Here is a 169777-nt window from a genome sequence, read left to right as displayed (position 1 = left end):
TCACTGGGGCACTTCGAGTCCTGGTTCTTCCACGACACCGACGACGAACTCGACCGCTGGGCCGACGACCTGGGCCTCCACGAATTCTGGGCGATCCTCCGCAACTTCCATCCCACGGAAATCAGGATCTACCAAGAACAGGTGTGATCAAAGCTGCGAAGCGGCCTGTCCAGTGACGCTCCGCGAACGCTCCGCTGAGTAGGCCCGGAGCGCGGTGCCGGGATTGCTCCCGGTCCGTTTCTCCGGACCTCTCGCCGAACCCGCCGTGCGCCTCTCAACGCAACGGGCTCTCCCCGGTCTCTGCCGTCAGGTGTGGTTGATACCGGCCCAGGGGTTGGGGATCCTCGACGCCCGGTAGCGGTAACGGGTAACCGTCACCGTCTCAAGGTCGAAGAGTTCGATCCCGTCCGCATGTGGGCGACGCCAGCCCCCGTGGGGGTTGGCGAGCCACCGGCGAACGTCCTTCCATCTCCAGCGATGCAGAGCTCTCAGCCACCGGACCACCCGCCACCAGACGAAGTACTCCAGTTTGCTGAAGGTGTGTTTCGCTACTGCGTGCTTGAAGTAGTTGGCCCAGCCGCGCATGATCTGGTTGAGCCGGATCAGCACGTCCCTGGGAGGGTGTTGCGACGTCCTGTGCGTCAGGGCACGGATCTTCGCCTTCAACGACCGGAGGGGCCGGTCGGCGATGAAGGTGTAGACGTACCACTTGTCGCTGGTTCCCTGCTTGCGGCGCCACTGGATGCGGAACCCCAAGAAGTCGAACCCGTCGCTCATGTGCACGATGCGGGTCTTGGCCGGTGACAGCCGAAGACCCAAGGGCTCCAGCACATGAGCGATGTCTTCGCGCAGCGTTTCGACGTCGTCGCGGGTGCCGTGCACGAGGACGACGAAGTCGTCCGCGTAACGAACGACCCGCCACCTGGGCAGGCCCAGGTACCGACGCCGGTCCCGCCGGGAGCCGGTGCTCAGCTCCCCGCCGCTCTTCCACGGCCCGTGCAGGTGCTCATCGAGCGCCGACAGGACGATGTTGAAGATCAGCGGTGAGAGGATCCCGCCTTGCGGGGTGCCGGTGTGGGTGTCCCGATACTGGCCGTCCTCGGTGAGGACACCAGCCTTCAAGAACGCCTTGACCAGCTCCAGTACGCGCTTGTCCTTGACTCTGGCCCGCACCGCGTCCATGACGGAGCGGTGCGAGACGTTGTCGAAGGCCGCCTCGATATCCGCGTCCAGCACCCATCGGTAGCCTCGGGTGCCGAAGTAATGGATCTCGGCGATCGCGTCCTGGGCCCGCCGGGCGGGACGGAACCCGTAGGAGACCGGCTCGAAGTCGGCCTCGAAGATGGGCTCCAGCACCAGTTTCAGTGCCGCCTGGACCAGGCGGTCCTCCACCCGGGGAATCCCGAGCTTGCGGACCTTCCCCGAGCCGCCAGGCTTGGGGATCTTGCGCTCGCGTGCCGGCATCGGGCTCCAGGCCCGTGCCTTGAGACGCTCACGCACCTCGGCCAGGAAGACGGGGACGCCGATCTCGGACTCGATCCAGACGACCGTACGGCCGTCCACGCCGGGAGTCCGCGCTCCCTGATTACCCGCGACCCGGTCCCACGCGATGCGCAGGGTGGCCGGGTCGTGCACGAAGTTGAACAGGTCGTCGAACCTGCGGCCCGGTTCGGCCGCCGCCCAACGGTGAAGCTTGGCCTGCATCTCCGATACCCGCTGACGAGGCCCCAGTTCGGGGTCCGTCGACGGAGCACCGCCGTTCGGCGGCGCGTCTTCCGGCATTGCAGCATCCTTCCCTTCTCGAAACCGCTGCCGCCCTTCCCCATGTGACCGGCTTTCCCGGCCTCGGAGTACTACGGCGGCTCCGCCCCGTCACGGACCGATCAGTCGTCGGTGGACTCAGCCCCATCACCACCACCGGGCGCGGCGTGCGGGGCGAGGACCGGGACGGTTCCCGTGTTCACTGTGGTTCGCTCGATGAAGGAGGAGCCCGACTGTGTCCCTGTGGCATCGCCGCGAGTACGCCGCAGACCTTCCCCACGGCCTCCCGGGCAGCTCTTGAATACCGCCCCAGGAGTTCACCGGATCACCCGAAAGGGCGACCCGGATACGCGCCACACCCGGCCCAGATCCACCAGGTTCGAGCCGGTGTCGCTTTAAGAGACGTAAAAAAAACGCCGGTTCCTCGCGTACTCCTCTCCATCACGCTCGCCGGACCCGCACCATCTGGCAGTACTGGCACGTCCCGGCTTTGTCAGGGCTGCTTCCTGCCCTCCCCGGCACCACCCGGATCAGGCTGCCCTCAGCTTCAACAACCCTGCTGCGACAGGGCGTTGGCGCAGGTTTTCCACCTCCACTCGAACCAACAGCGCCTCACGGCGCAAACAAGATCTGTGCCAGAGCCCATTTTCGGCAGCATGCGACTTCAACGCCACTCCGACGCTCGAAAGGCCCCCTACCCCCTCTGGACAGCGGGGATCCGGCCAGAGTGCCGCGCGCGTACACGCTCTGGCTGCCGACCGTTCCCCCACGAGTTCACCGGGAGAACGGGCGGCGTAGGTCGACGGGGCTGGCTGGCCTCACCGGCGTCGACCTGTAGGAGATCTCGATAGTTGAGACTTAACCCACCCGGCGGGAGTTTGGCAAGCCTTGCCTTATATTCTGTGGATCGAGCCCCCGGTTGTCGCAGTTCGCGTTGCCGGGGGCGTGCTCTGCTCGCCGCACGACAGGACCGACCATGCGCACCATTCCCCGCCGCCTCCTGACGGCTCTCGCCCTCACCCCGTTGCTGGCCGGTTGCTTCGCCGCCGGCGAGGACGGCTCGGGCACCGGCGAGGGGGCGGGAGACTCCGGCCGTCTGCGGGTCGCCCTCGCCGTGCCGCCGGTGCAGGCCCTGTCGCCGTACAGCAACGACGCCACCGTGCTGAGCAAGCTCTCCGTAGCCGAGGGGCTAACCGCCCTGGACAAGGACGGCGCAGCCAAGCCCGCCCTCGCCAAGTCCTGGACCCAGAAGAACGCCACGACCTGGGTGTTCGAGCTGCGCAAGGCCACCTTCCAGGACGGCACCGACGTCACCGCCGCCTCGGTCGTCAACGCGCTCGACCACGCGAACAAGGCCGAGACCAAGCCGCGCGTGCTCAGCGATGTGACGCTCACCGCCAAAGCCGACGACGCGGACACCGTCACCATCACCACCAAGACCGCAGACCCGGTCCTCCCGCTGCGGCTCGCCAGCCCCGCCCTCGGCATCCTCGCCGAGAAGGCGTACGCCGCCGACGGCGCTGTCAGCCCCGTCGGCACCGGCAGCGGCCCCTTCGAGATCACCAAGCTCACCGGCAAGACCAAGGCCACCCTCGACCGCTACGACGGCTACTGGGGCGGCAAGGCCAAGGCGCCCGGCATCGACGTCAGCTGGATCTCCGACGGCACCGCCCGCGCCAACGCCCTGCGCAGCGGCGACGTCGACATCGCCGAGTGGATCCCCACCGCCCAGGCCAAACTCCTCGACGCCGATACCCGCCACGAAGTGCCTTCCGTGCGCACCGACAGCCTGATCCTCAACACCGGCAGCGGCATCTTCACCGATGCCTCGCTGCGCGCCACCGCCCGCGAGGCTGTGGACGGCAGCGTCCTCGTCGACTCCGTCTTCGGCGGCTACGCCGACCCCGCGCAGGGACTGTTCGGACCTGCCGTCTCCTGGGCCGCCGACCAACGCGTCGCGGTGACCGGCCGGGCGAAGGCCGCTAGCGCCGCGCAGGTGAAGTCCGGAACGAAGGGCAAGACCCTGCGCCTGGCCACCTACACCAACCGCTCCGAGCTGCCCGAGGCCGCGACCGTGCTCCAGCAGCAGCTGGAAAAGGCCGGGTTCACCGTGAAGCAGGACGTGCGCGAGTACACGCAGATGGAGGCCGACCTCCTGGCCGGCAAGTACGACGCCCTCATCTTCTCTCGCGTCACCCTCCTCGACACCGGCGACGCGGTCGCCTACCTCGCCAGCGACTTCACGAGCAGCGGCGTCTACAACATCGCCGGCCTGAAGGACACCAAGGTCGATCAGGCCATCAAGGCGGCCGCCGAGGAAGGCGACACGGCCAAGCGACAGCAGAAGATCATGCAGGCCGAGGCGGGGATCCTGCGCACCGACGCCGTCGTACCGCTGGTCCACGAGCAGGCCGTGCAGGGCATCGCCGCCGACGTCGAGGGCGTGCTCCTCGACCCCCGCGAGCGCTCCCTCATCGACATCGACACCCACCTGAAGTGAGCCTCGGTCACAGCCGTGCCGCCGACCGCCCGTTCTCGTGGCGGTCGGCGGCCGGCCGTATCACCGCGGGGGCCGCGCTCCTCACCGCCGTCGCCTTCCTGCCCTGGCTCTCCGGCACCGACCCCGCCCTGACCGTCCTGCGGGCCCGCTCCGCCGACCAGGACCCGACGCCGGCCCAGCTGACCGCCGTACGCGAACAACTGGGGCTGGACGAGGGCCCATTCGCGCATCTCGCGCAATGGCTGGGGGGACTCGTACGCGGGAACGCGGGCGCGTCCTGGGTGTCCGGTGAGCCCGTGCTGCCGCAGGTGACGACCGCCCTCGCGGTCTCCGTGACGCTGATGCTCGGCGCGCTGGCCGTCACGGCCGTCGTTGCCGCGCTGGTGTGTGCGCGCACGCTGTACTTCGGCTCCCGTCGACAGCTCCGGCAAAAGCGGGTGGGCGTCGGGGCGGCCGTGCTGGCGGCGCTGCCCAAGTTCCTCCTCGCCTCGGTGCTCGCGACCGTCTGCGGGGTATGGCTCGGCTGGTACCCGTCGCAGGGCTGGGAGGGGCCGCAATCGATGGTGCTGCCCGCGCTCGCCCTCGGCGTCCCCTCCGGGGCGATGATCGGCGGACTGCTCGACCAGTCGCTGCCCGCCGCGTTCCACGAGCCGTGGGCACGGACCTGGCGTGCCCACGGACTCGCACCCGGCCGCATCGCCCGCACCGCACTGCGCCGCGCCCTGTCCGGAGTGCTCCCACAACTCCTGCCCACCGTCGTCGCGTTGGTCGGCGGCGCGGTCGCGGTGGAGAAGATCTTCAACATCCCGGGTCTGGGCCGTCTCTCGCTCGACGCCGCCATCGCCCAGGACCTGCCACCGCTGCAGACCGCGACGCTGGCCCTGATCCTGCTCGGCGTCGGTGCCGGCCTCCTGATCCAGGCCGCGCGCCGCGCACTGCTCGGCCCGGCCCTGCGGGACGGAGCCCTGCCCGTGCTGCATCCGCCCGCCCTCCCGCGGTCACGGTCGCTGCCCTGGGCCATGGGATTCTGCGCCCTCGCCCTGCTCACCCTGGTCGTGGCCGGCCTCCTCCGAGACCCCCTCCACGTGGACACGGCGGCCCGACTGCTGCCACCCTCCGCCGCGCACCCCCTCGGCACCGACTCCCTCGGCCGCGACCTGCTGGCCCGGCTGGGCCACGGAGCCCTGCGCACGGTCGGCATCGCCCTCGCGGTGACCGCCGTCAGCGCCCTCGTCGGACTCGTCATCGGCGCGGCCACCCAACTGGGCGCGGGCCTCACCGAAGTGGTCTCGACGCTGCCCGCCGTTCTCGCCGGACTGCTCACCACCGCGGTCACCGGACCGTCGGTCCTCGGGGCCGCGTGCGCGGTGTGCCTGGTGGCCTGGACCCCGTACGCCGCCCAGACCGCCGCCCTGCTCGAACAGGAACGGGCCAGCGGCCATATGCTCGCGTCGCTCTCCTTCGGCGCCGGCCCCGCCTACCTTCTGCGCCACCACCTGCTGCCCGCTGTCCTGCCCGCAATGGTACGCAACGCACTGCTCCGACTGCCCACCACGGTCCTCGTACTCGCCTCCCTCGGCTTCCTCGGCCTGGGCGAACAACCGCCCACCCCGGAATGGGGCCGCCTGCTGTCGGAGAATCAGCCGTACGCCGAACTGGCCCCATGGACCGTACTCGGCCCCGCCACGGCACTCGTCCTTCTCTCTGTCCTCGCCATCTCCGGCACGGCGACGGGGCGCGGCCCGCGCCGACGTCGTACTGCCGAAGCCGCACCTGCTTGATGTACAGAGGCCGAACCACGGTCACTTTGGGCCTAGTAGTGCTTCGTTAGGTTCTGGTTCTGTTTCTGCCTGCGGTGAGGGGGCGGCCGCAGGTGGTGCAGGTGCCGTTCCAGCACCGCAGCAGGTCCTGGAGCGTGTCGAGGACTTGGTAGAGGGTCAGGCTTTCGTGCGGGCTTTTGGGGCGTAGCGCCGCAGGGTGAGGAAGGCCTGGGCGGCGGTGACGAGGGTGACGTGGTGGTGCCAGCCGCGCCAGGTGCGGCCTTCGAAGTGGTCCAGGCCCAGGCCGTGTTTGAGCTCGCGGTAGTCGTGCTCGATGCGCCAGCGCATCTTGGCGAAGCGCACCAGATCGGCGATCGGGGTGGTGGCGGGCAGGTTGGTCATCCAGTAGCCGGTGGGTTCAGTCGCCGTGTCCGGTTGTTCGACCAGCAGGGTCCGCAGCGGCAGCACGCCGTTCCATCGGCTGCGTCCGTCGGCGTGTTCCTGCGCCGTGCGGGTGGCTTCCTTGCCCGACGGCCGCACCTCGAGCACCGCAAAGCGTGAGGTCATCGGCCCCTTGCTGCCCTGGCGCCAGGTGACGGTTTCGAAACGGGTGCCTGCATCGATCAGGTGGTGCAGGGGGCGGGCCGGCTCGCGGTAGCGGGGCAGCGTGGGCGGGCCCAGCCCCGAGTAGGGCGGCAGATGCGGCTCGGCAGCGGCGGGCCGGGCAACCTCCTTGGACTCAACAGCCATGACGTAGGACCAGCCGCGTGCCTCCAGGGCCAGGCGGAAGGACACGCTGCGGCCGTAGCCGCAGTCGGCCACGATCACCGGCACCGACGGCAGCCAGGCCGCCAGCTTCTCCAGCAGCCCCAGGGCGAGACGGGGCTTGGTCACATGCCCGACCTCGTCGGGCACGCCCGCGGCCGTGCGTCGCTGGGTGTCGTGGGCCCATTCCTCGGGCAGGAACAGCTCCCATTCCAGCGGGCAGGAAGCACGATCGGTGGCCGCGTGCACGCTGACGGCGACCTGGCAGTTGGCCCGCTTGCCCAACGCCCCGCAGTACTGCCGGGCCACCCCCACCGATGCCCGCCCGCACTTGGGAAACGACACGTCATCGATGACCCACACCTCGGGCTTGACCACCTGGACCAGCCGCTCGGCGATCCGCCGCCGCACCGGCGTCCACGGCCACGGCGACTGGTTGACGAACTGCTGCAGGGCCTGCATATTCCCGTCCGGCAGCCGCTGGGCCATCGGCTGGATCGACTTGCGCCGGCCGTCCAGCATCAGCCCCCGCAGATAGCACTCACCCCTGGCCCGCTGATCCTTGCGCGGCACCGAGGCGAACACATCCTCCACGAACAGCCCCAACGCGGCCCGTAATCGGTTCACTTCATGCGTGTCCACACACCCAACATGCTCTTGATCAGCGCAAACGCCTAGTCGGGCTTGGTCATCTTCACTTGCGCATGCGTGTCTCATGCTGCGTGAGTGTCGTTGGAAATGGTGTGACACCTGAGGAGATGGCCTCGGTCCGGGGACTTGGAGGCGTTCGCGGCGGGGTTGTTCGACGGGTTCTTCCGTGCGGATCAGCGGCGGTGGGGGCAGGCGTATGTGCGCGGGCTGCTGCTGGACGGGCAGCGTAAGTCGGTGGAACCGAATGGCGGCCCGTCTGGGTGAGGACGGCAACCGGCAGGCGCTGGCGCACTTCATCACGTCCAGCCCGTGGGATCCCGCGCACGTGCGGGCCCGGCTGGCCTGGAGGATGCACGAGGCGATCGGTCCCGAGGCGTTGATCGTCGATGACACCGGCTTTTTGAAGGACGGGGATGCTTCGGCGTGTGTGTCGCGGCAGTACACCGGCACCGCGGGCAAGGTCACCAACTGCCAGGTGGGCGTCTCGCTGCACCTGGCCAACGACCGTGCCTCCGCGGCCGTTAACTGGCGGCTGTTCCTGCCCGCATCCTGGGATCCCGACTCGCCGGAGGCCGATGCGGACAAGATCGCCCGCCGCGGCCGGTGCGGGATTCCCGCCCAGGCGGGGCATGTGGAGAAGTGGCAGCTGGCCCTGGACATGATCGACGAGACCCGGTCGTGGGGCATCGACGTCCCCTTGGTCGTCGCGGACGCCGGATACGGCGATGCCGCCGCCTTCCGGCTGGGCCTGGAGGAACGCAAGCTGCCCTATGCGGTGGGGATTTCTTCCCGCCATACCGCCCAGCCCGCCGAACCGGGACGAAGGTTTTCTTCGCCGATCCGCACTCGCCATGGCAACGACCGACGAACGAGAACACGAACGGGCTGCTGCGCCAGTACTTCCCGAAGGGCACCGATCTCTCCCGCTGGTCGTTCACGGACCTCGAAGCCGTCGCCATGGCCATCAACAACCGGCCCCGCAAAGTCCTGGGTTGGCGGACGCCGGCCGAGGTCTTCGAAGAACAGCTACGCTCGCTGCAACAGCCCGGTGTTGCAACGACTGGTTGAACTCGCCCAGTACACCAGCCGGGCCTTCGCCGACGCCTGCTGCCAGGCCGGCGTCCGCCAGTCCATGAGCGCGATCGGCTCCAGCGCGGACAACGCGCTTGCCGAGTCCTTCAACGCGACGCTCAAACGCGAGACGCTTCAGGGCCGCAAGACCTGGACCGGCGAACGCGAGGCTCGCCTCGACGCGTTCCGCTGGCTCAACCGCTACAACACCCGACGCCATCACTCCCGCCTCGGGCAACGCAGCCCGATCGTCTACGAGACAGCACTGGGCGCAACATCAACTACGCTGGCCCAAGCCGCATAGCCCGTGTCCAAGATTCCGGGTGAAGGCCCCTGCGCACCGGTGTCAGCCTTGCTCACCGACCGCCAACACGCCCGACTCACCAGCGTATTCACTGTCGATCAGCACGCCGCGGTCGAGGCGACCTGGGGTGCCTACCAGCGCATCGTGTCCGCTACCGGCAAGACCGAACTCGCCGCCGTCATATAGACGATCAGCCACGGCGTCCCGGCCGGAATGCCCGAACTGAGTCGACTCGGCAGAACACTGAAACAGCGCGCCGCTGACGTGCTGGCCTACTTCGCCCGACCCGGCACGTCCAACGGCCCGACCGAGGCCGTCAACGGCCGACTCGAACACCTGCGCGGCACCGCCCTCGGCTTCCGCAACCTGACCAACTACATCACGCGCAGCCCGCTTGAAACCGGCGGCTTCAGACCCCGACTACACCCTCTACTGCGATGAGCCCCATACGGCCGGCCATCTCCGCGACATCCCCAGGAGTGGCAAAGACGCGGTGCAACGGATCAATCGCGCTCGCCATGCGCTGGTTGGAGCCGCGACTCTGGCAGATCACTCCCCCAAGCCAGGATTCTCTCGCTCCGCATCCAACTCCTCCAGGAATCCGGCAGTGGTCAGGGTGTCGGGATGGTCCTCACCCAGCACCCGCCGCCGCCGAGCAAGAGTCTCCTCACCCAGGGCGCGCGCCTCCTCCAGCCACCCCACATCCGCCAGATCCATCGCCTGGTTGTGTGCGGTGGTCAGGGTGTCGGGATGGTCCTCACCCAGCACCCGCCGCTGCCGGGCCAACGTGTCCTCACCCAGGGCATGCGCCTCCTCCAGCCGCCCCAGCGCAGCCAGCCGGATCGCCAAGTTGGAGGCAGTGAGCAGGGTTTCGGGGTGGTCCTCACCCAGCACCCGCCGCCGCCGGGCCAACGTGTCCTCACCCAGGGCGCGCGCCTCCTCATGCTGCCCCACAGCCACCAAATTGATGGCCAGGTTGTAGGCGGTTGCCAGGGTGTCGGGGTGGTCCTCACCCAGCACCCGCCGCCGCCGGGCCAACGTGTCCTCGCCCAGGGCGCGCGCCTGTTCCGTCTGCCCCGCATCCGCGAGCCAGATGGCCAGGTTGTGGGCGGTTGCCAGGGTGTCGGGGTGGTCGTCGCCCAGGAGGTGGCGGCGGCGGGCCAGAGCGTCCTCCGCCAGGGCCCTCGCCTGCTCCGTCTGCCCCACAGCCGCCAGCCGGATGGCCAGGTTGGAGGCGGTGGTCAGGGTTTCGGGGTGGTCGTCGCCCAGGAGGTGGCGGCGGCGTTGGAGGGTGTCCTCCGCCAGAGCGCGAGCCTCCTCCACCTGCCCCACATCCGCCAGCCGGATGGCCAGGTTGGAGGCAGTGAGCAGGGTTTCGGGGTGGTCCTCGCCCAGGACCCGCCGACGGCGGGCCAGAGTGTCCTCCGCCAGAGCGCGAGCCTCCTCCACCTGCCCCACAGCCGCCAGATCGACGGCCAGGCTGGAAGCGCTGTGCAGGGTGTCGGGGTGGTCCTCGCCCAGGAGGAGACGGCGGCGTTGGAGGGTGTCCTCGTCCAGGGCGCGTGCCCGTTCGTGGTCCTGGGTGTCGTCGTGGGCGCGGGCGAGGTAGTGGGCGGTCCACAGGGTGCCCTCGTGGTCGGGGCCCAATTGCCGCGACCAGGTGTCGAAGAGCTGCTGGAGGCGGTCCCTAGCGGGGTGGGCCTGGGCCCGGTCCATCAGGTACCAGCAGGCGTTACGGACCAGGTTCTGTCCCGCCTGGGAGCTGATGTGGGCCGGGTCCACCGTGAGGAGGTGGGGCAGGAGCACCCGCCAGGCCGGCCACGTCGAGGGATCGCCGACGTCTCCTGGATCAGCCGCGGTCAAAAGGGCTTCGGCATCCCGTCCGGCTTGCTGGTGCTGGTCGGGGGTGAGCTGGTCGGCGAGGACGGTCTGGGTGAGTCGGTGGAGCTGGAGGGTGCCGTCCTGGGCGCGGGCCAGGCTATGCCGGGTGACGGCGTGCAGGGTGGCGCGGGCGGTCATACGGGTGGCCAGGGCATCGGTGAGGAATGTGGGTGCCTGGTCGGGGAGGCGGCCAGCGCAGGCGGTCACGGGGAAGGGCTCGGGAGCCAGCAGGGCCAGAGCGAGCAGCAAGGCGGTGGCGCCTGGGCTGTCGCCTTGCAGGCGGGTGGTGGTGAGGCGGACTTGCGCGGCCAGAGAGACGGGGTAGCCGGGTGGGCAGCCTTCGGCCAGGACCGCGGCCGTGCTCTTGGCCAGCTCGGCGGTCAGGTCGGCGGCGGACAGACCGTCATTGAGGAGAGCAGCGGCCTGGGCGAGGGCCAGAGGCAGGTCGTCGAGAGTGCGGGCGAGGTGGTCGGCGTCGGCCTCCTCCAGGACGGCGCCGTGGGCGTGGAGCAGGCCGCGCGATTCGGCGCGGGTGAAGACATCGACATTCAGCGGGATGGCGTGAGCGCGCCAGTTGGGGTTGCGGGAAGTGATCAGCACATGCCCGCTGCCGCCCGGCAGGTAGGGGGTGAGGGCCGTGGGGTCTTCGATGTTGTCGAAGACCAGCAGCCAGCGCGAGCGAGTGCGCAGCTCCCCCAGCAGTGCGTCGACGGCGTCGGCGGGAGGTGTGCCGGGGGGTACGGCGCCGATGCGGGTGGCGAGCTGGGCAAGCTGGTCGGGGATCAGGGCGGGGTCCTCGGAGGGGATCCACCAGGCGAGTTCGTACTCGCCGGCGAAACGGTGCGCGTACTCGGTAGCGAGCTGGGTCTTGCCCACCCCGCCCCGCCCGTGCAGGGCCTGGACTGCTACGCGGCCACGAGCGGCGAGTGTCTGGCGGAGTTCGACCAGGAGGCTGTCGCGGCCGGTGAACGAGGGGTTGCGGTTGGGCAGGTTCCACACCCGCGGCAGCGACCCAGGCAGACGCGGCCCGCTCCCGCCCAACTGCCGCAGCGCCCCAGCCCCGGGGAAGGCCGGCGGTATGGTGGGGCGGGAAGGGCCGTTGACGGCCTGCAGCAGAACCTGACGGGCGGCGTCCTCGTCCCTGTCGAACAGGTCGCGGGTGATCAGGGGGCGCAGGATCGCCGGGGTGACAGTGTCGGCAACACGGACAGGGGTGATCTTCTCCCGCATCGCCATGACCGCGGTCCACTCCGGGGTGGTGAACCGGTCCGGTTCGAAATAGGCCGGGGAGAACAACGCCAAAAACCGTCCGCGTTCCAGCGATGCGTTCATCTTGACGATGAAGTTGTCGCCCGCGCCCCAGTCCCAGTAATCCAACTCGACCTGGAGGCCGGCGTCGAGGAGCTGCCAGGCCACCCACTCCGCCCACGCCCGATCCGCCCCCGCATGACTGACAAACCACGCACCCTCAGACGCTTCGCCGCCGCCCATGCCGTCCCCCGCAACCAGCCATACACCACCAGCTCACACAGGGTAGAGGTGTACACCCCGGCCGGGTTCCGGTTTGCGCACATGCCTAGTGCCGCATCAGGCATCGTTCGCCCTGTTGTGACGCGCCGTCCGGGTGTCGGTCCGGGCGGCGCGGACACGCCATGCTGTCCTCGTGGCAGAACGAGTACAGGTTCGGGAGATCGATGACGACGAGGGCCGGCGGCTGCTGCGGATCATCCGCAGAGGCACCGGGTCGGTGGTGACCTGGCGGCGGGCCCAGATGATCCTGCTGTCCGCGCAGGGCATGCCCGTGGCGAGGATCGCCGAAGTGTCGTTCACCAGCGACGACCGGGTCCGCGATGTGATCCACAACTTCAACACCGATGGCTTCGACTCCCTCTACCCCAAGTACAAGGGCGGCCGGCCGAAGACCTTCACGCTGCCCGAGCGCCGCGAGATCAAGAAGATCGCCAAGTCCAAGCCCACCGAGCACGACCTGCCGTTTTCCACCTGGAGCCTGACCAAGCTGGCGGACTTCCTGGTCGCCGAGGGGGTGGTCGACGACATCAGCCACGAGGGCCTGCGCATCCTGCTCCGCGAGGAAGGCGTCTCCTTTCAACGCCTGAAGACCTGGAAGACCTCCCGAGACCCGGACTACGCCGCCAAGAAGGCCCGCGTCGAGCACCTCTACGCGATCGCCGACGGCGAGGTGATACCCGAGGACGACGAGCCCGAAGTGGTCTTCTGCATGGACGAGTTCGGTCCGCTCAACCTGATGCCCCACCCCGGCCGGCAGTGGGCCGAGCGCGGCGGCAGGCACAAGGACCCCGACCGCGACCCCCGCCGCAGACGCCGGGCCACCTACAACCGCTACGGCGGAGTACGGCACCTGTTCGCCGCCCTGGACCTGGCCAAAGACAAGCTCTACGGCCACATCAAGCCGATCAAGAGGCGGACGCAGTTCCTGGAGTTCTGCCGCTACCTGCGCACCCTCTACCCGGTCGACGTCCGCATCGCGATCGTCTGTGACAACTTCTCCCCGCACCTGACCACGAAGAAATGCCAGCGGGTCGGCACCTGGGCGGCCGCGAACAACGTCGAAATCGCCTACACCCCGACCAACAGCTCCTGGCTCAACCGCATCGAAGCCCAGTTCACCGCCCTGCGCTACTTCACCCTCGACGGCACCGACCACGCCACCCACAAGGAACAGGGCAGCATGATCCGCCGCTACATCATCTGGCGAAACCACCACGCCGACGACCAGCGCCTACGCGCCGTCGTCGACAGGGCGAACGTTGCCTGACGCGGCACTAGATAGAGTCCGGGGGGCTGTGCCGAACGCAGTCGGCACGCACTACCCGCCCCAACCTGCGACATCAACAGGCCCGGGCAGCTTGGTCTGCCCGGCGTGGCGGGCCAGCGGCCGGTGTTGCCCGGGGGCGGCCGCCCGAAGGTATCCGATCCGACTGTCGTGCGACTGCGGGTCGGTCATGGCCTGACGGTTACGGAGACCGCGCTCGCCTTCCTGGCCCGCGTTCCGTCGGCCTCAAGCTCGATGAGCGCCCGCGGGCGCAGGGACTGGGTTACGTCGACGCGGCTCAAAAAATCTTGGTGGGCGATGTCGAATCCTCCGCTTCCCGTTCGAGCTCCAGTAGGAAGGGCTGGAACGCTGGCCCTCGGGTTCGAAGGGAATAGGGACAATGTCCCTGACGAATACGGCGACAACGGCCGCGAAGGCCGCAACCCGCGTCCGCATCCCGGCCACGCGGACGGAGAAGGGCCTGCTGTCCTGTGGCGTCATCGCCGGGCCGTTCTACGTCGTGATATCGCTGGCCCAGGCGGGGGCCCGGGAGGGCTTCGACCTGACACGACACGCCTGGAGCCTGCTCGCCAACGGCAGCCTGAGCTGGATCCAAATGACCAACCTGATCGCGACCGGCTTGCTGGTCATCGCCGGTGCCGATGGCCTGCGTCGCGTGCTCGCCCAGGGCAGAGGCCGCAGCTGGGCTCACCGGCTGTTGTCGGTCTATGGGTTGAGCATGGTGGGAGCCGGGGTCTTCCGCGCAGATCCGGCGCAGGGCTTTCCCCCGGGTACGCCCGAGGAGGGCACCTCCACCAGTTGGCACAGCATGCTGCATTTCGTGTCGGCAGGCATCGGCTTCATCGGCCTCGTCGCGGCGTGCTTCGTACTGGCACGTCGCTTTGTAGACGCTGACCGGCGGGGATGGGCGATGTCCTCGCGTACCACGGCGGTCGTGTTCCTGGTGGCCCTCCTGGCGCTGGCCGCCAGCGGCGGACGCGTCTGGGCGAACCTGACGTTCACCGCGGCGATCCTGCTGGCCTGGGCGTGGCTGTCGCTGATCTCGATTCACTTCTACGGCGCCGCCACACGCCCATCGGCCGCATAGCTCATAGCTCCCACCCACGAGAGAGGTCCGAACATGCGATACCTGGCGCTGCTCAAGGCAGCCCGACCCACCACCCCGCCCCCGCCCGAGCTGATGGCCGCGATCATGAAGCTCGGCGAGGACGCGACCAACGCCGGCAGCCTGCTCGACACCGCAGGCCTGGCCCCGAGCGCGACAGGCTCCCGCGTCAGCCTGTCGCAAGGGAAGCTGGCCGTGACCGACGGCCCGTTCGCCGAGGCGAAGGAGATCATCAGCTACGCGCTCTACGAGGTACGCACCAAGGAGGAAGTCGTGGAGTGGACGTCGCGGTTCATGCAGCTGCACCGGGACCTGTGGCCGGGCTGGGAAGGAGATGCTGAGATCCTGAAGGTGATGGGACCCGAGGACTTCGCCTCGCCCGCCTAGCGTGGGGATGGTTGGATCGGCGGCATGGCAGCCGCCGGTCCAACCGATCCCGAGGACTCCTTCCGCGCGACCCGTCGGGCCGTGGAAGCGGTCTGGCGCATCGAGTCGGCCCGGCTGATCGCGGGACTCGCCAGGCTCGTACGCGATGTCGGCCTGGCCGAGGAACTGGCTCAGGACGCCCTGGTGGTCGCGCTCGAACAATGGCCGAGAACCGGCATACCCGACGATCCCGGCCCGTGGCTGATGGCGACCGCGAAGCATCGCGCGATCGACCTGCTGCGGCGCCAGGAGCGGTACAGGACCAAGCTCAACCTGCTGGGCCGCGATGCCGAGATCCAGCAGGAATCCGCACAGGCAGACCTGGACGCCGCACTGGATGACCACATCGGCGACGATCTGCTCCGCCTGATGTTCACCGCGGCGCATCCGGTGCTGTCCGCCGAGGCGCAGGCGGCGCTGACCCTCCGACTGCTGGGAGGACTGACCACCGGAGAGATCGCGAGGGCCTTCCTGATCCCGGAGCCCACCGCCGCACAACGCATCGTGCGGGCCAAACGCGCGCTGGCCGACGCCGGCGTCCGGTTCGAGATGCCCACGCCGGATGACATGACCGATCGGCTTTCCTCGGTCCTGGGGGTCATCTACCTGATCTTCAACGAGGGCTATTCCGCGACAGGCGGTGAGAGCTGGACACGCCCCGAGCTGTGCCAGGAGGCGCTACGCCTCGGACGCATCCTCGCGTCCCTGCTCCCGAACGCGGCAGAGGTGCACGGTCTGGTGGCTCTCATGGAGCTGCACGCCTCCCGCCTGTCGGCGCGCACCGACGCCGCCGGACAGCCGGTACTCCTCCGGGACCAGGACCGCCGACGGTGGGACCGGCTCCTCATTCGCCGTGGTCTCGAGGCCCTCGACCGTGCCGAGTCTCTGGGCGGCGGCCCCTGCACGCTGCAGGCCGAGATCGCCGCCTGCCATGCCCGAAGCCCCTCCGCGGAAGAGACCGACTGGCCGCGCATCGCCGCTTTATACGAGGTGCTGGCCTACCTCCAGCCGACTCCCGTGATCCTGCTCAACCGGGCCGTCGCGGTGGGCATGGCGGACGGCCCGGATCGCGGGCTGAGGCTCGTCGACGAGCTGACCGAGGAGCGGGCATTCCGGAACTATCCGCAACTCCCGGCCGTACGCGGAGAGTTGCTGACCCTGATGGGCCGACAGGACGAGGCGCGTACCGAGTTCGCGCGGGCCGCAGAGCTCACACAGAACCAGGCTGAACGAATCCTGTACCTCAAGAGAGCAGCCGCCCCCGGCCGGCAGCCTGAATAGGCAGCAATCGCTTCGCGTCCCGTCGGCGCCTGCTCCCACTCGCCGTGGTACTCGCCGCTGGGTCGGTGTCAGCCGCGGACCATGCAGCCGGCCATCTCCGCGACATCCCCAGGTGTCGGCGTACGGAACTGTTGACGTGGCCTTCGACGATGCCGGAGCTGTAGGACAGGGTGAGGCAGGCGGTGACGGCCTGGAGGCCCTGGCGTATGGAGTCGGCGAAGATGCCGATGGCGTCCGGGCCGCCCAGCTCGGCCTTCTGGATCCAGTCCCGGAGCAGGTGACCGCGGCGATGGCGGAGCATGTCCGTGAAGTCCCGCGCGAGGGCACAGGCCGAAGCGATCTCCGGGCAGGCGTTCCGGACAGTTTCCACCCTTCACCGCCGTCGCCGTGGCGGCGCCGGGCGGGGCCTGTGGACTAGCCGTGCCGACGGACAGAACCTCGCCAATCGGTCGACACCTCACATAACGAGGAGCCCCGACTCTATGGCCCGAACAACCGCAAGAGTCCGATTTGGGCAGTTGAGCTTGGCCAAAATGATGCCGACCGTGCGCTTAACTCCATGTTCAGAGATACTCAGCGATCGAGCGACTTGTCGGTTACTTAGCCCCTCGGCAATCAGGCGCAGCACCTGGTGTTCACGTGCCGTCAGTGAAATCATCGACGCGCGCTTCGAGGTGGTGTCATCACCGTCCTGGTCGGATGCCGTCACGGACCGTCGCGCCAGGATCGCCGACACATGAAATCGTCCGGCCTTCACGTCGACGATCGCTTCGCGCAGGGACTCGGGGCAGAGATCTGCCCAGTCCAGGAAACCGTTTGCATGATCGGCCCAGCATTGCTCAACAACGTCTGCTGAATCCATCAGGATCAGTACATGCGTTTGCTGGATGCGCAGCTTTTCAGCGATCTCGCCAGGTATAGACCCCAACGCATTGCTGTCTGAAATGATCAGCCAGCCGCCGCAGAATATCGAGGGATCTTCGATATCCGTGACGGATTGAACTGTCAACTGGATGTCGAGCGAACGAAGCATTCCCTCGATACTGTATCGACGAATATCGTCTTCGATTATCAGTGCTATCCCAGGCTGTAACAGGGATCGTCCAGCCTGCAGGGAAGCACGTCCGCCAGATATGTCAGGCACCAAGTCATCTATCCGACTGCTATGGTTCTCGTGATTCTTACCGCTCGAAACCGGTTGCCAAGTAAACCTGTTCCTCACGCTATCCATATCAGTAGTCCCCCATTTCCTCACGTTGCAATCCGGAAGGTTCACTCCCTGATAGTTGAGCATGGCACGGAGTGACGGGCAATGTCCACCCCGCACTAGCCACCACGCTCGATCGACAAGGCATCTCTAAAGAAAAATATCAAGTAAAAATTTCGCACAGAACCGCGGAACTGTTTGCCGCGTTCATGAACCCGACCTGTTCGCGTATGCCGGGTTCATCCCGACGATCCGGTTGGCCGAGGGGTGAACCGGGATGGTGGCTGGGGCGGACAGCATCGACGACCTGGACGTGCTGCGCCACGGTGGCCTGTCGTGTCTGTCCGGCGGCATGCGCGCGGGCCGCCGAGCGGATAAACTCCGCCGGTCATCAGCCCGGGTTGCTGTTGGCGCTGAAGTCCGAATCGGCGGACGGGACGGTTTCCGAAGCCGGACGAGTATCCGGAGATGGTGGTCGACTTCGTGCGCCGTACGGTCGAGCTTCCGGAGGGCACACTCCTGTCACACGCGACGGGCCGTACCGCCGATCGGCAGCGTACGGAGGTTCGCCGACGGGTCGGGGACGAAGTACCAGCAGGCCCGGACCCGGCAGGCCACGGAGGCGACGATCCGTAAGGAGGCCGCGGCGAAGACCCGGCCTGCCTGGATCAATATCGCGCTGGAGAAGTTGGTGGCCGCTGGGCTGGAACATGGGCGCTGTCCAGCGGGCGGGGCTGCTGGCCGAACGCGACAGCAACGGCATGGCGCAGTACAACCGGTTGAAGCAGGGCGACGCTTCGGTCCGCCCTCGGGCAACGACCCGAAACTTGACGACCCGTTCGGCCGCTACGTGCTCACCACCTTAGCCAAGTGCACCAGCATGGGCCTGTAGAGGGGCCAAACACATCCCCGGGGTGTCCGGGCGGCGAGTACAGCACGCACGCACTCGGCATCGAACCCGACTTGTACGACCCGAAGCTCAACGTCGACTTCACCCTGCTGCGCGAAGCGGATCTGAACGTCTCGACGCTCGGACCAGACCGCGTGATGCCGGGTGCGCCCGCGGGGACGACGCGGGCGGCCGAGTTGTCAGGCGGGCTGGACGGTGATGGTGCACAGGCGCTTGGTGGCCCGGGTCAGGGCTACGTACAAGTCCCTTTCCCCACCGGGGCGGGCCGTGATGATTTCCTCGGGGTTCATGACGACGACCCCGTCGAATTCCAGGCCGCGTGCTTCGGACGCCGGCACGATGCGTGCGTGGTGAGCGCCGCCCTTGGCCGTCAGCTCACTCACCCTGGTGTCCGCGCAGATCACTCCCACAAGCTCGCCCGGGTGCGCGCTGCTCTGGGCGCGGAGTTCCTGGACGACGGCGGTGACCAATCCGTCGGGAGGTGTGGTCACGGTGCGAGGGCTCTCGCCGCTTCGCAGTGACCGTGTGGGCTTCTGGTCCGGAGCGATCCGCGTGAGCAGGTCCCGGACGCTTTCCAGGATCTCCTGCGTGGTGCGGTAACTGACGGTCAGGTTGTGCAGTTTGAACCGCGGTCCGACGTGAGGGCTCAGTGCTTCCTTCCAGTCGCGTGCTGTCGCGACCGGGCCTGCCTGGGCGAAGTCGCCCACCAGCGTCATCGCCCTTGCCGGGCAGCGGCGGACGATCATCCGCCACTGCATGGCGGTCAGTTCCTGCGCCTCGTCGACGACGACGTGCCCGTACGTCCGCTCAGGGGGGCCGTCGACCAGGTTCGCCGCCTCGTCCAGCAGCGGAACGTCGGCATCGGTCCACGGGTCGTCCGGACCGCGCAGCAGAAGGGACCGCCCCTGCGCGGTCAGGCGGGGCAGGTGCTCGGTGAGAGCGCAGGCGTCCGTCAGGAGCGCCTTGACGAGGTCACTGGGTACCAGCCGCGGCCACAACGCCTCGACCGCTCGGTCGACGTCGGCGTCGTCGAGGAGATCGGCTCGGAGGGCGTCCAGGTCCAGCTCGTGGGCCAGCCCCGGGCCGGCCGCACCCTCGGCACGGCGCTGGGCGACTCCCGTGAACCGGTCGAGGTTCAGGCCCGTCATCGCTTCGGCATCGGCGTCGATCTGCTCCAGAAGGTCGCCCATGTCTCGTTGCATCGTGTCGGTGACGGCGTCGACCATGAGCTCTTTGAACACCTGGCGCGCGGGGTTGTGCCCCGATACGGCTGCCAAGGCGGCATCGCGTGCCGTGGCTACTTCCTCGCTGGAGAGGTGAACCAGTTCCTGTCCGACCCGCACGGTGAAGTCGCCGGCGGGGGCTTGGTGGATGCGCAGCAGTCCGGCCAGGGCGTCGGCGAGGTCGGACCTGCCCTTGAGACGTGCCGTGTCAAACGGGCCTACCGTGTCCGTCGATACTCCGGCCAGTTCCCGGCAGGTGGCCAGGACGACGTCGTTCTCTCCGAGCGAGGGAAGGACCTGGGAGATGTAGTCGAGGAAGCGGGCGTTCGGGCCCACCACCAGGACGCCCTCTTCCGCGGCGCGCGGGAACGCGTACAGGACGTAGGCCGCCCGGTGCAGGGCGACCACCGTCTTGCCGGTGCCGGGCCCGCCCTGCACCACGGTCACCCCGCGGTGGGCGGAGCGGACGATCTCGTCCTGCTCGGCTTGCAGCGTCGCGACGGCCGCGTGCATCCTGCCCGTGCGCCGTGCCGACAGAGCCTCGGTCAGCGGGCCGTCCCCCACGACGTCGTCGTCGGTCGGGGTGGTCCCGTCCAGCAGTTCGTCGCTCACCGAGACGACCGTGCGTTCCTCCAGGCGCAGGTGCCTGCGTCGGCGCAGGCCCATCGGGTGGACCGGTGTCGCCTCGTAGAAGGGTCGCGCCGCGTTTGCGCGCCAGTCCACGAGCAGTGGCAGGTCGTCCTCTTCCGTGTGCAGTCCGATCCGCCCGATGCGCAGGGCCATACCGTCCGTCCAGTCGATGCGCCCGAAGACCAGTCCCTTTTCGGCGCCCTCCATTCGGCCGATTTCCTTGGCCAGACGCTCGGCGGTGTTTTCTCTCTCGTATGCCTCACCGGCGCTGTCCGCCGGAGCCTTCAACACATCCGCTCGATTTGCTCGCGCCTCGGAAAGCCGCTCGGTGAGCAGCTCATACAAGGAGGACACGTAATCCTGCTCAGACTTAATCGCACGCGCAGCGGGATCAGCGGGATCATTTATTCTCGACAACAGGGGGCTTCCTTCGATTCGAGCCGGATTTATGTGGTGAAGTTTTCCGCTGCTGCCGAGCGTTGCCGAGCCAACGGACGGCAGCGTCCCTGGGATGCCGCCTATGTTCTGCCGCGCTCGGGAAAAGGGGGAATTTCCGGCGAGGCGACCGGTGCTTTGTCGAGCTGACTGCCAGAGGGCATCCGGTCGCCTCGTCCGGTGACCCGGCCGAGGAGACGAGCAGAGAATGGGTCAGACCCTCGACCGGTCCACCCGGGGATTGAATTGGGCATCGAATCGGCGAAGTCTCACCCCGTTCGCCGCCGCGAAGTCCGGCGGCACGCGATCGGCAGCGTCTTCACGTCGGCGGCCGTCCGAGTCCCGTCCGGGGACAGTCCCTCACGCGGTGGAGTGAGGCTCGGCGCTGCGGGCCTCTTCGTGGTCCGTCTCCGGTGTCGGATCCTTCTTCTTTCCGGCAGCAGGCAGGGAGACCAGCAGCACGGCGGCTGCGACGAGCGTGATGAGCATGATCCAGAACGCGCCGACGTGCATCGCGTGGATGAACGCGTGATCGGCAGCCTGCGCAAGAGTGGGCTGGTGGATGGTGGCGGCGACGTGACGGGCCTGTTCCGCGGAAACGCGGGCGCTGTCCTGCAACGCCTCCGGGACATCGCCCAGCGAGGGTTCGATCGCACCTCGATACGCGATCGACATGATCGTGCCGCCCACCGCAATCCCGATCACGCTGCCGACCTGCCGCGCCGTGTTGGTGACGGCCGACCCGGCACCGGAGCGTTCCAGCGGCAGGCTGCTGATCAGTGCTCCGGTCACCGGGGCCATCACCATGCCGACGGAAAGGCCCTGCGCCAGCAACAGGATCTCGATCCAGACGAGCGGGGTGTGCAGATCGAGAAAGCCGACCGCTCCCATGGTGAACGCCGCCACAGTGAGCGCCGGCACGGCGACAGGGCGCAGTGACCATCGGCTGACCAGACGTGCGCCCAGGGGCGCGCCGACGACAGCGCCGACCGCGGTCGGAACATTGGCCAGGCCGGCCTTCATCGGCGAGTAGCCCAACGCGCCCTGCATATAGAACGCGTTGTAGAAAGTGATGGCAGCCACGGAGAAGAACAGCAGCGCCATGGACGCGTTGCCACCGCCGAACATCCGCTGCGCTAGCAGCCGTGGATCGAAGCTTGGTTCCTTGGTTTTGAGTTCGACGAGCACGAAAGCGACCAGCAGGAGGAGGCCGACCGCGGTCGGCGCCGCGACGTCCCAACGACTCCAGTCGTCCACCTGGCCCGCGCGAATCAGGCCGTAGGTCAACGCCGCGAGTCCGCTGATCGACAGCAAGATCCCGGCCGGGTCCACCGGTCGCACGGTGGGGCTGCGGAAATTGGGCACCAAGAAGATGATGCCGGCCAATGCCACCACGATGATCGGGACGTTGACGAGAAAGACCGAACCCCACCAGAAATGGCCGAGCAGGAGTCCCGCCAATACCGGACCTGCCGCCATTCCGACACCGGTGGATGTGGAGGAAATGGCGATTGCTGTTGCCCGCCCGGGGCCGGTGAAGGTCCACAACAGGATGGCGAAGTTGGCAGGCATGATCAGTGCGGCGCCGACTCCCATCGCGGCCCGGGCGGCAATCAGCTGCCCCGCATCACCTGCGTACGCCGCCCAGATCGAGGCCCCGGCAAAGATCACCAGGCCGATTGCGAGCACATTCCGGTGGCCGAAGCTGTCGCCCATCGCGCCAGCGGTGAACATCAAGGTCGCGAAGACCAGGGTGTATGCGCCTGTGGCCCATTGCAGCTCGGCCGGGCTGGCACCCAGTCCACGGACCGGGTCGGCAAGGGTCTCCAGGGTGATACTGAGAACGGTGTTGTCCAGCCAAATCAGCAGCGAACACACCATGAGAACGGCAAGAATTAACCGCTGCCTGGATTTCGGCAGCGTCGGAGGCGCGGTCATGACCACCTTCGAATATCGATCGGCGGAAACTTGAACGACGCGACTATAAGAAGGTTCCACAACACTGTCAAGCTCGGAGTTTCTCACCGACACTGTTGCAACAGGGCGAACTATATGCCTCCGGCGGGTTTGCAGACTGAACAATTTTGTGCCTCCGCCGGATTTGCAGACCGAATAGTTTTGTGCCTCTCGCGGATTTCCGAGTCGGAGGATTTCACCTCCGACGGTGGTTGCAATTGAGCGGATGTTCTGCCTTCGATGAGCTGTCGCACCGCGTCCCGCGACCCCGGCTCGGTGCCCAGGCCAGCGGAGGTGATCGCTCGCCGATCGACGCCGGCCACCTGTCCGCCCCGGTCCTCGACGTGTCCGGCACAACAGACGCCGCGGACAGCCGTAGTTGACCGAAACAGCACTCGGAGCCGTCGAGGGACCTCGACGGCTCCGAGAGGCCACGACCCTCAAGCCGGGCACCGGCAGGCCCATGGGGAAGGTGACCGGTTCGCAAGTCGTGACCACAGGCCTGGGGAATGGGCTGACGCCGATCACGCAGATCGTGGGAATTACCCGACCGCCGACACCGGGCCAATGCGCCAAGTAGCGGCGACCGCGTGAACGTCGTCGCATACTCAGTGCAGGTGAACGAGCCCGAGCACGCCGCGCGGGCGGCCGGGCTTGTCCAGAGCTGTCAGGTATCCCCCTTGGTCGAATCTGGCGGTTCGCAGATCAATGGCCGCTGAGTGAACCGAGCCAGCGCCGCAGGTGCGCGGCTGTTGCTGCCGCCTGGTCCTCGATGATCGAGAAGTGATCTGCCTCGATGTGCTCGATCGGTCCGCGGTGTTGCCAGTCGGGGACGGGGTCGACGCCTCCGACGCTGCTCAGCGTCATGGTGGCCCGCAGATTCAGCGTCGGTGCGACGATCGGCTTGGTCTCGCGATCGGGATAGATCCGCACATAGCCACCCATGGCAACCAGGCCGTGGTCGTCGACGGGGGTCAGTGCGTTGTCCCGGGACAGAATCTGCCCCAGCGCGTCGGTGAGCACGTGGCGGTTGAGTTCGAGGTCTTCCGGGGAGTAGGTGTCGATCATCGCGACGCCCGCGAGCTTGCCACCGTCGTCCTCGATCCGCCGAGCGACCGCATGGGCGATCGCACCACCGGCCGAATAGCCGATGAGCGCCACCGGGCCTCGCTCGAGTTCCGATGCGACGGTCGCGGCCAGGCTCTCGATCGCCGCCGTCCACGTCGCCGGCAGGTCGTCGCCCGCGCGCGTGCCGGGCAGCCGCAACGCGCTGACCCGCCGCTCGCCGCCCAGTTCACGGGCAAGGCGAGCGAACTGGTGGGGACCCGATCCCACAAGGAACGAGGGGATGCAGACCAGAGCCGGTGCCGCATCGCCACGCGCCAGGAGCTGCGCAGCCGGACGCTGTGCGGCGGCCTCGTCGGCGGAGTACATGGTCATCAGAGCCGAACTCGCGGTCAGCAGGGGCATCGCCCCTGCCAGTTCACCGCGGCGATGGGCCGCCGAGACCAGGTCGGTGATCGTGCCGCGCACACCGGCCGGTGCCTGCTCGACCACGCCGGTGTCGGAATCCTCGATCTGCGAGCGCACCAGTTTCGCCACATCGGCGGCGGTCGGATGGTCGAAGACCAGCGTCGACGGCAACGTCATCCCGACCAGCTGTACCAGCCGGTTCCGGAATTCGACAGCACCGAGGGAGTCGAAACCGAGCTCGACGAACGGCACGTTCGGGTCGATCGCGTCGCCGGACAGGTGGCCCAGGACCGCCGCGGCGACGTTGCGCACCTCACGCAGGATCACAGCGCCGCGGTCGGCGTCGGGCAGTGCGGCCAGCTGCCGCGCAAGACTGACACCGGCACGCGCGGTGGTCTGGGGAACCCGGATCATGCCGCGCAGCACCGCGGGCAGTGTGCCGCCGCGCGCCAGGTCGGTGAGCGCCGCCGTGTCCAGCAGTGCCGTCGTCGGCGTCGCCCGATCGGTCGCGAGTGCGTTGTCGAACAGCGCCATCCCGGAATCCGGGTCGATCGGAATCAGGCCGAGCCTGGCCCGGATCTGGCGGGCGTACTGCTCGGCACCGTCCCCACTGAGTGCATCTGCCATGCCGACGGTCCACAGTCCCCAGGCCAGTGAGTGCGCGGGCAGGCCCGCGCTGCGCCGCCGGCGGGCCAGCGCGTCCAGCACGCTGTTCGCGGCGGCGTAGTTGCCCTGTCCTTGTCCGCCGAGCAACGGCGCCGCGGACGAGAACAGCACGAACGCCGACAGATCCAGGTCGCGGGTCAGCTCGTGCAGGTGCAGTGCCGCATCGACTTTCGGTGCCAGCACCCGTGTCGTCTGCTCGACGGTCAGGGTGTCGAGCGTGCCGTCGTCCAGGACACCCGCCGCATGGATGACGGCGGTCAGCGGGGCGTCGGCGTCGATATCGGCCAGCAAGGCCTGAACCGCGGTGCGTTCGGTGACGTCGCACCCAACGACCTGGACGTGGGCGCCGTGGTCGGTCAGCTCGGCGGTCAGTTCGGCGGCGCCGTCCGCGGCGGCACCGCGCCGCGATACCAGCAGCAGCCGTCGTGCGCCGTGCGCCGTGACCAGATGCCGAGCGACGATCGCGCCGATGCCGCCGGTGCCGCCGGTGATCAGCACGGTGCCCTGGTCGAACGACAGTGGCGCGCCCGGTTCGCTGGCGGGCAGGGACCGCAGTCGCGGCGCCAGGAGCCGACCGTTGCGAACGGCCAGGTGCGGCTCGTCCAGGGCCACGGCGTCGGCGAGCGACTCGATCGGCAGGGCGTCGCTGTCGTGGTCGATGAGCAGGATCCGGCCCGGGTGCTCGGCCTGTGCGCTGCGCACCAGGCCCGCCACGGCGGCTCCGACCAGATCGGGTTCCTCGCCGGGCAGCCCGGCGGCCGTGCGCGTCACGATCACGAGCCGGCCGCGCTGACCGGCGCCTATCCAGCCCTGCAACAGTGCGAGCGTCGTCAACACGCCGGCGTGGATGTCCGCCGCGCCGGCACCGGTTCCGCGGGGCGCCGGCCAGACCACCGTGTCGGGGACATCCTGCAGCACAGCGAGTTCCGCGAGGTCGGCACAGCTTTTCGGGGGCTCAGGGGCCTCGACGATCGCCGGGTCGCCGAGCACGATGATGCGCCCGGTGTCCGCCTTGGAGGCGGCAGGCACGGCCACCCACTCGAGGTCGAACAGCGGTGCCGCGCCGCGCAGCTGGGCCAGCACCTGAGGCTCGATCGGGCGGGACCGCACCGACTCCATGCTCAGCACGAGGGCACCGGTCGCGTCGACCGCTTCCACGCGCAAGGTGTCCGGTGCGACGCGGGCGATGCGGGCGCGCAGGACACCCACGCCGGACTGCGCCAGCTGGACACCGTCGAAGGCGAAAGGCAGCGGCACCCGGCCGTCGGGCCCGCCCTCGACGAGAGGGCCGACAGCGGCGTGGAACACCGCGTCCAGCAGTGCCGGATGCAGCCCGAAGGCGGTGGCGCGCGCCGCGGTGTCGGTGTCGAGCGCCAGGTCGGCGAAGACTTCCTCCCCACGCGACCAGGCGGCGCGAACACCCTGGAACACCGGGCCGTGCCCGAAGCCGAGGTCGCCGAGCGCGCGGTACATCTGCTGTCCGTCGACCGGATCGCCCGCGACCGGCGGCCACACCTGGGACCAGTCCGGCGCCGCGGTCGGCGCGGCGGGCGTGAGCAGGCCACGGGCATGCAACACCCAGGCGTCGGCGGCGCGGGCGTGGATGGCCACGCTCCGGTGCCCAGCGGCGTCGGGTTCGCCCACGGCGAGCTGGATGTCCGCGGTGCCATCGGCCGGGAGGATCAGCGGCGCCGCGAGCACCAGTTCCGCCAGGCGTGGCACGCCGAGCCGGGCGCCGGCGGCCAGAGCCAGTTCCACGAATCCGGTACCTGGCATCACGACCGTGCCGAGGACAGCGTGGTCGGCGAGCCAGGTGTGCGTGCGCAGTGAGAGCCTGCCGGTGAACAGCCACTCGTCCTTCCCTGCGAGCTGCACCTGGGCGTGCAGCAGCGGATGGCCGGCGGAGTCGGCACCGGCGAGCGGCGCGGCGGCCTCCGCGGGCAGCAGCCAGAATCGTTCGTGCTGGAAGGGATAGGTGGGCAAGGTGATCCGTGCCTGCTGTCGAGCTCCGAAGTAGGCCGCCCACCGCACCGGCCGGCCCGCGCAGTGCGAGGTGGCCAGGGCGGCGACCAACTGCTCGGGTTCGGCGACTGTGCGACGGGAGCCCGCGATTACCGATGCGCGCGCCGCGGGGTCTGTCGCCACAGTGGCTCGGGTCATGGTCGTCAGCACCGCGTCCGGGCCCAGTTCGACGAACAGGCCCACGCCCGAATCGAGCAGTGTCCGCACCGCCGGGGCGAAGCGCACCGCCTCGCGCACCTGCCGTACCCAATACTCGGGCGTTCCCACCGACTCGTCGGCGAATGCGCCGGTGACCGTGGAGCACAAAGGTATGCGTGGCTCGTGATAGGTCAGGCCCGCGGCGATCTGCGCGAACTCGGTCAGCATCGGATCCATCAGGGCGGAGTGGAACGCGTGGCTCACCCGCAACCTGCTGGTCTTGACGCCCTCGGCCACCAAGGTCGATTCGAGCGCCGAGACCGCCTCGGCGGTTCCGGAGAAGACCACCGCGTCGGGAGCGTTCACCGCGGCCAACGAGACGGCTGCGGCCGCCGGGTCGGCGTTGACCGCCGCCAGCAGCTCCACGGCCCGCCCCTCCGGCAACGCGGCGGCCAGCATGCTCCCGCCTGTCGGCAGCGCCCCCATCAACCGGCCCCGGGCCGCAACGAGTGTGCACGCGTCCGACAGCGACCACACACCGGCCACGTACGCCGCGGCGAGCTCGCCGATCGAATGCCCGGCCACCGCATCCGGCGTCACGCCCAACGACTCGACGAGGCGATACATCGCCACCTCGAACGCGAACAACGCGGGCTGGGTGTACTCGGTGCGGTCCAGCAGAGTCTCGTCAGCCGCGCCGAACATCACATCCCGCAGCGAACGCCCCAGGTGTGCGTCGAATTGCGCGCACACCTCGTCGAGCGCGGCCGCGAAAACCGGGAACGCCCGGTACAGCCCAGCGCCCATCCCGATCCGCTGTGCGCCCTGACCGGTGAACAGGAACGCTGTCGTGCCTGTCCGGCCGGCGCCGTCGGCGATGCCCGGTCCCGGCTCGTCGGCTGCCAGGCGCGCCAGGGCCGCCAGGGCCGCCAGCAGCGTCTTTCGGTCCGAGCCCACGACGGCGGCGCGCTGCTCGAGCTGCGCGCGGTGCAGGGCCAGCGTCACCGCGACGTCGGTCAGGTCGAGCTCCGGACGTTCGCTCAGCGTGTCGTACAGACGGCTCGCCTGGGTCCGCAGTGCGGCAGGCGTCCGCGCGGACAGCAGCAGCGGAATGGCCTGCGGGCGCGGTGGGTCGACCGGCCGCGGCAAGACCGCGGGCGCCTCTTCGAGGATCACGTGCGCGTTGGTACCGCTGATCCCGAACGACGACACTCCCGCCCGGCGCGGGCGCTCCCCGGCCGGCCACGGCTCGGCCTCGGTCAGGAGCCGGACCGCGCCCGCCGACCACTCCACGTGCGGCGACGGTGCGTCGACATGCAAGGTGGGCGGCAACGTCTCGTGCCGCAGCGCCTGCACCATCTTGATCACACCGCCGACACCGGCAGCCGCCTGCGCGTGCCCGATGTTCGACTTCAACGACCCGATCCGCAGCGGCTCGGCGCGATCCTGTCCGTAGGCGTTGATGAGCGCTTGTGCCTCGATGGGGTCACCCAGTGTGGTGCCGGTGCCGTGCGCCTCCACCGCGTCCACCTCGGCCGCGGCCACCCCTGCGTTGACCAGTGCCTGCGCGATCACCCGCTCCTGGGACGGACCGTTCGGTGCGGTCAGGCCGTTGCTCGCGCCGTCCTGGTTGACGGCGCTGCCGCGGATCACGGCCAGCACCGGGCGCCCGTTGCGCTGCGCGTCGGACAACCGCTCAAGGGCGAGCACACCGACGCCCTCCGCCCACGAGACACCGTCCGCGGCACTCGAGAACGCCTTGCAGCGCCCATCCGGTGACAGCGCCCGTTGCCGGGAGAACTCCTGGAACAGCATCGGAGTCGACATGACCGTCACCCCGCTGGCCAGGACCAGTGACGTCTCCCCCGCGCGCAGTGCCTGCACCGCCAGATGCAGGGCCACCAGCGACGACGAACATGCCGTGTCCACTGTCACCGCGGGTCCTTCCAGACCGAGGGCGTAGGACACCCGGCCGGAGACGACGCTGCCGCCCGATCCGGTCGCCAGATAGCCGTCCGCGGCACCGTCGGCGGCCTCGCGCGCCGTGTAGCCGTAGTCCTGGTACATGACGCCCGCGTACACCCCGGTGTCGCTGCCCCGCAGTGAGGTCGGATCGATGCCGGCGTCTTCGAGCGCTTCCCAGGACGCCTCGAGCATCAGCCGCTGCTGCGGGTCCATCGCCGCTGCCTCACGGGGTCCGATGCCGAAGAAGGCGGCATCGAAATCACCTGCGGCCTTAAGGAACCCGCCTTCTCGGGTGTAGATCTTGCCGGGTTTGCCGGGGTCGGTGTCGTACAGGTGGTCGACGTCCCAGCCGCGGTCGCCCGGGATCGGGGTGATCGCGTCGACGCGCCCGGCGATCAGGTCCCAGAGCTGGTCGGGATTCTCGACGCCGCCCGGATACCGGCAGCTCATGCCGACGATCGCGATCGGCTCGTCAACCCTGGCCTTGGCCCTGGTCGAGGCGGGGCGTGACCGCGTCGGCGCCGAACCGTCGACCCGGGTACGCAGGAAGCCCGCGACGGCGGCATTGGTCGGATAGTCGAACACCAGCGTGGACGGAAGCTGAACACCGGTGGCGGCGGTCACCTTGTTGCGGAACTCGACTCCGCCGAGCGAGTCGAAGCCCAGCTCCGTGAACGGTGTTTCGGGGTCGATGGCGTCGGCCGACTCGTGGCCGAGTACCGCGGCGGCGATCGCGCGGACCTCGTCGCGGATCAGCGCCTCCCACCGATCGGCGGGTGCGTCGAGCAACCGCTGACGCAACGGGCTGTCGGCGATCTGGCCGCGCGAGGGGACATGGATCAGACCGCGCAGCACCGCGGGCAGCGTGCCGAGCCGGCCCAGCGCGGTGAGGGCGGGTGCATCGAGCAGCGCGGTCATCAGTATCGGTTCGCCGGTGGCCAACGCGTCGTCGAACATCTGCATGCCGGTGTCCGGCTCGATCGGGGACAAGCCAAGACGCGTGCGGATCTGACGCACCAGATGTTCGGCGCCCGGGTCGTTCAACGCCTCGGCCATGCCGCGCTTCCACAGCCCCCAGGCCAGCGAATGCGCGGGCAGACCGGCGCTGCGGCGCGCCTGGGCGAGCGCATCCATCGCCGCGTTCGCGGCCGCGTAGTTGCCCTGGCCCTGCCCGCCGAGCAGCGGCCCGGCGGAGGAGAACAGCACGAACGCCGACAGGTCCATGTCGCGGGTGAGTTCGTGCAGATGCCAGGCGGCATCGACCTTCGGGGCGAGCACCCGATCCACCTGCTCGGCGGTCAGCGTTTCGATGGTGCCGTCGTCGACCACGCCCGCGGTGTGCACGACAGCGGTCACCGGTTCGTGGGCCGGGACGGATTCCAGCAGCGCCGCGACCGCGGCGCGATCGCTGACATCGCATGCGGCGACGCGTATGTCGGCGCCCAGCGCGGTCAGTTCGGTGACCAGATTCTCGACACCCGGCGCGGCGAGGCCGCGGCGCGAGACGAGCAGCAGTCTGCGCACCCCGTGCCGGGTGACCAGGTGGCGTGCGGTGACGGCGCCCAGTCCGCCCGCGCCGCCGGTGATCAGGACCGTGCCCGCACCGAAGGGACCGCCGGTCGGTTCGACGGTGCTGGCACGGATCAGCCGCGGCGCCACCGTGGCGCCGTCGCGGATCGCGAGCTGTGGTTCGTCCGTGGCGACCGCGGCAGCGATCCGCTGGTGCAGGTCCGCGGGGTCGTTGTCGTCGAGGTCGACGTTCACGATGCTCCCGGGATGCTCTGATTGCGCGCTGCGTACCAGACCGCGGACGGCCGCTGCCGCGGGGTCCGGCGTCTCGCCGGGCAGACCTGCTGCGTTGCGGGTCAGCACGATCAGCGTCGAGTCGGCGCAGCCCGGCTCGGTGAGCCAGTCGCGCAGCACCGCGAGGGCGTGGTGCACGGCGGTGCGAATGGTCGCGGGGACGTCGTCACCGTCCGCAGCCGCCGTTTCGGGCGTCCAGACGACAGCCGCGCCTGTGTGGCCCCCGCCTGCCGCGAACGCCGCGACGTCCTCGTACGTCTCGGCGCAGCCCGCGACGGGCCGCCCCAGTGCGACCAGTTGCCGGTCCGACACGGCAGGCGCCGTCACCGGCGTCCAGTCGATCGCGTAGAGCGGGCTGCGGGCACCGGCGAGAGCGCGCGCGTCCGCGGGGCGGGCGAGCACGGCGTCGATCGACAGCACCGCGGCGCCGGTGGCGTCGCAGACGTCGATGCGCACCTTCGCGGCACCCGAACGGATGATGCGGGCGCGGACCGCGGTGGCGCCCTGTTGGAACACACGGACGCCGCCGAAGGAGAACGGAAGCGGCAGCCTGCCGTCGGGAAGGTCCTCGGCGAGCACATCGATGGCGGCGTGGAAGGTCGCGTCCAGCAGCGCCGGATGCACCCCGAAGCCCGCCGCCCGGCCGGCTGTCGCCTCCTCCAGGGTCACCTCGGCGAACACGTCGTCACCACAGGTCCAGGCGGCGCGCACGCCCTGGAAGCTCGGACCGTAGCCGAATCCCAGGTCGGCGAGCCGGTCGTACAGGCGCGTTTGGTCGATCGGCGCGCCGTCAGCCGGCGGCCAGTCGGGATCGGTCCAGGCCGGCGTCATGCCGTCGGCGGGGGCGAGGGTGCCCGTGGCGTGCAGCGTCCAGTCCGGCTCGCCCGTATCGGACCGCGCGGTGCCGGTGACGGTACGCGAGTGGATCGACAGGCCCCGACGGCCGGTGTGGTCGGGCTCGGCCACCGAGACCTGCACGTCCACCGCAGCGTCACCGTCGAACAGCAGCGGCGTCGCCAGGACGAGTTCGTCCACGACGGGCACCTCCAGGCGGCTACCCGCGGCCAACGCGAGATCCACGAACCCGGTGCCGGGCAGCAGCATCGATCCGAAGGCCGTGTGGTCGGCGATCCACGGCTGGTCGGTGGTGGAAAGCCTGCCGCTGAAGAGCCATTCGTCACGACCGGCGAGCGGCGCGGCGACGCGCAGCATCGGATGATCGAGCGCGGAGAGGCCGGCGCGGCCCATGTCACCGAGCGCATCGTCGTCGGGCTGCACCCAGTAACGGCGGTGCTGGAAAGCGTAGACAGGCAGGTCGAGGTGGCTGACCGGCCTGGCCGGTGACAGCGGCGCCCAGTCGACGGCAACGCCCGAGCAATGGGCCGCGGCGAGCACCCGCAGGAACTGGTCGACCTCGTCGACGCCACGCCGTGACGCCGCCGCGACCAGCGAGCGGGACGCCACCTCGTCGGTCAGTGTCTGACGGGTCAGCGCCGCCAGCACCGCGTCCGGACCCACCTCGACGAACCGGCGCGCGCCGGCGTCGACGAGTGACTGCACCGCCGGGGCGAACCGCACGGCCTCGCGCACCTGCCGCACCCAGTACTGCGGCGTCAGCAGTTCGGGACCGGCCGGCGTACCGGACACCGTGGAGCACACACCCATGCGCGGTGCCCGGTACTCCACCGATCCGGCGACCTGTTCGTACTCGGCGAGCATCGGCTCCATCAACGCCGAATGGAAGGCGTGACTGACCGTCAGCCGGGTCGTCTTCACCCCCTCGCCCGCCAGCAGGTCCTGCAGTGCGGCGATCGCCGCCGTCTCGCCCGAGAACACCATCGCCGCAGGCGCATTCACGGCCGCCAACGAGACCGTGCTGGCCGAGAGCAGTTCCAGCGCCCGCTCCTCCGACACCGCGGCGGCGAGCATCGCTCCGTCGGTCGGCAGCGCGCCCATCAGTCGACCACGGGCGGCAACGAGCCGACACGCGTCGGCCAGCGACCACACCTCGGCCACGTAGGCCGCGGCCAGCTCACCGATCGAATGCCCGACCACCACATCCGGGGTCACGCCGAACGACTCCAAGAGGCGATACAGCGCCACCTCGAACGCGAACAGCGCAGGCTGCGTGAACTCCGTCCGGTCGAGCAGGGCCAGGCGTTCGGTGTTGCCGGCGCTGTTCCCGGCACCACCGGTCTCCCCGAACATGACCTCGCGCAGCGACACCCCCAGCAGGGCATCGAATTGTGCGCACACTTCGTCGAGGGCAGCGGCGAACACGGGGAACGCGGCAGCCAGCCCAGCGCCCATACCAAGACGTTGCGCGCCCTGACCGGTGAACAGGAAGGCCGTCTCACCGGTGATGGCGACCCCTGACACCACATGCGGGGATGCCGAACCCGCGGCCAGGGCCGTGAGGCCGGCGAGCAGACCGGCCCGGTCGGCGCCGAGCACCGCGCCGCGCCGACCCAGCTGAGCGCGCGCAGCGGTTAGGACGGCGGCGACATCGGCGTCATCCACGTCGGGGTGGTCGGTGAGCCAGGCCAGCAGGCGGCTCGCCTGTGCCCGTAGCGCGGTGTCCGACTTGGCCGAAAGCAACCACGGTGCCGGCAGCGTCGCCGGGTGCGACTCCGACTGCTGCACAGCGGCATTCGGTCCGGTCACCGGATCGGCAGCACGGTCGCGCGGTGCCTCTTCGAGGATCACGTGAGCGTTGGTGCCACTGATCCCGAAGGACGACACACCCGTCCGACGCGGACGATCAAGCTCCGGCCACTGCTGAGCCTGCGTCAGCAGTCTCACGGTGCCCGCCGACCAGTCGACTTCGGGGGTGGGCTCGTCCACGTGCAAAGTCGAGGGCATGACCCCCTTGCGCATCGCCATGACCATCTTGATCACGCCCGCGGCACCCGCCGCGGCCTGCGTGTGACCGATGTTCGACTTGACCGAGCCCAACCACAACGGGTTGTCGTCGCCACGGGCCTGGCCGTAAGCGGACACCAGCGCCTGCGCCTCGATCGGATCACCCAGCCGCGTACCCGTACCGTGCGCCTCCACGACATCCACCTCGGACGCCGACAGCCGCGCGTCGGCCAACGCGGCCCGAATCACCCGCTCCTGCGCAGGCCCGTTCGGCGCGGTCAGCTGGCTGCTGGCACCGTCCTGGTTCACCGCGGAACCGCGCATCACCGCCAGCACCCGATGCCCGCTGCGCTCCGCGTCCGACAGCCGCTCCAGCACCAGCACGCCCACGCCCTCGGCCCAGCCCGTGCCGTCCGCCGACGACGAGAACGCCTTGCACCGCCCGTCCGGCGACAACCCGCGCTGTCGGGAGAACTCCACGAACGTGCCCGGTGTCGCCATCACCGTCACTCCACCGGCGAGCGCCATCGAGCACTCACCCTGGCGCAGCGACTGAGCGGCGAGATGAAGGGCGACGAGTGAGGACGAACACGCGGTGTCGACCGTCACCGCCGGCCCTTCCAGGCCGAAGGTGTAGGCCAGACGGCCCGAGGCGACGCTGCCCGCGCTTCCGGTCAGCAGGTAGCCCTCGAAGTCCTCGGGCGCACGGGGGATCCGGGAGCCGTAGTCGTCGTACATGACGCCCATGTACACCCCGGTACGGGTGCCCCTCAGCGTGGTCGGGGCGATGCCCGCGTGCTCGAAGGCCTCCCAACCCGTCTCCAGCAGCAACCGCTGCTGGGGGTCCATCGCCGCAGCCTCGCGGGGACTGATGCCGAAGAACTCGGCGTCGAACCGGTCCGCCTCGTACAGGAAGCCGCCTTCGCGGGTGTACGAGGTCCCGAGGTGGTCGGGGTCCGGGTGATACAGGTTCTCCAGGTCCCAGCCGCGGCCGTCCGGGAACGGACCGACCGCGTCACGTTCGGCGCTCAGCAGGTCCCACAGGTCCTCCGGGGAGGCGATACCGCCCGGGAGCCGGCATGCCATGCCCACGATCGCGATCGGCTCGTGGGCGCGCTCCTCCAGGTCCTGCACACGCTGACGGCTCTCCCGCAGGTCGACCGTTGCCCGCTTGAGGTAGTCGCGAAGTTTCTGCTCGTTGTTCATGTCTACCTGCCGAGTTCGTTGTCAAGTGCCGCGAAGAGTTCGTCGTCGGTCGCCAGGTCGAGGTCGGCGCCGTCGGCGCCGCCGTCCACCGTCCGAAGCAGGCCGCGCAGTCGCGCGGCGTACCCTCCTGCCGGTCCGTCGCCGTCCGACGGGCCAGCGGCCGAGAGGGCGGCCTCCAGTGCGTCCAGGGCTGCCTGGACCGGGTCTGCCACTTCGCCGACCAGCACACCCCGCAGGTATTCGGCGACGGCTTGGGCGGTCGGGTGGTCGAAGACGAGCGTGCTGGGCAACGGCACGTCGGTGAGGGTGTTCAGCCTGTTGCGCAGTTCCACCGCGGTGAGGGAGTCGAAGCCCAGATCCAGCAGTCCGCGCTGGACGTCGATCGTCCGCGGGGCCGGGTGCGCCAGGACGATGCCGACCTGATCCCTGACGAGGTCGAGCATTAGCTGATGCTGCGCTTCCGCGTCCAGGCCGGTGAGCCGCTGCGCCAGCGGGATCTCCGCCGGAGCGGAAGCACGCCGGCCGGCTCGGCGCTCGGTGCGCACCAGGCCCCGATACAGCTCGGGCAATGCGTCCCCGAGGCTCCGCAGCACCGCGAGGTCGAGTGCCACCGGTGCGAGCACCGGCCGGGTCCCCGCCTCGCCTGCGGCTTGTGGCGCCTTGGCTCCGGCCAGGGCCGCATCGAGGGCCACGAGGGCCCGGTCGGTCGGCATCGGCAGGATCCCGTTGCGCGCGAGCCTGGCCCGGTCGGCACGGTCGAGGTCGCTCGCCATGCCGTCCTGCCACATACCCCAGGCGAGGGACACGGCGGGCAGGCCCTCGGCACGCCGGTGTTCGGCGAGCGCGTCCAGGAAGGTGTTACCGGCGGCGTAGTTGCCCTGTCCGGCGTTGCCCACCAGGCCGGCGACGGAAGAGAACAGGACGAAGTCCGTCAGCTCCAGTCCAGCGGTCAGCTCGTGCAGGTTCCAGGCGGCTTCCACCTTCGGCCGCAGGACCCGGAAGAGGCTCTGCGGGCTCATGGCCTCCAGCGTGGCGTCCTCGACGACTCCGGCCGCGTGCACGACCGCGGTGAGCGGGTGCTCGTCCGGGATCGAGGCGAGCAGCCCGGCCAGCGCGTCGCGGTCGGCCGCGTCGCATGCCGCGACCCGCACGTCCGCGCCGAGCGCTGTCAGTTCGGCGACCAGGTCCTCCGCCCCGCCTCGCCGGCTGGTGAGCAGCAGGCGACGGGCTCCGCGGCCGGTCACCAGGTGCCGGGCGACCTGGGCTCCCAGTGCGCCCGTGCCACCGGTGATCAGCACCGTACGCTCCGGGTCGAACGCGTCGTCGACGTCCGGGGTCCGGACCGGGGACGGGACCTTGGCGAGCCGGGTCACGTAGGCCTGTCCCTCGGACAGTTCGAGCCGCGGCCGGGGGTCGGCCAGGGCCGCGGCCAGCAGCTCACGGCCGGCCGGCAGGCCGTCCGTGATCACGTGCTGGAAACGTCCCGGGTGTTCCGACTCGGCGGTCCGCATCAGCCCGGAGAGTGCGCTGTGCGCCAGTTCCCCGGTGCTGACCACGGCGAGCCGCGCTCCGGCCGGCGCGTCGGTTGTGAGCCACTGCCGCAGTACCGCGAGCACCTCCTCCGTGACCGGGCCCGTCTCCTGCGGAGTGGCCGGGCGTACCGGAAGGACCACCACGTCGGGTGCGGGCGCGCCGCCCGCCGTCGAGGCGGCCAGGTCGGCGAGGTCCGTGTGGTGCTCGGCGGCGAGTCCAAGGTCGGTCTCGCCGAGGACAACGATGGTCGTGTCGCCACCGGTGGACAGTTCCACGCCGGCCCGTTCCACCGCGTACACGAGCTGGTCGGAGGGGCGGGTCAGCGCGGTCCCGGCCGGCAGGGCCCGCAGGGCGAGCGAGGCGACGGTGGCGACCGGCGCCCCCGTGTCGTCGGCGATGCCGACCGCGACCGTTCCGTCCGGGCCGGCCGACAGCTTGACCCGCAGAGTGCCGGTCCTGGATCCGGTCAGCTGGACGCCGCCGAAGGAGAAGGGCAACCGCAGTCCGGCCGACTCCTCCAGGAGCAGTGCGTGCAACGCGGCGTCGAACAGTGCCGGGTGCAGAGCGAATCCATCAGGGTCGGCGGACAGCCCTACCTCGGCATAGAGGTCCTCGCCCGAACGCCATGCCGCCTGCAGGCCCTGGAAGGCGGGGCCGTAGTCGTAGCCCCGGTCGGCGAGGCGGTCGTACAGGTCCTCGACCGGCAGGCTTTCGGCGCCGGCCGGAGGCCAGGACGCGAGGTCGGGTTCGGGGCTGCCGGGAACGGCGGCCACCACGGTTCCGGTGGCGTGCCGGTTCCAGACGTCGCCTTCCTGTTCGCCGCGCGAGTGGACGGTGACCGGCCTGCGGCCGTCTTGGTCGGGGCCGCCGACGGTGATCTGGAGCTGGAGCGCACCCTCGTCGGGAAGGACCAGAGGTGCCTGGAGGGCGAGTTCCTCCAGGCGCTCGCAGCCGAGCGAGGCGCCCGCGTGGAGGGCGAGCTCCACCAGGGCCGTGCCCGGAACCAGCAGCGTGCCGGCGACCACATGGTCGGCGAACCAGGGGTGGCTGCGGGCCGAGATCCGGCCGGTGAACAGGACACCGTCGGAGTCGGCGAGCACAACCGCCGCCCCGAGCAGCGGGTGCCGTGCGGAATCGAGTCCGGCTGAGCTGACGTCGCCGCCGCCGGGCCCCTCCGTGAGCCAGTAGCGCCGGCGCTGGAACGGGTAGGTCGGCAGGTCCGCGGCCGGTCCGGCGTGCTCGCCGAACAGTGCGCGCCAGTCCACCGGCACGCCCCGTACGTGGGCGTGGGCCAGGGCGGTGACGGCGGTGTGCGGCTCGTGGCGCCCGCCGCGCAGCACCGGGACCAGGAGCGATCCTGCGTCGAGGAAGTCCTGCCCCATCGCGCTGAGCACGCCGTCCGGGCCGAGCTCCAGGAAGGTCCGTACGCCTTCGGCTTCCAGGGCGCGTGCCGCGTCCAGGAAGCGCACGGGCTGACGGACGTGCCGGACCCAGTACTCGGGCGTGGCCAGTTCCTCGGCGGCGACCGGCTGCCCGGTCAGAGTGGAGACGATCGCGATGGTGGGCGCGGCGAACGTGAGCCCCTTCGCGACCGTTTGGAACTCGTCCAGCATCGCGTCCATGTGCGGGGAGTGGAAGGCATGGCTGACGCGCAGTCGCTTCGTCTTGCGTCCCTGGGCCAAGAGTTCGGCTCCGACGGCCTCCACGGCTTCCACGTCGCCCGAGAGCACCACGGAGGTGGGGCCGTTGACGGCGGCGATGCCCAGCAGGTCCTCCCGTCCGGCGAGCAGCGGCAGCACCTCCTGCTCCTCGGCCTGCACGGCGAGCATCGCGCCGCCGCCGGGCAGTGCCTGCATCAGCCGGCCGCGGGCCGCGACGAGTTGCGCCGCGTCCGCCAGCGAGAGGACGCCGGCAACGTGCGCGGCGGCCAGCTCACCGATGGAGTGGCCCGCGAGGAAGTCCGGCCGTACGCCCCAGCCCTCGAGGAGCCGGAAGAGCGCGACCTCGGTCGCGAACAGGGCGGCCTGCGTGAAACCGGTCTGGTCCAGCGGAGCCGGGTCCTCACCGAAGAGGACGTCGAGCAGCGGCGTTTCCAGCCATCGGTCGAGCTCTTCGCATACGGCGTCCAGGGCCGCGGCGTAGGCGGGGTAGGCGGCGTACAGATCCCGGCCCATGCCGAGTCGCTGGCTGCCCTGGCCGGTGAAGAGGAAGGCCGTACGGCCGTCCACGGGTGTGCCCCGCACGGCGAGTGCCGCGCATCCGTCGACCGCTTCGGTGGCGGTGGAGGCCACCACCACGGCGCGGTGCGGCAGTCCGGCCCGTCCGACGGCCAGGGTCCGGCCGGTCGATGCCAGGTTTTGCTGCCCGATGTCGGCGAGGGCCGCGCCCACCTGGTCGGCCTGAGCCAGCAGGACCGCTTCGTTGTGCCCGGACAGCAGCAGCGGCACGACCGGCATCGGCTCGGCCGCCGGTACCGTGCCCTCAGTCGGCGGCTGCTCCACGATGACGTGGGCGTTGGTACCGCTGATGCCGAAGGAGGACACGCCTGCCCGGCGCGGCCGCTCGGACTCGGGCCACGGCACCGCCTGGCTGAGCAGTTCCACCTCGCCGGCGGACCAGTCCACGTGCGGGCTGGGCTCGTCGATGTGGAGGCTCTTGGGGAGCACCCCGTGCTGCATCGCCATGACCATCTTGATGACGCCGGCCACACCGGCGGCGGCCTGGGAGTGTCCGATGTTGGACTTCAGGGAGCCCATCAGGAGGGGCGACAGGCGCTCCTGCCCGTAGGTGGCGAGGACGGCCCGGGCCTCGATCGGGTCGCCCAGCGTGGTGCCGGTGCCGTGGGCCTCCAGCGCGTCGACGTCCGCGGTGGTCAGGCCCGCGTTGGTCAGGGCTTGGCGGATCACCCGCTCCTGGGAGGGGCCGTTGGGGGCGGTGAGGCCGTTGCTCGCACCGTCCTGGTTGACGGCGGTTCCGCGGATCACGCCGAGGATCTTGCGGCCGTTGCGCTGGGCATCGGAGAGCCGTTCCAGCAGGAGGATTCCGGCGCCTTCGGCCCAGGCCGCCCCGTCCGCCTGAGCGGAGAAGGACTTGCACCGGCCGTCCGGTGCCAGGCCGCGTTGCCGGCTGAACTCCACGAACATGGTGGGCGCGGCCAGTACGGTCACCCCACCGGCCAGGGCCAGCCCGCATTCGCCGTTGCGCAGCGCCTGGGCCGCGAGGTGGATGGAGACGAGCGAGGAGGAGCAGGCGGTGTCGACGGTGATCGCCGGCCCCTGCAGGCCGAAGGTGTAAGCGACGCGGCCGGAGGCGACACTGACCGTGCTGCCGACCGACAGGTAGCCCTCCAGGGCCTCGGGGGCGTCCTTCAGACGGGCCGCGTAGTCGTTGGCCATGACACCGGCGAACACACCGGTCTGGCTGCCCTTGAGAGAGGTCGGGTCGATGCCCGCACGCTCGAAGGCCTCCCAGCAGACTTCCAGCAGCAGGCGCTGCTGCGGGTCGATGGCGGTGGCCTCCCGGTCGCTCACCCCGAACAACTCGGGGTCGAACTGCGGAGCCTCGTAGAGGAATCCGCCGTGCCGGGTGTACGAGGTGCCCACGTGGTCGGGGTCCGCGTCGAACAGACCGTCCAGGTCCCAGCCGCGGTCGTCCGGGAAGGGGCCGATGGCGTCCCGCTCGTCGGACAGCAGCGCCCACAGCTCCTCCGGCGAGCTGACCTCGCCCGGGTAGCGGCAGGCCATCGCGACGATCGCGATTGGCTCGTCGGAGGCGCCGACGACCGCTTCGGCCTCGGCGACCGCGGCGGCCGAGCCGAGCAGTTCGTTCCGCAGGAAACCGGCCAGCTCGACCGTGTTCGGGTAATCGAACACCAGCGTGGCGGGCAGCTTCAACCCTGCGGCCGCGTTCAGCCGGTTGCGCAGTTCCACTGCCTTGAGCGAGTCGAAGCCCAACTCGTTGAAGGCCCGGTCGGGCGCGACCTGATCGGCGTCGGTGTGCCCCAGTACGGAGGCCACCACGCCGCGCACCAGTTCCAGCAGCGCGCGCTCCTGGTCCTGGAAGCCCAAAGGTGCCAGGCGTTCCCGTAGGGAATTCCCGCCCGCCTGCTCGCCGACGGCGGCGCGCCGCGCCGGACGCACCAGGCCGTGGAAGAGCGCGGGCAGCGTGCCGTCCGCGCTCTGTGCCCGCAGTCCGGTGTAGTCCAGCAGCGCCGGAACGAGCACCGGCCGACGGGTCGCGAGCGCCGCGTCGAACAACGCCAACCCCTGCTCGCTGCCGATCGGGGCGATGCCGCCCCGGGACATGCGGGCCAGGTCGGCGTCGGTCAGGTGACCGGTCATCCCACTGCCCTCGGCCCACAGACCCCAGGCCAGCGACGTACCGGGCAGGCCCAGGGCCTGGCGGTGATGCGCGAGGGCGTCCAGATAGGTGTTGGCCGCAGCGTAGTTGGCCTGTCCCGCGGTGCCGACCGTACCGGCCAGCGAGGAGAACAGGACGAACGCGTCCAGCTCCAGGTCGGCTGTCAGCTCGTGCAGGTGCCGGGCGGCATCGACCTTGGGACCCAGCACGGTGTCGAGCTGCTCGGCCGTGAGGGCGTGCAGCGTGCCGTCGTCGAGGACGCCGGCGGTGTGCAGGACGGCGGTGAGCGGGTGCTCCGAGGCGATCGCGTCCAGCATCGCGGCGACCGCCGTGCGGTCGGCGGTGTCACAGGCGACCACGGACACGTCGGCTCCGTGAGCCGTGAGTTCGGCCTCCAGCTCCAGCATGCCCGCCGCGTCCCTGCCGCGGCGGCTCGCCAGCAGCAGGTGCCGTACGCCGTGTTCGGCGACGAGGTGGCGGGCGAACAGCCGGCCCAGGGTGCCGGTGGCGCCCGTGATGAGCACGGTGCCCTCGGGGTTCAGGGCGGGCACGGTGCCACCGGCCGTGGGCGACTGGACCAGCCGCGGTACGAGCAGTGCCCCGTCCCGCAGGCTCATCTGCGCGTCCGGTACGGCCAGCGCACGGCCGAGCTCGGCCTCGGAGAGGTCCCAGTCCGTCAGGTCCAGCAGCCCGAACCGGTCGGGGTTCTCGGCCATGGCGGTACGCACCAGCCCCCACACGGGAGCCGAGCTGAGGCCGGCCTCCGTGCGGGCGGTGGTCGCGTCACGGGTCACGAACACCAGGCGCGAGTCGGCGAACCGCTCCTCGGCGAGCCACTCCTGAGCCAGCCGCAGGGCCCGGTGTGCCACGGCGCCGGGGCCGTCCTCACCGGAGAAGGGGACCACGACGAGCGGCGGGGTTGCGACCATGCCGGCGAGGTCCGAGTAGCTGCCCAGAGGGGCGGGCAGACCGTGACTGGACTCGTCGAGGACCGCCCATTCGGCGGCCGGGGCGGCCTGCGGGGCGGCCGTCCACTCCACCTGGAGCAGCGGCTGGCGGGGGGTGCCCGAGCCGGCCAGCTGTGCGGGGTCCATGGCGCGCAGGCTGAGCGTCTGCACCGACGCGATCGGCGCACCGCTCGCGTCGGCGAGGGACAGGGCGGCACCCGAGCCTTCCGGGGTGATCCGTACGCGCAGCACGCTGGCGTTCACCGCGTGCAGCCGAACGCCGGTCCAGGCGAACGGCAGCACCAGGCGGCCGTCCTCCGCGAGCGCCAGCGGGTGCAGGGCGGCGTCGAGGAGGGCCGGGTGGATCCCGAACTCGCCCGGGAGGACGTCCTTCGGGAGCGCGACCTCCGCGAACATCTCCTGGCCGGCGCGCCACAGCGCCCGCAGGCCCTGGAAGGTGGGTCCGTACTGGAAGCCCCGCTCGGCGAGCGTGTCGTACGCCACGGTCAGGTCGACCGGCTCGGCGCCGGCCGGGGGCCAGGCGGTGTCGGCCGGTACGCCCGCGCGTCCTTCCGCGTGACCCAGTACGCCGGTGGCGTGCAGGGTCCACGGGTGGATCGCGGCGTCGTCGGACTCGGGCTCCGGCCGGGAGTGGACCGACAGCGCGCGCCGGCCCTCCTCGTCCGGGGCGTCGACCACGACCTGGAGCTGTACTCCGCCGCGGCCGGCCAGCACCAGCGGTGCCTGGAGGGTCAGCTCGTCGAGCTGGTCCAGGCCCGTGTGGTCACCCGCCCGGACGGCGAGGTCCACGAAGGCAGTGCCTGGGAGCAGCACCGTGCCGGCGACGGCGTGGTCCGCCAGCCAGGGCTGGGTGTTCACGGCGATCCTGCCGCTCAGGACCAGCTTGTCCTCGTCGGCCGTCCAGAGCGCGGCGCCGATGAGCGGGTGCCGCTCGGCGGCCATGCCGAGCCCGCCCGCGTCCCCGACCGGCGCCGGGCCCTCCAGCCAGTGGCGCCGGCGCTGGAAGGGGTAGGTCGGCAGGTCGACGACCGCGCCGGGTCCGCCGACCACGGCAGCCCAGTCGAGCGGGGCGCCCCAGACGTGGGCCTGCGCCGCGGAGGCGAGGAAGTCGTCGAGTCCACCCTCGTCACGGTGGAGCGAGGGCACGGTGACGGCGCTGTCGTACGACGTGTCGTCGATCGTCTCCTGGAGCGCGACGGTCAGCACCGGGTGGGCGCTGGCCTCGATGAAGACGCGGTGGCCCTGGTCGAGCAGGGTGCGGGTGGCCTCCTCCAGCTGGACGGTCTGGCGCAGGTTGCGGAACCAGTACGAGCCGTCGAGCTCCGTGCCGTCCAGCGGCTGCCCGGTGACGGTGGAGTGGAAGGGCACCGTGACGGCGCGCGGGGTGAGCGAGGACAGGGCGTCGAGGAGCTCGTCCCGCAGGCTTTCGACGTGTGCGGAGTGGGAGGCGTAGTCGACCGGGATGCGCTTGGCGCGCATGTTGTTGTCCTTGCAGTGGGCGACCAGCTCCTCAAGAGCCGTCACCTCTCCGGCGACCACCACGGAACGCGGTCCGTTGTGTGCGGCGATGTCGATGGCGCCGTCCCAACGGGTGATGAGTTCGCGGACCTCGTCGGCCGGCAGGGCCACCGACACCATCCCGCCCGTACCCGCCAGCTTCACGATCGCCCGGCTGCGCAACGCCACGACCTTCGCCGCGTCGTCCAGCGACAGCGCCCCGGACACCGCGGCCGCCGCTATCTCACCCTGCGAGTGGCCGATCACCGCATCCGGTTCGATGCCCACCGAACGCCACAACGCGGCCAGGGACACCATCACCGCCCACAGCGCGGGCTGCACCACCTCCACCCGGTCGAAGCCGGGCGCACCCTCCTCACCGCGCAGGACGTCCAGCAGCGACCAGTCCGTGAACGGCGCCAACGCCCGCTCGCACTCTGCCAGCCGGGCGGCGAACACCGGTGAGGAGTCGAAGAGTTCCAGCGCCATGCCCTGCCACTGCGAACCCTGACCCGGGAACACGAACACCGTCTTGCCCGGACCCGTGACCGCGCCCTGCACCAGGTTCGCCGCGGACCCGCCCGAGGCCAGCGCCTCAAGACCCGCCAACAGCTCATCCCGGCCGGCGCCCGAAACCGCCGCCCGGACGGGCAGGTGCGGGACCCGGGTCGCGAGAGCCGAAGCCACCCGCGCCGGGTCGACGGTCTCCGAGGCCAGCACCTCACGCACCTGGCCGGCACGCGCCGCCAGGGCCGCCTCGCTCTTCGCCGAGACCACCAGCGGAAGCCCCGCCACCACCGGCTCGACGGCCACGACCGGCTCCGGGCCCTGCTCCAGGACCACATGGGCGTTCGTGCCACTGATGCCGAACGAGGACACGGCCGCACGACGCGGTCGCGCCACCTCCGGCCATGCCCGACGCTCGGTGACCAGCTCCACCGCACCCGTCGACCAGTCGACGTGCGGTGTCGGCTCGTCCACGTGCAGCGTCGCCGGAAGCTCACCGTTACGCATCGCCATCAGCATCTTGATGATGCCCGCGACACCCGCGGCAGCCTGCGTGTGACCGATGTTCGACTTGATCGATCCCAGACGCAGCGGCTCTGCGCGGTCCTGGCCGTAGGTGGCCAGCAGCGCGTTGGCCTCGATCGGGTCACCGAGCCGGGTACCGGTGCCGTGCGCCTCGACGGCGTCCACCTCGTGCGGAGCCAGACGGGCGTTGGCGAGGGCCTGGCGGATGACGCGTTCCTGCGAGGGCCCGTTGGGGGCGGTGAGGCCGTTGCTCGCACCGTCCTGGTTGACCGCGGAACCACGGATCACGCCAAGGATGTTGTGGCCGAGCCGCTGAGCGTCCGACAGACGCTCCAGCACCAGCATGCCCGCGCCCTCGGCCCAACCCGTACCGTCCGCCGAAGCCGCGAACGACTTGCACGTCCCGTCCGGCGACAGACCACGCTGACGCGAGAACTCGACAAAGGTCGTCGGAGTGGACATCACAGTGACACCGCCGGCCAGTGCCATCGAGCACTCGCCCTGGCGCAGCGCCTGAGCGGCCAGGTGCACCGCCACCAGCGACGAGGAACACGCCGTGTCCAGCGTCACCGCCGGCCCCTCGAAGCCGAACGTGTAGGCCACCCGGCCCGACAGGACGCTCCCGATCGTGCCCGTCAGCAGATGCCCCTCGAAGCCCTCCGGAGCACTCCCCAGCCGCGACCCGTAGTCGTTGTACATCACACCCGCGTAGACACCGGTCGAGGAACCGCGCAGCGAGGCGGGGTCGACTCCCGCGCGCTCCAGCGCCTCCCAGGCGACCTCCAGCAGCACACGCTGCTGCGGGTCGGTCGCGATCGCCTCACGTGGGCTCAGTCCGAAGAACTCGGCATCGAACTCGGCGGCCTCGTAGAGGAATCCGCCCTTGCGCGTGTACGACTTGCCGATTTTCTCGGGGTCCGGGTCGAAGAGGCCTTCGACGTCCCAGCCGCGGTCGGACGGGAACTCGTCGATCGCGTCCCGGCCCTGCGCCACGAGCCGCCACAGGTCCTCCGGCGAGGCGACTCCGCCCGGGTAGCGGCACCCCATGCCGACCACGGCGATCGGCTCGTCCAGTCCCGCAGCGTGGGCGGTCACCGACGACACGACCGCCGTTCCGGTCGCTTCAAGCCGGTCCAGCAGGAAGTCCGCCACCGCCTGGGGCGAGGGGTGGTCGAACACGAGGGTGGTGGGCAGGCGCAGCCCGGTCACCGAGATGAGCCGGTTGCGCAGTTCGACACCCGTGAGGGAGTCGAAGCCGATGTCCATGAAGGCCTTGGCCGGGTCGATGTCGGCGTTGGCCCCGTGCCCGAGAACCAGCCCCACGGTCTCCCGTACGGTCCGCAGGACGGCCTGCGCCCGCTCCTCCGCTGCCAGTGCGATCAGCCGCTGGACCCATGACGAGTCGGCGCCGGCCGCCTGTCGGCGCCGGCCGCGGACCAGGCCGGTGAACAGCTCGGGGAGTGCGTTCTCCGCGGCCCGGGCGCGCAGGGCGGCCAGATCGAGTTCGGCGGGGACCAGCAGCGGCTCCGCCGAGGCGAGCGCCGCGTCGAACAGATCGAGACCCAGTTCCGGCGTCAGCGGGACGATTCCACTCCGCTTCCACCGCGCGACGTCGGCGTCGGCGAGGGTTGCGGCCATGCCGTCGGCGCTGTCCCACAGGCTCCACGCGAGGGAGATGGCAGGCAGGTTCTGGGTGCGGCGGTGCTGGGCGAGGGCGTCGAGGAAGGTGTTGGCCGCCGCGTAGTTGCCCTGGCCGGCGTTGCCCATGAGACCCGCGATGGACGAGAACATGACGAACGAGGCGAGGCCGAGGGACTCGGTGAGGCGGTGGAGGTTCCAGGCCGCGTCCACCTTGGGACGCATCACCCGCTCCAGCTGGCCGGCCGTCAGCGAGGCGACCGTCGTGTCATCCAGGACACCCGCCGTATGCACCACGGCGGTCAGCGGACGCTCGACCGCGACCTCGTCCAGCAGACCCGCCACCGCGTCGAAGTCCGACACGTCACAGGCCGCCACCCGAGCCCGGGCGCCCAACCCCGCCAGCTCCGCCACGAACTCGGCGGCACCCGGGGTCTCGCCACCGCGACGCGACACCAGCAGCAGGTGCCGGGCACCGTGGTGCGTCACCAACCGGCGCGCCACCAGACGGCCCAACGTTCCCAGAGCACCGGTCACCAGGACCGTACCCTCCGGATCCAGGCCCTCCACCGCACCCGCCACGACACCCGCGGCACGCGTCAGACGCGGCACGAACAACTCGCCGCCCCGCACCGCCACCTCAGGCTCACCCGAAGCCAACACGGCAGGCAGCAGCTCCGGACCGTCCTCGTCCACGTGGGCGAGGACCAGGCGGTCGGGCTCCTCGGTCTGCGCAGTACGGATCAGGCCCACGAGCGGGGCCGTGTGCAGCGCGCCGTCCGGCACCACGAGGACGAGGCGGCTCTCCCCGAACTGCGGGGCGGCCAGCCATTCCCGCACCGCCTCCAGCCCGCGCGCCGCCGTGGCGTGGGTCTGGTCGAGTACATCACCGGTGGTACCGGCGGCGAGCTCCTGCCCGCCGATCACCACGAACTCCGGAACGGCGGATCCGGCGTCAACCGCGGCGCCGAGCGCGGCGAGGTCGGCGTAGGGCGCCTCGCCCAGCCGGACCCACCGCTGGTCGGCGACCGGCTCGGCCGCCGGGAGGGCCTCCCAGGCCACCCGGTACAGGGACTCCACGCCCGGGCCGGCAACGGCGAGCTGATCGCGGGCGATCGGCCGCAGGGCGACCGACTCGATCGCCGCCACCGGAGCGCCGGCGCCGTCGGCGAGAGCCAGACGGGCCGTGTCCTGGCCGGTACGGGTCCAGCGCACACGCAGCACCGTGGCACCGACCGCGTGCAGTACGAAGCCCGAGAACGAGAACGGCAGACGGATCATGCTGTCGTCCTGCGCCGAGGCCGCGCCCTCCAGCACGAGTACGAGCGGGTGCAGAACCGCGTCGAGCGCGGCGGGGTGCACGCCGAAGCGCGCGGCGTCGGTGTGGAGCTGGTCGGGCAGGGCGACCTCGGCGAAGAGGTCGTCGCCGGCGCGCCAGGCGGCGCGCAGGCCGTGGAAGGCCGGCCCGTAGCCGTAGCCCAAGTCGTCGAGGCGGTCGTAGACGCCGTCCAGCGCGATGGGGGTGCCATCGGCCGGGGGCCACTGGTCCAGGGAAACGCCCGGCGAGGGGACGGAGGACGTGAGCAGGCCGGCCGCGTGGGCGGTCCACTGCTCTTCGCCGGTCCGCGAGTACACGGTGAACTGACGATCGCCGCGCGCGTCGGCCCGGTCGACGGTCAGCCGCAGCTGAGCGCCCGTCTTCTCCGACAGGATCAGGGGTGTCTGGAGGGTGAGTTCCTCGACGGTGGCGTAACCCAGCTGCTCGGCCGTGGTGCCCGCCAGTTCCAGGAACACCGTCCCCGGAACCAGGACCGTCCCACCGATCGCGTGATCAGCCAGCCATGGATGCGAAGACAACGACACCGAAGCGGAGAATTGCACCGCGTCACCGTCGGGCTCCGTGATCATCGCAGCCAGCAACGGATGATCAACGGCCGTCAGACCCAGGCCCGCCGCATCACCGGAACGCGGCGCGTCCAACCAGAAACGCTCACGCTGGAACGCATACGTCGGCAGCTCCACCACACCGGAACCCGGCAGGAACGTCTCCCAGTCCACGCCCACTCCATGTGCGTGCACAGCGCCCAGGGCGGCGAGGAGGGAAGGCTTCTCGGCACGGTCCTTGCGCAGCACCGGAACCACGACGATGCCCTCGGTGTCGGCCAGGCACTCGCCCGTCAGACCCGCGAGAGTCCCGTCGGGACCCAGCTCCACGAACGCCGTCACACCAAGCCCGGCCAGCGTGGCGATGCCGTCGGCGAAACGGACGGCCGAACGGGCCTGAGCAGCCCAGTACTCGGCAGTGAATTCCTCAACCACGTCACCGGTGACGTTCGAGACGATCGGGATCCGGGGAGCCGCATGGGTCAGACTCCGGGCGACCTCGGTGAGCTCCGCCAGCATTCCGTCCAGGTGCGCGGAGTGGAAAGCATGGCTCACCTTCAGCCGCGTCGCCTTCACACCCTCCCCGCGAGCCAGCTCCAGGACTTCGAGGATTGCCGTCTCGTCACCGGAAATCACGGTGCTGGTGGGGCTGTTGAGCCCGGCCACATCCACACCGGAGCGATCCTCGAGCCACCCGGCGACGCGCGCTTCGCCCGTGTTCAGGGCAACCATCGCCCCACCCTCGGCAACACCGTCCATCAAACGCGCCCGCGCACACACCAGACGCGCCGCGTCCTCAAGCGACAGCACACCCGCCACATGGGCCGCCGCCAGCTCACCCACCGAATGACCCACCAGGTAATCCGGGGTCACCCCGTGATGAGACAGCAGACGGAACAGGGCCACCTCGATTGCGAACAACGCCGGCTGAGTGAAGGCCGTCCGCTGCAGCAGTTCCGGCTCACCCTCGATCACATCGGCGAGCGAACGGTCCAAGTGGACGTCCAACGCCGCGACAACCTCGTCGAACGCGGCCGCGAACACCGGCTCCGCCGCGTACAACTCACGGCCCATGCCCACACGTTGACTACCCTGCCCGGAGAACAGGAACGCCAGCGAACCCGGCGAGACGGCCTCGCCCGGGGTCAGCGCCCGCAGAGCGTCCAGGAGTTCCTCACGGGTCTCCCCCACGACCACCGCACGGTGATCGAAACGAGCTCGCGACACGGCCAGCGAACGGCCCACAGCCACCACGTCCAGCTCCGGCCGCTCCTCCAGGAACGACACCAGCCGATCCGCCTGCTCCGACAGAGCAGCCGCCGACGTTCCCGACACCACCCACGGCACCGGTCCCGGCACCGACGGCTCCTCCACCGGAGCTTCGCTCTCGGTGACCTGTTCGACGATGAGGTGTGCGTTGGTACCGCTGATACCGAAGGACGAGATGCCAGCCCGGCGGGGACGGTCGAGCTCCGGCCACTGCTGGGTCTGCGTCAGCAGCTTGACCGCGCCGGCCGACCAATCGACGTGCGAGGTCGGCTCGTCCACGTGCAGCGTCGCCGGGAGCACCCCGTGACGCGTGGCCATGACCATCTTGATGACGCCCGCGACACCCGCCGCGGCCTGCGTGTGACCGATGTTCGACTTCAGCGAGCCGAGCCGAAGCGGCTCTTCGCGGTCCTGGCCGTAGGTGGCCAGCAGCGCCTGCGCCTCGATCGGGTCGCCGAGCTTGGTGCCCGTGCCGTGCGCTTCCACCGCGTCCACCTCGGACGCCGACAGGCGGGCGTTGGCCAGCGCGGCGCGGATGACCCGCTCCTGCGAAGGCCCGTTCGGGGCCGAAAGACCGTTGCTCGCACCGTCCTGGTTCACGGCGGAACCACGGATCACCGCCAGCACCTGGTGCCCGTTGCGCTCCGCGTCCGACAGCCGCTCCAGCACCAGTAGACCCACGCCCTCGGCCCAGCCCGTACCGTCCGCCGACGAGGAGAACGCCTTGCACCGCCCGTCCGGCGCCAGCCCGCGCTGCCGGGAGAACTCCACGAACATGCCGGGTGTGGCCATGACGGACACACCGCCGGCGATGGCCACCGAGGACTCGCCCTGGCGCAGCGACTGCGCGGCGAGGTGCAGCGCGACGAGCGAGGACGAGCAGGCGGTGTCGACCGTCACCGCCGGCCCTTCCAGCCCGAAGGTGTAGGCCAGCCGGCCCGAGGCCACACTGGCGGTGTTGCCCGTCAGCAGGTAGCCGTCGTATCCGCCGGACGGCTCGTGCAGCCGCGGCCCGTACTCCTGTGCTGTCGCGCCCACGTACACGCCGGTGCGGGTCCCGCGCAGCGCGGCAGGGTCGATGCCCGCCTGCTCGAAGGCCTCCCAGGCCGTCTCCAGCAGCAGCCGCTGCTGGGGCTCCATCGCCGCCGCCTCGCGGGGGCTGATGCCGAAGAACTCGGCATCGAACCGGTCCGCGTCGTGCAGGAAACCGCCTTGGGTGGCGTAGGTCTTGCCGGGGCTGTCCGGATCGGGGGTGAAGAGCGAATCGAGGTCCCAGCCCCGGTTGGTCGGGAATGCGCCGACCGCGTCGACCTCGCTGCAGACCAGACGCCACAGGTCCTCAGGAGAGGCGACCCCGCCCGGCATCCGGCATGCCATGCCCACGATCGCGATCGGCTCGTCAAGGGCTATGGCCTCGTACTCGTCGTCATCCTGGCCCTGGTCCAGTCCGAGGAGCTGACCACTGAGGTGTTCGGCGAGTACGGCCGGGGTCGGGTGGTTGAAGAGGAGGCCGGAGGGCAGCGACAGCCCGGTGGCCTTGCTCAGCGCGTTCCGGAGTTCGACGGAGGAGACGGAGTCGAAGCCCAGGTCCTTGAAGGTCGTGTCGATGTCCACGTCGCGCGCTGATCCGTAACCGAGCACTGCTGCCGCGTGCGCACGCACCAGCTCCAGTTCATCGCCGCGCGGCGCGGACCGCTTCGGACCGCTCCGCTGTGCCGCGATGGTCCGGACCTGGACCGGCCCGGTCGCCGCACCTTCCAGCCAGAAGCGCTCACGCTGGAAGGCGTACGTGGGCAGGTCCACCAGACCCGAACCCGGCAGAAGGCGCTCCCAGTCCACCTCGACACCGCCTGCGTGCGCCTCTGCGACCGAGGTCAGGAAACGATCCTGTCCGCCGTCGTCGCGCCGCAGCGATCCGACGACAACGGTGCCGCCGACGCCGGCCTCCTCGGCCGTGTCGCTGAGGGCCGAGGTGAGCACCGGGTGGGCACTGACCTCGATGAAGACGTGATGCCCGTCGCCGAGCAGCGCACGGGTGGCCTCTTGCAACCGGACGGTCTGGCGGAGGTTGCGGAACCAGTACCCGCCGTCGAGCTCCTCACCGTTCAGCGGCTGCCCGGTGACGGTGGAGAAGAACGTGATGTCACCGGTGTGCGGCGTGACGTCGGCCAACAGCTCCCGCAGCTCGTCCTCGAGCAAGTCGACGTGGGCGGAGTGAGAGGCGTAGTCGACCGCAATGGTGCGGGCACGGTATCCCTTGGCCTCGCTTTGAGCGACGAGGTCGGCCAGGGCCTCCGGGTCGCCGGAGACGACTGTGCTCGCGGGGCCGTTGTGTGCGGCGATGTCGATGGCGCCGTCCCAACGGGTGATGAGTTCGCGGACCTCGTCGGCCGGCAGGGCCACCGACACCATCCCGCCCGTACCCGCCAGCTTCACGATCGCCCGGCTGCGCAACGCCACGACCTTCGCCGCATCCTCCAGCGACAGCGCCCCCGACACCACAGCCGCCGCGATCTCACCCTGCGAGTGACCGACCACCGCATCCGGCTCCACACCCACCGAACGCCACAACGCCGCCAGCGACACCATCACCGCCCACAACGCCGGCTGCACCACATCCACCCGGTCGAACCCGGGCGCACCCTCCACACCCCGCAACACATCCAGCAACGACCACTGCGTGAACGGCTCCAACGCCCGCTCACACTCCACCAACCGCGCGGCGAACACCGGCGAGGAATCGAAGAGTTCCAGCGCCATGCCCTGCCACTGCGAACCCTGACCCGGGAACACGAACACCGTCTTACCCGGACCATTCGGCACCGCACGACCGGTCACCACACCGGCCGCAGGCACACCCGCGGCCAACGCCCGCAGACTCGCCAGCAGCTCCTCGCGCGTCTCCCCCACAACCACCGCACGGTGATCGAAACGAGCACGCGACACGGCCAGCGAGCGCCCCACCGCCGCGGCATCCAGCCCCGGCTGCTCCTCCAGGAACGACACGAGCCGCCCTGCCTGACCGGCCACTGCCTCAGCCGACTTGCCCGACACCACCCACGGCACCGCACCCGAGCCGGACGCGGCGCCAGGCGACTGCTCCGCCGCGGCCGACTCGGTGTTCCAGTCCGACAGCACGACGTGGCAGTTCGTACCGCCCACACCGAACGAGCTGACACCCGCGTAGAGCGGCTCGTCCGGCCGCGGCCATGCCTCGACGCCGCGCTGTACGGCGAGCTTCAACTCGTCGAACGGAATGTCTGGGTTGGGGGTTTCGAAGTTCAGGCTCGGCACGAGCTCGCGGTGACGGATGCAGAGCGCCGCTTTCAGCAGGCCGACAATGCCGGCGGCACCCTCGAGGTGTCCGACGTTGGTCTTCACCGATCCGACCCGCAGCTCGGCTCCGTCCACGCGGCCGTCACCGAGCACCGCGCCCAGAGCCGACGCTTCGATCGGGTCACCCAGTTTGGTACCCGTGCCGTGCAGTTCGACGTACTGCAGCTGCTCTGCGGACACGTTGGCGCGCGTGTACGCCTGCCGCAGGACATCCTGCTGGCCGGCCGGACTCGGGACGGTGAGACCCTCGGTGGTTCCGTCGTTGTTCATCGCGCTGCCGTGCAGCACGCAGTAGACCGGGTCGCCGTCTGCCACGGCAGCGTGCAGCGGTTTGAGCACGACGAACGCGCCGCCCTCACCGCGTACATATCCGTTCGCCCTCGCGTCGAGGGTGAAGCTGAGGCCGTCCGGTGACAGCGCGCCGAACCGCTCGGCGCTGGTGGTGCTGTCCGGCACCAGGTTGAGGTTGACGCCGCCGGCGATGGCCGTGGTGGACTCGCCGCGGCGCAGGCTCTCGGCTGCCAGGTGCACGGCGACCAGGGAGGAGGACTGGCCGGTGTCCACGGCCGCACTCGGTCCGTGCAGACCCAGGGTGTAGGAAATCCGGTTGGCGATGACGCCGCGGTTGAGACCGGTCAGGGTGTGGCGGGTGATGCCTTCGTCCCCGTGCTGACGCGTGAGGGCGGCATAGTCGTCGGCGATGACGCCGACGAAGACACCGGTCCGGCTGTCGGCGAGATCGGACGGGAGGATCCTGGCGTCCTCCAGTGCCTCCCAGGCGAGTTCGAGCATCAGCCGCTGCTGCGGGTCCATCGACGACGCCTCACGCGGACTGACGCCGAAGAAGCCTGCGTCGAAGCCGCTGACGTCCTCGAGATAGCCCCCTGGCCGAGAGGGCAGTTCGGGGCGGCCCGCCGGGGGCGCGCCGATCGCACTGCGGCCGTCGCGCAGCAACCGCCACAGATGCGCGGGGTTCTCCGAGTGCGGCAGTCGGCAGGACATACCGACGATGGCGATCGCCTCGGCCGATACCGACGTGTCAGCTTGGAATTCAACCATGGTCGAGTACGCCCTACCTATTTGTTACGTACGATGCCTGAGCGGGGGCATAGCACCCGCAGCCGCGCCGTGGGTGTTATCCCGATGTGATTCTGCCTTTTGCAGTTACGAGCTGATGGCCGGCTCGTATTTCGAGACGAGCTTCCTTTTGAGGACTTTTCCGCTGGTTCCCAAGGGGAGACCGTCGGTGAACTCGACCCGCCGAGGGTACTTGTATGCGGCGAGCCGCTGTTTGCCCCATTCGATGATCTCGTCATCCGATCCAGCGGTGAGATCCTCCGGCCGGGCCGGAACGACAATCGCCCAGACCTCCTCACCGAGCTCAGGGTGCGGAACACCGATGACCGCCACCTGCGCCACGGCTGGATGCCCGAGAAGGATCTCCTCGATCTCACGCGGATAGACGTTGTAGCCGCCGCGAAGAATCAAGTCCTTCTTACGGCCCACGACCGAAAGGTAGCCGTCATCGTCCAGCCGGCCGAGATCGCCGGTGAGGAACCAGCCGTCGGCCAGAACCTCGGCGGTGATATCCGGGCGGCCGAGATATCCGGCCATGACGGTCGGACCGCTCACCACGATCTCGCCCACCTCACCGACCGGCAGGAGTTCGATCCTGTCGGCATTCGGCCGGGCTATACCGACAGTGATGCCGGTGATCGGAACACCGACCGTTCCGGGTCGAAAAGTCACGCCCGGATAGTGATATGCGACGCTGCAGGAGGTCTCGGTCATCCCGTAGCCCTCGTACACAGGGCATGCGAACGTGCTTCGGACCTCTTCGAGGGTCCTGGCCGGAAGCGCCGATCCCCCGCTGTATACGCGGTCGAGTCGAGGAATTTGCCCTCCCTGACCCACCGCGTCGAGCAGCTTGACGTACATGGTCGGCACTCCCATGAACACCGTGCATCGGTGTTCCGTCATGAGCGCGAGGGCCTCCCGCCCGGAGAACCTCGGCATCATGACGATGGATATACCGGCGCGGAAGCCGGTCAGCATGCCGCAGATCTGACCGAAGCCGTGCGACAGCGGCAGACACCCGAGCAACACGTCGTCACTCCGGAACATGTACGGAGTGGTGACCATCCTCTCGACGTTGTACAGAATGTTCCGGTGGGTGAGCATCACCCCTTTCGGCTCGCCCGTCGTACCGGACGTGTAGAACACGACCGCGACGTCGTCGAGTTCCCGCACCGCGGAATCGTCGATCGGCGCCGCGTCCCGTGCCGCGTTCTCCAGGTCGACAGTGCCCGCAGGGCCCGGGCCGACGGTGAGGAGCACCGTGCCGACCGGCTCCGCCGCCTCTCTCGCCTGGGCGAGCAAGGAGGCGTCGCACACCAGAAAACGGGCATCCGCATCGGTCAGTACGTGATCGATCTCCGATGCGGTCGACATGACATTCAGCGGGACCGCGACGGCGCCGGCCGCCAGCACGCCGAAGTACACGACGGGAAACAGCGGGGTGTCGACCAGGAGCATGGCGACCCGGTCTCCTGGCCGTACCCCGTTGGCTCGCAGCACGGCGGCGTAGCGACGTGCCTGTTCCCACAGCCACCCGTAGGTGAAGTGCTCGGAGTCGTGGATCACGGCCGAGTGGTCGGGGCGCTGCGCTGCCGTGTCGGCGAGCACGCCTGCAACGGACATGCTCATCCGGCGGTGCGGGCGCCGCGACCGCGGAGTTCGGAGGTGGACCAGTCCCGGGCGCTCGCGGTCGGGATGTTCAGGTCCTTCCAGATCCCATGAAGGGCGTCGGCGAAGGTCTCGACATCCTTCTGATCGTGCACGGCAGACGGAGCGATCCGCAGGATCTCCTCGCCCGCGGGCACGCTCGGGGCGTTGATGGACTGGACGTAGATCCCGTGCTGCTCGAACAGCAGCTGGGACGCCCGCTTGCACAGATCGTCATCACCGACGAAGGCCGCAACGATGTGGGAGTCCGTCGAGATGAACGGGATGTCGGCCGCGATCAGGAGGTTGTGCAGAAGCCGCGCGTTCTCCGAGAGAGACTTTCGCTCGACATCGGAGGACCGCAGGTACTGAACCGACGCCAGCGCAGCGGCCGCGACCGCCGGCGGGGGCGAGGTGGTGAAGACGAACGAGCGCGAATAGGTCCGCACCGCGTCCACGAGGGCCGCCGGGCCCGCAATGTAGCCGCCGACCGCCCCGTACCCCTTCGCCAAGGTACCCATCACGACCGTGAACCGGTCGGCGATACCCTCCCGCGCGGCGATGCCGGCGCCCTGCGGGCCGTACATGCCGACCGCGTGGACCTCGTCGATGAAGGTCGTGGCACCGTACTTGTCCGCGATGTCGGCTATCTCGGCGAGCGGCGCAACGTTGCCCGACATGGAATAGACCGATTCCACGACGATGAGCTTCGGACAGTCGGCGGGAGCGGCCGCGATCAGCTCTTCCAGGTGGGCGACGTCGTTGTGCCTGAAGATGTGCTTCTTCGCGCCGCTGTGCCGGAGACCGTCGATGATCGAGGCGTGGTTCTTCGCATCGGAGAATACGACGGTGTCCTTGGGCGTCCCCGCCAGCACGGTGAGGGATCCCTCGTTGGCCGTGTATCCCGATGTGAAGAGGAGAGCGGATTCCTTGCCGTGAAGATCCGCCAGCTCATTTTCGAGAAGGACGTGGTAATGGTTGGTTCCACCGATGTTCCGGGAACCTCCGGAGCCTACGCCATGGATGTCTATCGCGGCTTGCATGGCCGCGATGGCCTGGCGGTTCTGCCCCATTCCGAGATAGTCGTTGCTGCACCAGACGTTTACTTCCGAATCGACCCCGTCGCGCCGGGCGGCGGCCATGGGGTAGTCACCGGAACGACGGCCGATCTCCAGGAACTCACGCCTGCTCCCAGCAAGATCGTCAGCGGTTGTCCCACTCAGGTACGATGCCAGGTGAACGTTCATTCACTCGCCTTCTCGACGTAGCGGTTGGATTGACCTGCGAACCGAAAGGTTCACGCTAGGAATACTGCGACTTCAGGAGCACCTTGTCGGGCTTGCCGTTGCCGTTCATCGGCAGAGCGCTCAGCACGTGTATCTTCTCGGGCACGTGAATCGGAGAAAGCGTCTCAGCAATCCTCGCGCGGATATTGTCCACGTCGACCACCTCAGCCGGATCGCATTCGATTGCGGCGTGGATGTGATCGCTGCCGTCCGCGTCCTGCACGCCGTAGACGGCGGCGTGCCGGACACCCGGGTGGGAGAGGAATTCCGCCTCGAGAACTATGGGATGCACCTTGACGCCGCCGACCTTAATGACGTGGGCCACCCGACCCAAGAGAGTCAGATAGCCTCGCTCATCGAGACGACCGATATCTCCGGTGAAGTACCAGCCGTCGCGGAGAACTTGTGCAGTCAACTCCGGGTTGTCGTTGTAGCCGTCCATCAGCTGCGGCGAGCGGACACGGACCTCGCCGACCTCCCCCGCCGCCAACTGCGCGCCCGATTTGGAGTCGCAGACGACGATCTCCACCTCAGGGAAGGGCCGACCGACGGTGGCCGCGAGTTCTGGGTCGCCGTGCTCCTGGGGCGTCAGGATCGTGATCCGACCGCTCTCACTCGTGGCATATCCCTGCGCCAGAGCAGGGCCGAAGAGCTGAAAAGCCTGTGTAATTCTCGCGGGTGCCGCTGGGCTGCCGCCGTAGACGATCCGCTTCAGCGAAGACAGGCCCGCAGCTTCCACAGCGGCAGGGTCACGGATTCCTCGCTCGGCCAGATGGTCGATGAGTTGGAACACGTGATTCGTCGCCATGAACGTCCACGAGACCTCCTTCTCCGCGGAGACGGTGTCCACGAACTTCTCGACATCGAAGCTCTCGTGGAGGTAGAGCGCTCCGCCCAGGGCGAAGACTGCGTCCACCATTGCGGCAACGCCGTGACTGAGCGGGGTCGACACCAGGATCGACGCGCAGTCGTATTCACGACCGACGCCCATCCATGCAGACACGGTGGCTTCCCACGCGCGGCCCGACAACCGGATGCCCTTGGGCCGGCCCGTGCTGCCACTGGTGAAGCCGATGAAGGCCAGCGCCTCCGGATCCCATGACACGGCGTCCGAGGCATCGACGCCGCCGGCCTGGCCGACCTCACTGCGTTCCCCATCAGGAACTAGCGTTACGGGGACGCCACTTGCATCAGCAAGCTCGGTCGCGCGTTCCGAACTCTCGGCGTCGGCAAAGACGGTCACGGCTTCGGTTTCGCGCAGGATTTGGATCTGGTGATCCAACGGAAGGACCGTCGTCCTGGTACCAGGATTGATGGTTCGCAGATAACACACGGCGCCGCCGAGCAGGTGTGTCGCGTACCGCGCGGTGAGCATCTCAGGGCTGTTGGGTGCGGCAAGAATCGCTACTACATCGCCCTTACCCACTCCGCGGTTGCGCAGCGCAAGGAATGTTTCCGTCACGGACAGAATCAGGTCGCCGCCAGAGAAGGCCTTGCCACGCCAATGAACCACATCTCGATCCGGCGTGGCTGCGAGCAGCGAGAGAACCTCCGAGACATAACTTCGACTTGTGCTCCACCAGTACTCAGGCAGGCTCATGGGACCTTCCTTCAACCTTGCCGACTTTCACGACGTCATCCAATTGAGGGTTCAATCCTCACCATGCAATTGAAGTAAGCGGTAGATCGTTCGACTGGCTACAACGGAGTGTCGGAGGGCACCCCGATCGGGGTAGCCGTTCGGCGCGCGTACCCGACGGCCACCCAGGGCGTCGGCGTTCTCGATGCGGTGACCGTGGCCCGGGAGGGTGTGGAAGAACTCAAGTCCCGGGTGGCTGAGTCGGTTCGCCCAACTCGCATGGACCTCGATCCACCGCGTGACCTCTGATCACGGGTGTTCGGCCGGGTTCGGGTGGTCTTTCGGGTGCGGGCAGCACAGTGTGGGGGGTGGCCGTCCACACGGTGCCGCGCCACTCCCTTCCGCAGGCGTTCACAGCTGATGGTTGCCCGGCACTCGGCACCGGAAGGCCCAGCAGGCGTGTGCAACAGCTATGCGGCCGCTGGGGCGTGGTGCAGTCGATGGGACGGGTCGGGTCGGCCCTGGACAACGCCGCCGCGGAGTCGTTCCACTCGGTCCTGAGGGTCGATTACATCCACCGGCACACCTTCGCTACCCGCACCGAGGCCCGACTGAAGGCCACCACGTGGATCGCGGACTTCTACAACACGAAACGCCACCACAGCGCAGCCGGCTGGAAGCCGCCCGTCGAGTTCGAACGGATCATCCAGGAAGCGCGAGCCCCGGCCGATCAGGAAGGCCGGGCCACCGTTCATCGGCAAGCCGGCCCATCACATCAGCGGCGCACCGCCAAGCTCTTGGCAGTGCGCACAGGCACAGGTGCGGTGGTAGACCGGCTTGCCCATGACGGTGAAACGCATGACGGCGGCCGTGGCAAAGTCCAGATGTGCGGCCAGCCGAGCCCAGGCTGATGGCCACCGGAATTCCAGGTGGATGGCCATCTGACCAGTGGTGTTCCTGATCGCCTCCTTAACTGGAGGAGACCCCTCCGCCCGTTTTCTGATGTTTGCACGCATCAGCTACCGGCCGGAGAGGCTCTGTGACGGGTCGTTCCTGCCCGGGCGGGTGTTCACATCGCCGGCCGACTTCAATATCCAGCTCGCCGACTGGCTGACCAGGGCCAACCGGCGCATCCACCGCACCTTGCAGGCCCGCCCCGCGGACCGGCTGGAAGCCGACGGCTCACGCATGCTCGCCCTGCCGCCGATCGCCCCGTCCGGCTGGTGGAAGGCATCGCTGCGGCTGCCCCGGGACCACTACGTCCGTCTGGACACCTGTGACTACTCGGTGCATCCGCTGGCCGTCGGCCGCCGCGTCGAGGTCGCCGCCGACCTGGACCAGGTCCTGGTGACCTGCGACGGCGTCGAGGCCGCCCGTCATGTCCCTGACCTGGTGAGCCGACTCGTCTACATCTCCGCGTGGTCGTGCGTGCAGCGCGCGAACCCCATCGAGTACATGCAGGATCCCGAGTTCGGCGGTTCGGCGGCTCACCGCGCCGGCATCGGCTTGTCTGGCATGCCTGGATTTGGGCAGCACTTGGCGATCAGGGATCCGACCCCCGGACGAATTCCTGGCGGTGATGATGGCCGACGCACGCGGCCACGCCGGAACCTGGGGCACCACCTCGGCCGGTTTGAGCAGAAACCCGACGTGGCTGGTGGCCAGAGTGTGCACGTCGTACGGGCACCCTGCGCCAGACGAATCAGCGAGCGCACAAGGTTCTCGCACTCACAGGCAGATTCCGCGAGAGGGTTCGGGAACTGGCCCGTGAGTGCGGGAATTCGGAAGGGTGTAGCTCTTCTGCAGGGACGGGCTGATCTGGGAGAACGACCATGGCATGATGCGGCCCATGGCAGGAAGAGACCGCGAGGCCGGGCGTCGCGCCGGCGACGGGCTGATAGTACGCACCGGACGCAAAGATGATCTTCCTGAGCTGGTACGGATCTACAACCACTACGTCACCCACTCGATCATCACTTTCGATACCCAACCGGTCACGGTAGAGAGCCGCTTGCAGTGGTTCGAGAGATTCTCCGAAACGGGTCCGCACCAGCTGTTTGTGGCCACTACCGGTGATCGGGTACTCGGGTGCGCCTCAAGCAGTCCCTACCGGACGCATCCGGCCTTCGATCAAACGGTTGAACTGGGCGTCTACGTGGATCCCGATGCGCGGGCCGCTGGGATTGGTTCGGCGCTGTACCGCACCCTCATCGAAACGCTGCGCTCGCAGCCGGTCCATGTCGCGCTGGCTGGGATCGCACTTCCCAATGATGCTTCGGTGGCTCTGCACCGTAAGTTCGGCTTCACCGACGTGGGCATCTTCAACCAGTACGCCACGAAGAACGGCGGTTACATCAGCTCGGTCTGGATGCAACTGCGCCTGCCCCCTTCGGGCTGACCCTGGAGAGGTACTCCAGATCGTGCGGCGGTGCGGCTTTTGGCCTCAGGGCCGGTCGCACCAGGAGACCGCAGCGATCCGCCAGCCATCCGGGGTGAGTACGAACTGCATCGTCTTCGTCCCGCCGCCCTCGAAGGGCACGCCGTCGAGGATCCCGGATTTCCGGTACTCGCTGAACCGCGATGCGATGGCGCCGACGGTCTCGGTGCGCTCCGCAGTCTCCCACTCGTTGAAGTTCACCAGTCGGCCCTGGGCCAGCAGTTGTTGGCGTGGCTCGATGAATTCCTCCACGGTGTACACCGTGAACTCCGGCCCTGCCTTGATGAGGACGCCCCCAGGCACTATCAGTCGGCGGACCCGATCCACATCTGCGGCCTTGCCGCCCCTGTTGTCGAACGCACTGAAGAACTCGGCGGCGACGCCGTCGATCTTGGCCTTGGACATACTGGGACCGTAGCACCGGCACCGGTTCGCCCTTGCGTGATGTGTGCGGCTTTCCTGAGTGACGGTCGTATTCAGGCGGTCAGGTCGTATTCGGCCTGGTCGAGAGCGGGGTATAGGCGTTCGCGTTCTCTGCGGGTGTGGAAGGTCCAGTACTGCGGGAAGTCACCATTGCTGATGACGGCGCGGAGGGTAAGGACGGCTTCGGCTCCGCAGACGCTCCATCGGCTGCCAGTGATGTCGAGTCGGTCGGCGATCAGATGGCGGGCTGCTCCTTCGACGGTGCCGCTGGCGATCGGCCATCCGGCCTCGAGGGCCTTGTCGTAGTGGAGATAGGCGGCGTTGTTCTCCAGGTAGCGGCAGGCCCTGTCCGCCGCGGCCCGCTGATCTGGGGACAGGCCCGTGCGGTCGGCTTCGGCGTGGATGTCGCCGACGGCTCCGGGGGCGTCACCGGCCAGGATCCGGGCGGCCTTGGCCCCGACCCAGTCTTCGGCTGCGGGATCGGTGGCGGTGTGGAAACACCGCGCAGCCGCCCATAACTTCTCGAGCACATGCACGATGTCGAGGACGATATGGATCTCGACCTTGCGGCGGGCGGCCTCGGCCCGGATCAACTCGAGCTGGTGGGCGGCGCCGTCGACCAGGACCACCCAGGACCTGCGGGGCTGGGGGTCGCGGGCCTCTGCCTGGTCGAAGGCAGCGGCGATGACCTTGTCGGCGTCGTTTCTGACCGAGGCGGTGAGCCATTTCGCCCGGGCTTTGGGGCCCTTGCTGCAGGGTGCGCCGGCCGGTGCGGCCGCCGGGTGGAGCGATGATGTCGTGCGGGCGGCGCGGAGCCGGATCCGCGTCGTGGACGACGGCCAGCGTGGCCATTCGCTTGCGGCAGGTCTTCTCCCCGGCGGACAGTCGGGTGCGGAACGTGCGCGTCGCACGCTCCGCCGCCTTCCGCGTCGCCTCCCGCAGGTGCCCCGGGCGCATCACGATCCCCTTGCCGTCGACGCTGAGCACCAGCAGCGTCGTGCCGGCCGCCGGAGCCGAGGTGCGGGCGGCGTAGAAGGCGGCGATGTCCACCGCGGCCGTCCGCACGAGCTGTTCGGCCTGGCGTTTGCCGACCGCCCGCGTCCCGCAGCGGCGTTCGATCGCCTCCAATGTGCTGTCGTAGGAGCCGCGGGCGGCTTCCAGCACCACCAGCCGGCGCAGCCCCAGGCTGTGTCGCTCGCGTGGCAGTCCCAGCACCTGGTCGGCCGGATAGCAGTTGGGCAGGCCCGGGGCGCGCAGTGCGCACCGGGTGATGGTCACCGGCCCGACCACGGTTGCCAGTTGGCGCCGGTGGCCCTTTCCAGCCGGGTGCGACCCGCGGCGAGCGCGGCCCGGCCGTCCGTGTCCAGGGCCGACAGCTCGGCTTCCTCCTGGCGGGCGCGCAGGTCCAGGTGGCCTTGCAGGAGGAGGCGGGCCAGCTCCCTCGCTGCCTGTTCGGCGTTTTCCTCCACCCGCTCGTGGGACAGGAGCAGTGCTTCGGGACGGGAGAGGGAATCAATGAGCGAAGTGAGGAAAGAAGCGGCTCGGTCAAAGGGGTCAGCCGCCGCGGCGGCCGCATACGCTCCAGGCATCGGGCTCTCGCTTTTCGAGCGTGGAATCGGTTGGCACCTTCGACGCTAGGGACGAGAGCCCGACCCCACACCGGCGCGACCACGCACGGCGGAGGACCCAGCCCGCTCCGGCGCATCCCCGTCCGCTGCCAGGGCCTCGCACGGCGTGAACAGTCCCGGCCCCTCCTCCGCCAGCCAGCCCCGCTCGACCAGCCGCTTCAGCTTCGCCCGAAAACCTTCCACCTTACTTTTGTCCGTCGACAAGCCCAGCGCGGCACACAGGTGGTGCGCCCGCATCGGATGCACCGCGTCCTGGAGAACCTCGACAATGTCCCGGTACGAACCCGGCAGCACCTCCATCCTCAGCCCGGGCATCCACTGCGGCACCAGCCGCACCCCGACCGGCGAGCCCGCCGCGGACCGGTACTCCTCCAGCCCCGCCCCGCCGGCGTCCGCCTCCGCCCCGGCCACCGTGACCGTGTCCTCGCCGGACAGGATCTCGGTCATCGTCTCCCGCGTGATCTCCAGCCGGGACAACACCTCCTCCCGCTCAGCAAGACGCCTGCTCAACTCCTCGATCCTGTCCCGGAGTTCAGCGATCTCCTCCCGCGCGACGGCCTCCCGCCGATCGAGCTCCTCCAGCCACGACACCATCGCCGCCTCCAAGACCGCGTCCTGGTACACGACGATCCGCCGTCCGACCACGAACGGCAACGGCGCACGGCATCACCAGCTCACTGCAAAAGAGCCACACCCATTGACAATTACTCCTCCTCCCCACACCCCCACGGCGGCTCACGCAACGCCAATCATGCGTACAAGGATCCAGGCGCTGAAGGCCGGCAAGTCCCGGGCGCAAGGACTGAGGGAACCGGCTCCCAGGTGATCTGAAACCCGTCAGGTGGTAGTCAGCGGTATGGGCTCCAGCGGCCGAAGCGGGCCAGCGTCTTGCGTGTTTCGGCCTCGTTCATACCCAGGGCGGCAGCGACCTGTTCGACTGTCGCGTCCCGTCGGCCGTTGTGGGCCGCCCAGTACCCGACCTCAACCGCCGTCACCTCCAGCCGACGGGCGGCGCGCAGAGCCGCCAGCGGTGAGGTCCTCTCCAGCTTCTCGAGCTCTGCATGCAACTGTTCCAGCAGGGCACCCACCGTCTCCGGCAGAGGGATCGCGGAACGCTCCACGTCCTCCATGTGTGCGTCCCAATCCAGGGTGCACGTGTCTGCCGTCGCCTGGGCCGCCTCAGCCAGTTGCCCGTCTTCGATCTCATCCCAGTCGAGTTGCTGCTCCGGCCCGGTCCAGCCGCAGGAGCACACCGCGCGCAGTGCGGCCGCGCGCGGCCCGTGTCCCAGGCCAGCGCGGTCGTAGATGCTCCACTGCGACAGCTTGTGCCCGTCGCCTGAGCTCATCATGGGGATGAAGACCTCAGGCGGAACACTGCCGTCGGCCAGGAGCACGCCGACCGAGCCGGTGTGAGATGAGCCGAACTCTTCCGTCGTCCATGTCTCTCGCTCGCTCATGACGCCCCTCCAGCCGTTCGTCCCCTACTTGTACGCCCGGTGCGGGCGTACAAGGATGACGTTGCCGCACCTCAGCCGGGCATGGGACAGATTCGCGCAGAACGGCCTTGCGGTAAGGCCGCCGCCGAAGCCCGGCCGTTGTACCCAGCCACCGACGGCGCCTTGCAGCCGCTCGAGACAGAAGCGGATCGTCAGCCGCTACAACGGCCAGCCTGTGAGCTGGTGGCGGAATCCGTCATTGAGTCGGTCCGTCAGGATGTTTCCGTCAGGGGTCAGGATGTGCGGCTGGGGGGCTCCCATGTCGGCCAGCAGGTCCGATGCGAGAGCACAGGCCACGACAACTGCTTCTCGCTTGTCGGTAACGATGGCGGCGAGATCACCCGTGGCCTGCGCGGGAGCGGTGGGGAACGGTAGGGCCAGGGCACGTTGGAAGGCGCTCTCGGTCACGACCAGGCGCACGAGTTTGTCGCTGCCGTCGTAGCGGTGCAGTTCGGCTGACAGCATCAGGTCGCCGGCCGCTCCGGTTTCTGCCGCCCAGGCCGCGGCTGCTTGAACGAGGGTGACGAGGTCGAGTTCGAATGCGTGCTGGGACATCTGTTGGGGGCCGTCAGCGTCGCGCCGATCGTTGTGGAGGCTGAGGGTCTGTGCGGCGTAGAAGCTGCCGTCTTGATGGAGTTGGCCGGTGGGGAGGCCCTCGAAGCGGACTTGCCGGCGGCCGACCAGGGCGGGGTGCTGGGGCCGCGCGTTGAGCGTCACTCCGTGGCAGGCGAGGTCGTGGAAGCGTTTGAAGGCAGTGTCGCGATCGGCCTGGGTGGTCAACGGATAGGTGCCGCGTACGGCCGGAACTGCGGCAAGGCTGATCCAGGCCGGGTAGTAGGTCACCGGAGGGTTGCTGCCGTCCACGGTTCTGGTCAGATAGTCCTTCAGGTAGCGACGGCCTGCGTCGGCGACTTGTCGCAGGCGGTCGACGTCGTCGGAGGCTGCCTGGAAGCGGTCACGGTAGCGCTGGGCGATCTCGGATTCGGCAAGGGTGCGGGTCGTGGTGCCGTGCCGGACGTGCACGCGGAAGTTGTAGTCGTTGCCTGGAGCCGCGACGGCGTGCGGGGCCTGGGTGCTCGGCGGCACGGTGAGGACCCAGTAGATCTTGCCCTCGTGGAGAGTGGACTTCACCGATCGCACACCCACGTTGGGGACGACAGGCTGGATCCAGTTGGCGAGTACCGAGCGGATCCACTCCTCGCCGTAGCCTGGGACCGGCTCGTAGGGCGCCAGAGCGTGTGCGTGGTCCTTCTTGCCGTCGTCGACGCCGATGACGACCATGCCGCCGGCGGTGTTGGCCATGGCGGACACGTCCTTGGCGAACTCCTTCTTGCCCGCGTCGGTGCCCTTGTAGAAGTCCTTCTTCCAGTCGAGGTCGACGCTCTCGGGTATCTGGCCGTCGACCGCGCGCTGCAGATCGTCCTCGGTGAGGTGATCAGGGTGTCGTCCAAGGGCAGCGGTCAGCCGGGCCGGCAGAGCCATCGGTACTCCAGGGTGTTCGCACATGCTGCTGACGATCGTCAGCTAGATCACGCTAAACGGGGCCGCCGGGCCTTCACCACGCAATTCCGGAATGGGTGGCCCGGGCGTGCTGTGCAGCTCGGTCTTCGCTGCTGCGGGTGAGCGGCATCGTGACGGCTACCGCAGCGGGAGCGGCGCTCCGCGCCTCAGCCAGGTACCTCGCCCATGGTTGCTTGGTTCGCGTCGGTAGGTTTCGCGTCATGGTCTACAAGTTCGGTCCGAATGAGCAGTGTCTCCGCCGTTGCCGAGCGGTCATACCGGTGATTCTGCAAGCTGCGGAGAAGGTGACCGTCCAGGGGGTGCGGGTGCCGTCCGAGCGTCAGACCGTCGTCTACCCCCTCATGGGGTGGTGGCAGTTCACCAACCGGACCGCGCAGGCCCTCGTCTCCCTGTATGACCAGGGCTACACCATCGAGGCGGCGCCCCTGATGCGCAACCTCATGGGACACGCCTACGCGATGAACTGGCTGGCCGACAGCGGAGAGCCGGCCGTTGTCGCGCTCGCGGAGTACTGGCGTCAGCACAAGCGGAAACTCGCAAGGAACGTCAATGAGACCTGGAACTTGCCGGAACCGGTGACCCCGTCGGCCTCCGATCCCCCTGTCTTCGCCAACCACGAAAGCGAGCAGATCCACAAGAAACTCATGGGGGAGATCGAAAAGTTCGACAACATGGTCAAGGCGTACGGCACCGCCGACGTGTACCCGGTCTACCGCCACCAGTCCGCCTACTCACACACCACGGCCGCGACCGCCGACGCATTCCTGATCATGGACGAGGGCAAGCTGAAGTTCACCACAGAGCCCAAGGGCGGCGAGGCCGACATCATCATGGAGCGGCTGTGGGTCCCGGTGGCGCTGCTCCAGGCAGCAGCGGCGATCAGCCCACTGCTCGCGGGTAACCCCATGAAGTCCACCATCGACAAGGCCATGAGGGATCTTGGCCTGCCGCACACCCTCCTGAACCTTCAGCGCTCCCGGCCGTTGTGAGCCCGCGGACTTGAGCACGGGGTACGGACGCTAGGGCGATCGGCCTGTGGGCAGATTCCGCTGAGAACGGGCCTGATCCGGCGCCGCCCTGCCCGCCGTGCCGTGAGGTCTGCCCCTCCCACAGCGCACGCATCATCGCCTCGGCCGGGGCAGTCGATCCTGCCCCCAGCGTGGTGGTGAACTTGGGCGCCGCATCGCGGATCACGCGCAACATGGTGCCGAGCGTCGCCTTGCTGTTGTTCGGCTCCACGACGGCGTGTGCGGCGGACTCGACTGCCTTGATCGCCTCGCTGTACGCCCGTACCGGGTCTGGGTGCAGCCCGTACGCGGCCTGCCAGGAGAGCGACAGGTGCTCAGCAGCGGAACCTGCGTCCGGGGCGGTCGATGCGTCGGCGATCGTCTGGCTCACCGCGTCAGGGACAGTGGGGACGACGCGTTCTTCCAACCCAGTCCCTGCATCATCGACTCGGTAGGCCGATCCCGCAGCGTCCAGAATTCGGGCTAGACGTCCCTCAAAGTCTCCTCCGATTCCGATCCACTCGTCACCCTCGGGCTGCTCCCATCCGAGGATGACGTCCACGATGTCGAGCAGGTCCATGCTGTCTGCATCGACCAGCGCGTCATACGTTGTCGGAGAATCCGATGAGCCGCCGATGACGCCGTCGGCGTGACATCGCGCGGCCCACCGCAACCACACCGGACCGACAACCGCTCTCCCCTTGCACATCGCATCCGCTGCCGGTGAGGAGACCGCCGTGACCATCGAATTGGACCACCGCACGCCCCGAGCCTTCGTCGACCCCTACGCGGCCGATCCGGCCAACGCCGCCTGGCCCGCCCCGGTCACTCCCGGACGAGACGGCGATTACCTTCTGCCCCCGCCCAACCCCACCGAGCGCCTCAGCATCCTCATCGACCCGCGCGACCAGCGCCGTCTGGACCTGCACGCCGCACTGACCGCCGCCGGCATCCCACCGTGGCCCGAGGACCGCGACGCCATCGACCAGCTCAGCGCCCTGCCCGCCAGCATCAACGCCACCCTGCAGCGCTGGCTGCACCACACGACATGAGAAACGAGCGGTGGAAACATGTTGCGCGACGCGCTGGATGAGCATGACGGCGTCACTGTCGTTGATGACGTGCGGGCGTGAAATGACCCCTGCGGCCGCAGGCCACAGGGGTTCTTGGTGTTCACGGTGTCGGCTTCGTGTTCACGGTGTCGTGGAGAGAGCCGGTGTCTTGGCTGGGAGGGGTTGCTGGGAGACTGGCTGCCTGTGACTCACTCTGATCTTGCTCGCCGTATCCATGCTGCTTCCCATCTGTGCACCTCCCCCCGGAGTACGCGCAGCGCCTGTTCGACGCCCGCGACATGGGCGCGAGCGACCAGCAGATGCGTCAGATCATCGCCGAAGGGCTTAAGGACGTCTATTTCCAGGACGGCGGTATCCGCGCCATGGGGCTGTCGGACGTGGCCATCAACGACATTGACTACCTGGATCTCGACTACTGACTCGGAGCCTTTGCGGCGAGCATCCATGCCGCCATCACCGATATCGACCATTTCCACGTCTCGTTAGGAGCACACGAGAATGCCTGAGGGATTAACGGACCGGCAATGGAAAAGGATCCTGCTCCGGAGCCTTTTCCGACAGCAGCTGTGGCTGTACTACCCGGCGGTGCGCGAGGCCGACTACCAGGTCCTGCGCGTGTGCGACCGGACGGGCTGGGACGCGGCCGTGCTGTCCTGGCACATCTGCTCGCCGTGCCGCCGCGGCCACATCGCAAAAATCTCCATCGCGGAGCACTGGCAGCGCCAGGGCCTGGGCCGGCGCCTCGTGCTGCGTGCCATGCGGGGCGCTGAGGACTTCCACTGGACGACGACCGGCCAGTCACCCGACGCCCAGCAGTTCTTCCCGGTCCTCGCCCGTGAGACCGGCGCGGCCTTCACGCAGGGCGAGCCCGTCTGCGCCCACATGAAAGCCACCGACTACGGCCACCCGAAATCCCGGTTCGAGCGCCAGTGAACCCCCAGCGGCCAGGCCCCCTCGGGGCCCGGGCTTTCGTCGAGACGCAGTGCCCAGCCCCGACGGGCGCTACCGTGAATCCCAACAGCGAAGCAGGAGTCGCGCGATGAGTGAGCACACCGAACACGAGCAGGGGCAGCTGGCCCCGGGACGCGAGCCGCTGACACCCGAGGGTGCGCAGGCGCTGCGCGCGTACGCGGCCCGCAAGCGTGAGCAGGCCGACCAGGTCGCCGCCGTCCTGGAGGACCTCGCCGCCAACGGCCTGCCCGCCATCGAGGACTGCGTGCCCTGGGAGGAACTGCGCGAGGCCAAGCTCGCTCAGCTGCACACCCAGCGGGGCCACGTCGCCTGATGGCCAAGCACGCCCGCGGCCGCGCGCGGATCTTCTTCTCCGACGCCGCCGCCAAGCAGATCGAAGCCATCACCCAAGAGGCCGAGATCCACGCCCTGGACCGCGCGCTGACCGCGCTGTCCGTCGCCCCCGACCTCGGCAGCCCGATCCCCCTCTCCGACCCCGAGCTACGCGAGTACACCGACGACATCGACGACGTCCGCGTCATCTACTTCCTGACCGCGCTGCGCACCGTGATCATCGTCGCGTACGTGGAGGCTTGAACACCTGGCGCCTGGGGTGGCATCTACGAGCTCAGGCGCCCGGCTGGGCGCCTGAGCCTCCTACTCACCAGATATCGGACGGGAAGACTGTAGAGTGCCCAACGCTTTCCAAGCTTTCGGCTTCAAAATCTACCGCCATCAAGCCTTCATTTCACCGAAGGTCATTGAATCTGCCGCAGAAATGGTTGCAGGCACGTTAAGCGAGGTTCATCAGCTCACGGGATTCCGTCCCGGCGAGTATGTCATCGAACCAGCCCTGACACAGGCAGCGAGGGACACCCTGGCGGAGGGAGCCTCGCCCCCCTCGCTCGCTACGGTTGAGAAAGTTTCGAAGAGTCTCTGCGTCAAGGGCGCTACAGTAGCGGCCGGGCCAAAAATTCTACAGAGTGGCTCCTCCGTCAAATACTGTGTCACGTTTACGTCGATCAGCTCAGAAGGTGTCCCCTGGACCAGCGCGGTTGATCCGGATGAGCCCATGAGAGCACGCTTTCTCACTCTTACGCTCTCCAGCCTGCAGGGCCACAATGATCCTGCTACCCCGCGGGAGTGGTTGTGGTCTTTCTCGGTTTGGCCGCTTCATGGCCATAGTCCACTCCCGTACGTTGACGAAACAGAGGGAGAACTTGAACCGAGTTTCGTCAACCTCGTAGTGAGTGGAGCCCGTTGGGAGATCATCGAGAGCTGCTCACCTGACGGGATCGAGCGCCTCACCGCACTCCTCGAACTAATTCTCCGAGGTGAACTGACTCTTCCTCCACCCGCGAACGTCGGCTACGGGACCACTACGCCGACTGACTTTGTGAACGCCGTATCGTCCGCGATATCCGCTGTATCGGCAGCGGTAACTACGGCTATGGCGTACAAGGTGATGAGGGATAATTCTCGACAGAGACCATCGCCGCCTCCTGCAGAAGGCCAGACCAACACAGCACCTCAAAGATCATCAAGCCGTGAAGGCGAAGGCCCAGAAAACGCCAGCCCATCACCCACACAGCCAAGCGATGAAGAGCGGCCATAACCGCTTTGGTGTTCTCGTGTGCTCGATCTCCGTCTCGCCCTGCCCCTTGAACTCCCGGGAAGGAACAGTACGAAACCTTGCGGCTACTCCCAAGGCGGGTCTGAGACCTGCATGTTGGTCCTGCCATCTGCCGGATGCGGAGCGCGCAACGGCCGGACTCCTCAACTACGTCGCCGCCACCTGGGACAAGCAGGACCTCCCGCTGCGTCAGCACGCCCAGGCCGTCGCCCGCACCCTGGCCCGGTGGCGCCCGCCCGGTCCCCAGCCATGTGCCGCCTCCCGGCCAGATGGAGCAGGGCACTGACGTCACCTTGGTCGGCGGCACGTTGGCGGAGGTGGTGGGTCCATTTGGAGCCCGATCTCCCGGTATGCCGAACGCCAAGACGACGGCCGTCCTTCTTCGCTGCCGTGGACGGCACTGGCGCCAAGTTTCTGGGCCGACTGCGCGCCAACCGCCGCACCCCGGTCCTGACCTCTCTCCACGACGGCTCCTACCTGTCCGTCATCGGCACCATCCCGGTGCGTGTCGTGGAAGCGCAAATCACCGTGAACTGCGGCGATGACTCGTTCACCGGCTCCTACCGGCTCGTCACGACCCTGACCGACGCACGCCGCTACCCCGCTCCGACGCTCGTCACCCTCTACCACCAAGGATGGGAGCACGAGTCGGCGTACTACGCGCTGCGCCATACGCTCATGGACGGCCGGGTACTGCGCTCAGGCGACCCCACAGGAATCGAGCAGGAGATGTGGTCCCTGCTCGCCGTCTACCAAGCGTTAAGCCTTTGTCCCACAGGACGAGCATGTCGGGGCCCAGATGGTGCAGTAGCTGCCTTGCGTAGGCGGTCTCGCCGTCGCTGGTGGGGCCGAACACGGCGCCGATCAGGGCCCGGGTGCCGGTCTCCACCAGGGTCATCAGCTCCAGCATCGGGTAGCCGCCGCGGCTGCCGGGGCCGAACCACTCGACGTTCCGCTCACTGTCGGGGATCTTGATCGAGCTGCAGCCGTCGAAGGAAACCATCCGGAACGGCCCGAATCGCACTCCGGTAGTCGTCGGCCGGGCGAGCGGGCCGGCCAGGATCCCGAATAAGCGCCGCATGGGTTCGGAGCCGACGCGGCGACGCAGGTCGCGCAGGGCCTTCGCAGTCGGCTCTGCGACCTCGATCCCGCCGCCCGTCTGGGCCGCGGTCAGCTTGCGCCGTGGCCGGCCCCGCTTGCCCCGCACCGGCCCAAGGTGTCGATCAGGGGCAGGAGCTGGGTGACGTCGTTGCGGTGACCGCCGGTCAGAGACACCCGCAGCGGAGTACCGCGGGCATCGGTCAGGACGTGATGCTTCGAGCCCGGCCGTGCGCGGTCAACCGGGCTCGAGCCTACTTTTGGGCTGCTTCGCCCCCGCTTGGCCTGCACGTGTGACGCATCGATCGTGGCGCGGGAGAAGTCGAGGCGGTCCGCCGCCCGCAACCCGTCCAGCAGCACCCGCTGAAGTTCCTCCCACACCCCGGCCTCCTGCCACTCGGCAAGCCGCCGCCAGCACGTGGGACCCGAACCCCAACTCCTGCGGCAGGAACTCCCACTGGACACCGGTGTACAGGACGAACAACACGCCCTGGAGCGTCTTGCGGTCATCGATCCGCTTGCGGCCCGGATACCTGTAACGACGCTCATGCTGCGGCAACAGCGGCTCGATGACCGCCCACAACTCGTCACTGACCTCCCCCGGCTTCCGCCGCGCCATGGTCACACCCCACACAAGACGGGATCACATACATCTCCACCGTACAAAAGGATCATTCTGCAAGGAGCCCTGAGTACGCGACTACGAGCGGCTCGTCCAGCACTCGGAATGCATGATCACGTGGGCGGCGATCACCCTCATGACCCGCCGCCTCACCCGCAAGCCGGCACGGCAGCGGACACCGGCCGCGACGGCGGCCGCCGCCTGACGCCGGAGGCCTTAGACCCGTGTCGGGGCATGTCTGCCCAGGGTCGCGATCGCTCTTGAGGGCTCGTATGCCACCTCAGGCGCGGGGCTGAGCGTCCAGGAATCGGTGGAGGGATGCCGTCATGCTCTCCACGAATGCGTCACGGGTCCGGTCGGAGACCAGGTCCAGGGACAGGTACGGGTTGAGGTCCTCCAGCTCTACGAGGAGCAGCTCGCCTTCCCGGGTGCGGCAGGCGTCCACGCGCTGGATGCCGTGGTCGAGGGTGTTCCAGTCGATGAAGGGCCGGGCGAAGGCCAGGTCGGCGTCGGTGGGCTCGTAGGGCTCAAGGACCCAGCGCCGCTCGGGGTCGGGGGCGTGAAGGGCGTACTGGAAGGTGTCGTCGACGTAGTAGAAGGACACCTCGTAGCGGAAGTCGATGCGCGGCTGGACCAGGATGTCGCCGTAGACGAGGTCGCTCGGCTGCTCTCGGGGTACGAAGGTCAGGCCGATGGAGTCCGCGCCCGCTTTCGGCTTGACCGCGTACTGGCCGGCCTCGGGCAGCAGGTGCAGGTCCTCGGGCCGGTCGATGGTGGGGATGACCGGGTATCCGGCGGCGGTCAGGTCCAGCAGGTACTGCTCGCCGGCCATGTCGCCCCGGCCGGACATCGGGTGTAGACCCGGATGCCACGGACCATGGCCTGCTCCCGGAAGGCGTCGTACTCCTTCTGGTAGTGCAGCACGGGCCCGCTGTTGCAGACCACGACCACGTCGAAGGCGTCCATCAGGGCGGCGGCATCCAGCGGGTGGCACAGGGCGATGTCGAAGCCGTCGCGCAGTCGGGAGGTCAGGAAGATGTCCTCGTCGCAGTAGCGTCGCCCCCGGGCCTGGTAGGCGAGGTCGGTCACGAACAGGACTCTGCGGCGCTCGGGCATCGTGCATCTCCTTAGACGGTGCCCCAAACCTACCCATCCCGCGGAACACGGCCTCGGGCAGCCGCGTAGTCGTGGGCTGTCAGCGCGCTCACCCCCCCTGACGCCCCTCGATGTCGTCTACCGCTCACACTTCGGTGTCACCGACTCGCGCCCGGTCAAGGTTCCCTACGTTGTCCTGTCCCAGAAAACTATGGGCAGGGCGCGCTTCTGACCTGCGGTGCCCACGGTTGAGCGGGACAGGTCGGCGGTCGGTTTCCCGCTCAACCGTCGACAGCCGTGCACGAGTGGCCTACCCACCCCCCACACAGCCCCACTACCAGCGAATCAGTCGGCATTGACCCACCAACAAGGCGAAGGCCGTTGGCCTGGCGCTGGTGGAGCCCGGTGACCCAACGCTCGTTGCGCCACGATCTTGTCGTTGCTACCGTCCAGCCTCTCCAGCCAACCGCCGACCCACTGAAGGTACGGAAAACTCATCCCCGGCGACGAAGTTCCTGTCGCAGGCGCAGACACGTCAGCGGTCGGCGGCGACGCATTGTGGACGCTCAGCGTGTCGGGGCGCGGGCCGCCAGTGCCTCCAGCAGGAGGTCCACCGCCTCCTCGAAGGAACTGTCCGCCATGCCGGGCAACGCGGGGCGGACTGCGGTGAGCGCCGGATACACCACCGGGTCCAGGTCCTGGTAGACGTTCCGCCACGCCCGGTGGTCGGCCTGGCGCTGCTGCAGCGGGAGCGCCTGGAACGCCGCGTCGGTGGCCGCGTGGCTGAGGACGGTGTCGATGAAGGCCAGGTAGAGCCGTGCGGCGGCGGCCGGCTCGAAGCCCGCGGACAGCAGCAGGCCGATCCCCACCGCCTGGATCTCGCTCTTGCGCCCGGTCACCCGGTGCGCCGCCATGGCCGCCGCCCGCGGATGGGCGAGGTACCCGGCGCGGACCCGCAGGGCCATCTCGCGCAACGAGGCCACCCAGTCGGCCCCGGGGACGAACCCCGCCATCGCGTCGCCGATAATCCGATCCGCGATGGCGAGCACCAGGTCGTCGGTGCCGTGGAAATAGCGGTAGAGAGCGCTCGGATCGCAGCCCAGCGCCGCGCCGAGCCGGCGCACACTCAGCGCTTCGGGACCGTGCTCGCCGATCAGCCGCAGGGCGGTCTCCACGATCAGGTCCTCGGACAGCAGGACCCCGGAGCGAGTGGGCCGCCGACGTCGACGCTCCTGCGGGACACGGGTGGACATGACAGGGTTCCTCTCTCCAGGTCGACCAGGCACGCACAGTGAACGACCCACGGCGCCTTACGTCAACAGGGTTGACCCAATGTGGACGTCAGCGGTTCCATCACCTCACCGCGCGGCTCTTCCCCGTCTCCCGTCCCCGAGGAGCCCTCCATGTCGTCCGCACCGCCCCTGTCCTCCGCGCCGGGCTCGGCTCTGCGCCGTTCCCTCGGCGTCGTCGACGGCGTAGCCATCGCCGCGTCCAGCACCGCGGCCACCACCAGCATCGCCATCGGCATGGGCACGATCGCGACCATCGTGGGCCTCCAGGCCCCGGCACTGCTGCTCCTGGCCTTCCTGCCGGTCCTGGGCATCGCCACCGCCTACGCCCGCCTGAACCGCTCGGAACCGAACTGCGGCAACGGCTACGTCTGGGTCGGCAAGGCCCTCGGTCCCTGGCCCGGCTTCCTGACCGGCTGGGTCACCCTGGTCGGGTCGGTCATCTTCTGCGCCTACACCAGCGCGATCATGGGCTCGGTCGTGCTGATCTTCGCCAACAAGGCGGGCCTGCACAGCCTCGCCGGCATCGCCCTCGATCCGACGTCCACCGGTGTCACCACGGCGGTCGGACTGGTGATCCTCCTCGCCCTCACCGCCCTGGCCGTCACCGGGGTGCGGGCCGCCACCCGCTTCCAGTTCGCCCTCCTGATCTTCGAGTACGCCGTGCTGCTGGCCTTCTGCGGCTGGGCCCTGATCACCGGTGACCACGCCATATCCCTGTCCTGGTTCAACCCCTTCGAGATCTCCAGCGGCACCACCTTCGCCCAGGGCATGGTCCTCGCGGTCTTCTTCTTCTGGGGTTGGGACGCGGCCTTCAGCGTCACCGAGGAGACGAAGAGCCCGGGCGACGCGGCCCGCGGAGGCCTCATCGCCCTCTTCGCGATGCTCGGTCTGTTCCTCTTCGCCTCGGTCGCCTTCCAGCGGGAGATGAGCCTGGCCGAACTCGTCAGAAACGGCCCCCAGGCCCTGCCGTACCTCGGCGAGAAACTGGCCGCCGAACCCTGGGCCACCCTCCCCTTGGTCGCGCTGATGTTCTCCGCCGTCGCCTCCGTCCAGGCCACTCTGATCCCCACGGCACGCGGCCTGTTCGCCATGAGCCGCGACCGTACGATGGGACCGGTGTGGACCCGGATCCACCCCCGCTACGGCACCCCCGCCGCCGGCACGGTCGTCGTGATGTCCATCGCCAGCGTGATCGCCCTGCTCGCCGTCGCGCTTCCCAAGTTGAGCGAGATGCTGCTGGCCGCCGTCAACGCCATCGGCCTGATCGTCGCCCTCTATTACGGCCTCACCGCGCTCGCCTGCGCCGTACGCTTCCGCTCCGCACGTCACGAAGGTGCACGGGAGGCGCTGCTCGCCGTCGGCGTGCCCGCCGTGTCCGGCCTGATCATGCTCGGCCTCGGCGGCTACCTCGGATACTCGTACCTGACCATGAGCGACCACTTCGAACTCAGCCCGGACAACGGCTGGTTCATGTTCTCGCTGCCCGCCGCGATCGTGCTCGCCGGCCTGGGCATGGCCGCCGTGGCCAAGTACGTCCGGCACTCGCCGTACTTCACGACGGGGCGCGGCACCGATGCCGAGTCCCTCACTCTTCCGATGGACCGTACGACGGTCTGACCCCCCATGGAGTTCCTTCCCATGTCGCATCCCCAGGTCACGGGGCCGGCCGATCTCGTCCTCACGGGCGGCCCCGTGCACACCGTCGATCCCGCACGCAGCCGCGCCACCGCCGTGGCCGTGCGCGGCGGGCGGATCGCCGCCGTCGGCCACGACGAGGTGCACGAGCTGATCGGCCCGCGCACCGAGGTCGTCGACCTCGCCGGCAAACTGCTGCTGCCCGGCTTCCAGGACGCCCACGTTCACCCGCAGGGCGCGGGCCTCGAACTCGGCCTGTGCCACCTTGCCGACACGGTCGACCCGGCCGAGTACCTGCGCAGGATCAAGGCATACGCCGGCCGGCACCCGGACGTCGAGTGGATCACCGGCGGCGGCTGGTCCCTGGAGGCGTTCCCCGGCGGCGCTCCCACCGCCGCGGCTCTCGACGCGATCGTCCCGGACCGGCCCGTCTTCCTGCCCAACCGCGACCACCACGGCGCCTGGGTCAACACCCGGGCCCTGGAGCGCGCGGGCATCGACGCCCGTACGCCCGACCCCACCGACGGCCGTATCGAGCGCGACGCCGACGGCAACCCGACCGGCATGCTCCAGGAGGGAGCCGTCCACCTCGTGGGAAGGCTCGTTCCGGATCCCACGCCGGAGGAGCAACTCGCCGCACTGCTCCGTGCCCAGGCCGTCCTGCACTCCTATGGCGTCACCGCCTGGCAGGACGCCATCGTCGGCGCGTACGCCAACATGAGCGACCCGGCGCCCGCCTATGTGGCCGCTGTCGACCGGGGTCTGCTCACCGCCCGTGTGGTCGGCGCTCTGTGGTGGGACCGCGAGCGGGGCGCCGAACAGATCCCCGAACTCATCGCCCGCCGCGAGGAGTTGAACCGGGACCGGTTCCGCGCGACCACCGTGAAGGTCATGCAGGACGGCATCGCGGAGAACCACACCGCCGCGATGCTCGACCCCTATCTGACCGGTTGCGGCTGCGCCTCAGGCAACAGCGGCATCAGCTTCGTCGAGCCGGGAGAGCTGAGGAAGTACGTCACCGAGCTGGACGCGTCGGGCTTCCAGGTCCACTTCCACGCGCTCGGCGACCGCGCGGTGCGCGAGGCGCTCGACGCCGTGGAGTCCGCCCGTACGGCCAACGGGTGGCGCGACACACGGCACCATCTGGCGCATCTCCAGGTCGTGCACCCGCACGACATCCCGCGCTTCCGCGCACTCGGCGCGAGCACCAACCTGCAGATGCTGTGGGCCGCCCACGAACCGCAGATGGACGAACTGACCCTGCCCTTCCTCGGTGCGGAACGCGGCGCCCGGCAGTACCCCTTCGGTGATCTGCTGCGCGCCGGCGCGACCCTGGCCGCCGGTAGCGACTGGCCGGTCAGCAGTCCCGACCCGCTCCAGGCCATCCATGTCGCCGTCAACCGGATCGCCCCCGGCGCGCCCGAGGACACCCCGGCCTTCCTCCCGGAGCAGCGCCTCGACCTGGGCGCCGCCATCGCCGCGTACACGGCGGGCAGCGCCTACGTGAACCACCTCGACGACATCACCGGCAGCATCACCGTCGGCAAGTCGGCCGATCTCGTCGTCCTCGACCGTGACCCGTTCGCGGGTCCGCCCGAGGAGATCGCCGCCACCCGCGTCCTTGAGACCTTCGTCGAAGGGCAGCGAGTCCACGCGGCCCAGGACGCCTGAGCCTGCCGGTCGCGGAGATCAGTGCTGCGACCGGCCGATCTCCGCGGCGGCGTCGTCGACGGTTCGGCCGGGGACGGCGGGGCGCCCGCCGTAGGGGCCCTCGTCGCCCCACAGGGTCATCGGAGCGGCCTTGCGGATCGCACACTCAACTCTTCGTCATGCTCAGTGGGGCATCCCGGCCCCGGCCGTTCAGACGGTTGGTACGCGGACGAATCGACCGGTTATATGCAGGTCACCCTCTATACGAGCAGCCGTGTCACGCAGTTCCGGCAGGATGTCCTCGACACATTCCTCAGCCGAGCGGCGGCTGCTGTGCATGTTGACGTTGATCGCCGCGATAACGCTGCCGTCGCGGTCACGTACGGCAACGGCGATCGAGCGCAGGCCTTCTTCCATCTCTTCCTCGACCAGGGCGTACCCCTCCTCGCGCACTCGGTCGAGGATCGCCTTGAGGACGGTGGGCCGGGTGACGGTGCGGGAGGTCAGCGGCGCCATCCGCACCTGGGCCAGCCGTTCGGTACGTCCCTCGGCCGGCAGACCCGCCAGCAGGATCCGGCCCGTGGACGTGGCGTAGGCGGGTACGCGTGCGCCCACGGCGATGTCGACGTCCATGATGCGGCCTGCGGGGACCGAGGCCGCGCACTGGACGTCGTCGCCGGTGAGTACGGACAGGGACGTCGAGTCCCGCACCCGCCGGGTGAGGGCGGCGAGATGGGGGTGCGCGATCCGGGTGAGCGTCGTCTTGGACAGCGGCGGGAAACCGAGCGCGAGAACCCGTGGAGTGAGCCTGAACGACCGGCCGCTGACCGTGACATGGCCGAGGTGCTGGAGGGTGATCAGGGCGCGGCGTGCCGTGGCCCGCGGCAGGCCGGTTCGTTCGGCGACCTGGGAGAGGGTCAGCTCCGCGCGGCCCTCGCCGAACGCTGTGACCACGGTCAGGCCGCGGGCCAGCGAGGTGATGAACTCCCCGCCCAGTTCCTGCTTCGAGGCGCTCGTCCAGGCGGCGAGGCCGGACGGGGCGCTCGGCGCTTCGGGCTGCGGGGCAGCGGCCAACTCCCTTTCCATGGCGGCGACCGCGGTACGGAGTCTGGGCAGAAGGGAGTCACGCAGCGAGTCCGCGCTGCGTCTGCTGGTGTGGCTCACGGCACTCGCCACACAGGCGATCCGACCGTCCGGAGCGCGAACCGGAACGGATGCCGCCACGAGACCCGGCTCGATCAACTGGTCGTCCAGGGCCCAGCCGTGCAGGCGGGCCTGTTCCACTCGCCGTTCGAAGTCCACGGCGTCGGCGCTGCGCGAGCGCGGGGGGATGGCCGGGAAGCCGAGGTCCTCGGGGTCGGCGAGTCGCCGCTCCCGCCACCGCGCCCAGTCCTGCGCGCTCCAGTCGGTTGCCAGCAGCGGGCCGGGGGCGGTGCGTTCGGCGGGCAGCAGGTCGCCGATGCGGAAGCTCAGCGACAGGGCGCGTCGGCGGATGGCCTGGTGGATGAAGCGGATGCCGTCGCCGTCCGCCACCGCGAGGGAAACCGACTCATCGAGTTCGTCGGCGAGGCCGTCGGCGTGATTGCGCAACAGGTCGGGGAGGCGCAGAGCGGCAAGGTACGCGTTGCCCAGCTCCATCAGGCGGGGGGCCAGGACGGCGTTGCTGCCGTCCAGGTGCACGTACCCCATGCGGGCGAGGGTTCCGGCGACCCGGTCGATGGTGGAGCGGGCCAGCCCGGTGGTCCGTCCCAGATCGCTGAGGCCGGCCGCCCCTCCGGCGTCGGTGAGCCCGCGCAGCACGGCGATCCCACGCATGAGGGGGGCAACGGCCTCCTCGGGCGGCGCGGGCACCGCCACGGGGTCGGCGGGCGGCACTGCGTGGGTCGATGTCATGTTCTCTCCGCGGCGGCAGTCTCGTCTCTGTAGTGCATGATGCCTGGCGAGGGCAGCGGACCGGCAGACCGGTGCGGTCGCGACGCCGGGCGGCACGGCACTCATGGGGGACGGACCGGCGCCCTAGGCCCTGTCTGGAATTCGAATCACGAGTGTGGTGCGATGCTGCGGAGCCAGAGCATCGCACCACACAGGTGCAGTCCGGCCTCGTAGCTCTCCGGGGTCTTGTCGTACCGGGTAGCGATACCGCGCCAGTTCCGCAGCCGGTTGATGCACCGTTCCACGGTGTTGCGCTCTTTGTAGAGTGTCGCGTCGTGCGAGACTGGCCGCCCGCCGGCCCTGCCACGCTTCTTGCGGTTCGCAGCCTGGTCGGCCTTCTCCGGGATCACGGCTCGGATCCCGCGTTGTCGCAGGTAGCGGCGGTTGCGTCGGGACGAGTACGCCTTGTCCGCGGCCACTGCATCCGGCCGGGTCCGCGGGCGCCCGACCGGGCCGCGCACTTTCACCCGTTCCAGGACCGGGGCGAACTGCGGACTGTCGCCGGCCTGCCCGGGCGTGAGGACGAACGCAAGCGGGCGACAGCGTCGGTCGGCCGCCACATGGATCTTGCTCGTCAGTCCGCCCCGGGAACGCCCCAGCTCGGCGGCTTTCAAGCGGGCCCGGTGTCGTCGGTGGACCCGTCGCCGCTCGACGCGCGCCTCGTCCTCGGCCTGTCCGTCCTGCGTTCTTTGCTCCTTGTCCTCGCCCCCTTTTCGGCCTCGACGGCCATTTCCAAGGCCGCCAACTGCTCGGGGTCCAGGGCCATCCCGGCGGCGTGGTGGTGGGCCCGGGCGGTCGCAGAGTCCACGCTGACCAGGCCCAGATCAGCCTGGCCGCGGGCAGCGGCCTCGGCGATCACTGTGTGCATCAGGTCCTGGAAGACGCCACGCGTCGCCCAGATCCGGAAGCGGTCGTACGCGCTCTGCCAGGGCCCGAACTCGGTCGGCAGGTCACGCCAGGGGCTACCGGTCCGGAACCGCCACATCACCGCGTTGAAATGTTTCCGCAGGTCGGGGATGGGCCCAACCGCGGCAATCGGGAGATGGGGCTCGATCAGGGCCCACTGCTCATCGGTGAGATCGCCTCGCGCCATGACTGACGGCCTATCAAGACCGAGCCCCCGCGCGCAGGCGATCTACCGAACTCCTGATCCGAGCTCCAGACAGGACCTAGGACTCCGTGTTCTGCACGGCGAGGTCGTGACTGCGGTCGTCCGTCAGCGTGTCGGGGTCATCGTCCTTCGGCGCCTCCGCGTCGCCGTTGTGGTGTTTGGCGCGCTGGATCTGTTCGTACACGTGGGCACGCAGTTCGGCGAAGCGCGTGCTGGAGCGGGTGTGCAACTGGTCGCGTTCGTCGGGGAGATCGATGGTCAGGTCCTCCTGCACCACGGTCGGTGAGGTGGACAGGATGATGGTGCGCTGGCCGAGGTAGACGGCTTCGTCGATGTCGTGGGTGACGAACAGGACGGTGACGCCCAGCTCCCGCCACAGGTGCCGGATGAGGTCCTCCAGTTCGGCACGGGTCTGGGCGTCGACGGCGGCGAAGGGTTCGTCCATGAGCAGCACCTTCGGTTCGAAGGCGACGGCGCGGGCGATGGCGACGCGCTGCTGCATGCCGCCGGAGAGCTGCCATGGGTAGGCCTGGTGGGCGTCGGCGAGGCCGACGACCTCCAGGGCGTGGTCCACCAGCTCCTTCTCGCGGGTCTTGCCGAGCTTCTTGCGGCGCAAGGGCAGGGCGACGTTGTCGCGTACGTTCATCCAGGCGAACAGGGAGCGGCCGTACTCCTGGAAGACCACGGCCATGCCGGGCGGGGGCCCGGTGACCGGGTGGCCGTCCAGGGTTACCTCGCCGCCGGTCGGGGTGAGCAGTCCCGCCATGCATTTCAGCAGTGTGGTCTTGCCGCATCCCGACGGGCCGACCAGGCACACGAGTTCACCGGCACCGATGTGGAAAGTCAGGTTCCGCAGGGCTTCGACGTTGCGGTTGCGGCCGGTGTAGATCTTCTGCAGGTTGCGTACGTCGAGCATCGACGTCTCCTTGTCGGGGGTTGCGCCGGGCGCGGTGTCAGGGGTTGCGCTGCGCGCGGCGCAGGCCGTGGTACCAGGCCAGGACCCGGTTCTCGGCGAAGCGGAAGAGCAGCGACAGGGCGAATCCGAGCAGGCCGAGCAGCAGGACGCCGCTCCACATCTCGGGGATGGCGAAGGAGCGCTGGAACTGCACGATGGTGAAGCCGAGGCCGTTGATGGCGGCGAACATCTCGCTGATGACCATGAGGATGATCGCGATGGACAGGGCCTGGCGCATACCGGTGACGATCTGCGGGCTGGCCGAGCGCAGCACCAGGTGCCGCAGGCGCGCGACGCCGGTGATGCCGTAGGAGCGGCAGGTGTCACTGAGCACCTCGTCGCCGGCGCGGACGCCTTCGACGGTGTTGAGCAGGATCGGCCACATACAGCCGCTGACGATGACGATCACCTTCATGGTGTCGCCGATGCCGGCGAACAGCATGATGACGGGCACGAGCACCGGGGGCGGGATGGCCCGGAAGAGTTCCAGGACGGGCTCCAGGACATCCCGCACGACGCGGCTCATGCCGACCACCAGGCCGAGCCCCACCCCGACGACGACGGCGAGGAGATAGCCGGCGACCAGCCGGATCAGGCTCGGCACCACGTCGGACAGCAGCCGCTCGACCGTCCAGACCTCCCCGAACTTCTGCAGAATGGTGGCGAGCGGCGGGACGTAGAAGTCTGTGCTGTCGGCGGTGGCGAACCACCACACAGCGAACAGAACCGCGGGCATGCCCAGGACCAGCAGGACCCTGCGGGCCGCGGTGAGGACAGTCGTGCGGATCATCCGGCTCACCCTTCCCTGCGTATCGATTGGTGCCAGTGCAGCACCCGCCGCTCAACGGCCCGCGCCACCAGGTTGATCGCGACGCCCAGCAACCCGGTGACCAGGACCAGGGCGTAGACCCGCGGCACGGCGCCGGAGGTCTGCGCCACGGCGACCTGGTTGCCCAGCCCGGGCGCGCCAATGACGAGTTCGGCGGTGATGGTGAGGACGAGTGCCACGGTGGCCGCCAGTCTGAGGCCCGTCATCACATAGGGCAGCGCGGTGGGCCACATGACGTACCGCACCCGGCCCCGGACGCCCAGTTGGTAACTGCGGGCGGTGTCGTCCGCGACCGGGTCGACATCCTGCATGCCGGCCAGCACCTGGACGAGCACCTGCCAGAACGAGGCGTACACCACGAGCAGCAGTTTCGACCTCAGGTCAGTGCCGTAGAGCAGTACCGCCACCGGGATCAGGGCCACGGACGGGATCGGCCGCAGGAACTCGATGGTGGAGGAGGTGACGGCCCGCAGCACGGGCACGGAACCGATCACGATTCCGGCTACCACCCCCGTCACGACGGCGATGGCCAGGCCCAGGCCCCACCCGGTCAGAGTGTCACCCAGCGCGGTCCAGAACGCGGCCTCGGCGAGGAGATGCCACAGGGCCTCGGCCATCTCCGACGCGGGCGGGAGGTAGTCGGCGGACACCAGAGGTGTGTGCGGCAGCACCTCCAGCAGCACCACCAGCCCGGCCAGGCCGGCCAGGCCTCGCAGCGGGGTGACGGCTCCGTCCAGAGAGCGCCGGACCCGGCCGCCCCCCGGCCCGCCGGGACCCGTGTCGGTCCCGGCGCCAGCGAGCGTCTTTGTCAGCACAGAAGTGCTCCCGGACTCGCTCATGAGAACAGTGCGTCCAGGTCCGGCTTCTTGTCGCCGAAGATGCCGTCCTCCTCGCCGAGCGAGGCCAGCTTCTCCAGGGAAGCCATGTCGATCTTTGTGGGCCAGCTCGGCAGCGTGAGCTTCTGCACCACCTGGGCGTCGATCTTGGTGTAGGTGGTGAGGATCTGGCGTGCCTCGTCGGGGTGTTCAGAGGCGTACGTCAGCGACTCGGTCATGGCCTCGGTGAACTTCTTCACCAGGCCGGGGTTCTCCTTGAGCAGCTTGGTGGAGGTGAAGTACGTCGCCACGGTGAGCTTCGGGTCGGTCTCGGCGAACGGAGAGGCCACGACGCGGGCACCCTGGCCCTTGGCGATGGTCAGCGCGGGCTCACCCATCCAGGCGGCGTCCACCTGCCCGCCGTCCAGAGCGGCCGGCATCTGGTCGAAGGGCATCTCCAGGAACTTGACCTTCGTGGGGTCGCCGCCGGCCTTGCGTACCGACTCGCGGACCGTGGTGTCCCCGATGTTCTGCAGGGTGTTGACCGCCACCTTCTTGCCGGCAAGGTCCTTGGCGGACTTGATGGAGCTGTCCTTCTTGACGGCGACGCCGGTGACGTCGGCCCCGACCTTCCCGTTGGTGGCCACCCCGTTGACCACGGACTTGATCGGCACACCCTTGGTCTGGGCGAGCATCAAAGACGTGGTGTTGCTGAACCCGAACTGGAACTGACCGCTCACCACGCCGGGGACGATCGCGGCGCCGCCCTGGGCGAGCTCCATCTTCAGGTCGATTCCACGCTTGCTGAAGAATCCCTGCTTCTGCCCCAGGTACAGCGGGGCCACATCGACGATCGGGATGATCCCGACGGTGACCTGCGTGGTCTTACTCCCGTCCGAGGACGGCGAACCGCCGGTCGAGGACGAAGAGGATCCACATCCGGCCGCAGCCGCGACCGTCACCACAGCTATGGCAAGACCGAGAACGCGCCTTCGCATACGGCCCCTCCTGTCGGGGTTCATGTGCGCTGAGCGCACAATATTTCGTGTGCCGAACACGGCAAGCGGGACATTAGGGCTCTGCTCTCAGTGAGGTCAATAGGTGGCCGCCGCCAGTTTCGGGAGCCGAGACCCGTCCACACCCGCCCGCGATCAGCGACCTTTTCCCCGGGAGTCCCGGCCGCATGACACCGACGGGATCAACTCGGTCCACAGCATTGACAGTGACCCGCCATGCCCCGAGACTCACAGCGCAATCAGTGAATCTCAGTTCACTAGACGAACAAATGAGCAAGGCGCCGTCCCGGGAACCTCCCGTACCTCCAAGGCGAGCAGCATCCCCACCGTTCGAAGAGAAGTGAGAATGCTGCTTCGACGTCCGCACGGCACATCGCTGCGCCCCCGCCGGCCGCACTCATGGCGGTCGGGTGCTCGGCGGGGTGCGCCGGTCTCTGATGTGGCTGAGGGGGTTCGCGACGGCGACCTCGTCGGGGCAGTCCTTGATCGGGCAGCCCAGCAGTAGTGACTCGGGAGAGCGGGCGTCGGAGTGGCAGTCAGTGAGCCCGAACACCCCGTTGAACGGCTTGCAGTCGTTCAGCATGTGGGCGTCCATTTGCAGGAAGTCGGTCGGCGGGTAGAACGGCACGGCCGCCTGGACGGCGCTGGAGGGTCCGCGTACGCCGACATCGCCCTCCAGGTACGGGATGTTCCCGGTGACCGCGGCCATCGCCGTGGTCCAGCCGCCCGAGGAATCACCCATGATCGCGATGCGTTTGGTGCTCGCGCCGAGTGCGCGGAAGCGCGGAACGTCGTGCGGGTGCACGACCTGGAGATGCGCCAGATGGTGCCGTGTGTCGCGCCACCCGTTGGCCGTACGGGCGGCCTCCACGGCGTCGAGCGCCTCGCGCACCGCGCGGTCGCCGAGCGCGTGGAAGTGGACCACGTGCCCAGACCTTCCTGCACTCCTATGGCGTCACCGCCTGGCAGGACGCCATCGTCGGCGCGTACGCCAACATGACCGCGCCGGGCACGGCCCGTTCCTCGACATGCTCAACGACCCGGACACACGCCGGGACGCCTACGAGGAGACCGCACACAACGGCCAGACCACGCCGGCGCGTCCCGCGACCCCGTCGTGGCAGACCGTCGTCTCCTTCCTGAAGCAGCACCTGCGGCCGACACCGAAGTGAGCCGACCGGACACCTGAGCCGTGTTGGCCCGAAGCCGTGGTCCAACCACCCTCGGCCCCTGCCCCCTCAGCGTCCCAGCTCGGGTTTCCCGGCCGTTGCCCCTACGGCGTGGCCGGTCGCAGGCGGGTTTCTCCGGGCGACACGCTACTTCGATCCGGGAGGCGCCAGGAGATCGGAGATGAAGAAGGTCGACGGCGTGGACGTTCAGCGATCTCTTCTCCCGCCGGATACCCGTCCGCCCCACGGAGGGGCCGGTGCCTCGCCGGTGTGACGGCATCGGCCCGGGGGCACAGCCGGAGGCGTGCGTCGTTACCCGCGGAGGCCAGTTTGTCGTAGAGCAGGCGGCTCTGGTGGTATTGAGCTGCGCGGCGACGTCGTCGGCGCCCTGGTGTCCGCTGTCCGCCAGCCAGCCCGAGCCGCTCGAGAAGATCACCAACGGTACTGGCCGCTGTGACCGCGGTACGTAGAGGTCCAGCAGGTAGCCCTGGGTGCCCGGCGGTTCGGCGGGCGCGTAGGCGAGGTCCTTGTTGACGTTCACTTCTTTTACTCCGGGTGAGGTTGCGGGGGCGGTGACCCCGGCCGCCGTGCTGAGGACCAGGACCGCGGCGATCGCCGCCAGCATCGGTGGAATGCGCGCTCTTTCTCGGAGTGACAGGTGACCAGCGTGACGTCGAGGTCCAGGACCAAACCGGGCAGAACGCGTCCCGCGGCCCGGACTGCGGATATGCCCTCGCCATGCTCCGCGGCCTGCAGCCAGGCGACCTCGGGCCTGCGCACGGACGAGCGCAGAGCGGTCAGTGTCCTCTCGTCGGTGTCGGCGAGCAGCCGCCAGACCGTCAGTGTCGAGGCGACGGGGCCGAACAACCCTGCCTCGTCCCGCAGTACGGCCAGATCCGCGATGGCCTCGCCGCCATCGGCGAGCATCACGACCAGGTCGGTGGCAATCCGGCCCGCATCATGCCCGGTCCCGCGGGGCCGAAGCGGCCTCCGATCTGGCCGGCACGGGCTACTTCCTGCGTGCCCAGGCGAACCGCTTCGACCGCACGGCCCTTTGGGGCGTGGGCCTGAGCGCGGCCCTGATGGCCTGGATGCGCCCCACGGACGCGGGCCGCCCACGAACCGCAGATGGACGAACTGACCCTGCCCTTCCTCGGTGCGGAACGCGGCGCCCGGCAGTACCCCTTCGGTGATCTGCTGCGCGCCGGCGCGACCCTGGCCGCCGGTAGCGACTGGCCGGTCAGCAGTCCCGACCCGCTCCAGACCATCCATGTCGCCGTCAACCGGATCGCCCCCGGCGCGCCCGAGGACACCCCGGCCTTCCTCCCGGAGCAGCGCCTCGACCTGGGCGCCGCCATCGCCGCGTACACGGCGGGCAGCGCCTACGTGAACCACCTCGACGACATCACCGGCAGCATCACCGCCGGCAAGTCGGCCGATCTCGTCGTCCTCGACCGTGACCCGTTCGCGGGTCCGCCCGAGGAGATCGCCGCCACCCGCGTCCTTGAGACCTTCGTCGAAGGGCAGCGAGTCCACGCGGCCCAGGACGCCTGAGTTGGCCATTGCTCTGCGCACGAGTGACCAGATGACCTCGACGGGGTTGAGGCCGGGTGCATACGGCGGGAGGCGGATGGTGGTGAGCCACTTGCCGAGTTTCTCCTCGACCACCAGGAACTGGGCATCGGTGACGGTCGGAGAAGTTCGCAGGCCCTGCCGAGCGCAGGGCCTCCACCCCGCCCTCACGCCAGGCCCGCCGCCAGCGTTCTACCGACCGCACACTCACCCGCAGATCCTTACGACCTGGTCCGCGATAGAGGACCGGGGGCAGGACGGGTTTCTGGTGCGAACTGACAGCCTCATGGACGATGCAGTGGACCTCGGCGAGTTCGTTGTGCGCCGCGGGAGTGAGTCAGAGTCGGAAGCGCTGGTTGGGATCGACGCAGTCGCGGTCGAAGGTGACGTCGGGCGACAGGCGAGCATCCGAAAGGGCGCTGTCACGTTGGTTGATCGGGTGGGATGCTGTTCGGGTTGATCATGCTGGGAGGGGTCGTCCGTGGAGAGCACGTCGCCGTCGTACAGGGGGCCCGGTACCCGGTCGAGGTGATCTCCCACTGCGTGTGGCTGTACCACCGATGCCCGCTCAGCTTCCGTGAGGTCGAGGAGCTGATGCTCGAGCGCGGCGTCAGAGCGACGCCACCGACGGCGCGGCGGTGACCGCCTGCCCGGAACCCGCGGCGGCGTGTTCCGCCAGAAGATCACTGATGCCGAACGCGTCCTGGCGACCGTCCTCTACAAACGGGGCCTGTGCACCCGGCAGGTCCTCGCCGACGCATTCGAAGTCAGCGAGAGCACCATCGGCAACTCCCTCAACGACGTCCGGCCCCTCCTGGCCCGAGTCGGATACACCTCAACCACCGCCGCACAACGGTTCACCGACGCACACGCACTGCTCGCCTCCGCCATACCGACCATGCCACGGGACACGACCACTACACCAGGTTGATGTTTTACGGCCTCAGCCCACCAGGAAGCGGGAACGGGCGATGAAGGGCTTCCGCTCCGCGGGCGGGGCCCAGCGGTTTCTGTCCGCGTTCAGCGGCATTCACCCCACTGTCGACCCCACCGCCACCTGCTCACCGCCCCCGACTGTTGAGCGGAAATGGCCATCCGCTTCGCCATCTGGGACCACGTCACCGGAGTCGTCGGCACGGCCGCAACGGCCTGACCCAGGCTGGCACCCGAGCCGACCACGCCCTGGCACACCATCAGGCCCGCGCACACCCAACAACGTGACAACGCCGGCGCCGGTGATGACGACGACCTTGCCTTCAAGGTGGTTCATGGGGATCTCCCAGTGAGAGGGGGCAGCGCGTCGGCCCCTGGTGAGGGCTGGACGGCCAGGTGCGGAGCAGGGCGGGGGTCAGTGCTTGCGGCGCTTGACGACGTAGGCGTACTGGTCCGGCCAGCGCGGCTCGGCGCCCAGGGCGAGGGCGGCGTGCTGCGGCCAGTAGGGGTCGCGCAGCAGTTCACGGCCGAGCAGGACGGCGTCCGCCTGCCCGGAGGTGATGATCTCTTCGGCCTGGTGGGGGTCGGTGATGATGCCTACGGCGGCGGTGGGGATGCCGGCCTGGTTGCGGGCCTGGGCGGCGAACGGCACCTGGTAGTTCGGCCTGGCGACGATCTTCGCGTCGCGGACCATGCCGCCGGTCGAGACGTCGAGCAGGTCGACGCCGTGAGCGGTCAGTTCCTTGGCGAGGCGGACGGTGTCCTCACCGGTCCAGCCCTCGCGGGTGTCCTCGGGGTTCTCGGTCAGCCAGTCGGTCGCCGAGGTGCGGAAGAAAACCGGCAGCTCGGCGGGCCACACGGCGCGCACCGCGTCGACGACCTCCAGGGCGAAGCGGATCCGGTTCTCGAAGCTGCCGCCGTAGGCGTCGGTGCGGTGGTTGGAGACCGGGGAGAGGAAGGAGTTGATGAGGTAGCCGTGGGCGCCGTGCACCTCGGCGACCTGGAAGCCGGCGGCCAGGGCGCGCTTGGCGGAGTCGGCGAAGTCGGCTACCAGCTGCTGGATCTCGGCCACGGTCAGCTCGTGCGGGACGGGCAGGCCGTCGTACGCGACCGCGCTGGGCGCCACCGTCTGCCAGCCGCCCTCGCTCCGGGGCACGTACCGGTCGGACAGCCAGGGCTTGTCGACGGAAGCCTTGCGGCCAGCGTGGGCGAGCTGGATGGCCGGGACGGCGCCGTACGCCTTGATGGCCTGGGTGATCCTGGCAAACGCCTCCTGCTGACGGTCGTTCCACAGGCCAAGGTCCCAGGGGCTGATCCGTCCGTCGGGGCGGACCCCGGTGGCCTCGGCCATGACCAGGCCCGTGCCACCGGCGGCGCGTGAGGCCAGGTGGGTGAGGTGGAAGTCGGTCGGCGCGCCGGTCTCCAGGCCGGTGGGGGCGGCGGAGTACATGCACATCGGCGACATCCACACCCGGTTGGGTATCTGGAGGGAGCGCAGCTTGAGGGGGGTGAACAGAGTGCTCACGGTGTTTCTCTTTCAGGTGGGGCATCGCCGGCCGGGACAACTCCGTCGATGGGGAGACGAGGGGAGAGGCGGAACGGACAGTTCAGTGGGCGGCGTGGGCCGCCACGGCATCCGCGATAGGGGTGGCGCCGCCGATGACCTCGACGGTCCGGCCGGTCAGCCGCGGTTCGTCGAGCAGCGCCAGCAGGACGGCGGCGACATCGGCCCGGGAGATGGGGCCCGGACCGGTCCGCTCGGCGAGCGTGACCCGGCCGGTGCCAGGGGTGTCGTCGAGCAAGCCGGGGCGGACGATCGTCGCCCGGAGCGCGGACCGGGGCCGCATCGCGCTCTCGGCCGCGAGCTTGGCCCGCAGATAGGTACGGAAGACCGGGTCGAGGCTCTCGTCATCGACAACGCGCAGATCGGCGCCCATGGCGGAGAGCAGCAGATAGCGTCCGACACCGGCACTCTCGGCGGCGTCCGCCAGCAGGATCGCCGCGCCGCGGTCCACGCTGTCCTTACGGCCCACCAAACTCCCGGAACCCGCCCCAGCGGCGAAAACCACCACGTCGGCACCCGTCAGATGCCGGGCGACCTCGTCGGCGGTGGCCTTCTCCAGATCCACGAGCCGGGCCTGGGCCCGGCCTCCTCCAACGCCTCGGCCTGGGCCGGGTTGCGGATGAGGCCGGTGACCACATCGCCGCGCCGGGACAGCAGCTGCTCCAGGAGAAGGGCGACCTTGCCGTGCCCTCCGGCGATCACGACCTTCATGATCAGGCCGGCAGACGGGTGTCGAGGACGAAGTTGACCTCGATGAGCTGGCCCGGGAAGAACAGCGAGGCGGCGCCGATGGTGGAGCTGGTGGGGCGGTGGTCACCGAAGTAGGCCAGGTTCGCCGCGGCCATCGCCATGTTGTACTTCGGCAGGTCCACGATGAACTGGGTCTCGGAGACGACCTGGTTGCGGGTGGCGCCGTAGTGGGCGAGCACCTTCTCGAAGTTGGCGTAGGACTGCTTCAGCTGGGCGTCGAAGTCGCCCGGGTAGAGGAAGTTGCCCTGCTCGTCGTGCGAGAGCTGCCCGGAGACGTAGATCGTGTCGCCGACCTTGATGGCCTGGGCGAAACCGAACTCCTCCTCGCCGGAGACGTCGTGGCTGTAGGAATCGATGGCGGTCATGGTGCTTCTCCTTGCTGATGGTGCTGTGGTTGAGGTGCGGGTGTGAGCTCAGGCGGCCGCGAGGCGGGTGACGGCGTCCGCGACGGGGGTGTCACCGGAGGTGAGTTCGACGATCACGCGGCTGAGGGCAGGCGCGTGCAGGGCGGCGTCGAGGAACGCGGCGACGTCGTCGCGGTGCACGTCGCCGTACTCGACGGCGGGACCGGCGGTGACCCGGCCGGTGCCGGGGGTGTCCAGAAGGGTTCCGGGACGGACGATCAGCCAGTCCAGATCGGTGCGCGTCAGATAGACGTCGGCGGTTTTCTTGACCTTGATGTAGTGCTCGAAGCCCTCACTACGTGTCCCGTCGCGCAGCGCCTCGGGGAACACCGAGACGAGGACGAACCGCGCCGCCCCGGCCAGCGCGGCCGCGTCGGCGGCCTTTTGAAGGCCACGGCCGTCGATCAGGGTCGTCTTGTCCTGACCGGTGCCATGTGCGCCGGCCGAGAAGACCACGGCGTCATGGCCGCGCATCTTGCCGGCCAGATCCTCGACCGAGTCGGCGATGAGATCACCGACCACCGGAGTCCCGCCGGCCGCCCGCACCGTCTCACCCTGAGCGGGCTGCCCGCGGTGCATGCCGGTCACAAGGTCACCGCGTGCGGTGAGGAGTGGAGTAAGGCGGCGGCCGACTCCTCCGGCGGCGCCGATCTGGAACACCTTCATGAGCTCGTCCCGTCTTTCGCGTGTGGGGGTGGGTGGTGCCGGCCGCCGGTCAGGCGGCGAACACCTGGGAGTCGTCGGCGAACGCCTTGAACTCCAGCGCGTTGCCGGCCGGGTCGAGGAGGAACATCGTCCACTGCTCGCCCTTCTGGCCCGCGAAACGCACGTACGGCTCGATGACGAACTCGGTGCCCGCCGCACGCAGCCGCTCGGCAAACTCCTGGAAGGCCTCGACCGTCAGAACCAGGCCGAAGTGCGGCACGGGTACGTCGTGGCCGTCGACCGGGTTGTGTATGCGCTGCGCGCGCTCCGGCGCGAGGTGCGTGACGAACTGATGGCCGTGCAGATTCCAGTCCACCCACGTGTCCGCACTGCGGCCCTGCTCCAGGCCCAGGACGTCGCCGTAGAAGCGGCGCGCGGCAGCCAGGTCGTCGACCGGCACGGCCAAATGGAAGCGGGGGATCGGGGAGTCGAGAACGGTCATGGCACTGCCCTTCCTGCCGGGGAGCGGCGCTGCCCGTGGGCCAACCCGCTCAACTTGTCCTAATGTCTACATCACGACAACATTCGAATGTTAACATTAGGGCATCAGTGGAGGAGGTGCAATTCAGGCATGAGTGATCAGGGCAAGGTGGCCCCGGCCCGCCGCCGAGGTCTGGCCGATGAGGTTGCGGACCGTATCCGCGAGGCCATCTTCAACGGGGCCTACGCCCCGGGCGAGCAGCTGCGCGAGGTGGAGCTGTCCGGCGAGATGGACGTCAGCCGCGGCCCGGTGCGCGAGGCGCTGCGGCTGCTGGAGCGCGAGGGCCTGGTGCACTGTGCGTGGCACCGGGGCACGACGGTGACGACGCTGTCCGCCGAGGACGTGGCTGAGCTCGACAGCCTGCGCGGCGCGCTGGAGGACCTCGCCGTACGGCAGGTAATCGCCCACGCCTCGGACGAGGACCTCGCCTCCATCGCGAAGACGGCCGACATGATGGAGCGGGCCGGCGATGCGCACGAGATGGTGCGCCTGGACATCGCCTTCCACGACGCGGTGTTCGCCGCCGCAGGGCACCAGCGCCTCGCCGACGCCTGGGACGGCATACGGTGCCAGGTCCACCTGTTCCTGCTGACCCGGATCAGCCGCAGCACCGTCGGCTACCTCGACTGCATCCCGCGCGAGCACCACGGACTCGTCACCGCACTGCGCGCCCGGGACACCAACACCGCCCTCGACCTCTTCGCAGCACACCGGCGCCACGCCGTCGACGTGGTCGCCGGAACCACTGCCTGAGTGTCGGCAGACGATCGAATGACGACAGGCGGCCCGGGCGTCCAATGAACACAAGTCCGACGGAGCCGGGAGGCAGGCATCCCGCCTTCACGGCCATGATCGAGTGCTTAGCGTTACTGGCTGTTCCGCTGGTCCCCAAGGCTGTCGACCGTCCGATCGAGGCCGCAGCCGCATTCGAGGGCAGCGCAGAGCCTCGGCGCGCCGCCGTCGGCAGGCATCGAGCCACCCGGCGAGCCTGCCGGGTGTCTCCTCGATGCCGGCGGCCCACAGCTTCGGCGCGGCGGGCGTGCTCATGCCGCGGCCTGGACGGTGAAGACGTCGATGGTCTTGATACCGGTGGGCAGGACCGGCTCCTGCTCCGCATAGCCGCGTACCACCACCCGGTCGCCGACCTGGAGCAGGCGCCCGAGGACCTGGTCGGCCGCGGCGCAGCGGTCGTCGCGGATCCGGGCGTGTGCCGCCTGCCCCGCCTCGTCCTGCAGCAGCAGGCGCACGTACCCGTTGGCCTGCCGGTTCGAGGCGATCGACACGGTGGCCTCGACGCGTGCTCCCTCCGGCACCCGCGACAGCGGCTTCCGTGAGACGCCGAGGGAGGCGTGGTGCTCGACGGGCAGGTTCCCGACCATCGGCACCGTACGGACGGGCACGATCTCGCCCGTCTGGTAGGCCTCGGCCAGGTGGTCGAAGTACGACGGCCGGTATCCGTCCGGCAGGTAGATCAGAGCGCAGGCGTGGTCGAGCCGCGCGTACAGGTCGTTGAGCTCACCGTCCGCAGCCCACAGGGAGTGCCACTGCTCGGTGCTGAGCTCGGCGCCCGGGATGTTCCCCAGGAGCTCGCTGGTCTGCTTCACCTCCAGGTAGCGGCGGATCGTCGCCTCCACCTCGGTGCGGGGCAGGTAGCGGGTCGCGTTCTCCCGGGCGTGCTGCTCGTCGTACCACGTGGGCAGGCGGTACGACGCGGGGTCGCTGCTGCCCGCCGGGACGAGGTCGGCCGGTATGCCGGCGTGTGTCAGGACCGAAGAGGTTCGGGTGATCATCAGGGTGCCTCCGCGAAGGGGAAGGAATCGGAGCACTTGCGCGGCAGGGCGGATGACGCCGGATCGCCTCCCGGGGATCCGGCGTCCGCCCACGTCTTGGCTCGAACTTCGGTGATCCGTGCTAGGAGCCGAGAGTGACGTCGTCGACGCCGAACTCTCCGGTGATTCCGGTCTCGCAGAACATAGCGTCGTCATGCCGCACGCCTGTCGGCCAGAGCCCCACGGTGGGGCGCTCATCGATGACGACGCACCCGCCCTCACTGAGGAAGTAGCTGAACCAGGCGAAGGGCCGCTCGCCGCGGTCCATGTCGGGGTCGACCACGCCCGGGACGGCGCTGTAGGGGTAGATGGCCATGGCGCCCGGGACGGTCTGGCCCTCCTGGTCGACGCCCGGGCCGAACGTTCCCATGGACACGTCGATGCGCATGCAGGCGGTGCAGTAGCAGTGCGGACGGACAAGCTGTCCGCGGTGGCCCTGCACCGACCACAGGGGCCAGTGACTGGTCCGGGGCATCCAGCCGAGGCGCTTCTGCTCACGCACCCTCTTGGCGCACGCCTGGCAGTTCTTCGGGATCCGCCCGTGGGCCTCGATCAACCGCTCGTACGCGGCCCGGGTGTCGGGCATCCAGAAGTCAGCGAGGTCGCCCCCGAGCCCGGAGCCCCAGTCGGGCTTGCCCTTGTGTGCGAGGGGCAGCATGGCCGGCGTTTCGGAGGCCTCCAGGGCGAGCGGCAGCAGCGCCGCCGTGTCGGCGTCGGCAGGCCACAGCCCGCCGGGCAGGCTGGCCACGATGCGCGCCGCAGCCGAGGCCGCGTCCGGGCGGGTCAGGTACGGGAAGCGGCTCGCGCGGTGCCCGTCGGGCGTGGAGATGTTCCAGCACTGGACGCTGCTGCCTTCGTAGGCGGGGTGCTGGCTCCGCTCGTTCGGTGCGCCGTCCAGCGGGCGGGACCAGCCGGTGTGCACGACCAGGCCGCCCGGCTGGAGGTAGCCGGTGCCCGTCTCCACCTTCAGGTCGTCCCCCAGAGCCGGGGCGAACTCGATCTCGCGCGCCCCGGCTGCCTGGCCATGTTCCCGGGCCGCTGCTCGGCTGAGCGGTAAGATGCTGGATGAGCCGGCCGCTCGCCGGAGGTGTCGACCGGGAAGCCGCGCACCGCATCGGAGTCACGAGCCGCGAGATTGCGAGGTGGCGATCGTGTCGGAACATGCGCAACCCTTGTTCGGCCGGGAGCCGGACATCGATGACCTCCACGCGTTCGTCGACGAGGCCCTGACCAAGGGTGGTACTTGCGTTCTCCATGGGGATGCCGGTGTCGGGAAGACGCGACTCCTGACGCTGTGCTCGGAGGTCGCGACGGACCGCGGTGCCCGGGTTCTTTCGGCATCTGGCGTCCAGTTCGAGGCGGATCTGAGCTTCGGTGTGCTGCATCAGCTTCTTCGCCCGATCCTCACGGAGGTGGAGGCCCTCGACGCGTCATCCGCGGCCGCGCTCAGGTCCGCGCTCGACCTCGGGGCGGGGGCAGGGACGACGGACCCGGTCGCCGTCTGCACAGCCGCACTCGCCCTCCTCGTACTCGCCGCTCGACAGGGACCCGTGTTACTCGTGGTGGATGACCTCCAATGGCTGGACACGTCCACTGCATCGGTCCTCGCGTTCATCGCCCGCCGGCTCGCGGGGCACCGCATCGGTTTCGTCGGCGCCCTCCGCCTGGGTGAGGCGGCGCGATTCGACAGTCATGGACTGAGGTCACTGAGCGTGCATCCCCTCGTCCGAGAAGATGCACAGCAACTCCTCCTGCGCCAGTTTCCGATGCTTGCTCCGCGCACGCGCCAACGAATCGTGGACCGGGCTGCTGGGTACCCGCTCGCGCTGGTCGAATGGGGAGCGTCGCTGGCTCGTCTTCCCGAGGCCGAGTCCGACGCGGCGGCGGCTGCGCTGTCCCTACCGCGGCGGCTGGAGGAGTCCTTCGCCGCCCGCATCGATGCACTTCCGGCCCAGACTCGTCGCGCGCTGCTGATGTTGGCGCTGGACGGTCGCCGGGACCTGCGGGAGCTGCTTGCTGTCGGTCTCTCGATCGAGGACCTGGCACCGGCGGAGGCGGTGGGGGCGCTGGTGATCGATGATGCGACCGGCATAGTCGACTTCCGGCACCCACTGATGCGTTCGGCTCTCGTGGGATCGTCGACGAGCTTGGAGAGGAGAGCGATTCACCGCGCGCTCGCGGCCGCCCTGGCGGACCGACCGGACCGCCGTGCATGGCATCTCTCCAGCGCCGCAGTGGGCCCCGACGAACATGTGGCACGACTTCTCGAGCAGCTCGCCCAACGGTCGTTCGCCCGCGGAGACGCTGTCGGCGCCAGCACGGCCATAATTCGAGCTGCCTACCTGAGCCCCCGCGATGAAGACAAGTCGCGCAGGCTTGCTGAGGCGGCCTATCTCGGCTCTGATGTCACCGGCGAGTTCTCCCAGGCGTCCCAGCTGCTCGCGGACTCGCACATCGGCCTCGGCGGGGGACCCGGGTCGCTGTATGCGGTGGCCGCTCGCGCACAGATTTCAGTCAACGGAGACGGCGACTACCACACGGCGCTGAAATTCGTTGAGAGTGCCGTCGCCGCTGGTGGCCACGGCTGGAGCGCCGAGAACCATGAACTCATCGACACGTTCCGGAGCTGGCTAATGCTTTGCTCGTACGCCGGCGATGCGGACCTGTGGCGGGGCTACTTCAACTGCCTGCAGCGGTTGACCCCTGAGGTGCCCGCCGCCCTGCGGGCCGAGAGCCAGGCGATCGGTGATCCGGCTCGGACGGGCGCAGCGGCGCGGCCGACGCTGATCTCCTTGGGCGAGCGTCACGATATCCTCGAACCTGCGGTTGTCCTGTCGCTCACCCTCGCAGCCATGTACCTGGATCTGGTCGAGGTGTATAGCACGAGCGCCTGGCGATTCGTGCAGGAGGGGCGCAACGAGGGACCAGCCCGACCGTACGCCCGTTCGCTAGCACACCTCGGCATTGACGAGTTCCTGCACGGCAACTGGCGGGAGGCCCAGACGCTCGCGGACGAGGGGGCCAGCGTCTGCGATGAGTACGACTACATGAACGGCGCCTGGTACTTCGCCTATATCCACGCGCTGCTCGCCGCTGGGCGTGGCAACACGGGCCGTGCCAGGCAGCTCGTCGGCGAGATCGGCAATGCGTGCGCTCCCCGTCGGAGCTGGGGTGCGCAGAGGTTCTCCCACCAGCCACTCACCTTGGCGGCCGTGGCCGACGGCAACTGGGAAGAGGCGTACCAGGTGGCCTGCCAGCTCAGTCCGCCTGGAGAGTTCGCACCCTTCGTTCCTCAGGCCCTCTGGGTCGCCTTCGACGTTGTCGAGGCCGCGCTCAGGACGGGGCGCGACGCTGACGCACGCAGGCACGCGAGCGCGATGACCGCAGCGAATCTTCCACTCATATCGGATCGCCTGGCTCTGCATACGGCAGGAGCGACGGCGATGGTGAATGACGGTGAACACTGGCGAGCTGCCTTCGAGGCTGCGTTGCAGACACCAAACGCTGGAAGCTGGCCGTTCGATCTGGCCCGCATCCAACTGGCTTACGGCGAGCGTCTCCGCCGGGTACTCGATACGACGCGCGCCAAGGAGGTCCTTCACGCGGCGCTCCAGACCTTTGATCGGCTCGGAGCATTGCCCTGGACGGAACGGGTCAGCGAGGAGCTTCGTGCCGCTGGGGACCCACAGTTTCGCCCAACGCGAGCGGTGCCAGCGGCGCTTCTCCTCACGCCTCAAGAGCTGGCCATCGTTGAGATGGCAGCGGCCGGCCTCAGCAACAAGGAGATCGGCAGTCGACTGTTCCTCTCGCCGCGCACGGTCAGTGGACACCTTTACAAAGCCTTTCCCAAGCTCGGCGTCACCAGCCGTGCAGCGTTGCGGGACGCGCTTGCCGAACCAACGGACACGTAAGGCCACCGACCAACAGGACCGCGGCTCGGACTAAGCTTGGTGTTTAACCTCGGCCGTTCACCTGACCCGCTGATCTTGGTTCATTCCCGGGACAGCAGGGCGGCCGTTCTTCACGCTTCGAGGTGTCGAGCAACGTCGCGTGAAGGAACGGCCGCTGGTGAAAAGTCTCGCCGCTGAACAGACCGCTGACGCCGCGTTGGGCGTCCTGTCCCACTTTCGTGTCCAGTTCTACGACTGCCTCTACACCCGGGCGGATGCGCTCTTCGAGCTCACCGACGCGGTGCTGTGCTCGGACGGCCCGGTGACGTCGCTGGTCGAGTTGACGCTCACGGCCGAGCACCGGCGCGGGCACGGGGCGATGTACGACGCGGTCAATCACGGCTGGCTGGAGCCGCGCCGCCTGCGCAGGCTGCTGGCCTCCACGCCACTGCCGCGTGCCGCCGACGGGCGGATCGTGCTCGCGGTGGACGTGAGCAACTGGCTGCGACCCGACGCCCCCACCAGCCCGGAGCTGCTGTTCTGCCACGTCTACGGACGAGGCCGCAGCGCGGATCAGTTCATCCCCGGCTGGCCCTACTCCTTCGTCGCCGCGCTGGAGACGGGACGCACGTCCTGGACGGCCGTGCTGGACGCGATCCGGCTCGGGCCGGCCGACGACGCCACCGCGGTGACCGCCACCCAGCTGCGGGATGTGGTCACCCGGCTGGTGCACGCCGGGCAGTGGCGGCCGGGCGACGCGGACATCCTCGTCGTGATGGACACCGGCTACGACGTCACCCGCCTCGCCTACGTCCTGGCCGACCTGCCCGTAGAGCTGGTCGGCCGGCTCCGCTCGGACCGCGTCATGCTCCGGGACGCCGGCCCACGCCGTTCAACCCCACGTGGCGGACAGCCCCGCAAGCACGGCGGCGTCCTCACCTTCTCCAAGCCGGAGTCCTGGCACACCCCCGACCAGGCCACGACGTGCGACACCACCCGCTACGGCACGGCCGAAGCCTTCGCCTGGGACCGGATGCACCCCCGCTTGCAGGCCCGTGGCCCCTGGCTCGACCACTGCGGTCTCCAAGCCCGGACCCGGACGCCCACCCGGCTCGAAGAACCGCAGGCCAGCCCCACGTCACGAGCCCGGGAAAACCGTGAAACGAATCGAAACCCTCACCGAACACGTCCGCCTGAAACAGCAGCAAGGTTAATGATCAAGCTAAGGGAGCGCCTCCGTCTCCCGCTCCGATACCTGTCGATACTCCTGACCTGCTAAAGGCATAGCGAACGGGTCAGATGACTGATGTCGGCATCGGGTTGAGCGTCGAGACTCGGGATAGACACCGCCGAGCGAGGAGGAACGATGAGTCATCAGATACCCGATGAAGTATGTGGTCATCACAGGGAGCAGCGCCGTGGTCGCGTTGCTGGGTTCGCGATCATCCTGGAGGAACAACGATGAGCAACAGTCAAGAGGCAAGCGATCAGCCGCGCATCGGCCTGATCACCGGAGGCAGCAGGGGTATCGGGAAGGCGACGGCGCTCGACCTGGCCAGGGCCGGTGGAGACGTCATCATTACCTACAGGGACAACCGTGACGAGGCGGAAACGACGGTTAAGGAAGTCGCTGACCTCGGCCGTCGGGCGGTTCCGCTGGCCCTCGAGCTAGGCGACGCCCGGACCTTCGAGGCCTTCGCTGACGCGGTGGCGGCGACTCTGCAGGAGACCTGGGGGCGCGACACCTTCGACTATCTGGTCAACAACGCCGGCAGCCAGCGGGCGGGCTCGCTGACCACAGCGACGGAGGAGGACTTCGACGCGCTCGTCGGCGTGCAGTTCAAGGGTTTGTTCTTCCTGACCCAGAAGGTCGCGCCATTGATCGCCGACAACGGCTCCGTCGTCAACATCTCGAGCGGAATGACCCGCTTCTACGTGCCCGAGCGAGTGCTTTACTCGGCTACCAAGGGAGCGGTCGAGGTCCTCACTCGCTACCTGGCGCAGGAATTGGGCGGGCGCGGGATTCGCGTCAACACGATCGCGCCGGGCGCTACAGCGACGGACTTCAGCGGCGGCCTCCTGCGCGACAACCCGGCGGTCCAGCAGGTGGTCGCGTCGATGACGGCCCTCGGGCGGCATGGCGTGGCCGAGGACATCAGCGGCGCCATCGTCGCGCTGCTGGACGACGCGAACCGCTGGGTGACCGGTCAAAGGATCGAAGTTGCCGGCGGCGTACATCTCTGAGAGAGCGGTTCGTGAGGTGATGTCCGTTTCTGGCTGAGGTTGGGGCAAGGCTGCTGGTGGAGGTTGCGTCGGCTATGGCTTCCTGGCGAAATTGCCGGTGTCGGCCTCGGTGAGGATGCCGAGTTGAAGGTCGCGCTCTTCTGCGGCAGGTCGTGCGGGAGATAGGCCCACTGGCAGCCGGTCCGGCCCTGGTAGAGGATCGCGTTCACGATCTTCCGCATGTCGTAGGCGCCCTGGTGACCGCTGACCGAGCGGTGCCGGTCCTTCCACGCGGTGATCACCGGCTCGATCAACGCCCACTGCTCGTCCGATAAGTCACTCGGGCACGGCTTGCGTTCACTCACCCGGTCACATCACCAGATCAACAAGCGCGGACCGGCAGATTCCGCCCCGTCGCCACAACCATCAGGCGACGGCAGATCAACTCAAAGGCTCACGAACCGCCCACTGAAACCAAGGAGCGTGCTATGACAGACTTGCACAACAAGGTGGCGCTGGTCACCGGGTCCGGTCGGGGTATCGGACGAGCGATCGCGCAGCGCTATGCGCACCTCGGCGCCAGCGTGGTGATCAACTACGCGACCAACCAAGCGGCCGCCGCCGAGACTGCCAAGGCCATCGAGGCGATGGGCGGGCGTGCCCTACCGCTTCGTGCGGACGTATCACGCCTCCGAGAGCAGGAGGAAATGTTCTCGAGGGCGCTCGAGACGTTCGGGCGGCTCGACATCGTCGTGGCAAATGCCGGAGTCGAGGTCGTCGGCCAACCCGTCCTCGACGTCACCGAGGCGGACTTCGACCGCGTCTTCGCCATCAATGCCAAGGGCACCTTCTTCACGCTGCAGCTCGCGGCCAAGCACGTTGCCGACAATGGCCGAATCATCTACGTCGGGACCAGCAACTCCACATTCCCGACACCGGGCCACGGTCTCTACGGAGGAAGCAAGGCTCCGGGCGAGTTCCTGGTCCAGGTCCTTTCGAAGGAAATCGGCAACCGCGGCGTGACCGTCAACACGCTGCTGCCTACGGCGACGGACGGTGCAGGTCTCTACGCCGACTCGGTCAGCGAGGCCATGCAGGAGTTCGTCCGCTCGCAGCGCCCAATCCGGCGAATGGGAACCGTCGATGACGCCGCCGACGTGGCCGAGTTCCTGGCCGGGGAATTGGCCGGCTTCATCAGCGGCCAACGCCTGCTCGTCAGTGGTGGCGCTCCGGCATGAAGCCTCCGGGCAATGAGTGTCGCCGTGTCTGAGAGCTGGCCATACCTTCGGGCGCGTGCGGAGGCCGCGACTCCCGTCACGTTCGTCGAGCTGTTCTTCGACCTGGTCTATGTCTTCGCTATCACCCAGTTCTCCCAGTTGCTGCTCGACGACCTCTCCTGGCACGGCGCGTTCCGGGTTGGCCTGCTACTCGTCGCGATGTGGCAGGCCTGGATGTACGTCACCTGGATGACGAACTGGCTTGATCCGGAGTCAATGCCGGTCCGCGTCGTGCTGCTCGGCACTATGCTGGCTGCGCTCGTCGTCTCAGCGAGCATTCCAGCGGCGTTCGACTCCCGCGGGCTGTGGTTCGCGGGTGGGTACGTCGTCATGCAGGTGGGACGGACAGTCGCGATCCTCTGCCTGGTGCGCCGGCATCCCAGTCTCGGCGTAATCTTTCTCAAAGTCACGATCTGGCTCGCCGCTTCCGGCGTGCTGTGGGTAGCCGGCGGCTTCGCCGAGGGCAGGGACCGTGAGCTGTTCTGGATGGCTGCGGTCACAGTGGACAACCTGGCGCCGATCTCGGGCTTTTGGGTCCCGAGGCTCGGCAAGACGGCCCCCGTCGACCAGGCGATCACCGGCTCGCACATGGCTCAGCGCTGCCATCTCTTCGTGATGATCGCGCTCGGAGAGACGGTCATCGCCATCGGGGTCGCCTTCGCTGGGCGCGAGCCGACTGGTACCGCGCTTGCCGCGCTCGTCCTGGCGTTCCTGGAGTGCGTGGCGCTGTGGTGGATCTACTTCGACCGCGCTGCTCGCTCCGGAGCGCAGGTCATTTCCCGCTCCGACGATCCCGCACGGCTCGGCCGCTCGGCATACAACTTCCTTCACATCCCGATGGTGGCGGGCATCATCGCGGTCGCGGTGGCGGACGACGTCGTGATCGCCCACTCCACCGAGCAGCTGTCGGCGCCGGCCGTCCTCACGATTGTCGTAGGACCGGCGCTCTTCCTCGCCGGCGACCTGTTCTTCAAGCGGGCGCTCTTCGGCAGCGTGTCCCGGCCGCGCGTGGGCGCGCTCGCAGTCCTTGCCCTATTTGCCGCGACGCAGCAGTGGTTCTCGCCTCTGGTCCTCTTCGGGCTTACCACTGCCGTCGTACTCGTCGTCGCGGCGGTCGACACCGTCGAAGGACTGTCGGGTGATGTCGGACTGACGGTTCGTTGACCGCATGGACCTGGTGCATACGTGGGATACGAACCGGTGAATCATGGAGCCTTGATGGCACGGCCTGCGTAGCGTGCCCAAGGTTCAGCTGCCTTGTCTGCGTGGAGGAACGCCACCTGGGTGCTGTAGCCGAGAGCTTGGAAGACGGTTCCGCGATCAACAGCCAGACCTTCCGGCGCCCGGTCCAGGGAGTCCCTCCAAAGGAGCCGCACCCGTTCCCGATGGTGGCCTTCGACGTGCCGAGCGACACCCACTTCGCCGCCCTCAAGGAGCTGTTGGTCCGCGGCCGGGACGACGGCTGGTGGCACTTCGAGGTCGGCAGTGCGACCGACGAGTTCTGGAACGCGTAGGTCGCGCGGAGCGGCGCGTGCGCTCCAGAGTGCTCGTCAGGCGTCGCGTGCCGCGCGTGCCCAGGCGGTGTAGTCGCGGACGACGTGTTCGTTCATCGCTTCCTCGTGTCGGCGGCATCGCCGGCCCCGGCTCCTTCGCGCTCCTGGAGGAGCTCGGTCTCAAGATCGGCGATGCGCTTGTCGAGGAAGCGGTTGTTGTCCCGGGCGGCCTTGAGGCGGTCCTCGAGGGTCTTGTTGTCCTGCCGGACCTTAATCTTGAGGCTGTGGTTCTCGCTGACGATTCGCTGGACGGCGTCGGCCGGCAAACTGCTCTCGAGGTCCCGGATGCGGCCCAGCAGGGTGGCGATCTGGGCCCGCTGCGCGCGGACCTCCAGGTTGGCCGCCTTGATGATCTCCTCGGCGTTGAGGGCCCGCTCGCGCCAGGTCGCTTCGGCGTGGGCGGCCTTCTCCGTCCGGTCCTTGACCGTCTGGCCCGCAGCCGACTCGGCCGCGTCCTCCACGAGCCGTCGCGCTTCGCCGTTGTGGTAGAGGAACGTGCGTGAGACGTCCGCCCGGCGGGCGACCGCGGCGAAGGTCACCCGGGATCGTTCGCGGCGCATCTGCCCGAGGACGTCGCGGATCCGGTCGAGCATGAGGGCGGCGGCTTGCCGGCGGGCCGCGACCGCGGCGGCGGTCCGGGGCTCGGTCTGCGTGGTCACGAGACCTCCCCAAGGTCCAGCGCGTCCAGCTCGGTGTCGTCGGCGTCATTGAGCTTCGCGAGGTCGGAGGCTCGGAAGGCGGTGCTCCAGACGCGCTCGAAGTAGTCCTGGGGCCGTCGCAGGTCCAAGGAGAGCGCTTCTTCGAGCAGGTCCGTGCCGGCCAGCGCCCGCTCCAGGCCGGCGATGGCGCGGGCGGTCGGCTCGAAGACGCGGTGAAGGTAGTCGGCCGTGGCGTCGTCGGGAGCCCGTTCGGCGAGCGAGCTCCACTGCTGCTGCTTGCGCCGCCAGTAGACGAGGTCGGCGCCGGAGAGCACGAACTTGTCGCAGTTCTCGCAGTCCAGGTTCCAGGGGCAAGGCCCCGCCGTCGACGACGGGCTGGAAAGTGCAGAAGCCGCCCTCGGCCGGGGTGCTGCGGCGGCTGAAGTGTCCCCGGCAACGCAGCGAGCACGCCCCAGCCAGCCGCCGCCGGTACCGGTGAGGGGATGGCCAGCCGGGCACGCCGACCGCCACGGTTCATCGGGCGGCACGGAGAACCGGTACGCGGGACGCGATATGAGCGCGCCCGCGCCGCAGCCCCACAAGGCGGCCGCCGTGATGATCAGCACTGTCTCCACCGGACGGAGCTTAGGGTCTCGCCGATGCCGGGCTAGGACGGCACTACCGAGAGATCCACTGTGTCGCTACCAGCCCTGCACCGCGGACGCGGACGCGCCGGGCTGCGGGCCGAACCGGCTGGCGAACTCTTCGCGGACCCCGGGCGCGCTGAGGAAGAGGGCACTGCCTTCGAGGAACCGCGCCTTGTCGAGCTCCTGATCCAGGACGCGTCGGGCGTACACCGTCGGATCCTCATGCCGGTCGCGCGCCGCGCGCACAAGCTGCTCGTACTGTTCCTCATCGAGCTCAACGCGAAGTTCCCTGACCATGTCCTCCACGGTAGCCGGGTAATGTCGCCGGAGTTGAGCTCGGCTGCTTCGGTGTCCTGCGCTGACTGCGCAGCACGGGCCAGGTCCACCGAGCGAGCAACCACCGATTCGCCGTGGAGTACGCAGCGCCGGTCAGGATCAGGCCTGGTGCCAGGAACGCAGCCTCTCGGCGATGCCGTAAGAGTCGAGCCGCAGCCCCCGGATGTCGTAGATCAGTTCCCGCCAGAGCTCAAACTTCGTGTCCACGCGTTCTCCGGAGGCCTCTAGGTAGGCGATGGCGACGCCGTATCCGTACACCTCATTGCGGGCCGGGAGCGGGCGCAGCAGCACGCACTCCTCCAGCATGACCGCAGCCCGCCAGAAGGCGTCGGGATGGTGCTGATCATGCCGGGGCGGGTCGACCCGGTGGCGCTGGGCCATGCCGACGAGCACAGAGAAGTCGTTGACAGTCAGGTCGTCCCGGAGGATCTCTTCCTGGCGTTCGAGGAACCACCGGTAGTCGACGTAGACGACGGGAGGCACAGGTCAGGCCGCCCGCGAGGTGTCGTGCGCGACGGACGGCAGCCCGCCGAACTCGGCATCGAAGGCGTCCATGACGCCGGGCTCGCTGATCGCGCGGCGGAAGGCGGCGGTCGCCGTCTGCAGGGCTCGCTCTTGTTCCTTCTCCCCAGCCACCTTGGCGAGGTAGGCCTTTACAGACAGGCCTTCGGCAGCGGCGAGGCCCTGCAGGGTGTCCCTGGTGCTCGTGTCGACCTTGACAGTGGTTTCAGCCATACCCGTAGTATCCCGCACGGTATACGCGCCGCGCTACCTACCCGCTTGCGAGTGCACGCCGCTTCGCCCGCTCACGGGCGGCGCCGAAAGACTACGTCCGGGGTGCTACGCGTGCTTGCTCACGCTGAGAGGTGCGGGTAGGCACTGACGTCCTCCGCCTCTCTCTGCACGTGGTCCATCTCGTCCTCCATCCAGGCGTCGTCGGCGCCGACGACGGCCAGGTGGTCCCAGGCCCGGGCGCGTCATCCGCTTCGTCGGCGGTGAGACGGGTGCACTGCATCGTCGACTGCCACTTCGGCTCCTCAACAAGGATTCGACGTAGTCGTGCCGGACGCCGGGGGCGATCCTGCGCAGGCGGGTGGTGAGGTAGCGCCTGCGGCCGATGGTGCGGCGCCATCCCTCGGTGACCGTCTTGGCGAGGGTCCAGCTGGCTACGAGCACTCCCGCCAGCGTCCACACGTTGAGGGTGGTGCTGTACCAGGGCTCGGGATCAGGCTTCATCGCTGAAGGATCCCGTACCTCGCCCTCCCGTCCTTCATTAGGCAAGTCGGTTGTCGGGTGAAGGGCTGTCGGGTTTTGCGACGGCGATCTTCAGCCGACTGTTGTCGCAGTCTGTGACTGTCGGATGTTCCGTGCGCCTATACATCCTGGCGATGGCTGCGCACTGAAGTGCCATGGCCAGCGCCATGGCCAGACAGATTCCGGGCAGCCCCGAACCCGACAGGCTGTATGCAAGTGCGAGTTGGAGTGCCACGCCGCACACCGTGATCCGCGCAAGGGCGGCGCTGCCACCGCTGCCCTCGAACACCCCGCCCAGCGCGATGAAGCAAGCGAGAAGCACCAAGTACGGTCCCAGGCAGCGCAGATAGAGCGCCCCCGCCTCGGCCACCTCTCCCTCGCTGCCGAATGCACGCATGATCCACGGCCCGGCTGCGAGCAGTATTAGCAGAGCCGTGAATCCTAGCGATCCGGCGAGGAGCAACACCTGCCGTCCGATGGCCCGTCGCTCGTCGCGTCCGGCACCGAGCAGATGGGCGGTGCGGATGGCGGCAGCCTGGCGTACCGCGTAGAAGGCCATGGTCGCGACGTACATCGCCTTCGTCGCGATCCCGTACGCGGCGACCTCGCTGACGCCGATCCGGGCGACGATGGCGACGAGTGCGAGCGCCCCCGCCATTCGTGCGACGAAGTCGGCCGACATGGGAAGCCCGGTCGCAGCGGTCCTGCGCGCGTCGGCGCTGAGCGAACCGGCGCGGTTCGGGGCCGCCTGGGCTGCCTGCCGCAGTACGCCGTTGCGGTGCAGCGCCGCAAGGCCGCAGATGAGCGCGACTGTCCGGCCCAGCACTGTGGCGATCGCTGCCCCACGCACCCCGAGGTCGAATCCCAGGATGAACAAGGGGTCTAGCCCGAGAATCAGGCCGTTCGCGAGGATCGCCAGCTTCATTGGGGTGCGGGTGTCGCCCGCGCCTTTGAGGATGCCGTCTACGACGTTGGTGGCGAAGAACACCGCGATTCCTGGCAATGCGATCGCGAAATAGCCAGTGGCGAGGGGCAGCGAGTCGCCGCCGCTGCCGCCGAGAACGAGGTGGGCGAGCGGTTCGCGGCACAGGTATCCACCGATGGCGACCAGGGGTGTGACGAGTGCCCACAGGACCCATCCGCCGCGCACGGCGGATCGCATCGCTGCCGAATCCCCCGCTCCTCTGGCTCGTGCGACGAGCACAGTCGTGCCCGAGCCGGCGACGAGGATGACGCCGAGCAGTAGGTTCTCGACATTCGTGGCGATAGCCACCGCGGCAACAGCGCTCCCGCCGAGCCGGGCCACCCAGACCATGTTGATGATCCCGGCCGTGCCCCCCGCGAGTAGCTCGAAGTAGACCGGATACGCGAGCGACACCAGCCTGCGTCGGTGTTCTGCTGACCCCATGACCGCACCCCTCTTTTCGCTGTACCTCGTTTCGAGGTACAGCGAAAAGAGATAGCATGGCAGGACAGGACGGGCAAGCGCGCCGACAGGCACAGGAAGGAGCTCGGGGCATGCTGGAGCTGTCGATTCTGGGTTTCCTCTTCGAGGAGTCTCTGCACGGATACGAGGTGAAAGCCCGCATCCAGGGCCTCAGTGGCCACATCCGCCCAGTAAGTGACGGAGCGCTCTATCCCGCTATCTCCCGGCTCGTGAAAGCGGGTCTGGTCGAGCAGCACACCGAGCCTGGAAGCGGTGCCGCACCCCGCCGGATCCTGTCCCTGACCGAGGCGGGCCGCACCGAACTGCTGGCCCGATTGCGGCACCCCAAGGAGGCCGAAATCACGGATGGGCAGCGCTTCTTCACTCTGCTTGCCTTCCTGCACCATCTCCCGGACCGTGCCGAGCAGGCAGCGGTGCTGCGTCGGCGGCAGACCTTCCTCAACATCCCGGCGAGCTTCTTCTACCGCGATGGCGAGCCCATACGGGCTGAGGATGCGCCGGATCTCTTCCGGCAGGGCATGCTGCGCATCGCTCGCGCCACCGGCGCCGAGGAAAAGAAGTGGCTGGCCGAGGCCATCGGCAGCCTGGAAGGTTGAACACTGGCCGATGGAGGCGCTACCCCACCGACAGTCCGTTGGCACCCCGCGCCACCATGGGATGGGATGTGCCCATCTTCAGCCGGGCATTCGTTCAGTTCCTCTCGGGCCCGGAAGCCGCCTGACCTGCTGAGCCGCCGCGAGTTCCTCGCGGGTCTGCTCCAACTCCAGGGATAGCTCGGTGGCGGCGCGGAGCAGGGCGTGAACCCGTTCCCGCTCCGCTGCGAGTTCCGCTTTGATCTTCGTCAGGGCTTCGCGCAGCACGGTGTTCTCGTCGGCCATGCTCTGGACGACCTGCGGAGTGAAGTTCTGCGCCTTGGCCCGCGCCCGGAACTCGTCCACGAGCTCTTTGTGATCGCCGTAGACAACGTCGCGCCGTAGCCCGCACTCGGCGATCAACTCGGTCCCCGTGAGCTTTCCGACGGGCGAGCGCAAGGGCGTCCCGGCCAGAAGGCGTTCTGCGGCGGCCCGTATTTCCTGACGTTCGGCTTCCCGGTCTCGGTTCTTTCGCGTCATACGACCGGACCGCCTTCCATGTGCGTGGCTTCCGGACGTGACGCCTCGTGTTGCTCGATCACCGCGCAGATCTGCGCCGCCTGTGCGGCAGCTCGGTCCCGGCGCGGACGTGGAGTCATCGGGTCACGGGCTCTGATCTTGCTCGCCGTATCCATGCTGCTTCCCATCTGACCGGGCAATTCACGCTTCGGTCCGGCCGTACTGCCACGGAGTACTTCGACAAGTACCGGTTCGAGGGCGACCCGGTCCTGCTCGACGCGATCGCCCGGGAGATGGTTCCGCTGGTGCCGCCGGGCACCGAAGTCCTGGCCGGCCTGGAGATGGGCGGCATCCCGGTGGTGACCGCACTCGGCCGACACACGGGGCTGCCCTGCGCTTTCGTGCGCAAGCAGGCCAAGCCGTATGGCACCTGCCGTCTCGCCGAGGGCGCCGACGTCGAAGGCCGTCGAGTGCTGGTCGTTGAGGATGTGGTCACCAGTGGTGGACAGATCGTGCTGTCGACCGCGGACCTGCGGGGTCTGGGGGCTCAGGTGCAGGAGGCTCTGTGCGTGATCGACCGTGAGCAAGGGGGTGCCGATGCCCTCGCGGCCGAGGGCATCGGACTGTTGTCGCTGCTGACGGCCGCAGATCTGCGGGCCGCTGCCGTCTGATCGGCCGGGCGCCCTTCAGTCCGTCGTGGAAGTCGACCGGGCCACCATGACCATGGGCCCCGAACGCCCCGCCGCCAAACTCACCGCGTACGAGCGCCTCTACGGCTACGTACCCGGTCCCGGGGCGCCGGCCGACCCTCCAGGAACCGGCGGTTGAGGAGTGGCGGCGGCACTACCCGCTCTTCCCCCGCATCCTGTTCGTCCTGGACGGCACCGGACCCACCGGCATCGAGAACCGGGTCAGGGCCCTGCGCGCGGGGGTTGGGCTGCTGGCGCCGTCGGGCTTCGTGTACGACGTTCCCCGTCCTCACGGCGCCGCTGGCCGACCTGCTCCACCAAGGCCCCTCCACACCCGTATGGCGCCCCGTCCACGACCCTTACCAGCGAGTCCACTGGACTGGGTCCGGGCATCGGCAGATCTGAGGCGCGGCCGCTGCCTGGCGAACACACCGGAGGTGCTGACCAGCCGTGGTCGGGACTGCGTACAGCGCGGCCGTACCCGTGGTCGGGCCGCGGTTGCACCCGACCAGGACGGCGCGATCGTGGCCGTGCCCGTCAACATCCGTCCCCGGCCGGTCACGGGCCGACTGGTTCCTGCCGCAGGAGGTCGGGGCGGGCTTCGGCAAGGTCGAAGGCCCGCTTGAGGCCCTCCAGGAGAGCGGGCTCGATCCGGTAGATGCGTCGGCGGTCGTCGCGCTCCAGCAGGTTGGTCCGGTTATCCGGGCCGATCCTGCGCCGCACAGCGCGGATGCTGGTCAGGGTCCCGCCGATCTTCTTCGGCTCGATCGGCGTCGTGGGATGGCCGGCGAAGTGCTCCTGGACTTCGTCGAACGTTGCGGTGCCGCCCAGCTCGACCAGGCGGCGCAGTACGGCCCGGGCGCCGGGCATCACGGCCGCGACGGTGTCGAACAGCAGCCGGTCCGTCCAGCCCGCCCACAGGTCCTCGCCACTCAGGTCCGCCGGGTCCGGTCGGGGCGTCGGCGCGGCGGCTGCCGGCCAATCGCGCGCCACGGCGGTGGGGTTGAGTCCGTACGCGGCCTGCACGGCCGCGATCGCCTGCTCGTACGTGTCGGTCTGCGTGTCGATGGTCAGCTGCACACCCGCCCCCTCAGCGATCTCCGACACCATCCTGCCGTCGCCCCCAGTCTCCTGTCGCCCGACCGGCGGCAGGCCCAGACGGACACGGCGGAAGTCGCGGGCGGCGGCGCGTACCGCCTGCGCGCCGTCCCACTCGGTGCGGTACTCCACATCGGGCAGCTGCCGGCGCCGCACCAGGTTCTCCGCGACGTCGGCCACCGCCTGGGGCGTCGCGAAGACGGTGCGGAAGGTGGGGAGCACGCTGTAGAAGAGGACATCGGCGGGGCTCAGCCCGAGCAGGGCATACGCCCAGCCGGTGCGCTCCTCCCAGTGCAGCCGGATCCCGCCGCGGCCGCTGGTGCGGCTGGCGTCCCATGTCAGCCGCAGGTACGTGCCCAGTCCCTGCTCGAGGCCGTGGCAGTCGGCCCGCACCGTGCCCGGCGGGACGCTCCGGCCGGCGAGGGCCTCATCGACGGCCTGGACGTAGGGCCAGTGCGGCAGCCCCTGGGGCATTCCTGGCCATCCCGGCGGGTCAAGCAGCACACGCCTCACCTCCACACAGCAGGAACGGCTCGGTCATGAGGCGCGCCGGAAGACGGTGGCCGGGCCGATGATGCCGGGGCCGAACTTGTCCCGGCCGCGGTCGATGGCCGCCTCGGCCACCAGCCGGGCCTCGCGGGCGCCGTCGAGGCTGATCTGCTCTGCGGCCTGGTCGGCATCGACCAGGTCGTCGCCTTTGAGGGCGAGTCCGGTCAGGCGGCCGCGCTGCAGACCGGCAGCATCCATCAACTGGTAGGCCAGGACGCGCAGATCGTCGTCATGCGCGGACGGCTCAGGCAGGCGGCGGGTCTTCTCCCACGATGTGCCGCCGGCGAACTTCAATGTCAGCGTCAGCGCACGGGCCGCCTGGCCGCGCCGGCGCAGCAGGATGCCGAGGCGGACCACGAGGTCGAGCAGGGCGGCGCGGGCGTCGGCGCCGTCCAGGACGTGCCGGTCGAAGGCCCGGCGGACGGTCGCGGCGGCGGGCAGCGTGCCACATGAAAGGCACCCGCCTGCGCCCCGTCGACCGCGACGAAGCCCGCCGCCTGCTCACCGCCGGACTCCGCGCCTGCACCCACTGCCAGCCCGACGTCCAGCTCCACATCCTCGACTTAGCCACCCGGCCGATACGGCGGCGGGTGGCTGGCGCCGGCCGCCCGGGGCGCGTTGATCGAACGTCAGTACCAGCTGGTCGTAAGCTGCAGCCGCAGTGGCCCCCACCGGTCACCCAGAACAGGACCACGCGATGACCACCACCACTCCCGCTCCCCCGGTCGCGGAACCGGACCCCTCCGCCCTGACCTGCCCCGGCGGCCTGGTCGGCCCCTGTTCCGGATGCCAGCGTCCCACCCACGTGTACGGCAGCGGCGGCAGCCCGTTGTGCCAGTGGTGCATGACCCCCGTGATGGAGAAGTGGGGCCCGGGCGTGCGCTTCGTCAGCACGCGCTCCTAGACCAGCTCGCCACGACCATGCCCGTTGCGGACTCGGTCGGGTGAAGCTGCCGGCACCGGAGAACTCCCGGGGGCGCCAGCGCGTAATGCCGTGCATGAGGCCGATCAACGAAGCACATGTGGCAGTACCGGGGCTGGCCGTGGTGGAGGTCGCCGCTGCCGATGACGCATCCGCGTTCGCGGTCCAGGAGCTGCTCGCCGCGCGGTGGGCCATCGCGCCGGCGGACCGCACCACCCGGGAGCCCGGGGAGCCCGGCGTGCGACGTCGCTGCTTCCTGGACCTGCGCCAGGAGCCCGATTCGTAGGATCGGCGAAGCAGCTGCCCAGTGAGCATTGTGCATCGTGATGTTGCTGGTCATGGGTCTGGTGTGCGCGGGGTTCGGGATGCTCATGCTGGTCGTGGGTGGATGACTTCGGTGAAGATCGTCGGTCACCGGGAAACTTCACGGTTGGTGAGGACGAGCAGGGACCTGACCAGGGTGGTCGCCCACGTCGGGTCGGTGCGGACCTTGCCGAGCACGCGCCAGTTCTTGAGGTGGGCGAAGCTGTGCTCCACCGGTGCCCGGACCGCTGCCAGTGCGGTGTTCGACAGCTTCTGGCCGCGGGTCAGGGGCCGGTTCCGGGTGGCCTTGTAGCCGGTGATCACCGCCGGGTCGGCGTCGGGACCGCTGTCGTCGAGCCCGACGAAGCCCAGGTCGGCGATGGCGCCGAGACCGGCCGCCCGCAGCTTGGCGGTGAGCTGGTCGTGTCGGCAGGCGGTGATCTCCGAGGTCCGTCCGGGCCGGGCCGCCGAGACCCAGAGCAGTCGGCCGCGGTCGTCGGTGAGCGCGATGACGAGCAGGCCATGGCATTTGCTCTTGCCGGAGTAGTTCTTCCGGTTCTCGGTTCCGGTGCGCCGCCGGGTGCGGATCAGCGTGCCGTCCAGCAACACCACCCCGCCACCCTTGTGGGCGATCTTTTTGAGGGCGCGGTCCAGGCGCGGGGCGCGGGCAGCCAACAGACCGACGACCTCCCGCACCCACCGGGTCACGGTGGTGCGGTGTATCCCGTTGCCGCCGGCCAGGTCGCCCGGCCGCTGGTCACAGCGCAGTACCGCCAGCACGATGCCCGCGATCTTCCCCGCGGGCAGGGACCGCCACCTGGAGTCAATCTTTTTCAGATGGCCGCGGATCAGGTCAGCGAGCCAATTCAGGGTGGCGCTCGACAGCGGCAGGCGGGCGGTGTAGACAAGGCCGTCAGGGTCCCCGACGGTGCTGTTGGCTTTCTTCACACCAAACTCAACTGCCGCCGGGGGCCCGCCAGTTACGCCCTGCCGCGCGCAATCACAACCGCGCGGTGAATCGCCCGTCGCCCCGTTTGTGCAGCCAGCCTCGGTCGGCGAGCTTGGTCATCTTCGCCCGCAGCGGCTCCAACTTGCCGCGCGCCGAGGTGTCCAGGCTCAGCCGCTCACCGACCGCCCTGACCTGCACCGGGCCGTCTGCGTCCCGCACGATCGCCAGGATCGTGCGGTAGTCGTCGGGCAGCGCGACCTCGTCCTCAGCCTCACTGCGGTGCGGAATCAACAGGACTGCCCGGCCAGCCACCCGGGCGGGAGTTGGGGCGACGGCAGCGGTGTCCTGTTCCGCGGCCCGGTCCTGCTCGGCCAGCCGGTTCAAAACCCGCTCGGCGACGATCAATTCCTCCCGCTCGGCCTGGACCTCCTGCAGCTGCTTGGCCAACTCCTCGGCGAGTGTGTCCAGTTCACCCCGGCGAGCCGTGATCCGCTCCAGCTCCCGCATCCCCACGCCCTCCCACAGTCTCCCGACGTACCGGTCCGGTGACGGATCGTAAAAGCGGCAGCACGGTCACCGCAGCCGAACCCGACAACGCCCCCGGCCGACATGCCAGACGATCTTCACCGTGGACACCGACCGACGATCAGCGCGAGTATCCCGCCCGCACCTCACACCAGTCCCGCGACCTGCGAACTTCACGATGCACGGGTTTCAATCTCCCGCTACTGCGCATCCGTCAGTTCGCGTCGCCGCACCATACGGCCCCCATCCCAGCCCCGACCCTGATCCAACCACCCAGCAAGAGCCATCAGAAACGACCTAACGGGCTGAGTCAGGAGTGCGCTGCGGAGCAGCCAGGACCCAGGCGGCGAAGGCTTCGACGCCGTCCACGACTGCCTCGAAGCGCGGGGAGTGGAACAGGTCGAACGCGTGCTGTCCGCCGGGCAGTTCGGCATAGACCACGGTGCTGTCCGAGACACGGCGCAGCCGGTCGACGAAGTTCCGAGCGCCCTCGACGGTCGCCAGCGCGTCCTTGGTGCCGTGGGCGATGAGGAACGGTGGCGCACCGGGGTTGAGGTACGCATACGGTTGGTTCGGGGACGGCGTTGCGTCGGGCTCCTCGCCGAAGAAGTGGCCGTAGTAGCCATAGAGGCAGATCGCCGCGGTGACCGACGTGTCGGCCGACTCGAATCCGGGCTGGAACACCGGGGCGTTCGGCGTGAGCGCGCACACGGCCGCCAGGTTGGAGCCGGCGGAGCTGCCCGCCACGAACAGCCTCGACGGATCGGCGCCGTACTCGGGCGCATGCTCGCGGACCCAGGCGATGACCTTCTTGGCGTCGATCTGGTGGCCGGGGAAAGTCGTCTGGGGCCGCAGCCGGTAGTTGGCGCTGATGCATACCCACCCCTGACCGGCAAGCCGGTAGAGCAGGGGCCGTGCCTCGCGGTTCTTCGCTCCGCTGGTGTAGCCGCCGCCGTGGAAGTAGACCAGGACCGGCGCGTTCCGCGGTGTGTCGCGGCGGCGGTAGATGTCGAGGAGATTCCGGCGCCCGGCGTCCCCGTAGCGGATGTTGGGGATCCGCTCCACGTCACGCCGCCGCATCAGGCCCGGCAGCAGCAGGATGCGGGCCCAGGGCCGGTGGCGGCGCAGCGGTGCGTGCACACGATCCCGCCAGCCGATCCCGAGGCCCTGCTCAAGAGCCCGCCCGACCACCTGATCCGTCCGCAGGCCCCGCCAGGCGGAGACAGCAAGGCCGACGGTGGCGACGGCGGCCACCGCGGCCGCCACCCTGGCGCCCGCCGAATCCAGATCGCCCTGGGCGGCGGCCAGTGCCGTGGAGGCCACCAGGACATAGATGCCCACGAACGGCACCTCGTTGAGGCCCAGGCCGAACCAGAAACTCAGGGTCCCCAGTGGCCGAGGCCGACGTGGCGCGACAACGGCGAAGAAGGTGCACCAGGTTAAGAGCGCGGTCGTCGCCACATATCCCATCGGCATGTCCATGAACGTAACACTGTCAACTCTGGGAAATCTCCCGGGACTTCCCCGCCCACCTCCGCCGTCGCGGGTCACTCGTTCGTGAAGATCCAACGAACCCGGTTCAACATCAGCGCACACACGCGTTCTCGGCGAGGTCCGCACCGACCCGAAGTGGGCGACTGCTCTGGTGAGGGCCCTGCTGGTCCTGACGAACCGCGAAGTCTCCCGGTGACCGACGATCTTCACCGAAGTCGTCCGCCCACGACCAGCACGAGCACCATGAACCCCGCGCACACCAGACCCATGACCTGCAACTTCACGATGCACACCACTCAGTGGCCGTGGACCAGGTGAGCGTTCCTCGATCCGGGCCACCACACTGCCCGGGGTCAGGCACTGCGCGGTCGGCGTCCCGACGTCTTCTTCGCCGCCGTCTTCTTGGTGGTCTTCTTCGCGGCGGCCTTTTTGGCCGGCTGCTTCTTCGCTGCCGTCTTCTTCGTGGTCTTCTTCGCCGGCAGGTCGTGCACTGCGGCTTCCGCGCCTTCGCCGCGGGAGGCTTTGGCCTGCTGCACGGACTGGGTCAGGGCGGCCATGAGGTCCAACACCTTGCCCGGCTCCCCGGGCTCCGGCGCCTCGGGCAGCTCACGGTCCTCCCGCTTCGCTTCGATGATCTTCGCCATGGCGTCGGTGTATTCGTCCTGGAACTCCGGCCCGTCGAGATCCTCACGGCTCATTGCTCTCCATCAGAGCGAGCGCCCCCTCGATCTCGTCCTCCGTCAGCTCCACGGGCGGCGGCAGCAGCTCAGAAGGCTCACGGATCTCGTCCGGCCAGCGCATCGCGTGCAGCACGATCACGTCCTCGCGCACCCGCAGCAAGCCCAGCCTCTCCCTGCCGGACCAGGCGTACTTCGCGACCGCGACCTTGGACGAGCGTCCGAGGGCCTGGACGAGTACTGGTGATCCTGGTTATCCATAGCTGCGGAATGGGCCGCCGGTCGGGGCCAGGCAGGAGCAGCTATCGGTTGAGGTCACGACGGTCGGCCTTACATAGCGGCGCGGTGCGGGAGTGGATCTTGATCATCCTCTGCACCAAGTCAAGTCGCGCGAACCCTGCAGGCAGGGGCGGAACAGACGAGGGCGCCCGCGCCATTGGGCCGATCGCGAGCAAGTTCCTCGCCCAGGACGACAAGGACGGCGCACTGCCGACCTTGTACACGGCGACACAGGACCTTCCGGGCGCGAGCCACGTCGGCCCCGACGGTCGCGGCGAGCCGAAGGGTGACGCCGGAGGAGATCACATCAGCGCAAGGCCGCTGAGCGTGGGGCTGCGGGCCGCTGCCGCTGCCCGCCTCCACAGCCAACTCGAAAGCGGGACGTTCATCCCGTATAGTTAATCGGGATAGTCATCCCGCTTATGGGTGGCCGTCCATCCCCACAGGAGGTTTACGTCATGAGCAAGGTCTGGTTCATCACCGGTTCGTCGCGCGGCTTCGGCCGCGAGTTCGCCCTCGCCGCCCTGGAGCGCGGCGACAAGGTCGCGGCCACCGCCCGGGACACCAAGGCGGTGGCCGACCTGGTCGAGCGGTTCGGTGACGCCGTGCTGCCGCTGCGTCTGGACGTCACCGACCGTGCGCAGGTGTTCGAGGCCGTCACGGCGGCCAAGGAGCGGTTCGGCCGGCTGGACGTGGTGGTCAACAACGCCGGTTACTCCCTGATCGGCGCCGTGGAGGAACTCGGCGAGCAGGAACTGCGCGACCAGCTGGAGACCAATGTGTTCGGCGTCTTCCACGTCACGCAGGCGGTACTGCCCGTCCTGCGTGCGCAGGGCAGCGGCCACATCGTCCAGATCTCCTCGGCCATGGGGGTGGCCACCTTCGGCGGCGCGGGCGGCTACAGCGCCTCCAAGTGGGCGCTGGAAGGCCTGAGCGAGGCACTCTCCCAGGAAGTCGCGGCCTTCGGCATCAAGGTCACGGTGATCGAACCCGGCGGCTTCGCCACCGACTTCGCGAGCTCGTCGGTCTTCACCGCGCACCGCCAGGACGCCTACGGCCCCCTGCACGCGTCGCTGAACGAGATGGGCGCCTCCACCCAGATGCCCGGCCCCGAGGGTGTTGGCGGTGCGATCCTCCAGCTTGTCGACGCCGAGGAGCCGCCGCTGCGCGTGTTCTTCGGCGAGGAGCCCTCCCAGTGGGTGCCCGCGGTGTACCAGCAGCGCCTGGCCGAGTGGGCCGAGTGGGCGCACGTGTCCAAGGCCGCGGAAGGCAAGTAGAAAACCCCCGGCCCGCGGGCCACGACACGTCGGGCCGATGCGGCCCGCCAGTGACCGTGGAGCTGCGGGCCGCTACCGCCGCCCATACCAACAGGAGGTTTACATCATGAGCAAAGTTTGGTTCATCACCGGCGCGTCGAAAGGCTTTGGCCGCGAGTTCGCCCTCGGCGCCCTCGAGCGTGGCGATAAGGTCGCAGCGACCGCCCGCAACACGGACACTCTGAGTGGCCTGGTCGAGCAGTACGGCGACGCTGTCCTCCCGGTCGAGCTCGACGTCACCAACCGCGACCAGGTGTTCGCTGCGGTGAAGTCCGCGCACGAGACGTTCGGGCGGATCGACGTCGTCATCAACAACGCGGGCTACGGGCTCTTCGGAACGGTCGAGGAGATCACCGAGCAGCAGCTGCGCGACCAGATCGAGACGAACCTGTTCGGTGTTTTCCATGTCACGCAGGCGGTCCTCCCTATCCTCCGCGAGCAGCGCGCGGGCCACATCATCCAGATCTCGACCATGGGCGGCATCGTCGCGTTCCCGACTCTCGGTGCCTACCATGCGTCGAAGTGGGCGCTGGAAGGGATGACGGACGCACTCGCCCAGGAAGTCGCCGGCTTCGGCATCAAGGTCACCCTGGTCGAACCCGGCGGCTTCGCCACCGACTGGTCCGGTGCATCCGCCATCGTCGCCGACGCGCATCCCGCGTACGCGGCTCTGCACGAGAACATGGCCGCGCGGCGGGCGCAGGTCGTCCTCCCGGAGCCGGTCGGCTTCAAGTCCGCGATCCTCACGATCGTCGACGCCGAGGAGCCGCCGCTGCGCGTGTTCTTCGGGGAGGGGCCGACTCTGATGGCACCGCAGGTCTACCAGCAGCGCCTGGAGACCTGGGCCGAGTGGGCGCACGTGTCCAAGGCCGCGGAAGGCAAGTAGAAAACGCCCGGCCCGCGGGCCATGACACGCCCACACCACGGCGTGCACCCGCACCGCCGGCACCTGAGAGAGCCCGGGTGGCACACCCGCCCAGGCTCCCTCACCCCCGCAGGCAGCAGGTCCTTCTCCAGCGAAATTCGACGTCACCCGCTTCCGCAAGCGCCATGCCGCCCCCGTTGCGGATGCCTCTCGGTCGGCAGCCCGGGCAACTCGCCCCGCACAACCAACAGCAGCACAATCAGGAGTGGGCCGGCCGGGCCCACCCCTCCCACGCCATCGAGGCCCACTGAAGGGAGCCCCGTCATGCCCACCACCAAGCGTCGCGCACTGATCATCATCTCGTCCGGCCGCCAGCTGCCGCTGGCCAAGCCGGCCGAGGTCAAGTCGATCTCGACCGGGTTCTTCCTGGTCGAGATGGCTCAGGTGCTCAAGGAGTTCGAGAAGGACTACGAGTTCACCTTCGCCACCCCCGATGGCAACGCCCCGCAACTCGACATCAACGGCATGGCCCTGTCCATGCACTACATCGAGAAGATCGGTGCCAAGACCATCCCCCTGCGCAGGCAGCAGCGCCGCCGCTCGTTCGACGTCAACGGCTTCCGGCAGCGCCACCCCGAGCTGGTCGCCCGCCGCGAGCAGGAAGTGCGGCTGCTGGAGCGGCACATCGGCCGGATCCCGGTCTCCGAGCTACTGCCCAACAGCGAACCGGAGCTCGCCGAGTACCGCCCCGAACTGATCCGCCGCCTCGACAAGCTGCCCGCAGGCACCTTCCACTCGCTGCAGGAACTCGTCCAGCGCCACCGCGACCCGGCCGATGCGTTCACCTTCGCCGACTTCGACTTCATCCACACCCCCGGCGGCCACGCCCCCATGGTCGACTTCCGTGACAACCCGTGGCTCGGCGAAACCCTCCACACAGCCCGGGAGAACGGCGTCACCATCTCGTTGATCTGCCACGCGCCCATCGGGGTGACCTCCACCCGGCAGCGCATCGACGCGCAGGGCGCCGCCTACCCTGTGAAGGACAATCCGTTCCTCGCCGCCCCCATCGCGACCGTCCCCAAGATGGGCGAGCTGTTCGCGCTGAGTTTTCTCTACCCGCACGTCCCCGGCAAGAAGACCCGACTGCCCTACTTCGTCGACGTGGCCATCAAGGAAGCCGGCTTCACCGTCGCGTCCTCCCTCAACATGTCCGCCCCGCAAACGGCCTATGAGCCGGCCGTGCGGCTGCTCACCGGCAACGGCCCACAGGCCATCGACAAGCAGACCGCCGAACTCCGCAGCATCCTCACCCACAGCCCCGCTGCCCGCCGGACCAGCAGCAAGCAGGCGAGCACGTAGCGGCGACCACACGCTGTGCCGTCCAGGCAGCCGACGACACGGTCGAGCAGACGAGACAGGTACGGAGGCGGGCCGATACGGCCCGCCTCCGTACCTGTTCTGGTTCCGCCGACAGATACGCCTTCGACGATCCGGACGTCCTGCGGCACCGTGCGATGCCGGTCTGTAGCTCCGGCAAGGAAGCCACCGTCCCGGACCCGGAAGCACACGACCACTGGCGCGCCCTGCTGGAGGCCCGGCCCGACGACGAGCCACTGTGGACCTCACCGACCGCCGTGCTGGACTACGTCGAGAGTCGGCGCGACACCATGCCGCTGAACCACCGCCTCAAGGCGCAGTCGCCGACTCTCGCGCAGTCCGCCCACTTCTTCAGCGACCACCTGCGCACCGGCCTGCGCACCTGGGTCCTGGGCCGCGTCCCGGACGACGACACACTGATGGCACCCTGCAACTGAAGCAAGCGGGCGCCTCTTCCCCGATCCTCGACGCGGTCGGCAGACGCCGCTACCGCTGGGCGCGCAACCCCGCGCACGCCAGGTCGATCATGCGCTTGCGCGCCTCCGGGTCGGAGCCCTGCTGCTCCCGGGCCAGACAGCCGACCATGAGCGCCTTGACGTCGGCAGGCACGACGTCCGGCCGCACGGCGCCGGCCTTCTGCGCACCGACGAGCAGTTCCTCTTCCACGGCCAGCAGATTGTGCTCGGGGGCCAAGGCCACCGAGTGGACATCGAAGCCTGTCCCGCTCATCGCCTGCGACAGACCGAGATTGACCGCGCTGTGCTCGACCAACAGGGCGAAGAACTCGAAGAACGCTGCGCCCGGATCACGGGTGGCGGCCAGTTGCCGGGCCCGGTCGACGATTTCGGCCACCAGATGCAGCACGATCGCCTCGTACAGCGAGTCCTTTGTCGGGAAATGGCGACTGACCGTCCCTGTGCCCACACCGGCCCGCCGGGCGATCTCCGCCACCGGCACCGAGAGCCCCTCGGCGGCGAACGTCTCCAACGCCACCTCCAGGACACGCTTGCGGTTGCGCTCGGCATCAGCACGCATCAAAGACCCTCAGACTTCCGACCAAGCGGGACAACTGTCCCGATTGTAGTGGACCAGCCTTCCGGGATCACCACAGAAACGGGATTGCAGTCCCGTATAGCGAATCGGGCAGGCATCACGGTCGCGGGAGGCGTGTCATCCGCGCGTTGGGGCACTCCTCGTGCCCGGCCGAGGAGATCATGGAGGCGGCGGGGATGTCGCCGGTGCGAGCAAAGCCGAGAACTGGGGGGATCGCCGAGCGGCGCGGCCACGCCCGCTTCCTGGCCGAGCAGCCGCCGTACTCCATTGTCAGCCGTGCGGTCGAGGTCGCGGCCCCGACCACCGGGCCAAGCTCAGCCCGCCTATGTTCGACACGGCCAACCCAGCATCCAGGTCTATGAGCAGGCTCGCTGCTCGCTGCCTGCATGCCGACAGGGACGCCCCCTATTCACTCACGCCGTGGCCTCCGTTCTTCGAGAGTGTCGCCGCAAGCATCCGATGCTGGTCTCCGCTCTTCGAGCGGCGGCTGAGTTCGGCGGCGTACTGGGCGCTGGGGGCGCCCGCGGCGGCGGCCCAGCCAGTGGCCGCTCCGATGGAGATGCCAAGGACCTCGCTGAGGACGGCGGGGGGCATCTGCGCTGCGAGGTCGATCAGCGCGCTGTTGCGTCCGCGCCGGGAGGGCAGGCCGTAGGACGCGAGGCGCGTGCGCAGTTGGCAGGAGCTGCGGTGGCGGCCCGGGTGGGCGCCGGGCAGGACCCAGGAGTGGTCGGTGCTCCGGCCGAGCGCGAGGGCACCGTCGCGGTCTTCAGCGAGGTGGATCAAGAGCTGGTCCAGCGGTGGGGGGACGGTTATGGGATGGGGCCGAGGGCGAGACGGACGCCTTCGTCGGTGGTGAGGACCTGGCCGGTGGTGAGACTGGCAATCTTGGTGAGGGGCTGGCCGTAGAGGAGGACCAAGAGGCCGGCGACGCGGTCGACATCGGTGATGGAGTCGTCGTGCAGGAAGCGGTGGACCAGGCGCCAGCGGTCGGCGTCGTCGGGCAGCGTCCGGTATGGCCTGCCGCTGGGTATCGGCGGGAAAGTGATCGGGCGCCGAATGTGGTTGTGGCGGGCGGCCCACCGGACGAAGTTGCGGGCCTTGAAACGCATCACGGTGCCCTCTGCGAGCCAGGTGTCGATGTCGTGCTGGCTGCAGGTGGTGAGCGCGGTGCCTTGCTCGCGCAGCCAGTGGAGGAACTGGGCGGACTGGGCGAGGCAGTAGCGGACGTCGGCCGCGGTGTAGGCCGACAGAGGGCGGCCGGGGTGGTGCTTGTGGCGTAGTCGGCGTAGGTAGTGCCAGGTGACGAAGGCGTGCAGGAGCCGGCGCTCGCCAGGATCGGTGGTGTTCTTGAGGAACTGGGAGACCCAGCGTTCCAGCGCGGCGAGTTGCTCGTCGCGTTCGGGCAGCACGTGGGTCGCGACGAGGATCATGCGGAGCTGGCGGGTGCGGTCGGCCGGGGCGAGCTGGTCGAGCATGTCGTGGGTGACCGGCACACCGGCGTCGCGGATCTGATTGGGCAGCGCTGCCCGCCCGGGTCTGTTCAGCCACTCCGGTACCGAGGACGGCTTGCCGCTGGCCAGCGCGCGGAAGACGGGTTCCAGACCGGGGGCCACGATGCCGTGGTCGTCACCGAGGGCTTCACGCAGGCGGTCGGGTGCGGCGCAGGCTTCGCACAGGCCGTTGCGAGCGGGGATCGCGATCGTGCCGCACTCCGGGCACGGCTGCCTGCGGGTGGGGTCGTTGCGGTAGCAGGGCTCGCACACTGGATCGCCGCTGGTTCGACGTGTGCTGACGCGTGTCTCGTGCCCGCACCGGGCGCAGGTCTTGACGATGACGTGGCACGAGCGGCACAAGGGATCGCCCTCGGCGGTCCGGGTGACGACGCGTCGGCGCCGGCCGCAGCCGCTGCACTCCTCAGGCCGGTGGGAACACTCCGGGCACCGGGGCGAGGCGGTGTCCGCGCGGTAGCACGGGGTCATCCGTCGGCAGACGGAGCACAGGGCGACGGGGGCCCGTACGCACGCGAAGCACACGCCCGCATGGTCGCCGGTCTGGCGGACCTCGCCCGCACGACCGCATCGGGCGCACGGTTCGGGGTTGGACCGGTCTCGGCCGTAGCACGACCGGCACAGGCGCTGCCCGTTATGGCTGCGCCCGTATGCGCGGCGTTCCTCGCCGCACGCGGAGCATCGTTCGACGCGCATGCGCTGCGGGCACCAGGAGCAGGAGCGCAGTCCGCCGTGGGTCGTCGTCAGCCGCACCATGCGTCCGCACCAAGGACACGGCGGCACCACGGCGTTGCGGGCCCCGCGCTCGTTGAGGAGTTCGAGGAGAGTGACGAGGTGAGCCGAGCCCTGGGCGCCGCCGCCGGTGAGGAGCGAGGGGATGGCCGCAAGCTCGCAGGCGAGCTTGCGGACGGCGAACGGTTTGGGCGCTGCCTGCCGCAGGATCTCCTTCAGCGTCGCTTCGTCCAGGCCCGTGTCCAGCCGGACCAGGTGAGCGAGGACCGCAGCCGGGTACTGGTCGGGATCATCCCGCCGGGCGCCCTGGGCGCACTGGCTGCGCCCGTGTCGGTCCCGGCGGGCCACCGACCGGACCACCCCGCAGACGCTGCACACCTCCTGGCGCGCGAATCGCCGGTGTCCGCAGGTCCCGCAGATCCGTACCGCCCCTTCAAGGTAGGGCAGCGGCCTCTGCCGGCCACAGCTTCCGCAACCGGCCGGTACCACGCGCGTGGCCCCGGCCCGCCGCAGCGCGGCGATCAGCTCCCCGGCGATGCGCGGGCCCTGCGGTCGGCCAGAAGTCAGCAGGCCGGGGTCCTCCTGCAGGCCGCGGGCAAGACGGCGTCGCCGCGTCCGGTCCGGTGCCACCTGCGCCACCGCCATCGCCACAACATCCGCCCCCAGCTCCGCGCTCAGCACCGCCCGGCGGATCACATCGTCCGGATCGGCGGCATAACCCGGCAACTCCTCGGCCGTGCTCACCCGTCGGAATCCTTCACGATGCGGGCCCGCCGGGGCCTGAACGACCCGACGCCCAATCCACCGCCGTCGCCGGCAGCGCGCCGACGCGTCGGGGAGGCGGCGGCCACAGGCTCGATGAGCTCCTCCATCCGACAGTCGAGAATGTCCATCAGCGCCACCAGCGTCCTCAGGCTGAGCCGCTCCGGCTTCTCGACCACCAGGCGGTAGACCTGGCTCGGCGACAGGCCGATGCCCCGCTCGGCCAACAAGGGCCGCAGGTCAGTGGTGGAGAGCATGCCCCGGCTTGCCATGATCGTGCGCAGGTGCCACTGGTAGTCGAGCTTGCCAGTCATCACATCTCCTGGTCTGCGGCATACGCCCGGTCAAGAGCCTTGCGCATCATCGTGTCCATGAAGTCTCCGCTGACTCCCGTGTAGATGGCCGTGGTTGACGCAAACCGGTGCCCGACCTGCTGCTGCACGAACAGCGGCGTTGTTTCTGCCCCCGGCGCGGGCCTCACCTGCCCAGTACAGAAGCCGCATGCGGTAGAGCCGCTTGTCCAGCAGGCTGCTGATCTCCTCGAAGACCTGGAAGGCCTGGCGGCGCTGTTGCTCGCGCCGCTCCGTGTCGTGCTGGTGTGTCCAGGTGCGGCGCTGGAAAACGTATCCCAGTGCTCCCCCGAGCACGCTAGTTGTGCTGTCTCATGAGGTTGGTGCCACGAAGTCCTCGAATGTGGGCTTGCTGCGGGCGGTCAACGCACCAGGGGGAGGAAGATCGTGTCGACAATCTCCTCGATGACGTGATCGGGTACCGGGGCGAAGGTCGAGAGGATCTCGTGGCGCAGCAGGACGAAGGGGAGGGTCTTGATGCGCTCGGTAAGGAGCTCCGGCTTGATCTCGCCGCGGTCGACGGCGCGGTCGAAGAGGGTGTCGAGCGCTGCTTTGCGGCCCGTCGCGACGGGATCGAACAGGCTGCTGGGGCTCCTTCCGGTTTCCCGGTAGTAGCTGGCCAGGTGCGCGTACATCACGGTGACCAGCTGCACATGAGCGGTGCCGATCTCCCGCATGAGTGTGAGGACGTCCTCCCGCAGACTTCCCTTGTCGGGAACGGCGGGGCGGGACTTTGCCAGGATGTGGACGATGGTTGCCCGGATGAGTTGGTCGCGGTCAGACCAGCGTCGGTAGAGCACCGGAGGGCTGGTGCCCGCGCGCTTGCCGACGGCGTCCATGGTGAATCTGGCGTAGCCGTTGTCAACGAGCTCTTCCCAGGCCGCATCGAGGAGCGCCTTCTCCAGTGCTGCACCGCGGCGGCGCTGAGTCATCACTCACCCCTTCCCTCGTAGATAGATTTGCCTTTCTTAAGATACCGGCTTACCTTGAAGGGAGTAAGAAAGAGTCCTCTATCCTATAAGGCGCTGACCGTGAGCACATCCAACGAGGCCGGGCCCGCCCCCGCCGATACCGGCCGCGTAGACCCCGCCGTGTTGCGCATGGCGATCACTCTCATCGTCGGCGCCCTCGGTGTCGTCTTCGACACCACCATCATCAGCGTCGCCCTGAACAGCCTGGCCAAAGACTTCGACGCCCCGCTGTCAACGATCCAATGGGTCAGTACCGGCTACCTGCTGGCCGTCTTCATAACCATCCCGCTCGCCGGATGGGCCCAGTCACGGATCGGCGGCCGGCGCCTGTGGATCGCCGCTCTGGGCGGGTTCCTGGTCGGCTCGGTCCTGAGCGCCCTGGCCTGGAGCGTTACGAGCCTCATCGTCTTCCGTCTCGTCCAGGGCCTCGCCGGCGGCATCATGATGCCGCTGATGTACACCCTGCTCATGCAGGCCGCCAAGGGCCGCAACATCGGCAAGGTCATGGCCGTCATCACCGTGCCCACGGCGCTCGGCCCGATCCTCGGCCCGGTCCTCGGCGGTCTCATCCTCCACCTGGCCGACTGGCGATGGCTGTTCTTCATCAACATCCCCTTCTGCCTCGTCGGCACGTGGCTCGCCTGGCGCAACCTGCCCGATGACCGGCCCGCAGCCGACAGCCCCGGTGCCCGCCTGGACGTTGTCGGCCTGCTCCTGCTGTGCCCGGGTTCCGCAGCCCTCATCTGCGGCCTCTCCCAGGTCGACGGCAGCACGGACTTCGCCACCGCCAAGGTCCTCATTCCGCTGCTCGCCGGGCTTGCTCTGGTCGGGAGCTTCATCGCCTGGGCGCTCGCCCGTGACACCGGCTCACTGGTCGACGTGCGGATGTTCCGACACCGCTCGGTGGCCTCGTCCTCCACCCTGCTCTTCCTCGGCGGCATCTCCCTGTTCGGTTCGATGATGCTGCTTCCCCTGTACTTCCAGCAGGTCCGCGGCGCAACCCCACTCGGCGCCGGACTGCTGCTCATCCCCCAGGGACTCGGTGCCCTCGTCGCCCGCGGCCTGGCAGGCAAGTACATGGACCGCGTCGGCCCCCGCGCGGTGGCCCTCGTATCCACCGCCTTCGTCGCCGCATCCACCGTGCCGTTCGCCTTCGTCACCGCCGACACCAGCGAAATCCTGCTCATGGCCGCCCTGTTCATCCGGGGCATCGCCCTGGGCGCTGCCATGATCGCGCCCATGGGCGCCGCCTTCGTAGGGCTGGAGCACGAGGAGATCCCTGACGCCAGCATCATCACCCGCGTCGCCCAGCAGATCGGCGGCGCAGTGGGCGTCGCCATCCTCATCGTCGTCCTCCAGCAGAACATCGGCGACGCCCACACGCCCGCCGCCCTGGCCAACGGCTTCGATCACGCGTTCTGGTGGTGCGTGGCCCTGACCGCCGCCGCTGTCCCGCTCTGCCTGCTCCTGCCCAGCCTCCCCCAGTCGACAGCCCCCGCCGACAGCAAAGCAAGGGAGATCGACAAGAGGTCGGATTCGGCGCCGCACCGTACGAGGAGGGAGCAGCCACGATGACCGACGTGGACGTGGGCGGTGGGGACCGGCTGGCGCTGGCAGTGCTGGTGCAGTACCGGATGGCCACCACTGAGCAGATGCACCTGGTGATCGCGCCGGGGGTGCGGATCGAGCAGACCCGGCGACGGCTGGCCAAGCTGCGTACCGAGGGGCTGGTCGACCGGGTCACGCTACCGCGGGCCGGGCGGACCCGGGTGTGATAGCGATTCTTGAAAACGGTTCTGACCGCAGTTCCGTGAATGCCCAGGTCAGGGGCGGCATGCAGGAACGTTCCTCTGCGGGACATCCTGCGCATGGGGGTCGAATCGCTCGCTGATGTTCTGTTCTCCGGTTTCGATGTGCGGTTGACGCACGTCACCGAGGCCGCCGACGGGCTGGTCATCGAGGCGGTCGCGTGCGGGCCGCCACCACGTTGTCCGGGATGCAACTCGCAGGCATCGAGGGTGCATTCGGCGTACGAGCGGGGCCTGGCCGGACTGCCGGTGAACGGCCGGAGCCTGACCGTGCGGTTACGGGTCCGGCGGTTCTTCTGCGACCGCGATCGATGTACGCGGCGGACGTTCGTCGAGCAGGTCGCCCAGCTCAGCGAGCGGTACCGCCGCTCCAGCCTCGGACTGAAGCAGTGGCAGCACGCGGTCGCCGTCGAGCTCGGTGGTCATCCCGGTCAACGGCTGTGCCGACGGCTGCGGCTGAAGTCGGGCCGGACCCGGCTGCTGGGCCTGCCCACGGAGCCGGCCGCCCCAGAACGGGCGCCGCGCGTCCTGGGCGTCGACGACTTCGCGTTCCGGAAGGGGAAGCGGTACGGCACGCTGCTGGTCGACGTCGAATCCGGCCGCGTCGTCGACGTCCTGCCCGACCGCGAGTGCGACACCTTCGCTGCCTGGCTCACTACGCATCCCGGCGCGGAGATCATTTGCAGGGACCGTGCCACTGCTTACAGCAAGGCCATCAAGGAGGCCGCTCCGGGCGCCTTGGAGGTCGCAGATCGCTGGCACCTGCTGCAAAACCTCGGCGCGGCCGTGGAGAAGACCTGCCACCAACACCGCTCCTGCCTGCGGAAACACGCCGAGGAGGAGACCGAGGTGTCGGTGACGGCGACCGTCACGATCACCGAGTTACCGACCGCCGAACTGCCCCGCACCCAGATCATCGAGCGGACCCGGCAGCGTCACGCCGACGTCCACCGACTAGTGAATGCCGGCTGGACCATCAGCGCCATCGCCCGCCGCCTCCACCTGGACCGCAAGACCGTGCGCCGCTTCCGCGACACCAACCTCGACATCCTCCTCGCCTCCGCCCGCGACCGACGCCCCACCGGCGTCCTCGCGCCGTTCAAGGCATACGCCACCGCCCGCTTCACCGACACCGGCGGCAGCATCACCGCACCCCAGGTCCTCACCGAGATCCGAGCCCAGGGCTACCGCGGCAGCGTCCAGGCCATCCGCAAACACTTCGCCGCCCTCCGCGACGGCACCGCCGAACCCGTCCGCGCCGACATCCCCAGCCCCCGGAAGATCACCTCGTGGATCATGTGCCGCCGGGAAGACCTCCGTCCGAAGGACGACGAACGACTCCTCCAAGTCCGGCTCGCCTGCCCGGACATCACCCGCGCCTGCGACCTGCCCCGCACCTTCCACGACCTGGTCACCCACCGCCGCGGGCACCTGCTAATGGACTGGATCCGCCAGGCCGAACAGGACGCTCCCGCACCTGTCCGTGGCTTCGCCGGCTTCCTCCGCCAGGACCTCGCAGCCGTCACCGCCGGCCTCACCCTGGAATGGAGCTCCGGCGTCGTCGAGGGCAACGTGAACAGAGTGAAAACGATCAAGAGGAGCATGTACAACCGGGCATCCTTCCGGCTCCTCCGGATCCGCATCCTCACCCGACCATGCGCTTCACGAAACTACGGCCAGAACCTTGAAAACGGCTCTGTCCGCGGTTCCGTGATTCCGCAGGTCAGGGTCCGGAACGGCGGATCGTTTCGGCAAGGTGTTTCATGCCGTGGCGAGCAAGACGGTCGAGGATGTGCTGTTTCCCGGAATCGGTGTGCGAGTGGAGCGCGTGAGCGACTCCTCCGACACCTTGGTGGTGGAGGCGGTGTCCACCGGTCGGCCGGGCCTGTGCCCGGACTGCCGGAAGCGGGCAAGACGCGTGCACAGCTCGTACCAACGTGCCCTGGACGAGCGTCCGTTGGGCTCCCGACGGGTCGTGGTCCGGCTCCGGGTGCGACGGTACTTCTGCGACCGCAGGAGCTGTTCCCGCAGAACGTTCGTCGAGCAGATCGCCGGTCTGACCGAGCGGCACCGCCGGTCGAGCACCGGGCTGACGGGCTGGCTGCAGTCCATCGCGGTGGAGCTGGGCGGCCGTCCTGCCGCGCGGCTGTGCCGCCGCCTGCGGGTGGCCGCGGGCCGGACCCGACTGCTCAGGCTGCTGACGGCGCCGCCGGTTCAAGACCGTGCCCCACGGGTGCTGGGAGTGGACGAGTTCGCCTTCCGCAAGGGCTGCACCTACGGCACCGTCCTGGTCGACGTCGAAGCCGGCCGGGTCGTGGACGTGCTGCCCGACCGCACCTCGGAGACGTTCGCGGCCTGGCTGACGGAGCATCCCGGAGCGGAGATCATCTGCCGCGACCGGGCCACCGCCTATACGAAGGCGGTCAGAGAGGCGGCCCCCAACGCCCTCGAAGTTGCCGATCGCTGGCATTTGCTTCAGAACGTGTCCGCCGCGGTTGAGAAGACCTGTCATCAGCACCGCGACTGCCTGCGCAAACCCGCCGAGCAGGAGACCGTGCCGCCGGTTCCGGAGCCGGTGCCGATGGAACTGCCGGTGCCGGAACTACCCGGCACCCAGATCATCGAACGGACCCGCCATCGCCATAAGGACGTCCACCGCCTGGTGGAGAAGGGCTGGACCGTCAGTGCCATCGCCCGCCGTCTGAATCTCGACCGCAAGACCGTGCGCCGCTTCCGCGACACCGACCTCGACCAGTTGCTGGCCTCCGCCCGCGACCGCCGCCCGAATGGCGTGCTGGAGCCGTTCAAGGCGTACCTCAACGCCCGCTTCACCGAGACTCAGGGCCAGGTCAGCGGCACCCGCCTGTTCCTGGAGGTCCGCGAACGCGGTTACCGGGGCAGCCGCCAGGTCGTCCGCAAACACCTCGCCGCCCTGCGGGCGGGCACCGCCGAACCGGTCCGGGCCGACATCCCCAGCCCACGCAAGATCACCTCGTGGATCATGCGGCCCCGCGAGACCCTCACCGAAAGCCAGGACAAGCGACTGCTGGAGGTCCGGCTCGCCTGCCCGGACATCACCCGAGCCTGCGACCTCGCCCGCGCGTTCGCCGATCTCGTCCGTCACCGGCGCGGATACCTGCTACTGGAGTGGATCCGCCAAGCCGAGCAGGACGCTCCGAAGCCGATGCGGGGCTTCGCCGGCTCCCTCCGCCAGGACCTCGACGCCGTCACCGCCGGCCTCACCCTCCCCTGGAGTTCCGGAGTCGTCGAAGGCCACGTGAACCGGGTGAAAACACTCAAGCGGGCTATGTACGGACGGGCTTCATTCGAACTCCTCCGGGCCCGGTGTGGACGTTCACGTATTTCCCCGGGGCTGAGTTCACGTAATTCCCCAGCCCCGGGCGCCGATGGCGGCTACTTGACCGACGGCTTGGTGGGCTTGTCGGTGGGGTTCTTGGGGCGCTTGTTCGGGCGGTAGCTGGGGCCGTTCATGATGACCTGGTGGCTGGTGTTGATGAGCCGGTCGAGGAGGGACTCGGCGACGACGGGGTTGGGGAAGAGGGGATACCAGTCGCTGGGCGCCCGGTTGCTCGTGATGATCAGGGACCGCCCCTGCCGCTCGCTGACCAGCTCGTAGAGGTCGTCGGCGTGGGCCACGGAGAGCTGGCGCATGGCGAAGTCGTCGAGGATGAGAACGTCGGGCCGTACCAGTTCGCGGATCCGTTTCTCCCAGGTGCGGTCCGCGTGGCCGCCGGCGAGTTCGGCGAGGATCCGGCTGGTCTTGGCGAAGCGGACGTGGGCGCCCTGCCGGACAGCGAGGTGGCCGAGGGCCTGGGCGATCACCCCGCACGACTTCCGTCGGCTCTTCGCGACCGACATCGTCAACGGCGGACTGCCCATCCACATCGGCGCAGCCTTCCTCGGACACCTGAACCTGCAGACCACTCAGGGTTACGTCGACCCTCGGGAATTGCATCAGATGGGCGAGAATCCGCAGATTGCGAGCTCAGGTCGATGGGCTGGCGAACTCCAAGGCTACTACGAACTAACGGCCTGAGCAGGCATGTTGCCAGACGGATCCCGCCTGATGCATGATCTGCCCTCCAGAAGGGATGGTCTGGAGTGGTGCATCAGCAGAAGGTGGCCCTGGCCGGGGCGGCTCACATGGAGCTCGTCTCCGGCGTGGTCCAACTGCGTCCGGAGGACGCGATGTTCGACGCGATGCTGCGGGGCTGGAGGGCTCAGCAGAAGTCGCGAGGGCTGAAGGACGAGACGATCGAGCCGCGGATGCGGCTGGTCCGCCGGTTCCTTGAGTTCGCGAACGAGTACCCGTGGCAGTGGTCGCCGGCCCACATGGACGAGTGGTCGGCCTCTCTGGCGGGCGAGAAGCATCTGGCGCCGTCGACGATCCGCAGCTACCAGAGCGACGTCCGACTGTTCACCGAGTTCCTCATCGACGCCCGCTACGGGTGGGGAACTGCCTGCGAGGAAGCTTTCGGCACCCACCCGGTGGCGGTCGCCCATGAGTGGAACACCCTCCCTCACCTGCAGGATTACGAGGGGAATCCGGAGGCGAGGCCGTTCACCCGCGAAGAACTGCAGCGCTTCCTCGACTACGCCGACGACCAGGTCGCACGCGCCGTGAAGTCCAAGCGCAAAGGCGCCCTCGCCGCCTACCGCGACGCCACCCTTTTCAAGGTCATCTACGGGTGGGGGCTTCGCCGGACCGAGACGTCCAAGCTGGACGTCGTCGACTTCGGACGCAATCCGAAGGCTCCGCAGTTCGGCCGATACGGCACACTCAACGTCCGTTATGGCAAGGCGAAGAAGGGGCAGCCGCCGCGACGGAGGAACGTGCTCTCAGTGATGGACTGGGCTGTTGAGGCGGTCACCGACTACGTCGAGAACGTCCGTCCGCGCTTCGGATTTCCCGACCACCCGGCCCTATGGATCACCGAACGTGGTGGACGCCTGCAGCCCGGCTCCATCAATGACCGGTTCGAGGCATACCGAGATGCCTTAAAACTCTCAAAAGATCTAGTTCCGCACTCAATCAGGCATTCGTACGTCACGCATCTGACCGAGGACGGGATCGACCGTCGATTTATCCAGCAGCAAGTCGGCCACGACTGTGACAGCTCCACAGCCATCTACACGCACGTCAGCGACGACTTCATGAACACTGCCCTGAGCAAGGCCCTGGCCCCGGCGTTCGCCGGCGTCTGACGAGGAAGGACCCGATGATGGCCGCCAAGCTCGACTACCACTGGCACCTGCGCAAAGTGATGGCGGATCGCGGGATGTTCTCCACCACCGACCTTCTCCCGCCGTTGAAGGAACGTGGCATCACGTTGTCCACGAGCCAGGTCTACCGGCTCGTCGTCGAGCGACCGGAGCGACTCAGCCTGAAGATCCTCATGGCCCTGCTGGACATCCTGGACTGCACCATGGATGACCTCATCGAGCCCGTCACCGGGGCCGGTGCCGCGGCGAAGCCGAAGAAGGCCGCCGCGGGCGGGACCGCGGTCTCCGAGGGGGTCGGTGATCTGCGGCCGCGGCGGGCCCGGATCACTGGGGTCGACCGGTGACCGAACTGGCCGAGGAAGTCCTGACGGACCCGGTCGGCCTGGTGGTACGGCTGGTCAGCAACGTCGAAAAGCACCTGGATACGGCTCGTATCCGCGACATCGTCTGCACACTCGTACGCACACGAGCCGGCCGCCGCAACCTCGCCCAGGCCCTGCACGACAACCCCGCGCTGTTGCGGACTGGCAGGCCACCGGCGCCGTTCCGCGTCGCCAAGCTGCTGATGGCCCTGCGCGAGGCTGGCGCCCAGGACACCGCCCTGCCCCACTGCGGGGAGTGCGGGCGCCCCCGCCCCTACGTCGGCAGCCGCTCGGGCGGCCGATGGGGATGCTCACCTTGCTTTGATAAGTCCGCAGTCTGCGCGGGCTGCCACCAGCAGCGACGAGTCGTCAGCCGGGACCGGCACGGCCAGCCCCGATGCGCGAAGTGCCCCGACACCGACGGCGATCCGCTCAAGGAACTCACCCGACTGATCACCGGCATCGACCCCGCACTCGATGCGGACACGATCCGGACCGCTCTAGAACGATCCACGAAACGGCTGGCCGGGCAGCGTCGACTGGCTTGGGCGGTGATCGCCCGCCCCGAACTGCTGACCAGCGTCGGCCACGAGGCCCCCACTCCGGCGGTGCTGCGATTCATCGGCGAACTCGTCGCCAGCGGCGCCACCACCACCGTGGTCAGGCCAGCCTGCGCGCGCTGTCGCGGGGTGAAGGCGCTGTCGAAGCTTCTGGACGGAAAGCGGGTCTGCCGGGCCTGTTTCGCTCGACACGCGGCCGTCCCCTGCACCCGTTGCGGTGCGGTCCGTGAACCTGCCACCCGGGATGCTGCCGGTCAGCCGCTGTGTCCTACCTGCCTGATCCGCGACCCGGCCAACCTGGAGGTCTGCGTCGGCTGCGGGCGCCGTCAGCCTGTTGCAGTCCGGCTCGACGACGGCGTCCGCTGCCCGAGTTGCGTGCCGAAGGTGGTCAGGGAATGCGGGCTCTGCGGCCGCACCGCCCGTTGCGAGATCTCCCGGGCCACCGGGCAGCCCTGGTGCGAACGCTGCCAGCAGCGCTGGGCGACCTGCTGCAGCTGCGGCACGGTTGCCCAAGTCCGCGGCGGAACCTGGGAGGAACCGTTGTGCGCGAAGTGCACCAACCCCGACCCCGACTTCTGGGGCCGGTGCCCCACCTGCGCGACCACCTGGCAGCTCGGCTCCCACCCCTGCCAGCGATGCGTCCTCGACCAGCAGCTCCGCCGCCTCCTCGGCGCCAGCGCCGAGGAGGCCATCGCCCCCGAGCTCGCGCCGTTCCACGAAGCACTGATGAGCGCCGAGCGGCCGGACACCGCCCTGGCTTGGATTTCCCGATCGCAGGTCCGTGACCTGCTGGAACGCATAGGCCGCGACGAGCGTCCCGTCACCCACGACAGCCTCGACGACCTCCCGTCGGGAAAGGTGCTCGCTCACCTTCGCAGCGTCCTCGCCGCGACAGGCGTCCTACCGCCGCGCGACGAACGACTCGTCGCCCTGGAGAAATGGATCACCACAACCGTCCAGGCTCGCGCAGACCTCGCCGAACGCCGGATCCTGCACGGTTACGCGGTCTGGCACCACCTGCGCCGGCTCCGCCGCCGCCTCGGCGACCAGCACACCAGCCAACTCCAGGACATGAACGTGCGCTGCCACGTCAACGCCGCCGACAACTTCCTCACCTGGCTCGCCGGCGAAGGTCTCACCCTGGGCGTCTGCACACAAGCCGACCTGGAACGCTGGATGACCGATCCCGCCTTCCGCTACCGCGACGAGACCGGCCACTTCGTCCGCTGGTCCGTACAGCATCGCCATGCCCACGGCCTCATCTGCGGCGCCGTCCGCTGGACCGGCCCACAGGGCACCATCGACAGCGAGAAACGCTGGGCGGACGCACGACGCCTCCTCAACGAGGACACACTGCCCACCGCCGACCGAGTCGCTGGGCTGCTGCTGACCCTTTACGCGCAGAAGATCTCCACCATCAGTCAACTCACCGTCGAGGACGTCGACTTCACTGGCGAGACCGTCGCGATCACCTTCGGAGCTTCGCCCGTCATCCTTCCGATGCCGCTTGGTGCCTTGGTCCGCGAGGTCGTCGCGACCCGACGCGGCAAGGCCAAGATCGGCACTCCGGACGATGTCCCTTGGCTCTTCCCCGGCGGACAACCAGGGCGTCCACTCAGTGACAGCCAGGTCAGTCTGCGGCTGCACAAGATCGGCATTCGGCCCCAACAGGACCGCTCAACAGCCCTGTTCACCCTCGCCGCCGAACTGCCCGCCGCCATCCTCGCCCGGATGCTCGGCATCCACATCCAAGTCGCCGTCCAATGGCAGAAGGCATCCGCTGGGGACTGGGCCGCCTACGCCGCCGATGTCAGCAGCCGTGTCCCGGAGAACCAATGAAGCTACCCATCACCATCCACCAAGCACGGCTCGGATCCATGGAGTTCAAGGTCATCCGACCCGCCCGGCCTCTGGTCCACGCAGTGCTCATCGACCACGATCGGCACCTGGACACCTACCTCGATCAGGACGCCGCCCAGCGAATCGGCGGGCTATGGACGCTCGCCGCCTCTTCACCACGCTCACTGGTCCACCTGCCGATGCGTGGGAACCGCGGCCCCTCCCGCGAGCTGCCAGAAGACGGCACGCGACAGCTTGATCTCGTGCTGTTGCACCACTCGCTCCAGTTCGCACCCTCCCGCTGGAAGGAAGTGCGCGGGCGACTCGGCCCAGGGCGTCCGCAGACCGTGACGCTGCCCGGCCCAGGACACACCGACGAAGCCGCGATTGATCACGAGGCACGGCACTACCAGGAGAACCGGGATCTGTTCCATCAGCATCTCCACGCCGAGACCCTGTTCATGACCGGCAGCGCGAAGGTGTTCAGGGACACCGCCCGGCACTTCCTCGACGTCGCCCGAAACGGCCCCGGATACGTCCCCGTCCATCCGAGCTATCCGCACTTTTGCACCGAGCTCCACTCCAACGACGGCATCCTCGGCGACGCGCGCGAGATCCACATCGAGTACTGCGACCAGTGGGACTCATATCCCCGACCGACAGGACCCCGCCGACCATGACATTCAACGATCACCTCCAGCACCTCGTCGAGAAGGCCCTCGCATCCATCTCGGCCACCGATGCCGGCGACATCTACGCTCTCTCCTTCCTCATCGACAACGAGGACGACGACCCTCGTCAGCCGACCCTGACGGTCGGCTACAACACTGAAGCTCAGGCTCAACGCACCATCCAGGACGCCTCTGACCAAGCAGAAGCCCGCTGGAACCACGCCTTCTGGATCCAGAACGAGCTGACTGTGGTCGGCGACCTGACCAGCGACCCCGGCGGCGCCATCGCTCGCCAGGGGTGGATCACCGAACTTGGATTTTGGTACGAGGAGCCGACCGACCTCGCCGACTGGGATTCAGTCATCGGGCCACTCGCCGCGCAGATCGAGTCCCACTTCAACCAGACCTGCTGCCAGCTCGCCCGAACCCTCCATACGACCGGCGTCATCGAGAGATCTGTCGGCCGAACCGTGCCGGTGATCGTCCATGAGCTGGAGTACTACGAGGCGATCGCCCGGCAGACCGAGGCCGCCAACCCGCCCGGCCTCGCCGACGAGTTCACCTCATGGGTCCGCAATGGCTGAGGCATTCGGACAGTTCCAATACCCGACTCCACCATTAGCGGTCTTCGCCGAGGACATCGTCAAGCACTACCAGAAGTTCCTCAACCACCGCCGAGCCCTGCGCCCCGAAGGCGAGTACGTCGATGTCACGCCCGACGAGTGGGCGGAGTTCGAGGAGCACTTCGACAAGCGCAAGGTCGAGCTCGGCAACTGCGCTCGCCCTTATGGATCACCCTGCCAGCATGAACACGCGTGCATCAGATGCCCGATGCTGCAGGTCAACCCGAAGATGCTGCCCCGACTCGCCGAAATCGAGAAGGACTTGATCCTCCGCCGCAAGGGAGCCGAGGAAGAGCAGTGGCTCGGCGAGATCGACGGCATCGACATGACCCTGGCCTTCGTCCGCACCAAACAAGCCGACGCCGCTCGACTCGCACAACGGTCACCCGTCGCCCTCGGCATCCCGACCACCCGTCCCCAGCGCAACTGACCACCACGATCGCCTCTCCGCCTCGGAGGTCCGAACGAACCCTCAGTGGGCCCCAGTGCCTTTCCCCGAAGGTGAGGTCCCGCCATAGCAAGAAGGGGTGGCCACCAATGAGGATGCCCGTCATGACCACTGACCAGAACCTCGTCCCCCTCCGCCCGACGCACTCCACACCCCTCGTCTTCGGCACGGGAGCGGCCATCGGCGTGCTGGGCGGGATAATCGGGCTGGGGCGGCGCAGAGTTGCGCCTGCCACTACTGATCAGCCTCTTCGGGTTCGCGGCACTCTCGGCCGTCATCCTGAACAAAGCGATGAGCCTGGTCGTGGTCCTGGTCGCCCTGCCCGCCCGACTCGCGGCGGTCCCGGCTGCCGAGGTCGCCGCACGCTGGCCAGTCGCGGTCAACCTGCTGGCCGGCAGCCTGCTCGGAGCCTGGGCCGGAGCAAGCTGGGCGGTCCGCATGCGGTCCTCCACCCTCTACAAGGTCCTGGCCGCTCTGATGGTGCTCATGCCGCCGCCCTGGTCGTCACCCACACCACTACCCTGGACACGCTCGCGGTCCCGCGATGGGCCCAGGTCCCATGCGGCGTCGCGGCCGTATTCGGCATCGGGGTGGTCGCCGCGATCATGGGCGTCGTCGGAGGCGAGCTGCTGATCCCGACGATCGTGCTGCTGTTCGGAGAAGACATCAAGACCGCCGGAAGCCTCTCCCTGCTGGTCTCCCTGCCGACGATGCTGGTCGCGTTCGCCCGCTACAGCCGCGACGGCAGCTTCTCCGTCCTCGGCGCCAACATCCGTTTCACCACGATCATGGCCGCAGGCTCCGTCACCGGCGCGGTGCTCGGCGGATTGTCCGCGCCGAGGTGTTCGGCGGGCTTGAACGACGTGTACGAGGCAGCGACGTTGCAAGGGCGAGGGCCCCGAAGGCGAGGACCGCGGCTACCGTCCGGACGGCGTGGGCGATCTGCCAGCGGTCCCGTACGTTGGTCCAGTTGGAGGGCGGGGACTGGGCGTTCCAGTGCAGTTGATCGGAGTTGATGGGCAGGTTGACGGTGAGCGTGAGGCCGAGAACGAGGACCAGGAGGGCGAGTGCGGCCACGGTCGGCCATCGGGTGTTTGTTCGGTAGGTCTGGTAAGCCAGTACCGCTGTGGCGATCAGCGCCGGCAGGAGTGTGGCGACGGCGAGTTTGTCGAGGGAGTCGAGTTCGACCAGCCGGACCTGGGTGTAGACGGTGCTGTCGAAGCCGCGCAGCGAGAGTTCCAGGACGAGGACTGACGTGAGGAATCCGGCGAACAGTCCCGCGCATACGAGGCTGACGAAACGGGCGCACTTCGTCATGATCACGCTCTTTCGTGATGGGTGACCCGGGCGGCGAAGGGGCGGGCGGGACGGCCGAGGCGTCTTCTTGACCTTGTTGGTGGCCGTCGCGGGTCGTCGCTTGTTTCCTCTGTCGCAGCCCGGGTCGTGTGCGTGGCTGGTTATGGGTCAGTTCGCGATTCCTACGACCTGCTCGATGGTGTCCGGCTGGTTCACCATGGCGAGCATGTGGTGGGCGACGTCGGCGCGTGGCACGGAGAACCCGCCCCGGATGTTGCGGTTCCACGCGGTCCGGTACGTGCCGGTCAGGGGCTTGTCGGTGAGTTTGGGCGGGCGCGACACCGTCCATTGCAGTCCGCTGTCGCGCAGGATCTGCTCGGTGACGGCGAGGTCGGCGTAGTGCCGGCCGAACATGGCCCGGGTCAACGGGACTCCCAGGTGGCGCATGAAGAAGCCGTCGCCGGGATCGTGCCTGGGTGGCGTCGGCCGACCCGGCAGCGGCACCGGTCCGACGGGTGCAGCGCTGACGATGATGATCCGCCGGACGTGCTCGGCCTGCATCGCCGCGACGATCGCGCGGGTACCACGGGAGGTGATGCCCGCGTCCGCGCGCGGGTTTCGCGGGCCGAGCGCGGACAGTACGGCGTCGGCGTCGCGTACCGCCGCGGCGAGCGTCCGCATGTCGGGTCGGGTGAGGTCGACGGCGACCGTCCGGACACCGCTCGGCAGCTCACGTGGGCGGCGGGCCACGGCGGTGACGTCATGCCCGCCGGCCACCGCCTGCTCGACCAGGTGCCGTCCGATACCGCCGGTGGCGGCCACGATTGTGAGTTTCATCGGGGTCCTCCTGCGGTGAAGGCGGCACGGTGGTCTTGCGCCCAGGTGGCGTACGTACGTGCCGGGCGGCCCAGCAGCCGCCGCACGGTGTCGGTGGTGGGCCCGGCTTCGCGGGCGTAGTCGGCCAGCGAGCCGAGCAGCCGGTCGGGTATTTCGTCGGGCAGGCCGGCGGCGAGCATGCCGCGGCGGATCTCGTCCGGTGCGGCCTCGACGAACGGCAGTGTCCGGTCGAGCGCCGTGCCGAGCGCCGCGACCTTCTCCAGTTGGCTCAGCGACTGCTCTCCGGTGAGCAGGTACGTCTGACCGCGGTGCTGCGGGTGGGTCAGGGCGAGGGCGGCCACCGCGGCGATGTCACGCTCGTCGACGGTCGAGGTCCTCGCGTGCGGGTATGCCCCCCGCACGGTCCCGGTCGCCCGGATCTGCCCGGCCCAGGCCAGCGTGTTGGCGGCGAAATCGGCGCAGCGCAGGATCGTCCAGTCCAGGCCGCTCCCCCGGGCGATGTCCTCGACCGCGTGGAACTGCTTCCGGAAGCGTGCGTGCCCGGCCGGGTACTGCACGGTCACGGCGGACAGTACGACCACTCTTGCCGCGCCCGTCTCGCGGGCGCGGGCCAACAGGTCGACAGCGGTGGGACCGGCGGCACGCGGGCTGAGCAGGATGGCCTCCACGCCGTCGAGGGTGGGGACCTTCGCGGGGTGGACGAGCTGTGTCCCCGCGGGGAATTCGGCGTGCGGGTCGCGGGTGACAGCGGCGACTTTCGGTCCCCCCTCGACCAGGAGGCGGACGGTTTCCCGGCCGACGACGCCAGTGGCCCCGGTAATCAGGATCATGACTGAACCCCCAGTGGGTGTGTCGATAATCGATCTTGCGCGCTGGATGAGCGCGGTTCATATCGCGGGAAGACGTCACGGACGAGCCGTGCGCCAGGATCATCGGCATGCGGCACTGAAACCTCCGGTCCTGCCCTGTCAGGCTGGTCGGGAGATCACTGGGTTTTACGGGTCTGCTTCACTTCCTGGTCGACGGCCCAGGCGTCAGCGACCGGGCCGAGGTGGCTGAGCTTGTCGGGGTTGATGACCGCGCGGATCGTCTGGATCTGCCCGTCGAGTGTGTCGAGGGCGAGGATGTGGAGGATTTTGCCGTCGCGGTCGCGGAAGAGCGCGCCCGGCTGGCCGTTGACCTCGTGCGGTTCGAACGTGATGTCGATCCGGGCCATGAGCGGGTAGACGGTGGCGAGCAGCCTGGCCACGTTCTCGGCGCCGGTGACGGCCCTGGCCAGCTGCGGTGCCTTGCCACCGCCGTCCCCGATGAGCTGGACGTCGGCGGACAGCAGATTCTGCAGTCCGTCCACGTCTCCCTGCGTCAGTGCCTCGAAGAACCGCCTCGCCAGCTCCTGCCGCTCCTGGCGGTCCGCTTCGAACCGGGGCCGTCCCTCGTGCATGTGGCGGCGTGCCCGTACGAGCAGCTGTCGGCACGCGGCCTCCGAGCGCCCCACCGCGGCGGCGATCTCGGCGAAGCCGAAGGCGAAGACCTCCCGCAGCACGAACACCGACCGCTCCAGCGGACTGAGCCGCTCCAGGAGCAGCAGCGCCGCCATCGACACCGAGTCGGCCAGCTCCGCCGCGCGGGCCGGGTCCTCGTACGGATCGTCCAGCAGCGGCTCGGGCAACCACGGTCCGACGTACTTCTCCCGCCGCACCCGGGCGGAGCGCAGCACGTCGATCGCGATCCGGGTCACCGTGGCTGACAAGAACGCCTTGGCCGACACGGGCCGGGTTCTCGAGGCGTCGTAACGGAGCCAGGTCTCCTGTACCGCGTCCTCCGCCTCGCCCACGCTGCCCAGGATCCGGTACGCGATCGAGAACAGTAGCGGCCGCAGCTCCTCGAACTCCTCGACCTTGCCCACGCCGACTCCCCCCTTTGCGGTCTGTGTGCCCGGCCGGACCCGTGCCGGCGAGGCATCTTTCGAAGATCATCCGATGTGTGAGCGGACCTGACAACGCCCGCGCCCGCGGACGACCTGATGGCCTTGAGCATGGCGTCCCGGTCTCGGCAGGCCTGACCCGGGCCAGGGGTGCGGTGGCGGTTCAGTGGAACTGGCCGACCTGGTAATCGCCGGCCGGCTGCTGGGTGATGATGTTCAGCCGGTTCACCGTGTTCATGAACGAGACCAGCAGCACGAGGGCCATGAGCTGCTCCTCGTCATAGTGCTGGGCGGCACGCGCCCACACCTCGTCGCTGACCCCGGTGGCCGCGTCCGCGACCCGGGTCCCCTGCTCCGCCAATGCGAGTGCGGCGCGTTCAGCCTCGGTGAAGACCGTTGCTTCCCGCCAAGCCGCGATCAAGTTCAGCCGCACCGGGCTCTCGCCGGCCGCGGCGGCTTCCTTGGTGTGCATGTCGATGCAGACCGCGCAGCCGTTGATCTGGCTCACGCGCAGCGCTACCAACTCCTGCGTCGTAGCCGGCAGCGGCGATTCCTTCAGCTCCCGGCCGACCGACAAGAAGTACTTGAGCGCCTTGCCGGCGGTCGGGCTGGCGAAGTAGTTCAATCGCGCGTCCATCGTGTGCTCCTCCACGTTCGTCGATGCCTTCACCTCCGAGACGAGAGGGCCCTCACGCCTGTGACACGACGCGGTGTGACCCACGTCTCTCCGCTGACCGGACTCGGGATGTCACAGGCCGAGTCGCTGCCTCGTCTCGGGTACGGAAGTCCTCGATCAGGGAGTTGATGATGAACGTCGCGCTGTGGATCATCGCTGGGGTGCTCGCCGCTGTCTGCCTGGTGGGCAGCTCCAAGATGTTCGTGCCGCAGGAGAAGCTGGCCGCGATGGGCTCTTCTGCGCAGTGGGTTCTGGAGTTCAGCCCCGGGACTCTCAAGGCCATCGGCTCCGTCGAGCTGCTGGCTGCGGTCGGCCTGATTCTGCCCGCGGTGCTCGACATCGCGCCGGTGCTGGTGCCGCTGGCCGCCACCGGACTCGTTCTGCTGTTCGCCTGCGCGGTCACCATGCGTCTGCGCCGTGGCGAGAAGGCCACGATCGCCGGCGACCTGATCTACCTCGCCCTTGCCGCCTTCATCGCATGGGGCCGTTTCGGCCCCGAGTCCTTCACCGGCTAACCACCGGCGCATATCAGTCGAGCGCCGAAGTGCCGGGTACACTCCAGGTCGTACCGATACACCTACCAGCCAACGGAGTTGGCTACAACATTTCTCTCTTCAGCAATGAACGCCCGCCTACTACAACAGCTTCGTCGCTTTTGAACTTGCGCCGCGCCGCACAAAGAACACAGCCGAGTGCCGGGACCCACGTCGGCTGCCGGAAGCGGGTTCAGGCGGACTGCTCGGCGGTGGCCGCCGTCTCGCGGCGCTGGGCCCGCAGCAGTCGGCGGCCCTGCTCGCCCTTGGCCCAGGTGTGGGAGCCGGGCTTGCGTGCCTCGTTCACCAGCTGCTTGACGGTGAGCTTGCACACGAGTTCCTTCACCTTCGCGCCTGTTCGGCCGCCGAGGTGGAGCCGCTTGGCGGTGTCGTCCTTGTGGGCGAACTGGAACATGCCCGCACGGCGCCCCAGGCTGATGCACTGGCCGGCGAACCCCAGGTCGATCGGTGCGGGCCGCTTGCCCGTGATGCGGCTGAGCACCGTGTCGGCGGCGTGTGCGCCCAGCGGGCCGGCGGCCTGGCAGCTCATCCGGAACGGCATGTCCGACGGTGCCGCCGAGTCACCGGCGGCGACGATCCGCTCGTCGTCGATGCTCGTCAGAGTCTCGTCGGTGAGCAGGCGGCCCAGAGTGTCGGTGCTGAGCCCGCTGCGGGCGGCCAGGTCCGGCACGCCGAACCCGGCGGTCCAGATGGTGACCTCGCTCGACAGCTCACGGCCGTCGCCGAGCCGCACGCTGTCGCCGGTCACCTCCGTGACCTTCGTGCCGGGGCCCTGCGACACCGTCACCCCGAGGCCGGCCAGCCGCTTGGCGAGCGAGCGGCGGCCGTTCGGGTGCAGGTAGGGGCCGAGCAGCCCGCCGCAGACCAGGGTCACGGTGCGGCCCGCCTCCGCCAGTTCGGCGGCGGTCTCGATGCCGGTCGGACCGGCTCCGACCACCGTCACAGGGGCCGTGGCGGGAGCGACGTCGAGGACCGACCGCAGGCGCCGCGCCTCCTCGAACGTGGCGATCGGGTGGACGAACTCGGCGGCTCCGGGTACGCCCGGATCGGCGCTGCCGCTGCCCACCGCGTAGATCAGGTAGTCGTAGCCGGCCGTGTCGCCGCTCGCCAGCTCCACCCGGCGCCTCGTCGCGTCGATCCGGGTCACGGTGTCGACCACCAGTCGGACGCGCTCGCCCAGGACCTTCCGGTAGTCGTTGACGGCCTTGTGCGTTCCGCCCGCCAGCTGGTGCAGTCGGATCCGCTCGACGAAGTCCGGGCGGGCGTTGATCAGCGTCACGGTCACGTCGTCGCGCTGTGTCAGCCGGTTGGCCGCCATGACCCCGGCGTATCCGCCGCCGATCACGACGACTTCGGTGTTCTCAGCCATGGTTTCTTTCCTCCGCTGTATAGGAATTCGCGTTTCAGGAATTCGCGCACGCAAGATGTCGACTTGGCGCGCAAGATGTCGACTTCGCACACCGTGACGGCGTGCGGGACGGATCAGCTGAGTCCGAGGCGCTGCGGCGCCGAGCCGCGGAGCGGGGTGGAGTCCAGGTACCGGACCTCGTAGATGCGTTCGCTGTACTTCCAGCCGTCGACGGTTCGCTCGTAACGGTCTTGGTAAAGGGCGTAGTTCAGGTGCGAGCTGCCGTCGCGCATCCGTCCGAACTCCTGGATGTACGCCCGGCCGGCCGCAGTGTCGCCGTCCAGCCGGATGACGCCCGGGTGGACGTTCTGCACGAAGAACTCCCAGAGCGACTGGCCCCACTCGATCCCCGCGCGGATCTCCTCGCGGCCGACGAACTCCTTGTCGATGTGCGGCCAGCGCATGGCGCCCTCGGGCGTGAACAGCGAGACGGCGCGTTCGAAGTCACGCATCATCACCGCGTCCGTGAGCTCGGCTCGCAGCGCCTCTATCTCGACGCGATCGGCGATGGCCCGCATGTCGCCCATCGGTTTCCCTCCCCATCCATGTGTGCGTCAGGCGGGTGCCGCCTGTCCGGTGGTGATGGATCCAGCATCGGTGCGGGCGAACAGCGGAACAATGTAAGGTTCCTTGGGCTATTCATAATGTGGCGGTTATGCATGGGTGGGGGTTATGCATGGAGCTGCGTGACATCGAGATCTTCCTGACCTTGGCCGAGGAGCTGCACTTCGGACGCACCGCGGAGCGGCTTCATGTGTCCCAGGCCCGCGTCAGTCAGGCCATCGCCAAGCAGGAACGGCGCCTCGGCGTCGTCCTGTTCGACCGCACCAGCCGGCGCGTCGCCCTGACCCCGGTCGGCCGGCGTCTGCGCGAGGACCTCCAGCAAGCCGTCGACCTTCTCCGGGAAGGGCTCGCCCGCGCCGAAGCGGCCGGCTCGGGGACGAGGCAGACTCTGCGCCTGGGTGTGTTCGGCCATGCCGGCCACGAACTGCGCCCCCTCATCGAGGCCTTCCGCTCCCGCCACCCCGGCAGCGATGTCCAGTTCGGCGAGATCAACGGCAGCGACCCGTTCACCGCGCTGCGCACCGGAGAGCACGACGCGCACGTGCTCTGGCTTCCGGTGGCCGAACCGGACCTCACGGTCGGCCCGACCGTGCTGACCGGAGGCCGCGTGCTCGCGGTGGCGGCAGACCATCCGCTGGCCGAGCGCGGCACTGCGTCCCTGGAAGACCTCGGCGACAACCATGTCGTCGACTTCGGCCCCGCCGCCCCCGAGTACTGGATCGCGGCCATGGTCCCCACGCGTACGCCGCTCGGCCGCCGTATCCCGCGCGGGCCCGCCGCGCGTACTTTCCACGAGGTTCTCTCCCTGGTCGCCTCCGGACAGTGCGTCCACCCGCTGGGCGAGATCGCCGCCCGCTACAACAGTCCCCCCGGCATCGTCTTCCTCCCCGTTCACGACGCCCCCACCATCCACTACGCCCTCACGTGGCGATCCACCGACGACAGCCCCACCCTCCACGCACTGGCCCAGACCGCCGCCGACCTCGGCCCCATCTCCATGTGACAGCGGATGACGGGCAGTTGATGGTCGCCGCTGCTGGACGCCAGGCCGGGCCCCGGCGATGGAGTGGCGTCCGCGCAACGTCAGCGCCTACCTGACGGTGTTCACCCGAAGCACCCCCGGACCGCGCAACGGGAGCGTCCGGCTGAGGACGAGGTTGGTGGTGGTGCTCCCGAACTCGGCCAGCTCGTCAACGATCTCCTCCAGGTGGGCCATCGACGTGGCCACCACCTTCATGGCGTAGCAGTCGTCTCCGGTGGTGCGAAGGCACTCCAGGATCTCCGAGCGCTCCTCCAGCAGCCGGCGCAGCGGCTGGTGCCGGGTTCCCGGCCCCGGGTACTTGAGCCGGACCACCGCCATCACCGGGTAACCGGTCCGCTCCGGGTTCACCTCCGCCCGGTACCCAGTGATCACCCCGGCCTCCTCGAGCCGACGCACCCGCTCCTTGGTCGCCGACGCGCTCAGGTTCACCCGCCGCGCCAGCTCGGTGAACGGGATCCGGCCGTCCCGTTGGACTTCTGCCAGGATCGCCCAGTCCGTCACGTCGAGACTCTCGGTCATACGCCCATTCTACCGGCGGATCCACGGCCGAACCGCCTCTGAACAGGCGGGAATCCCTTCTGGCGACCCATACGCCCTGCCTAGGGTTGGGCCCTATGAAGATCGGAGTGAACGTCCCCAATTTCGGCCCGGGCACCGACCCCGGAGTGTTGCGAAGCTGGGCCCAGACCGTGGAGGGCCTGGGCTTCGACCTACTGATGATCTCGGACCACATAGCCATTACGCCGGATGTCGCCGAGCGCTACCCGGCCCCCTTCTACGAGCCCTTCACCACCTTGTCCTGGCTGGCCGGCCTCACCACCCGTATCCAGCTCGGCACGACAGTCCTCATCGCTCCCTACCGGCACCCGCTGCTCACCGCCCGAATGGCGGCCAATCTGAATGAGCTGAGCGGCGGCCGGCTGATCCTCGGCGTGGGAGTGGGCTGGGCGCGGCAGGAGTTCACCGCCCTCGACATCCCGTTCTCACAGCGCGGACAGCTGACCGACAGCCACCTGCGGGACATCCGGGCCGCCTGGAAGGACACCGCCTCATACGGAGACCGCCGGATCCCGGTGTGGGTCGGCGGCAACAGCGACGCGGGGCTGCGCCGGGCCGTACGACTCGGAGACGCATGGCATCCGCTGCACCCCACCATGCCGTGGCTGCGCGAAGCCGCAGGCAGGCTGCAGACGTACGCGGACGAGCAACACTTGCCCGTGCCCGCCCTGGCTCCCCGCATCGCCCTGCGACTCACCAAGGAACCGGTCGACGGAGCGGGACGGCTCGCCGGTGAGGGCACCATCGACCAGATCATGGACGACCTCGACCAACTGCGGCTGCTGGGCGCCAAGCCCGTCGTCCTCGACACCTACCAGGGCGACCCCCACGCGACATGTCACCCGCAGGCGGCCTGGCAAGCCCTCGCCACCGTGGCCGCGCACCTTCTCCCGCCCAACACCCCACCCCGCACCACGAGGGAGCAGTCATGACCACACCCGACGACCACACCCTCCTCCGACAGGCCATCTCCCTCGCGGCCAAGGCACGCACGAGCGGCAACCCGCCCTTTGGATCTCTGTTGGCAGGACCGGACGGGACGATCCTGGCCGAGGAGCACAACACCACCCTCACCGACAACGACGTCACCGCACACCCGGAACTCAAATTGGCGAGGTGGGCCGCAAGAGAACTCGACGCGCAGACGGCGGCAGGCACCACCATGTACACCAGCTGCCAGCCGTGCGGGATGTGCAATGCCGTCATCCAATGGGCAGGACTGCGACGAGTGGTGTTCGCCCTGTCCAACGAACAGCTCCTGGACATCAGGCCGGGCAGCAGCCGACCGCCCGTGCCGCAGGACGGCCCCGCGCTGCTCGACGAGGTACGGGCCGCGGTCGAGCCCTACTACCGCTGACCGCCGGGCCCAGGGCAGAGCGGAACGCACCTGGGTACGCTCGCCCCTCCAAAGGAGCCACACCCATTTGACTTAGTGCAGAGAAGCAGCCTGAGGGCCAAGGGCGACGTCGGAGACCGGTGGATCGTCGCCGTCATGGGCGGGCGGCCCTTCCGCCAGATCATCGGGTTCAACGCCGACGAAGCGGTACGCTGTCTGAAGGACCAGGCCAACTCCAAGCTCGCCGGCCGCACCGGTGAGTTCCCGCTCGTCGACTGGGGCTGGGGCCGTAAGGAGTGCGAGGGCCTGCTGGAGCGCTTCAACGTGCACTGGCCAAAGAGCTACTGCCCGTTCTGCTGCTTCCCGATTTCCATGGGCTCGCTGCCGGCGCACATGGAGCGGATGCGTACCCACCCGGGCATCGCGGGTGAGGTGCTGCGGCTGGAGTACACGGCGATGAGCCTCAACCCCAACGCAAAGCTTTACGGCAAGAAGAGCCTCCTGGAGCTCTTCGACCCCACCCAGGAGCGGGACCAAGCCTGCTTGGAGGCCTTCCAGCGCGAGCTCGACAGCCCCTGGGCGCTCTACCGCGTCCGACGCCTCTTCCTGCTCTCCGCCGACGGCGGCCACCGCCCCGTCATGCGCTCCACCGAACGCATCGACCTCGGCCGCCCCGCGCAACTCGCCCACAAGCTCACCGCCGTGTCGCAGCGATTTGGCATCGACGTCGAACGCGACCACCAGTACGGGCGCGCCCGCGCCTGGCTCCGCCCCCGCCGTCCGGCCAAGCCGATGGCGGAAGAACTCTCCTGCTCCCTGTGCGTCTACGCCTCACGCCGTGACCTGCTGCTGGCCAGCGGGCGGCGGCCGCGGCTCGCGGAGCTGTATGCCGAGGTTGAGCGGGTGCGGGGGACAGTTTCCGAGCCGACTGGCGCATCTCGGATGTCGGCGGCCATGCGGAATTCCCCACGTACGGCCACCCCCACCGTCACTCTCCGTCGATGTCCGGTCCGAGTCGCACGGTGCGAGTCAGGCCACAGGTGGGTCCTGGGCGCGGACGGCATCGCCATCGGTAGTGCTCTTGGGAATACGGATCCGCGCCTGATCTTTGAATGCGGTGGCGACTCTGCTGCGCAATTCCGGGGTCAGGCCGTGAGCCGGTAGGCGAGGTGTTCGAGGCGGCTGCTGCGGGTGTGGTGCTGGTCGTGTCCGGTCCAGTAGGCGTCGAGTCGGATCACGTTGAGCGCGGTTGCGGAGAAGGCGTGCTGGAGGCGGACTTTCGGCAGTCCGCGGTAGCGGGCCCGGCGCATGCCTGTGATGTCCAGGGCCTGGTTGATAGTGCCCTCCACTCCCGCGCGCAGGGCGTACTTGGCCTTCCAGGTCTCGGTCTTCTGCTCGGCGCGGGCCCGGACGAGGGCCTCGTGCGGTTCCCTGGGGCGCAGGGTGAGCATGCGCCGGCCCAGCGCGGAGCTGGTGCACTGTTCCTGGAAGGGGCAGGGGCGGCAGGTGCGGACGCTGAAGGTGATGACGATCGCGTCCGCGCCGTGCTGTTTCACCGGGTTCCAGTGCGCGCTGCTCTTCCCGGCGGGACAGCGGACCTGGCGGGCCTTCCAGTCGATGGCGAAGGTGTTCTTGTCGAAGCCGGCGTGGGCCTTGGCCTGGGTGGAGTGGTCCAGCAGGACGGGGGTGACCATGCGGGTGCCCTGCTTCAGGGCGGCGGTGATGAGATCGGCGGAGGGGTAGCCGGAGTCGAGGTAGTGCTCGCCGGGTTTCACCCCGTGCTCGGCCAGGCGCCGTTGAATAGGTGCGGTCGCCTTCACATCGGGCACGGTGGCGTCGGTGGTGAACACGTCCGTGATCAGGTTCGGTGCCGCCGGGACCCCGGCTTCGGCTTCGGCTTCGGCTTCGGCTTCGGCTTCGGCTTCGGCTTCGGCTTCGGCTTCGGCTTCGGCTTCGGCTTCGGCTTCGGCTTCGGCTTCGGCTTCGGCGGGAGTGTCGCAGGTCTCGGTGAGGTGGACCTTGTAGCCCATCCAGAACAGGTCTTCGCCTTTGGCCGCCCAGCGGGCATCGGGGTCGTAGGGGGAGGCCAGGCGGAGTTGGCCGGGCGGGACACCCTCGTCGTCGGCGTCCCGCTTCTTGACCACCTCCCGTCCCCGGGTGTCGGTGTGCAGGTAGTAGGTCTGCACGAGGATCTGCCGCAGGAGCCGTACGGACTCGATCTCACGGATCCAGCCGGGGGCGTCGGGGGCCCACGCCGCCCGGCACAACGCCAGGGCATCCTGGCCGAAGACCTGCGCGAGCCGGTCGCGTTTCGTCTGCGAGGACGGCATGCGCCAGCCGTCCACCCTCGGCCCGTAACGGTGGGCGAACTCGGCCACATCGACCTGTCCGGCCAGCCAGGCCGGTGCCGCGACCGCGAGGGCCTCCAGAGCTGCCCGCACGCTCTCCCCGGCGAGCTCCAGACGGTTCAAGTCCCGCACCGCGCTGATCACATGGGTGGAATCGGTGCGCTGCTTGCCCCCGGCGGCCACCAGGCCCTCGTCCTTGCAGTGTTCCAGGAGCCGGTCGAAGACCACCCGCTCCATGCCGTGCCCGGCCAGCCGGGTGCGGAACCGGCTCAGCACGCTCGCATCGAAGCCCGTGTCCGTCAGCTCGGCCCCGAGCGCGTACTTCCAGTCGATCGCCCGCACCGCCATCGCCGCGGCCTGCCGGTCGGTCAGATCCTCGGCGAACTGCAACACCGTGACCAGCGACAACACTCCCGGTGACAGTCCCAGGGCACCACGCACCCCGAACGCGTCGGCGAACGGCTCGTCGGCGAAGACCTCCGCGAGCCGATCACGCACCCGCATCGCCAGGCTCCCCCGCGGGAACGCCGCCCGCGCCACCGCCGCAGTCTGCGCCGGAACCTCCGGCAACCCCTTCGACCGCATCGACACCCACACCACCCCCACAGCCGCACGACAGGACAACGGCCGCACGAACGATCATCCCGCGCTCACCATCACCCCGCACGGAATTGCGCAGCAGAGTCGCTGGCACGGTCGGCGTCGGCCCTCTGGCGTGCGGCTGGCCAAGCCTTGTCCGGACGAGAAAGTGCGGTGATCACGCAATGCGGGCGGTGCGGTTTCACGAGTACGGCGGGATCGATGTGCTGCGGGTGGAGGAGGTGGAGCGGCCGGTGCCCGGTCCTGGGCAGGTGCTGGTCGAGGTCCGCGCGGCCGGGATCCAGCCCGGCGAGGCCCACATCCGTACGGGCGCGCTGCACGAACGCTGGCCGGCGGCGTTTCCCTCCGGGCAGGGCAGCGATCTGGCTGGCGTCGTGGTGGAGGCCGGCCCGCATGTCCGGGGCTTCACGGTGGGCGATGAGGTATTGGGCTTCACTCACAGGCGGGCCAGCCATGCGCAGTTCGTCGTGGTCGACGACGTGAATCTGGTCTCCCGTCCGGCGGGGTTGGCCTGGGAGGTGGCCGGGGCGCTGTACGTGGCCGGCACGACCGCCTACGCCACCGTGTTCGCGGTGGACCCCGGCCCGGACGACACGGTCGTCGTCTCCGGTGCGGCGGGCGGAGTCGGGTCGCTCGCCGTGCAGCTCGCGCGGCGGCGCGGCGCCACGGTGATCGGGCTGGCGAGCGAGAAGAACCACGCCTGGTTGAAGGATCGCGGTGTCCTCCCGGTCGAGTACGGGCCAGGTGTGGCCGAGCGGATCCGTCAGGCATCCGGCGGCAGGGTCGACGCGTTCATCGACACCTTCGGCGACGGCTACGTGGCACTGGCAGTGGAGCTGGGCGTGCGGCCCGAGCGAATCAACACGATCCGCGACTGGCAAGCCGCGGCCAAGGTCGGCGCGCGGACCTACGGAGAAGGTGCGGCGGCGTGTGCGGTCGTGCTCGGCGAGCTGGCCCGGCTTGCCGCGCGCGGCCAGTTGGAGGTGCCGATCGCCCGCACCTACCCGCTGGAACAGGTGCGAGACGCCTTCCGCGAGCTGGAACAGCAGCACACCCACGGCAAGATCGTGCTCCGGCCCTAGCCGCGGCTGCCTAAGGCGACCATCCAGCAGGCATCTCCGAACATCAACGCAGCGTGACCGCTGACGGCCAGATGACTCCCCATCAGCTGGCCGCCAGCGGGGAATTGCAAGGTTCTGTCGCGAGTTTGGTGAAAGACCCCGTGTGAATCTTGGTCAGGTGAGGGCGGGGTTGCCGCAGCATTTCTTGTACTTGCGTGTGGAGCCGCACCAGCAGGGGGTGTTGCGGGGTGGAGGCCACGGGGTGGCCTGGCCTCGGGCTGCGAGGTCGGCGGCATAGTGCGCCCGGGTGTCCCCGTCCTGCGGAGGCAGCTTCTCCTGGCGGGTGAAGGATTCGAAGTCGGTGATGGTGCCGTGTGCGATGCCCAGGTGTACTTCGCCTTCGCTGGATAGCCGTTGCAGCATCTGTTCGATGTGGCGGACGTGTTCGTGGTGCTCGGTGCCGTAGTGGTCGGCAAGCTCGGGCCAGGCGTCCAGCAGCTGGGCGAACTCGTCAGGGTTCCAGAAGAGTGCGCAGGTCATGCGGGGCCGGGACAGGGCGGCCCGGCGGGCTTCGACTTCCTGGGAAAGCTTCTCGATCGAGGCGATCAGGGCCTGGGGGTCACTGTCCGCGGCGGCCCGTAGCTCGGGGTTGTGAAGGTCATCCAGGGTGTTGGTCGCGCGGAGCCGGGCCGGGCGGTCGTCGTAGAGGGCGTGGGCGAGTTGGTCGAGGTCGTCGTGCGGCTGGCCGAGGCGACGCCGTACCCGGTGGCGGCCGATGACGAGCATCTCGATGCCGGTGGCGTCCATCGCCTCGCGGACGGCGTCGACGGTGAGGAGAGTGGTGGGGCCGAGGAGATGGGTCACTGCCGCGGTGAACCAGTCCGCTGCGTCGTGGAGTTCGTCCGCGGCCTCGAACATCTCCGCGACGATGTTCCAGGGGCCGGGATCGGCGGGGTGCCGGCGGCGCAGGTCCGTGGCCGCTTCACGGGCCTCGTCAGTGCGTCCGGCATCCCACAGGGTGCTGACGCGGAACGCCTGGACGAGATGGGGTTCTTCGCAGTCGGCGTCCAGGACCTGCTGGTAGAGCGCGAGCGCCTTCTCGTGCTGGCCTGCGCGGCTGTAGAACTCCGCGGCCTCGGTGAGGAGCTCTTCCTGGTCCTCGGGGTACTTGCGGGCCAGGGCTTCCAGTTCTTCGGCCTGCTGGGCGTCGGTCCGCTGGATGGGGTCGGGCTGACGGCGTGCGGGGCGGCGCTTGCGGGACATACGGCCACACTATCGGCGCGGCGGAGCCGGCGTGGTGGGTCGGCCGATGCCTCAGAAGGGGTGGGGATCGCTTCCCTGAGCCGGTGCCGCCGCGGTGACCGCTGCCGGAGTGTCGCGCCGCCCCTGACCTGGTGTACCTGGCCAGCGGCGTTCATGAGGCGAGCAGTACGCGCTTGCGCAACAAGTCGGCCTTCGCCCTCCCGAACATCTGCCGCTTCAGCATCTTGATCCGGTTGACGTGGCCCTCGACCGGGCCGGAGCTCCAGGGCAGTGACAGGCCGGCCAGGACCGCGGTGAAGTCCTTGCGCAGGCCGGTGGCGAAGCCGCGCAGTTCGGGCAGCGGGCTGTCCTCCGCGTCCTGGATCCACTGCTCAAGCCTGCTGACCGGTGGTCCCGAGGCCGGCCGGGCTCTCGTGGAGCACCCCGGCGTGGACAAGGTCTCCTTCACCGGTTCGACCGAGACCGGCAGGGAGATCGTCCGGGCTTCCGCGGGGAATCTCAAGCGTGTCACGCTCGAACTCGGCGGGAAGGCACCGAGCCTCGTCCTGCCCGGCGCCGACCTGGACGCGGCCGTGGCGGGCTGTCTTCAGGGCGCGCTCCTCAACAGCGGCCAGGTGTGCGCCGCCTACACCCGGTTCCTCGTCCACCGCTTCCTCGCCGACGAGTTCGCCGAGCGCTGTGCGAAGGCCGTCAGCGGGATGCGACTCGGCGCGGGCAGCGCGCCCGACACCGAGCTCGGCCCCCTGGTCACCGGCGAACACCGTGACCACGTCCACGCGCTGGTGCGCAGCGGGGTCCAGCAAGGCGCCCAGCTCCTCGCCGGCGGGGCCCCCGTCGACGACCTGCCGGGCCGGCTGTCCGCCGTGTACAGCCTCGCCTCCGCCGTGCTCATCAAGCTCGGCTCCTACGACCGCGCCCGGCTCACCGCGGACCGTGCCCGTACCTGGGCCGAGATCTCCGGCTCCCCGCTCGCAGCTGCGGCCGCGGCACGGGAACTGGCCATCGTGCTGCGCCACCAGGACCAGCACGGCGCCGCTCAGCGCCTGATGTCCTCGGTGACCGACGACCTCGAGACGAGCGGGCTGCGCACCGACGCCATGGCCGCCGCCTACGCACAGATGCTGTGCACCCTGGCCTACACCGCCGCCCGGGCCGGGCAGCGCACCGAGGCCCTGGCGATGGCGGAGGAGGCCCGCCGCGCCGCCCGCCGGCTGCCCCAGGCAGCTCCGCGGTCGGCCTCCAGTGACCTCGGCGGCTGCCCCGCGCTCTCGGGTGGGGCCCCATTCGCCGTTAGAGTCGTGAACGAGAGGTGCCAAGCCACTGGGATTGGCTTGGCACCTCTCGCGATTGTGAGGACCTCAGAGGGCGGTATGTGACGTGATGCCGCGTTTGTTGTCGCTGGATCGTGTGGCACAGGCGTATCGGGACTGATCGGGGAGTGCCGTCGTGCTGGAGTGTTCCTCGTGAGCGACCGCCAGCCCTACAAGAGCGACTCGTCCGACGGCGGTGGGCCCTGATCGAGCCCGTCATCGCCTCCTGGAAGGCTCAGCATCCGTCCGTCAGTGGCCACCAGGGCGCCTACGAGATGCGGGAGATCGTCAACGCCCTGCTCTACCAGTCCCGTACCGGCTGCCAGTGGGACTACCTCCCCCACGACCTGCTGCGCTGGCAGGTCCGCGAGAGCCGGGGGCGCAAGGCCGACCCGAGCCTGGTGGTGCTCGACACCCAGAGCCTGCACGCGGCCGTGGGGGTGCCCGCCGACACCACCGGAAGGGACGCGGCAAAAAAAGTCCCGGGCCGCGAGCGCGGCCTGGCAGTTGATGTTCTCGGTCTGGTGATCGCGGTGGTGGTGCTGGCCGCGTCCGCACACGACAACGCCGCCGGCATCGCCTTGCTGGACAAGGTCGCCGCCGACACCGACACGGTGCAGAAGGCCCTGGTGGACCAGGGGTTCAAGACCACCGTCATCGACCACGGGCAGAAGGTGGGCATCGACGTCGAAGTCGTCGAGCGCAACCCGGCAGCCAGCGGTTTCGTCCCGCAGCCCAAGAGGTGGGTGGTGGAACAGGTGAATGGGATCATGATGCTGCACCGCAGGCTGGTACGGGACTACGAGCACCGGCCCGCTTCCGCCGAGTCGAGGGTGTACTGGGCCATAAGCGACCGGATGGCCCGGATGCTCACCGCGACCTCCACCCCCGCCTGGCGCGGCGCGTGAGCGACAGCGAGCTGACCTTGGGAGCGGTGCTGGCGCGCCTGGAGGAGCAGGAGCGCGAGATCGCCGCGCAGGCCGAGGCCACGCGGGGACGCATCGCGGAACTCACCGCGCAGCTGGAGGAGTTCGACCGGGTCGCCGAGGAGGTCCGCATCACCCGCAAGACCCTGCTGGCGCTGCCTGATCCGTCCCCGCCGGCGCCGCTGGCCACGAAGCTGCCGGACCATCCGGCCTACCGGCAGATCATGGCGGTGTTCGCCGCGGCCGACGCCCCGCTGCGGGCACGGGCGGTCTGCGAGGCGATGGATCTGGAGATCGCGCCCAGCAACGTCAACAACGTCCGGCTGAAGCTGAAGCGGCTGGTCGAACGCGGGATCCTGATTGAGCCCGAGCAGGGGTTGTTCACCCAGCCACGGCCATAGCCACCCGGAGAGGCCACCGCCAGCCCAGCCGCAAGCACGAAACGGACAGCACGTCGGTTCGCCAGGCCGCGCTGTACAGGGCTGAGCAGGCGTCCGGGCTGCCGTCGGTGGCCAGCCGGGTGACCTCCAGAGTCCAGCCGTCGTCCAGGTGCCGGGCCACGGGCCGGCCGACGATCGCCACGCCGACTCGGGTTCCGGTGGCGTCGAGCAGGCCGATGGAGAACTTGTGACCTTACGGGCGGGCGGGCGTGGTGGCGGTGGATCTCGTCCACGAACGCGCACGCCTGCGCGAAAGAGATGGGATCACGGTGGCGAGCATGGCGGCCTTCTCTGGCTCTCGGCTCGTAGGTTGTTCGGCTTCATTGCCGTTCCCGTCAATTCCTGTGGGCTGATTCCGCGTTGGCCTGCCGGATGGCGTCCACGCGACGTGGGCACCATCCGGGGCGCTTGTGGTCAGGACCTTAAGGCGTCCTTGGCCTTGTCGCCGGACTGCTTCAGGTTTCCGGAGATCTGGTCGGTCCTGCCTTGGCGTTGTAGTCGCCTGTTGCGGGTGGTCCGGCCGATGCGTTCTGTGATCCGACCCTTGAATGCCCGGGTCTTGTGCTTGATCGTCTGTCCGACGCTCATGGTTGTCCTCTGCTCGTTCGCTGGATGGGCTCTCGCGCGTGATCGCCGTACAGGCCGCCCGTTCCCGCGGGCGGGAGAGCACCTTGGGAGAGTGGCTGGTGTGGATTACCCGCGGCTGCGGCCGTACCGGCGCCACCGCTACGCCTGCCACCGCCGCGCCCGCGCATGGCGAAGCCGACGATCCAGACGACCAGCAGTACGGCGGCGACCCACCAGAGGGTCTGCATGGTGAAGCCGAACCCGAACACCACCAGGATCAGCAGAAGGAGAAGAATCCACAGAATCATTGCCGGGCCTCCAGATCGCGGGAAGTTCTTGAGTTCCGCGGGGTCCGGGCGAAGCGGAGGAGGTGGAATGCTGCCCCCGAACAATCCGGAGTGGCATAGCCCTACGCCGTGCTGTCAGTCAACGCCCGGCGACTTCCCTTGTCAACGTGGTGTCGACGCGGGGGAGTTCTGGGAGCTGGGCTGGGGCCGCTGGGACAAACGGAGCCTCGGCGGGGGCTTCGACCGGCTCGGCCGGCGGCGCCGGCAGGACGTGGTCTTCCCACCAGGACAGGCCCATCACGGTGGCGAGCAGGACGAAGGGGGCAGAAGCCGGAACGATCAGTACGTACATGCGTACCGCCTGCGGTGGGATGCGTGCGACGCGGCGGGCAGCAGAGGGAGGATGCCCGCATGGGGCGCATCGAGGCGGCGCCAGGATCGCGCAGCGACGGCGAGTGCGGGAGCGGCCCGTAGGTAATCGGGACGGGGTCCGGCACCGATGCGACAGGTACGCCCCCGAAGAAGCGCGAGAGGTGATCGACGCTGCCGGGGGCTCGGGCCGTACCGTGCACGCTAGCCCTCTCCGCACTCCCTGGACAGATGCCAAGTGGCCATCTGCTCCGGGTGGCAGACCGTTACATGGGGCGCTATCCGCAGTCTCTGGGGAGGGCTACGCTGTTCGAACAGGCCCCGGCCCCCGGCAGTGATGCTTTGTTCCGCTCCGGGAGGCCCGCCGTGTTCGTTCTGATCCTGATCGTGGTCTTGTTCGGCCTCGGCTTCCTCAACCCCCTGTGGTGGGTGGCCGCGGCCGTGTTGGTCTTCGGCGCCACCCGGCACGGCCGCGATCGCGGGGGAGGCTGGATCCGTGGTGACGGTTCTGATCTCGGGGAGTACCGGGACTACGAGAACCGCCGGGATCGTCAGGACCGCTGGGACCGTCGCTACAGCCTCCGGCACCGGGCGCGCTGGAGGCGCGAGGACCGGCGGGACCATGAACGGCGAGGGTGACCGGTGAAGTTGCCCGACATCCAGAGGTTCCGGGGCGGCTTCAGCCACACCGGACGCGTGGAAATCGTGGAGAGGTAGATGGCATGCATCGCGCAACCATGCTCCCGGAGAATTGGTGGGATCTGAGGACCGAGGCCGTGGCGGGGAATGCGGCGGGCCAGGATGTCGTGGCGCTGCGCGCCGAGATCGATCAGCTGCGGCGGGCACTGGCCGGCCGCATGGTCATCGATCAGGCGTGCGGCATGGTGATGGTCCTGGCCCCCTGCCGCCGTGGGCCGGCCAGGAACCTGCTGGTGGACATCTCGCGGCAGTGCAACACCAAACTTCCGGAGGTGGCTGCGGCCGTGGTCGCCGCCTGGGAGGGTGAGCCGCTCTCGCGGCTGATGCAGCGGGCGCTGCGGCATGCACTGCGGCGGCTCTACGCGGAAGACCGGGGATGCGACTCCTCACCGGCGGATGAGCCGTCCGGAAGGGAAAGGTCATGATTCACGCAGCCGACGTCCGGGAATGGCGCGACCGCGATGTCGTCGATACCGAGTCGCACAAGATCGGTGTCCTCGAGGCGGTGTATGTGGACACCACCACCGATGAGCCGGCCATGGCCACGGTACGGATCGGACTGCCCACCCGGCACCGGCTGGTCTTCGTCCCCCTGGAGGACGCGATCGTCGGGCCGGGCTATCTCAAGGTCGGCTATGTCAAGACGCTGGTGAAGCAGGCTCCTTCGATCGGCACCGACGACGTGCTGCCCGCCGAGCAGGAGGAAGCGATCTTCAAGCACTACGGACTGGCCTACAAGGCCGGTGCGGCCGGCGAACGGCAACTGGCTCGCCGCTGACCACCTACGGACAGGACGACTGCCCTGTGAGGTACGCACCATGCGCCAACTGACCACGCCCCGCGAAGAACAGCGGCTGTTGACGGCCGTGGCTTCGGCGGAGGAAACGGCTCTACTGGCCGAGATCGTCGAACTACGCGCCAGGAACGAGCAGTTGGGCCGTGCGCTGGCGAGCCGTGCGGTGATCGACCAGGCGCGCGGCATGCTGATGGCCCTGGCGCCCTGTTCCAGCGAGAGGGCCTGGGACCTGCTGGTGGACGTGTCGCAGCACTGCAACATCAAGCTCCGTGACGTGACTGCGGCCCTGGTCGCCACGACGAAGGACGAGGCGCTCCCGGAACCGATACAGCGAGAGCTGCGCCGGGGACTGCGGCGCCTCCATCAGGAGGACCGGCGGTGACGGCATGAATGCCCAGCGGACGGCACCGGGAGCTGTGAGCTCAACTCTCCGGTGCCTTCGTCCAGGACGGCCGTCGGACGCCTCCGTTGTGTAGCCCACCTCGTGGAACTCAAACACCGGCCTGTCCCTTCCCTGACCTCAAAGCCGTTGAGCAGGCAGAACACTCGCAGAGCGCCACCCCCGCCGGCGGCGTCACCGCGGTGGCGGCAGGTAGACGGTGAGCGCATGTGCCGCTTTGTCGAGGTGGAGTGTGCCGGCGGCCGGGCTTACCTCGCCGTCACGGGTGTAGTCCGCTTCCTCGCTCATTCCGTCGATCCGCAGCTGGGTGACCGTGGTGGCCTGGTAGACGCGGGAGCGTGCGAGGGTGCCGGTGAGGAAGGCGGTGACGAGACGGGTGCGGGCGAAGGGGTGGCTGCCGTCGACGGTGCGGATGTCGAGGAGTCCGTCGGTGAGGCTGCGGCGGTAGGAGGGGGCGAAGCCGGGCGGGTCGTAGCGGCTGTTGCCGGCGAAGAGCAGCCACAGCCGTCGGTGCCGCCCGTCGATGGTGACCTGGCTGGGGGTGCCGTCGGCCAGGACGCGGAGCAGGCCGATGCCCAGGGCGGGCCACTTGCCCAGACGCCTCTCGCGGGCCTCCCGGGCCCGGACGAGTTCGGGGTAGACGCCGATACTGAAAGTGTTGAGGAAGTACGTGCCGGCACCGCCCGCGGCGGTGACCCGGCCGAGGTCGACGGCTCCGCCGCAACCCGCCTCCACGGCGTCGGCGGTGGACTTCAGGGTCGCAAGGCCAAGGTCGGCGGCGAAGTGGTTGAGGGTGCCGGCGGGGAACACGGCCAGGGGCAGTCCGCTCTTGGTGGCCCTGGCGGCTGCCGCGTTGACCGTCCCGTCGCCGCCGACGACGCCGAGCGCGCCACCCCGGGCGAGCACGTCCTTGGCGGCCTGGTCGAGCACCAGGTGCAGGTCGACGCCACTTTCACAAAGCCGTATGTCCGCCAGCGGCAGGAGGGTCCGTAGTTCGGCTTCGGCTGGGGTGTCGCCGCCCGCGTCGCTGTTGACGACCGCGATCAGCCCCAGACCCGAGGGAAGCGCGGGGACGGGTTCGTTCGGCCGCGCGGTGTCGGCGGGTGCGTCCACGTGCAGCGGCCACCAACGGCAGGTCGCCGCCGCGACACCGACCCCGAGGACAGTGCCGGCGAGAACATCACGGGGCGAACGCGTGCCGGCGCGGGCGCGAAAGGCAGTGGCTGCCGTGGCAAGGGGGATGAGCGCGGCTCCCAGCCAGGGCGACTCCAACGTGACGGCGGTTGCGAAAGCCGCGACGGCGGCCGCGTGCCCGGACGGCAACGCCCGGGTGGCGGGCCGAGGTGGAAGCCGGTGGCTGGAGGCCGACTTGGCGGCGATGCCGACGGCGGCGGAGGCCAGGGCCAGCGAGCCTGTACCGCGCAGGGCGGCACGGCGTGCGCCACGGTTGCCGGACAGGCCCATGACGGCTGCGCCGGTCAGCCACGGCAGCATGGGGTGGGCAGAGGCGACGCGCGAGAAGAGCCGTGCATCGAGTGCGCGGAGGTGTCTCATGCCGACTGCGTACCCGTAGCGATACCGACCACACGGCCGCCTGCCCGCACGAATCGGTCAAGGACGCCTGCCGTGTTGCCAGTTGACCATCCGGTTCCGGACGGGACCGCCCAGGGTCGGCTCCACGTTCGCACCCGCGCGTCCCGTGGGCAGCCGTAGTTGCGTGGCGCAGAGCTTGTTTGAACCCGGGCTGCCCGGGAACCCGTTCGAGGTGCTTCAGACCGGAGGCACGCCCGTGGGAGCAGCTGTCGCTGCTCCCCTGTGTGCTGCGGTCTGCCGGCTCCCACGGTGAGTGACGCCACCGATGAGGGAGACACGTGCCCATGCCGTACGCACGCACGCAGAACCGACGAAGCGCACGCCGCTACGACGACGCGCCGGACACCGACGCCGCGTTCCGCCGTATCGCCGCGCTGCCGCACGGCCCGGAGAGGTCCGCGCTGCGGCAGGAGGTGGTGTGCGCCTGGATGCCGATGGCCGAACGGCTGGCTCGGCGCTTTCGCCATCGCGGTGAGAGCTTCGAGGACCTCAAGCAGGTCGCCCAACTGGGCCTGGTCAAGGCGGTGTCCCGCTTCGACGCCAGTCGCGGCACCGCCTTTCCGAGCTTTGCCATACCGACGATCCTCGGCGAGGTGAAGCGGCACTTCCGCGACGAACTCTGGATCGTGCATGTGCCACGGCGCATACAGGAACTGCGCGGCCGGGTCCGCTCCGCCGGCCATGAGTGCTCGTCGCGGGGCAGCCACGAACCCTCCGTCCCCGAGATCGCCGCGCACACCGGCCTGTCCGAGGCGGAGGTACGACTGGGCCAAGGGGCGCTGGAGAGCTTCGCCGCCCGGTCGTTGGACGCCGTGCCCGGCCACTCCGCGGACAGCCATCCACTGACCGACACCCTCGGTGGCCTGGAGCCCGGCTTCGACCGGATCGTCAACCGCGAGGCGCTCCGTCCGCTGCTGCGAGCACTGCCCGAACGCGAACGCCAGATCCTCTACATGAGGTTCTTCTGCGAGATGACGCAGAGCCGCATCGCCCTGCAACTCGGTCTCTCACAGATGCACGTCTCCCGTCTGATCACCCAGACCTGTGCACGCCTGCGCGACCAGGTGATGACCGACCCCCACGCCCTGAGGAGGGCAGCGTGACGACATCCCGGGTGCACGGGCGGCGCCGGGCCGCCAGGCCCAGCGCCCGTCGCTCCGCTGAGAGGCAGACACTGACTGCCGCCGGACGGGCGGGCTTCGCCGCACGAGGCGTGGTGTACGTCCTCATCGGTGTACTGGCCGTCCGGATCGCCCTCGGCAGCGGCGGCGAGTCGGCGGACCGGCAGGGTGCGCTGGCCCAGATCGCGGCGCAGCCCTTCGGGAAGGCGATGCTGTGGGCGCTGGTCGTCGGCTTCGGCTGCATGGCGTTGTGGCGGGGCGCCCGCGCGGTCCTTGCCAGAGGGCCTCGGCGCAACGCGGCCTCGCGAGTGCTTGACGGCGCACGGGCGCTCTTCTACGCCGCCATCTGCTGGGCCACCGCCGTGTTCGCAGTCGGGGGCGGCCAGGGTTCCAGTGGCAATGCGCAGTCGCGGGACTGGACGGCATCGGCGCTCAAACTGTCCTACGGCCGGGTGCTGGTGGGTGCCGGGGGCTGCCTCCTGATCGGCATCGGTGCGGTACTCGCCGTCCGGGCGGCCATGCGGAGCTTCCTCAAGCAGTTGGATACCGGCAGCATGAGCCACCGTACCAAGCAGGTCGTCACCGCTCTGGGCGCGGGCGGAGGCGTGGCACGTGGTGTGGTGTTCGCGGCGGCCGGGGTCTTCATCCTGGTGGCAGCCGTCCGCTTCGACCCGCACGAGGCCAAGGGCGTGGACGCGACGCTCCGCAGCTTCACACAGACACCGGTGGGGCCATGGCTCCTGGTCGCCGTCGCGATCGGGCTGGTTCTCTTCGGCGTCTTCTCGTTCGCCTCGGCTCGCTGGCGCCGCCTGTGAAACAGTGGCCCAAGCCGGATCGGAAACCGTCCCGCCCCCGTCACCGACCGCAGGTGGGCATGCGGAGCGGCGGTCCACCGTCCACCACCAGGCGTCAGTGGGCCGGGCGCCGGCGCGAGCGCGATACCGAGCGCACGAGCAGGTACAGCACGGCGGCGATGAGGAGCAGCATGCCGTCGACGACAGCGCCGATGACGACCAGCGCGATGGCGCCGATGAGCAGAACCAGGAAGAAGGCCATGGCGCTGCGCCTCCTGGGGTCGTGGCGATGGGCGGACCAGAGGGTCGACCACCAGTAGTGCCAGCGTCCTCCACGCCTCGCGCATACCTCAATGTCAGGGTAAACGCAACCCATGGCGGTGGCGTGCCGGGCAGAACGGTTCTACCGTGAGGACAGGAAGCAGATCCCAGGAGCACGTCATGATCATCCTCGGACTCCTCATTCTCGTCGCCGCGGTAGTCATCGGCGTCGTCGGCGTTCTTTCCAACAGTGGCAGCGCCCACGAGTTCACCGGCGGATTCTCCGTCTTCGGAGTCGACGTCACCGGCTCCACCGGCACCCTCTTCCTCTATGGCATCGTCGTCGGGGCGGCGGCTCTGCTCGGGCTGAGCCTGCTCCTGACCGGTACACGCCGCACCGCTCGTCGCAGCCGCACCGCACGGCGCGGGCTCAAGCAGTCTCGGCGCGAGAGCGCCGCAGCCGAACAGGAACGCGGCGTCCTGATCAACGAACGCGACACCGCACGTACGCAGACGGCGCAGGCAGAGCGAGATGACGAAGACCCCGCCGGACCGGTCGAACGCCCCCGCCACAAGCAGCACTGGTTCCACCACCGGGCCGCTCCCCGCTGACGATCCCGCAGACGACCTTGCCCGCACCGGACGCCCAGACGCCGCTGCGGTCATGATCGGTCGGCTCCGACACAGACCTCGGTTGACCTGCCGGGCGCGGTGATGGTGGGACGCGGAGAGCGGGTGTTTTCCATGGACTGGCTGAGAAGGCTGCCGGTGATCGGAAAGCTGATGCGGACGCACGCTTGGCGGGCGTTCGAGCGGCTGGATGCCGTCCACTGGGCCCGGCTCGCCGCGGCCATCACCTTCACCAGTTTCGTCGCGCTCTTTCCGCTGATCACCGTGGGCGCGGCGATCGCTGCCAAGCTGCTGAGCGCGGACCAGCTGGGGAAACTCCAGGACAAGATCGCCGACCAGGCGCCGGGCCTCTCCGACCTGCTGGACCTGGACAGTCTCGTCGCGCATGCCGGATCCGTCGGGCTGATCGCGGGCGCGCTGCTGCTCGTGATCGGCATCAACTGGGTCGGCGCCCTGCGCGGGTGCCTGCGCGCGGTGTGGGAGAAGGATCAGGACCCGGGCAATCCGTTCCTGCTCAAGCTCAAGGACGCCGTGGTGCTGGTCGGCCTCGGCGCGGTCGGGCTGGTCGCGATCGGCAGTTCGGTCTTCGCGAACATTGCCGTCGGCTGGGCCGCCGACAAGGCCGGTATCGAGGGCGGGGCGGGACGGGCCCTGCTGTTCTTCGCTGGCCTGGCCATCGCCCTGGTTGTCGACTTCCTGCTGCTGGTCTACCTGCTCACCCGGCTGCCGCGGGTGCATCCCGGCCGGCGCGCGGTCGTGGTCGCCGGGCTGATCGGTGCGGTGGGCTTCGAACTGCTCAAGTGGTTGCTGACCGGCTATCTGCAGGGCGTTGCGGGGAAGAGCATGTACGGCGCCTTCGCCGTGCCGGTCGCCGTCGTGCTGTGGATCAATCTCATGGCCAGGCTGCTGCTGTACTGCGCCGCGTGGACGGCGACAGCAGCGGGGACGGCGGTGCGGTCCGGCGAGACAGCCGAGGGCGAGGGCCCGGAGCCCGGGATCAGTCCCGCAGATGACGCTGCACCACGGAGGGCGTCAGCCGGCAGCGGCGCACCAGCAGCACCGCACCTCCAGAAGTACGACCCGTGATCCGAGCGTGGTTCTTCGTGCTGGGGCAGCTGCGTGCGGTCACCGCCTCGGCGGCGGTGTCAGGCCACCAGGCCGGGGAGGGGTTCGGAGTTGTCGATGAAGGCGCGGGCCAGATCGGACAGGCGCCGGTTGTGCGCACGGGCGTAGCCGCGCAGGGTGGTGAAAGCCTGCTCCATGTCGATGTTCTGGCGTTCGGCGAGTTTGCCCTTGGCCTGTTCGATCAGTACGCGGCTGTTGAGCGCGGTCTGCAGCTGTTCGTTGAGGACGGTGCTGCGGTGGGTGGTGCGTTGTTGCAGGAGGCTGATGGTGGCGACGTCGGCCAGGGCCTGGGCGATGAGTGTGCCGACCGGGTCGAAGGGGCCGGGGGTGGCGTGGAAGAGGTTCAGGGCGCCGACGACCTCGTCCCGCAGACGCATGGGCAGGGCATGGACGGCCCCGAAGCCGCTGCGGTGGGCCGCCGTGACGAAGTGCGGCCAGCGGTCGACCTCCCGGGTCAGGTCGGGGACTGCCACCTGTGTGCCGGTGCGGAAGCATTCGAGGCAGGGGCCCTCGTCGTTCTGGAGCTGGAAGAGCTCAAGGAGGCGTACCCGTTCGTCGGAGGCGGCCATGACGCGGAGTTTGCCGTCCCGGTCGGCGAGCAGCACCCCGGCCGCGCTCGCATCGAGCATGCCGACGCAGCGGTCGGTGAGCAGGCGCAGGAAGTCGATCAGGTCGAAGTCGGCGACCAGGTTGTCCGCCAGCTCGACGAAGGTCTTGGCAAGGAGCTGCTGATTCATCGTGGGCGCCCTCTTTTGAGTTGAGACTATTCCCGCCGGAACGGGGCGGGAAGCACAGCACGTTCGTCGGATGGCACCAGTGCGTCAGGTTTCCTCGTCGGTCCGTCTCGGTTCCGTGTCCGGGGAGAAGCGGAGCCGGTGGGCCACGACGTCGGCGGCCACGTCGGCGAGCCGGTGTCCCTGCATGTAGGCATAGGCGCGGAGCCGGACGAAGGCTTCGTCGATGCCGACGCCGAGTTGGACGGTGAGGATGCCGGTGGCCTGGTCGATCTCCGCCCGGTATCCGCCCAGGTCCTCGAAGCCGCGATCTGCCAGTGCTCGGTCGACCGGTCCGCCCGTCTCGTCGATCCGCGCATCGAGCAGGAGCAGCGTCGCGAGATCGGCGAACGCCAGCGCATCGGCCAACTGCTCCGTGTCCAGCACGGTGGGGATGTCGGCGTACAGGTCGAGGACTCCCGGGCTGATCGCCCCCATCTGTAGGGGGAATGCGAAGACGGCGCGTGCTCCGGCTTCCAGTGCCGCGTCGGCGAACACGGGCCAGCGGTCCTGCAGTGCGCCGGTCAGCAGATCGGGCGTCAGGACGGCCGAGCCGTGCGTGAAGGCGTCCACACAGGGCCCTTCACCCAGGGTGAGCTGGAGCTCCTCCAGTTGTTCGCTGATGTCGTCGGTGCTGCACAACGGGTGGCTCGCGGCGGTCCGGGACATCGCTGATACTCCGGCTCCGCCGACCGGCAGTGCGACCACCGCCGCCGTGCACACATCGACCACGCCGACCCGGGCACCACGGAGGGCCGCCTGTTCGGCGACCAGCACCTGGATGCGGTCCGAGCGGCTGTCGGACCTCATCCGGGCCACCGGGTCCAGGCATCGTGGGCCAGGCCCTCCCGCCGCGCCGTGGTTCGTTCTCCGAGGGGGAATACCAGCGCACGGAACATGGTCGGGCCCGCCGGCCGCCACATTTCTCCGACGTCCAGCCATCCCCAGGAGCGGAGCGACGCGAGGGTCGGGTGGTCGTCCTGATCCACCAAGGTGGCGCCGAGGGATGCCTGGTGGTCGCTCAGCAGCCGCTCCTGCAACCGGCGGGCCACGTCCTGGTCCTGTGGGTGCGGGCGGACCAGGATGCTGGTGATCGCGAAGACGCCGCCGGACGCGGTGAGCTGTTCCATGCTCTGCGGCAGTGCTCCGTCGAAGCCGAGCCACCAGAAGCTGTCACTGCCCACCGGGAATCCGAAGGCGCATCCCATCAGGTGGTCCGTCTCCGCGATCACCATGGCGAACCCCGGCCGCCGGATGTCGCCGGTGAGACGGTTCAGGAAGTCCTGGCGGCTGCGGCTGCGGTATGCCTCAGGGGCGGACGTCTCGCGGGAGTCGACGTACAGATCCCCCAGCTCCCCGCCCAGGCCCTGCGCCAGCCAGCGGTTCACGCGGCGCAACCGGACCGCGTCCATGGTGGACGGCTCGTCTGCATGGGGCTTGTGCGGCTGCCCCTGCCTGGGCTGGGCCGTCACCGCGCATCGCCCGAGAGGACAGCCACCAGCGGAACACTCCGCTGCGGCAGGGCATGGGCTGTCGGGGCCGGGACGTCCCCGAGAGACGGTGGCAGATGCCCGAGCGGTAGGCCGAGAAGCAGGAACCCGCAGCCGGTGAGGTCGAGGATCCGCCCCATTGCCGGTGGCGGATTGTGCAGTCGCAGGATTCCGCCGGCCTCCGTGGTCCGCTGCGAGGCGTAGAGGAAGGTATTGAGGCCGCTGCAGTCGCAGAAGGTCACGGGAGTGAGGTCGACATCGACGATGCGGATGCCGTCGCTCAAGCACCGCGCCAGTGCCGCGCGCACCAGTGGTGCCGATTCCAAGTCGATCTCACCGGACAGGGTGATCAGCGTCCGGTTCCGGCGGTCATGACGGTAGATGGTGAGCTGTGGGAGGGGCATGACGCCTCGGTTCAAAAGACCATCCGGCAGGGAGATGGGGACGCCGGCTTTCCCGGCCCCCCTTGGCGCGCTGCCGACAGGGGCGTACGTTCGGCGGAGGTGGAACGACGGCCGGTCCGAGGGCCTGTGCAACAGGACAGGGGACCCACCCGGTTCCCTCCAGGGATGCGCCGGGTGACGGACGAGAAGTCCGCTCCCCGCAGCCATCTGCGTCGCGAAACGACAAGCCGCCGGGGTCTGGGACGCCTGTTGGGCAGCGTAGTCCTCGCACGGTGCGACAGGTGGTCCGAAGCCGCTCAGTCTCAGAATGTGGACGGTGTTGAAGCGCGGTGGCGCGCGCATGTCCGGTGCCCTGCACGGTACTTGGACAGGCAGCGCGAAAGCGGCGGCGAACGGCCGCTCAGGCATGGCAGTCCGTCGACTGCCCGAGGAGGTGGCTTCGCATGACGGAGTCGAACGGTTCAACCCTGCAGAACCCCGATCCCGATGAGCCGAGCATCGGCGTGGGCACGATGCTTCAGACCGCACGGCCCGGGCCTCAGGAACCGCCGGGGACCCGCGGCCGGACGGCCATCGCGGACGGGGTGGTGGAGAAGATCGCAGGGATCGCCGCACGGGAGGTCCCCGGAATCGACGCACTGGGCGGCGGATTCACTCGCAGCATGGGCGCCGTGCGCGATCGGGTCCCGGGCGGCCACGCGAGCGCGGGACGCGGCGTCAAGGTCGAGGTAGGTGAGAAACAGACCGCCATCGACCTCCAGGTCGTCGTCGAATACGGGGTGAGCATCACCGTCGTCGCCGCAGAGGTCCGCGAGAACGTGATCGCCGCGGTGGAACGGATGACGGGCCTGGAAGTCGTCGAGGTGAACATCGCCGTCAACGACGTGCGCTTGCCGGACGAGGACACGCCGCAGCCCAGCGAGGACCGCGTGCTCTAGTCGCGAGGCGACCAGGGACAAGGACTCCGCCCCATCGCTCCTCCGCGGCACAGGGACAGGCACCGACTGCAGGCGGTGATCACCTGATCCGGGCGCGACTCGGCCCGGCTGGTGGGTAATTCGCGGCGGCTCCCCGTTCGGATTCGTCGGCGAGAGGATGGAACACGTCGCTTTGCTCAGCGTCGACTTCCGCTTCTCCGGGTGGACCAGCCTGACCCCACGCCGGCCGAGTGCACAGCGAGGAAAGCAAGCCCGGCAAGCATGAGACTCGTCGGACTGAAGATCACCTCGGTCGACGTCTCGGTGACACGGATGATGAAGGCGATGACGAAGAGTGCGGCGACCACGAATGCAAGCATCTGTCTCCCCCTACCGGTGGACGACGAACCACACGTGATCCCGGTGGCTGCGTCGCGGCCTGCCGGGTGCCCCGGACAGCGCAGGTCAGTCGCGTAAATCCCGCGCCGGAGCCGGCGCCGACGCCCCGTCGCCGACCTGCGGACGCTGCGAACGAGGCAACCGGGACTGCTGCTACCGCGAACCCCCTCGGCCGCCCAGCCCACAGATCGACCGAACCGACATGTCGAGCTCAACAACAGATCTGGTGAGCCCGTTCCACGGACACGATCCGTACAAGCATGGGAAGCGGACAGGCCGCCACCGAGCACCCGGATCCTGATCGGATGCCGCAGTCGGCCATCTGCGACAGTGAGGAGCGCCCCATGGGCGCGAACACGGCCGAAGCTGCGGTACCTGACACTATTCAGGAACTGACGGACCGGCTGACGACCTCCTACGCCAACCTGTTGACGGCTGCAATCGTGCGGGATGTGGTGCAGGACTGCTACCAGCCGCTCAGCAACGCTCGTATCCCCAACTACGTGCCGATCCTCGTCGAGCACAGCAGTCGCACCAAGCTACGACAACTCACCCGGCGCTCCGATCCCACGGTTCTCCTTCGCGAGCACTCCGACGGGACACGAGGCCACTCCATCACGAGGGCCTGCCGAAGGGTCCGAGTCGCCCTGACCCGCTCGACATAGGCACGGCGCCCATGGAAGGCACACGGGCCCGCTCGACCATCGGCCTTCCAACGCGCAGAGGCTCCGCCCGATACTCCGCGCTCCTGGAGCTGCCCGATCCGGCACCGCCCGCACCGCCGGCCCCCAAGCTGCCGGACCATCCGGCCTACCAGCAGATCATGGCCATGTTCGCCGCGGCCGACGCCCCGCTACGGGCACGGCAGCCTGCGTTCCACAGTTGAGCGGGGTTCTCGGGTGTGCGGCAGGGCATCGATGCAGGTCAGGCGGTTGAGCCTGGTGCGAAAACCTGAAATCGCCTAGTGGCACGACCTTCATACCCCAGTACTGATGACCTGGAATGATGCCCGTATCGTCTAGCGGCATGTATGTGACCTGAAACTCAAGCGGCTGACCGCGCGCGGCATCCTGGTCGAGACCGAGCAGTGATTGTTCACCCAGCCGCGGCCGTAGCCGCCCGGCGGCCGCCCGACCAGCCCGCCTACCCCAGCCGACAGGGCAATACAGACATCAACTCTCGTACCGCCCTCTGAGTTCGTAGTTGTGCTGGTCGTGGTGGGGATGGAGGCGTTCGCGTTCCCGCTGGGTGTGGAAGGTCCAATATTGCGGGAAGTCGCCGTTGCTGATGAGGGCACGGAGGGTGAGTACGGCTTCGGCGCCGGGAACGCTCCATCTGCTGCCGGTGATGTCGAGGCGGTCGGCCACCAGATGGCGTGCGGCTCCTTCGACGATGCCGCTGGCGATGGGCCAGCCGGCTTCGAGGGCCTGGTCGTAGTGCACGAAGGCGGCGTTGTTCTCCAGGTAGCGGCAGGTCTTGTCGATCGTGATGCGTTGTTCGTGGGTGAGGTGGCCGCGTGCGGCTTCGCCGCGCAGGTCGCGGACGGCGCCCGATGCGTCGCCGGCCAGGATCCGGGCGGCTTTGAAGCCGACCCAGGTCTCGGCGGCGGGATCGGCGGCGGTGTGGAAACACCGTGCGCTCGCCCACAGCTTCTCGATGACGTGCACGATGTCGAGGACGATATGGATCGTGACCGCCCGGCGGTCGGCCTCCTTCTGGATCAACTCCAGTTGGTGGGCGGCGCCGTCGACCAGCACCACCCAGCATCGCTGGTGCTGCGGGTCACGGGCTTCTGCCTCGTCGAACGCGGTGGCAATCACCTGGTCCGCGTCGTGTTCGACGGAAGCGGTGAGCCACTTCGCGCGGGCTTTGGGCCCCTTTCTCGGGATGCGGCCCGTGGCGCGGCCGCCGGGCGGGGCGATGATGTCATGCGGCCTGCGCGGTGCCGGGTCCGCGTCATGCACCACCGCCAGGGTCGCCATCCGCTTGCGACCCGTCTTCTCCCCGGCGGACAGACGGGTGCGGAAGGTGCGGGTCGCCCGTTCGGCGGCCTTGCGCGTCGCCTCCCGCAGATGGCCGGGGAGCACTGGCCGGCAACGACGGGCTCCTCACCGGCATCGTCAGCCGCAGCGACCTGCTCGACGCCTTCATCCGCTCCGACGTCGAGATCCGCGGCGAGGTCGAGCAGGACGTCCTGGGGCGCATCCTCGGCCTGAACGAGGGCACTGTCGCGGTCGAGGTCCGGGACGGGGACGTCACCTTGCGGGGTCACGTCCCGGAACCGCGTCTCGTCCCGGTGGTCGTGGGCCTCTGCCAGGGCGTCGACGGTGTCGTCGCCGTGGACGCCCACCTCACCGCCGAGGGCTAGGTGTTCTGCCCCGGGAGTCCGGCCGCAGCAGGGCCGCCACCAAGTGCAGCCGTGCAGATCCCGTGCCGGCCCCCAGGGCTTCGGTTGGCGCCTGACCCCGATGGCGGTGTTCCCCGCGCGTCGTTGGCTGGTCTCCGTGAGGCTGAGATGTGCAGGTCGGCGTTGCTGCGCCGCCGTTAACCAAACGTGGACGACACGGGGCCCGTCGTCGGGTCGTTTTCGATGGAGGAGGTAGGTCCGTGACTGGCAGTGATGGCGACGGTGATGGCCGGGTGGCGCATGATCCGGCGGTCCTGGAGACGATCGAGGCGGTGCGAGCCGGCGGAACGCTGGGCCGTGCTCAGCGGCGGATGGCGAGTGAGTCGGGCGGGCCGCGCGCTGGGGCGGCGGAGCTGCAGAAGATCACCGAGCTGCATGTCTGCATGGGTTTGAACGCCTGCAAGGGGCATGACCGGGACGGCGCAGCACCGATGGCGGGCATGGGCCGGTGTGCGACGGTGCTGCATGTGTGCCACGGTGCGAACGAGTGCCGGGGGCAGGGCGGGTGCGGCTACACCGGGCCGGACGCGGAGCTGGCCAGGCCGGGTACGCAGGCTTGTCGCGAGAACGGAAGTTGCGCGAGCCCGATCAACGTCAGCCGGGTGTTCGCCGGAGGCCCGCTGAAGGGCAAGAGCGTGTGGAAGCTGGCCCGGCAGCTGTTCGAAGCCAGGATGTACGAGGCCGGGATCCCGTTCGGTCCCGCTCCGGGCGAGGGCTACCCG

General features: G+C 69.0%; 134 protein-coding genes and 25 pseudogenes (1 of these 159 cut by a window edge). 80 read left to right on the top strand and 79 right to left on the bottom strand.

Annotated elements, in window-relative coordinates:
* Nucleotides 1-306: 306 nt before the first annotated feature.
* A complete protein-coding gene (gene ltrA / locus QFZ76_RS50015; RefSeq protein ID WP_307671949.1) occupies nucleotides 307-1782 on the bottom strand; it encodes a group II intron reverse transcriptase/maturase in 1476 nt (491 codons plus the stop codon).
* A 955-nt stretch (nucleotides 1783-2737) separates the two neighbouring features.
* Between ltrA and QFZ76_RS50010 the strand changes: the two genes are divergently transcribed.
* Together QFZ76_RS50010 and QFZ76_RS50005 are read left to right on the top strand one after the other, a co-directional pair.
* Nucleotides 2738-4261 carry an ABC transporter substrate-binding protein gene (locus QFZ76_RS50010; RefSeq protein ID WP_307679884.1) on the top strand — a complete coding sequence of 508 codons (1524 nt, stop codon included), beginning with the start codon at nucleotides 2738-2740 and terminating at the stop codon, nucleotides 4259-4261.
* Nucleotides 4258-6042 (top strand): ABC transporter permease subunit, encoded by a 1785-nt coding sequence (locus tag QFZ76_RS50005; protein ID WP_307679883.1) that lies wholly within the window; start codon nucleotides 4258-4260, stop codon nucleotides 6040-6042. The genes QFZ76_RS50010 and QFZ76_RS50005 overlap by 4 nt, the downstream gene beginning before the upstream one ends.
* 156 nt (nucleotides 6043-6198) lie before the next feature.
* On the opposite strand, the gene QFZ76_RS50000 is transcribed toward QFZ76_RS50005, so the two are convergent.
* The gene (locus QFZ76_RS50000) at nucleotides 6199-7428 is read right to left on the bottom strand and encodes an IS701 family transposase (protein WP_307679882.1); all 1230 of its coding nucleotides are present in this window, start codon (nucleotides 7426-7428) and stop codon (nucleotides 6199-6201) included.
* 135 nt (nucleotides 7429-7563) lie between these two features.
* Between QFZ76_RS50000 and QFZ76_RS49995 the strand changes: the two genes are divergently transcribed.
* The 5 genes and pseudogenes from QFZ76_RS49995 to QFZ76_RS49975 form a co-directional block, all read left to right on the top strand.
* A complete protein-coding gene (locus tag QFZ76_RS49995) occupies nucleotides 7564-7701 on the top strand; it encodes a transposase (RefSeq protein ID WP_307679881.1) in 138 nt (45 codons plus the stop codon).
* A pseudogene (locus tag QFZ76_RS49990) lies at nucleotides 7682-8245 on the top strand (transposase); the annotation flags it as partial. The gene QFZ76_RS49995 and the pseudogene QFZ76_RS49990, both read left to right, overlap by 20 nt.
* A 5-nt stretch (nucleotides 8246-8250) precedes the next feature.
* Nucleotides 8251-8505 (top strand): annotated as a pseudogene (locus QFZ76_RS49985) (IS30 family transposase); the annotation flags it as partial.
* 4 nt (nucleotides 8506-8509) lie between these two features.
* A pseudogene (locus tag QFZ76_RS49980) lies at nucleotides 8510-8812 on the top strand (integrase core domain-containing protein); the annotation flags it as partial.
* Between the two features lie 48 nt (nucleotides 8813-8860).
* Nucleotides 8861-9253, top strand: a pseudogene (locus QFZ76_RS49975) (transposase); the annotation flags it as partial.
* Nucleotides 9254-9361: 108 nt separating this feature from the next.
* On the opposite strand, the gene fxsT reads toward QFZ76_RS49975, so the two are convergent.
* Nucleotides 9362-12184 (bottom strand): FxSxx-COOH system tetratricopeptide repeat protein, encoded by a 2823-nt coding sequence (gene fxsT / locus QFZ76_RS49970; RefSeq protein WP_307679880.1) that lies wholly within the window; start codon nucleotides 12182-12184, stop codon nucleotides 9362-9364.
* A gap of 172 nt (nucleotides 12185-12356) precedes the next feature.
* On the opposite strand from fxsT, the gene QFZ76_RS49965 reads away from it, so the two are divergent.
* From QFZ76_RS49965 to QFZ76_RS49950, 4 genes are all read left to right on the top strand, one after another.
* A complete protein-coding gene (locus QFZ76_RS49965) occupies nucleotides 12357-13490 on the top strand; it encodes an IS630 family transposase (protein ID WP_307672181.1) in 1134 nt (377 codons plus the stop codon).
* A gap of 397 nt (nucleotides 13491-13887) precedes the next feature.
* Nucleotides 13888-14595: a DUF998 domain-containing protein gene (locus QFZ76_RS49960; RefSeq protein ID WP_307679879.1), complete on the top strand. Its 708-nt coding sequence runs from the start codon at nucleotides 13888-13890 to the stop codon at nucleotides 14593-14595.
* Nucleotides 14596-14628: 33 nt separating this feature from the next.
* Nucleotides 14629-15000 (top strand): YciI family protein, encoded by a 372-nt coding sequence (locus QFZ76_RS49955; protein WP_307679878.1) that lies wholly within the window; start codon nucleotides 14629-14631, stop codon nucleotides 14998-15000.
* 24 nt (nucleotides 15001-15024) lie between these two features.
* Nucleotides 15025-16320, top strand: a complete 1296-nt coding sequence (locus QFZ76_RS49950) for an RNA polymerase sigma factor (protein WP_307679877.1) — start codon at nucleotides 15025-15027, stop codon at nucleotides 16318-16320.
* Here QFZ76_RS49950 and QFZ76_RS49945 read toward each other — a convergent pair.
* The 10 genes and pseudogenes from QFZ76_RS49945 to QFZ76_RS49900 form a co-directional block, all read right to left on the bottom strand.
* Complete coding sequence (locus tag QFZ76_RS49945) at nucleotides 16283-16690, bottom strand: hypothetical protein (protein ID WP_307679876.1); 408 nt, start codon at nucleotides 16688-16690, stop codon at nucleotides 16283-16285. The two genes, QFZ76_RS49950 and QFZ76_RS49945, sit on opposite strands and share 38 nt — an antisense overlap.
* A gap of 87 nt (nucleotides 16691-16777) precedes the next feature.
* Complete coding sequence (locus QFZ76_RS49940; RefSeq protein WP_307679875.1) at nucleotides 16778-17353, bottom strand: LuxR C-terminal-related transcriptional regulator; 576 nt, start codon at nucleotides 17351-17353, stop codon at nucleotides 16778-16780.
* A gap of 696 nt (nucleotides 17354-18049) precedes the next feature.
* Complete coding sequence (locus QFZ76_RS49935) at nucleotides 18050-18199, bottom strand: hypothetical protein (protein WP_307679874.1); 150 nt, start codon at nucleotides 18197-18199, stop codon at nucleotides 18050-18052.
* A gap of 417 nt (nucleotides 18200-18616) precedes the next feature.
* Nucleotides 18617-20644: an AAA family ATPase gene (locus tag QFZ76_RS49930; RefSeq protein WP_307679873.1), complete on the bottom strand. Its 2028-nt coding sequence runs from the start codon at nucleotides 20642-20644 to the stop codon at nucleotides 18617-18619.
* A 441-nt stretch (nucleotides 20645-21085) separates the two neighbouring features.
* A complete protein-coding gene (locus QFZ76_RS49925) occupies nucleotides 21086-22663 on the bottom strand; it encodes an MFS transporter (RefSeq protein WP_307679872.1) in 1578 nt (525 codons plus the stop codon).
* A gap of 723 nt (nucleotides 22664-23386) precedes the next feature.
* Nucleotides 23387-34780: pseudogene (locus tag QFZ76_RS49920) on the bottom strand (SDR family NAD(P)-dependent oxidoreductase); the annotation flags it as partial.
* A gap of 38 nt (nucleotides 34781-34818) precedes the next feature.
* The gene (locus QFZ76_RS49915; RefSeq protein WP_307679869.1) at nucleotides 34819-53391 is read right to left on the bottom strand and encodes a type I polyketide synthase; all 18573 of its coding nucleotides are present in this window, start codon (nucleotides 53389-53391) and stop codon (nucleotides 34819-34821) included.
* Between the two features lie 105 nt (nucleotides 53392-53496).
* Entirely contained in the window at nucleotides 53497-55017 is a 1521-nt protein-coding gene (locus QFZ76_RS49910) for a long-chain fatty acid--CoA ligase (protein WP_307679868.1), read from the bottom strand.
* Nucleotides 55018-55034: 17 nt separating this feature from the next.
* Nucleotides 55035-56303 (bottom strand): 5-aminolevulinate synthase, encoded by a 1269-nt coding sequence (gene hemA, locus QFZ76_RS49905; protein WP_307679867.1) that lies wholly within the window; start codon nucleotides 56301-56303, stop codon nucleotides 55035-55037.
* Nucleotides 56304-56358: 55 nt separating this feature from the next.
* Entirely contained in the window at nucleotides 56359-57942 is a 1584-nt protein-coding gene (locus QFZ76_RS49900) for a class I adenylate-forming enzyme family protein (RefSeq protein WP_307679866.1), read from the bottom strand.
* A 347-nt stretch (nucleotides 57943-58289) separates the two neighbouring features.
* On the opposite strand from QFZ76_RS49900, the gene QFZ76_RS49895 reads away from it, so the two are divergent.
* The 3 genes and pseudogenes from QFZ76_RS49895 to QFZ76_RS49885 all read left to right on the top strand — a co-directional run bounded on the left by QFZ76_RS49895 (nucleotide 58290) and on the right by QFZ76_RS49885 (nucleotide 60319).
* Nucleotides 58290-58832: an integrase core domain-containing protein gene (locus QFZ76_RS49895; protein WP_307679865.1), complete on the top strand. Its 543-nt coding sequence runs from the start codon at nucleotides 58290-58292 to the stop codon at nucleotides 58830-58832.
* A 136-nt stretch (nucleotides 58833-58968) separates the two neighbouring features.
* Nucleotides 58969-59301, top strand: a pseudogene (locus tag QFZ76_RS49890) (IS21 family transposase); the annotation flags it as partial.
* Between the two features lie 469 nt (nucleotides 59302-59770).
* Nucleotides 59771-60319 carry a GNAT family N-acetyltransferase gene (locus QFZ76_RS49885; RefSeq protein ID WP_307679864.1) on the top strand — a complete coding sequence of 183 codons (549 nt, stop codon included), beginning with the start codon at nucleotides 59771-59773 and terminating at the stop codon, nucleotides 60317-60319.
* Between the two features lie 45 nt (nucleotides 60320-60364).
* Here QFZ76_RS49885 and QFZ76_RS49880 read toward each other — a convergent pair whose 3' ends face one another.
* The 5 genes and pseudogenes from QFZ76_RS49880 to QFZ76_RS49850 form a co-directional block, all read right to left on the bottom strand.
* On the bottom strand, nucleotides 60365-60763 hold the full coding sequence (locus QFZ76_RS49880; RefSeq protein ID WP_307679863.1) for a DUF4440 domain-containing protein: 399 nt from the start codon (nucleotides 60761-60763) through the stop codon (nucleotides 60365-60367).
* A 71-nt stretch (nucleotides 60764-60834) separates the two neighbouring features.
* Nucleotides 60835-62370 (bottom strand): annotated as a pseudogene (locus QFZ76_RS52140) (ISKra4 family transposase).
* Between the two features lie 45 nt (nucleotides 62371-62415).
* Nucleotides 62416-63063 carry a hypothetical protein gene (locus QFZ76_RS49860; protein WP_373464486.1) on the bottom strand — a complete coding sequence of 216 codons (648 nt, stop codon included), beginning with the start codon at nucleotides 63061-63063 and terminating at the stop codon, nucleotides 62416-62418.
* A 194-nt stretch (nucleotides 63064-63257) separates the two neighbouring features.
* Nucleotides 63258-63866 (bottom strand): hypothetical protein, encoded by a 609-nt coding sequence (locus tag QFZ76_RS49855; RefSeq protein ID WP_307679859.1) that lies wholly within the window; start codon nucleotides 63864-63866, stop codon nucleotides 63258-63260.
* A 198-nt stretch (nucleotides 63867-64064) separates the two neighbouring features.
* Nucleotides 64065-65387, bottom strand: coding sequence for a helix-turn-helix domain-containing protein (locus QFZ76_RS49850; RefSeq protein ID WP_307679858.1), 1323 nt, complete (start codon nucleotides 65385-65387; stop codon nucleotides 64065-64067).
* Nucleotides 65388-65686: 299 nt separating this feature from the next.
* Here QFZ76_RS49850 and QFZ76_RS49845 point away from each other — a divergent pair, with 299 nt between their 5' ends.
* From QFZ76_RS49845 to QFZ76_RS49820, 6 genes and pseudogenes are all read left to right on the top strand, one after another.
* Nucleotides 65687-66415 carry a DUF5677 domain-containing protein gene (locus QFZ76_RS49845; RefSeq protein ID WP_307679857.1) on the top strand — a complete coding sequence of 243 codons (729 nt, stop codon included), beginning with the start codon at nucleotides 65687-65689 and terminating at the stop codon, nucleotides 66413-66415.
* 755 nt (nucleotides 66416-67170) lie between these two features.
* Nucleotides 67171-67485, top strand: coding sequence for a hypothetical protein (locus QFZ76_RS49840; protein WP_307679856.1), 315 nt, complete (start codon nucleotides 67171-67173; stop codon nucleotides 67483-67485).
* 248 nt (nucleotides 67486-67733) lie between these two features.
* Nucleotides 67734-67925 (top strand): annotated as a pseudogene (locus tag QFZ76_RS49835) (XRE family transcriptional regulator); the annotation flags it as partial.
* Nucleotides 67926-68004: 79 nt separating this feature from the next.
* Nucleotides 68005-68439, top strand: coding sequence for a GNAT family N-acetyltransferase (locus tag QFZ76_RS49830; RefSeq protein ID WP_307679855.1), 435 nt, complete (start codon nucleotides 68005-68007; stop codon nucleotides 68437-68439).
* A gap of 106 nt (nucleotides 68440-68545) precedes the next feature.
* A complete protein-coding gene (locus tag QFZ76_RS49825) occupies nucleotides 68546-68791 on the top strand; it encodes a hypothetical protein (RefSeq protein WP_307679854.1) in 246 nt (81 codons plus the stop codon).
* Entirely contained in the window at nucleotides 68791-69054 is a 264-nt protein-coding gene (locus QFZ76_RS49820; protein ID WP_307679853.1) for a hypothetical protein, read from the top strand. Before QFZ76_RS49825 ends, QFZ76_RS49820 begins: the two co-directional genes overlap by 1 nt.
* A gap of 2210 nt (nucleotides 69055-71264) precedes the next feature.
* Here QFZ76_RS49820 and QFZ76_RS49815 read toward each other — a convergent pair.
* Nucleotides 71265-71807 (bottom strand): annotated as a pseudogene (locus QFZ76_RS49815) (IS5 family transposase); the annotation flags it as partial.
* A 76-nt stretch (nucleotides 71808-71883) separates the two neighbouring features.
* Here QFZ76_RS49815 and QFZ76_RS52135 point away from each other — a divergent pair.
* A pseudogene (locus tag QFZ76_RS52135) lies at nucleotides 71884-72003 on the top strand (IS5/IS1182 family transposase); the annotation flags it as partial.
* A gap of 87 nt (nucleotides 72004-72090) precedes the next feature.
* Here QFZ76_RS52135 and QFZ76_RS49810 read toward each other — a convergent pair.
* Together QFZ76_RS49810 and QFZ76_RS49805 are read right to left on the bottom strand one after the other, a co-directional pair.
* A pseudogene (locus tag QFZ76_RS49810) lies at nucleotides 72091-72926 on the bottom strand (hypothetical protein).
* 545 nt (nucleotides 72927-73471) lie between these two features.
* Nucleotides 73472-74158, bottom strand: coding sequence for a TetR/AcrR family transcriptional regulator (locus QFZ76_RS49805; RefSeq protein WP_307679852.1), 687 nt, complete (start codon nucleotides 74156-74158; stop codon nucleotides 73472-73474).
* Between the two features lie 150 nt (nucleotides 74159-74308).
* Between QFZ76_RS49805 and QFZ76_RS49800 the strand changes: the two genes are divergently transcribed.
* Both QFZ76_RS49800 and QFZ76_RS49795 read left to right on the top strand, forming a co-directional pair.
* Nucleotides 74309-75814: an APC family permease gene (locus QFZ76_RS49800; protein WP_307679850.1), complete on the top strand. Its 1506-nt coding sequence runs from the start codon at nucleotides 74309-74311 to the stop codon at nucleotides 75812-75814.
* 21 nt (nucleotides 75815-75835) lie between these two features.
* The gene (locus QFZ76_RS49795) at nucleotides 75836-77503 is read left to right on the top strand and encodes an amidohydrolase (RefSeq protein ID WP_307679849.1); all 1668 of its coding nucleotides are present in this window, start codon (nucleotides 75836-75838) and stop codon (nucleotides 77501-77503) included.
* Between the two features lie 189 nt (nucleotides 77504-77692).
* Here the strand turns inward: QFZ76_RS49795 and QFZ76_RS49790 are convergent, their stop codons facing one another.
* The 8 genes and pseudogenes from QFZ76_RS49790 to QFZ76_RS49755 all read right to left on the bottom strand — a co-directional run.
* Nucleotides 77693-79375 (bottom strand): IclR family transcriptional regulator C-terminal domain-containing protein, encoded by a 1683-nt coding sequence (locus QFZ76_RS49790; RefSeq protein WP_307679848.1) that lies wholly within the window; start codon nucleotides 79373-79375, stop codon nucleotides 77693-77695.
* A gap of 146 nt (nucleotides 79376-79521) precedes the next feature.
* Nucleotides 79522-80507 (bottom strand): IS5 family transposase gene (locus tag QFZ76_RS49785; RefSeq protein WP_373464362.1). Its coding sequence is split into 2 segments (ribosomal slippage): nucleotides 79522-80097 and nucleotides 80100-80507, totalling 984 coding nucleotides; the frame shifts between segments, so codons are not numbered across the junction.
* 76 nt (nucleotides 80508-80583) lie between these two features.
* A complete protein-coding gene (locus tag QFZ76_RS49780) occupies nucleotides 80584-81441 on the bottom strand; it encodes an ABC transporter ATP-binding protein (RefSeq protein ID WP_307679847.1) in 858 nt (285 codons plus the stop codon).
* A 37-nt stretch (nucleotides 81442-81478) separates the two neighbouring features.
* Entirely contained in the window at nucleotides 81479-82270 is a 792-nt protein-coding gene (locus QFZ76_RS49775; RefSeq protein WP_307679846.1) for an ABC transporter permease, read from the bottom strand.
* A gap of 5 nt (nucleotides 82271-82275) precedes the next feature.
* A complete protein-coding gene (locus QFZ76_RS49770) occupies nucleotides 82276-83046 on the bottom strand; it encodes an ABC transporter permease (protein WP_307680375.1) in 771 nt (256 codons plus the stop codon).
* A 98-nt stretch (nucleotides 83047-83144) separates the two neighbouring features.
* Complete coding sequence (locus QFZ76_RS49765) at nucleotides 83145-84122, bottom strand: ABC transporter substrate-binding protein (RefSeq protein WP_307679845.1); 978 nt, start codon at nucleotides 84120-84122, stop codon at nucleotides 83145-83147.
* A 415-nt stretch (nucleotides 84123-84537) separates the two neighbouring features.
* A pseudogene (locus QFZ76_RS49760) lies at nucleotides 84538-84900 on the bottom strand (alpha/beta hydrolase); the annotation flags it as partial.
* Nucleotides 84901-85071: pseudogene (locus tag QFZ76_RS49755) on the bottom strand (amidohydrolase family protein); the annotation flags it as partial.
* A gap of 97 nt (nucleotides 85072-85168) precedes the next feature.
* Here QFZ76_RS49755 and QFZ76_RS49750 point away from each other — a divergent pair.
* Nucleotides 85169-85312, top strand: coding sequence for a hypothetical protein (locus QFZ76_RS49750; protein ID WP_307679844.1), 144 nt, complete (start codon nucleotides 85169-85171; stop codon nucleotides 85310-85312).
* A 606-nt stretch (nucleotides 85313-85918) separates the two neighbouring features.
* Here QFZ76_RS49750 and QFZ76_RS49745 read toward each other — a convergent pair.
* A pseudogene (locus QFZ76_RS49745) lies at nucleotides 85919-86293 on the bottom strand (IS1380 family transposase); the annotation flags it as partial.
* A gap of 126 nt (nucleotides 86294-86419) precedes the next feature.
* On the opposite strand from QFZ76_RS49745, the pseudogene QFZ76_RS49740 reads away from it, so the two are divergent.
* The 4 genes and pseudogenes from QFZ76_RS49740 to QFZ76_RS52130 all read left to right on the top strand — a co-directional run.
* Nucleotides 86420-86863 (top strand): annotated as a pseudogene (locus QFZ76_RS49740) (amidohydrolase family protein); the annotation flags it as partial.
* A gap of 474 nt (nucleotides 86864-87337) precedes the next feature.
* Entirely contained in the window at nucleotides 87338-87523 is a 186-nt protein-coding gene (locus QFZ76_RS49735) for a hypothetical protein (RefSeq protein ID WP_307680401.1), read from the top strand.
* Between the two features lie 25 nt (nucleotides 87524-87548).
* Nucleotides 87549-87812, top strand: a complete 264-nt coding sequence (locus tag QFZ76_RS49730; RefSeq protein ID WP_373464587.1) for a hypothetical protein — start codon at nucleotides 87549-87551, stop codon at nucleotides 87810-87812.
* Between the two features lie 10 nt (nucleotides 87813-87822).
* Nucleotides 87823-88034, top strand: a pseudogene (locus QFZ76_RS52130) (IS6 family transposase); the annotation flags it as partial.
* Between the two features lie 195 nt (nucleotides 88035-88229).
* On the opposite strand, the gene QFZ76_RS49720 reads toward QFZ76_RS52130, so the two are convergent.
* The 5 genes and pseudogenes from QFZ76_RS49720 to QFZ76_RS49700 form a co-directional block, all read right to left on the bottom strand.
* Nucleotides 88230-89339: an NADH:flavin oxidoreductase/NADH oxidase gene (locus QFZ76_RS49720; RefSeq protein ID WP_307679843.1), complete on the bottom strand. Its 1110-nt coding sequence runs from the start codon at nucleotides 89337-89339 to the stop codon at nucleotides 88230-88232.
* Nucleotides 89340-89421: 82 nt separating this feature from the next.
* Nucleotides 89422-90089 (bottom strand): annotated as a pseudogene (locus QFZ76_RS49715) (SDR family oxidoreductase).
* A gap of 2 nt (nucleotides 90090-90091) precedes the next feature.
* Nucleotides 90092-90493, bottom strand: a complete 402-nt coding sequence (locus QFZ76_RS49710) for a RidA family protein (RefSeq protein ID WP_307679842.1) — start codon at nucleotides 90491-90493, stop codon at nucleotides 90092-90094.
* Between the two features lie 48 nt (nucleotides 90494-90541).
* Nucleotides 90542-91198: an NAD(P)H-binding protein gene (locus QFZ76_RS49705; RefSeq protein ID WP_307679841.1), complete on the bottom strand. Its 657-nt coding sequence runs from the start codon at nucleotides 91196-91198 to the stop codon at nucleotides 90542-90544.
* 49 nt (nucleotides 91199-91247) lie between these two features.
* Complete coding sequence (locus QFZ76_RS49700; protein WP_059211329.1) at nucleotides 91248-91679, bottom strand: VOC family protein; 432 nt, start codon at nucleotides 91677-91679, stop codon at nucleotides 91248-91250.
* 129 nt (nucleotides 91680-91808) lie between these two features.
* Between QFZ76_RS49700 and QFZ76_RS49695 the strand changes: the two genes are divergently transcribed.
* Complete coding sequence (locus QFZ76_RS49695) at nucleotides 91809-92471, top strand: GntR family transcriptional regulator (protein WP_307679840.1); 663 nt, start codon at nucleotides 91809-91811, stop codon at nucleotides 92469-92471.
* A gap of 290 nt (nucleotides 92472-92761) precedes the next feature.
* Here the strand turns inward: QFZ76_RS49695 and QFZ76_RS49690 are convergent, their stop codons facing one another.
* Complete coding sequence (locus tag QFZ76_RS49690; RefSeq protein ID WP_307679839.1) at nucleotides 92762-93508, bottom strand: hypothetical protein; 747 nt, start codon at nucleotides 93506-93508, stop codon at nucleotides 92762-92764.
* A gap of 121 nt (nucleotides 93509-93629) precedes the next feature.
* Entirely contained in the window at nucleotides 93630-94511 is an 882-nt protein-coding gene (locus tag QFZ76_RS49685) for a hypothetical protein (protein ID WP_307679838.1), read from the bottom strand.
* A 187-nt stretch (nucleotides 94512-94698) separates the two neighbouring features.
* On the opposite strand from QFZ76_RS49685, the gene QFZ76_RS49680 reads away from it, so the two are divergent.
* The 3 genes and pseudogenes from QFZ76_RS49680 to QFZ76_RS49670 all read left to right on the top strand — a co-directional run bounded on the left by QFZ76_RS49680 (nucleotide 94699) and on the right by QFZ76_RS49670 (nucleotide 99681).
* Entirely contained in the window at nucleotides 94699-97458 is a 2760-nt protein-coding gene (locus QFZ76_RS49680; RefSeq protein WP_307679837.1) for a LuxR family transcriptional regulator, read from the top strand.
* A gap of 196 nt (nucleotides 97459-97654) precedes the next feature.
* Nucleotides 97655-98518, top strand: a pseudogene (locus QFZ76_RS49675) (transposase); the annotation flags it as partial.
* 380 nt (nucleotides 98519-98898) lie between these two features.
* Nucleotides 98899-99681, top strand: a complete 783-nt coding sequence (locus tag QFZ76_RS49670; protein ID WP_307679836.1) for an SDR family NAD(P)-dependent oxidoreductase — start codon at nucleotides 98899-98901, stop codon at nucleotides 99679-99681.
* 125 nt (nucleotides 99682-99806) lie between these two features.
* Here QFZ76_RS49670 and QFZ76_RS49665 read toward each other — a convergent pair.
* A pseudogene (locus tag QFZ76_RS49665) lies at nucleotides 99807-100025 on the bottom strand (transposase); the annotation flags it as partial.
* A 123-nt stretch (nucleotides 100026-100148) separates the two neighbouring features.
* Here QFZ76_RS49665 and QFZ76_RS49660 point away from each other — a divergent pair.
* From QFZ76_RS49660 to QFZ76_RS49650, 3 genes are all read left to right on the top strand, one after another.
* A complete protein-coding gene (locus tag QFZ76_RS49660) occupies nucleotides 100149-100898 on the top strand; it encodes an SDR family oxidoreductase (protein WP_307679835.1) in 750 nt (249 codons plus the stop codon).
* 12 nt (nucleotides 100899-100910) lie between these two features.
* Nucleotides 100911-102101 (top strand): low temperature requirement protein A, encoded by a 1191-nt coding sequence (locus tag QFZ76_RS49655; RefSeq protein ID WP_307679834.1) that lies wholly within the window; start codon nucleotides 100911-100913, stop codon nucleotides 102099-102101.
* A 101-nt stretch (nucleotides 102102-102202) separates the two neighbouring features.
* Nucleotides 102203-102451: a DUF4265 domain-containing protein gene (locus QFZ76_RS49650; protein ID WP_307679833.1), complete on the top strand. Its 249-nt coding sequence runs from the start codon at nucleotides 102203-102205 to the stop codon at nucleotides 102449-102451.
* 92 nt (nucleotides 102452-102543) lie between these two features.
* Here the strand turns inward: QFZ76_RS49650 and QFZ76_RS49645 are convergent, their stop codons facing one another.
* The 6 genes from QFZ76_RS49645 to QFZ76_RS49620 form a co-directional block, all read right to left on the bottom strand.
* Nucleotides 102544-103149 carry a DUF6262 family protein gene (locus tag QFZ76_RS49645; protein ID WP_307679832.1) on the bottom strand — a complete coding sequence of 202 codons (606 nt, stop codon included), beginning with the start codon at nucleotides 103147-103149 and terminating at the stop codon, nucleotides 102544-102546.
* Nucleotides 103146-103763: a hypothetical protein gene (locus QFZ76_RS49640; RefSeq protein WP_307679831.1), complete on the bottom strand. Its 618-nt coding sequence runs from the start codon at nucleotides 103761-103763 to the stop codon at nucleotides 103146-103148. The genes QFZ76_RS49645 and QFZ76_RS49640 overlap by 4 nt, the downstream gene beginning before the upstream one ends.
* A gap of 66 nt (nucleotides 103764-103829) precedes the next feature.
* Entirely contained in the window at nucleotides 103830-104081 is a 252-nt protein-coding gene (locus QFZ76_RS49635; protein WP_307679830.1) for a hypothetical protein, read from the bottom strand.
* A gap of 129 nt (nucleotides 104082-104210) precedes the next feature.
* A complete protein-coding gene (locus QFZ76_RS49630) occupies nucleotides 104211-104594 on the bottom strand; it encodes a toxin Doc (RefSeq protein ID WP_307679829.1) in 384 nt (127 codons plus the stop codon).
* Between the two features lie 3 nt (nucleotides 104595-104597).
* Nucleotides 104598-104846, bottom strand: coding sequence for an antitoxin MazE7 (locus QFZ76_RS49625; protein WP_307679828.1), 249 nt, complete (start codon nucleotides 104844-104846; stop codon nucleotides 104598-104600).
* Nucleotides 104847-105384: 538 nt separating this feature from the next.
* Nucleotides 105385-106773, bottom strand: coding sequence for an MATE family efflux transporter (locus QFZ76_RS49620; RefSeq protein WP_307679827.1), 1389 nt, complete (start codon nucleotides 106771-106773; stop codon nucleotides 105385-105387).
* A gap of 110 nt (nucleotides 106774-106883) precedes the next feature.
* Between QFZ76_RS49620 and QFZ76_RS49615 the strand changes: the two genes are divergently transcribed.
* Nucleotides 106884-107408 (top strand): PadR family transcriptional regulator, encoded by a 525-nt coding sequence (locus tag QFZ76_RS49615; protein WP_307679826.1) that lies wholly within the window; start codon nucleotides 106884-106886, stop codon nucleotides 107406-107408.
* 78 nt (nucleotides 107409-107486) lie between these two features.
* Here the strand turns inward: QFZ76_RS49615 and QFZ76_RS49610 are convergent, their stop codons facing one another.
* The gene (locus QFZ76_RS49610; RefSeq protein ID WP_307679825.1) at nucleotides 107487-107924 is read right to left on the bottom strand and encodes a hypothetical protein; all 438 of its coding nucleotides are present in this window, start codon (nucleotides 107922-107924) and stop codon (nucleotides 107487-107489) included.
* Between the two features lie 47 nt (nucleotides 107925-107971).
* Between QFZ76_RS49610 and pyrE the strand changes: the two genes are divergently transcribed.
* Nucleotides 107972-108574, top strand: a complete 603-nt coding sequence (pyrE, locus tag QFZ76_RS49605; protein ID WP_307679824.1) for an orotate phosphoribosyltransferase — start codon at nucleotides 107972-107974, stop codon at nucleotides 108572-108574.
* A gap of 25 nt (nucleotides 108575-108599) precedes the next feature.
* Nucleotides 108600-108731, top strand: a complete 132-nt coding sequence (locus tag QFZ76_RS49600; protein WP_307679823.1) for a hypothetical protein — start codon at nucleotides 108600-108602, stop codon at nucleotides 108729-108731.
* 419 nt (nucleotides 108732-109150) lie between these two features.
* Here the strand turns inward: QFZ76_RS49600 and QFZ76_RS49595 are convergent, their stop codons facing one another.
* Nucleotides 109151-110164 carry a DUF6292 family protein gene (locus QFZ76_RS49595; protein ID WP_307679822.1) on the bottom strand — a complete coding sequence of 338 codons (1014 nt, stop codon included), beginning with the start codon at nucleotides 110162-110164 and terminating at the stop codon, nucleotides 109151-109153.
* A gap of 63 nt (nucleotides 110165-110227) precedes the next feature.
* Nucleotides 110228-110680: pseudogene (locus tag QFZ76_RS49590) on the bottom strand (hypothetical protein); the annotation flags it as partial.
* An 8-nt stretch (nucleotides 110681-110688) separates the two neighbouring features.
* On the opposite strand from QFZ76_RS49590, the gene QFZ76_RS52125 reads away from it, so the two are divergent.
* The 3 genes from QFZ76_RS52125 (at nucleotide 110689) to QFZ76_RS49575 (ending at nucleotide 111447) form a co-directional block, all read left to right on the top strand.
* Nucleotides 110689-110940 (top strand): DUF6233 domain-containing protein, encoded by a 252-nt coding sequence (locus QFZ76_RS52125; protein WP_373464485.1) that lies wholly within the window; start codon nucleotides 110689-110691, stop codon nucleotides 110938-110940.
* Nucleotides 110937-111143, top strand: a complete 207-nt coding sequence (locus QFZ76_RS49580) for a hypothetical protein (protein ID WP_307679819.1) — start codon at nucleotides 110937-110939, stop codon at nucleotides 111141-111143. Before QFZ76_RS52125 ends, QFZ76_RS49580 begins: the two co-directional genes overlap by 4 nt.
* 94 nt (nucleotides 111144-111237) lie before the next feature.
* Nucleotides 111238-111447 (top strand): DUF6207 family protein, encoded by a 210-nt coding sequence (locus QFZ76_RS49575; protein WP_307679818.1) that lies wholly within the window; start codon nucleotides 111238-111240, stop codon nucleotides 111445-111447.
* A gap of 125 nt (nucleotides 111448-111572) precedes the next feature.
* Here QFZ76_RS49575 and QFZ76_RS49570 read toward each other — a convergent pair whose 3' ends face one another.
* The 5 genes and pseudogenes from QFZ76_RS49570 to QFZ76_RS49550 form a co-directional block, all read right to left on the bottom strand.
* On the bottom strand, nucleotides 111573-112412 hold the full coding sequence (locus tag QFZ76_RS49570) for a transposase family protein (protein ID WP_307679737.1): 840 nt from the start codon (nucleotides 112410-112412) through the stop codon (nucleotides 111573-111575).
* 52 nt (nucleotides 112413-112464) lie between these two features.
* A complete protein-coding gene (locus QFZ76_RS49565) occupies nucleotides 112465-112920 on the bottom strand; it encodes a hypothetical protein (protein ID WP_307679738.1) in 456 nt (151 codons plus the stop codon).
* Between the two features lie 315 nt (nucleotides 112921-113235).
* Entirely contained in the window at nucleotides 113236-114414 is a 1179-nt protein-coding gene (locus QFZ76_RS49560) for an alpha/beta hydrolase (protein ID WP_307679739.1), read from the bottom strand.
* Nucleotides 114415-114785: 371 nt separating this feature from the next.
* Entirely contained in the window at nucleotides 114786-115130 is a 345-nt protein-coding gene (locus QFZ76_RS49555; RefSeq protein WP_307679817.1) for a hypothetical protein, read from the bottom strand.
* A pseudogene (locus tag QFZ76_RS49550) lies at nucleotides 115120-115290 on the bottom strand (Ku protein); the annotation flags it as partial. The pseudogene QFZ76_RS49550 and the gene QFZ76_RS49555, both read right to left, overlap by 11 nt.
* 556 nt (nucleotides 115291-115846) lie before the next feature.
* On the opposite strand from QFZ76_RS49550, the gene QFZ76_RS49540 reads away from it, so the two are divergent.
* The 4 genes from QFZ76_RS49540 (at nucleotide 115847) to QFZ76_RS49525 (ending at nucleotide 119386) form a co-directional block, all read left to right on the top strand.
* Complete coding sequence (locus tag QFZ76_RS49540; protein ID WP_307679816.1) at nucleotides 115847-116665, top strand: SDR family NAD(P)-dependent oxidoreductase; 819 nt, start codon at nucleotides 115847-115849, stop codon at nucleotides 116663-116665.
* A 106-nt stretch (nucleotides 116666-116771) separates the two neighbouring features.
* Nucleotides 116772-117590 (top strand): SDR family oxidoreductase, encoded by an 819-nt coding sequence (locus QFZ76_RS49535; protein WP_307679815.1) that lies wholly within the window; start codon nucleotides 116772-116774, stop codon nucleotides 117588-117590.
* Nucleotides 117591-117893: 303 nt separating this feature from the next.
* On the top strand, nucleotides 117894-118931 hold the full coding sequence (locus tag QFZ76_RS49530; RefSeq protein ID WP_307679814.1) for a hypothetical protein: 1038 nt from the start codon (nucleotides 117894-117896) through the stop codon (nucleotides 118929-118931).
* Nucleotides 118932-119086: 155 nt separating this feature from the next.
* Nucleotides 119087-119386, top strand: coding sequence for a hypothetical protein (locus QFZ76_RS49525; RefSeq protein ID WP_307679813.1), 300 nt, complete (start codon nucleotides 119087-119089; stop codon nucleotides 119384-119386).
* 49 nt (nucleotides 119387-119435) lie between these two features.
* On the opposite strand, the gene QFZ76_RS49520 is transcribed toward QFZ76_RS49525, so the two are convergent.
* From QFZ76_RS49520 to QFZ76_RS49495, 5 genes are all read right to left on the bottom strand, one after another.
* The gene (locus tag QFZ76_RS49520) at nucleotides 119436-119936 is read right to left on the bottom strand and encodes a TetR/AcrR family transcriptional regulator (RefSeq protein WP_307679812.1); all 501 of its coding nucleotides are present in this window, start codon (nucleotides 119934-119936) and stop codon (nucleotides 119436-119438) included.
* A 471-nt stretch (nucleotides 119937-120407) separates the two neighbouring features.
* On the bottom strand, nucleotides 120408-120785 hold the full coding sequence (locus QFZ76_RS49515) for a hypothetical protein (RefSeq protein WP_307679811.1): 378 nt from the start codon (nucleotides 120783-120785) through the stop codon (nucleotides 120408-120410).
* A 26-nt stretch (nucleotides 120786-120811) separates the two neighbouring features.
* Nucleotides 120812-122986 carry a hypothetical protein gene (locus QFZ76_RS49510; protein ID WP_307679810.1) on the bottom strand — a complete coding sequence of 725 codons (2175 nt, stop codon included), beginning with the start codon at nucleotides 122984-122986 and terminating at the stop codon, nucleotides 120812-120814.
* Entirely contained in the window at nucleotides 122983-123318 is a 336-nt protein-coding gene (locus QFZ76_RS49505; RefSeq protein WP_307679809.1) for a helix-turn-helix transcriptional regulator, read from the bottom strand. The genes QFZ76_RS49510 and QFZ76_RS49505 overlap by 4 nt, the downstream gene beginning before the upstream one ends.
* Before the next feature lie 398 nt (nucleotides 123319-123716).
* Nucleotides 123717-124286 (bottom strand): TetR/AcrR family transcriptional regulator, encoded by a 570-nt coding sequence (locus tag QFZ76_RS49495; RefSeq protein WP_307679808.1) that lies wholly within the window; start codon nucleotides 124284-124286, stop codon nucleotides 123717-123719.
* A gap of 168 nt (nucleotides 124287-124454) precedes the next feature.
* On the opposite strand from QFZ76_RS49495, the gene QFZ76_RS49490 reads away from it, so the two are divergent.
* The 4 genes and pseudogenes from QFZ76_RS49490 (at nucleotide 124455) to QFZ76_RS49470 (ending at nucleotide 129611) form a co-directional block, all read left to right on the top strand.
* Nucleotides 124455-125900, top strand: a complete 1446-nt coding sequence (locus tag QFZ76_RS49490; protein WP_307680374.1) for an MDR family MFS transporter — start codon at nucleotides 124455-124457, stop codon at nucleotides 125898-125900.
* Nucleotides 125897-126100 carry a replication-relaxation family protein gene (locus QFZ76_RS49485; RefSeq protein WP_307679807.1) on the top strand — a complete coding sequence of 68 codons (204 nt, stop codon included), beginning with the start codon at nucleotides 125897-125899 and terminating at the stop codon, nucleotides 126098-126100. The genes QFZ76_RS49490 and QFZ76_RS49485 overlap by 4 nt, the downstream gene beginning before the upstream one ends.
* A 39-nt stretch (nucleotides 126101-126139) precedes the next feature.
* Nucleotides 126140-127720, top strand: a pseudogene (locus QFZ76_RS52120) (ISL3 family transposase); the annotation flags it as partial.
* Between the two features lie 181 nt (nucleotides 127721-127901).
* Nucleotides 127902-129611, top strand: coding sequence for an ISL3 family transposase (locus QFZ76_RS49470; protein ID WP_307679804.1), 1710 nt, complete (start codon nucleotides 127902-127904; stop codon nucleotides 129609-129611).
* Here QFZ76_RS49470 and QFZ76_RS49465 read toward each other — a convergent pair.
* On the bottom strand, nucleotides 129548-130039 hold the full coding sequence (locus tag QFZ76_RS49465) for an ATP-binding protein (RefSeq protein ID WP_307679803.1): 492 nt from the start codon (nucleotides 130037-130039) through the stop codon (nucleotides 129548-129550). The two genes, QFZ76_RS49470 and QFZ76_RS49465, sit on opposite strands and share 64 nt — an antisense overlap.
* Between QFZ76_RS49465 and QFZ76_RS49460 the strand changes: the two genes are divergently transcribed.
* From QFZ76_RS49460 to QFZ76_RS52110, 9 genes and pseudogenes are all read left to right on the top strand, one after another.
* Entirely contained in the window at nucleotides 129972-130190 is a 219-nt protein-coding gene (locus QFZ76_RS49460) for a tyrosine-type recombinase/integrase (protein ID WP_307680373.1), read from the top strand. The two genes, QFZ76_RS49465 and QFZ76_RS49460, sit on opposite strands and share 68 nt — an antisense overlap.
* A 107-nt stretch (nucleotides 130191-130297) precedes the next feature.
* On the top strand, nucleotides 130298-131359 hold the full coding sequence (locus QFZ76_RS49455) for a tyrosine-type recombinase/integrase (RefSeq protein ID WP_307679802.1): 1062 nt from the start codon (nucleotides 130298-130300) through the stop codon (nucleotides 131357-131359).
* Between the two features lie 14 nt (nucleotides 131360-131373).
* Nucleotides 131374-131721 carry a helix-turn-helix domain-containing protein gene (locus QFZ76_RS49450; RefSeq protein WP_373464482.1) on the top strand — a complete coding sequence of 116 codons (348 nt, stop codon included), beginning with the start codon at nucleotides 131374-131376 and terminating at the stop codon, nucleotides 131719-131721.
* Nucleotides 131718-134138, top strand: a complete 2421-nt coding sequence (locus QFZ76_RS49445) for a site-specific integrase (RefSeq protein ID WP_307679801.1) — start codon at nucleotides 131718-131720, stop codon at nucleotides 134136-134138. The genes QFZ76_RS49450 and QFZ76_RS49445 overlap by 4 nt, the downstream gene beginning before the upstream one ends.
* The gene (locus tag QFZ76_RS49440; RefSeq protein WP_307679800.1) at nucleotides 134135-134818 is read left to right on the top strand and encodes a hypothetical protein; all 684 of its coding nucleotides are present in this window, start codon (nucleotides 134135-134137) and stop codon (nucleotides 134816-134818) included. Before QFZ76_RS49445 ends, QFZ76_RS49440 begins: the two co-directional genes overlap by 4 nt.
* Nucleotides 134815-135393 (top strand): hypothetical protein, encoded by a 579-nt coding sequence (locus tag QFZ76_RS49435; protein ID WP_307679799.1) that lies wholly within the window; start codon nucleotides 134815-134817, stop codon nucleotides 135391-135393. Before QFZ76_RS49440 ends, QFZ76_RS49435 begins: the two co-directional genes overlap by 4 nt.
* Nucleotides 135386-135862, top strand: a complete 477-nt coding sequence (locus QFZ76_RS49430) for an integrase (protein ID WP_307679798.1) — start codon at nucleotides 135386-135388, stop codon at nucleotides 135860-135862. Before QFZ76_RS49435 ends, QFZ76_RS49430 begins: the two co-directional genes overlap by 8 nt.
* Nucleotides 135863-136102: 240 nt before the next feature.
* On the top strand, nucleotides 136103-136513 hold the full coding sequence (locus QFZ76_RS52115; RefSeq protein ID WP_373464481.1) for a hypothetical protein: 411 nt from the start codon (nucleotides 136103-136105) through the stop codon (nucleotides 136511-136513).
* Nucleotides 136471-136668: pseudogene (locus tag QFZ76_RS52110) on the top strand (sulfite exporter TauE/SafE family protein); the annotation flags it as partial. The gene QFZ76_RS52115 and the pseudogene QFZ76_RS52110, both read left to right, overlap by 43 nt.
* 16 nt (nucleotides 136669-136684) lie before the next feature.
* Here the strand turns inward: QFZ76_RS52110 and QFZ76_RS49420 are convergent.
* The 5 genes from QFZ76_RS49420 to QFZ76_RS49400 form a co-directional block, all read right to left on the bottom strand.
* Complete coding sequence (locus tag QFZ76_RS49420; protein ID WP_307679797.1) at nucleotides 136685-137197, bottom strand: anthrone oxygenase family protein; 513 nt, start codon at nucleotides 137195-137197, stop codon at nucleotides 136685-136687.
* A gap of 147 nt (nucleotides 137198-137344) precedes the next feature.
* The gene (locus QFZ76_RS49415; RefSeq protein WP_307679796.1) at nucleotides 137345-138013 is read right to left on the bottom strand and encodes an NAD(P)-dependent oxidoreductase; all 669 of its coding nucleotides are present in this window, start codon (nucleotides 138011-138013) and stop codon (nucleotides 137345-137347) included.
* Complete coding sequence (locus QFZ76_RS49410) at nucleotides 138010-138843, bottom strand: NAD(P)H-binding protein (RefSeq protein WP_307679795.1); 834 nt, start codon at nucleotides 138841-138843, stop codon at nucleotides 138010-138012. The genes QFZ76_RS49415 and QFZ76_RS49410 overlap by 4 nt, the downstream gene beginning before the upstream one ends.
* Nucleotides 138844-138998: 155 nt before the next feature.
* A complete protein-coding gene (locus QFZ76_RS49405; protein ID WP_306972739.1) occupies nucleotides 138999-139919 on the bottom strand; it encodes an RNA polymerase sigma-70 factor in 921 nt (306 codons plus the stop codon).
* Between the two features lie 181 nt (nucleotides 139920-140100).
* Nucleotides 140101-140574 carry a carboxymuconolactone decarboxylase family protein gene (locus tag QFZ76_RS49400; protein ID WP_307680371.1) on the bottom strand — a complete coding sequence of 158 codons (474 nt, stop codon included), beginning with the start codon at nucleotides 140572-140574 and terminating at the stop codon, nucleotides 140101-140103.
* 170 nt (nucleotides 140575-140744) lie between these two features.
* Between QFZ76_RS49400 and QFZ76_RS49395 the strand changes: the two genes are divergently transcribed.
* A complete protein-coding gene (locus tag QFZ76_RS49395; protein ID WP_307680370.1) occupies nucleotides 140745-141128 on the top strand; it encodes a DoxX family protein in 384 nt (127 codons plus the stop codon).
* Nucleotides 141129-141339: 211 nt separating this feature from the next.
* Here QFZ76_RS49395 and QFZ76_RS49390 read toward each other — a convergent pair whose 3' ends face one another.
* Both QFZ76_RS49390 and QFZ76_RS49385 read right to left on the bottom strand, forming a co-directional pair.
* A complete protein-coding gene (locus QFZ76_RS49390) occupies nucleotides 141340-142536 on the bottom strand; it encodes an NAD(P)/FAD-dependent oxidoreductase (protein WP_307679794.1) in 1197 nt (398 codons plus the stop codon).
* Between the two features lie 113 nt (nucleotides 142537-142649).
* Nucleotides 142650-143102, bottom strand: coding sequence for a nuclear transport factor 2 family protein (locus tag QFZ76_RS49385; protein ID WP_307679793.1), 453 nt, complete (start codon nucleotides 143100-143102; stop codon nucleotides 142650-142652).
* A gap of 149 nt (nucleotides 143103-143251) precedes the next feature.
* On the opposite strand from QFZ76_RS49385, the gene QFZ76_RS49380 reads away from it, so the two are divergent.
* Nucleotides 143252-144142, top strand: a complete 891-nt coding sequence (locus QFZ76_RS49380) for a LysR family transcriptional regulator (protein WP_307679792.1) — start codon at nucleotides 143252-143254, stop codon at nucleotides 144140-144142.
* 87 nt (nucleotides 144143-144229) lie between these two features.
* Here the strand turns inward: QFZ76_RS49380 and QFZ76_RS49375 are convergent, their stop codons facing one another.
* Complete coding sequence (locus QFZ76_RS49375) at nucleotides 144230-144700, bottom strand: Lrp/AsnC family transcriptional regulator (RefSeq protein ID WP_307679791.1); 471 nt, start codon at nucleotides 144698-144700, stop codon at nucleotides 144230-144232.
* A 95-nt stretch (nucleotides 144701-144795) separates the two neighbouring features.
* Here QFZ76_RS49375 and QFZ76_RS49370 point away from each other — a divergent pair, with 95 nt between their 5' ends.
* The 3 genes from QFZ76_RS49370 (at nucleotide 144796) to QFZ76_RS49360 (ending at nucleotide 147239) form a co-directional block, all read left to right on the top strand.
* The gene (locus QFZ76_RS49370) at nucleotides 144796-145671 is read left to right on the top strand and encodes a TIGR03619 family F420-dependent LLM class oxidoreductase (RefSeq protein ID WP_307679790.1); all 876 of its coding nucleotides are present in this window, start codon (nucleotides 144796-144798) and stop codon (nucleotides 145669-145671) included.
* Nucleotides 145668-146096: a nucleoside deaminase gene (locus QFZ76_RS49365; protein ID WP_257536734.1), complete on the top strand. Its 429-nt coding sequence runs from the start codon at nucleotides 145668-145670 to the stop codon at nucleotides 146094-146096. The genes QFZ76_RS49370 and QFZ76_RS49365 overlap by 4 nt, the downstream gene beginning before the upstream one ends.
* Before the next feature lie 75 nt (nucleotides 146097-146171).
* On the top strand, nucleotides 146172-147239 hold the full coding sequence (locus tag QFZ76_RS49360) for a hypothetical protein (RefSeq protein ID WP_307679789.1): 1068 nt from the start codon (nucleotides 146172-146174) through the stop codon (nucleotides 147237-147239).
* Here QFZ76_RS49360 and QFZ76_RS49355 read toward each other — a convergent pair.
* Nucleotides 147221-148927, bottom strand: a complete 1707-nt coding sequence (locus tag QFZ76_RS49355) for a transposase (protein ID WP_307679788.1) — start codon at nucleotides 148925-148927, stop codon at nucleotides 147221-147223. The genes QFZ76_RS49360 and QFZ76_RS49355 overlap by 19 nt on opposite strands.
* A 260-nt stretch (nucleotides 148928-149187) precedes the next feature.
* Here QFZ76_RS49355 and QFZ76_RS49350 point away from each other — a divergent pair, with 260 nt between their 5' ends.
* Nucleotides 149188-150105, top strand: coding sequence for an NADP-dependent oxidoreductase (locus tag QFZ76_RS49350; RefSeq protein WP_307679787.1), 918 nt, complete (start codon nucleotides 149188-149190; stop codon nucleotides 150103-150105).
* A 153-nt stretch (nucleotides 150106-150258) separates the two neighbouring features.
* On the opposite strand, the gene QFZ76_RS49345 is transcribed toward QFZ76_RS49350, so the two are convergent.
* Together QFZ76_RS49345 and QFZ76_RS49340 are read right to left on the bottom strand one after the other, a co-directional pair.
* Complete coding sequence (locus QFZ76_RS49345; RefSeq protein ID WP_307679786.1) at nucleotides 150259-151347, bottom strand: SEC-C metal-binding domain-containing protein; 1089 nt, start codon at nucleotides 151345-151347, stop codon at nucleotides 150259-150261.
* 151 nt (nucleotides 151348-151498) lie between these two features.
* Nucleotides 151499-151669: pseudogene (locus QFZ76_RS49340) on the bottom strand (ISL3 family transposase); the annotation flags it as partial.
* A gap of 106 nt (nucleotides 151670-151775) precedes the next feature.
* Between QFZ76_RS49340 and QFZ76_RS52105 the strand changes: the two are divergent.
* The 3 genes and pseudogenes from QFZ76_RS52105 to QFZ76_RS49320 all read left to right on the top strand — a co-directional run bounded on the left by QFZ76_RS52105 (nucleotide 151776) and on the right by QFZ76_RS49320 (nucleotide 153984).
* Nucleotides 151776-152723, top strand: coding sequence for an aldehyde dehydrogenase (locus QFZ76_RS52105; RefSeq protein ID WP_373464480.1), 948 nt, complete (start codon nucleotides 151776-151778; stop codon nucleotides 152721-152723).
* Between the two features lie 87 nt (nucleotides 152724-152810).
* Nucleotides 152811-153565: pseudogene (locus tag QFZ76_RS49325) on the top strand (transposase).
* The gene (locus tag QFZ76_RS49320) at nucleotides 153562-153984 is read left to right on the top strand and encodes a hypothetical protein (protein WP_307679785.1); all 423 of its coding nucleotides are present in this window, start codon (nucleotides 153562-153564) and stop codon (nucleotides 153982-153984) included. The pseudogene QFZ76_RS49325 and the gene QFZ76_RS49320 overlap by 4 nt, the downstream one beginning before the upstream one ends.
* On the opposite strand, the gene QFZ76_RS52100 is transcribed toward QFZ76_RS49320, so the two are convergent.
* The 3 genes from QFZ76_RS52100 to QFZ76_RS49310 form a co-directional block, all read right to left on the bottom strand.
* Nucleotides 153965-154165: an XF1762 family protein gene (locus QFZ76_RS52100; protein ID WP_373464479.1), complete on the bottom strand. Its 201-nt coding sequence runs from the start codon at nucleotides 154163-154165 to the stop codon at nucleotides 153965-153967. The two genes, QFZ76_RS49320 and QFZ76_RS52100, sit on opposite strands and share 20 nt — an antisense overlap.
* A 272-nt stretch (nucleotides 154166-154437) precedes the next feature.
* The gene (locus QFZ76_RS49315) at nucleotides 154438-154611 is read right to left on the bottom strand and encodes a CsbD family protein (RefSeq protein ID WP_307679784.1); all 174 of its coding nucleotides are present in this window, start codon (nucleotides 154609-154611) and stop codon (nucleotides 154438-154440) included.
* A complete protein-coding gene (locus QFZ76_RS49310) occupies nucleotides 154608-154898 on the bottom strand; it encodes a hypothetical protein (RefSeq protein ID WP_307679783.1) in 291 nt (96 codons plus the stop codon). The genes QFZ76_RS49315 and QFZ76_RS49310 overlap by 4 nt, the downstream gene beginning before the upstream one ends.
* Before the next feature lie 714 nt (nucleotides 154899-155612).
* Between QFZ76_RS49310 and QFZ76_RS49305 the strand changes: the two genes are divergently transcribed.
* From QFZ76_RS49305 to QFZ76_RS49290, 4 genes are all read left to right on the top strand, one after another.
* Entirely contained in the window at nucleotides 155613-155885 is a 273-nt protein-coding gene (locus QFZ76_RS49305; RefSeq protein ID WP_307679782.1) for a hypothetical protein, read from the top strand.
* Nucleotides 155886-156022: 137 nt separating this feature from the next.
* Nucleotides 156023-156370: an ANTAR domain-containing protein gene (locus QFZ76_RS49300; protein WP_307679781.1), complete on the top strand. Its 348-nt coding sequence runs from the start codon at nucleotides 156023-156025 to the stop codon at nucleotides 156368-156370.
* A complete protein-coding gene (locus QFZ76_RS49295; RefSeq protein WP_307679780.1) occupies nucleotides 156367-156723 on the top strand; it encodes a PRC-barrel domain-containing protein in 357 nt (118 codons plus the stop codon). The genes QFZ76_RS49300 and QFZ76_RS49295 overlap by 4 nt, the downstream gene beginning before the upstream one ends.
* A 40-nt stretch (nucleotides 156724-156763) precedes the next feature.
* Complete coding sequence (locus tag QFZ76_RS49290) at nucleotides 156764-157123, top strand: ANTAR domain-containing protein (RefSeq protein ID WP_307679779.1); 360 nt, start codon at nucleotides 156764-156766, stop codon at nucleotides 157121-157123.
* Between the two features lie 192 nt (nucleotides 157124-157315).
* On the opposite strand, the gene QFZ76_RS49285 is transcribed toward QFZ76_RS49290, so the two are convergent.
* Nucleotides 157316-158695 carry a diacylglycerol kinase family protein gene (locus tag QFZ76_RS49285; protein WP_307679778.1) on the bottom strand — a complete coding sequence of 460 codons (1380 nt, stop codon included), beginning with the start codon at nucleotides 158693-158695 and terminating at the stop codon, nucleotides 157316-157318.
* Nucleotides 158696-159018: 323 nt separating this feature from the next.
* Here QFZ76_RS49285 and QFZ76_RS49280 point away from each other — a divergent pair, with 323 nt between their 5' ends.
* A complete protein-coding gene (locus tag QFZ76_RS49280) occupies nucleotides 159019-159837 on the top strand; it encodes a SigB/SigF/SigG family RNA polymerase sigma factor (RefSeq protein WP_307679777.1) in 819 nt (272 codons plus the stop codon).
* Nucleotides 159834-160670 (top strand): DUF1206 domain-containing protein, encoded by an 837-nt coding sequence (locus QFZ76_RS49275; protein ID WP_307679776.1) that lies wholly within the window; start codon nucleotides 159834-159836, stop codon nucleotides 160668-160670. The genes QFZ76_RS49280 and QFZ76_RS49275 overlap by 4 nt, the downstream gene beginning before the upstream one ends.
* A 94-nt stretch (nucleotides 160671-160764) precedes the next feature.
* On the opposite strand, the gene QFZ76_RS49270 is transcribed toward QFZ76_RS49275, so the two are convergent.
* A complete protein-coding gene (locus QFZ76_RS49270; protein WP_307679775.1) occupies nucleotides 160765-160911 on the bottom strand; it encodes a hypothetical protein in 147 nt (48 codons plus the stop codon).
* A gap of 179 nt (nucleotides 160912-161090) precedes the next feature.
* Between QFZ76_RS49270 and QFZ76_RS49265 the strand changes: the two genes are divergently transcribed.
* Both QFZ76_RS49265 and QFZ76_RS49260 read left to right on the top strand, forming a co-directional pair.
* Entirely contained in the window at nucleotides 161091-161522 is a 432-nt protein-coding gene (locus tag QFZ76_RS49265) for a hypothetical protein (protein ID WP_307679774.1), read from the top strand.
* Between the two features lie 132 nt (nucleotides 161523-161654).
* Nucleotides 161655-162626, top strand: a complete 972-nt coding sequence (locus tag QFZ76_RS49260) for a YihY/virulence factor BrkB family protein (protein ID WP_307679773.1) — start codon at nucleotides 161655-161657, stop codon at nucleotides 162624-162626.
* A gap of 59 nt (nucleotides 162627-162685) precedes the next feature.
* On the opposite strand, the gene QFZ76_RS49255 is transcribed toward QFZ76_RS49260, so the two are convergent.
* The 4 genes from QFZ76_RS49255 to QFZ76_RS49240 all read right to left on the bottom strand — a co-directional run bounded on the left by QFZ76_RS49255 (nucleotide 162686) and on the right by QFZ76_RS49240 (nucleotide 165332).
* Entirely contained in the window at nucleotides 162686-163402 is a 717-nt protein-coding gene (locus tag QFZ76_RS49255; RefSeq protein WP_307679772.1) for a GAF and ANTAR domain-containing protein, read from the bottom strand.
* An 84-nt stretch (nucleotides 163403-163486) separates the two neighbouring features.
* Nucleotides 163487-164248, bottom strand: a complete 762-nt coding sequence (locus QFZ76_RS49250; RefSeq protein WP_307679771.1) for an ANTAR domain-containing protein — start codon at nucleotides 164246-164248, stop codon at nucleotides 163487-163489.
* Nucleotides 164245-164910 carry a hypothetical protein gene (locus QFZ76_RS49245; RefSeq protein ID WP_307679770.1) on the bottom strand — a complete coding sequence of 222 codons (666 nt, stop codon included), beginning with the start codon at nucleotides 164908-164910 and terminating at the stop codon, nucleotides 164245-164247. The genes QFZ76_RS49250 and QFZ76_RS49245 overlap by 4 nt, the downstream gene beginning before the upstream one ends.
* On the bottom strand, nucleotides 164907-165332 hold the full coding sequence (locus tag QFZ76_RS49240) for an STAS domain-containing protein (protein WP_307679769.1): 426 nt from the start codon (nucleotides 165330-165332) through the stop codon (nucleotides 164907-164909). Before QFZ76_RS49240 ends, QFZ76_RS49245 begins: the two co-directional genes overlap by 4 nt.
* Before the next feature lie 443 nt (nucleotides 165333-165775).
* Here QFZ76_RS49240 and QFZ76_RS49235 point away from each other — a divergent pair, with 443 nt between their 5' ends.
* From QFZ76_RS49235 to QFZ76_RS49220, 3 genes are all read left to right on the top strand, one after another.
* Nucleotides 165776-166270, top strand: coding sequence for an Asp23/Gls24 family envelope stress response protein (locus QFZ76_RS49235; RefSeq protein ID WP_373464478.1), 495 nt, complete (start codon nucleotides 165776-165778; stop codon nucleotides 166268-166270).
* A gap of 722 nt (nucleotides 166271-166992) precedes the next feature.
* A complete protein-coding gene (locus QFZ76_RS49225) occupies nucleotides 166993-167313 on the top strand; it encodes a three-helix bundle dimerization domain-containing protein (RefSeq protein WP_307679767.1) in 321 nt (106 codons plus the stop codon).
* Nucleotides 167314-167324: 11 nt separating this feature from the next.
* The gene (locus tag QFZ76_RS49220) at nucleotides 167325-167534 is read left to right on the top strand and encodes a hypothetical protein (RefSeq protein ID WP_307679766.1); all 210 of its coding nucleotides are present in this window, start codon (nucleotides 167325-167327) and stop codon (nucleotides 167532-167534) included.
* 286 nt (nucleotides 167535-167820) lie between these two features.
* Here QFZ76_RS49220 and QFZ76_RS49215 read toward each other — a convergent pair whose 3' ends face one another.
* Nucleotides 167821-168735, bottom strand: a complete 915-nt coding sequence (locus tag QFZ76_RS49215; protein ID WP_307679765.1) for an ISKra4 family transposase — start codon at nucleotides 168733-168735, stop codon at nucleotides 167821-167823.
* On the opposite strand from QFZ76_RS49215, the gene QFZ76_RS49210 reads away from it, so the two are divergent.
* Nucleotides 168735-169016: a BON domain-containing protein gene (locus QFZ76_RS49210; RefSeq protein ID WP_307680367.1), complete on the top strand. Its 282-nt coding sequence runs from the start codon at nucleotides 168735-168737 to the stop codon at nucleotides 169014-169016. The two genes, QFZ76_RS49215 and QFZ76_RS49210, sit on opposite strands and share 1 nt — an antisense overlap.
* 239 nt (nucleotides 169017-169255) lie before the next feature.
* Nucleotides 169256-169777, top strand: partial view of a hypothetical protein gene (locus QFZ76_RS49205; protein ID WP_307679764.1) — the 5' portion only. It continues 120 nt past the right edge of the window; the window shows 522 of its 642 coding nt (coding positions 1-522); its start codon is at nucleotides 169256-169258; the stop codon falls past the right edge of the window.

Source organism: Streptomyces sp. V4I2, assembly GCF_030817655.1.
In the GTDB taxonomy this organism is placed as follows: domain Bacteria; phylum Actinomycetota; class Actinomycetes; order Streptomycetales; family Streptomycetaceae; genus Streptomyces; species Streptomyces plumbiresistens.
The sequence above is the reverse complement of the archived record's forward strand: the minus strand, read 5'-3'. Positions and strand labels throughout refer to the sequence as shown.

Coding starts and splice junctions, on each gene's coding strand:
- QFZ76_RS50010 (WP_307679884.1), top strand. CDS start 2,738: ATGCGCACCATTCCCCGCCGCCTCCTGACGGCTCTCGCCCTCACCCCG.
- QFZ76_RS49705 (WP_307679841.1), bottom strand. CDS start 91,198: ATGAAGGTGTTCCAGATCGGCGCCGCCGGAGGAGTCGGCCGCCGCCTT.
- QFZ76_RS49505 (WP_307679809.1), bottom strand. CDS start 123,318: ATGACTGGCAAGCTCGACTACCAGTGGCACCTGCGCACGATCATGGCA.
- QFZ76_RS49370 (WP_307679790.1), top strand. CDS start 144,796: ATGAAGATCGGAGTGAACGTCCCCAATTTCGGCCCGGGCACCGACCCC.
- QFZ76_RS49265 (WP_307679774.1), top strand. CDS start 161,091: ATGATCATCCTCGGACTCCTCATTCTCGTCGCCGCGGTAGTCATCGGC.
- QFZ76_RS49695 (WP_307679840.1), top strand. CDS start 91,809: ATGAGTGATCAGGGCAAGGTGGCCCCGGCCCGCCGCCGAGGTCTGGCC.
- QFZ76_RS49270 (WP_307679775.1), bottom strand. CDS start 160,911: ATGGCCTTCTTCCTGGTTCTGCTCATCGGCGCCATCGCGCTGGTCGTC.
- QFZ76_RS49955 (WP_307679878.1), top strand. CDS start 14,629: ATGCGATACCTGGCGCTGCTCAAGGCAGCCCGACCCACCACCCCGCCC.
- QFZ76_RS49690 (WP_307679839.1), bottom strand. CDS start 93,508: ATGATCACCCGAACCTCTTCGGTCCTGACACACGCCGGCATACCGGCC.
- QFZ76_RS49315 (WP_307679784.1), bottom strand. CDS start 154,611: ATGAGCGTCGGACAGACGATCAAGCACAAGACCCGGGCATTCAAGGGT.
- QFZ76_RS52125 (WP_373464485.1), top strand. CDS start 110,689: ATGAAAGGCACCCGCCTGCGCCCCGTCGACCGCGACGAAGCCCGCCGC.
- QFZ76_RS49565 (WP_307679738.1), bottom strand. CDS start 112,920: ATGCGGGAGCTGGAGCGGATCACGGCTCGCCGGGGTGAACTGGACACA.
- QFZ76_RS49450 (WP_373464482.1), top strand. CDS start 131,374: ATGATGGCCGCCAAGCTCGACTACCACTGGCACCTGCGCAAAGTGATG.
- QFZ76_RS49560 (WP_307679739.1), bottom strand. CDS start 114,414: ATGCCGATGGGATATGTGGCGACGACCGCGCTCTTAACCTGGTGCACC.
- QFZ76_RS49615 (WP_307679826.1), top strand. CDS start 106,884: ATGCTGGAGCTGTCGATTCTGGGTTTCCTCTTCGAGGAGTCTCTGCAC.
- QFZ76_RS49255 (WP_307679772.1), bottom strand. CDS start 163,402: ATGAATCAGCAGCTCCTTGCCAAGACCTTCGTCGAGCTGGCGGACAAC.
- QFZ76_RS49710 (WP_307679842.1), bottom strand. CDS start 90,493: ATGACCGCCATCGATTCCTACAGCCACGACGTCTCCGGCGAGGAGGAG.
- QFZ76_RS49555 (WP_307679817.1), bottom strand. CDS start 115,130: ATGAGCCGTGAGGATCTCGACGGGCCGGAGTTCCAGGACGAATACACC.
- QFZ76_RS49540 (WP_307679816.1), top strand. CDS start 115,847: ATGAGCAAGGTCTGGTTCATCACCGGTTCGTCGCGCGGCTTCGGCCGC.
- QFZ76_RS49900 (WP_307679866.1), bottom strand. CDS start 57,942: ATGAGCCTGCCTGAGTACTGGTGGAGCACAAGTCGAAGTTATGTCTCG.
- QFZ76_RS49435 (WP_307679799.1), top strand. CDS start 134,815: ATGACATTCAACGATCACCTCCAGCACCTCGTCGAGAAGGCCCTCGCA.
- QFZ76_RS49820 (WP_307679853.1), top strand. CDS start 68,791: ATGGCCAAGCACGCCCGCGGCCGCGCGCGGATCTTCTTCTCCGACGCC.
- QFZ76_RS49795 (WP_307679849.1), top strand. CDS start 75,836: ATGTCGCATCCCCAGGTCACGGGGCCGGCCGATCTCGTCCTCACGGGC.
- QFZ76_RS49355 (WP_307679788.1), bottom strand. CDS start 148,927: ATGCGGGTGCGTGATCGGCTCGCGGAGGTCTTCGCCGACGAGCCGTTC.
- QFZ76_RS49225 (WP_307679767.1), top strand. CDS start 166,993: ATGGGCGCGAACACGGCCGAAGCTGCGGTACCTGACACTATTCAGGAA.
- QFZ76_RS49310 (WP_307679783.1), bottom strand. CDS start 154,898: ATGATTCTGTGGATTCTTCTCCTTCTGCTGATCCTGGTGGTGTTCGGG.
- QFZ76_RS49530 (WP_307679814.1), top strand. CDS start 117,894: ATGCCCACCACCAAGCGTCGCGCACTGATCATCATCTCGTCCGGCCGC.
- QFZ76_RS49485 (WP_307679807.1), top strand. CDS start 125,897: ATGACCGACGTGGACGTGGGCGGTGGGGACCGGCTGGCGCTGGCAGTG.
- QFZ76_RS49385 (WP_307679793.1), bottom strand. CDS start 143,102: ATGGGCGACATGCGGGCCATCGCCGATCGCGTCGAGATAGAGGCGCTG.
- QFZ76_RS49260 (WP_307679773.1), top strand. CDS start 161,655: ATGGACTGGCTGAGAAGGCTGCCGGTGATCGGAAAGCTGATGCGGACG.
- QFZ76_RS49960 (WP_307679879.1), top strand. CDS start 13,888: ATGTCCCTGACGAATACGGCGACAACGGCCGCGAAGGCCGCAACCCGC.
- QFZ76_RS49775 (WP_307679846.1), bottom strand. CDS start 82,270: ATGATCCGCACGACTGTCCTCACCGCGGCCCGCAGGGTCCTGCTGGTC.
- QFZ76_RS49610 (WP_307679825.1), bottom strand. CDS start 107,924: ATGACGCGAAAGAACCGAGACCGGGAAGCCGAACGTCAGGAAATACGG.
- QFZ76_RS49880 (WP_307679863.1), bottom strand. CDS start 60,763: ATGTCCAAGGCCAAGATCGACGGCGTCGCCGCCGAGTTCTTCAGTGCG.
- QFZ76_RS49580 (WP_307679819.1), top strand. CDS start 110,937: ATGACCACCACCACTCCCGCTCCCCCGGTCGCGGAACCGGACCCCTCC.
- QFZ76_RS49800 (WP_307679850.1), top strand. CDS start 74,309: ATGTCGTCCGCACCGCCCCTGTCCTCCGCGCCGGGCTCGGCTCTGCGC.
- QFZ76_RS49825 (WP_307679854.1), top strand. CDS start 68,546: ATGAGTGAGCACACCGAACACGAGCAGGGGCAGCTGGCCCCGGGACGC.
- QFZ76_RS49410 (WP_307679795.1), bottom strand. CDS start 138,843: ATGATCCTGATTACCGGGGCCACTGGCGTCGTCGGCCGGGAAACCGTC.
- QFZ76_RS49235 (WP_373464478.1), top strand. CDS start 165,776: ATGACGGAGTCGAACGGTTCAACCCTGCAGAACCCCGATCCCGATGAG.
- QFZ76_RS49430 (WP_307679798.1), top strand. CDS start 135,386: ATGGCTGAGGCATTCGGACAGTTCCAATACCCGACTCCACCATTAGCG.
- fxsT (WP_307679880.1), bottom strand. CDS start 12,184: ATGGGCGGCGGCGAAGCGTCTGAGGGTGCGTGGTTTGTCAGTCATGCG.
- QFZ76_RS49620 (WP_307679827.1), bottom strand. CDS start 106,773: ATGGGGTCAGCAGAACACCGACGCAGGCTGGTGTCGCTCGCGTATCCG.
- QFZ76_RS49365 (WP_257536734.1), top strand. CDS start 145,668: ATGACCACACCCGACGACCACACCCTCCTCCGACAGGCCATCTCCCTC.
- QFZ76_RS49850 (WP_307679858.1), bottom strand. CDS start 65,387: ATGGCTCTGCCGGCCCGGCTGACCGCTGCCCTTGGACGACACCCTGAT.
- QFZ76_RS49390 (WP_307679794.1), bottom strand. CDS start 142,536: ATGGCTGAGAACACCGAAGTCGTCGTGATCGGCGGCGGATACGCCGGG.
- QFZ76_RS49940 (WP_307679875.1), bottom strand. CDS start 17,353: ATGCTTCGTTCGCTCGACATCCAGTTGACAGTTCAATCCGTCACGGAT.
- QFZ76_RS49395 (WP_307680370.1), top strand. CDS start 140,745: ATGAACGTCGCGCTGTGGATCATCGCTGGGGTGCTCGCCGCTGTCTGC.
- QFZ76_RS49455 (WP_307679802.1), top strand. CDS start 130,298: ATGGAGCTCGTCTCCGGCGTGGTCCAACTGCGTCCGGAGGACGCGATG.
- QFZ76_RS49805 (WP_307679852.1), bottom strand. CDS start 74,158: ATGTCCACCCGTGTCCCGCAGGAGCGTCGACGTCGGCGGCCCACTCGC.
- QFZ76_RS49535 (WP_307679815.1), top strand. CDS start 116,772: ATGAGCAAAGTTTGGTTCATCACCGGCGCGTCGAAAGGCTTTGGCCGC.
- QFZ76_RS49380 (WP_307679792.1), top strand. CDS start 143,252: ATGGAGCTGCGTGACATCGAGATCTTCCTGACCTTGGCCGAGGAGCTG.
- QFZ76_RS49625 (WP_307679828.1), bottom strand. CDS start 104,846: ATGGCTGAAACCACTGTCAAGGTCGACACGAGCACCAGGGACACCCTG.
- QFZ76_RS49350 (WP_307679787.1), top strand. CDS start 149,188: ATGCGGGCGGTGCGGTTTCACGAGTACGGCGGGATCGATGTGCTGCGG.
- QFZ76_RS49280 (WP_307679777.1), top strand. CDS start 159,019: ATGCCGTACGCACGCACGCAGAACCGACGAAGCGCACGCCGCTACGAC.
- QFZ76_RS49465 (WP_307679803.1), bottom strand. CDS start 130,039: ATGTGGATGGGCAGTCCGCCGTTGACGATGTCGGTCGCGAAGAGCCGA.
- QFZ76_RS49285 (WP_307679778.1), bottom strand. CDS start 158,695: ATGAGACACCTCCGCGCACTCGATGCACGGCTCTTCTCGCGCGTCGCC.
- QFZ76_RS49670 (WP_307679836.1), top strand. CDS start 98,899: ATGAGCAACAGTCAAGAGGCAAGCGATCAGCCGCGCATCGGCCTGATC.
- hemA (WP_307679867.1), bottom strand. CDS start 56,303: ATGAACGTTCACCTGGCATCGTACCTGAGTGGGACAACCGCTGACGAT.
- QFZ76_RS49855 (WP_307679859.1), bottom strand. CDS start 63,866: ATGAGCGAGCGAGAGACATGGACGACGGAAGAGTTCGGCTCATCTCAC.
- QFZ76_RS49525 (WP_307679813.1), top strand. CDS start 119,087: ATGCCGGTCTGTAGCTCCGGCAAGGAAGCCACCGTCCCGGACCCGGAA.
- QFZ76_RS49765 (WP_307679845.1), bottom strand. CDS start 84,122: ATGCGAAGGCGCGTTCTCGGTCTTGCCATAGCTGTGGTGACGGTCGCG.
- QFZ76_RS49915 (WP_307679869.1), bottom strand. CDS start 53,391: ATGGTTGAATTCCAAGCTGACACGTCGGTATCGGCCGAGGCGATCGCC.
- QFZ76_RS49345 (WP_307679786.1), bottom strand. CDS start 151,347: ATGTCCCGCAAGCGCCGCCCCGCACGCCGTCAGCCCGACCCCATCCAG.
- QFZ76_RS49295 (WP_307679780.1), top strand. CDS start 156,367: ATGATTCACGCAGCCGACGTCCGGGAATGGCGCGACCGCGATGTCGTC.
- QFZ76_RS49220 (WP_307679766.1), top strand. CDS start 167,325: ATGGAAGGCACACGGGCCCGCTCGACCATCGGCCTTCCAACGCGCAGA.
- QFZ76_RS49290 (WP_307679779.1), top strand. CDS start 156,764: ATGCGCCAACTGACCACGCCCCGCGAAGAACAGCGGCTGTTGACGGCC.
- QFZ76_RS49415 (WP_307679796.1), bottom strand. CDS start 138,013: ATGAAACTCACAATCGTGGCCGCCACCGGCGGTATCGGACGGCACCTG.
- QFZ76_RS49780 (WP_307679847.1), bottom strand. CDS start 81,441: ATGCTCGACGTACGCAACCTGCAGAAGATCTACACCGGCCGCAACCGC.
- ltrA (WP_307671949.1), bottom strand. CDS start 1,782: ATGCCGGAAGACGCGCCGCCGAACGGCGGTGCTCCGTCGACGGACCCC.
- QFZ76_RS49240 (WP_307679769.1), bottom strand. CDS start 165,332: ATGCCCCTCCCACAGCTCACCATCTACCGTCATGACCGCCGGAACCGG.
- QFZ76_RS49700 (WP_059211329.1), bottom strand. CDS start 91,679: ATGACCGTTCTCGACTCCCCGATCCCCCGCTTCCATTTGGCCGTGCCG.
- QFZ76_RS49830 (WP_307679855.1), top strand. CDS start 68,005: ATGCCTGAGGGATTAACGGACCGGCAATGGAAAAGGATCCTGCTCCGG.
- QFZ76_RS49925 (WP_307679872.1), bottom strand. CDS start 22,663: ATGACCGCGCCTCCGACGCTGCCGAAATCCAGGCAGCGGTTAATTCTT.
- QFZ76_RS49790 (WP_307679848.1), bottom strand. CDS start 79,375: ATGACATCGACCCACGCAGTGCCGCCCGCCGACCCCGTGGCGGTGCCC.
- QFZ76_RS49575 (WP_307679818.1), top strand. CDS start 111,238: ATGAGGCCGATCAACGAAGCACATGTGGCAGTACCGGGGCTGGCCGTG.
- QFZ76_RS49495 (WP_307679808.1), bottom strand. CDS start 124,286: ATGACTCAGCGCCGCCGCGGTGCAGCACTGGAGAAGGCGCTCCTCGAT.
- QFZ76_RS49595 (WP_307679822.1), bottom strand. CDS start 110,164: ATGCCCCAGGGGCTGCCGCACTGGCCCTACGTCCAGGCCGTCGATGAG.
- QFZ76_RS49490 (WP_307680374.1), top strand. CDS start 124,455: ATGGCGATCACTCTCATCGTCGGCGCCCTCGGTGTCGTCTTCGACACC.
- QFZ76_RS49440 (WP_307679800.1), top strand. CDS start 134,135: ATGAAGCTACCCATCACCATCCACCAAGCACGGCTCGGATCCATGGAG.
- QFZ76_RS49750 (WP_307679844.1), top strand. CDS start 85,169: ATGCTCAACGACCCGGACACACGCCGGGACGCCTACGAGGAGACCGCA.
- QFZ76_RS49400 (WP_307680371.1), bottom strand. CDS start 140,574: ATGGACGCGCGATTGAACTACTTCGCCAGCCCGACCGCCGGCAAGGCG.
- QFZ76_RS49885 (WP_307679864.1), top strand. CDS start 59,771: ATGGCAGGAAGAGACCGCGAGGCCGGGCGTCGCGCCGGCGACGGGCTG.
- QFZ76_RS49250 (WP_307679771.1), bottom strand. CDS start 164,248: ATGAGGTCCGACAGCCGCTCGGACCGCATCCAGGTGCTGGTCGCCGAA.
- QFZ76_RS49375 (WP_307679791.1), bottom strand. CDS start 144,700: ATGACCGAGAGTCTCGACGTGACGGACTGGGCGATCCTGGCAGAAGTC.
- QFZ76_RS49420 (WP_307679797.1), bottom strand. CDS start 137,197: ATGACGAAGTGCGCCCGTTTCGTCAGCCTCGTATGCGCGGGACTGTTC.
- QFZ76_RS49660 (WP_307679835.1), top strand. CDS start 100,149: ATGACAGACTTGCACAACAAGGTGGCGCTGGTCACCGGGTCCGGTCGG.
- QFZ76_RS49950 (WP_307679877.1), top strand. CDS start 15,025: ATGGCAGCCGCCGGTCCAACCGATCCCGAGGACTCCTTCCGCGCGACC.
- QFZ76_RS49655 (WP_307679834.1), top strand. CDS start 100,911: ATGAGTGTCGCCGTGTCTGAGAGCTGGCCATACCTTCGGGCGCGTGCG.